Here is a 212,235-nt window from a genome sequence, read left to right as displayed (position 1 = left end):
GGACCCGAAAACAACGCAGGGCCTCCAGCCCAGACATACCCGGAAGCCCCAAATCCAACAACAACACATCGGGCCGCTCCTCGAAGAGCTCCAGCATGCGCAACGCCCCCTCCGCCGTCTCGAAGGTCCGCACCGCATGCCGGAGCTCCAGCACAGCGCGTATACCTTCGCGCACCCCCGCGTTGTCCTCGACAACCCAGATGTTCAAGGAGGGCTTTTCCACCGATACAAACTAACAAGGCCTCTGAGCCAGGCTGCATCCCGCAATCGCGGGAGAGGAACCCAAACCTCAATACGAGTACCAGAACCCGGGGCGGTGTGCAAATTCCACCTTCCTTTTAAAATCCGGACGCGCAGCTCAATATGCCGAAGCCCCCCGCGACGGGGGAGCGCCTCGGGATCGAAGCCCAATCCGTCATCGGCTACGCACAGAAACAGCTCGCGCCCCACTCGATGCAGCGCTATCTCCACCTGCTGCGCTTGCGCATGCCGGCGCACGTTATAGAGGGCCTCCTTGAGCAGACGCAAGAGGTGAAACCGAACGCCAGAGGGCAACACAAGCGCGCGGGCTTCGGCCTCCGGCAGCCCCACGTGCACCCTCCAGCTTAGCTCATCGCCCAACACCATCGCCGCCAAGGATCGCACCCGCAACACCCAGTCCCACAGCGTGTCGTAGCGGGGATCCAAAGACCAAACCAGATCCGCAAGCGAGTAGGCCAAGGCCCGCAACCGATCCGAGGCCCGATCCAGGAAAAACCGCTCCTGGGGATCCGATTGACGCTGCGCGCGCAAGGCCAGCTCCATGGCGAGCAGGCCTAGCTCGCTGCCCAGCTCATCGTGCAAATCGGCCGCCAGTTGGGCGCGCAGCTGCTCTCGCTCCTTGAGCCGACGGATCCGAGCCCAGGCCACTAGCACTACGGCCGAAACCACAAGCCCCACAAGCAGGAGGTAAAAAACGGGGGTCTCCCACCATGGGGGGGAGATCCGCACACGCAATAGGATCCGAGGCGCGCTCAAAACCCCATCGGCGTTGGCCGCGCGCACCCACAGCTCGTGCGAACCCGGCCGCAACGCCCCCAGCACAAGCAACCGCTGCGCCCCTAGTTCTAGCCACTGCGCATCGCGGCTTCCCGCAAGTCGATAGGCGAACCGAAAGCGCTCAGGGTCCAAGTACCCCACTGCCCCTAGCTCGATAAGCAGGGAAGCGCGCCAGCTCAGGTGAAGCTCAAGCGGCGAGGTTGGGTCTCGGACCGCTACCGCCCCGTGGCGGTTTCCATCCTGCCATCGCAGCCGCCGCAAAACCGGAACGGGCGGATAAGGATCCGGGCGCCATCGGTGAGGCTCTATGCGCACCACACCCCGATCTCCTCCGAACCAAAGCGCACCCGTCGAATCGCGATACAGGGCCCCGCGGTTGAACTCCACCACCCCCAAGCCGGAGCCGGAGCGGTAGAACCAAAAGCGGCCCGCATCGGGCTCATAGCGATATAGACCTCGGTTGCTGGACAGCCAAAGGGCGCCCTGATCGTCCTCCAAAAACCCGTATATCATACGAGAGGGCGCCTCAGGATCCCAGAACGCGGGACTTAGCCTATCCCCCTGCAGACGCAAGAGTCCCCGAGCTGTGCTCACCCAGAGCCGCCCGCGCCGATCTCGACCGATGTGCGTTACGGGAGGGACATATCCGGAGGGCAACGCCCACAGGCGTGGCCGCCTCTGCGGAAGCGACCAACTGAGCAGTTCGCGTTCGGTGCCGATCCAGAGCAGACTGTCTCCATCCGGATAGAGCCAACGCACGGCGCCTCGAAGCGCCAAAGGAAGGGGATCCCAACGGGCCGGCGGCGTAAAACGCCATACGCTCGCCCCAGCCCCCACCCAGAGGGAGCCCGAGGCGTCAGCCGCAAGAGCCTGAACTCCCGATATCGCCCGCACGTGCTCAAGGCTGCCTCGGGGGGTGATCCGGAAAAGCCCCGCACTGGCCCCTACCCATGCCCCCCCTTGGGGCTCCGGAAGAAGCGCCCAGATGGGGCCCATGTCACGGCGAAGGGATATCCGCTGCGCCCCCCCAGAGCCCTCCCGCAGACGCCAAAGCGAGCCGGCCATAGTCGCAACGAGCAACGCTCCATCGGCCTGTTGCGCAAAAGCCGACACAAAGCGCAGGTTCCCTCGGGCCGACTCCAACCAAAAGGGGCGATCGTGTGGCATGTGTCGATATAGCCCCCAATTGGAGCCCACCCATAAGATGCCCTGCCGATCGCGGAAGATGCTGCGCACCAGATCCCGAATCGGCTCCGGTCGGGGCGCCTCTAGGCCCAAGATCGTCCAGCGCCCCTGCCGCCAGCAGGCCAGACCGGCCGAGCCCCCGATCCACCAGGACCCATCCGGATCAACCCAAAAGGCGCGCAGCGCGCCCAGGGCCGCAGGCACCCGCACCGCCTCCCACATCTGGCCCTGAGGCGACAGGCGCCAGAGCGTCCGCTGCGTCAGGATCTCCCATCCGCTCTGGGTACGGCGGCCAGCTAGGGCCTCCCGTAGGGGCACGCGCAGACTGTCGGGTCGATCCAGTCGATATAGCCAAACCGACCCATTGCGCAGCGCAACTGCGTACCGACCATCGAAGTAAAGCCAGCGCTCGGGCTCCGCTAGCCGCACCCGCTGTCGCCAGAGGCGTTCGCGGGGCTCCCAGCGGGCCCAGCGCCCCCGATACCACAGCCAAGGATGCCCAGCCGAATCCGGAACTACCTGGCCCGAGACGACCTCCCAGCGCTCCCGATCCGGGCCGAGCCGACGGCTCTGCTGCGCCCCCAGTATCCAGAGGGCATCAAAACGGTCCACCCACAGGCGCGGAAAAGGCAGCACGGGGCTCACCTCTACCTCCCCCTCCATGGGCCAGGGGTCCGCTGTGAGGCCATCGAAGCGCACCAAACCCTCCAGGGTCAGCACCCACAGAAAGCCCAGCCGATCCTGGCCGATCCCCTCAACCGCGCTTTGGGGGAAGTCCACTATAGTGGGCACAGGTGTCAAACGAACAGGCTGAGCCTGAGCAAGATGGGAGATGGCGCACAACAGCCCCCATCGGATCAGGAGCTGAGCAGAACGCCCCAACATGCACGCTCCCCTCTTTCCTCGAGAAGCGAGTCAGCAGCAAAGCTGCATCACGGCCCCGTATTGGCGCCATGGCGGCATGAAGTGTTTATCTTAGCGAAGCTCTGACTCCTATGGAGGCCGCAAATGGCGGAGCTTCGCGTAGACCCCTGGCAAATCCCGCTACGGGATCGGGTCCTTTCGCTGCGGGATCGGGTGATGGTCATGGGGGTGCTCAACGTCACGCCCGATTCCTTTAGCGACGGCGGCCTGTATATGGACCCCGAGGCCGCGCTCCGAAGGGCCGAGGAGATGCTCGCCGAGGGCGCGGAGATCCTCGACATAGGGGGGGAATCGACCCGACCTAAGGGGCGATTTTACGGAGAGGGAGCCCAGCCGGTCTCAGCCGAAGAGGAGCTCAGGCGCATCTTGCCCGTAATCGAGGCCATTCGGAGCCGCTTTCCGGAGGCGATCCTCTCGGTCGACACCTACAAAGCCTCCGTGGCCCGGGCGGCCCTGGAGGCCGGAGCCCACATGATAAACGATATCAGCGGAGGGACGTTCGATCCGGACATGCTGCCTACGGTGGCAGCCTTCGGAGCGCCGATTGTGCTCATGCATCTTGTGGGGAGCCCTCGGCATATCGTTCACGAGGCCCCCTTTGTAGACGTAGTCGCAGAGGTCAAAGCCGCCCTGGCCCGCGCCGTGCGACGAGCCGAAGAGGCCGGCATTCAGTACTGCCTTATTGACCCAGGCTTCGGCTTCGGCAAGCGGCCGTCGGATAATCTGCGCCTTGTTCGGGATCTGGACCGACTGCAATCTCTAGGTCGTCCCATCGTGATCGGGGTCTCGCGCAAATCCACCCTTGGGGTCGTGCTGGGCGGGGCCCCTCCCTCGGCGCGGCTCTATGCGGGGCTTGCCGCCACGGCTGTGGCCGTGCTGCGGGGCGCGCGCGTCATCCGCACCCATGATGTGCGTCCGACGGTCGAGCTCGTACGCACGCTAGAGGCCATTCAGCATCCCGAACGGCTTGAGCGGGACGTCCACCCATGAAGCCTCTGCGCAGCGCGCTGCTGTATGCCGTGCTGGGCCTGCTGGTGACGGCCGCGCACACCCAACCCATTGTGCGCCTTCTGGGTGCGCCTGTGGGTTACTGGGGGGTGATGCTCGCGTACTGGGCGCTGGCGAGCGCCCTGGGGGGGCATGTGCACTACCGCTGGGGACAGGCGGCCGATCCGGTGCGATGGCGCTTTGGACTTGAATACGCCCTAGCCCTCCTTGCGAGCGATCTCTTGTTTCGCATCACGCGCACGGTTTTTCAAGGGGGCTGGGTCGGATGGGGGCTAGGGGGCTTCGTAGGGGCCCTGGCCTTGGGGCGCCTGTTGGGGCTCATCTTCCGGCGGGCTCCGGACACGTGGGCCGCCGCTTTCCGGCTGGGCCTTTGGGGGGGAGCCGGCTCGCTCCTGGCCTGGGCGATTGGCGAAGGACCGGGCGCCTGGGGTCTTGCCATGCCTTGGCAGCTTCACGAATACGGAATGCGGCCGCTAGCCGCCGTCGCGGCCGGGGCCGTGCTCGGCTGGGGAATCGGCCGCCTGTATGGACCTCGGAGATGATCCTGGTTCTTGCGGATGCGCATCTGCCCCACGCCCCACATCTTAAAACCCATCCCGGCTGGCGGGATCTGCAGAGGCTGCTCCAGATGCTGGACACAGGCGATGCGCTTTGGACGTTGGGAGATCTTTTCGACTGCTGGATCGAGTACGGCGGCGGACGCTATCCACGTCACTACGCGCCCGTGGTCGAGGCTCTGCTCGAAAGCCACCGCCGAGGGGTGCAGATCACCCTCATACCCGGCAACCATGACGCCTGGATGTACGAATTCTGGCCACGTCAGGGCCTGCGGGTAGCACGCGGGCCCGTACAAACGGCTTTTTTCGGCGTTTCGGTCCTGCTCGCTCACGGACACGAATGGCCTCGGCCGAGCTGGTATCAGGCCGCACTTACGCATCCGGGAGCGGTCGGGTTGTATCGGCGCCTAGTGCCCGAAGACTGGGGCCTGTGGATCGCCGCCCGGATCGCCTCGCTACTGCGGGCTCGAGGGGAGGAGCCGGATCAAAACCTTCGAGATCCCCGTTATCGGGCGGCCTGGATGCTGGCCGCCTCTCGGCGCGTGCAGCACGTGATCTGCGCACACACGCATCGCCCCAAACGCCTTCCCCTTCCCTATGGGGGCTGGTACTGGAACACCGGAGCTTGGATGCACACGCGCACCCTACTGGTGTGGGATGAAAGCGGACCCCGGCTGTGCCGATGGTCTATGTCGGGGCTCAAGCCCTGGGGGCTGGAGTGAGCGTGCTGGAAGATCGCACCCACCTACGCACGCCCGGAAGAGCCGCGTACAGGACCCGATGGTACAGCCGAGCCGGCAACAGACGCCTCAGCAGGGCAAAAAGGCGCGCGTCGACCGTGGCCTGGACGCGAAGAGGGGGATCGGGATCGCGCATAAGGCGTAGAATGCGTCGGGCCACGTGCTCTGGGGTGGCCCACGACCAACGCATCATGCGCTCAATAAAGGGAAGCATTGAGCTGTAGTATCGGTGATACGGATCGGAGGGGTCCTCCAGCGCTTGTCGGCTTCGGCTCGTAAAACGGGCGTTACGAAAGGACTCAGAATGCACAAAGCCCGGTTCCACCAGGCAAACCCGCACCCTCCAGGGGCGGGCCTCATACCAAAGCGCCTCAGTAGCCCCCTCCAGAGCAAACTTGGACGCGCTATAGGGGCCCATCGTGGGCATGGCCATCATGCCAGCCACAGAGGAGATGTTGATGATATGCCCCCGGCGTCGGGCTCGCATCTCCGGCAACACCAAGCGAGCGAGCTCCAGCGGAGCCAGATAGTTGGTGCGCAACTGTTCCAGATCATCCTCCTCACCCATGTGCTCACAGACGGCGCGATAGGCGATGGCAGCGTTATTGATGAGCACATCCACGGCGCCCCATTGGGCGCGCACCATCGCCAGGGCGGCTTGACGCTCCTCTGGGCGCCTCACGTCCAGGGGTACGATCATGCGACGCTCATTTGGCGTAATTCCCGCCTGCAAGAAGCGCCCCAAGGACTCAGCCCGCGCCGTGGCCACAACCCGGAAGCCCGTACGCTCCAGCGCCCGCACCAGCGCTAGTCCGATGCCCGTACTCGCGCCCGTGATCAGCACCACGCGATCTGCATCCGCAAGGACCATCGCCTCCCCTACGCGAACAAACCAAAGTTATGGGGCCTCCTTTCCCTCAGCACCCTCGGGTCGAGGCCATAAAGCCACTTTTGGGGGACCCCTCGAGCTGGAATGCGCATCCTGTCGTCCCCTCAAACCGAAATAAGTGTACGAACCAGTTGGGTTCCTAGCCCGAAGCAGGCGCCCACGCTTTGCTTTCCCTTATGGGCCGGGATACGGCTTTGCACGAACGATCAACTTGCCGGCCTGGATGCGCCGCGCCTGCGGAGGCCTAGTGAAGCTCAGTTGGGCATAGCCCATGATCTGGCTCCGGAGGTTGCATAGGGCTCAGCATCTCTAAAACAAAAAAGGAAAGTCGAGCCCTCTGGGGCCCGACCCTCCCGAAGGATAAGAATTCGATTCAGATCAGGTAGATACTGAAAAAGAGAAAGACCCAAACCAGATCCACGAAATCCCAGTACCAGCCGGCCGCGTTAAAGGAGAAATGAAATCGGGGGCTCATGTGGCCGAGCTCAAGCCGAAGGTACACCAGGGCCCAAAGCACGATGCCCGTAAGCACGTGCAGGGCATGAAAGCCGGTCATAACGTATAGATACGTGCCGGCCATAGTGGTCTGGTGCGTGAAGTTGTCGAACTCCTTAAGCAGCCCCCACTCGTAGGCCTCTATGGCCAGAAAGATAGAGGCCAGCACGACGGTGATCAGGATCCAGCTCTTGGCCGCTCCACGCTTGCCCTTCTGCACAAAGCTGCTGCGGGCGATCCGAGCCGTTACCCCGCTGGTGAGCAGGATTAAGGTGGCGATGGCCGGCAGCTGGGTCTCCAGCTTCGGGGCTCCGGCCGGCGGCCAGCTCTCAAAGACCAGGATCCGTTGGTAGTAGTAGTGCGCAAAAAAAGCGGCGAAGATCGCGGCTTCGGACACGAGGAAAAACAGAAAGCCCCGATTGAGCATGCGCTGCAGTGCATCGGGGTCATGAACGTGCTGCGTCAAGATCTCTGTGGCCCATCCGATGAGCGAGCCCAAGGCGAGTACGCCGCCCACGAGCAGAGACCATATACCCAAGGGGCTGCCGTAGAAATAAAGCACGACCCCGGTAAAGAGCACCCCGGCCCCCAGCGCGGCCAAAATGGGCCAGAAGCTTGGCGGGCTTACGTGGCTCATGGGGTCTTCGTGAGGGTGCGCATGCAAATGCTGGCTCATGGCTGTTTGGGTTGCTCCTGTTGTCGTTTCGCTCTGGGATCTGGCAGGTTGCCGTACGTGCGAATCCACCAGTACGTGTACCCCGCAATACCGAGCATGATGGCCGAAAGCAGCGCCAGTAGCCATCGGTTGCGTCGGCGAAGCGTGGGATCCGTGCGAGGGTCAGCGGGCGGGTGTGCGCTCATCTGGGTTGCGTCGATACAAGGTATAGCTCATCGTAATACGGCCCACCTCGGGGCGCAGATCACGGCTGAACACGTAGATCACGGGCAGTTCCCGGCGCTCGCGTGGAGCTAAGGTGATATCATCAAAACAGAAGCACTCCAGCAGGCTCATCTTGCGCGCCGCATCTTCGGGCACAACGCTGTGAATGGCCCGAAAATATACCGTATCGGCCGAAAGGTTTTCGACCCAGTATAGGTTTTGGCCCCGCTCACCGAGCCGATAGCGCTGCAGGGCCTCCTGAACCTGCAAGCGCAGCGGAAGACCGTCGGCAACCGAGGCCACAAAGCCCACTCGGACCTCCCGAGTGGGGCCTTGGGCCGGGGCGGCGGCCTGCGGGTTGTTGGGCGAAAGGTTTATGCCCAGGGCCCGACATAGGACCTGAAACAGAGGCACGTTTACAAAAGCAAATCCAAACATGGCCGCAGCTATGAAGACCAGGCTCAGCAGCAGAACTCTATTGCGGCGGTCTCGGTCCATTATCGCGTCCATTGCACCCGAAACACGGCATCCACCATCACGCCCACGAAGAGGGCCAGCAGATACAAGATCGAGGCCCCAAAGAGCTTGCGGTAGGACTCAACGGTGCGCCGGCGGTACGAATCGTAGGCGCGATACAAAAACCACAGCCCCAAGCCGACGGCAAAGATCAAGTATATCAGCCCAGCCTTAACGGCCAACAGGGCTAAACTAGCCAAGAACGTCACGACGGTGTAGAGGAGGATCTGCCGCAGCGTGTACGGATCACCCTTGACGACGGGCATCATGGGCAGGCGCACCCGTTCGTAATCCTGCTTGACCATCAGAGCCAGGGCCCAAAAATGCGGGGGAGTCCAGAAGAAGATCACCAAAAACAAGATCCACGGGGTGAGTTCCAGCCCCCCTGTGGCGGCAGCCCAGGCGATTACGGGCCCCATAGCTCCGGCCGCGCCGCCGATGACGATGTTCTGCGCCGTGCGGGGCTTAAGCCATAAGGTGTAGAAAAAGCTGTAAAAGCCGATCGTAAGCAGGGCCAGAAAGGCGCTCAGCAGGTTAAAGCGCACGGCCAGTAGCCCCACACCCAGAAGTCCCGCCGCCACAGCGAAAAGCAGGGCCTCCTTGGGCTTCAGCAGACCTCGGGGCAGGGGACGACGTTGGGCTGTGCGGCGCATCTGCGCGTCGCGCTCCCGCTCAAAATACTGGTTGAGGGCGTTGGCCGAGGCGCTCGTAAGGAAAATGGCCAGGAGAATCATCCCGAAGTCGACGGGCCGGCGCACTACCTCTCCCTCGGCCACCAAGGCCGTAGCGGCCGTCAGCAGCACAAGCAGCGTGATCGTGGGTTTACTGAGCTCGAGGTAGTGCCACAGACGCATACCGAAGCTCGTAGGTGATCGCAACCAAAATGGCGAACAACAAAAACCCCACGGCTTGATGCATAAGGCCCAGAGCTATGGGCACCTGCAGAAGCAGCGTGGCGATCCCTAGTAGCAGCTGCAGTACGAGCACGGAGAAGACGCTGCGCAGCAGCAGACGGCCGCGAACCGAAACCCCTGGGGCGCGCCAAGAGACCCAAACCAGCGCCGTAACGGCTGCAAACACCCCCCAGGCCCACCAGCGGTGCAGGAACTGCACCAGCACCTTGTTGTGGAATACGTTCAGGATGGCCGGCTGAAAATCCGACGACCACAGCCCTGGTGGGATCCAGTACCCCCCCATGGTGGGAAAGGTATTCATGAAATGTCCGGCGTAGTTGGCGGCCACAAGCCCCCCGAGGAGGATCTGCAGGGTGGTCGCGCTCAGAGCGACCACGGCCCATCGGTAGGCGCTTGTGGTGTGGCGCACTTGCCTTGCATCATACATCTGCAGACCTGTCCAGATAAGCAGGCCCAGAAACAGGCTGGCCATCCCCAGGTGGGCCGTCACCATTTCGGGCTTCAGATCCGACTTAACTACGATACCCCCCAGCACGGCCTGAACCAGCAACAGCACGGCCAGCCAGGTAAAGCGCAACCCGTAGCGGTGACGTAAAGAGGCGATACGCAGGACCTGCAGGAAGAGAGCCAGAAAGACGATCCCCACCAGCGCGGCCAAAAATCGATGCGCGTACTCGATCCAAAACATCACCTGAAAGCGCTCCATGGGGATGATCCCAACGGCGGGGCCCTCGTAATGCTGACTGGGATCGACGCCTTCGATCACAATGTGATAGGTGCGGTATACAGCCTGCCAGTCGGCTTCCGTTAGAGGGGGGAGGAGGCTTCCGTTTATAATGGGCCACTCCGGGATCGAAAGCCCGGAGCCGGAGAGCCGCACATATCCCCCCAGGATCATGAGGCCAAAGACGAGCAGGGCCAGCCAGAGCGTCCAGATCCCCAATCGGCGCGCTGGATGACGCAATAGCTCCGCGCTCGAGGTTTCCGAAAGCAAAACGGCAGTGCTGGAAATGCGCATGATCTCTTAAGCGGCCTGTTCTTTGGGTTCGTAACGCCACTGATCCGGCGTCGGGGTGCGCTCGAAGTTGTACGGGGGGGGCGGGCTACTGGTGGCCCAGTCCAACGTTTTCTGTACCTCGTTTATCCCCCACGGATCAGGAGGCAGGTCCTGCTTGGGTTTAAGCAGAGTCCGGAAGATATCGAACAGCAGCAGCAGGCCGGCTAGCAGCTGCAACACGTAGCCCGCCGTAACGAGCTGATTTAATGAGGTAAACTCCGGCCGGTAGGTGTAGACGCGCCGGGGCATACCCAGGATGCCCAGAAAGTGCATAACCAAAAACGAGAGCAGCACGCCCGAAAAGAAGAGCCAGAAGACCCAGGTGCCCAGCTTCTCGCTCAGGAAGCGCCCCGTCATCTTGGGGAACCAAAAGTACGTGGCGGCTAGCAAGGCCACGACCGTACCGCCGGCGAATACGTAGTGGAAATGCCCCACGACGAAGTACGTATCGTGCAGGGAGAAGTCGACCGCCGCGTTAGCCAAGAAGATGCCCCCCATGCCACCCAGAATGAACAGGGCGATGAAGCCCAGGGCGAACTTCATCGGGGTGGTGAAGCGGATCGTCCCCCCCCAGATCGTGGCCAACCAACTCCAGACCTTTACCCCCGTGGGGATGGCGATCACCATGGAGAAAGCGCTAAACAGGATCAGGCTGAGCGTGGACAGCCCCGTTGTGAACATATGATGCGCCCAGACGAGGTAGCCCACGATCCCGATAGCAGCGATGGCGATCACCATGCCAGGGTAGCCGAAGATGCGTTTATGGGCGAAGGCGGCTAGCACATGGCTGATAATCCCGAAGGAGGGCAGGATGACGATGTAAACCTCTGGATGGCCGAAGAACCAGAACAGGTGCTGCCAGAGCAGGGGGTCTCCGCCTTCGGATATCTTGAAGAAGTTCGTGCCCAGGAGCCGATCTGTTAAGAGCATCGTGAGCGCCCCGGAGAGGACCGGAATAGCGACCAAGATCAAGGTCGCCGTCACAAACCAGGCCCACACAAACAAGGGCATTTCCATCAAACGCATCCCGGGTGCGCGCATATTGAGCGTGGTCACGATGAAGTTGACGGCGCCCAGAATCGAGGAAAGTCCCGCCAGGTGCAGGCTGAAGATCCACATGTCCACACCCGGGGTGGCCATATACTGCTTGGAGGCTAAGGGAGTGTAGCTGGTCCAACCGGCTGCGGCGGCCCCGCCTTCTACGAAAAGGCTGGCGAGCATGAGCAAACCCGAGGGCACAAGAAGCCAAAACGAGAAGGCGTTCAGGCGGGGAAAGGCCATGTCACGCGCGCCGATCAGAATGGGAACTAAGTAGTTCCCAAAACCGGCCAAAGCGGGCATGGCCACAAAAAAGATCATGATCGTGCCATGCAGGGTAAGGATCTCATTATATAGTTCCGGTCGCAGCAGCGTGTTATCCGGTACGGCCAGCTGGCTTCGGATCATGCCGGCCATGGCCCCGCCCACGATGGCCATGAGCAGGGAGTAGAGCAGATACATGATGCCGATCTTTTTGTGATCCGTGGTGGTGAGCCAGTCCACCAAAACGGCTAGCGGCTTGGGCCACCGACTATATAGGGTGAGGGGTTGCTCTATGTATTGTGCCATCGCTTCAGTCCTCCTGCTTGGCTACTTGAGGTCCCGAAAGCATCGCGCGAAGCTCCTCGATCGAGGGCGCCTCTCCGCGCTTGCGGGCCCGAACCCACTCCCGGAAAGCCTCTTCCGGAAGGGCTACCACTTCGATCCACATCACCCCGTGTAGCGCTCCGCAGAGCTCCGCGCATTGGCCTTTGTAGTATCCGGGCTTTACCTGCACCCAACGGGTGGCGACGCGACCCGGGTTGGCGTCCTGTTTAAACCCAAAGGCGGGAACCCACCAGCTGTGGATCACGTCGACGCTGGAAAACGTGAGGGCGACTTTTTTATTAGCCGGCAGCACCAGAGGCTCATCGGATAGGGTAATGCCGTATTCGGGGTATTCGTAGCGCCAAAAGAATTGGTGTCCGAAAACCTGCACCTCTAGCTCCGTATCAGCCGGCACGTGGGTGATCTTGTGCACCAACCGAAACGAGGGCACGGCGATCATGACCAGCGTGATGGCCGGCACCAAGGTCCAGAAGACCTCCAGTTTTACGTTTTCGTGGAACGCGGCCGGCTTGCGGCCGGCTCGGTTTCGAAAACGGAAGATCGCATACAGCAGCAGCGCCTCCGCCAAGATCAGAAACGGCGCTATCAGGGAGGCCGTGTACCAGAAGTTTTGGCGCACCTCTTCCGCAATCGGCGTGGCGGGATCAAAGAGCCAAGTCGTGGTGGACTCCGGATCGGCAAATCGACATCCGGAGGTCATCAGCAGCCCTATGACGAATGCGGCCCAAGCAGGCTTCCGTAGCATGTTTACTCTCCCGTGGCCAGTGCTTTGAGGTACGCGTAGAGCGCGTCCAGTTCAGCACGCCTGAGCGTACCGTATCCAGGCATAAGGCGTCCCTGCAGGCCTTGCGTAAGGACGCGATCAAAGTAAGCCCGATCCACAAGCCATGGGGCACCTGGCACAGCGATCGGCGTGGTAAGAAGACGCTGCTGCGGGTCTGCTCCGAAGCGGCCCAGCGCCACGCCGCCTTCGCCCTGAGCCCCATGACAGGAGGCGCAGAGCTGCGCGTACAACACCGCCCCCATAGCGTAACGGCTAGCATCCACAGCGTGGGGGCGAGCAGACGGAACGGGCTCGGCTAGGCGTTGCAGGGCCAGGCTAATCGGGATGCGTTCGGTGGGTTTCTCCTCCACTGGGGGGGCGGGGGCACTGGCTCCCCCAGAGCCGGAAGCCGCTGCAGGGGTAGAGCCGGACTCCGGTTCCGGATTCGGGATCATCTCCGCCCGCAGATAGTGCACTAGCGCGTACCGCTCTTCCTCAGAGAGCCAGTTGAAGGCGGGCATCGAGGTGCCCGGGATGCCGTTGGTGAGCACCCCGTGCAGGCCGGCTATGCTGGTGCCGTATTTGAAGGGGTCCACCTTGAAGTTGCGCGGCCTCGGATTGAGCCGTAGGCCAGCCGGCCCGTTTCCTTCCCCCGTCTCGCCGTGACAGGAGGCGCAATTGACTTGATATAGCTGAGCCCCTTTGGCGATGAGCTCCGGAGTAGGGGTTTTAAGGGCTTCTACGTCGACCATCTGGGGGGCCGTGCCCTCGGCCTGGGCCTCCGTCTTGGGGTATTGCAGCGCGTAAGTGCCGTGAAGCTCCCCCTTTTGGTAATAATACACGAACAGATATACCACGGCCCCGATGCTTAGGAACATGACCGCGAGGTTGAGCAGCCAACGTCCAAAGGTCTTCATTTCAGGTACCCACCGTTTAGGCTATAGAGCAACTTGGGGTCACCTACAGCCACCGTGGAAAACCGGCTGTAGAAGGTCAGTACGGCCAAGCCAAACAACCCCGCAAAGCCTAGGAACGTTCCAAGCTCGATCCAGGTGGGCGCGATCGGATGCGGATAAAAGGTCGGGTACACGATCCAGAACAAGTCCATCCACTGGCCCACCAGTATGGCGGTGGCGATCAGACGCAGCACCGTGGGGTTGCCCCGAAAAGCATCGGGCATGAGCACAAAGAAAGGCAAGGCCCATTTCAGCACAGGCAGCGCGGCCAGGAAATACTGCCAGCCGTTTTCGGTGCGTTTGATCATGAAGAAAGCCTCAAAGGGCAGGTTCGCATACCAGATGAGCATAAACTGGGAAAAGCCCACATACATCATGAAGCAGGAGTAGGCCATAAGAAAGGTGCCGATGTCCCGCACATGAAAAGGCTGGATGAGCTCCCCCAGCGCAGTGTGCTGGCGCATGGCCAAGGTCACCAGGGCCAGGGTGGCCAGGGTGCTCAGAAAGAGCCCCGCAAAGGCGTAGACCCCGAACATCGTGGAAAACCACTTGGGCTCCAGACTCATCAGCAAGTCCACGGAGGCCAAATAGAAGGTGATCCCAAAGAGGACCAGAAAGGCCGCCGACAGGCGGGCATTGCGAAGCGTAAGCTTGGGATCCCGCACCCGATCCTGACGGATCGAGTTGCCGATGATGAGCCAACCGAAAAGCATCCACAGCCCCAGGTACAACACCAGACGCACCGCAAAGAACGGCACGCTTAAGTATGCGGCCTTGCTGGGGCCAAAATGGAATTTTTCGTGATCCGTCCATCCGTATAGCTCATGGACCCCCGCCAACAACACCAGCAGCAGGGCTGTGGCGATGGGCAGATACGCCGCAAAGCCCTCGGCTAGCCTGCGCATAGGAACCGACCAAAAGGCGCCTGTGACGTACTGCAGGGCGGCGAAGAAAAGACCCCCCAAGCCGATGCAGAGGAAGAAAAAGTAGTTTACCAAGAACGCCGCCCAGGCCCGCTGAGGGCTCGTAGCTAAGGCGAGCACGAAAAGCAGAAAGCCGGCTGCGGCCATCCCCATAGCGAAGCGCTTCAGACGTGGGGATGCCGTAAGCGGACCCGGGTCGGCAACGGCTGTGAAGAGCTTGCTTTCTGTGGCCATAGGACCGTTGTCCCTGTTGCTATCGAGTTGCCGTGGCCTGAGCGGGAGGCGTAAGACCTAGGGCCTCCATCTCCTGTAGATCCTCCGGAGTGGGGAAGGCGGCCCGTTGCAGCGCGCGCACATAGTGCACGATAGCCCAGCGCTTCTCCGGGCTGATCGCGTACCCATAGCCCGGCATGTTCCCCTGGCCCAGGGTGATCACGTGAAAGAGCCGACCCTCTGGCCAACGGCGAACCTTGGCCGAATACAGCACGGGCGGCTTCACCGTCATGCGCGCTGCTACGGGTCCATCGCCATCTCCCTGGGGACCGTGACAGACGGCGCAGTAGATGGTGTAGTACTTTTGCCCGACCTGGAGCACGGCCAGCGTGCGCGGCAGGGGATTCCGCTGGGCGTCCGCGCTCAGAGTATCCCCCCAGGATATGGCGTAGGGCTCGTAGTTACGGGGCACCGTGCCATCCGGGGGCAGGCGCTCGGCCCCGGGTTCCTGGGCCTCTATGGCGGCCGATCGGTACATATCGGGCATGTACTCGATCTTGCGGATGTTCGAGCGGTCGCAACCGGTGCCCACCAACAGCAGGCCCAGCAGCAGTGCACTCAACGGCTGGCTATTCATAGCGAATATCCTCGGCCTCATGCTCGCGGAAAAAGGCTTCGATCTCTTCCTGCCGCACCCCTTTCTGGGCAAGGGGCACCAGCAGGGCGAAACGGTTATCGGTCAGGCTCGGGTCGATCACCCGCGCCCGGCGGCCCGGAAAGAGCCGGCAGGCGTAAAGCAAGGAGAAAAAGTTCGTAAAGGCGCCGATGATGACGCCGCTCTCAAAAAGCACGGGCACGAAGGCCGGCCAGGAGTTAAAGGGGCGCCCCCCGATATTGAGGGGGTAGTCCACAGCCGAGGTCCAGATAGCGTAGGTCATGCCGAGCGTGGCCCCCGTAAGCAGAGCCGTCTTGGTGGCCGCCGTCACCCAGGATCGGCGCAAGCGCAGGGCGCGCTCGATGCCGTGTAAAGGATAGGGCAGATAGGCCTCTAGCCCCCGCCAGCCCCGCTCGGTGGCCTCCGCGCAAACGTGTTCGAAATGATGGGGGTCGGAAAAGAGTCCGACCACGAATTTAGGCTGCTGCATCGCTCTAGGCCCGTTGCGTTTGTTCCACAGCTTTGCGGTATGGCTCTTTGAGCACCGTTTTCACCTCTGCGATGGCGATCGTGGGGAAGAACTTCGCGAAGAGCAGGAAGAGCGTAAAAAACAGCCCAAAGGAACCCAACAGAAGCCCGATATCCCAGATATTCGGAACGAAGTACATCCAGTTGGAGGGCAGAAAGTCCTTGTACAGGGAAGTCACGATGATGTTGTAGCGTTCAAACCACATGCCGATGTTGACCACGATGGAGATCAAGAATACCGCCACCATATTGTAGCGTATACGGCGGAACCAGAATAGCTGCGGCACGACAACGTTGGAGATCACCATGATCCAGAAAGCCCAAGCGTATTCGCCTGTGGGCCGGTTGGCGAAAATGAAGCGCTCAAATGGATCCTCGCTCCACCAGGCCATGAAGAACTCCGTCCCATAGGCGAAGCCCACCATCATGGAGGTGGCCAGGGTGACCTTACACATCAAATCGATGTGCCGAGGCGTAACGTATTCCTCCAACCGAAAGACCTTACGCATGATCACCATGAGCGTAAGCACCATCCCAAAGCCGGAGAAGATTGCACCGGCCACGAAGTAGGGCGGAAAGATCGTCGTATGCCATCCCGGAACCAGCGAAACGGCGAAGTCAAAGGACACAACCGAGTGCACCGAAAGCACTAGGGGCGTGGCGATCCAGGCGAACTGGGCGTAGGCGCGCTCGTAATGGTTCCACTGCCGCGCCGTGCCCTGCCAGCCGAAGGCCAGAAATCCATAAATCTTCTTCTTCCATCCCGTGGCACGGTCCCGAATCGTGGCCAGGTCCGGGATAAGGCCCTGATACCAGAACATGAGCGACGTAAGAAAGTAGGTCGTGACCGCGAACACGTCCCAAACGAGGGGGGAGCGGAAGTTGACCCAAAGCAGCCGCTCATTCGGGTACGGAATGAGCCAGAAAGCCAACCAGGGCCGGCCAATGTGGATGATCGGAAAAATGGCCGCGCAGATCACGGCGAAAATCGTCATGGCCTCGGCCGTGCGGTTTATGGAGGTCCGCCAGCGCTGACGTAGCAGGAACAGGATGGCCGAGATCAGGGTGCCGGCGTGGCCGATACCGACCCAGAAGACGAAGTTCGTGATCGGCGTAGCCCACATCACCGGGTGATTGTAGCCCAACACCCCTAGGCCTCGGGAGAACATGTTATATACGACCCAGACCCCGATCCCGAGAGAGAGCACAGCGGCTCCGAAGGCTAGGTACCACAGCGGGCCGGGCTTGGCCTCTAGGGGTCGGGCCACGTCGCGCGTGACGTCGTGCAGCCGCAGATGTTCCGGCACGATCGCAGGCTCAGCGGCCAGGCCGTCGTAGCGGTCACCGTTTACAAGGATCGACTCTGTAGCGCGGTCCGTGCTCATGCGTGGTGCCCTTCTGGCTGCCCTTCTGTGTTGCGCACTTTCGTATAGTAGGTGATCGCAGGTCGCGTATTGAGCTCACCCAGCACCCAGTATCCCCTCGGATCTTGTCGCAACCGATGCACAAGAGAGTTCGGGTCGTTGACGTCGCCAAAGATAATCGCATCCGTCGGGCAGGTCTGCTGACAGGCCGTCTGCAGCTCCCCGTCGCGCAGGGGAGTGCCCCGCTCCTTGGCCGCATATTTGGCCTCTCGAATGCGCTGAATGCAGAAGGTGCACTTTTCCATCACCCCCCGTTCGCGCACCGTCACATCCGGGTTGAGCACCAGCTGCAGGGGCGAGACGACCTGCTGGGACTTATGCGAGGGGACTTCCTGCTCATAGAGGTGGTAGATCGTCTGATGATACTCAAACCAGTGAAAGCGGCGCACCTTGTAGGGGCAGTTGTTGGAGCAGTAGCGCGTGCCCACGCAGCGGTTGTAGATCTGCAGGTTCAGCCCTTCGTCGTTGTGCATCGTCGCGATCACGGGACAGACTACCTCGCAGGGGGCGTAGTCACAATGTTGGCACATCATGGGCTGATAGACCACCTGCGGGTTGGCGGGATCGCCTGAGTAATAGCGGTCGATGCGGATCCAGTGCATCTCGCGGCCCCGCAGCGCCTCCTGTTTGCCTACAACGGCTACGTTGTTCTCCGCCTGACAGGCAAGCATGCACGCGCTGCAGCCGATACAGGCGTTGAGATCGATCACCATGCCCCACTTGTGCCCGGGGTATGGATGCTGATCGGGCCAAGTAGACATGGGCTCCTCGGGCCCATGGTGTTCCTGCCCCGCCTTGGGGTCCTTGCGATAAGCCTCCAGCGTGGTCTCGAAAACGACAGGCCGGTGCTGCTCACCGACGAACGGGGCCTTGACCTTGATGTAGGTATGCCCCTGCACGTCTACAAGCTCGTAGTATTCGCCTGCGGGGCTAATCCGGGCCGAAATACCGCTATACTGCAGGGTCCGGCCGCGCTTGACCGACCACCGGAAAGCGTTTACCCCCACGCCGTTGCCCACCGATCCAACGGCCTGCCGGCCCCATCCCACCATAACGGCCACCACGTCGGGATGCGTACCGGGCAGGATGTGCACCGGAATGCGCTGCTTGACGCCGTTTGCCTCAAGCTCCACTAGGGGCACCTTCTGGCCGTATATGGGGCTATCGGTGGCGGGCTTCAGACCCAAGCGCTCGGCCGTGGCCAGGGAGAGGGCGGCGAAGTTGTCCCAGGCGATTTTGGAGACCGGATCCGGAGTCTCCAAGAGCCAGGCGTTGTTCATGCTCGATCCGTCCCCGTGCAGCGAGGACCGATAGAGCACCAGCCGCAAGCCCTCCGGGGCCGGACCGGGCTCGGGGAGCCCGGCCAGAGCCTCCGTGCGGAAGGCTCGGGGACGGGGCTGAGCATCTCGATACGCGGCTGTCTCCCAAACACCACGCCGCAGCACCCCACGCCAGAAGGTTTCGAAATCGGCCGCCGCGTCGGAGGCGGGGTAGACCTGTTCACGCCAAACTTTGCGCATAAAGTGGTAGAAAGACATGCGCGTGGGGCTGGGGTTCGGATTCTCCGGGGTGGCCGGCGGCAGAAAGCGGAAACGCTCATCGCCGGCCGCATCCGCCAAGGCGATGAGCGTGTCCTCAATAGAACGGTTGTCCCAGAGGGGCCGGATCGTGGGCTGCGATACGCTCAAAAGCCCCCGAACGGGCTCGGCATCGAACCAGGCCTCCAGATAATGCAGGCTCGGCAGCAGATAGTCGCACAGCTGGCTGGTCTCATCGAGCCGGTCGTTTAGGCTGATCTTAAGGGGCACTCTGGCTAAGGCCTCCTCCAGGCCCAGCTCCTGGGGAAGCGCGTAGGCCGGGTTGACACCCGCAAAGAGAACCGCCTCCACGCCTCCGGCGCGCATCTCCTCGATCAACTCCAGAAACTCAGCCGGATCCCCCTGAGCGACCAAGCTCGGGGTGCTGGCATCGACCGTATAGCCTTCGTTTTCCAGAGCGCTGTTGAGCAGGTTGGCCGCCACGTGCAGCGCTATGACCTCCGGGGTTTCGGCGAGCAACCCCCCCGCGTACACCAGCCCGCGCCCCCGATGGGTCCACAGATCGGCCGCCACCTTGGCGAAGACCTCCCGCGGCAGCCCGGTCCACTGGGCCACGCGCGCCGGCTCGAAGGGCTCCAGGGCGCGGCGCACGGCCGGGTCGCCTGCAAAGCGCGTTTTGCCCTCCTTCAGGATCAGCTCGTGCGCGATGGCAAAGCCCACCTTCCACAGATCATCCGGCCGAACCGGATACCGGTAATCGGCATTCGAACCCGAGAGCGTCATGATGGGCTCAAAGGCGTATATGCGCGACATCTGCCCGTCGCGGATCTTGCGCATAAGCCCAAAGCCGCGCGCAAACTCCGTGGGGGAATGGCCCTCCACGAGCGGATCGCCGCCCAGCAGCACCACAAGTTCAGCCCTCTCGAAGCGATAGCGCGGCAGCAGAGGCTCTCCATAGCAGAGCTCCTGGGCCCGGCGCCGAGAGGCTTCGGAGAAGGGCTCAAAGACCACATGGCGCATGCCAGGAAAAGCGGCCAGCACCTCGCGCAGCAACCTCTCTCGGGCCGGCCCATGCCAGGTTCCGGTCACGAGCACCGCTCGGGCGGCCCGCGCTCGCAGCTCCGCGCCCAACAGCTCATCTAGTTCCGGCCAGCGGGCTTCGACCCAGCGGCCTGTGCGCAGCTTACGCTTCGGCCCTCGGGCCCGATCCGGATCATACAGATCCAGAATCGAGGCCTGCCCGCGGGCGCAGAGCTTGCCCTGGTTGAGCGGGTGATCCGGGTTGCCCTCAAGCTTTATGGGCCGCGCCTCTCGGGTCTTCACCACCACGCCGCAGCCGGCCGGACAGGCGCCGCAGACGGCCGCGTAATAGTTGGCAATACCCGGCTTGACCTCTTCTGGGGGAACCACGTAGGGCACGATCTTCTCTAGAGGGCGCTGCCCACAGCCAACCGAGGCCAGCACGGCTGCTACACCGCCCAACTTCAAGAAATCGCGCCGATCGAAAGTCAGCCCGTTTTCCTCACCCCGTTCGATGGCCTCAAAGAAGGAGGCGGGTTTGCTTAGGAACTCCTCCATTCGGAGGGTTTCCACGGAGGGATGATTTTCGTACTCGGCCAGCGTGGTCCAATATCGCTTCGTGGAGGGAGCTTCCATGGGCGCGCTCTCTTCTCCCAAGGGTTTCGACACGTATGGATCCGCGTTGCTACTGATGGCAGGTGTTGCACTGGGTAGAGGCGTTGGTCTTTCCGAACATAGCTGCCAGATGCAGGTTGTCAAACCGCGCCAGCTCGGCTCGGCGCTCCTCAGGCACGTAATTCGTCTGCCTGTGGCAGCTCATGCAATCTCCCATTTCAAGCCGGTTCACCTGCCGTACCACATCCATCTGCTCAACCGGTCCATGGCAGGTCTGGCAGCTGATGCCGGCGGCCACGTGCCAGCGGTGCGAGAAATAGGAGTGATCCGGCAGGCTGTGCACCCGAACCCACTCGATCGGCTCGCCTTTGTCGTAATACTCCTTTAGCCGCTGGATGGTGGGCTTTTGCGTGGCGACGACGTTATGACAGCCCATGCAGGTGTATAGCGAGGGGATGGAAGCGTGCTTGGACACTTCAGCGGTCTGGTGGCAATACAGACAGTCGATTTTGTATTGGCCGGCGTGCAACTTGTGGCTAAAGGGAATGGGCTGCTTGGGAGCATATCCCACGTTGGTTTGCAGTTGGTAGCAGTACCCGATCCCCAGGCCTAGGGAGACAAGCAGGATCAGGGCCAGCTGCCAGTGCTCTTTAAGCCAGTTCATCGGCGTACGCTCCTCGGGTATCCTGGGGCCCCATGGGGGCTACGAGCGGCCAGCGCGCATTCAGCCAAAGCCTCTTGGTGGGGTAGGTGCGCAACAGGGCCGTTTGAGATAAAGCGCTCCAAAGATACGGAGTCGGCCTCAAAATGCAAACCGCTCTGGTCCGCTTCCGCTGGCGTCTCATAAAACCGCCTCGAGCGGAGGGGGCGTTCCTTGCCCCCATGCGCTTCGTGGGCTAATTTGAGGCTGCCCCCGCCGTGGAGGGAACCCCTACAAAGCGGGGGCGTTAACGCGCCAGAGCGAAAGCGCGAAAGCGGCCATGGGGCAGAGAGTTCCTGAACGCTACTTCCTCGATCCCCGCTACCGTCACAAAGGCTCAAGCAATCCCAAACGGAATCGGTTGTACCTCTGGGGGGCGGTGGGGATCGCAGTACTGCTGGGGCTCCTGTACATGGGATACCTGATCTCTGGCCTGCCCTCGCTGAAGGAGCTGGAGAACCCCGAATCCGCCCTGGCCAGTGAGGTGATAAGCGTCGACGGGCAGGTGATCGCCACCTATTACCATGAAAACCGCACCCCCGTGCCGCTGGATAGCATCGCCCCGGCTGTTATCCACGCCCTCATCGCGACCGAGGATCAGCGCTTCTACCGGCACTGGGGGGTGAACATCTGGCGCACGGCGCAGGCCGCGCTCTTTACGCTACTGGGCAACCGACAAGGGGGAAGCACGATCACGCAACAGCTGGCGCGCAATCTGTATGAGACGGTCGGCAAGGAGGTCTCAATTGAGCGTAAAATCCGAGAGATGCTCACGGCCATCCAGATTGAGCGCGCCTACACGAAGCGCGAGATCCTGGAGATGTACCTGAACACGGTCGACTTCGGCAACAACGCCTTCGGGATCGCCTCAGCCGCGCGCGTGTACTTCAGCAAACGCCCCTCGGAGCTAGAGCCCGATGAGGCGGCTCTGTTGATCGGGCTGCTTAAGGGCACCAGCTATTACAACCCCGTGCGCCATCCGGAGCGGGCCCGGATGCGTCGGGATTTGGTATTAACCCAAATGCACCGCAACGGATACCTAAGCTGGCCGGAATACGAACGTTACCGACAGCGTCCGATCGCGCTCCGCTACACCCCTCCTTCGCACACCAGCGGCCCGTATGCGCATTTTGCTGAATACGTTCGGCTGCAGGTGCGCCAGTGGGCCTCAAAGCGGGGTTACAATATCTACCGAGACGGGCTGCGCATCTACACGACCTTGGATACCCGCATGCAACGCTACGCCCAACGGGCCGTGGACAGCCTTCTGGCCATGGCCCAGCCGGCCTTAGAACGCCAGTGGGGCGGACCCGGTCTACCTCTGCTGTGGCGCACCCATCCGGAGCTGCTGCCCAGCCTGATTCGACAAACCGAAGCCTACCGCGAGGCGTTGCGCGATGGACAGCGGCCAGAGCGGGCCCTGGACTCGTTGCTGCGGCTTCCGCGCTTTGTGGACTCGGTTAAAACCTATTACACGACGCTGCAGGCGGGCTTTGTGGCCCTAGATCCTAGCAACGGACATATCAAGGTCTGGATCGGCAGCAAAAACTACGCGCTGGACACCTATGATCACGTATACCTGGCGCGCCGTCAGCCGGGATCGACGTTTAAGCCCTTCGTGTACGTGGCGGCGATTGACAACGGCTACTCACCCCAATACGTCTATCCCAACGCCCCGATCACCTTCTACAACCCCGATGGAACGGTGCGCTGGCAGCCCCGCAACGCGGAGGGAGAGAGCTCCGGAGAGGCCACCACACTGCGCCAGGCCCTGGCGCATTCTTACAACATGGTCACCGCCCGCTTGGTGGCCGACATCGGCGAAGAACGCGTGGCCGAATACGCCCGCCGACTTGGGATCAGCTCGCCGCTCGACGTGGTGCCCGCCCTAGCGTTGGGCACTAGCGACGTGACGCTCCTGGAGCTCACGGCCGCCTACGCCACCTTCGCCAACCGGGGCATCTACACCAAGCCCCTGGCGATTCTGCGCATCGAGGACGCCCGGGGGCGCATCCTGGAGGAATTCCAGCCCGAACGCCGGGAGGCCTTAAGCGAACAGACGGCCTACATCATGGTGGATATGATGCGGGACGTGATCAACTACGGCACAGGCGTCCGGCTGCGCGTAAGCCCCCCTTACGGATTCGGGCTGACGGATCTGGACCTAGCCGGAAAGACGGGCACCACGCAGCAACACGCCGATGCGTGGTTCGTGGCCATGACGCCCAACCTGGTGGCCGGCGCCTGGGTGGGATGCAACGATCGTCGGGTGGCGTTCCGGGACATGAGCTGGGGGCAAGGCGCCCGGCTGGCCTTGCCCATCGTGGGCCGTTTTTTGCGCTACGTCTATCGAGACCCCGAGATCGGCCTGCCGCGAGAGGTCTTCACCCCGCCTGAACACTTCACCCCGCCAGAAGATTACGGTTACGCCGTCGACTCCGTCCGCTCTGCGGCCCTGCCGCCATCGGGCCCCTCAAGACCCCCTTCAATCCCGGGGCGCGAGCGCCGACGCGTGGACTGGTAAGGAGAACACGGGCGCCCTAGCTATTCATAATGGCCAGGAATTCCTCATTGGACTTCGTGCCCCGCATCTTCTCGAGCAGAAACTCCATGGCCTCGACCGTATTCATCTCGCTTAGGAATTTTCGCAAAATCCAGACCCGGCTCAGCTCGGCCGAATCCAACAGGAGCTCTTCGCGTCGGGTGCCGCTTTTGAGGAGGTCGATAGCCGGAAAGATGCGCCGGTCGCTTAGGCGGCGGTCGAGGACGATCTCGCAGTTGCCTGTCCCCTTGAACTCCTCGAAGATCACCTCGTCCATCCGACTGCCCGTATCGATGAGAGCCGTGGCGATGATCGTAAGTGAGCCCCCCTCCTCGACCTTGCGGGCCGATCCAAAGAAGCGCTTCGGCCGCTGCAGCGCCTGCGAGTCGATGCCGCCGGAGAGGATCTTGCCCGAATGGGGCACGACGACGTTGTTGGCTCGGGCCAGGCGCGTCAGAGAATCCAGCAGGATCACCACATCTTGACCCGCCTCCACCAGCCGCTTGGCCTTCTCCAGGACGATATCGGCCACCTGGATGTGCTTTTCGGCCGGCTCATCGAACGTGGAGCTGATCACCTCCGCATCAACGGATCGCTCCATGTCGGTTACCTCTTCGGGCCGCTCGTCGATGAGCAACACGATCAGGTACACCTCGGGATGGTTGCGCGTGATGGCGTTGGCGATCTTCTGCAACAGAATCGTTTTGCCCGTCTTGGGCTGGGCCACGATGAGCGCGCGCTGCCCCTTGCCGATCGGGGTGAAGAGGTCCACGATCCGCGTTGTATACTCGCCGGGGGTCGTCTCCAACCGCAGCCGCTCGTGCGGATAAAGCGGGGTGAGGTAATCGAATTGGATCCGATCGCGCAGCCGCTCAGGGGGCACACCGTTTACGCTCTCGACCCGAAGCATGGCGAAGAAGCGATCCCCCTCCTTAGGCGGGCGCACGTACCCGGCTACCGTGTCGCCGGTCCGCAGCCCGAAGCGCTTGATCTGAGAGGGCGAAACATAGATGTCATCCGGGCTCGGCATGTAGTTGTAGTCGGGGGAGCGCAGAAACCCGTAGCCATCGGGCATGACCTCGAGCACGCCCTCGGTGAAGATCATGCCCTCCAGCTCCCGCTCCCTTCCGGGGCGGACTTCGCGCGTCCCGGAGGGCTCCGGGGAGAGCGTCGTCTCCACCGGAGTGGGCTCCGCGAGGAGCTCAGCGGGCGCGCCGGGCTCCGTCTCGAGCACCTCCATGGGGGGAGATGAGGACAGTTTGGCGTCGGCCGATCGCTCGATGGAAGGGGGAGCGAAAAGGGCCTCGGCGCGCTCCCGTGGGCTCAGCTCCCGTGGAGCCTCGAGCGCTCGCCGTGCGGCGCGGCCCACGACCTCGCTTTTGGGCACGCGCATGACCCGGGGCTTGCTCCCCTCGTCAGCCTTTTTGGTCGACTGAGACAGAAGACCCGCCTTCGAGGCAGCCTCCACCTCCAGGATCCGATAGATCAGATCTTGCTTGCGAAGCTCCGTATAGCCCGGGATCCCCAACTCGCGGGCGATTTCGTAGAGCTCCGTTACCTTCTTGGCTTGGAGTTCTGTGATATCCATGGCTGTGTGGTTGTTGTTGGCGATCTAAAACGACATGCGACGTCGGCCTTGCTTGACGCCAAGAAGGAGCACGACTCGGCTGACCGATAAACCGGAGAGGACTCCGAGGGTGTTCCTTCCCTTCGCGATGAAGTCGCAATCAGACTGGCAGAAGGCCCCGAAACACGCGTGGACGATTACAAAGTTAGCGCTTTTTCCGGCGTTGTCAAGTCCACCCTTTGCGCCTGCTCGCGCACGGCCAACTGCCCACAGGCGGCCTCGATGTCATCCCCCCGACTGCGGCGCACCGTCACGGTTACGTGCGCGCTCAGGAGCACTTGCCGGAAACGCTCCAACCGCTCCGGCGTGGTGCGGGCAAACGGGGCACCAGGGACCGGGTTATACCACAACAGGTTGATCTTGCACGGCACCCAGCGGGCGATCTGAATCAGCTTCCGGGCATCGGCCTCGGAATCATTGAAGTCCCGCAACAGCACATATTCGTAGGTGATGCGACGCCGGCACTTGGCGTAGTAGTAGCGCAGCGCTTCACGCAAGGCCTCTAGATCGTTGCCCTTGTTGATGGGCATGATCCGGCTGCGCTTTTCATCGTCTGGGGCGTGCAGCGAAAGGGCCAGTTTGAAGCGCGCCCCGTCGTCGGCCAGCTGCCGAATCTGCCGCGCTAGACCAGCGGTCGAAACGGTGATGTGCCGATTGGGGATCGCCAGTCCGAGCTCGCTACAGAGGATCTGGCTGGACAGAAGCACGTTGCGGTAATTTTGCAGCGGCTCCCCCATGCCCATGTACACGACGTTCGTCACGGCCCGTCCCCAATGGACGCGCGCGTAGCGGTCTAGCTGCGCCACCTGATCCACGATTTCCCCCGGATCCAAGTTGCGCCAAAACCCCATCTGGCCGGTGGCGCAGAAGGCGCAGCGCAGAGCGCAGCCAACTTGGGAGGACACGCAGACCGTAAGCCGCTTGGGAGCCCCGCTTTCGTCGAAATCCGGAATGAGCACGCTCTCGATGGCCCGGCCGTCCCGAAGCCGAAACAAGAACTTGACCGTGCCATCTGAGGCACGCTGCAGGCGCTCCAACCGGATGCGCTCCAACCGAGCCTCGACCGCAAGACGCTCCCGCAGCCGCTTGGGCAGACTGCTCATGGCCTGAAAGCTTTCGGCCTGCTTCTGATAGATCCACTGAAACAGCTGTCGTCCTCGATAGGCGGGCTCCCCCCAAGCACACATCAGGGCCTCCAACTCGGACAGGGAAAGCCCGTAGAGGTTCAGCAGGGCACTATGCGAGACGGTCTTTTCGAGCATAGGGGGCGATCTGGGTGAAAAGCCGCGATTTATACCCTGAACTCAGCCTGTCGGGTTCCCCTCAACCTGAGGAGCTCAGGCTCCAGCGGGCCACCTCCGCCAGCAGGCGCGCGGCGGCCATGTAGCGCGATAGGCTTAAGGGGTTGCCTTTACGGAGCCGCAGCTTGCCGCTCATAAGAGCCAGAACCGGATCCAGGCCGGAGAACAGGACCTGTTCCCAGACCTGACGATCTCCGACCAACACGTAGGCAGCCGCCTCAGCCTCTTGCGGAGAGGCAAGACGTGCCCCCCGGCATGTGCCCCGGTGCAGATCCAGGTAGGCGACCCTCTCCACCCCGTCTTGAATGGCGATCAGAGCCAGCGCCCCCTCCCAATCGCGCGCCGCCTCCCGGTATTCAGAGCTCGCGTTGAGCGCTTGGCACCATCGTTGCAAGCGCTCCTGGGTAAATAACTCATCCCCCATTTGATCCCCCAATTGCGCCTCTGCAAGAAGATAACGAGGTCACATTCGATGCGCAAACACCCCAACCGGAGCCTATCTTCGCTCTCGTGCGGTATCGTTGGCTGCTTTGGCGTACCCAACTCGGCTTCCACGGCACGTTGCTGAGCCTTCTTGTGGGGGGCATAGCCGCTCTGGGATGGCTGAGCGGGTGGACTGCCCTGTATGGCCTAGCGCTCGCAACGGCTTTGTTGTACGGAGGGTGGCTCTATCGACGCTGGTTTCGGCTTAAGCGCGCCCTCGCACGCCCCTTTCCGGCACGGTGGCGAGCGCTCTTGGAGCGCATCCCCCTCTATGCGGGCTTGGGAGAAGAGGAGCGAGCCCGCTTTGAGACGCTTGTGCTGCTTTTTCTGGCCGAACATCGTTTCGAGGGGGTTGACGGCATAGAGCCCACCGATGAGCAGCGCTTGCTTGTGGCCGCTGGGGGGGCGGCGCTTCTGCTCGGGCGCCCCTATTGGAGCCTCCCCCGCACCCCCACTATACTCTTCTATCCCGGTCCCTTTGATGAACAGTTCCAGGTGCGCTCCCGAGCTCCCCTGTTGGGGCAGGTCTACGGCCAGGGGCCGGTGCTGCTGTCCCTGCCCGCAGTAGAGTCCGAGTGGTTCCAGCGCGACGGTCAGAACGTCGTCCTACATGAGCTGGCCCACCTGCTTGACCTCGACGGACAGGAGGCCGATGGCGTGCCCCGGCACCTAGAGCGCACCAGCATCGGACGCTGGCGGGCCCTGTTGGCAGAGGTCCGACAGAGGGTTCGCGAGGGGCGATCCCCGTTGCGCCCGTATGCGGCCACGCATCCGGCCGAATGCTTCGCCGTCTCTGTGGAGGCCTTCTTCGAGATACCCCATAGCCTGGCCGCCGCGCATCCGGAATGGTACGCAGCGCTGGCGGCTTATTTTAACGTCGACCCTCGCCAGTGGCTAGGTTCGGAATCGGAGCCTGATCCGATTTGGAACATGTGAGCTCAATGGGCGTTGTATACAACGCACAGCCTCCATGACGACCGGCCGCACACCTCTCTCTCGTCGCACCTCCGATGAGCTCCTTGCAGGCTTCCCCCTCCAGCGGCCGGTCGTCTTTTGTGCGCTCATGGGCTCAGACCTTTGGGAACACCCTGCAGAAGCCGCCACAAGTGGTCTTTTAACTCTTCCAGGCCCCGACCCGTAACGGCGCTGATTGGACAAAGGGGCACATCAGAAGGCAAAGGTTCAGGAAGCTTCTCGACGAGATCCATCTTGGAGAGGGCCACCAGGCGGGGCCGCGCTAGCAAACCTGGGTTGTAGGCCTTTAGCTCCTGTAGCAGCATGCGATATTCGGCTTCGGGATCGGGGCTGATAGCCGGAATCAAAAGCAGCAGCACGCGCGTGCGTTCGATGTGCCGCAGGAAATCCAGGCCCAGACCTCGCCCCTGATGAGCTCCCTCGATAATCCCGGGGATGTCTGCCATCACAAACGAACGGAAGTCCCGGTACGACACCACCCCCAGCACAGGCGAAAGCGTGGTAAAGGGATAGTCGGCGATCTTGGGTCGCGCGGCCGAAAGCGCGGCCAGCAGCGTGGACTTGCCCGCGTTGGGCTGACCGACCAGCCCCACATCGGCTAAGAGCTTAAGATCCAGCCAAAGGGTGCGCTCTTGGCCCGGCTCCCCTGGCTCCGCGTAACGAGGGGTCTGACGGGTTGGGCTTTTAAAGTGCGCGTTGCCCCGCCCTCCGCGGCCGCCTCGGGCCACGCACAGGCGTTGACCGGCTTCGAGGATCTCGCCCAGGATCGCCCCGGTTTCCGCATCCCGCACCACGGTGCCCAAGGGCACGCGCAGGATCACGTCCCGACCCTTTCGGCCGTGTTGGCAGGAGCCTTTTCCGCTTTCTCCTCGCTCCGCTTTGTGATGCGGCGTCCAGTAAAGATGCAGCAGCGTGTTGAGTTGTGGATCGCCCTCCAAAAACACGCTTCCGCCATCGCCTCCGTCGCCGCCGGCCGGTCCCCCGCGGGGCACATACTTTTCCCGCCGAAAGGCCACCGCCCCATGGCCCCCGTCACCGGCTTTCACGAAGAGCTTTACGCGATCGATAAACATCGCCAGCCTCGAACCGTCGCCAACCGATTTTGTTTCCTTGGTTTGCCCCGCGCCCCGACCGGACTGTACCTTTGCAAAAGCCATGATGGCCTTCTTCCACTCTGGCCGCCCACCGGCGGCAAGATAGGGGAAACGCAGCTTGCCTACGTGGGTCGCATCATCCTCGCAGACCTCTTTAAGGCCGATCTTCATGCGCGATCCCAGCATGAGATCCCCCAACTGGAGCGTCTCCGCTCGGATCGAGCCCCTGAGCAGGAGGCCAAGCCCCATGGCCCTGCCGCTCCGCTTTTACCTCACATCCGGCTCGGGTATACCGGGTAACGGTCTAGCGTGTATGAAGGAAGCCTCTGTATGCAAAAGGAGATCATCATCCACGCTACGCAGGATCAAACCCGCGTAGCGCTTGTAGAGAACGGAGAGCTGGTTGAGCTTTTCGTAGAGAGCCCCCAAAACGTACGCACAGTCGGGGATATCCACGTGGGGCGGGTGCGACGCGTAATGCCCGGGCTGCGCGCCGCCTTCATCGATATCGGGAAAAGCCAAGACGCCTTTTTGCACTTCTCCGACATCACCCCTACGCTCCTGGATTTCCTGCGCCTGCTCGGCCAAGATCCTCAGCCCAATCCCCGCTTGTATCCAGAAAAGAATGGCGCCAGCGCACCCCTGTGGACGTACCTCAGAGAAGCTCAGCCCATCGCGGTCCAGATCATGAAGGAGCCCATCGGGCGCAAAGGCCCTCGGGTCAGCACCGATATCTCTTTGCCCGGACGCTTCTTTGTGCTGATGCCCTTTACGGACCTCGTGGCCGTATCCAAGAAAATCACGGCCTATAGGGAGCGTAGACGCCTACAAGCCCTCGCCCGCAGCCTCTTGCCCCCGGGCTTCGGGGTTATCGTGCGCACTGTCTCCGAGGGCAAGGACGCGCGGGCGCTTGATCAAGACCTGCAGAACCTGTTACGCACCTGGCGGCAGATCGAAGCCCGCATGCGTTCGGCTACGCCGCCGGAACGCGTATACGAGGATGCTAGCATGGTCTCAAGCGTAATTCGGGATCTGTTCACGGAAGACTTCGACCGCATCCTCGTAGACGAAGCCGAACTGTACCGCCAAATCAAGGCCTACGTACGCCAGGTAGCCCCTCATATGGAGGGGTGCGTGCAACTGTACAGGGGCAGAAAGCCCATCTTCGACTACGCGGGCATCCAGCGCGCCGTAGCATCCGTTTTCAGCCGCCGCGTTGAGCTGCCCAGCGGGGGGCATATCGTGATCGAACACACGGAGGCGATGCACGTGATCGACGTAAACTCCGGCCCCTACGCCCCCAAACGGGATCAGGAGGAGAACGCGCTGCAGACGAACCTAGAAGCCGCGCGCGAGATCGCACGCCAACTCAGGCTCCGCGATCTGGGTGGGATTATCGTGGTGGACTTCATCGACCTGCGCGATGAGCGGAACCGCAAGAAAGTCTATGAGGAGCTCAAAAAAGAGTTCACCAAAGATCGGGCCAAAACGAGCGTGCTGCCCATGAGCGAGTTCGGCCTGGTGCAGATCACGCGCCAGCGCGTTCGTCCGGGCCTGCTGCACGCCTTAGGCGATCCTTGCCCTGCTTGCGGTGGGATGGGCGTGGTCCAATCCACCACGTCCTTTGTTATGGACATCGAGAATTGGATACGCCGCTTCCGGACGAAGGCCCAGGAGCGCACCATCGAACTGCACGTACATCCGTATGTGCGCGCCTTCCTGACCAAGGGGCTGTGGAACTATCCGCTGCGCTGGCTACTGCGCCACTGGGTGCGCGTGCGCGTGGTGGCCAACCCCGAGCTAAGCATGACGCAGTTTCGCTTTCTCCTACCCGATAGCGGCGAGGACGTCACCGCTCGCTACGGAGCCGAAGAACGCCCTTCTTCGCCTCTTGCACCCAGCTCGCAGCAGGAAGCCGCCACCCCGAGAGCGGAGATTCCGAGCTCGCGTAAGCGGCGATCGCAACGGCGGGAGGGCTCCTTAGGGCGCTCCCCAACAGCCGCCGACTCCTCTTCGAGGGTGGATTCCCCCTAGAGCATGGTGGGATGCATCAGGAGCCCATCTTGCCCGAGCCTGCTACGAGGGCTTTTTCGGCCTTCAGGAGCCGAATGCGCATCTTTACCCGCTCGACGTAACGCTTACGCCGCCGTCGTTTTTCCCGCTTGTTGTACTGTCGCCCCATGTCCATACCTCCTATATAGCGCTTAGGCGGGCGCAAGTATAGCCGTCTTTTCGGGCCTCTGGCAAGGGGCTATGGCTTCACAGGGCTGTTCCCTCCTCGCGTGAGGGGGCGACAGGCGGCCCCTCCTGCTGAAACCGCTCCAGAGCCCTCCAGGCCTCTTCATCCCGGTGCCGCTCCCAGTCGGTGATCCCAAAAAGCGTCACGAAGTGCTCCACAAGACGCTCCTGCACCTCCTGCATCGGAATCGGCTTTCCCAGCAGACGCTCCAGCGAGGTTACGCCCTTGTCCGCGATCCCGCAGGGGATGATGTGCCCAAAGTAGCGCAGGTCCGGATTTACGTTGAAAGCGAAACCGTGCATGGTGACCCAGCGGCTGCATTTGATGCCCATGGCGCAGATTTTCTCCGCGCCCACCCAAACGCCCGTAAGGCGCGGGATGCGACCAGCCTGAATGCCGTAGTCGGCACAGGTGCGGATGACGACCTCCTCTAGGGTGCGCAGATAGCGATGGATGTCCGTAAAGTAGCGATCTAGATCCAGGATCGGATAGCCCACGATTTGGCCGGGGCCGTGATAGGTAATGTCTCCCCCTCGGTCGATGGGCACGTAAGTGGCTCCGATCTCGGCTAGCTGTTCAGGGGAAAGGAGCAGGTGCTGCGGCTTGCCGCTTTTGCCCAGCGTGTACACGTGGGGATGTTCCAGCAGCAGCAGCACATCCGGGAGCGGATCCGGCTCCATGCCATGAGCCCAGCGGCGCAGCTTCTGCTCGATAAGACGGCCTTGAATGCGCCGCTGCAGCTCCCAAGCCGCCTCGTAAGGCACCCGTCCGAGCTCGGCGACCAGCAGATGGCGCTTCATCCGAGCGCGTTTAGCCATGGCCGCAGCTAGAATTGCGGCTACAGGTGAATGGCTTCGCCCGCCGCGGCAGCGGCCGCCTCCATGATGGCTTCCGCGAGCGTCGGATGGGGATGCACGGCCCGCATGACCTCGTGTATGGTGCCCTCGGCCTTGCGGGCGAGCACGGCCTCTGAGATGAGCTCCGTGGCGTCCCATCCCAGAATGTGGCAGCCGAGCCATTCGCCGTAGCGGGCATCGAAGATGACTTTTACAAAGCCCTCCGTGTGCCCTATGGCCGCAGCCTTGCCGCTGGCCTGGAAGGGAAATTTGCCCACCCGAATATCATAGCCCCGCTCCCGGGCCGCCTTTTCCGTAAGCCCTACGGAGGCGACTTGGGGCTGGCAGTACGTGCAGCCCGGGATGTTGTCGTAGTCCAGGGGCTCCACCTCCAGGCCGGCGATCTTCTCCACGCACAAAATCCCCTCGTGCGAGGCCACGTGGGCAAGCCAAGGCGGACCGGCCACGTCACCTATCGCGTAAATGCCCTCTACGTTGGTCCGATACCACTCATCGACCACAACGGCCCCTTTGTCGACCCGAACGCCCAGCTCTTCAAGACCCAGGTTTTCGATATTACCCGTTACCCCCACGGCCGAGAGCACGACATCGACCTCCAGGGTTCGCTCTCCCTGCGGGGTCCGAAGCGTGGCCTTGACTTTGGGGCCGCTTGTGTCGACGGCCGTTACGGAGGATTCGGTCAGGATCTCGATGCCGTATTTCTGGTAGCTTTTGCCCAGCTCACGGCCGATGTCCTCATCCTCAGCGGGCAAAATCGTGGGCATGATCTCCACCAGCGTAACCCGGGTGCCCATCATGTGATAGAAGTACGCGAACTCCACCCCAATAGCCCCCGCGCCGACGATGAGCATCGAGTCCGGCCTTTGGGAGGCTGAGAGGGCATCGGTCGAATCCCAGATTTTTCGGTGATCGATCCGCATAAAGGGTAGCTCCCGGGGCCGGGCGCCGGTGGCCAACACGATGTGCGGGGCCCGGAGCTCCTCAAACGGCTTGCCGTCGCGCAGCAGCGCGACCCGGCCCTTGCCGTCCAGACGAGCCGCGGCCGAGAAGACCTCGATTTTGTTCTTCTTCATGAGAAACTGCACGCCTCGGCTCATGCGCTCGGCCACCTGCCGGGAGCGCGCGATCACGGCCTGAAAATCGACCTGGACGGGTCCTTCCACCCGAAGGCCGTACTCTTGGGCATGTCGGACCGTATAGGCGATCTCAGCGCTCTTCAACAGGGCCTTCGTGGGGATGCAACCTACGTTTAGGCAGACCCCCCCGAGCTTGTTTTTCTCCACCACAGCCACGCGCATGCCCAGCTGCGCGGCTCGGATGGCGGCCACGTAGCCGCCTGGCCCCGCGCCGATTACGACCAAGTCGAAGTTTTGCGCCATCGATGCGTTCTCCCCTGCCTAAAAAAGACCGGCCGAAGTTAGCGCGCCCGAGGCCTGCGATCCAGAGAGCTCACGAGACCCCTTGCAGCGCAAGCAGGCCCGGAAGCTGACGGCCCTCCAAAAGCTCCAGGGCCGCGCCTCCGCCCGTGGAGAGGTGGCTTACGGCCTCAGCTAGGCCCAGCCGATCCAAGGCCGCGGCCGAATCGCCCCCGCCGACGATCGTTATGGCGCCGCCTCGAGTGGCCTCGGCCAGGGCCTGCGCAACGGCCTGGGTGCCGGTCGCAAAGCGCGGGACCTCAAAGACCCCCATGGGTCCGTTCCAGAGCACGGTGCGCGCTTCGCGTAGAAGCGCCGCGTAGCGGGCCGCGGTCTGCGGTCCGATATCCAGCCCCATGTAGTCGTCCGGAATCGAGTCCGAGGCGATCCGAGGCGGCTCCGGATCGTCCAGAGCACGCGCAACGACGTGATCTTGGGGCAGCTCAACCGGGACCCCGAGGGCGCGGGCGCGCTCCAAGATCGCCTCCGCTACCGAAAGCCTTTCGGGCTCCAGTAAGGAGCGGCCCACCTCTCGGCCTGAGGCGCGCAGAAACGTGTAAGCCATGCCCCCGCCGATGAGCAGGCGGTCTATGCGACCGATCAGGTTCTCCAGCACCAGGATCTTGTCTGAAACCTTGGCCCCGCCGAGCACCAGCACGAAAGGCCGCGCGGGGTTTTCCAGAGCCCCCACCAAGTACTCCAATTCGCGTTGGAGCAGATATCCGGCCACGGCCGTTCCGACCATCCGGGGGAGGGCCTCGATGGAGGCGTGGGCCCGATGGGAGGCGCCAAAGGCGTCGTTGACGTAAAGCTCCGTCCAAGCCGCCCATTGGCGGGCTAGCTCCGGGTCGTTGCGCTCTTCCCCGGGATGAAAGCGCAGGTTTTCGAGCATGAGCACCGCACCCTCGGCGAGCTTTCCGACGGCCTCCTCGACGGCCGGACCGCTCACCTCGGGCACGAAATGAACGGGTTGACCCAACAGGGCCTCCAGACGCTCTGCAATGGGCCTAAGGCTTAACGAGGGCTCAACACCCTTGGGACGCCCCAAATGGCTGCCCACTACAAGCCGCGCCCCGCACGCCAGAAGCCGCCGAATCGTCGGCAGCGCGGCCCGTATGCGCCGATCGTCGACGATACGCCCTCCTTCTAGGGGCACGTTGAAGTCCACGCGCAGGAAAACCCGGCGCCCGCTCACAGGCACATCATCGATCGTCTTTTTGCGCCACCCCATGCGTTTTGCTCCCCTTTCGCGCCCTCTGGGCTTGGCTCAAGGTCGGCGGACCGCAAGCGACGCGGAGGCGGCTCGCCTTATGCTGGCACGGGCACCGCCACCTTGAGGATCAGGTCGGCCGTTCGGTTCGCGTAGCCCCACTCGTTATCGTACCATCCCACGACCTTGACCAGGTTGCCCAGCGCGAACGTCGATGGGGCATCGAAGATGCAAGAATGGGGGTTGTGCACGATGTCGGCCGACACGATGGGATCTTCGGTGTATTCCAGGATGCCCTTCAACGGGCCCTCGGCCGCGGCCTTAAAGAGGGCGTTTACCTCCTCGCGCGTGGTTTCGCGCCTGAGCACGGCCGTAAAATCCGTAACGGAACCATCCGGAACGGGCACGCGCATCGCCAGCCCGTCGAGCTTGCCCTTCAGATGCGGCAGCACAAGGCCCACGGCCTTGGCCGCGCCTGTGGTGGTGGGTACAATCGAGAGGGCGGCCGCGCGCGCCCTGCGCAGATCCTTATGGGGCGCGTCGTGCAGCCGCTGATCGGCCGTGTAGGCGTGCACCGTGAGCATGAAGCCGCGCTCAACGCCCAGGGCCTCGTCGAGCACCTTGACCATGGGCGCCAGGCAATTTGTGGTGCAGGAGGCGTTGGAGATGATCCGCTCTTCGCCCGTAAGCAGGTGATCGTTGACCCCGATCACCACCGTCACGTCCGGGTTCTTGGCCGGGGCGCTGATGATGACCTTGCTAGCGCCCGCCTCCAGATGCAGGGCGGCTTTCTCGCGATCCGTAAACAGCCCCGTGGATTCGACGACGATCTCCACCCCCAGATCGCGCCAGGGCAGTTGAGCCGGGTCCTTTTGGGCGAGCACGCGCACCCGGTGCCCGCTCAGAATCAGATCTTGGTTGTCGACCTGCACCGAACCCGGAAAGCGGCCGTGCACGGAGTCGTACTTGAACAAATGGGCCAGCGTGGGCGCATCGGTGATGTCGTTAACGGCCACAAGATCGATGCGGTCCGCGTAGCGCTCCAGAATCGCGCGCGCCACCAATCGGCCGATGCGGCCAAAGCCGTTGATGCCCACTCGAACTCTTTGCATGGATCGGCTCCCTTTTACGTGGTGATCTCCGCCCGGATCATCTTGCGCAGCACGGTCTGCAGGATACCCCCGTTGCGGTAATAGTCCGCCTCCACCTGCGTGTCGATGCGGCTTGTGGTCCAGAAGGTGATCTCCGAGCCGTCTTCGCGCCGAGCGCGCACCAGCACGTCCTGGCGTGGTTTGGGGTCTGTGATGCCTTCGATGTCAAAGAGCTCTCGGCCCGTAAGGCCCAGCGAACGCCAGGATTGCCCGGGCTTGAACTCAAGCGGCAAGACCCCCATGCCGACTAGATTGGAGCGGTGAATGCGCTCGTAGGATTCAGCGATCACGGCCTTAACGCCCAGCAAGAAGGTGCCCTTGGCGGCCCAATCTCGGGAGGAGCCGGCCCCGTACTCCTTGCCGGCCAGCACCACAAGCGGAACGCCTGCGGCCTTGTAGCGCATGGCCGCCTCGTACACAGGCAGCTCCTCGCCTGTAGGGAAGTAGATCGTATAGCCGCCCTCGCGGCCGCCTAAAAGGAGGTTCTTGATCCGAATGTTGGCGAAAGTGCCGCGCATCATGACCTCGTGATTGCCGCGCCGGGCGCCATAGGAGTTGAACTCCTCTGGGCTTACCCCGTGCGCGATCAAATACCGCCCGGCTGGGCTGTTAGCCGGGATGCTGCCCGCAGGCGAGATGTGATCCGTCGTGATCGAATCGCCCAGGAGCATCAGCACGCGCGCGCCTCGGATCTCCGACAGCGGCGGAAGTTCTAAGGTCAGATCCTCGAAAAACGGTGGACGCCGTATATACGTGGAGGCCGGATCCCAGGCGTACAGCTCCCCCTCCGGCGTCGGCAGGGCCTGCCAGTTTGCATCGCCCTCGAAGACGCGAGCATATTGCTGCTCGAAGAGCTCCGGCCGCAGCGAACGGGCGATCACGTCCGCTATCTCCTCCTGACTGGGCCAGATGTCGCGCAGGTACACGGGCTGCCCGTTGGGATCATAACCTAGAGGCTCCTCCAGCAGGTCGATGTCGATCCGGCCGGCCAGAGCGTAAGCGATCACCAGGGGCGGGGAGGCCAGGTAGTTGGCCTTGACCAGCGGGTTGATCCGGCCTTCAAAGTTGCGGTTGCCCGAAAGCACGGCGGCCACCACAAGCTCGCCCTCCCGGATGGCCTGCGCAATGGGCTCCGGAAGCGGACCCGAATTGCCGATGCACGTCGTGCAGCCGTAGCCCACTACATGAAAGCGCAGGGCCTCTAAGTAGGGCATAAGCCCGGAGTGGCGCAGGTACTCCGTGACCACGCGCGAGCCAGGCGCCAGGCTCGTCTTCACCCAAGGCTTCACATCCAGACCGCGCTGAACAGCTTTTTTGGCTAGCAACCCGGCCCCAATCATGACCGAGGGGTTTGAGGTGTTCGTGCAGCTCGTAATGGCCGCGATCACCACCGAGCCGTGCGTAAGCTGTACGCTTTCGCCATCTAAGTGCACCGTGACGCTGCGATCCCAGTCCTGCTCCGAAAGGCCAAAGCCGCGCTCCGTGAGGGGGGCCTTTAGAGAGAAGAAGAAGTTCTGCTTGACCTCTCGCAAAGGAAGCCGATCCTGAGGCCGCTTGGGGCCGGCCAGGCTGGGCTCCACGGTGCTCATATCGAGCTCTAATGTGTCCGAAAACTCCGGCTCCGGAGCAGCATCCGTGCGGAAAAGCCCGTTGGTTTTGCAGTACCATTCGACCTGCTGCACGAAATCCGGATCGCGGCCCGTTCCGAGCAAGTAACGCAGCGTTTCGTCGTCGACGGGGAAAAACCCGATCGTGGCGCCGTACTCGGGGGCCATGTTGGCGATCGTGGCCCGATCCGGCAGGCTGAGCTTGGAGACGCCCGGCCCGAAGAATTCCACGAACTTGCCCACCACGCCCTTTTTGCGCAGCATCTGCGTGATCGTAAGCACGAGGTCCGTGGCCGTGGCCCCCTCGGGCAGTTCCCCGTAGAGGCGAAAGCCCACCACCTCCGGAATGAGCATATACAGGGGCTGGCCCAACATGTTGGCCTCGGCCTCGATACCCCCCACGCCCCAACCGAGCACTCCGAGGCCGTTGATCATGGTCGTATGCGAATCGGTCCCCACAAGCGTATCCGGATATGCAAGCGTCCAACCCAATGCGTCCGGACTAAACTGCACGACCTTGGCCAGGTACTCCAGGTTAACCTGGTGCACGATGCCGGTAGCCGGGGGCACTACGCGGAAGTTTTCAAAGGCCCGCTGAGCCCATTTGAGGAACTGATAGCGCTCCCGGTTGCGCTCGAATTCCTTTTCGGCGTTGTAGAAGAGGGCAAACTCAGATCCAAAAAAATCTACCTGCACAGAGTGATCGATAACCAGGTCCACCGGCACCACGGGGTTGATGCGCTTCGGATCCCCGCCCAGCCGACGGTAGGCGTCGCGCATGGCGGCCAGATCCACTACGGCCGGAACCCCGGTAAAATCCTGCAGGATCACCCGCGAGGGCAGAAACGGGATCTCCCTTTCCGGCAACTTGCCAGAAGCCCAGGCGGCCAAGGCCTCGATATCGGCGCTTGTGACCACATACTCGTCGTAGTGCCGCAGCAGGTTTTCCAGCAGGATCCGAATCGAATACGGCAGCCGGTCAAGCCGAATCAGACCCTGTCGATCCAGCTCCGGAAGGGAGTAGACTACATACGACCGATCTCCCCAGGAGTACTCCTGACGGGCGCCAAATGGGTTGTGCACAGGGGCCATGTCGATGATCCTCTGCTAAAGAGCCCAAAGCCGCCGCAAAGTACGCACGGGAACCGAACCGGTTCCAGTGGCGGCTTAGCCCCCTATGAGGATCATGGGACGGTTAGGGACGTGCACCAGATCGCCGAGGCCGGCGTGTTGGGCCTGCTTGCGCGCAACGGCGGCGGCGATCAGCGCCGTCAGCTCCTCCTCGGTTGCGCCGGCGCGCAAGGCGTCGCGCAGGCTGACCTCGTGCGGGCCCAGAAGACAGACCTTCAAGTGCCCGTCGGCCGTGATGCGCAGCCGGTTGCAGCCAGAGCAGAAGTGATCTGTCATGGAACTGATAAAGCCGATCGAGCCCCGAAAGCCCGGAACCCGAAAGCGCTTGGCCGTCTCGTGCGGACTCTGTTCGGGACAGCGCTCTAGTTCGTAGACGGCCTGAATCCGCTCCAACAGCTCGACATACGGCACAAGCCGTTCCACGGACCAGCCGTTGCCCAGAAAGGGCATGTACTCGATAAAGCGCACCTCTACGGGCCGATCGCGCGTAAAGGCGACGAAATCCAGCACCTCCTCGTCGTTAATGCCGCGCAGCACCACGCAGTTGATCTTGGGCCGGTAGCCGAGGGCCAAGGCCAGCTCAATGGCCTCCAGCACAAGCTCCAGACCCGAGCGCCGCGTGATGAGCCGAAACTTAACGGGATCGAAGGTGTCCAGGCTGATGTTGAGTTGATCCAAGCCCGCCTGGTGCAGGGCGGCAAGCCGCTCTTTGAGGAGCAACCCGTTGGTGGTGAGCGCAATCGTCTGCAGCCCTTCGATACCCCGAAGCCAGGAGATGAGCGTTTCGACCCCCTTGCGCACCAGCGGCTCGCCGCCCGTGAGGCGGATTTTTTTCACCCCGAGCCGCACAAACAAGGTGGCCAGCCGATAGATCTCCTCTAGCGTAAGCAGCTCCTGCCGAGGCTTCAGGGCCACGCCCTCTTCGGGCATGCAGTACAGACAGCGCAGATTGCAACGCTCCGTAAGGGAGATGCGCAGATACGTATGCGCGCGCCCAAACGGGTCGACAAGCGCCGGATGCACCGGCCGATCGGCGTTCATGAGCGTATCCCGGGTTGGGAAGGGAAAATACACACCCGGGTATCCCGGATCAAGAGGGACGCAATCCGACTACGCGGCCGGCTTTTGGCTTTCGGCGGAGGCCCACTCGCCTTCCTCAGCTTCCCCCTCGCCTAGATCCGCCAGCGCCGTCAGGCGCTTTAAGCGAAGCTGCAGCTCGCGGATGGCGCGATCCCGCTTGGCGATCTCCCAGTGCAGGTGCCTGACTTGCTCCAGCCGCTCGGCGGCGAAAAGACGCCAGAACAGAAAACCCGTGGCGAATCCGATTAGAAAGGCCCCGACAAGAAACAGGGCCAATTGCCAGAAGGGCATAAGCCTTCTCCCTTTTACCTGTAAGCCACCTTAAGCCGGACCCCTTCCGGTCCCTGCCCGTGGACGTACCGAATTAGGTTAGGGTCCACACCGCGCACCACTAGATAATCCCGAAGCGCCCAGGCGCGCTCTTGCGCTAAAGTGGCGGACGGGGCCTGCACCTCCAGAAGCACAGGTTGGCGCCAGGCCATAAGCTGCGCTGCGGCCCGCTTAAGGGGCTCCACAATGGAGGGGCCGAGCATGGCCTGCTGGGGCTCAAAGCGCCGGTGGGCCTCTTGTATAAGCGCCTCGATGGCGGCCAGCTCAGCCGACCCAGCCGGGCGCGCTGGTTCCGGAGCCGTCTGCAGGGCTTGCTCCATACCGCCGCCCGAGGCTGCGGGTCCAACCCCCGAAGGCGAAGGGGTAAACACCTGCACACTCTCCGGGGGAGCCTCAGAAGATCTTAAGGGAACCCCCACCTGCGCATCGAGCACAGCCGACGGCGCCGGGGACGGCTGTGCCACCCCGGTCTGCCCCCCCGTCGGAGCGCGCGCCAAACGCTGGTCCTCAAGCTGTACGGCCAGATAAGCCAGAGCCATCAGGACGATGAGCCCCACGATCCCGATGAGCAATATCCATCGGCTATGCATATGGCGGACTCCCAACCCGAACAGGCGGTAAACAAGGACTATGCCAGAACCCTCAGCACCTCCCCCTTGCGGTCGATTAGCCCGCATAGGAGGAGAGATTCGGCCCGATAGATTGCAGAAACGTTTGCATACGGGGCAACTTTTGCCCCCCAAAACCTCTCCCAATCCTTGAAGAAGCGCCCCATGTCGGCGTGCGTCGTGTTGTACGGATGCGGACAGATGCGTAGCGTTCTACCTCGTGCGGAGATAAAAACGCGACACCTGCATAGCGCGCTGGCCAACGCCCGCGCCTGCTCAGTAGACGGAAGGCGCAATCCAAAGAGAGGGAGGAACTCGATATGGCTCAGAGTCCCAGTCGCAGCTCCAGTTCCGAAACACCCTCCAGAGCGGGGCCAAGAGGGCCTGGGTGTGCTGCGTGACGGCACTCGGCTTCCAAAAATGTAACAGAAACGACAACACGGCGCGCACCGCCGGGGCGATGGGTTTGCCGGTATTTCGAGGCGTGGAATCTTCCGGCCCCGCGATCAGGAGCGCCTTCTGGAAGCACCACAAGCGCGGGCGCGCCCCTGTCCTGGGCTAGATGCCGCTACGGGATAGAGGTTACTGGGGAACTGATTACGATCTCTTGTCCCTTCTTAGGGGCACGTTGCGGACCACGATCGCCATGCTATCGAAACACAGGGCAAAATGGCTATCCGATCGGCCTCGATAAGATCTGGCAAGGGGGCAAAGCGCTCTCGGACCCGCTCGGCATCGCGGAAGAACTGCTCGGATGCGATGCACCAGGGCCCGCGTGTTGTCCAAGGCGGCGATACCGGCCGCTTCTATAGAGCGGGGAAAGCGGAGACAGACGGGCACAATCCAAACAATGCCAACCCCCCGGTAGACGGAACGCTCCTGGCTGGTGCTCCTCCGCCGAGAAGCCTGCTACGCACATGGGATCGTCTGCTCCCGTTTGGGCCCGGTGGAAATCCAGCGCACGGGGAGCCGGAGCCAATCGGAGATGAAGGCCACGTAGGCGCGCGCCCGATCCGGCAACGCCGTAACATTTGTCACCCCGGCTGTGCTCGTCTGCCAGCCGGGCAGCACTTCGTAGACGGGTTCGACGCGTTCAAGCGTCTGCACGTCTACGGGGAAGACGGTGGTGGTCTTGTTCCCGATCCGATAGGCCACGCAAACAGGGATTTCGGCCAGAGGGTCAAGCACGTCGAGCTTTGTCAGCGCGATCTCCTGTATGCCGTTGACGCGCACGGCGTGCCGCAGGCTGACCAGATCCAGCCACCCCGTGCGGCGGGGCCGGCCCGTCGTGGCCCCGTACTCGGAGCCCCACTGACGAAGCCGTTCTCCGAGCTCGCCCCGGATTTCCGTCGGGAAGGGCCCGTTGCCCACGCGGGTCGTGTAGGCTTTGATGACGCCGATCACGCGCCGAATGGCCGTAGGGGGGATGCCCAGCCCCGTGCAGGCCCCTCCGGCGGTCGGATGCGAAGCCGTTACAAACGGATACGTGCCGAAATCCACATCCAATAACGCCCCCTGGGCTCCCTCTAGCAGCAGGCGCTGTCCCTGCTCAAGGGCGTCGTTGAGCAGTTCGACCGTGTTCGTCACATAAGGATCGATCATTCGGTCGAAGGCCACGTATTGCTCGATGATGGCCTCCACGTCGAGCGGCTCCCGCCCGTACAAGCGGCGCAGCAGCTCGTTTTTGGCCTCAAGGTTGGCGCGCAGCTTGCGGCACAGCACGTCCCGGTCGAGCAGGTCCACAACCCGAATGCCGGTTCGGGCGAACTTGTCCACGTAGGCCGGACCGATGCCGCGGCCTGTGGTGCCCACGCGCTCCGGTCCGCGCACCTCTTCGCCCACCTCGTCCAACAGCTTATGATAGGGCATGATCAGGTGGGCCATGTGGCTGATAAACAGCCTGCCCAGGGTGCGCACGCCCAGGGATTCGAGGGTCTGGATCTCCTCCAGCAGCGCCGCAGGATCGATCACGACTCCGTTTCCGATCACGCAGCGCACGTGGGGATGGAAGATCCCCGACGGGATCTGGTGCAGCACGACCGTCTGATCCCCAAAGATTACCGTGTGCCCCGCGTTAGCACCCCCCTGATAGCGGGCCACGATGTCGAATTCGGGACTCAGCAGATCAACGATCTTACCCTTGCCCTCATCGCCCCATTGGGCGCCAATCAGCACCGTCGCGCTCATGGTTTTCGCACACAGAAAAGGCTGCGCGCATAACGCGCAGCCCCACATGAGGTCCTGTGCGGTCAATCGGCTACTTGGCCGTAGCTGGCCACGGCCTCCTCGACCGATGCGTAGTGTTCGAAGATCGTGATAAGCTTCGTGACCACTAGCAGGCTCTGGATACGTTCCGTGGCGCGGGCGATCTTGAGATCGCCGCCGGCGTTGCGCATCGTGGTCAGAGCGGCGATGAGCATGCCCAGGCCGGAGCTGTTCATGAAACGTACTTTACCTAGGTCCACGACGATGTTCTTTTTGCCCTGATCGCGCAGCTCATGAAGCTTTTCGATGAGCTTGGCCCCATCCGGACCCCCGAGCACGTCGCCTTTGAGCTCGATCACGATAGCGTTGTAACGCTCCTGTACGTCGAACGTCATGGACGGACCTCTTGGGCTAAGTGGTCATTTTCGCACCCGCACTGCCGCCGCGCGGGCCGGCAAAACGGCGGCCGCTTTGCGCTGCTGATATTGGTATAACTCGTAGACGATAGGGCTGGAGACGAAAATCGAGGAATAGGTGCCCAGTCCGATGCCCAAAAAGAGCGCAAAGGCAAAACCCCGCAGCGCTTCACCGCCCAAAATAAAAAGCACCAAGATCACAAGCAACGTGGTCCCGGAGGTGATGATGGTGCGGCTCAGCGTCGCGTTGATGGCGCGATTGATGAGCACATCAAGACGTTCGGTCTTGAACACGTTGCGATATTCCCGGATGCGATCGTAGACAATCACCGTATCGTTTACGGAATAGCCGATGATGGTCAAAAAGGCGGCGATGATCGTCTGGCTGATCTCGATCGAAAAGGGCGTGATGGGCTCCAGGATCGTAAACAGCCCGAGCACCACGAGCACGTCGTGCGCCAGCGTAAGCAGGGCCCCGACGGCGTAGCGCCATTCGAAACGGATCATGATGTAAAGAAAGATCACGATAAGCGAGCCGATGGCCGAATACAGGGCCCCTCGGCGCAGGTCCGCCGCGAAACGGGGTCCGACGATGCTCGTGCTGAGCACCTGGGGTCGACTGTCGAGCTGCGTGCGCTCCAGCGCGCCCACGATGCGGGCCTGGAGCTCGTTGAGGTCCCCCTCCACGTCTGTGCGGATCAGCAGCGTGCGTTCATCTCCGTAGGTCTTCACTTCGGGCTGCTTACCGAGGGCCGCTGTGAGAACCCCTCGTACTTCGGCCACGCCCCGGGGCCGATCGAAGCGTACGATGTACTCTTTGCCGCCTTTGAAGTCGATGCCGTAATGCAGCCCGCCGATAAGCACAAACAGCACCCCCGTCACCAACGTCAGACCCGAAAACAGGTACCCGTAGCGGCGGATGCCGATAAAATCGATGTTGGGGTTTCGGAAAAACCGCATGTTCGGGTGGCTCCTCTTCTATCGCATATCGGTTAGCCGAAGCTGATCTGGGTCCGACCGCGGGCGAGCATGTACTCGAAGATCGTGCGCGTCACAAAAATAGCCGTAAACAGCGACGACACGATGCCGGCCATGAGCGTGATGGCAAAGCCTTGAATGGGGCCAGTGCCGAAGCTGTACAAAATCGCGCCCGTAAAGAAGGTCGTCAGGTTGGCGTCGATGATCGAGCTCATGGCCTTCTGATAGCCCACGTTCATGGCGGCCTTCAGCGTACGGCCGCCGTCGAGCTCTTCGCGGATGCGCTCGTAGATGAGCACATTGGCGTCAACGGCCATGCCGATCGTGAGCACGATGCCGGCGATCCCGGGCAGGGTGAGCGTGGCCCCAAAGCCGGCCATAAAGCCCAGAATGAACAAGATGTTGAGCAGCAGCGCCACGTTGGCCGTCAGGCCCCCAGTGCGATAATAGACGAACATAAAGAGCGCCACCAGCAAAAGCCCAATGAGGCCCGCATAGAGGCCGGATTGAATGGACTCCCGACCCAACGTCGGACCCACGGTACGCTCCTCTACGATCGTAACCGGGGCGGGCAGGGCGCCCGATTTGAGGATGATCACGATATCTTCGGCCTCCTTCAGATCCCGCAGCCCCGTAATGGAGGAGCGCCCCCCCGTGATGCGGGTCTGCACGGTGGGCCAGGAGTAGACGTAGTCGTCCAGCACGATGGCGATGGGCTTGCCGATGTTGGCCCCCGTCAGGCGGGCCCAGATTCGGGCCCCCTCGGCGTTCATGCTCATGAGCACCTCGGGCCGGTTGGTGGCCGGATCGAAGCTCACGCTCGCCTCCGTGAGCACCTCGCCGGTGAGTTCCACCTGCTCGCGCACGGCCAACAAGTACAGTAGGGGGCCTTTTTGGGGATCGGTCGCCTGGGCATCGGCCGTCCACAAGGGCACAACCCCACGCGGAAGCAGGCGCCGGATCTCGGGTCGGCGGAAGATCGCGTTCACCTTGGCCGTATCCTGTAAGGCCACGGCCCCGATCACGACCCCGCCTATGGGCTGCATAACGGAGAGCAGGGGATGTCGAGCCGGATCCAGCCCCGTTGTATCCCCCGCAAGCGTATCGCCTCGGGCCTCGGCGTGCAGGAAGTTGATGATCTGCTGCACAGACGCCTGCAGCTCTGTGGGATCCGCCATGAGCCGGAACTCCAGACGGGCCGTGCCCCGCAGGAGGTTGCGCACGCGCTCCTCATCGTCCACCCCGGGAAGCTCGACCACGATCCGGCGGGTGCCTTGTTTCTGAATAGAGGGCTCGGCAACTCCGAAGCGATCCACCCGGGTGCGGATGATCTGAATGGCGCGATTGACGGCCTCCTCGGCCTCCTTGTTGAGCCAGGCGGCCACCTCGGCGTTGGAGCTGGTGCGCGTAATGCGGGCCGCCTCATTGCGGAAGTATCGGCTGAGCCGGCCGTCCGGATCGCGCCGCTCAAAGGCACGCACGAATTCATCGATAATAGACACGTCGCCCGTCCGGGCCCGCTGCACGGCCTCCTGGAGAGCGGCCTCTAACGTGGAGTCGCGCTCTAAGGCGAGGTTTCGGATCAGCTCCGCAACCCCCACTTCGAGCGTTACGTGCATGCCCCCCTGCAGATCCAGCCCGAGCTTCAGAGACTTCTCGCGCAGCCTCTGTATGCGCTGTCGGTTTTGCTCCACGTAGCGCAGGCTGTCTTGGCCCCGCAGAGAGGCGAGCTTCTGCTGCTCACGCCCCCACTGGTAGGTGGGCCATAGAAAGTACAGCGATAGGCCCACCAGAAGCCCGATCAGCGCCCAACGCAGCTGTAGGTTGCCTTTCATGTCCCGTTTTCCCCCTCGATGTAGGCCGATTCTTTTCGCAACAGGCTACATAGACGGTTTAGGGCAAAAGACGGGCTTACGGGGCGCGGGGACAAAGGCTACCTAAAAACCAGCGAAGAAGAGGTAAAGGATGTGCTATGGCGGGAAGCATGCGGATCGGATCGGCTGACGCCTTGAAGACCGGATCCGCAGCAACGGCTCCCTGTGCGCTTGCGCTCCCCGAGAAACTCGCCATGAATCCCAACAAAAGAGCCATAGGGGGCTGGGGTGCCCCGAAGCGATGGGCGCGAGCGCGCAGCAACTCCTCTAAAGACGCCTCTGGGGGTAAATCCCAGAAGTCCTGGCGGAAATAGCGCGCCGGGTGATCCTTTGGCCGTAGGCTGCGGTAGGCTTCCTCGAAGGCGCCCGGAAGAGCTTCAGGATCCCGCGTACGCTCCAGGGCCTTCTCAAGAGCCTGCTCAAAAGCCGCATCCACTTGAAGGGCTTGAGCGCGAAACCACGCGGCCAGGCGCGCGCGCGCGACCTGCTCGGCCACCTGAGGCCCATACAAAAGCCAGGCGACCTGGCCGGAGCAGATGGCCGCCAGCAGGGCAAGACGCATGGATACAGAACGCCACAGCTGCATACGGATCAAATAAAGCTACGCGAACAAGGCCCACCCATGCCACGCCGGTTTGGATGCGGACTACACATCGCCTAATTGGGGGCGAAGCAGGAGCTCCTCCACCACCGTGCGCGCGCTCATGGCATAAGCGGCCACGATAGCGCGCGCTACGTCCTCCGGCGGCATGAAACGCGTCTCCGGAAGCTCCGTGCCGGCCCAGGAATCCGTCCACGTGGCCCCCGGCAGCACGGCCGTTACGCGAACACCGTGGGCCTTGAGCTCCTCCCGCAACGCGCGCGTAAGGCCCAGCAGACCGTGCTTGGCCGCGCAGTAGGCCAAGCCCTTTGGATAGCCCCGGATGCTGGCCACGGAACAAAGCGTGAAGACGTGCCCCGAGGCCCGCCTTAACATGTCCGGCACAACGGCCCGCGCCACCCGAAAGGCAGCTACGAGGTTGACCCCGAGCACGGCCTCAAACAGCTCCGGATCGGTCTCTTGTATCCCGCCCGGAGCGAACCATCCGGCGTTTAGCACAAGCACGTCGGCCGAACCTAGGCGGCTGCGAGCGGCCTGGACCCACTGATCCACGTCCGCCTGCTTTGTCACGTCTCCCGCGTGCCAGTAGACGGGACCTGCTCCGCGCTCCTGAGCCAGGGCTGCCACCTGCCGGAGCGCCTCGGCTTGACGCGCGATCAGGGCCAGCCGAGCTCCGGGGTAGGTCTCGGAGAAGGCGAGCGCAACGGCTCGACCGATACCCCTGCTTGCGCCGGTAAGGTAGACCGTGGGCGCGTTCGCGGCCATCAACGCCCCACCACCCCCACCAAGCGAAGGGCCAGCAGCAACGCCTGTTGCACGCCCAGGTGGCCCCGATCGTTTTCGTACCACTCATCCAGGGCATGGGCGTTGCCCCCCCTTCCCCCGCCGCCTATGGTGACGGCCGGTATGCCGAGCGCGATCGGAATGTTCGCATCCGTGCTGCCGCGCCCCAGCCGAGGGCTGGCCCCCAGATGGGTGATCACCTCCGCGGCGGCGCGTACGATCGGATGATCAGCCGGGATTTCACCAGAGGGCCTGTCGCCGATAACGGTTATCTCGGCCTCTATGCGACCCCGAGAGCGCGGCCAGTAGGCGTTTTCCTCCTCTACGGCCTGCTGGATGTAGCGGCGTAGATGCGCCTCGGCCTCGGCCAACGCCTGCGGAGATTCGGAGCGGAGATCGATCTCCATCCAGGCCTCATAGGCGATGGAGTTCACCGAAGTGCCTCCGCCGATGCGGCCCACGTTGTAGGTGGTGCGAGGTTGCGCCGGGACGGGCATCTCCGCGATGCGCGCCACCGCACGACCCAGGGCGTGGATGGGGTTTACGGTGCCGAAGGCGCCCCAGCTATGCCCCCCGGGTCCTCGGAAGGTCACCCGAAAGCGTTTGCTGCCCAGGGCTTGATGGGTGAGCGAGCCCAGTCCGGCTCCGTCAACGGAGATAAAATAGTCGATCTGCCCTCTGAGGGGAGAGCGGTAAAACAGGTATTTGACCCCACGCAGGTCTCCGATGCCCTCCTCCCCCACCGTGCCCACGATGGCCAGCGTACCCTCTAGCGGGATGCGGGCTTCTTGAATGGCCTTGGCGACCATCCAGATGACCGCCAGACCCCGGCCATCATCGGCGATGCCGGGCGCCTCAAGCCGGTTGCCGGAGCGGCGCACCCGTACGTCCGTGTCTTCGGGAAAAACCGTATCCAGATGCGCCGAGAGCACCACCAGGGGCCGAGCGGAGCGACCTCGCAGAAAGCCCACTACGTTACCCTCTTCGTCGATGTGCACTTCCTGCAGCCCCAGACGGCGAAGGGAGTCCGCAAAAGCGGCGGCTCGGCGGGCTTCTCCGAAAGGCGGAGCGGGGATCTCGGTGAGCGCGGCCTGCACGCGAAGCGTCTGTTCGTCCTCTCGCTCTATGAAGGCGAGCGCCGAACGCACGGCCGGATGTCCCAAAAGGGCCGAAAGGGCAGACTGCGCTTGCACCACGGAGAAAAGTCCAAGTACGCCAAGAAGCGTAGCCCAAACGCGCATAGCAGGCTTCTCCACTGGGACCCCCAAAGAAGATAGGCGAACGCGCCGGGTTGGCGCAAACCTCAGTGGAAGCCGTTTCGAATAAGGCGCATAAATTCGGCCCGCGTGGCTTCTTGCTCAAAGACCCCGGAGACGGCGCTCGTGACGGTCAAGGAGTGCTGCTTTTGCACACCCCGCATAGCCATACACAGATGACGAGCCTCAATTACAACGGCTACACCCAGGGGCTGCAGCACCTCCTGCAACACGTCGCGAATCTGAGTCGTGAGCCGCTCCTGCAGCTGTAAGCGACGGGCGAAGATGTCGACCACGCGCGGGATCTTGCTCAGCCCCACCACCTTGCCGTTGGGCACGTAGGCGACGTGGGCTTTTCCGAAGAAGGGCAACAGATGATGTTCGCACAGGCTAAAAAGCTCTATGTCGCGTACGATGACCATCTCGTTGTAAGGCTCCTCAAAGAGCGCCTCCCGCAGCACAGCCCGGGGATCCTGCCGGTAACCTTGGGTCAAAAACTCCAACGCCCGGGCGGCCCGATGGGGGGTTTTGCGCAGCCCCTCTCGGGTGGGATCTTCTCCCAGAAGGCGGATAGCGGCCTCTAATAGTTGGGCCAACTCTTCTGAACGGGAAGGCGAGGGGGCTTCGTATCGCCCATTATCCGTCGCATATCGAGAAGCTTCAGGCTTCATGTGCTTCTCCTCGATACTCCACGTAGTTGCGTTCGGTCTCATATAACCGGATGGCGTACAGGCGCCCTCTGGGGATGCGAGGCGCAAGCTCTTTCCAAAAGGCCACCGCGAGGTTCTCGGTCGAGGGCAAAACGCCGCGCAGAAAGTCCACGTCCGTGTTCAGGTTGCGATGGTCGCACTTTTGTATGATCGCCTCCTCAATGATCTGAGCAAGCTGGCCCAGATCCAGCACATAGCCTGTGTCGGGATCTGGGGTGCCGGCTACGACCACCTCCAGAACGTAATTGTGGCCATGATAGTTGGGGCTGGCACACTTGCCGAAAGTGCGCCGATTCCACTCTTCGGAGAAGCGGGGATTATGGAGCCGGTGGGCGGCGCAGAAGTGCGCGCGGCGCACCACATAGACAACCGGGCTTGAAGCTGGATTCTGGACGGACATAACAGGCGCAGGACGCTCAGACAACACCACGGCCTTAAGGGGAAGTTCCTTCCTAACCAGCTCAGGGGGTGGAGCGCGAGGCGGAGTCGGTCCGAAATCGGGCCATACGCAGGGTGCGCCATCCAAGCCAGGGCTGCAAAGCCCATTCCCAGCTCCAGTCCCGACTTAAAGCGCCTGGATGGCTCCCCATGGGCCGTCCCTCAAACCCCCCCAAGACAGGGCGCACCTCCGTCGGAGCGGTGTAGGTAAAGCGCCATGCGACGGGCGTCTGACGGCGCGTTTCCTCCCATGCCCACAGGGCCATTGCGCTGAGCAGCAGCCCGGCGACAAAGGCTAATCCCACCACCCAGGCCCGACGATCGACGCCGGGCATCGGAGTTATCGCGGAGAGGGCCCGCTCGGCTTCGATACGGGCCCGCAAGCGGACCTCAAAATCCTCTGGGGCCTTGACAGGCGGCAATCCCCTGAGCTGATCGCGGATCCGACGCAACGCCTCCAGACGCCGCCGCAAAGCGGGATGGGCTTGTAGCTGAGCTTCTACCCAACGTGTTTCCTCGGGGGAGAGCATGCCGTCCAAGTAATCGGCCAGATAGGGTGTCGAAACCTTCAGAGGGTTATGATCCGCTTGGTAGCGACGTCTCATAGGCATCGGCTCCGCGTTCCGGCCTGTGGATCGGACACCGAGCATCAGAACCCTCAGGAAGGGCTTTTGTTCCGCGGCGGGGCTTTAAAACAAAAACGGGAAGGACCGCGCCGACCCTTCCCGCGCAAGACGGCTCCACAGGCTCATTTGGGCGCATAGACGTCTTTGAGCAGCGCTTGAAGACGAGCCCGCCCTCGGTTGATGCGGCTTTTTACCGTGCCCATGGGCAGGCCGGTGATTTCCGCAATTTCTTCGTAGGAGAGTTGCTGAATGTCACGGAGAATGACGACCTCCCGAAATTCCGGTGAGATCTGGCGCAACGCCTCTTGGATGCGGCGATCTTGGAGCACGCTCTCCGTGTACCGCTCCGGCGAATAGGTCTCATCCGGGATTTCCATCTCGTATTCTTCCTCCTCCCGGTTCAACCCCACCAGAGACTGCACCCTGCGGCGACGGCGCTTGCGGTATTCTGAACGCGCCAAGTTGCCCGCGATCGTATATAGCCAAGTCGAGAACTTGGCGATGCGCCGATATGCGTGCCGGTTTCGGTACACCCGCAAAAAGGTCTCCTGCAGAAGATCTTCGCATTCCTCCCAATCGCCTAAGAAGCGGTAGATATAATTGGCCAGGGGGTCTTTGTAGCGGCTGACCAGGATGTCGAAGGCCTCTTCTACCCCCTGCTGGAAGGCGGCCATGAGATCTTCGTCGCTGAGTCGGTGCAAGTGCTCCAGAGCCTTATTCTTACGTCGCTGCGTCATGTATCGCCGCTCCTGCAATCCTCGCTGTGCAAAGGTACGAAACCTTAACGCCTATCGGTAAGTGAAAAGTTCTCAACGATGCGCAGCGCACGCTCGAGCACCCCAAGGGGGCCGAGCACGTGGCCGGTCTTAAGAGCCGCATCAGCCTCCTCCAGCGCTAGTAGGGCCCGTTCAACCCTTGCTTCGGGATATCGACGCAGATCCCCCAAATAGTCCTTCAGAAAATAACGGTTTATGCCCGTCTGACGGCTCATCTCCTCCTCGCTAGCCTGCATCTGAGCAAGCTCATGTAGCTTGCCTAAATTGAGGAAGTAGCGTCCCAACCAGGAGAGAATCATGAGAGCCTCACCTAAGGCCGTTCCGGAGTGTCGCAAGCGGCGTTCCAAAATCCCATAGGCCCGCGTGAAGTTCCCCTGCCCTATCGCTTTTTGGAGCTCAAATACCGTATGTTCTCGGCTGTGCCCCACTACGTTTTCCACATCCTCGGCCGTGATCACGGACGAAGCGTCCACATAGATGCACAGTTTCTCCAGCTCCTGATCCAACGCGCGCAGGTTCGTTCCCACGTAGTCCACAAGCAGCGCCACCGCCTCCGGTTCGATATCCCGCCCTCGGATCCGCGCCTCCTCTCGCACCCATCCATATAGGTGCTGCTCGGGGAGAGGGCGGCACTCCAAGATTACGGCCTTTTCCCGCAGGATCCGGTAGAGATCTTGCGCAAAGTTGGGCTGCCCATCGTAGCGCAGCAGGAGCACCGCCCTGGGGTTGGGATGTTCCAAGTAGGGGCGAAGCCGCTGGACACCCGACAGCGCCTGCATCTGGCGCAGCACCACCACCCGACGTTCGGCCAAAACGGGCACGGCACGGCAGGCGGCGATCACTCGCTCCCATTCCGCCTCTGGCCCATAGAACCGGTCAAGGTCGAAGGCGTACGCCTCTGCGGGTAGCAGGCGCTCGATGAGCTCGCGCTCCAAACGCTCCTGCAGGAAATCCTCCTCCCCGTAAAGCAAGTACACCGGCTGGATGTTGCCATGCCGGATCTGGGCTCGAACGTCCTCAACGCGCAGCCGACTCTGCGTCATGCTCCCGCCACAGTCGGCTCAAAAAGTACAACAGCCCACCCCAAACGGTACCGGCCACTACAAGAAAAACCAGCGCAGTCGCCACCACGTCCTCCACATTACCGCCTGCATTTAGACGAGCCAAGCCGATGAAAGTGTCACGTCTGACGGAAAGCGAGTGTGATCGGTACCCCGAGGAAACCGAAGTGATCCCGCAGACGGCGCTCCAGAAAGCGTCGATACGACTCGGGGATCCGATGGGGCAGGTTGGTGAAGAACACGAACAGGGGCGGAGCGCTACGCGCCTGCGTGAGGTGTTTGATCTTGATCGGCCGGCCCCGGTAAGCAGGAGGAGGGGTATGGGCGATATCCGCTAGAAGTTTTTCATTGAGCTCAGCGGTGGGGATGCGTTTGGCCCGCTCCGCTGCGATCGCGCAGGCCAGCTCGATGACCTTATAAATCCGTTGTCGGGTTTTGGCGGAAATAAACACCAGAGGCACATACGCGAACGTGGGTATCCGGCTTCGGATGGCCTCCTCGTAAGCACGGGCGGTTTGGCTATCTTTCGGCACCGCGTCCCATTTGTTCACGGCCATCAGGAGGCCCTTTCGCTTAGCCTCGGCAGCCCGGAGGATCGTGATATCCTGGGCCTGCAGGCCCTCTGTGGCGTCCAGGAGCAGCACAACCACATCGGCGCGTTCGATGGCCCGATGTGTGCGAAGCGTGCTATAAAACTCCAGCGCCTCGCGTATCCGGGTGCGTCTGCGCAGACCCGCTGTATCCAACAGCACGATTTCCCGCCCGTGGTAGCGCAGCACACTATCGACGGCGTCCCGCGTGGTGCCTGGCGTCTCGGAAACAATCATCCGGTTTTGGCCCAGCAGGGCGTTGACCAAACTAGATTTGCCCACGTTGGGTCGACCGACGAGGGCTATTTTGGGCCTTTCGTCTGCCGATGGCGGGGGCGAAGCGGGCAGCCGAGCCGTGATGGCATCCAACAGCTCCCCGGTCCCCGAACCAGATAAGGCCGAGATCGGGTATATGGGCCCAAGGCCAAGTCCGTAGAACTCAGAGGCCTGTAAGGCGCGCTGTGGGTTGTCGGCTTTGTTGGCCACCACCAAAACAGGCTTACGCGCAGCGATCGGGCGCAGAAGCGCGGCCAACTGCGCATCCTCCTCCAGGAGCCCCGCAGTTACGTCCACAAGCAACAGCACCAGATCCGCCTCTTCCAGGGCATATTGCACTTGTTCGCGCACGGCCGCCGCGATCGGATCCCCGGAGCGGAGGGTGAAGCCCCCGGTATCGACCACGGAGAAGCTCTTGCCCCCCCACTCAGCTGTGCCATAGTGCCGGTCCCGCGTCACTCCCGGCTCATCGTATACAATGGCCGCTTGGCCCTCGGTGAGCCGGTTGAACAGGGTGGACTTGCCTACGTTGGGTCGACCTACGATCGCCACCAAGGACATAGGGTACAGGCTGCTGGCGGAGGCGCGGGGCTTCGTACAAAACCTAAAAAAACCGCCCACTGCAGAACCAGCGGGCGGTTAGGACGGGCCACCCTTGGATCCGACCCGGTAAGCCGAATTCTGTCTATCCCGGCGCCCACCCGGAAGAGGCCATCATCTCTCTGGGGCTTCGGTCACCCGAAGCCTCAAGCGACCTACCCGTCCCGCTGGGCCCCTAGGGGCCGGTTGGGCGTGCCACCCTCCTGCCGCTCAAGTTTGGGGGGTCGGAGTTGATCCGCCCCACTCCGGCCGCAGCACGCGGGACTGCTTGGTCTTGCACCCCGTGAGGGTTGCCATGCCGCCTGCGTCGCCGCAGGCGCGGTGGGCTCTTACCCCACCTTTTCACCCTTACCCCGCCCACGGGAGCGGGGCGGTCTGTTTTCTGTGGCCCTTTCTGTCGTCAGCCCCTCGCGAAGCCGACGCCTTCCCGTTAGGAAGCACGGCGCACTGCGGTGTTCGGACTTTCCTCCCCGGATTCGTAATCCGAGGCGATGGCCAGGACCGGATCCGCGTTCTTCTTACCGTCTAGGTCCGGATTAGGTTTCGGGCGTGCTCCTCGTAGAAGGCCTCGTCGATGAGGATGCGGCCGCAGTGTTCGCAGATCACCACCCGGTTGTGCTGCCGGATCTCCAACTGCCGCTGAGGGGGCACGGCGTTGTAGCAGCCGTCGCAGGCCCCGCGGCGAACCGGCACGATGGCGCGTCCGTTGCGCACTCCGCGGCGGATGCGCTCATAGGCCTGCCGCAGCCGCGCCTCTACCCGGCTCAGCGCAAGCTCGCGACGCCCCTGCAGGAAGGCGTATTCCTGCTCGGTCTCGGCCAAGACGGCTCCTAATTCCTGGCGTTTGGCCTGTAGCTGCGCGCGCAGCTCCGCAAGCCGCTGCTCGGCCTCCTCCATAAGCTCTAGGTTGCGCAACGTGCGGCTGGTGAGCTCTTCGATGCGCGTGCGAGCGTCGATGATACGCTGCTTCTGCTCTTCGATCTCTTTGGTCAGCGCATCATATTCGCGGTTGTTGCGCACGTGCAGCTGCTGCTGCTCGTAGCGCTGAATAAGCTCCTCAGCCGTTTTGATATCCAGCTCCAGTTGCCGTCGCTCAACCTCGGCCTGCACGTTTTCGGTCCGACACCGCTCCAGACGCGTCTCCAGCTGTGCGACCGTGTCCTCCAGATCGGCGATCTCATCGGGCAGATCACCCTTGAGGCGATCCAGCTCGTTGAGCCGGACGTCGACACCTTGCAGCTCCACGAGGGCCTTGAGCTGCTCGATCAGGCTGGAATCCCGTACAGTATGCATCCGCGCACTTTCTCCTCAGCTTACATATGTGCTTATCGGGCTGGTGCATTGCCCTACTTGGCATTCGAGGTCCGGAAAAGCCCTCTGCAGACGCTCCGCGAGCACCTGCAGTATTGGGGCTTCGGTTTCGTAGTGACCGGCATCAAGCAACCAGAGGGCACCCGAAGCCTCCTGGAAGGCGTGATACCGCACATCGGCTGTGACCAGCGCGTCGGCGCCCTGCTGAGCGGCCACCCACCATAGATCCGCGCCGGCGCCACCGCAGACGGCCACCCGAGAAATCCGCTCCTGAGGCCCGGCCGCGTAACGCAACGCCCGCACAGCGAGCCGCTCGGCCACGTACTCCAGAAAATCCCCGGGCGCCAGGGGAGCCGATAGCTCCCCAATACGCCCCATGCCGACCCCAGAGGTAGCGCGTTCCAGAACGTAGACGTCCCAGACAGGTTCTTCGTAGGGATGCACGGCGCGCAGGGCCTCTAGAGCAGCCGCAAGCCGCCAGGATGGAACCTCCATCTCCAGGCGCACTTCCTCGACGCGTTCCAGCCGACCGGCCTCGCCTAGGTATGGACGGGCTCCGGCAAGCGGTCGAAAAGAGCCCGTACCCCGCACCTCAAAAGCGCACTCCGCATAGGAGCCTATCCGACCCGCGCCGGCCTCGGCCAGGGCGCGACGCACCAATTCCACGTGGGTGATCGGCACAAAGGTGACGAGCTTGCGCAGCTGACCCCTCATGGGCTCAAGCACCCGTACCCGCCGCAGCCCGAGCCGCTCGGCTAGCACGTCGTTTACCCCGCCCGGGGCGACATCCAGATTCGTGTGGATGCTGTAGACAGCGCACCCGATGCGAGCCAAATGCAAGAGCATCCGCCCCAGGGCATCTTGGGTCGTACAGCGGCGTAAGGGGCGATATAAAGGAGGATGATGCGTTAGGATCAGTTCGGCCGGCCATGATGCGGCCTGCGCGACCACGGCCTCCGTCAGATCTAGAGCGATAAGCACCCGCCGAACCGGTTGCTCGGGATCCCCGAGCTGTAGCCCTGTATTGTCCCGCTCCCAGGCCCAATTCGGTGGGGCCCAGGCCTCAAGATGCGCGATCAGGTCGCCTAATTTGGGCATATCCCCGTGGGCATAAAAAAAGCACGTGCCCCTTTATAGCACGTGCCGAAGCGGCAAGAACACCTCTGACGTTGTATGGACAGGGACAAAACTGCATGCGCAGGCCTTAAAGTTAATCCATCTCGGCTAAACTCGCAACGGCTGTTGCCGCTGCGTTGACAAACCCGAAAGGAGAGCCGTAGCTTTGGTCAACTGGGCAAGGATTTTGAGTTTTGTGGCCATAAGTCGGGGTTGGATCTGGACGTGCCTGCTCTGGGGCCTCTTCGCCCCGGGGCTTGGGGCCCAGACCTCCATGTCCCCGTATCTGCTGCCAGAGGCCGATCAGCGAAATCCATATCTTCCAAACGTACGCCAAGCGCGTCAAACGCTGCTGCGCTCCTACTACGGAACCACCGCAGAGCTACGACCCGGCACCTTTAGCTCGACAGATCTTGCTCGGTTGCAGGAACAGCTGCAAAAGCTGCCCATCCTGCCGCAGGAAGGGCCCGTTGATCCCCACCAGTATCGAATCGGTCCGGGTGATGTCCTGCAGATCACCATCGAGGCCTTTCAGCCCCCTTTAGTGCTTCCCGCCGTGGTCAGCCCCCAGGGACTGGTCGACATCCCGACGGTGGGAGCCGTATCCGTCTCCGGTTTGCGCCTTGCGGAGGCCCAGGCACGCCTGGATTCGCTCCTGCGCCGCCTCTATCGATCTTCTGTGCGCGTTCACCTGGCCAGCGTGCGCTCCTTTTGGGTGCACGTCGTGGGGGCCGTGCCGCTTCCGGGTCGCTACCTGGCGACCCCCTTGAGCCGGCTCGAAGAGGTGGTCTTGCAGAGCCTGATGGCTCGCCCCGAGGCCGCTCGGGATAAGCGGGAGCTTGCGCAACCCGAAAAACCACGGCCATCCGATCCGGAGACAAGGCCGCCGACCGAGGAAACAGCTCAGATCCCCGCGCTTTCGCTTCGGCACATCCGGATCCGACACGCCGATGGCACGGAAAGCCGGGCGGACCTGCTGCGCTACTACCTCACGGGGGATCTAGAGGCTAACCCATACTTGCGAGATGGCGACGTGGTGCAACTGAGCACCCAGCAGCTGGCCCGGGGTTCGATCAGCCTGTCCGGTGCCGTACATCTGCCGGGAACCTTTGAATACGCGGCCGGCGACAGTTTGCGGCAAATCTTGGCCTTTGGGTTAGGTTTCACCGCGGAGGCCCGTCCGGAGGAGGCGCTCCTGCTGCGCCCCACCGAAAGGGGCATCGAGGAAATCCGCTTCGACGCCCGGGCCGTCTTGGAGGGCCGCGCCCCCAACCGGGCGCTTCAGCCGGGGGATCGGATCGTCATCCCGCGCCGCCCCGGCCCCTGGCAACCCCCCGTGGTGCAGGTGATCGGCGAGGTCATGGCTCCGGGGATTTACCCCATAGAGCCGGGCCGAACGCGGCTTCAAGAGGTGCTGCGCTGGACCGGTGGTCTTACGGAGGAAGCCGACCTGCGCTCGGCCTACATCGTGCGGCGCCCGGATACGTTCGATCCGCTCTGGGAGAACCCCGATTACGCGCGCCTGGTGCTCGCGCGCACCACCGCGCTCAACCTTTACGGTCGCCAATACGTGGACTACGAAACGTTTATCCGGCGCGATCTGGTCTCAGCCGACCTGGAAAACGCGTTGCGCAACGGAGACGCCGGTCCCCTCCTGGAACCCGGGGATCGGATTTACATTCCCAAGCGCCAGCAGACGGTCTTCGTCTTCGGCCAAGTGAGCCGTCCGGGGCATGTGCCGTACCGCCCCGGTTGGTCGGCCCGGGATTACGTAGAGGCGGCGGGCGGCTTCACCGACGCCGCCCGGCGTTCGGAGGTCTTCGTGATCGAGGCGGGCACCTTCCGCTGGAAGCCCTCAAGGCGGGCTGCCGTGCTGCCGGGAGATATGATCTTCGTCAACCGCAAGGAACTCTCCGATCCCTACATAGCGCAGCTCGGGATGGCCCAGCGAACCCAGGTGATCGCCTCCTTAGTCAGCTTGTCCGTGACTTTGCTTTCCCTGGCCTTACAGCTGCTCCGCTAGGCCATGAAAACGGCCCTTGTCCGTAGCCCGATCCTGTACGGCTTGGCGGTGCTCTATCGCCGGCGATGGTTGCTTATAGGGGCCACCTTGGCTGCGGCCGCTTTAAGCGCCCTCATCAGCCTGCTTTTGCCCAATTACTATAAGGCCACCGCTACTGTGCTGCCCAGCCAGGCCGGTGGACTGCGCAGCCTCAGCGCTGCGCTGCCGCGCGACCTGGCGGCTTTGGCCTCTAGCCTTGGCGGATTTGGCCTGAACACGGACTTTGACCGCTACTACGCCATCCTGAACAGCCGGCGCGCCAAATGGGAGCTTGTGCGGCGCTTCAACCTGATGGACGTCTATCGCACGCGACATAAGCGCTATCCCGTTACAGCTACGCTAAAGAAGCTTGAAAGGAATATGCGCTTCGGCATGCATCAAGAGGGCTACTTTGAGATTTCCATCTGGGATCAAGACCCCCGACGGGCGGCCGAGATGGCCAACTACTGCGTGGAGCTGCTCAACCGCATCAACACGGAGATCGCCACCACAGAAGCCCGCGCCTATCGCGAGTTTATCGAGACCCGCTACCGCAAAGCACAGGCGGACCTGGATTCGCTACAGCGGCGCCTCAGCGTCTTTCAACGCCGCTACGGGATCTATGATCTACCCAGCCAGCTGGGGGCATATTTCAGCACAATCGCCGATATCAGCGCCGAGCTGTATCGGCTAGAGGTTCAGCGGGATGCGCTGCGAGCCGGCCTCGGGGCGGATAATCCGCTATTAGGGCAACTAGAGGAACAGATACGCGCCACGCGGGCCAAACTCTCTAGCCTGCGCCAAGACACGGGCCCGATTCGGCTCATGGCCCCCTTGAGGGAGCTTCCCGAGGTAAACCGAGCCTACCTGGAGCTTATGCGTGAGCTCACGATCCAGGCCAAAATCCAGGAGGTTATTGTGCCCCTGTATGAGCAGGCCAAGGTCGAGGAGCAGCGCACCACGCCCACAGTGATCGTCCTGGACCGGGCTGAAATACCGGAGCGCAAAGACCATCCCCGACGCACGATTATCGTGCTTGCCGCGACGGTCTCGGTCTTTGTGCTGGCCGTGTTTTTTGCGCTCGCCTACGATCCGGCAAGACGGCGCTGGGAGCTGCTGCGCGCATCCTGGAGCGAATCCGCCTAGCGTATGCGCTTCGCGGTTCGGCTGGACTTTCCCCACCTCTGGTGGGGGACCTTCGTGGCGAGCTGCGCCGGGGCCCTTGCGGGCGTCCTCTGGATTACGCCCGAACGGGCCTGGCTGTGGCCCCTGTTGCTGCTAGGCCTCTTCGCGTGTGCCGTTTCCCTTTGGCGCCTGGAGTGGGGTTTCGTCAGCCTGCTTGTCCTGAACGTATTCGGGCTTCTGGACGTGTCCCCCGGCATCGGGGCTGCGGAGCTGGCTTTGTCGGCCTACACGCTCCTTTTCGGCCTGCGCTGGCTATACGAAAAAACGCTGCGCCTGCGCGAACCCATTCTGGATAGCCCCATGGCCTGGGCCGTGGCCGTTTTCCTGGGCGCCGTGTTCGTAAGCGGCCTGCTGGGTCTGCTGTATGGCAACGCGCCGGAACTGGTGCTGCGGGATCTGAAGCGTTACCTCGTCTTTGTGCTCTTCTTTTTCCTATACGATCTTTTCAAACGGCGGCCGGCCCTCGTGGGATATCATCTCGGGATTTTTCTCGGCATCGCAATCGGCTTTAGCCTGTACAACGCGACGGAGTTCTTTCGTGACCTCTCGGGCGCTCGCTCGGTTTGGCAGGCCGTGCAGGCACGCGAGGCCAAGTATTACCTTGTTTTCTTTCCCGCGATTGTGCTCTGCACGGCCTTTCTGCTGTACCACCGCAATTGGCTTCTGCGGACGTTTTTTGGCCTCTCGGCCCTGGCCTGCACCGCGGCCCTGTTGCTTACCTTTAGCCGCGGCCCCTGGTTAGCCACGGCTCTGGGGCTTTTGGTGATGGCCGCCTTAGTGGAGCGCCGCGACCAAAGGCTGCTTCTGCTGTACGTCCTTGGGCTTGTCGCCGCCGGCGTGGGCGCCGTGCTCGCGCTAGCGGGACCCCAGCTTACGCTGCTAGCTGCCGGCCTTGCGGGGCGCCTGCTCTCCATCGGCCGGGCCCTAGAGGCAGACCTTTCCGTGCTCAACCGGTTCGCCGAATGGCGGGCCGCCTGGGAGGCTTTGAGTCCAAACTGGATTACGGGCTGGGGGCTGGGCGCCACGTATCCGTTTGTAAACATCATCACGCTTCGCTATCTGCCCGCCTGGGATTACATCCACAACAACTTCCTGTTCGTGTGGATGACCACGGGGCTTGCGGGCCTGCTGGCGCAGCTTCTTTTCTACGGTTCGGGGCTGTGGACGACATGGCGGGCTTGGCGCCTGAGCTCGGATCGCTTTGAGCGCTACGTGCTTGCGGCATCTATAGGGATCTTAATCGGTATGCTGCTCATGCTGGGCACCGAGGCCGCCTGGGCGATGTACGATGGGATTTTTGCGACGGTCTCCAGCATCGCCATAGGAGCGGCGACGTGGAGACGGCGATCCTGATCCGCCGCCACGGGGCGAAGCTGTTGCCGCTATTGAGCCAGGGCACGCGGCTTTTGCGGGGGCTGGTGATGGTTCTGCTCGTCATCCCCGCCCTGCCCCCGAGGGCCTATGGCTCTTATGATGTGCTCTTGGGCCTGATCGCGCTCACGGCCGCCTTCTCGGTGGGCCTGCTCGCGCAGGGCACAATCCGCTTTGTGGCCCACTATCGGGGCGATCCCCAGGCGCAGCAAGCGCTGCTGGAGTTCGTGGCTGTGCTCACGCTCGCCCTCGGCCTAGCGGGGGGTGGCCTGGCGTGGGCCTTGAGCCCGTGGCTTTCGGAGCGTCTGCGCCTGCCCGAACTGCTCGGCTGGGCCTGGCTCATCCCCGCTGTCGTGCTCCTGCAGGGGCTGCGCGGGCTGGCCCTGCACACGCTGCAGGGACAGGAGCGATACGGACGCCTGCTGGGGGTCGAGTCCGCGCTAAACGGCCTTTTCATAGGGCTGGTGATCGGACTATGGGCTCAAAGGGCTCTGCGGCTGGAGGCGCTTCTGTTGAGCTTTTTCGCCGCGGAGACGCTCTCCGCGGTCGCCGCCTGGGCGCTTGCTTGGCCGTGGTTGCCCCGGCGTCTGCGATGGCACAGGGCCTACTTTAGTTCTTTTTGGGCCTTCTCGCGCCACCTGGCCTTGTACATGCTCACCTTGCAGGCGGGCCAGTACGCCGACGTGCTGCTGATTTCGGCTTATCTTTCCCCGGAGCAAGCGGGCCTCTACGCAGCCGTCAAACGCCTAACCGACGCCGTGGCCCTGACGCTGCTTAACGCCATCAACACCGTCGTGCTGCCCCGCTCGGCCGTCCTACATGCCCAGCGGGATTGGAGGGGGCTGCGCCGGCTGCGGCGGCGCGCGATCGCATATGGGCTTATTCTGCTGGGCCCCTTGGGGTTACTGTGCCTGCTTGCGGCCGAGCCTATTGTGGAGACCCTCTACCGAGGCGCCTACGCGGCCTCGGCATCCGTCTTGCGGCTGCTTGGCCTCGGATTCGGGGCTGAGGTGCTCTACCTTACGGGATTGAACGTGCTCATGGGGATCGGTCGCACCGAGTGGGTATGGCGTGTGCAGCTGCTGCGCCTCGCCGCAAGCATGGCCCTGTACCTGATCCTGATCCCCCAATACGGCGTCCTGGGTGCCGCCCTAAGTAACCTGCTGGCCGCCGCAGCCGCCGGCGCATACGCGCAAGTCGGCCTAAGAGGGCTAACGCAACCGATATCGTCCGGATGCGCAACTCGGTAAAACCGCGCCGCGTGCTTCTGCAGTGGCCCAAACTGGGCCCGTATCATTGGGTGCGGGTGCAGGCTGCGGCCCATGCGTTGCAGCACGAGGGCGTTCAGGTGCTCGTGCTGGAAACGGCGGGCCGGGAAGCCCGCTACGGTTGGTGGGGGGCGGAGCCGCCGCCGCGGGCCGTAGAACACGTACAGGCCTTCCCGGGGGCGGTCTTTGAGGAGCTCCGGCCCTGGAGGGTGCACCGGCGCCTGCAGCGGCTGCTTGAACGGTTGCGCCCGGATCTAGTGGTCGTAAACGGATACAGCCTGCCCGATGCGCGGGCGCTGCTCTACTGGGGCCTCCGAAACGGCCGCCCGGTCGTTTTGATGAGCGATTCAAAACGCGATGATCTACCCCGATCGCGCCTGCGCGAGGCGCTCAAGGCCCATCTGATCCGGTCGGCCGACGCGGCCCTCGTAGCCGGAACGCCCCATGCGGCCTATCTGAAGAGCCTGGGCTTTCCAGAGAGCCGCATCCGCTTCGGGCTGAACGTGGTCGACAACGCGGCCTTCGCTCAGCTGGCGCAGAGCCTGCGCTCAAGCCCAGAGCGAAGGCCCAAGCTGCCGGGATTAGAGGACCGCAGGCCGTTTTTTCTGGCTGTGGGCCGCCTGCTGCGACGAAAAGGCTACCCAGAGTTGCTCGAAGCCTACGCCCGCTACCGGGAGCGCACTCTTCAGCCCTGGCGGCTTGTGCTCCTGGGAGACGGACCGATGCGCGCTGAGCTAGAGGCCCGAGCTCGGCCTATGGGAGCCGATGTGGTGTTAGCCGGCTTGCGCACCGGAGGCGAACTGGTCGCCTACTACGCCTACGCCGGGGCCTTCGTGCATCCAGCCCTACAGGAGCAATGGGGCCTTGTGGTGAACGAAGCCATGGCCTCGGGCCTGCCCGTGCTTGTTTCGCGCCAGTCCGGCTGTGCGCAGGATCTGGTACGAGAGGGCGAAAACGGGGCCACTTTTGACGCCCACGACCCCGAAGAGTTGGCCCGACGCCTGCAGTGGATAAGCGCCCCGGATACGGATCGAGCGGCTTTGGGCCGGTGCTCCGAGGCGATCATCGCCCAATGGGGGCCGGAGCGCTTCGCCCAAGGACTACAGGAGGCCATCGAGGCGGCCCTTGAAAGACGGGATAGGCCCTTTTCGGCCTTAGCCTGCCCGCTTCTGTGGGCCCTGCAACACGTGGCCCTCCGGGCGAACTCGTTTCATGGGATGCGGGAGCTATAGCGTGCGCTGGGCGCTGCTGGGCAAAACACCCCCGCCGTTTGATGGACAGGCGCTTGCGACACGCAGGCTTCTGGAGCTTCTGGATCCGGAGGTGCGGTTCCTTGTGGTCAGCTCTTCGCCCCGGGGGCCGGGCGTGCGCGCCGCCAACCGCTTCGGCTTGGGGCGCCTGCGCGAAGTGCTGCACTACGTGCGGCAAGCTCGGGACGCGCTGCGAGCCCATCCGTATCCCATCCTGTACGCCAACTTCTCCGGTACCCCGCTAGGCCACCTGCGAGACGTGCTCACCTTTCGCTGGGCGATCCCCCGGAATCGGATCGTGCTCATCTGGCCGCACAACGCCCTGGGCGCGCTCTTTCGAAACCCGCTTCTGGGACCCTCGGCGCGGGCTCTCGGTCGACGCGCGGCGCATTGGATCGCCTTAAACCGCGCCATGCTCCAGGATCTACGCGTTGGAGAGGTTCCAACAAGTCGCATACGCATCATCCCAAACGCCATCGAGGAGGCGCTTATCCCGGATCAAGAGGCGCTAGCCCGGAAGATCGCCCAAGCTGAACCCGATCGGCTCTTGCGCTTACTCTTTGTCGGCCGTTTAGGTCAAGAAAAAGGGGTTGATCTCGCCCTCGAAGCCCTGGCGCGATTGCGCGCCCGCGGCCTGCAGGCTGTGCTCACCTGCGTAGGTCCCTGGCCGGCGGCGCAAGAGGCGGAGGGCTGGCGGAGCTGGCTGGAGCGCCACGGGCTTTCGGCTTGCGTTCGGCTGTTAGGCGAGGTTCGGGACCGCTCTTGCCTGCTTAGGCTGTACCTGGAACATCACGTGCTGCTGTTTCCGACGCGCTACCCTTGGGAGAGCCAGCCCTTGGTTGTGCTGGAGGCGCTGGCCTCCGGCTGTCCGGTCGTGAGCACGCCTGTAGGCGGGATCCCGGAGCTTGTGCTGCCGGGCCAACACGGCGCCCTTGTGCCGATCGGAGATCCCGAAGCGCTCGCGGAGGCCTTGCTCGCCTACCAAGATAGAGCGCACTGGAGGGCCCAGGCCCGCGCGGCGCGCGCTTACTTTGAAGCCCACTTCGATCCGGGCCGGATCCGAGATGGGTGGCTAGAGCTGTTGCGCGCTTACGCGGACTTGTAACGTTCTTTTGACCGCATCCGGCTCTGGTTGCGGCTTGCCTTTAGGCCGACGTATTAGTATCCGTGGCAGAACAGGAGGGAACCGCCATGCGCATCCGTTGGCTACCGATTGCGGCCCTTTGGCTAGCGCTGGCCTCGCTAAGCGCAGCCCAGGCACCCAAAAAACTCACCTTGGAGGCGTACCTGGAGTATGAGACCGTATCCGATCCGCAGATCTCCCCAGATGGGCAACAGATCCTCTTCACCCGGCAATGGATCGACAAGGTCAACGACCGACGCGTGAGCGACCTCTGGATCATGAACGCCGACGGGTCCAAACAGCGCTTTCTGGTGCGGGGCTCAAACCCCCGCTGGTCGCCTGACGGGACGCGCATCGCATACTTGGCTCAGGGTGAGCCGCGCGGCACGCAGCTATTCGTGCGCTACATGGACGCCGAAGGGGCCACGCTCCAGGTCACGCGCCTGGACCGGACCCCCGCAAATGTGACCTGGTCTCCAGATGGCCGGTATCTGGCCTTCACGATGCTGGTGCCCAAACGCAACAACTGGCCCATCCGGCTGCCGGCGCGGCCTGAAGGGGCGCGTTGGACCGAGGAGCCTCGGATCGTAGAGGAGCTCGTATACCGCCGCGACGGCATCGGGTTTCTAGAGCCCGGCTATACGCACATCTTCGTAGTGCCCGCCACAGGCGGCACCCCCCGGCAGATCACCTCGGGGGACTGGAACCACGGACAAGGGGGGATATCCTGGACGCCGGACGGCAAAGAGATCCTGTTCTCCTCGCTGCGGGAGCCGGAGGCCGAATACGCCTGGCGGGAATCGGAGATCTACGCCGTAAACGTAGAGACGGGCGCGATACGGCAGCTCACCCGGCGTAAGGGGCCGGATTACAACCCGGTCGTCTCCCCCAACGGCCGCTACGTGGCCTATCTGGGCTACGACTGGACGGACGACACCTGGATCGACGCTCGGCTCTACGTGATGGACATCGACGGCGGAAACGTGCGCGATCTGACCTCGGCGCTAGATCGCACGCCGCAAAACCTACAGTGGGCGCCCGACAACTCCGGCATTTACTTTACGGTCGACGATCGGGGCACGCGCAACCTCTACTTCGTCTCCCTGCGGGGGGAGATCCGCCAGATCACGCGCGGCAACCATATGCTGACCGTGACCGACATGCATCCATCGGGTTGGTTTGTGGGCGTCTATACGAGCTATCACCGACCTCCGGATGTGGTGCGCTTTGAGCTGCGTCGGCCCGAGCCCCAGTTTCTGACCGCCGTCAACGAGGACATCCTGCAAGGGGTCAAGCTCGGCGAAGTGGAGGAGATCTGGTATACCTCTACGGATAATCTGCGCATTCAGGGCTGGATCATCAAGCCGCCGGATTTCGACCCCACCAAAAAGTACCCGCTGATCTTGGTCATCCACGGCGGCCCGCACGCGATGTACTCGGTGGCTTTCAACTTCGCCTGGCAGCTGCATGCGGCCGAAGGCTACGTGGTGCTCTACACCAACCCGCGCGGCTCGACCGGCTACGGGTCGGCCTTTGGCAACGCGATCAAATACAACTACCCGGGCAAGGATTACGACGACTTGATGCGGGGGGTCGACGAGGTCATCCGGCGCGGCTACATCGACGAGCAGAACCTGTTCGTCTACGGCGGCTCAGGGGGCGGCGTGCTCACGGCCTGGATCATCGGGCACACAGACCGGTTCGCCGCGGCCGCGGTGCTGTATCCGGTCACGAACTGGCTCTCCTTCGTCGGCACCACCGACGGGGTCTCCTGGTATCGCAACTTCCAAAAACTGCCCTGGGAGGACCCCTCCGAGCACCTGCGGCGTTCGCCCCTTATGTACGTGGGCAATGTGAAGACCCCCACGCTGCTCATGACCGGCGTAAACGACCTGCGGACCCCCATCGCGCAAACCGAGGAGTACTATCAAGCCCTCAAGTTGCGCAAGGTGCCCACGGCCATGATCCGCTTTAACGACGAGTTTCACGGCACAGGCTCCCGACCCTCGAACTGGCTGCGCACCCAGGCGTACCTACATCATTGGTTTCAAAAGTGGGCGCGCAAACCTCAAGCCCCTTCGGGCTCATGACCCTCCCACGCGTACTGGAGGGGGCGGAGTTTCTCCGCCCCGTTTTTTTATTTTTCACCCGAACCGTGGAGTCTCTTGCTCTTACCATGAGCCATCGACCCTGTGCTAACTCGGAGGATGCCATGCGAGATGCGCTGATCATCGGAGCTCTGGCCGCCGGACTGAGTTCTCAGGCTTCAGGGCAGCCCGCCGTCGAGGGGTTTGCGTTCGTGCGCGCCTCGGGGGGCATTTGGGAATATCGCCTGAAGAGCAACGATCTGCAGGTGTTGCTCTTGGAGGACCGCTCCGCCCCCGTCGTCTGCTTTATGATCACCTATCGGGTCGGCTCCCGCAACGAAGCCCCTGGTTATACGGGCGCTACGCACCTGCTAGAACACCTCATGTTCAAGGGCACGCCTACGTTCAACAAGCAGCGGGGAACGGCTATTCCGGCCGTGCTGCAGAACGCGGGCGCCATCATGAACGCCACGACCTGGAACGACCGCACCAACTACTTCGCCGTTCTGCCGAGCGATCGGCTTGAGCTGGCCGTGCACCTGGAGGCCGATCGCATGCGCAACGCGCTTCTGCTCGAAGAGGACCTTCGATCGGAGATGACCGTGGTACGTAACGAATTCGAGCGAGGGGAAAACTCCCCCTTCCAGGCCCTCTCAAAGGCCGTCTGGGCTACGGCCTACTGGGCTCATCCCTATCACCATCCCACAATCGGATGGCGCTCGGACATCGAAAACGTGCCGATTGAGCGGCTGCGCTGGTTCTACGAAACGTACTACTGGCCCAACAACGCGACGGTGACCGTAATCGGAGACTTCCGGGCTGAAGAGGCCCTGGCCCTGATCCGGCGCTATTTTGAGCCTATTCCCAAGGCCCCGCATCCGTTCCCAGATGTATACACCGCTGAGCCTCCCCAACAGGGCCCGCGGCGCGTTACGGTCAAACGCGCCGGGCAGCTGGGGGCCGTCCTCATCGGGCACAAGTCGCCGGCCGGGCTAGAGCGGGACACGGACGCGCTCGAAGTATTGGCCACGATCCTCTCGGAGGGCAAAAGCAGCCGGCTTTACAAGGCCCTCGTGGATCAGAACCTCGCCTCTTCGGTCTCCTGCAACGTATCCCGTTTTCGAGACCCCGGGCTGTTTACGACGTTCGTCTCCCTGGCCCCCGGTGCGGATCACGGCAAGGTGGAGGCCGTGGTGCTGGCCGAGTATGCGCGCCTTGCACAAGAAGGCGTCTCCGCTGAGGAGCTAGAGCGCGCCAAAAACCAACTTCGCACGCAATACCTTTTCAGCCGCGACGGGCCGCTGGCGATCGCTAGCCAGCTTAACGAAGCCATCGCTATGGGGGACTGGACTTTTTACACGGCCTACTTAGAACGCATTCAGGCTGTAACGGCCGATGACGTACGGCGCGTGGCGGCCCGTTACCTGGTAGAGGACCAGATGACCGTGGGGTACTACGTCCCCACCCCGGCCCGCATGGCGCGTGCGGGGGCTACTTCTGACGGCACTGCTCCTCCACGATACGGCCCCTGGTATCTGCAAGAAGACGTCAGCAGGATACGTTCGGCCTCTCGGGGCGCTCCGCAGCATTGGGCCAGCCGGGTGCGCATACAACAGCTCGGTCCCATTCGACTCATAACCGTGCGCACCAACGTGGAGGGGGTGATCACGCTGCGGGGTAGCTTTGAGGGGGGCGGGACGGCCTACGCGGGCTATCCGCTTTTGGCCTCTATCACCGCCCAGATGCTCGATAAGGGCACCCGTCGGCGCGATAAGTTCCAAATCGCCCAGGAACTGGAACGCCGAGGCGCGCAGCTGAGCTTTTCGGCTGGCACCTTCCGGTTGGGCTTTAGCGCTCGCTTTCTCAAACAAGACCAAGAAGCGGTCCTGGAGCTGCTGGCCGAACAACTGCGAGAGCCCGCCTTTGATGCGGGGGAGTTCGAGAAGGTTAAGCTTCAGGCGCTGGCCGGGCTGCGACGCGCGCTGGAATCAACGGCTGCCGTGGCCCGCAACGTGCTGCTACGCCAGCTATATGATCCGCAACATCCCAACTACGAGCCCGACCTGGAGGAGCAGCTTCGCTCTTTGGAGGCCCTTACCCTTGAAGACGTGCGACGCTTTTATGAAACACACTATGGCCCGCAACGGATGATCTTGGTCGCCGTGGGCGACGTAGACGAGGCGAGCCTGGCCCGCTCCGTGCGCCGCCTCTTCGGCGGCTGGGCCAGCAAAACGCTGAAGGCCACCTTCGTCGGTCGCGTTCGAAGCCAGACGCCAAGCGGGGTGCTTACGCGTTATATGCCGGACAAGGCCAACGTGGACGTATACCTAGCGCACCCGCTAGCGCTTACCCGAACCGACCCAGACTACATGCCCGTGTTTCTAGCCAACTTCATCCTAGGTGGGAATTTCTCGGCCCGTCTTATGCAAACCGTCCGCGATTCCCTGGGGCTCACCTACGGGATCGGCTCAAGCCTATCGGGTATTACGCCCTGGACGCAGGGGCATTGGCAAATCACCGTCACCTTGGCCCCGGAGAACACCCGGCGCGGCATCGAGGCCACACAGGAACAGCTACGCAAATTCGTTCAGGGTGGGGTGAGCTCTGAAGAGGTAGAGGCTAAAAAAAGCACGCTGATCGGCAACTTCAAAGTGGGCTTGGCTACCTCAAGTGGACTGGCCAGCACAATTCTCAACTACGAGGAACTGGGTCTTGGGGTAACCTATCTGGATCGCTATCCGCTAGAGATCCAGCGCTTGACAGTGGATCAGATCAACCAAGTCATACGCAAATACTTTCACCCCGATAGGTTATTGATCGTGGCGGCCGGAACGGTAGAAGATTGGAAGACGGAATTGGCGCCGGTGCGCCCGAAGTAAAGTCATAGTTTATATCCCTGACAAGCCCGACATATCTGCTATGTCGGGCTTTTTTTTTGGGGTGTTGCTTTGTGCTGAGAGAAGCGCATATATTTTCTATGCAAGCATAGCTTCTGTCCTCTAAAGAGAAAAGGAGAAATCGCCATGCGTGTAGAAGGTCGTATTCTTCGATCGGATATTCCGATTATTCGTGTTTCACGCACCTCAAAGTACGCCGAAATCGTAGAGGAGTTGAAGAACACATCTCCTGATGAAGCCCTTATGTTGGACATATCTGATGAGCAGAGACCCAAATCCGCAGCACAGCGGATAGTGGGCACTATTCGCCGCCATGCCAAGGGACATATACAAGGTAAAATCAGAAGCCGTTTCGACCCCCAGCGAAACAAATTGTACATCTGGCTTCAAGACTGAAAACGAAGTTGGTAACGAAAAATGGCCCCGTGAGGGGCCATTTTTATGCCAGCGTATCAACCTTCTTCAGCATTGGGGGGCACAATGAGGGCGCGAAGAGCATGGCCATTATGATTGGAAATGGCCTGATAGAATACTCCTCTCCAGCGCCAGCTTACCACGTCTCGACCCCGCACCTCCTGGACATAGAAATCTTGGTCTGTGGGGAGATGGCGCAAGATTTCAGGCTCCACGTTCAACCGGTCGGAATGCTGCCGTAGACACTCCGGGGCGAAGATGAATACATAGATCGGCTCGCCATTTCGGCGGTCGATGTATTTCAGCACGGGAATCTCGACCTCAGGCAAATAGGGGCCGATCCACACCCCCACCAGATCCGCATGCTGTATCGGGGGGATGCGCACATCCCACCTCATGCGATCTCGGATTACCTGCCAGGCCTGTTCTCGGCTGGCTACACGCACCCAGGGCAACTGGCGGGTGAGCGTGGTCTGAAAGTGCTGCAGCGTGAGCTCGCTTACGCTTCGCGCTGAAACGGTGTCGGGACCTCTGGAGAACAGATAGAGGAAAAAGAAACCGAGCGCCGCTACAGCGGCCGCCATGGCCCAAGTTCGAATTGGCCTTATTCGCGCCGCCTTTGCCGGTGGGGAAGCAGCCTCTTGCAGCGCAATGCGAACACGCTCTAGGAGCTCCGCAGGTGGTTCCGGTGGCGCATGCCTGCGGGCTAGGTAGCGCTTCTGCGCGCGCTCCAGCTCCAGCTCCCAGCGACAGTTTCGACATTGAGCCAGGTGAAGCTCTAACAGCGCGCGCTCCTGTTCCGATAGCGCCTCATCGATGAGAGCTGTGATGAGCTCTTGCGCCTGTGGGCAGGGGAGATCAGCGCTCTGCATCGTGCTCATCGACTTTGTATCCTCGCTGGCGTGCGTACTCTAGCAGCCGCAGTCGCAGCAGCTTACGACCCCGATGCAAACGCGAACGCACCGTGCCGATTGGAATCTCCAGCAGATCCGCAATCTCTTCATACGTGAAGCCTTCCAGGTCGCAGAGAATGACCACCGTGCGGAAATCCACGGGCAGACTCTGCAAGGCCGCTGTGACTTCGTCATCCAACAATTGCCGATCTAGCAGCTCCGCTAAATCTGTCGATTCGGAAAGCGTCTCGTCGCGTAGGCTATAGTAATATTCCTGGATCTCCTCCAGGTCCACCCTGTCCGGCTCTCGGACCCGGCGCCTGTAGCGGTTGATAAAACTGTTTTTCAAAATCCGAAACAGCCATGCCTTGGCATTCGTTCCCGTCTCGTAGCGATCAAAAAAGCGGTACGCCTTCAGATAGGTTTCCTGAACCAGATCCGCTGCGTCCTCTGGATTGCCACAGAGGCGAAGAGCGAAGCCATACAGGGCCCTCATGTAAGGCAGCATTTCGGCCTCAAAGGCCTGCTGACGGGCCTTGTCGAAGGCGTGCGGTTCGTGGCTCGGCATGGACGACCCAAGGCATGAAGCAAGATCGCGTATAGTTACGGAGCGCGTATCTTCTGCACAAGCCGCTTGCTCCGGGACGGAGCGGGTTGGCCGCACAAGGGGGGTTTGTCCTATATTTGGGCGCGACTCCGAGCAGATCTCAACCATGCCTCGCCTCGTCATCGGCTACGGGGTTTTGCTCAGCACCCTTCTGGCGCTGGGCTGCAGCAGAACCCTGGAACGGGCCGAAAAGGTTTCCGGACTGGATCTGCCAGGGCAGCTGCTAGGCGCCGCGCTCCCAGCCTTCCAAGGGCTTCGCTTCGGCATGTCGCAAGCGGAATTTCGCGACCGCTTTCCAGACGCCATAGCCGATAGCCTTCCGCAGTTCATCACCGAGCGGCTCGAGGAGCTGAGCCCGGAGCTGCGGGGACGGTTTGAGGCCGCGCTGCGCAACAGACCCTCAGCATCCGTCACGCTCATAACCCCCCCGCTATCCGTTGTAGACAAATACCCGTATGCGGCTCGGCTTAGCCTGGACTTCGTGCACAACCGCTTGGTCCGGGTGCGTCTGTTGGTGGAGGCACGCAACCAGACGGAGGCTTTGGCGATCGAGTACTTCTGGCTAGAACGCCTCTCTAGAGCCCTCAAGAGGCGCTTTGATCCCGAGGCCGTCACCTTTACAGCCGCCACAACAGCTTATGGGCTGTATCAATGGGAGCTACCGGGTCCGCAGCGCGTGATCCTGCAGCTTATGCCCCGTCCCGGGGGGCATCCCCCCTACGTACGCCTGCTTCTGGAGGACCTTCGCCTACTAGAATCCGCCTCCCTATGAAGATCGCCCTCTTAGGTGCCGGCCAGATGGGTCGGGCTGTGCTCTTTGACCTCTTACGCAACCCTGCTGTTGCGCAGATTCGGCTCTTTGATAACCACGTCACGCGCCTCAACGAAATCCGAGAGCGCTTCAGCGACCCCCGCCTGCACCTCTATCGGGTCGACGCCAAAGACCAACCCGCCATGCAGACCCTATTGCGGGGCTCTGAGGTCATCATCAGCTGCCTCCCCTATACGCTCAACCCAAGCATGGCCCGCATGGCCGTTGAACTCGGGGTCCCCTTCTGCGACCTGGGGGGTAGCGATGTGGCTGCCGCCCAGGAGCTGGCCCTGCACGAAGAGGCCCAAACAGCCGGGGTCTGGGTGCTCCCCAACTGCGGGCTGGCCCCGGGGCTGACGAATATCTTGGTCATGCATGGGGTGGAGCAGTTCGATGAGGTCGACGCGATCGCCATCCGGGTGGGGAGCCTTCCCTTAACCCTCCGCCCGCCGTTTTACTTTCAACTCACCTTCTCCGCCGAGGGACTTTTGGACGAATACACGCGCCCCGTGGAGATCATCCGAAACGGACAGCTGCTCGCGGTGGAACCCCTAAACGAACTGGAGTACCTCGAATTCCCCGAGCCCTTCGGGCGTCTTGAGGCCTTCCTGACCGCCGGCAGCCTCTCAACCCTGCCTCGGTTGCTACTGGGACGTGTGCGACAACTGGATTACAAAACGCTGCGCTATCCCGGTCACCGGGACATGATGCGCATGCTGTTCGCCTTGGGGCTAGCCGAATCCCGGCTTATCGACGTGCGCTCAACGCTGACGTACCGGGATCTGCTGTTGCGTCGGCTGCGCAAGGCGCTGGCTTTTCGGGACCCGGACGCCGTATTGGTCTACATCCACATCAGCGGACGCCGCGGTGGCCAGATCCAGAGCCTCTACTATACGCTTGTGGACCGCTACGACGAAGCTCACGGGCTTTCGGCCATGATGCGCGCCACGGCCTTCCCCATTTCCGTTATCGGCCAAATGTTGGCCATGGGACAGATCCCCGGCTCCGGAGCCGCAGCTCCCGAACAGGTCGTCCCGAAGACCGCCTTTCTTGAGGCTATGCGCGAACGGGGGCTACAAATCGAAACCCGATGGGAAACCGTAGCCGCCCTGCCCGGCGATTGAGCCAAGTAACAACTTCGCTACAACGCCTGGACCCGAGGCGCTGTATTTTTCCCCCTGCCTGCCTCGAAGGAGGATCACCGTATGCGCACCCAATTCACGCTGTGGGCGTTGCTGCTTTTTGTGAGTTCCGGCGCGGCGGCGCAAAGTCGACTTACGATCGAGCGCATCATGGACGATCCGCGCTGGATGGGCTCTTTCCCCAACAACCCGTTTTGGTCCGAAGATGGACGCTGGCTGTACTTCTACTGGAATCCTGATGGTGCACCCGATGATTCGCTCTACAAAGTGCCGCGCACCGGAGGCAAGCCGCTGAAGGTCAGCCCCGAGGAAAGACGCCGGCTGCCGCCTCCGGGAGGGGTGTACAACAGGGCCCGTACCCGCAAGCTTTTCGTGCGCGACGGCGACGTTTTCCTCTACGACATCCGGGCGGAGCGCCTTGTGCGCCTGACGCAAACCGTGGAGCGTGAGTCCGATCCGCGCTTCCTGCTCGATGAGGAGCGCATCACGTTTGTGCGCGAAAACAACCTCTTTGAGCTGGATCTGCGCACAGGCGCCCTGCGCCAGCGGACGGACTTTCGCACGGGCCAGCCTCCGAGCAGCCCCCGATTGGATGAACAACAGCGCTGGCTACAAGATCAACAACTGCAGCTCTTCGAGGTGCTTCGGCAGCGCCGAGACCGTCGACAGGCGGCGGAGCGCTGGCAAGAGCGGGAGCAGCGCGCGCAACGACCGCCCAAGACGGTCTATCTGGGACGTCGAAGCGTACAGAACCTGCAAAGCTCTCCCGACGGCCGCTACATCACCTTCCAGTACGTCACGCAACCGGAGGACAACCGCCCCACCCAAGTGCCCAACTACGTCACGGAAACGGGCTACACGGACCAGCTGCGGGCCCGACCCAAGGTCGGCTCCCCGCAGCCGCGTTATGAATTCGCCATCTACGACACTGAGCGGGATACGATCCTCCTGTTGCGCCGCGAACTGATCCCAGGCATATATGATCTGCCCGATTACGAGCGCGAACGGCGTCTGGCGCGCGGCGACACCAGCAGCCGCTACCGAGAGCCCAGACCGATCGTCGTGCACGGACCTTTCTGGTCACCCGACGGCCAGCGGGCCGTCGTGGTCGCCGCCTCCCAAGACAACAAGGATCGCTGGATCCTGCGCCTCTTCCCCGAGACGGCCACCGTGCGGTTGTTGGATCGGCAGCGCGATGAAGCCTGGATCGGCGGGCCCGGTATCGGAGGCGCCTTCAGCGCCGGCGTGATCGGCTGGCTTCCCGATAGCCGTCGGATCTTCTTTCAGTCCGAGGAGAGCGGCTACAGCCACCTATACGTGCTGGATGTGGAATCTGGGCAAAAACGGGCCCTCACCTCGGGCCGCTTTGAGGTGTTCTCGCCCTTTCTGTCGCGCGATGGCCGGTTTTTTTACTTCACCTCCAGCGAAGTACACCCTGGAGAGCGTCACTTTTACCGCATACCCGTGGAGGGAGGGACACGTCTGCAACTGACCAGCATGGCGGGCAACAACGAGGTCGTGCTCTCCCCGGATGAAGGAATGCTCGCCATACGGCACTCGTACAGCAACCGCCCCTGGGAGCTTTTCCTGCAGGAGAACCGGCCGGGAGCGCAGCCGCAGCAGATCACCGACTCCCGAAGCGAAGCCTTCAAGGCCTACCCGTGGCGCGATCCCGAGATCGTCACCTTCCGAGCCCGGGATGGGGCACTCGTGTACGCGCGCCTATATAAGCCGGAGCGACCCAACGGAGCGGCTGTGCTGTTTGTACACGGGGCCGGATACTTGCAGAATGTGCACCGGTGGTGGAGCTCCTATTTCCGGGAGTACATGTTTCACAACTTCCTAGCTGATCACGGCTACACGGTGCTCGATGTAGACTATCGGGCCTCAGCCGGATACGGGCGCGACTGGCGCACGGCCGTGTATCGGCACATGGGCGGTCGAGACCTCGACGACTACGTCGATGCCGCGCAATATCTGGTGCGCGAGCACGGGATCGATCCCAAGCGCATCGGCATCTATGGGGGCTCTTATGGGGGGTTCTTGACGCTTATGGCCCTGTTTACACGGCCGGACGTCTTCGCCGCCGGGGCCGCCCTGCGACCCGTTACGGATTGGGCGCACTACAATCACCCCTACACGGCGAACATCCTCAACCTCCCCTACGCCGACAGCCTGGCCTACGTGCGCAGCTCGCCGATCTATCACGCCGAAGGGCTGCGAGGGGGATTGTTGATTTGCCACGGCATGGTGGACGTGAACGTGCACTTTCAAGACGTGGTGCGGCTTGTGCAGCGGCTTATCGAGCTGCGCAAAGAGAATTGGGAACTAGCCGTCTACCCCGTAGAAGACCATGGCTTTGTCGAGCCCACAAGCTGGATGGATCAGTACAAGCGCATCTTCAAGCTCTTCGAGCGCCACCTTAGAGGCGCGGGCGCCCCATAAGAGAAGCCCTTGGCGGTAAAGAAGGGGGGCTTTCTTGAAGCCCCCCTTTTTTCTCTTAAGGCCCGATCTCCTCCTCTTCCGTTGCAGGGCCGGGCGAGCCATGTTGGACCTCGACGTTAACCCCATATCGGTAAGTTAGCTCCCCGCCCAGCTCGCCGGTCAGGTAGAGCATATAGGCCAACACCAACCCCAGGGCGGCCGCCAGACCGCGCGCCCAGAGCGCGCTCCAGCGCCTCCAGGCGCTCAGTCCGAGAAAAGCGGCCCACAAGAGGCTGCCGATCCAGGCGCGCGTGCCCCAAGCCTCATGGGTTTCGATGGCCTCATGCACCGCCTCCGTCATGCGGCCTGTCTTCTCAAAGGCGCCTTCGGCAGCCTCGCCGGTCTGCCGAGCGCCTGATAAGCTCGCCGCGCCGGCTACGGCCAAAACCAAAGCTGCCGCGCGCAGCCACGTCCGGTTCCACACCAGCCAGGCCAGCGTAAAACCGACCCCGGCCAAGGTCCAGCCTATGGCCAGATGCACCACTTTGGGATGCACAAGAGGGGAGATCTCCATGGGTCGTGCTCCTTGCTGATACGGCCCTCCAATATGCGGAGCCAGCGGGCGAGGGTCAACTTGAACCACAGCAAGGGCCGGGCGTTACTTTGAGACGCTACGTAGGGAGCATGGAGGCTTGCGGGATCATGGCGGAGATTCGCTACTACGGGCATTCCGTGATTTGGTTGGAGACAGCCGGATATCGGCTTCTGTTCGATCCCTTTCTGTCGGGCAACCCCTTATGCCCGGTCAAGCCGGAGGATCTGCATCCGGATTTTCTATTGCTTACGCACGCGCATGGGGATCACTGGGGCGATACGCTGGCTATCGCCCGTCGTACCGGGGCTACGGTGATCGGCATATGGGAGATCTACGATTACCTGCAGAAACAAGGCATCTCCAATGCCCACCCCATGAACCTAGGGGGACGGCGGGATTTCCCCTTCGGCAGAGTGACCATGACGATCGCGCATCATAGCTCCTCGTTTCCGGACGGCACCTACGGAGGGCATCCGGCCGGCTTCTTGATCGAGTCGGAGGGCAAGGTCTTCTACAACGCCGGGGACACAGCGCTCACGTACGAGATGAAGATGCTTGGCGAACGCTACCGCATCGATGTGGCTTTTCTGCCGGTAGGAGATAACTTTACGATGGGCCCTGAGGATGCGGTGATCGCGGCCGAATGGCTGCGCCCGCGCTTGGTCGTGCCCATTCACTACAACACCTTCCCCGTAATCGAGATCGACGTAGAGGCCTTCGTCCGGCGATTAGAGGAAAAGGGCATCGCGGCGCGTCCGCTGCGGCCAGGAGAAGGGTTCTCGCTTTAGCGCAGCGGCCGCGCCTTGGCTCGCCCGCCGAGGAGGTGCGGGATGTTAGCCAGACTCCTCTCATGGGGCCCATTGTATCTTATCGCCCTGGGCGCCGTTTCTGTCGCAGCCCAGCCTGGGCGCCTTCAGGAACCGTTTTATCGCGAAGAAAGGGCCTGCCCGGAATTCTTCGATGCGCTCTTGGTGCGCGCGGAAGTGGGGCTGGCCCCCGTGGGGACATGGCCCCTAGTAGCGGATCGGCTCGCCTTGAAGGTTCCCCTGCTGCTCAACCTGCAACTAGAGGGCCGGCTCAAGGCGCGCAGCACCTGGGGGGCTAGTTGGGATCTGGTGCGCGCCATATCGCTCTCCACTCCCCTGCCCACCTGGTTGTGGGCCCGCTACCACTGGCGAAACGAGGACACAGACTACGCCTTTCGATTGGCCTTCGATCCGGCCCTGGGCCCAACGGGCTTTCGGCGCGTAGACGTGGCCTTCATAAGCAGCATGCCTCTGTCGATTTGGATGGCAAGCGATTTCGCCCTCGGCCTGCGTTCTCTCTGGGACCGGCGCAAATACGTGCAGCTTTCCGATAGCGCGCGCGCTCCCTTGCCCGGACTGAACCTAGAGAACCCTGCCCCGCCCTCGGATCTGAGCGTGACAATCGGTCGCGAGATACACCTACAGCAAACGTATTGGGCCTACCTAGACCCAGCCCGAAGCGCGCTCTTCGTGGGCCTGCAAGCTACAGCAGGCCGATATTCGACCCTGCAACGGCAGGCGGTCCCGGACTCCAACTCCGCCCCCGCGTGGGGAGAAATACTAGGCGGCCAGCTCTGGCTACGGCTCGGGGGCCGCTGGGCCCGTCCCCTCTGGATAGTAGGGGGCTATCTGGCTATTCCGGTCTATCGACATTCTCTACAAGGCTCCAGCGCACCCCAAGTGGGGGTGCAGCTCACCGTGCGCTAAAAAAACAGGAGCGGACCGGTCAGGGCCCGCTCCTGGTGTCGTCTGTGTTCAGGGAGGAGGTTAAGAAGTGTACTGTATCGCGTCGGGTTTTACCCGATCGCACCCCCTTATACGACCCGCTTAAGCAGCCAAGTTCCCGATCGCTGGCTAAGGGAACCCCTTCACCGATTTTTCACAAAACCGGTCTTTCAGGCGCTCGGCACACCCTGTGCACCTCGAGGGGAGGACAAGACCAGAGGGCGCCGAAAGGGAACGCCGAAACCCAAGGCGGGCAAAAGTTGCCGAGTCCGGCGAGGCAAACTTTCCGATGGCGGAACGGGATTTCCAAGAACGCACCGAAGAACCCACCCCAAGACGGCTAGAGCGAGCGCGGCAGGAGGGACAGGTCGCGCGCAGCGCGGAGCTCAACTCTATTGTGGTGCTCGCGGCCGCGCTGGGTGCATTGAGCTTGCTGGGATGGGACTTGGTGCGTCGGCTCCTAGGGCTCGTGCTAGAGGCTTACGAGCGGGTGGGTTCCCCACCGGAGGAGAGCGGAGCCGCGTTGACGCTCTTGCAAGACTGGGGCTGGCAGACGCTGGGGGCCCTGCTGCCGATGTTGGCGCTGCTCATGGCCTCGGGCCTGCTTGTGGGCTTTCTGCAGGGAGGGGTGCATGTCACGCTCAAACCCTTGGAGCCTAAGCTCTCCCGAATCAGCCCCATAGCGGGCTTTCGGCGTCTTTTCTCCAGCCGCGGGCTCATGGAGCTGCTCAAAAGCTTGCTTAAGCTGTTCGTGCTCATTCTGATCGCGTGGTTCTTTATCCGAGACCGTCTAGAGGGACTCTTTCAGCTCCCCCTGCTCGGGCTATCCCAGATCGCTCAGACCACGTGGGGATGGCTGCTAGCGCTTCTGGGACAGGCTGTTTTGGCCCTGGCCGTTATCGCAGGCTTTGATTACGCCTTTCAGCGTTGGAAGCACCGACGCGAGCTGCGCATGAGCCGCCAGGAGCTCAAGGACGAATACCGAGAGCTCGAGGGGCATCCGCAGATCAAGGCCCGTCTGCGCACCCTTATGCGCCAGCGTCGACGCAAGCGGAGGTTAGATCATGCCGTCCTATCGGCCGACGTGGTCGTCACCAACCCCACGCACTATGCGGTGGCGTTGGCCTATGATCCGGACCGGCACCGCGCCCCGGTCGTGCTCGCCAAGGGGATCCGCAAAATGGCGCTGCGCATCCGGCAGCTAGCGCAGCGGGCCGGCATCCCGGTCGTAGAGGACCCTCCTACGGCACGCGCCCTGTATGCGCTGGTCGAGGAGGGTCAGGAGATCCCCGTAAGCCTGTACGAAGCGGTGGCCGAGATCCTAGCCCGTGTGTTTCGGGAACGCAACCGGATGCGCTAGCCTATGGCTTCTCAGTCCGCCTTGAGCCAGACTCTTGTGCAAGCGCCGATCGGGCTGCGCGGCGAAGGGGCCATTGCCGGCGGGATCGTACTGATCCTGCTGGTGATGCTTGTGCCGCTGCCCTCGTTTCTGTTGGACGTCCTGTTGGCGCTCAATATTTCGCTGTCGCTGCTGGTGCTGCTGGTGGCCTTCTACACACGTCGGCCGCTGGAGTTCGCCGTCTTTCCGACCCTCTTGCTCGTGCTTACGCTCTTTCGGCTGAGCCTCAACGTGGCCTCCACGCGCCTGATCCTGTCCCAAGCCTCGGCCGGGGCCATCATCCAGGCCTTTGGGCAATTTGTCGTGGGGGGCAACTACGTCGTGGGGCTGATCATTTTCTTGGTGCTCGTGATCATCAACTTCGTCGTCATCACAAAGGGTTCGGGGCGCATTGCCGAGGTCTCGGCGCGCTTTACGCTCGATGCCCTGCCCGGTAAGCAAATGGCCATCGACGCCGACCTCAACGCCGGGCTCATCGACGACAAGGAGGCCAGACGCCGACGGGAGGAGATCGCGCGCGAGTCCGACTTCTACGGGGCCATGGACGGAGCGAGCAAATTCGTCCGAGGCGACGCCATTGCCGGGCTTGTGATCACGGGTATCAACATCGTAGGCGGGCTGGCCATCGGCACCTTGCAGATGGGCATGCCCCTGGCGGAGGCGGCCTCCACGTACCTTGTGCTCACCGTGGGCGATGGGCTAGTATCGCAGATCCCCGCTCTGCTCGTTTCGACCGCGGCCGGTATTATCGTCTCCCGCGCGGCGGCGGAGTCCAACCTGGCTGCGGACTTCTCGCAACAGCTCTTTGGACACCCTCGGGTGCTGCACGTGGCGGCGGCTTTCTTGGGCGTCTTCGGGCTTATCCCCGGACTTCCCCTTGTGCCCTTCTGGCTTCTGGCCCTTCTGCTCCTCCTGGCCTCCCACTGGAGCCGGCGCGCCCTCCTGCGGGCCGAGGCGCACCGTCAGCAGGAGGCCGCACGCGAATTGGAGGCCGCCACGGCCGAAGCCAAACGCGCAGAGCGCGTGCAGGACTACCTGCTTGTCGATCCCCTAGAGCTAGAGATCGGATACAACCTGATCCCCCTGGTTGACCCCAATCAAAAAGGGGATTTGCTGGGCCGCATCACCACGCTGCGCAAGCAGCTGGCCATGGAGCTGGGCATCGTGATCCCGCCCATCCGGATCCGAGACAACATGCAGCTGGAGGGCAATCACTACATGATCAAGCTCCGGGGTAATCCCATCGGCCAGGGCGAGATCCTGCCCGGCTATTACCTGGCCCTGCTGCCGGAGGAATTGGCCGCATCCGGCTCGCTGCCCGTGCAAGGCATCCGAACCACGGATCCCTCCTTTGGCCTGCCCGCGATATGGATCAACGAACGCCACAAAGAGGAGGCTGAGGCGCAAGGCCTAACCGTGGTCGAAGCTCCGGCCGTCATCACCACCCATTTGCTGGAAGTCCTGCGCCGCAACGCCTACAAGCTGCTGGACCGTCAAGAGGTCAAAAAGCTCATCGACAACGTGCGCGAGGCTATGCCCGCCCTGATCGAGGAGCTTGTGCCGAACCTGTTAACGATTGGCGACATCCAGAAGGTGCTCAAACGCCTGCTTCGGGAGAAGGTCCCGATTCGGGACATGGTGACGATCTTGGAGACCTTGGCCGATTACGCCAATACGACGAAAAACGTCGACGTGCTCACCGAATACGTACGAGCCGCGCTTGCACCCACAATCACGCGCCAGTATCGGGACGAATTCGGCGAGGTCAAGTGCCTCACGCTTGACCCCTCACTGGAGGCCCAGCTCATGGAGCACGCGCAAAAGGGCATCTTGAACCCGAACACGTTGGGCTTTTCGCCTGAGGTGGTCGAGAAGATCTACACCTCGGCCTCGCGCGCCTTCCGGCGCATGATGGCCAATGGGCTGCAGCCTATCGTGCTCACCTCCCCGGTGCTGCGCCCGACGCTGTATCAATTTCTCTCTCCGATCTGGCCCGATGTGGTCGTGCTGAGCTACAACGACCTGACCGTAGACACCCAGATTAAGGCCATAGACCGAATTGGGCTACAGCCATGACGCTGCGCACTTTCACAGGGACAACGCTCAAGGAGGCCCTAGAGGCCGCACGAAAAGCCCTGGGAGGGGATTTCTACTTGCTGGAGTCCATCTCCCCCAAGGAGCCCGGCGAGCCGGCTCGGGTGATCGTGATGGCGGATGAAAGTTCTGGGTCGTCTCAGTCGGCGCACGAACAAACCCAAGCGACGCCGGACTTTCGCAGCCTGCTTTACCGAAGGCAGTCGGCCCTGGAGGCCGCCGGGCGCCCCGCGCCCCCCCCACCCCGAGCCCAGCGGCCAGCTGCTTTGCCTGCCGCCCGACCGGAACCCTCCCAGGGTAGCGGCGCGCCTTCCGCGACGGGCCTAGAAGGCCTGCAGCGCAGGCTCGAACGCTTGGAGCGGCTAATCCGGGAAAGCCTATGGGATCCCCCGCTTGAACTCGTCGAGCTGCCCCTATATCGGCAGCTCCTCGGACAAGGCTTACCCTTTTCGCTCGTACACAGCTGGCTCCGGGAGGCCGCCTCTAGCGGGCTAGACCCGCATCAGGAGCCGGAGGCTTTCGCCTGGGAGGTTGGGCGCCGCATCCGCGACGGCCTGCCCAGCGCGAACGCAAAGCGCCCCCAGCCCAATATCGCCTTCATCGGACCGGCCGGCAGTGGGAAATCCTCGCTGATCGTCAAACTAGCCCGGCATCCGCATTTCTTCGCCGGCCGCAAAGTCGCGCTCATCGCGCTGGAGCCCAAGGACGGTGAACCGGTGCACAACAGCCTAGAGGAGCTAGCCGGACGCTATCGGCTGCCCGTGCTCACCGTGGACAGTCCGGCCAAGATGCAAAAGGCCCTCGAACTCTTGCAGGGTTTCGATCACCTGCTCATCGATACCCCGCCCGTGCCGTTGCGGGGACCTAGCACCTTCCGCCGGCTGTGGCAAATCTCTGAGCTCTTAGCCCTGCTCACCCCACTAGAGGTGCACTGGGTGCAGAACGCCACCCTGCATCCCCATTATGCCGATCCGGGCCTATGGAGTTCAAGCCCGCTGCCGATCGATTTTGTGGCCCTAACGCACGTGGAGGAGCTGGACCGCTTCGGGGCCGTATACGCAATGCTCAGGGCCTGGGGGCGGGCTGTGCGTTTTGTTAGCACAGGCCGCAAAATCCCCGAGGACCTGTTGGCCTTTAGCCCCAGCTGGCTCGTAGAACGGCTCCTGGAGGCCCCCGCCCGTGCACTCGTGCTCGCGGAAGATGCATAATCGCTGGAGGCCCCCATGATCATCGCCATCGCAAGCGGAAAAGGCGGAACCGGGAAAACGCTCATCGCCACCTACCTGGCCGAAACGCTGACTCATCTGGGCCGGCGCGTGGTGCTACTCGATGGGGATTGGAACCTGGCCAATTGCGCTATGCTGCTCAACGAAAGCCCCCGTTGGGTGCTGGAAGACTATCTCATGGGGCGTTGCGGATTGGAGGATGTCTTTCACAAGACCGCCGGAGGCTTTACGCTCCTGACCGCCTCACGGGGTGGCCCCTTGGCGGATCCGGAGACCATGCTGGAGGCCCTGGATATGGCCCTAGAGACGGCCCAGAGGGAGGCGGAGTTTGTGCTCTTGGACACCCCGGCCGGTATGGAGACGCCGGTATTCTGGGCCCTGGAACGCGCCCACATGGGGCTCATCGTGCTCTTGGGCGATCCAGCGGCCGTGGCGGACGCTTACCGGCTGGTCAAACATGTCTACAGTTTGGATCCCGAATACCCTTTTGCCCTAGTGGTCAATGGAGCCGAATCCGAAGGGGAGGCCCAACAGATAGGGACCCGTTTTAACGCGATCCTGGAGCACTTTTTGGGTCGCACCCTCCCCTACGCGGGGTACATCGCCTATGATCCGGAGCTGCGCCGGGCCGCCTTGGCCCAGGAAGTGCTGGTGCGAAGCAAGCCGGAGCATCCCACGGCGAACTGCTTCCGAGCCCTGGCCGACCGATTGCTAGCCTGGCGTCAAGCGCTCTTGGTCAAGGTCCATGACTGGGAGCCATCCTCGGCGTATACACGGGAGGTATAAACCATGCCTGCCACGATCTGGTACGGGAGCCTGCTCGTGGCTATCTGCTTTTTTGTGATCGGCTTACTGGGGGATCGCTCCGTCATCGAGTCGACGTTGAGGGCGGCGATCGCCTTTCTGTTCGTCTGGAGTGCTTTGGCCCTGGGACATCTGCTCTACCGCTGGGCGCAACAGACAGCAAGCGGGCAACGGAAGGCCCAGGAGCCGTCCCCTCGATCCCCCTCGAACCCTGAACAGAAGGCCGACGTTACCTCCGCCGCCGCCTGATAGGAGTCTTGGGGGATGAACCTGGCCCGCCTACAAGCGCTTGCTGAAGCCTACAGCCGCCGTCGTGGCGACGAAACGCTACGGGAGGCCGTGATACTGGCCGCGATCCCCCTGGTACGGCGCATCGTGGGCAAGATCACCGTCCCTGCCCACCCGTTGGCACAGCAGGCCGATCTGGAGAGCGCGGGCATCATAGGGCTTCTGCAGGCGCTTGAGGCATATAATCCGCAAAGCAGCGCGGCTCAGTTTCACACCTTCGCCTATCAGCGTATCCGAGGTCAGATCATCGACTACCTGCGGCAGATCGACGCCTTGCCCCGCGGCCAACGCCAACGCTATGGCCAGCTGCAAGAGGCCCTGGAGCAGCTGCGTCAGGAGCTGGGCACCGAGCCCACGGACCAGCAGGTGGCCGACCGCCTGGGGCTTTCGCTGAGCCAGTACCAGAACCTTCTTATGGAGGTGCAGCGCCGCTTTGTGCTTAGCCTGGAAGAGCCCTGGGAGGATGAGGAAGAAGGCGTTGGCGAACCCCTGGAGGCGCGCCTGTCCGGCGGCGACGGCGCCGAGCTGGAGGAGGCCGTTGACCAAGGGCTTCTGATCGAGCGCCTAGAGCGCTGGATCGCGGAGCTTCCGGAGCGGGAGCGCACCATTCTGGCGCTCTATTACTATGAGGACTTGACCCTAAAGGAGATCGCCCAACTCATGGGGCTTACGGAGGCCCGCATCTCCCAGATCCTAGGCAAGCTGCTGTTGTATTTACGGGCCCGACTGCGAGCCACGATCAGCGCCCCACAAGGGAAGCCCTAAGCGCTCCAACAGGGCATATCGGCGCAGCACAGGTGAGGCCCTATAACGGGGTTCGCGTAAGTCCTCGAAGAGCGCCTCCAACACAAGCAGTGCGTTGCGCGCCCCGAATTGGCGCATCCAGCCAAAGGGGCCCTTGGGATAGTTGGTGCCCAGCTGCATGGCCAGGTCGATCTCCTCCGGACCGGCTACCTGCTCTTGCACAGCGGTACAAGCTTCGTTGATGAGCCCGCACAGCAGACGAGGCAACACCCCGCCGATTCGATCGAGCACCCACTCTGCTGTCTTGCCCACGCGCCGACACAGCGCTTCCACCTGCGCGACGGCCGATGCCTCCGTTATCTCCGTGCGCACCAGTTCCCAGCGCTCCAGACTTAGCAGGCCGGGTAGCGCGTGCAGCCCCACCACCCGATCGGGGTGGGGCGCAGCCAGGGCAAGTTCCAAGGCGAGCACCGTAGTGCTGTTGACAAGTCTTGTTGCCTTTGTGGGAGGTAGCTCCCGCCAATGGGCCCAAAGCTCCTGGGGCTCCAGGTCCAGCACGACCAGCAGCTCGGCCTCGGCAGGATCCGAAAAGGAGGCGTCCGGAAGCTGTTCCTGGAATTCGCGCACCAGCGCCTCCGGCCCCCCAACCCAGATGCGCGGGGCGTTCATGGGGAGGATACCTCCTTTTCCGAGTCGGGCTCGGAGTACCAGTAAAAGCCGCGTCCGCTTTTGCGCCCCAACAAGCCCGCCTGCACCATACGGTGTTGGATGAGATGAGGCTGGTAGCGCGGCTCATGGAAGTAGGCGTTGTATACGGAGCGCGTCACAGCCAGGTTCACGTCAATCCCGATGAGGTCCATGAGCTCAAAGGGCCCCATTCGGAAACCGGCTGCGCGCACCAAGCGGTCGACCTGCTCGACCGTGGCGATTCCATCGCCCACTATTCTGAGCGCCTCTCCGTAGAAGGGCCGCGCCACCCGGTTGACGAGAAACCCCGGGGTGTCTTGCACGACCACGGGCACCTTGCCCATGCGTTCGGCCAAGGCGCACGTACAGGAGATCGTTTCGGGGCTGGTCAGGTGTCCGCGCACGACCTCGACGAGTTTCATCGTGTAGGCGGGGTTGAAGAAGTGCATGCCCACCACAAGCTCAGCTCGGCGCGTGGCGGCGGCGATCCCCGTAATCGGAAGCGAAGAGGTGTTGGAAGCCAACACCACATCTGGCGGACAAACCTGATCGAGGTTCTCAAAGAGCGCCTGCTTGGTTTCCAGCTGCTCCACAACGGCCTCTAGCACGAAGTCCGCCTCAGCCAGACGGCTAAAATGCGTTGTGCCCTCAAAACGCTCCAAGGCCTGCTGGAATGCTTCTTCGGAGATTTTCCCCCTTTCTACGGCTTGACGCAGGTTCTTCTGCAGGGTCTCCGTGGCGCGCTGCACCTGAGAGGGCTTAAGATCGTAGAGCAGGACGCGCAACCCAGCCATGAGGGCGACCTGGGCGATGCCGGAGCCCATGGTACCGGCCCCCACAATGCCGATCGTGTGGATGCGCGTTACAGGACGAGGGGTGGACATGCGCGTTAGCGCCCCTTGAACACAGGGGGACGTTTTTGCTGAAAGGCGGCTACGCCTTCGCGGTAGTCCTCGGTGCGGCCCGCGATTTCTTGGCAGTAACGTTCGTAGTCGAGCATTTCGTCCAAGGAAGCATGCGTGGCTTTCGCCAGCAGGCGCTTCGTGAGGGCTAGCGCCTTAGGGGGCAAGCTCGCGTAGCGACGCGCCCAGTCGAGCGCCTCCTGGCGCAGCGCCTCATCGGGCACGACGCGGTTGACCAGCCCCAAGCGCAACGCCTCGGCAGCCGAAATACGCTCCCCTAAAGTGGCGATCTCAAAAGCGCGGGCGTACCCGAGCAAATGGACCAGAAAGAAGCTGGAGCCCGAATCCGGCACCAGCCCGATGCGCACGAAAGCCTGTACGAAAAAGGCCGATTCGGCCGCGATGCGCACATCGCAGGCCAGCGCCAAGCTCATGCCGGCCCCCGCTGCGGCGCCGTTTACGGCTGCGATCACCGGAACGGGCAGCGCGCGCAGGCGTCGGATGATCGGATTGTAGCGGCGTTCCAAAGACTCCCCTAATGAGCGCTCCCGCTCCATATCCAGACTTTTGAGGTCCTGACCCGCGCAGAAGCCCCTTCCGGCTCCTGTGAGCACAAGCGCCCTCAAATCCGGGGCACGCTCCAGGCTCCTCAGGACCTCTTGCAGCTCCCGTGTGAGCACCTCGTCAAAGGCGTTAAGCTGTTCGGGTCGGTTTAGCTCCAGCCACCCGATGCCCGCTTCGGGTTGTTCATAGTGCAGGGTCGCGTAAGCCGGCACGGCAGGGTTCCGTCCTTACCAGCGGTCTTCTTCGTCGTAGTCGTCGTACTCGTCGAAGTCCTCGAAGTCCTCGTCGTCCTCATCCAAGCCGTAGTCGTAGTCGTACTGGCTCAGATCGATGCCCAACTCATCGGGGTCGATCAAGCCTTCCTCGGCCAGGATAACGGGGACTTCATCGACCGCATCGTAGAGATCCTCGGGCACGCGGTTGTAGATCTCATCCATCCCCTCCTCGCTGACGATGTAGTGGAGGATGGTCTCAAACTTGTGCCCTTCGGCCAGGAGCGGCTCAATCTCGACCCGGAAGCTATCCAGATCGAACCCGCCGGTGTTGCGGATCACGGTGGCCACCGCCTCGGCGGCTTCTTCCTTGACCCGATCGGGTAGATCGATCTCCGACATAGGTCCCTCCAAGTGCGGGTTATTTGCCTTTCCAGATAGGGGGGCGCTTTTCCAGAAACGCCCGCATACCCTCTTTTTGGTCCTCGCTGCCGAACAGGAGGTAGAAATTTTTGCGCTCAAACTCCAACCCCGCGCTGAGGGGCAGCTCAAAAGCCTTCAAGACGGCCTCTTTGGCCAGGCGTACGGCCAGCGGGGGCCGAGCAGCCACTTCGCGGGCTAGCTTTAACGCCTCATCGAGATAAAGTTCCACGGGCACAACGCGGTTGATTAGACCCGCCCGGTAGGCCTCCTCGGCCGTGATCAGCCGGCCCGTAAGAACCATCTCCATGGCGCGCGCTTTGCCGATGGCGCGCGCTAGCCGCTGTGTGCCGCCCGCACCGGGCATAACGCCGATGTTAATTTCCGGTTGTCCGAAGCGGGCCGTCTCGCTGGCCACGATCATGTCGCAGCTCATGGCCAACTCGCATCCTCCGCCGAGCGCGTATCCGCTTACGGCCGCAATCAAGGGCTTGTAGATGCGCTTGATGCGATCCCACCTCTGGAACTGATCTAAGAGCACCATGCGCACTACGGAGGCGTCAACCATTTCCGTGATATCGGCCCCGGCGGCGAAGGCCCGCTCGTTTCCGGTCAGCACTATAGCCCGCACCTCGGGGTCGGCCTCTAGGGCTTCCAACGCCTCGACGAGCTCCTGCATCAGGGCCAGACTGAGGGCATTGAGCACCTCGGGCCGGTTGAGGCGCACAAGCGCTACCCCGTCTTCGGGGTAGCGCTCCACCAACAACAGCCGATACGCCATATTTCGCCCGCACGCAACGCCGCAATGATACGCGCACCCGGTTTTCGGCGCAAGTGGGCGCCAGTCGCCCCCAGGGTGTATTTTTGTTAAGCGCCACATGCGGGTACAAAGCGGTCTTCTGGGCCTTTTGCTGTTGATGGGGTGCGGGCTGTTTCAAACCCGCACTCCTGAGGCGCCTGCGACCGCAGAGGCCAATCGCTACCGCCCTCCCGAGACGCCGGATATCGCTCTGGCCAACCTAGAGGCCGCCATAGCCACGCTGAACGTGCAGGATTACGTGCGAGGCCTCTCCAGCGGATTTCGTTACAGCCCCGCAACCCCGGCCCTGGCTCGCAATCCGGCGCTCTGGGCCGGCTGGGGCGTAGAACAAGAGAGCGCTTACTTTCAGAACCTTCGGCTGAGCGCGCAGGGCCAAACCGGGCATCGGATCTCCTTAAGCGAACGCCAAGCCGAGGCCGGATCCGAACGCTACCAGATCACGGCCCGCTATGTGCTACAGGTGCAGCACCGCCGCCCCGACGTGCCCACCGTGGCCGAGGGGCGGATGAGTCTTACGCTCGTGCGGGAGCGCGATGGCTTGTGGCGGATCCTGGAATGGACGGACGCGGCCTTGGAGAACCGCTTCTCCTGGAGCGATCTGCGCGCGGCTTTCCTTCGATGAGGCCTACCCGCTACATCCCTTGGATGCTGCTTGGCTTGGCCGCCTGCCTGAACCCTTTCGCGCCGGCCTATCGACCTGGGGATCCCCTGGAGGGCTCGCTTGGGGATCCGCGCACCCTGGAGGGGTTCTTCGCGCGCTTTAAGTCCGCCTACGAACTGCGGGATATTCGGCTCTATGAGCCGCTGCTAGACTCGAATTTCGTCTTCATCTATTACGACTTCGACACGGGCACGGAGCGGACCTGGGGCTTCAGCACCGAACTCAAAACAACGGGCGGGCTGTTTCAATCGGCCGAGAATCTACGCTTAATCTGGCGTCAAATCCTGTATCAGGAGGAGGATAGCCTAAGGGCCCAAGTAGTGCGCCAATTTAGCTTAAGCGTGGTGCTGCGCCAGGGCGATGTATTGCGGGGCGAGGGCAACGTAAACTTTACCCTCACCCGGCGCCGCAGCGATTTGCCTTGGAAGCTGCTGCGCTGGCGGGATGAATCCCAGTTCTAGGCCCTTGGCCAGGGTCGCGGCGCGGGCCTATCTTTGGGCGCAAGCCATGACGCGCGAACGCATCACAGATCCCTACCTCGTCGATCGGGACTTTGAGGCCCGACTGCGGCCTGCGTGCTTCGAGGAGTTTCTGGGACAGGAGCGGGTCGTAGCCAATCTGCGCGTTTTCGTAGAGGCTGCCCGGAGCCGGGGGGAGGCGTTGGATCACGTGCTGCTTGCCGGTCCCCCTGGGCTGGGCAAAACCACGCTGGCTTACCTGATCGCCCATGAGATGGGAACGCGTCTAGTGGTGAGCGCAGGACCCGTGCTGAGCAAACCAGCAGATTTAGCGGGCGTGCTCACAAACCTCGAGCCGGGCGACGTATTGCTGATCGATGAAATCCATCGGTTGTCTCCGCTCGTGGAGGAATACCTCTATACGGCCATGGAGGACTTTCGGCTTGACATCCTCATCGACTCCGGTCCTCATGCCCGCACGGTGCGCCTGCGGATAGCCCCTTTCACCTTGGTCGGCACCACGACGCGGGCCGGACTGCTTAGCGCGCCCTTAAGAAGCCGCTTTGGGATCCAGTTTCGACTTGAATACTATGCTATCGAAGTCCTCCAGCGCATCCTGAAACGCTCCGCCCACCTCTTAAGCGTAGAGCTGGAGGAATCGGGGGCCTTGGAGATCGCCCGCCGCAGCCGAGGCACCCCGCGCATCGCGAACCGATTGCTGCGTCGGGCGCGCGATTTCGCTCAAGTTTACGGAGATGGGCGCATCACGGCCCAGATCGCGCGGCATACACTGCGCGCCCTTGAAGTGGACGAAGAGGGGCTGGACGAAATGGACCAGCGGCTGCTTCGCACCCTGATCGAGCGCTTCGGCGGAGGGCCTGTGGGCCTAAACGCGCTGGCCGCCGTGCTCAGCGAAGATCCGGGCACCTTGGAGGAGGTCTACGAGCCCTACCTGCTCCAAGAGGGTTTTTTGGAGCGCACCCCACGCGGCCGGATCGCCACCGGCAAAGCTTACCGGCACTTTCGACTGCCCGTTCCCCCCAGCCGACAACCGGGGTTGTTTTCCCAATAAGCCGAGACCTTTGCATGCCCCCTATTGCTCGGGCGCATTCGGAGTATCTGGAGCGCCTGCAAACGCAACTGGAAGCCCACCTGCGCCGCAGCATCCCCGCCGGGGAACCGGAGCTGCTCTACGCCCCGGCGCATTACGTGCTCGAAGCCGGTGGTAAACGGCTTCGGCCCCTGCTTCTGCTGCTGGCCTGTGAGGCCTGCGGAGGGCGCGCCGAGCAAGCCCTGCCGGCCGCCGTGGCCATGGAGCTATTCCATACCTTCACGCTCGTTCACGACGACATCATGGACCGTTCCCCCACGCGCCGAGGCCGGCCCACAGTACATGTGCGCTGGGGATTGGAAGCGGCCATCCTGACCGGCGATCTGCTCATGGGCACAAGCTACTTTGAGCTCAGCCGGGTACCCGAAACCGACATCCGGCCTCTGCTGGCCTGCCTGCATGAGGTAATGCTCCGACTGTGCGAAGGCCAAACGCTCGACAAGCAGTTCGAGACGCGCCAGGATGTGTCCCCCCATGAATACTGGGACATGGTCGATCGTAAAACGGGCGCTCTGCTTGCGGGAGCTCTTGAGATTGGCGCTCGCCTCGGATCGGCCTCCGAGGCCCAGATCGTCCTATTTCGGGCCATCGGCCGGGCCCTCGGACGAGCCTTTCAGCTTCAAGACGACTGGTTGGATCTGGCCGCCGACCCCGAGAACTGGGGCAAGCCGATCGGACAAGACGTGCTAGAGGGGAAACGAACGTATTTGCTGCTTTCTGCGTTGGAGCGGGCCGCCGAAGAAGCCGATCGCAGACTGCTCCGACGCGTCTTGGCCCGACAAGCAACCCCTGAGGATGTACCCCGCGTGCGGGCGCTGTATGAACGCCTTGGGGTCTTCGAGGAAGTCCGCTCCCTCACGATAGGGTACTATGCAGAGGCCCAATCGGCTGTGCGGACGCTTCCCCCCTCGCAGGCTTCAGCCGCCCTGGAGGCGTTGCTGGACTCCCTCGTGGGACGCGTGCGTTAGGCGATAGCGTATCGGGACCGGCCTCGTAAAAGTACCGCTTCAAGCGGCGCTGCGCCTGCTGTTCGCGCCACCAGAGCAACGCGATGACCCCGTACGCGATAACTATGGCCATCCAATACCACATCGCATACCCCTTAACCCTCCCACAGGACTCTAACGTTCCCGACCCACGGGGAGGGCGCTACTTTTTTACTCGTACCGGAGCGCTTCGGCCGGCCAGATACGGCCGGCTCGCCAGGCGGGGTACCAAGCGGCTAGCAGACACAGCAGCCATGCTCCCAGAAGGATTATCCCAACGTCAAACCATTCCACGCGAACCGGATAGGCCTCCACCAGAAAGGCGTCCGCGCCTTTGAGCCGCACCAGCCCATAGCGAGCTTGGAGCTCACAGAGGCCCCAACCCAGGACCAGCCCGCATATCCCCCCTATGATTCCGATCCAGAGGCCCGCGTACAAGAAAAGACGCCGAACATCGCGCGCTGAGGCCCCCAGAGCCATAAGCAAGCCGATCTCGCGGCGCTTCTCCAGTACGAGCAAGGTGAGCGAGCCTAGAATGTTCAGAGCTGCCACCCCGATGATAAGGGACAGGATCAGATACGAGGCCCACTTTTCCAGCGCCATCACCTCATAGAGGGTGCGCTGCAGGTCATACCACGTCTCCACCCGAACCGGCGCATCGCCCAGGCGCGCCTCCAACCAGCGTTGCACCTCTCGGGCGCGATCCGGATCGCTTAGACGCATCTCGATACCGGAGGCCGCTCCCTCGGGAAAGCGCAGCAGGCTACGGGCCGCCTCCAGGGACGTGAACACGTGCGCTTGATCGAAAACGCGATAGATCTCATAGAGGCCCATCACCCGAAACGGACGCGGAGCCGGTAGCCCCAGGCGAGCAAGGGCCTCGGCGACCCCCGCTGTGCCGAGCAGGTGCACGGTATCGCCTCGGAAAAACCCCATCTCGGAAGCCAAACTCAGGCCCACCAACACAGGCGGTGGGGCGCCGGAGGGGGTCAGTAGACCCGCGGAAGCGGGTGCGCGCAGTCCGGGCCCGAGGTCTGGCGTAAGCCCCTGAGGCAGAGCCCGGGGATCTAAGCCGCGCACCAACACCACGCGGCCCGGACCCGAACCGTACAGCAGCAGGGCCTTCCCCTCTATGTATGGGCTCACCTGGCGCGCGTAGGGAGCCCCCTCGGCCAAAGCCCGCCAGCGCGCCACTTCCCGCAGATAAGGGCCTTGAGCGGGCACAAGGCGCACGTGTGGGTCAAAACTGAGCAGCAGATCGCGCACCAGGGTGTAAAAGCCGTTGAAAACGGACAAGACCACGATGAGCATCGTCACCCCGATCGCCACTCCCAGCACGGAGATGCCGCTTAGAACCGAAATGAAACGCCATCGGCGGGGGCTAAACAGATAACGGCGCGCTAGGAGGACCCGATAGTTCACGGATATTGCTCCCGAAGCGTGTCCACCACTACGCGCAAAAAGCGTACGCTCGGAGGTTCAATCCGGACGACCTTCAAGTGCAAAAAGGGGGGCAACTCCAGAGTGGGCACAAGCACCCCGGTGGTGTTGCGTCGCAGCTCCTCGTAATCGACATAGGCCACGAGGGCCCGCGTGGTGTCGGCGATCTCGAATTCCTCCAGCGGCACCCGAAACGTCACCCACAGCTGCTCGGGAATGAGCCGATACAGGGGCGCCGATTCGGGCCGGTTGCGCAGCTCAATCGAAACGCGGCGTGTGGCCTCCGTAAATTCCGCTACGCGCACCCGCAACAGAACACGCTCGGGCATAACGCGCACATGCGGACGCTCGGGATCGGTTGTCGTCAGCCAACGCTCCACAGAACGCGTCAAGCCCTCCAAACGCACCGGAGGAAGGCGCCAACTGCGCAGAGCTCGCACTAGAGAGGCGGGACCTGTCACGAGAACGGACTCCGGCTCTAGGCGCGGAGGCTCCAGGAGCCCCATACGAGGGTCGGTTTGCGCATACACTTCCACTTCCAGGGGCAAACGTTGCCTGAGAACCGGCTCCAGGGGAAACTCAAGCTCCCGCGGCCCAAACCGCACCGCCGTGACCGTTGGCGGCAAAGGGGGATGCCAACCCTGGGAGGCGAGCTGATCCAAGCGTATCCGCCCCGGCTGCACCTCGAGGCGCAATCGCGGACGCTTTAGGTAGAGCCGCAGTAGGTGCCAGCCCTCACCGCGAAACACCACTCGGACTCGATCCGGAGGGGGCTCTGCTGGGGCCCAACCTGAACCGGAGTACTCCAACTCCAAGGGCACCGAAAACTCGACCGTATAGTCCCGGTTAAGCCGAATCCCCAACCACAACAAGACGGCTAGAACCGAAGAAACCAGCACCGGCACCCACCGTCTCATCCCCCCAGAGGGGTCTTCGGGGTCCCGGGGACGAAGAGGCGCTCGTAGCTTATGCCACATGGCAAAAAGGGGGGAAGCCCGCGCTCACTCCCTGGCTAGGGTAGACCCCTGTGCATACGTGCCAATACGTTCGCACTCGGGACTTGGGGCCTGATGATCTTTTGTTACTTTGAAGCCCTCTTCGGATGGCTGTTCCGGATGTTATGGGCGGTATCGCGTCGATCCCTTGAGGGCCGGCCACCGTTGTAGAAGCGGGCTTCCGAATTTACGCTCCCCCGCCGGGCTTGTCAACGCACGCTCATCCGGGGACAATCGGAGGTTTCCCTGAGGCTCCCTTAGATCGTATTTTTCGGGAGCTTGCAACGCCCGCGGGGATTTGTGCACCGAGACGGCATGGAGCGCATCCGTAATTTCTGCATTATCGCCCACATCGATCACGGCAAGAGCACCCTAGCCGATCGGCTTCTAGAGTACACCGGGACGATCTCGGCCCGAGAGCGCGTAGAGCAAGTGCTAGACTCGATGGATTTGGAGCGCGAGCGAGGCATCACGATCAAAAGCCACCCGGTGCGCATGGAGTACATCACCCAGCAGGGGCAACATTACGTGCTCAACCTCATCGACACACCGGGACATGTGGATTTCGCCTATGAGGTCTCGCGCGCCCTTAAATCCTGCGAAGGGGCGCTTCTGGTGGTGGACGCCTCTCAGGGCGTGGAGGCACAGACGATCGCCAACCTGTATCAGGCCTTAGAGCATGATCTCGAGATCGTGCCCGTGTTAAATAAGATCGATCTGCCCAACGCCGAACCCGAACGTGTCACCCAGGAAATTCTAGACCTCATCGGAGGAAAGCCGGAGGAAATCCTGCGCGTGAGCGCCAAAACCGGTCAGGGGATCGAGGCCCTGCTGGAGGCTATTATCGCCCGCATCCCGCCCCCCCAGGGGGACCCGGAGGCCCCCTTAAAGGCGCTCATCTTTGACTCGGTATTTAACCCCTATCGGGGAGCCGTGGTCTACTGTCGCCTCTTTGACGGCACGCTGCGTCGCGGGGACCGGATCCGCTTCATGGCCACAGGCAAGGAGTATGTGGCCGAGGAGATCGGGGTACTGCGACTAGGCCATCAGCCCGTGGAGGAGCTGCGAGCCGGCGAGGTCGGCTACGTTATCGGCAACGTTAAGGAGCTTAAGGACGCCCGCGTGGGGGATACGATTACGCACGCCGAAAGGCCCGCCTCCGAACCCATCCCGGGGTTTCGACAGGTAAAGCCCATGGTGTACAGTGGCTTGTACCCAACGGCCTCGGAGGAGTTCGAGAACCTGCGAGCAGCCTTAGAGAAGCTGCAGCTGAATGACGCCGCACTACAGTTTATGCCAGAAACCTCCGCGGCTCTGGGCTTCGGCTTCCGGGCCGGCTTTCTAGGTTTGTTGCACATGGAAATCGTGCAGGAGCGCCTGGAGCGAGAATTCGGACTCGATATCATCACCACCGTGCCGAACGTCGAATACCGCGTCGTAAAACGCAACGGCCAAGTGGTGTTCGTCGATAACCCGGCCGAAATGCCCTCGGCTGGAGAGATCGATCACATCGAAGAACCGTACATCCGAGCTCAAATCATCACCCCCAGCTGCTACATCGGCCCCATCATGCAGTTGTGTCAAGAGCGGCGTGGGCTTTATGTGAACACGCACTACTTGTCCCCGGAACGGGCCGATCTTACTTACGAGCTACCCTTGGCCGAGGTGATCTTTGACTTCTACGATAAGCTCAAATCCATCTCTCGGGGATACGCCTCCTTCGACTACGAGCTATTGGAGTACCGGGAGTCCGATTTGGTCAAGCTCGACATCCTGCTTAACGGCGAGCCGGTGGATGCGCTCTCCACGATCGTGCACCGATCCAAGGCCTACGAATGGGGCCGCCGCCTGTGCCAGCGCCTTAAAGAGCTCATCCCCAGACAACAATTCGAGGTGGCCGTACAGGCGGCCATCGGCTCACGGGTGATCGCACGAGAGACGATCAAGCCCCTTCGCAAAAACGTGCTGGCCAAATGCTACGGTGGGGATGTGACGCGTAAACGCAAGCTGCTGGAGAAACAAAAAGAGGGCAAGAAACGACTAAAGCAAATCGGGCGTGTCGAGGTACCCCAAGAGGCCTTTTTGGCCGTGCTCTCCATGGAAAGTCCCACTAAGTAGCCGGAGCAACTTCCCATGCGGCAAACGATCGGTTGGCTGTGGCTGATCTTGGGGCTGTGCCCTTTCCCCTCCGCCGGCCAAACGCAGAACATAGAGGGGCTGCTGCGAAGCATGCAGTGGCAGAAGATCCCCGTAGAGGCCCGATCCGAGTACAACCGCCGCTGGTTGGAGGCATACGAGATGTCCGGCGAGGGTTTCTATGAGCGCACGGCCCTTGATACGATGCGCACCCTCGAGATCCGGGCCCGACTGGAGGCCGTCTTCGGCCCCCCTACGCAGACGATCATCGAAATTCTGCGCGAGCGGGGCTCTGTGCGGGCTCCCCTGTATGTGCAGTTTGAGTACTGGTTCATGGTGGATGGGGCAATTCCGATAGTGCTGCTCGACGTAGATGGCCCCTTCGGACGGGGGCTCGTCTACGGAGGCCTGCTAGCCCACGTAGACCGACAGCGCGAGATCAAACGCGAGCTCGTGCGGCTTCTGTTGGAGGCCCAACCCGCCCCGTACGTAGATTATTATTACAGCCCGGAGCGACGCCGGTGGTACCGGGTCGGATACGACGGGCAACGCTACTTTATCGAGCCTACCGGCTACCCAAGCCGCCTGGAACGCCCGCAGTTGCAGTGAAACCCAACCCCAAAGGACCGAGCACCTTGGCCCTTTCCACCTCCACAGCTACGCGCCGCCCCGTCCCGCAACCCTCAGAACGGCCTTGGTGGCGTCTCATGAAACGTTTGCGTCTGCGCAAGAAGCCTCGCCCTCCCAGAAGCAAGCTGCGCGAATGGATCGATGCGCTACTGTTCGCGCTCGTGGCGGCGCTGCTGATTCGGACGTTCTTGCTGGAGGCCTTTCGCATCCCCACCCCCTCAATGGAGAAAAGCCTTCTTGTAGGGGATTTTCTGCTCGTAAGCAAGCTCCATTACGGAGCGCGCACCCCGATCACCCTGGGGGTGCCCTTTACGGACCTCTACATTCCGGGTCTAGAGTTACCCTTTGTGCGCCTGCCGGGCTTTACCCAGGTAAAACGCAACGACGTGATCGTGTTCAACTACCCGCGCCTGGATGCGCCGATCGACCGCAAACCCCATTACATCAAGCGAGCCGTGGGCCTGCCTGGGGACACCCTGGAGATCCGACAGAAACAGGTCTACATCAACGGCCACCCCCTGGAGAACCCGCCCGGCATGCAATGGCACTGGTGGCTTACGCTCGATGAGCGCATACGCATCTCCACTATTCGGCTTGAAGAGCTCGGCGTGCAGCAGCTGCGCCTGATCGGCAACCGCCTGCTGGTCAACGCCACGCAAAAGGCCATTGAAGAGGTCCGCACCTGGCCCGGGGTGCTCGCTGTGGAGCCAGAGGTCTTTCCCGCCGGAGACGGCCGCTTCGCCTTTGATACGTTTCCGGAGGGGATGGGGTACAACCGCGATAACTTTGGCCCCCTGTGGATCCCCGCCAAAGGCGCCTCCATCGCCCTTACGGAGGACACCTACCGGCGTTATGCGTGGACGATCAACCGCTACGAAGGGCATCGGCTGGAGCGCGGACCCGACGGGGTCTTTTTGCTTGATGGACAACCGGCTACGCAGTACACGTTTCGGCAGAACTACTACTTCGTTATGGGCGATAATCGAGACGATTCCGAGGATAGCCGGTTCTGGGGCTTTGTGCCCGAGGATCATCTGGTGGGCAGGGCGTTGGTTATCTACTTCTCTTGGGATACGGACCGCAACCTGCCCCGTCTGGGGCGCATGCTGTACTTTATCCGATGAGTCGCCGCCGGCTGTTCCTGCTCAAAGTACAAGGCCGCGTCAAGATCCCGGACTACGTGCAAGTCCGGGATGAACGGCAAAGCTTACTGGCTTATTTCCGCGCCGATCGGCCCGAGCAAGGCCTAGAGCGCGTGCCGAACCTGAGCCCAGAAGCCAAAGCGCGCTTGGCCACTCTCATCCGCACACTGCCCTACGGAAAGCTCGTAGAGGTGGAACTATAACGACGAACCCCTGAGCGGGGGGAGACCCGCGATGGACATCCGGCCCCAACGGATCACTTACCACCGCGCCGAGCGTAAGCTAGAGATCCACTTCTCCGATGGCGCCACGTTCACCTATACGGCCGAGTACCTGCGCGTCTACTCCCCATCGGCAGAGGTCAAGGGGCATGGCCCCGGCCAAGAGGTGCTTCAGGTGGGCAAGGAGGACGTCGAGATCGTGGATTTACACCCCGTCGGACACTACGCCGTGCGGATTTTCTTTAGCGACGGCCATGATTCGGGCATTTACACCTGGGAGTACCTCTACGCGTTGGGCCGGGAGCAAGATCGCTATTGGGCCGACTACCTCAGACGGCTTGCCGAAGCCGGCTATGCGCGGCGCCCTCCGTAGGGCAGAGCCCACGCATAGGGAACCGGATCGGCCCGCTCAGGCCCCCTTTGCCTCCCAGTCCCGAGATTGTAGGGCAGGCTGATCCGGTTCCGCAAATGCGCTTCAGTTGGTCGCTTCGAATTTGGCGTCCGAGAGAATCATGTCCACGTTGATCGTCACGACCTCGCTTAGCTTGAGCAGCAGCACTTGAGGCCGCTGGATGCCGTAATCGACATACTTAATCGGGAACTCCGCCACCACGCGCAGCAGGTTTCCGGGAAGCCGGGACCGCGTGGCCTCCGAGGCCGCCATGTAGGTGATGCGCGCCCTGAGCTGCTCTCGGCGCCTTTGCCCGTGTAGCTCAAAGGTGCCTTCGATGAGGAGTTCGGCCGTCTCCCCGTCTCGAAGCGCGTTCTTGGAGGCCGACACGATCCGATCCAAGGTGAAGCGGATCTGGGGATACTTGGCCGTCTCCAGGTAGTTCTCCCGCAGGTGCTGATCACGCAGCTCGATTCCGGTCTTGAAGGCCTCCGCATCTACGATGAACTCCGCGGCCGCGGGCCGGCCGGTGATATTCTGGGGATCAAACCGGAAAGAGCCGCGCAGCGTGTTGTTCGTGCCCACGATCGTCTCCAGCGGGGCCTCGCTTTTGAACGTGAGCACGTTGCGCCGATCGTTGGGCGCCGTGCGAAACTCTACCTGCGCTCGAAGGGTCGACGTGACCGCCAACAGAAGACCCAGCAGGGTCAACAGCCTGAACTTCATCGCGCACCTCCTTCGCTTTGGTGTTGCAAGTACACCCTACGGCTTGGCGGCTTGTTCCCAGGCCTGTAACCAGGCGCCCCAGTCGGGCCAGGGGCGCCGGTTCTGCAGCCAGTAATCGAACCAGTCCAGCTCGGCTAGCATCTTGATGAACTGATATTTGGGCCGCGTAATGCCGTGCCCCATGCCGGGGTAGATGAAAAACTCGACCGGCACGCCCAACTTTTTCAGCGCCATGTAGAGTTCCTGCCCTTGCGGCAGGGGGATGCGCTCGTCCTCCTCTCCAAAGTGGATCAGCGTGGGCGTGCGGGCGCGGCGGATGTAGCGAAGCGGGGAGACCTCCAGGTAGTGGTCCCAGCGCTCATAGGGCGTCCCTTGAAAGTAAAACTCGCGCGTAAACTGCACGTCCGTCTGCGCATACAGGGAGATCCAGTTTACGGCCCCCGCGCCGGTGGAGATGGCCCGGAAGCGATCCGTGGACACGAGGGCCCAGTTCGACCAATGCCCGCCGGCGCTCCAACCCATGATGCCCAGCCGCTCCGGATCGGCCCAGCCGCGCTGGATGAGCGTGTCGATGCCGGTCATGATGTCGTCGAAGGCCTGCCGAAAGTAGTCCCCGGCGATCTGCCTGCGGAAGCGCTCCCCGTAATGCGAAGAGCCCCTGTAGTTGGGCATAAAAACAAGATATCCACGCGCGGCCCAAACGTGCACGAAATTGCTCCAGGATCCCGGAAACGAAAGCGTATAGGCCGAGGCGGGGCCTCCGTGGATTTGCGCGATAAGCGGATAACGCCGCCCGGGCTGAAAGTCCAAGGGCTTGACCACCAGCCCCTCGACCATCTGCCCGTCGGTGCTTTTCCAGCGCAGCACCTCAACTGAGGCCAGCCGCCAGTTGCGAGCCTCCGGATTAGCATCCGAAAGCCGCACCCAGCGATCCCGGCGCCCAAGCTCCTGCAAGCGCGCCGCATACCAATCAGGGGGGGTTTGCGGATCGCTGTAGCGGATCAGGATCTGACCGCTGGCCTCATCGCGCACCCCGGTGATCGTGGCTTCTAGGTTTGTCTCCCGCCGCGCGGGGCCGCCCTCCGCGGAAACGGAGAACAGGTTCTCTCGAACCCCCTCGCCGGCCGTAAAATAAAGACGCCGGCCATCCGGGCTCCAAAAGGCCAAGTCGGCGTCGTAGGGGAAGTCCTCAGGCAAGGCGCGCAGCCAGCGTCCAGAGGGCAGCTCAAAGAGATGGAGCTTGCCTTCATCGTAAAGGGCGAAGTTCCGAGGGGCCTGGACAGCAAGATAGCGCCCGTCGGGGGAGAAGCTGGGGTTGGACTCCGAGACCCGGTTTGTGGTGAGCCGCTGCATGCGGCGTTCCGATAGCTCCACCAGAAAAAGCTCCGTATCTACGGGCGGCTCCACGTAGCGGTCGGCCGCGACGGCCAAGACGGCCGCATAACGGCCATCTTGAGAAAGCCGAAACTGCACGATGCGCCACGGTCCTTCGGTGACGCGCTCGGGCTCGCCTTCCGGAACAGGTACGCGCCATAGGTGCCGGGGCGGCTCGGGCTCGTCCATGCGACGCACGTCAAAGCCCTGTTCGCGTCTCCGAATCTGGACGGGATCCAAGGTGTCGGCCACAAGCACGTACACAAACCGGCCGTCGGCGCTCCAGGCTAATTGCTCGACCGCAGCGGAAAAGCGCGTGCGGACCTCCGCGCGACCCGTGCTGAGCTCGTAGAGGTAGAGCTGACGCCGATTGCGATCCCCACCCGTGTAGGCCACGTACCGGCCCCGGGGATCGACCCGATACACGCCGATGCCGTCGCGCTCGTTGGTCAGCCGCTGCGCTTCGCCTCCGTCCAGGGCCATGCGGTATAGCTGCGGACGTCCCTCCCGGTTGGAGACAAAAAAGAAGCTCCGACTGTCGGGGTGCCAGGCGGGCTGCGATTCCGAGTGGTCTTCAGTAAACGTCATGCGCCGAGTCGGGCCTCCGGATAAGGAGACCAGGTACAGATCCGTATATCGTTCACCTCTGCCCCAGTTTAGCTGCTGGAGGGCGAATACGGCCCATCGGCCGTCGGGCGAACACACGGGCGTTTCGGCTGTGCGCAGGGCCACCACGTCGCGCACCTCCATAGGACGCAACTGGCTCCACGAAGAGGCGCTCACCCAGAGCACCAGAAGCCCCGGCAGCAAGCCGCGTATCGCCATCATGAGGCGTTCCTCCTGCACAAAAGCTCGTCTTAAATAGCGACGTCCGAAGCCATTAAGGCAAAGCAGAAAGGCCCTTTCACAGGGGGAGGAGAACAATCGCCCGGACTGGAAGCGAGGGGGGTCTTGACGCCAGGGTCTGGTTGTGCTTTTTTACGACCCAGTATGTCCTGTAACCGGGAATCGCCGGCGCAGATCGAATCCGTTGGCCTTGAGGCGCTTGCGCTCATCCGGGACCTCAACTGGCGGATATTCGGCGAAGAGCGCATCATCAACCGCTTTGATCGGCCCGATCTGTGCATGCTGTTAGCCCGCGTAGACGGGCTTCCAGTGGGCTTCAAGATCGGCTATGGGGAGTCGCGGGAGGTCTTTTACAGCGCCAAAGGCGGGGTCCTAGAGGGCTATCGCCGCAGGGGCATCGCGCGCGCCATGCTATATGAGATGATGCAGCTGGCGCGCCGCCGGGGCTATAGGGTCTTCGCCTACGATTCCTTCCCTAATCGCTATCCCGCCATGGTCATCCTGGGGCTTGTGGAGGGCTTTCGGGTGGTGGAGGTGCGTTGGAACCCGGATTTTCGGGACTTTAAGATGCGCTTTGAGAAGGCCTTATAGGCCCTCGGCCTCCACGATGCGGCCGCCTTGATACTGCAGAACCTGCACCAGGCTGTTGATGTTGCCATATCGGAAGTCGAGCGCAAGCCGCATCCCCCGAAAAGGCCCGGTCCGGACCAGCACAGCGCGCACCGGTTCTGCCGGCGCGCGCGCCGCCAGAGCCTGCGCCAGCCACTTGCCCAGATCGTATCCGGTCAAGGCCAGAGGGCCCGGCTCTTCGCCAAATCGGGCGCGAAAGGCGGATCGGAAAGCCGTATAAGCGGGCCCACGGGCTTCGGGGAGCCCTTCGGCCGTGTAGGTTACCCGAAACAGGGCAAGCCGGCTCCAGCTGGAGCGCAACTCATGCCAGGCCGGCCCGCCCAGGATGCGGGGCGGCCGGTAGCCCAACTCATCAAAGCGGCCCAGGATATTCTCGATCGCGTTCTCCGTATCCTCTCCGGCCAGGGCGATATACAGGGCCTCGGGCGCAACGGCGCGCAGCTGCTCTACAAGTCCAGCCGTTACGCGCTGTCGGCTCGCGCTCAGAGGCTGACGCAGCACGATCGTCCCGCCAGAGGCTTCGAATTCGGTCGCAAATACGTCGGCCAACCAGGCCTCACGTTCCGATGGCCGGAAAAGCACGGCCACCCGACGCAGCCGGAGCCGCTCAGCAGCGAAACGGGCCATAGCGCGCGCGTGCGCAGAGGCCGGCGGATTCACCTGAAAAACCCATTGCCGCTCATCGACAAGCTGCTCCTCGTTGGCAAGGGGCAGCACCAGGGGTACGCGCGCCTCTTCGGCTACGTCCACCACTTCGGCGGCCTCGCGGCTGTACAGGGGTCCCACGACCAGGTCCACGCTCTCTGGCCCCAGAAGCTCCTGTAGGGCGCTCTGGATCGTCCCTTCCGGAGAGGCGGCGTCCCGGAAAAGCAGCTGAATGGGCCGATCGGGCCGGGCCCGGTTGTGCTCCTCTACGGCCAGCCTTAAGCCCGCCAGCAGCTCACGGCTGTAGCGCCTATCCGGATCCCTTCCTCGCCCTATGGGCAGCAAGACCCCGACCCGATAGGGAGCACTTGGGACCGCGTCCTCAGACGGCAACAGGCGCCGCATCTTAAGAGCCGCCTCTAACTCCGCGTAGCGCTCCCGCAGGGCGTTCGGGGGGGGGCGCAGGGCTTCCAGGCGCCGCAGGGCCTCTTCGAAGCGCAGGCTGTTGGCCTCGCGTTGCGCTGCGGCCAAGCGCAAGGCGGCCCCTAGTACGGGATCTGAGGCCTGAGCCGCTATCGAATCGAGTTCCCGCACACCCAAGACCGCGCACAAGGCCCAGAAGCGCTCCTCCGACTGCGCCCTGAGCCCGTCCTCGGCCAGCTGCCAAGCCCGGAAGAGGGCCTCTAGGGCGCGTCCTTCCTCGTGCAAGGCCCAATACGTGTATCCCAGGCTCCACAGGGCCTCGGGCGCGTAACGAGAGCCCGGATGCGCCCGCACGAAGGCCTCAAGCCACTGGGCAGCAGGCCGATATTGGCGCAGGGCGACCAGGGCGCGGCCGGCCATGAGCCCGGCGGCCGTGGTGCGGGGATGTGAGCCCTGTCGGTAGAGGGCCTCAAAGCGCCCGAAGGCCTCCGGGTAGCGGCCCAAGCGAAACTCCTCTAGAGCACGCACGAAAAGCGACTCAGGCGCCGCCGCATCGGTTTGGGCCGCAACCGGCCATGCTAAGGCCCCCACTAGACAGAGCGCGACAAGAGGCTGCGCGCGCATCTACGCCTTTATTCCCACTCGATCGTGGCCGGCGGCTTGGAGGTGACGTCGTAGACCACCCGGTTGACGCCCGGCACCTCGCCCGTGATGCGGGTGGAGACGTGCGCCAGGAACTCATGCGGCAGCCGGGCCCAATCGGCCGTCATACCGTCAACGCTCGTTACGGCCCGCAGAGCGATCAGGTGTTCATAGGTACGTCCATCTCCCATGACACCCACGGTCTGAACAGGCACGAAAACGGCGAAGGCCTGCCAGACGCGCTCATAAAGCCCCCAAAGGCGCAGCTCCTCGATGAAGATGGCATCAGCCCGGCGCAACAGCTCCAGACGCTCTTGGGTCACCTCCCCCAGTATCCGCACGGCCAAACCAGGCCCGGGGAACGGATGCCGTCCCAGGATCTCCTCGGGCACCCCCAAGGTGCGGCCCACGGCGCGGACTTCATCCTTGAAAAGCTCCCGAAACGGCTCCAGAAGCCGCAAGCGCATGCACTCGGGCAGCCCTCCCACGTTATGGTGCGTTTTGATGGTGGCCGAGGGGCCCCGAAACGCGGTGCTTTCGATCACATCCGGATACAGGGTGCCCTGGGCCAAGAACGTTACGGGATGGCCCAATTCGGCAATGGCCCGTTCGAAGACCTCGATGAAGGTACGCCCGATCACCCGCCGCTTGGTCTCGGGGTCCAGGACGCCCCGGAGCCGCTCCAGAAACGGCGCTTGCGCCTCAACGTGATGCAGCGGAATGCGGAAATGCTCCCGAAAGGTGCGCACGACCTGTTCGGCCTCCCCCAGGCGCAGCAGGCCGTTGTCGACAAATACGCAATGAAGCCGATCCCCAATGGCCCGATGCAGCAGCACAGCCGCCACGGTCGAATCCACCCCTCCGCTCAAAGCCAGGACGACGTGTTCGTCTCGTTGCACCTCCTGCCGGATGCGCGCGATCGCGGCCTCCACAAAGGCCTCTGGGGTCCAGAGGCCTCGACAGCCGCAGATACGGCGTACGAAGTTCTCCAGGATCTGAGACCCGTACTCCGTGTGCGCGACCTCGGGGTGAAACTGCACCCCGTAGATGGCCCTTGTACGGCTGCGTATGGCAGCCACGGGGGCGCCGGCCGTGTGGGCAAGCACCTCGAACTCCTCGGGCAGTGCCGTCAGGTGATCGCTGTGGCTCATCCAGACCGTGAAGCGATCGGGCAGGCCTTCAAAGAGCCCGTTGGGATTATCTAGGATGAGTTCGGCTCGGCCAAATTCGCGCCGATGAGCGCGCTCTACGCGCCCTCCTAAGGCTTGAGCCAGCGCCTGAAGCCCATAACAGATGCCCAGAACCGGAACGCCGAGCTCGAGCAACTCGGGCTCCAGCTGCGGCGCTCCGGGGTCATATACGCTCATGGGACCACCGGAGAGCACAATGCCCTTCGGACGCAGGGCCCGAATCTCGGCCGCGGAGAGCGTGCAGGGGTGTATTTCGCAATAGACCCGGGCCTCTCGAATGCGCCGGGCGATGAGTTGGGTATACTGCGAACCGTAGTCCAAGATAAGAATCTTCTCGTCGTGGGGATCGGAGCCGAGCATGGGATCGCAAAAACGCAAGGTTACGCGCAAAGTTGCGTTCCGTCCCGGAGCCGGTGCAAGCTTTGCCTTGGCTCAGGACAGCGCGCGCAGGGCCTCCACGAAGCGGTCCATCTCCTCGCGCGAGCGCTTCTCCGTTACGGCCACAAGCAAACCGGGCTCGCCCCACCGATCCAGGGGTACGCCCGCTAGAAAGCCCTGTTCCAGCAGACGCTCCACGACCTCGGAGGCGGCTCGGGGAGTACGCACGACGAACTCCCGGAAAAACGGCCCCGGATACAGCAGCCCGTAACCGGGAAGCTCTTCGATGCGCCGAGCCAAGTAATGGGCGCGATGATAGCATTGCTCGGCCACCTCGCGCAGCCCCTCCTTGCCCAGAAGGGCCATGTAAATGGTGGCCGCTAGGGCCATAAGCCCCTGGTTGGTGCAGATGTTCGATGTGGCCTTATCGCGCCGGATGTGTTGCTCGCGGGTTTGCAGCGTAAGGACAAAGGCGCGCTCCCCGCACGCATCCACAGTCATGCCCACCAGCCTGCCGGGGAGCTTACGCAGCAAAGCGGCCTTGGCCGCAAAGAGCCCCAGATAAGGCCCCCCGAAGTTTAAGGGGATGCCCAGGGGTTGTCCCTCACCCACCACAATGTCGGCCCCGTAAAAGCCCGGAGCTTCTAAAAGGCCCAGCGATATGGGATCGGCTACGACGATGTATAGGCGCTGGGGATCGGCGTGCGCGATGCGCTCGATCAGGCGCACCTCCTCCAAAAGCCCGTAAAAATTGGGCTGCTGCACCACGACGGCGGCCACGGAGGCGTCGACCAGCTCCTCTAAGGCCTTAAGGTCCGTTCGCCCCTCCTGCAGGGGGGCCTGCAGGAGCTCAATGCCTTGGCCATAGCCGTAGGTGCGCACCACTTCCAGATACAAGGGATGCACCTTGCCGGCGATCACCACGCGCGATCGGCCCGTGTGCCCGCAGGCCAGCAGGACGGCTTCGGCCAGGGCGCTGGCTCCATCGTACATGGAGGCGTTGGCCACGTCCATGCCCGTAAGCCTACAGAGCATGGTCTGAAACTCGTAGATGGCCTGCAGCGTGCCCTGGGATACTTCGCCTTGATAGGGCGTATAGGCCGTGTAGAACTCCGAGCGGCATAGCAAAGCCCCGATGGCGGCTGGGATGATGTGGTCGTAGGCGCCGGCGCCCGCAAAGCAGATCAGCTGCTCGGCCCCGAGGTTTTGCTCCGAAAGGCCCGTGACGAGCCGGCTCACCTCCCACTCCGAGAGCGCGGGCGGAAGCCGGAGGGGCTCCCGAAGCCGAAGGGCCTCGGGTATGGGCTCCAGCAGCTCCTCGAAATCGGCCACTCCGATGGCCTGCAGCATCTGCCGGCGGTCTTCTTCGGTATGGGGCACGAACACCATCAGCTCACCCCGATCATGGCTTTGTAGGCTTCGGCATCCAGCAAGAGTTCCAGCTGCGCCACGTCGCGCGGCCGGATGCGCACCAACCATCCCGCCCCGTACGGGTCGCGGTTGAGCAGGCTCGGATCGCGCAGCACGGCCTCGTTGTGTTCCAAAATCTCTCCGGCCACGGGAAGGTAAAGCTCAGAAACGGTTTTGACGGCCTCCACGGTTCCGAAGACCGCGTTTTGCTCCAGCGCCGTTCCCACGGCTTGGAGCTCCACGAAGACGATGTCGCCCAGTTCGCTTTGGGCGAAATCCGTAATGCCCACCACGGCCGTTCCATCGGACTCCAGCCGGATCCACTCGTGTTCGCGCGTATAGCGCAGCTCCGCCGGAAAATGCATAGCCAGCTTCCCCCTTTTTATCCGGCAGCCTGTGCCGGCTCAGGCGATAAATCGAAGCTTTCAAGGAACTTCGTAGTAAAGTCCCCGGCGCGAAAGCGGGTATCCTGCATCAGACGCCGGTGAAACGGGATGGTCGTATGCACCCCTTCGATGATGAATTCCTCTAAAGCCCGCTCCATCTTGGCGATGGCCTCTTGTCGCGTCTTGCCTCGCACGATGAGCTTGGCGATCATGGAGTCGTAATACGGGGGGATGACGTAGCCCGCGTAGGCGTGCGTATCGACGCGCACCCCGTGGCCGCCCGGCATATGGAAGGCGCTGATGCGCCCCGGAGAGGGCCGAAACCCGTTAAAGGGGTCTTCGGCATTGATCCGACACTCGATCGCATGTCCGCGGAGTTCGGGAATGTCGGGGCTGATGCGCTCCCCCATGGCGATGAGGATCTGCTCGCGCACGATATCGCGATCGGTGACCTCCTCCGTTACCGGGTGCTCGACTTGGATGCGGGTGTTCATCTCCATGAAGTAGAAGCGCCCGTCTTTGTCCACGAGGAATTCGATCGTGCCCGCCCCCTCGTAGCCCACGGCGGCGGCCCCGCGCACGGCTGCCTCTCCCATGCGGGCTCGAAGCTCCGGGGTCATGATCGGAGAGGGGGCCTCCTCGACCAGCTTCTGATGACGACGTTGAATAGAGCAGTCCCGCTCGCCCAAGTGGATAACGGTTCCATATTGATCGCCCAGGACCTGCACCTCAATGTGGCGTGGGCTTTCCAGGTATTTCTCCAGATACACGGACGGATCTCCGAAGGCGGCCTCGGCCTCGGCGCGGGCCAGGTTGAACTGCGGAATGAAGTCCTCCCGCTCCCAAACCACGCGCATGCCGCGCCCGCCACCGCCGGCTGCGGCCTTGATGATCACGGGAAAGCCGATCTCTTGCGCGATGCGAAACGCCTCCAGCGGATCTTCGATCGTGCCCTCCGATCCCGGGATTGTGGGCACCCCGGCCGAGCGCATGGTGCGTTTGGCCTCGGCCTTGTCGCCCATGCGCCGAATAGCCTCGGGGCTAGGCCCGATGAACTTGATGCCGTGCTCGGCGCAGATGGCGGCGAACTGGGCGTTTTCGGCCAAAAACCCGTAACCGGGATGGATCGCGTCGGCGTTCGTCACCTCGGCGGCCGCGATCAGGCGCGGGATCTTCAGATACGACTCCTTGCTGGGGCCCGGGCCGATGCAGACGGCCTCATCGGCGAACTTTACGTGCAAGCTGTCCCGATCGGCCGTCGAGTAGACGGCTACGGTGCGAATCCCCATTTCCTTGCAGGTGCGGATGATGCGCAGCGCGATCTCGCCGCGGTTGGCGATGAGGATCTTGCGGAACATGGACTCCCTTCAGGTGGGCTCAAGCAGAAACAGGAGCTGATCGTACTCGACGGGCTGGGCGTTTTCGACCAAGATCTTCACGATCCGGCCCGAGATGTCGCTTGGGATCTCGTTCATGATCTTCATGGCCTCGATAATGCAGAGCGTCTGCCCGGCTGAGACCACATCCCCCACTTGCACAAAGGGGGGCTTATCCGGAGCGGGGGCCCGGTAAAAGGTGCCCACGATCGGGGATCGGATCTCATGAAGCTTTTTGCCCGCCTCCGCCTCTGGAGCGGGCGCTTCAGCCTGAGGGGGGGGCTTCTCAGGCGCCACGGGCTGAGCCGCAGGCGCCGGGGGCGCCGAGGCGGGAGCGGAAGGGGGCATCCACCAGACCTGCGGAGGGCCGTTTAGAGGCTCCGGAGCGCTCTGCTTGCGCACCGCGATCCGAAACCCTCCCTCCTCGATCTCCACTTCGGCTACTTGGCTGGACTCGACCAGTCTGAGAATCTGGCGGATCAGCTTAAGGTCCATGATGCGCCTCCGGCCGGGCTAGCTCTGACGCACGCGCTCGATGTAGGTCCGCGTCTCCGTGTTTACGCGAATCACATCGCCCACCTCAACAAAGAGCGGCACCTGCACTACGGCTCCGGACTCCAGCCGAGCCGGCTTGGTGCCGCCCGTGGCCGTATCGCCCCGCACGCCGGGGTCCGTCTCGACGACCTTGAGCTCCACGTGCACGGGCAGTTCCACCAGGACCGGAGTCTCGGTTTCCGCGTGCACGAGCACCTCGGCCATCCCCCCTTCCTTTAAAAACTCCCGTCCTTGAACCAGCTCAGCAGGCACCACGATCTGCTCGTAGCTTTCCAAGTTCATAAAATGCAGCCCCAGGTCGTCTTCGTAGAGGAACTGATGGGGCCGCCGTTCGACCCGAGCCGTCTCCACGCGTTCCCCGGCCCGAAAAGTGCGATCCACGACTCGGCCCGTTTTGACGTGCTTCAGCGTGGTGCGCACAAAGGCCCCCCCCTTGCCGGGTTTGACGTGCATAAATTCCACGATAGTGTACAGCTCCCCGTCCAGGACCAGGGTCATGCCATTACGAAAATCAGCGGTGGTGGCCATACGCAACAGCACCGACTTGATACAGGACAGGTACAAAAAACGCCCGGCGCCTTCAGCACACGGGTCAAACTAAATATATGACGAGGCTTTGGCTCGGCGCAAACCGCACCCGTCTCCGACGGGAGGCTTTCTTTTCTCCCCCTCATTGCGTATCTTGGGCCGCCTTAGGCGAAGCAGCTGAGCCGCGCAAAGCTTATGGATTTCTCCGACAGTAATCGACCTCAGGCTGCAGCACCGCAACCGGATCGGTTGCGAGGCGTGCCCGGCACAGCCCTGCCCATCTTGCCCTGAGCCTTTCGGGCCTCCGGGGGCTGTCGAGCACGCCTCTCTAGCCCCTAGGAGGCTTGTAGATGTCGCGGATTCTTGTACGCCACCCGCATGCCGGGTCCAAACGGATCCCGAGGAGGACACGTCCATGCTAAGGGAGCTTCTGGGCCCCGAAATTCAACTCTTGTTGCAGCAGCGCCGGCTAGCCGAGGTGCGAGACACCGTGGTCGAGTGGGAGCCGCCGGAGGTGGCGCGTCTGGTCGAAGCCTTACCTCCGGAGGAGCGGATCGTGCTCTTTCGGCTGCTGCCCCGCGCCCAAGCCGCGGACGTGTTCGCCTACTTAAGCTCAGAGCTACAACAGGAGCTGCTGGCGCAGCTGACCAGCGACCGGATCCGCACCCTGCTGGAGGAGCTTGACCCGGACGATCGCACAGCTCTTTTTGAGGAGCTGCCCGGTCAGGTCACCCAACGGCTGCTGAATCTGCTCTCGGCCGAAGAGCGCCAAGAAGCCCTGCGCCTGCTGGGCTATCCAGAGGGCTCCGTCGGCCGACTCATGACCCCGGACTACGTGGCCGTACGGCCCCATTGGACCGTGGATCAGGCGCTGCGCCACATCCGACGCATGGCCCGACGGGCGGAGACGATCAACACGGTGTACGTCGTAGACGAGGGGTGGAAGCTGCTGGATGAGATCCCGCTGCAGAAACTCATCCTGGCCGATCCTGAGACCCTTGTGCGGTCCCTGCTGGACTATCGGGCGGTCGCCCTGCGCACCACGGACAGCCAAGAGCAGGCCGTTGCGCTCATGCGCGAATACGACCGCACCGCGCTCCCGGTGGTCGATCAAGAAGGGGTGCTCGTGGGGATCGTGACCGTAGACGACGTTCTGGATGTAGCCGTAGAAGAAGCCACCGAGGACATCCAAAAGTTCGGGGGTATGGAGGCGCTCGATACCCCCTACATGGCCACCCCGTTTGGGGAAATGGTTAAGAAGCGGGCCGGATGGCTATCTGTGCTTTTTATCAGCGAAATGTTTACCGCCTCGGCTATGGCCGTTTTCGAACACGCCATTGAGCGCGTCGTGCTGTTGGCTTTCTTTGTGCCTTTGGTGATCGCCAGCGGAGGCAATAGCGGCTCTCAGGCGGCCACGCTCGTCATTCGCGCTATGGCTCTAGGCGAGATCACGCTGCGGGATTGGTGGCGCGTTATCCGACGCGAGCTGCTATCCGGCTTGTCCTTGGGTTCTATTTTGGGGGCGATCGGATTTCTGCGGGTTGTCGCGTGGGAGTTCTTGTTTGATCTATACGGACCCCGGTGGATACCCCTTGCCTTCACCGTGGGGGTGGCCTTGATCGGGATCGTGCTCTGGGGCACCCTGATCGGCTCCATGTTGCCGTTCGTTTTGCGTCGGCTGGGCTTCGATCCGGCCGCCTCTTCGGCGCCTTTCGTGGCCACGCTTGTGGACGTGACCGGTATCGTGATCTACTTTACCGTGGCCTCTTGGTTCTTTGGTCTGTAATGGTCTCCTGTTAAGCAAATAGCGGCACCGTCTTTGTGGTGGCATCCGATTGCACAAGGGCCCTATCTTTACTGCGATGGATAGCCGCAACCGCATATCGCTTTACGACACAAACCCCTACCTGCAGCACCGCGCGTATCTGCGCCAGGCGCTTCTGGAGGCCTGGTTTGTGACGATGTACATCGAAGAGCAAACCGTGCCTCGCGTGCAGGTAGAAGCCTTGGTGGAGACCTTTCTGGAAGCCCGAGCCGCAGAGGGGCGCTTTACCTCCGCCCCCACCCCCGCGACCTGCTCGTAAAGCCTATCCCACCAGCTCCCGGTACCGATCCGCCTGCCGTTCGATAGCGGCGCGGATAAGCCTTTGCAAGGCCTCCATGCGGCCTTGATCGGCTTGACGGAGCGCCTCGATGTAGGCGCGCCGCAAATCACCCTCTCGGACGTATAATACGACGGGGGGACCCCCACAGCGAAGCGAGATCAGATCGCTGACCAGACGCGCGGTGCGGCCGTTCCCGTTTCGGAAGGGGTGAATAAAGGTGAGCCGATGGTGGATCTCTGCGATCACCTCGACAAGCTCCTTTAGCCCTCGGGCCGCATAAGGCAGGCGCAACTCCAGATTTTTCTCCAGCTGATACATAAGCAGAGGCACTTGCGCCGGGGGCGGGGGCTCAAAACCGCCCACCACGACCGAGACCCGCCGGTACTGACCGGCCCAATGGTAGAGATGATGGAAGGCTTCATAATGGATACGTCGGATGAGCTCCGCAGTAATGGGGTGTTCCGGAGATAGGGAGAACAAGAAGTGCTGAGCGCGCGCGATCCCCTCTAACTCAGCTCGGTTAATCGCCTCCGGGTCGGTAAGCCCTAGCTTGTTGTCGTGATCTACCTCGGTATACGAGGTATGGCCCATGGGCTCCATGGCCGGGATCCCCCTCTATTTGGCGCAGAGTGGCTTCCTGGGCAATTAGAACATCCCGATCCTCAAAAGCAAGGGATACCGAGAGGAGGCCGATCAAAGCGAAAGGGTAAAACCGAACGTACTGCCGCGACCGGGCTCGGACTCGATGAGGAGCTGTTGCCGATGGGCTTCGATGATGTGTTTGACGATGGCTAGGCCCAAGCCTGTCCCTCCCAGCCCCCGGGAGCGGCTCTTGTCCACTCTGTAGAAGCGCTCCGTAATGCGAGGCAGGTGCTCCGGCGGTATGCCACATCCGGTGTCCTGTACGTAGACGGTGACCTTTCCGGGGGGCTCAGGCCGTACGAAAAGGCGCACCGTTCCGCCGGAATCCGTGTACTTGATCGCGTTGTCGAGCAGGTTCTGCAATACCAGTCGAATCTGATCCCGATCCCCCAGAACCGTGAGCTGGGGAGCGCACGGCTCATAATACAACAGGAGGCCTTTCTGTTGGGCCGCCAGCTCAAAGGTCTCCACGGTCTCCTGCAGCAAGGGCTCCAGCCGGAAATAGCGCAAATTCATCCGGCGCTCACCGGTTTCGATGCAGGAGATCGCGATCAGATCCGAGACCAGGTTTGTCAGACGCCCCACATGAAAGAGCGCCCGCTCCAAGAATCGGCGGTTCACCTCGGGGTCCTCCAAAGCCCCGTTATGCAGCGTCTCTAGATACCCCTGAATGGCATGGATGGGGGTCTTGAGCTCATGCGAGACGTCACCCAAAAACTCGCGCCGATAGGTTTCGAGCTTACGCAACCGCTCGACCTCAGCGCGTACGCTCCTGTGTAGCGCCTCCAGCTCCCGCTCAAGGGCCTGCAGGGTATCTTCGTTGATCCCCTTCGGCAGCTCGACGGCGCTCTCCACCAGAGAACGCGTGCGTTGCACCGCACTCCTAAGGTGCTTGAGGATAGGCTCTACGACTTTTAGGTAAGCGCCATACAGACCGGCGGCGGCCACTAGACCCAATAGTAGCCCCCAAAGCACGGAAATCCCCGCAGCCCAGCTCACAAACATTCCCCCGAGCGCGGTTATCCCACCCGTCCACAGGGCGAGCGTCCAAGCTGTCCGGCGATACACGAGCTTCTTTTAAGGGGCGCGAAATCGGTATCCGACGCCTTTTATGGTCTCAATGTAATGAGATCCAAGTCGCTCCCGGATCTTGCGCACATGGACGTCCACGGTGCGATCCACCACGTACACATCGGTACCCCAGACATGGTCCAGGAGTTCCTGCCGCGAGAAGACCACCCCGGGACGAGAGGCCAAGAAGAAGAGCAGCTCGAATTCCTTGCGGGGCAGCTGATGTTCCGTGGCACCCTGCCGGACCGTGTAGCGATCCCGGTCAATCTCCAGGTCATGAATCCGAATGCGCCGCGGAGCGTTGGTGGGGAAAACGGAGCGGCGCAGAAGAGCCCGGATGTGGCTGAGCAACAGAGCCGGGCTTACGGGCTTGGGGATGTAATCATCGGCCCCCGCCTCTAGCCCCATGATCTCATCCGTCTCCGTGTTACGAGCCGTCAAAAAAGCGATCGGCACATGGCGTAGCTCCGGATGCGCGCGCAACCGCTCGCAGACGGCCAGGCCATCCAGATGGGGCATCATGATATCGAGCACCACCACGTCGGGTTTCTCCGCCTCGGCGATGCGCATCGCGGAAGCCCCGTCGAAGGCCGTTAGCACCGTGTAACCGGCCTTTTCGAGATTATAGCGCAGAAATTCCAAAAGATCCGGCTCGTCGTCGACAAGAAGGACCTTGGCGGCCATGACTGCCCCCACGCAAAGCCGCCATAAAGTTAGCGTGCCTCGCGCGCCCGCAGCATTAGGGCATTGTTAAAGCCTCTTCCTCAGGAGCAGGTAATTTCGTATCAAATTGATACGAAATTACCCGGTCCTGCTGCCCCCAAAGTCCCGAAGCGACGCCGCTGGCCTCTTGGCATGAGCCTGGCAAGAGAGGGTGAGGAACCCATAGCCTCCGAACAGGTGTGCTCATGCAGCAGCGATCTCGGCAACATCGGGTCTTCCTCGTGGACGATGACCGGCATTATGCGCGTTTGATCAGCTACCGGCTCTCGCAGCACTCCGAGCTAGCGGTGGAGGTCTTCCACAGCGGCGAGGCCATGCTGGAACGCCTAGAGGAGGGACCCGAAGTGATCCTGCTGGACATCATGATGCCTGGCATGAGCGGCATCGAGGTGCTCCGGCAGGTCAAGCAAGCGCTTCCGGATGTGCCCGTCATCATGGTCTCTGCCCAGGGGGCGCTCAACGTGGCTATCGAGGCCATGAAGCTCGGGGCCTACGATTACCTCGTTAAGGGCCAAGATGACCTGAGTAAGCTCGAGACCACCGTAAAAAACGCCTTGCAAGCCTACGCGCTTCAGAACGAGGTCCGGCGTCTGCGGGAAGAGCTACCCCAGCATTACCGCTTTGAGGAAATCGTGGGCGAAAGCGAGCCTATGCAGCAGGTCTTTCGGCTCGTCCAGAAGGCCGCTCGCTCCGAAATCACTGTGCTCATTCACGGGGAGTCCGGAACGGGCAAGGAACTCGTGGCGCGCGCCATCCACTACAACAGCGCCCGACGCAACGGGCCCTTTGTGGTGGTCAACTGCGCGGCCATTCCTAAAGAGCTCGTAGAGAGCGAATTCTTCGGCCACGAAAAGGGGGCCTTCACGGGGGCCTATGCGCGCAAAATCGGCAAGTTTGAGCAGGCACACGGCGGCAGCATTTTCCTGGATGAGATCGGCGAAATGGAGCCCGCGCTTCAGGTGAAGCTGCTACGCGTGCTGCAAAACCGGGAGATCCAACGCGTAGGGGGGCATGAGACGATCCATGTAGACGTACGCATCATTGCGGCCACCAACCGCAACCTGCGCGAGGCCATGCACAAAGGCGAATTCCGAGAAGATCTCTACTACCGACTCTTTAGCTTTCCCATCTACCTGCCCCCTCTGCGGGAGCGAGGCCAAGACGTGCTCTTGCTCGCCCGACATTTCCTTAAGCAGGCCCTGCGCGAGCATCCGGAGGGTCCGAAAAAATTTTCCCGCGAAGCGCTGCAGGCCATCGCCCGCCATACGTGGCCCGGAAACGTGCGGGAGCTCAAAAACGCCATCGAACGGGCCGTGCTCATGGCCGAGGGGCCGGAGATCACGGCGGCGGACTTGTTCTTAGAAGCTCACGAACCCAAGCCCGTTTCCAACGGAGAAGCTTCCGGCGTTCCTTTGCGTTCAGGCTCGGTCATCCGGGAGATCGTGCCCTTAGAGGAGATCAAACGACAGGCGGTCATCCACGCCTTCGAGTCCTGCGGCCGCAACGTGGACCGCGCCGCCGTCGAGCTCGGCATCGGCCGGGCGACCATGTATCGGCTGCTGAAGAAGTACCGGGTGCTGTCCTCCTAAAGAGCTCGCCTACTCGGGCTTGAGCAGAACCCCCGAGAAGCGCTCTTCCCGAAAGAGCTCCTGCGCCAGCCGTTGCACCGCCTCGGGCGTTACGGCCTCGATACCGGCCAGGACCTCGCTTAAGGGAACTGGGCGTCGATAGTAGAGCTCGTCTTTGCCGAGACGCATCATGCGGGCCTGCGTGCCCTCTAGCCCCATCCAAAGCGACCCTTTAAGTTGGGCTTTGGCCTGCTCGAGCAGGCGCGCCTTGGGCGGCGCCTGACGCAGCCGGTCCAGTTCCTGCCAGATGAGCTTTATCAGACGCTCAAGCTTAGCCGCCTCTACTCCGGCGTAAATACCGAATTGGCCCACGTCAGACCAGCCGTGATAGAAGGCGTAGATGGCGTAACAGAAGCCATAGCGTTCTCGGATGCGCTGGTTCAAGATTGAACTCATGCCGCCTCCCAGCAGCGCGGCGAGCACGGCCAGCGCATGTTGCTCGGCATCTCGCATACCGGGGGCGCGTGTGCCCATGACCAAATGCGCCTGCCCGATGGCTCGGGTGCGCTCTCGCCAATAAGGGTTGTAGCCGTTTACGGGAAGCCGTTCGAGGGGAGCCGGCCCCGCATTGTCCGCCTCCCCAAAGTAGCGCTCCACCAGAGGCAATACCTTCGAGAGGCAGAACGGGCCGGCAAAGGTTAAGATCATGCGTCCCGGCCGGTACTGGCGGGCCTTGTAGGCGTGCAGCTCCTCTGGCCCCAGAGCGCTCACCGTATCCGGTCTGCCTACGATGGGATGGGCCAGCGGATGTCCCTCGAAGAGCACCTCATCAAAGAGATCGAGCGCAAGCTCATCGGGGGTGTCCTCGTAGAGGTGCATCTCCTCCAGGATAACTTGGCGCTCCCTGGCCACCTCGCGCTCCGGAAACGTCGGATGCAAGGCCAAGTCCGCCAACAGGTCCACGGCGCGTTCCAGGTGTGCGTCCAGGAGGCGAGCGTAAAAGCAGGTGTGATCCTTCGTGGTGAAAGCGTTTACATAGCCGCCCACAGACTCCAAGTATTGCGCGATCTGGTGTGTGCGGCGCTTGCGCGTGCCCTTGAAAACGGCATGCTCCAGGAAATGGGAGATCCCCTGCCAAGGCTCTGGCTCATCGCGGCTACCCGTCTCGATCCAGAGGCCCACGGAGGCGGTGCGCACGCCGGGCACAAACTCAACCAGCACGCGCAGGCCATTAGCGAGCTCTATGCGTTCGGTCGTGGTGGGCTCCTCGAACTCCGCTACAATACCCTCCCGATCCGTGCGCATCTCACACCCCGCTGCGGCTCGCATGGACCTATTGGCCTTCTCGCATATAGCCCATCTCAGCGTCGGGACTTGGGCGGTCCCCCACGATGCGGAGATCTGCCTCCTCTGGGCGGAGGGGTTTGCGAGGGCCTGCCGCTTCCACCATTTGCGGGGCGACGCTCAGGGCCCAGCTGCTCCCCCTCGGGCTTGGGCAGAAGCGACTTCATGCTCAGGCGCAATTTGCCGCCCTCTTCGATCCGGATCAGTTGCACACGGATTCTATCGCCCACCTTGAGGTAATCGGAGACATTCTCCACGCGCCGGTGGGCGATTTCGCTCACGTGCAACAGGCCGTCTTTACCGGGCAGAATCTCCACGAACGCGCCGAAGGGTTGGATGCTGCGCACCACTCCCTCGTAGATCTGCCCCTCGACGGGCTTGGCCGTGATCCGACTGATCCACTCTATGGCCCGTTGGGCGGCTTCCGCATCCGTAGCCGCAATCGTAACAAGCCCCCTCCCGTCTTTTTCCTCCACCACGATCTCCGTCTTGGTTTCGCGCTGGATCTCCTGGATCACCCGACCGGCCGGCCCGATCACGGCCCCGATGTCGGATACGTCGATCTCTAATGTGGTCAGCCGCGGCGCATGCGGTGACAGATCCGGACGCGGCTCAGCCAGCACCTGATCCATGAGATCCAGGATCTGCAACCGACCCTGGCGGGCTTGCTCCAGAGCGCGCGCCAGAATGTCCAGCGAAATGCCTGAGATCTTGATATCCATCTGACAGGCCGTGATGCCATCCCGCGTGCCGGCGACCTTGAAGTCCATGTCCCCCAGATGGTCTTCGGCGCCCAAAATGTCGCTTAAGATCGCCACCTGGCCCTGCTCCTTGATGAGCCCCATGGCGATGCCGGCCACAGCCTTACGTATGGGCACGCCGGCGTCCATGAGCGCTAGGGAGCCGGCGCAAACGGTGGCCATAGAGGAGGACCCGTTGGATTCCAGGATTTCGGATACGACACGGATCGTATACGGAAAGACCTCACGGGAGGGCAAAACGGCCCGCAGGGCCCGTTCGGCTAAGTTGCCATGGCCCACCTCCCGACGGGAGACGCCGCGAATGGGTTTGACTTCTCCCGTCGAGAAGGGCGGGAAGTTGTAATGCAGCATGAAGCTCTTAGAGGTGTCGTAGAAAAGCTCATCGATGATCTGCTCGTCGAGTTTGGTGCCGAGCGTAACGGAGGCCAGCGCCTGGGTTTCGCCCCGCGTGAAGAGGGCTGAGCCATGCACCCGGGGCAACAGCCCGACCTCGCACCAAATGGGCCGAATCTCGTCTGTGCGCCGTCCGTCGAGCCGACGGTTCTCCTCTAGAATCATGCGGCGCATCTCCCGATATTCGAGCTCGTCGAAGGCGCGCGCCACCTCCGCGGCCCGATCCGGGAACTCCGGAGCCCGCACGATGATCTCCTGCTCCGGCAACACGCCCTCAAGCCCTACCTCCTCCTCGACGGGCGTGCGCACCTCTACGGGTGGGCCCTCTTCGGTCTCGGGCACGGCCACCGGCAGGCCGGTAAGCTGCTCGATGACCTCCTCCTTAAGGGCTCTAATGGCCTCCTGGTATTCGGCCTTGACGTACGGACGCCGCAAGATCTCACGCAAACGGGGGCGGGCCAGCTCCTCCACACGATTCCAGAGCGCTTCATCCCAAACCGGGACCTCAAAGGGCCGGACCGGCCGAGGGCCGCCGAAGCGCTGGTGGACCAACTCGAGCTGGGCCTGACAGATCCGACGAATCGCCTCGTGCGCGAAAGCGATGGCCTCCAACATATCGGATTCGGAGACCTCCTTGAGCTCGCCCTCGACCATGATGATAGACTCCGAGGTGCCGGCCACGACCATGTTGCAATCGCTTTGCTCCAGCTCCGCAATCGTGGGAAACAGCACCCAGCGCCCTCCGAGGCGGCCTACGCGCACCTCCGCCATGGGTCCGTTGTAGGGCAGATCGGATAGCAGGATGGCGGCCGATGCGCCGATGCCGGCCAACACGTCTGCATCGTTTTGGCCATCAGAGGAGATCACGGTACAGATCACCTGCACCTCGTTTAAAAACCCCTCTGGGAACAGGGGCCGGATGGCCCGGTCGATAAGCCGAGCCGATAGGATCTCTTTCTCGTTGGGCCGGCCTTCGCGTTTGATAAAGCCGCCCGGGAATTTCCCGCCGGCGTAGTACTTCTCCCGGTACTCTACCGTGAGCGGAAAGAAGCTTTGGCCCTCCCTGGGCGAGGGGCTAGCGCATACGGTGCAGAGCACCATCGTATCCCCCAGACGCACCACGGCCGATCCGTCGGCCTGGCGAGCCAGGCGCCCGGTCTCGACCTGCAGCGGCCGGCCCGGTTCAAGCTCCACCGTCGTGGTCCATAGCGTCGGCTTGTGCATGCTCGCTTACTCCCCCCGAACTGACGATCCGCCTGTTGGAGCACTTGCAGACCCTGCGCGTTGGACAGCGCTTGCGCGGGAGGCGCCCCTGTACGCGGCGCTCTACGGCCCCACCACGCGGACGGCAGACGGGCGTTTAGATTTTCTCTTGTAATACTCTGAAGGACCCTGGTTTTACGCCAAGGGGCACCGATAGCGCTCGGTGCCCCTTGGTTATTTGCGCAAATTAAGCGTTTCGATCAGGGCCTTGTATCGGTCGTAATCTTTACGTTTGAGGTATTCGAGCAACCGTCTACGCTTGCCCACGAGTTTGAGCAACCCCAGGCGCGTAGCGTGATCTTTCCTGTGCGTGTTCAGGTGCTCGGTCAAACGGTTGATGCGCTCGGTAAAGAGCGCGATTTGCGCTTCGGGCGACCCCGTGTCGCTCGGCCCCCTTCCAAAGCGCTCAAATATGGCCCTTTTTTCCTCTTTTGTCAGCATCAGAGTAGCAGCTCCTCAGCGAAAATAGAATCGCAAACACTCTTCAAGCGTGCAAAAGTACATCACGGCGAAGCGCTGCGCAACGGGCCCGATCCGCCTCCAATTGCCGGCGCAGGGCTTCAGCGTCCGGAAAACGCTGCACCGGACGCAGGTGCGCCAGGCATTCCACCCACAACACCTCCCCGTAAAGCTCCCCCGAGAACCCCAGCAGATGCACCTCGGGCACGCACTCTGAATCCCCAAACGTGGGCCGATGACCCAGGTTAAGCATACCCCGATAGGATGCCCCGTTGGGGAGGGTTACGTCGACGGCATAGACCCCCTGGGCAGGCAGAAACTTCTCCGGAGGTATCGACAAGTTGGCTGTGGGAAAGCCTAGCATCCGACCGCGCCCCCGACCCGGCACTACGGTGCCGGAGATCCAGTACGGACGCCCCAAGAGCTCCCAGGCCAACAGAACGTCCCCTTGCGCGAGCGCCTGACGAATTTGGGTGCTGCTTATGGTTAAAGCGTGCACCTGCTGCGGGGGTATGACCTCCAGATGAAAACCCCAGCGCTTCGATAAGCGCCACAACGTCTCGGGATCCCCCTGACGGTCCCTGCCGAAATGATGGTCGTAGCCCACAACCATCTGACGCATCCCCAGGCGATCCAAAAGCATCTGGCGTACAAATGTCTCGGAGTCCATCTGCGCGAACTCATGGGTAAAGCGCACCACCACGACCTCATCGATGCCCAGCTCTCGAATGAGCCCAGCCCGTTCCGAAAGGGTGCTCAGAAGTCGATGGGGGCCCACTTCGGGATGCAGAACCTGCCGGGGATGCGGGTGAAACGTCAAGGCTACGCTGCGGAGGCCCAAGGATCGGGCGCGCTCTCGGACGCGCCCGAGGATCACTTGATGCCCCCGGTGCACGCCGTCGAAGGTCCCCACGGTCACCACAGACGGTTGGGATTCCGTCAGCTCATCTAACCAAATATACGGAGCGGTCATGGGGTTTTTTCCGCCGCTAAGGCGCGCTCCAGATCCGGGATCGTCCAAGCCTCTTCAACCCGATAGGGCCCGACCGCGGTGCGACGTAGTTCCGTAAGATAGGCGCCCACCCCCAAGATCTGGCCCAGCTCGTGCACCAGAGCACGCACGTAGACGCCCTTGCCGCAGTGCACCCAAAAGACGACCTCAGGGCCTGACATCTGCAGTATCTCAAATGCATACACCTCGACCAAGCGAGGCTCCAAGGTCACGGCCTCCCCCCGCCGCGCCCGCAGGTAGGCCGGAGTCCCCTGCTGCTTGACAGCCGAATACGGAGGGGGCACCTGCGCGATCCGCCCCACGAACCGTTGCGCGGCTGCGCGCACCGCTTCAAGTCGCACATGCTCCCAGGGGCGTTCTTCCGTAATAGGGGTCTCCGCATCGTAGCTGGGCGTGATGGCGCCCAGCCGAAACCGGCCTTGGTACGTTTTAGGCAAGGCCATAAAGGCACCTAAAGATCGGGTAGCCCGACCCACGCCGCACAGCAACAAGCCCGTGGCCATGGGATCGAGCGTACCGGCGTGCCCGATCTTGCGCACAGGGAGCCGGCGCCGCAGCCAACGCACCACGTCAAAAGAACTCCAGCCTATGGGTTTGTCCACCGGCAGCACATAGCCGGTATCCGGAACCGGCCGCAGAGCGCCCTCATGGGAGCGTATCACCCGAGGAAGAGACATCGGATCGAGGGGAACGTTGTCGGTGGATTTGGGCGAAGAGCGCCTCAAGACGTTCGACGTAGTCCTGGGTGTCGTCGTGTATGAATTGAAGTTCCGGCATCGCGCGCAGATGGTGCCGGATGCGGGCTGAGAGCGCACGCCGGATCTCAGGGGTCTGCTCGCGCAAGCGCTCCAGCGCCACCCGCTGCGTAGCCGGATCCCCCATAATGCTCACGTATACGCGCGCAAGGCTCAAGTCGCGCGGCATCTGCACCTTGGTCACGGTCACCAAAGCATGCGAGACCTCTCGGAACTCCGTCTCCAAGATGTCGGCCAGCTCCCGCTTGATGAGGGAGCTGACGCGCTCAACACGGCGTTCGCTGCTCATGCATCCAAAGTGCGCTTGGTTTCCACGATCTCGTAGGCTTCGATAAGATCGCCTACTTTGATGTCGTTATACCCTTCGATCCCCATACCGCATTCGTAGCCTGCGCCGACCTCCCGAACGTCGTCCTTGAAGCGCTTCAGCGAGGCCAACCGGCCCTCGTAAATGACCACCCCATCGCGAATCAGGCGAATGCGATCGCTGCGGCGGATGCGCCCTTCGCTTACGTAACAGCCGGCCACCGTGCCCACCTTGGGGACTTTGAACGTAGCCCGCACCTCGGCCGTGCCGACGATCTGTTCCTTGCGCTCGGGGGCCAGCAGCCCCTCCAGAGCGGATTTGACGTCGTTGATCGCATCGTAGATGATCGAATAAAGCCGGATGTCGATCTGCTCCTGTTCGGCCAGCTTGCGCGCTGCAGCCGACGGGCGCACCTGAAAACCTATAATCACGGCGTTAGAAGCTGAGGCCAACAGCACATCGGATTCCGTGATGGCCCCGACGCCGCTGTGGATGATGTGCACCCGCACTTCGTCGCGGGAGAGCTTATGAAGCGCATCTCCGAGGGCCTCAACCGATCCGGCCACGTCGCCTTTGAGGATGATGTTGAGCTCCTGCAGTTGGCCAGCGGCCATCTGCCGGGAGACATCCTCCAGGGACAGATGCTTGCGCCGCCGCAGATCCTGCTCGCGCTTGATTTGTTGGCGTTTAAGAGCGATCTCACGGGCCTCCCGCTCATCGGAAACCACCAAGAAGCGATCCCCAGCTTGAGGCAAATCTTCAAAACCGAGCACCTGCACCGGCGTGGATGGACCGGCGGCTTCCACGCGCTGATCGCGCTCGTTGAAAAGAGCGCGCACCTTGCCGTGGGTAAGCCCAGCCACAAACGGGTCGCCCGGACGCAGGGTACCGTTTTGTACGAGCACCGTGGCCACTACCCCGCGGCCCTTGTCCAGCTTGGCTTCGATAACCGTGCCTTGGGCCTTGCGATTCGGATTGGCCTTGAGTTCAAGCAACTCGGCCTCGAGCAGGATCTTCTCCAGTAGCGCGTCCACATTTTGGCCCGTCTTGGCCGAGATCTCGGCGCACTGATATCGTCCGCCCCATTCTTCGACCAGCACCCCGTGTTCGGCCAGCTGCTGGCGAATCCGATCCGGATTGGCTTCCGGCTTGTCGATTTTGTTGATGGCCACCACGATCGGCACCCCAGCAGCCTTGGCGTGATTGATGGCCTCCACGGTCTGGGGCATAACCTGGTCATCGGCTGCCACCACAAGCACGACGATATCCGTGACCTGGGTCCCGCGGGCGCGCATGGCCGTAAAGGCCTCATGTCCGGGCGTATCCAGGAACGTGATCTGGCGCCCGTCTGGAAGCGTGACCTCGTAGGCGCCGATGTGCTGGGTGATGCCCCCTGCCTCCCCGGCCACAACGTTGGTGTGGCGGATGTAGTCCAGCAGGGAGGTCTTCCCGTGATCGACGTGCCCCATAACGGTCACAATCGGCGGACGCGTTCGCAAATCCTCAGGCTTATCTGGGGCCTCCTCGCTGACCTCTAGCAGCTCCGTGGTGTCGACAAATTGCACCTGATAGCCGAACTCGTCGGCCAGTAGGGTGATCGTGTCGGCGTCCAGGCGTTGGTTGATCGAGACGGGCAGCCCCAAGGCCAGACATCTTGTCAGGACCTCGCCCACGTCCACGTGCATGAGCTCGGCTAGCTCACGGGCGGTTACAAACTCGCTTACCCGCAACAGACCGGCCTCCAGCTCAGCCTGCTGCCGTTCCAGCTCGCGCTGCGCGGCGCGCTCCTCACGCTTGGCCCGGCGTAGTTTGCCCCGGCGGCCACCCGCAGAGCGCTCCATCTCGGCCATGGTCTCGCGCAGCATCCGCGCCACCTCTTCCTCGTCGACCACGGGCGCCTTTTTCTTTTTCTTCTTCTTGGCCACGGGCTCTCGGGCCAGTATGGCGCCCTTCTTCACCAGCGGCAGCTCCTCTTCCTCGACGCTCATCGGCGCGGCGATGCGTTTGCGTTTCTTCTTTTTCTTCTTCTCTGGCTCCTCCTCGACTTTCTGCTCGGGCTTCTCTCCGGGTGCCGCCTCCGGCTTGAGCTTACCCTTGTCGTATTCGATCTTGCCCACCACCGTAAGACCGGGCAGCCGCACCCGATCCTTAGCCCGAATGACCTCACCAGAGGGAGGGGACAAAACCGATTCGTGGGGCTCCTCAGAAGCGGAGACAGGCTCAGCAAGAGGCTCAGGCTCTTGCGAAGGGGACGGGACCTCACCAGCGGGCTCTGAGGCCACCTCTTCGGACACCACCGGAGGGGCCTCTTGAGGCTCCTCAAGAGCGGCCTCTAGGACCTCAACGGGTTCCGTAGGGGGCTCGAGCTCGGCTGGCGCCCCCACAGAGGGTTCAGGGGCTGCGGGGGGTTCGGCCACCACAACCTCGCCCACCTCAGAGTCCACGGTCACCACCTCATGCCGGAGGCGCTTGCGCTGCTCCTCGCGCTCCCGAAACAGCTGCTCCTTGCGCCGATGCCGCTCGAAGGCCTCTTTATCCTTGCGGAAATGCGTCAGGATCTCCACGTACATCTCGTCGGTGAGCTTCGCATTGGGGTTGTTCTCGATGTCGAAGCCCTTCTTCCGCAAGTGGGCCACGATGGTATCGGTGCCCAGGTTCAGCTCGCGGGCGACTTTAAATAAACGCACTTGGGCCATAGGCGTCCGTTACGCTTCCTCCTCGTATTCGCCCTCCTCGAACTCCTCCTCCAAGATCCGGTAGATCTCTTGGATCACGCTGGCCGGAAGCCCCGTGCGGCGTTCAAGCTCAACCTGGCTGAGCTGCAGCACAGAGCGGGCGGTGTCGCAGCCGATCGCCTTAAGCCGTTCGATGATCTCGGGAGCTATTTCGTCGGCAAACTCCTCCAGAGGCACGTCCTCTTCGCTCTGGTCGATGTCGCGATACACATCGATCTCATAGCCTGTCAGCGCCGAAGCCAGGCGAATGTTCTGCCCCCCCTTGCCGATGGCCAGCGCCACTTGATCGGGCTTGACTAGCACCCGAGCACGCCGGTTAGCCTGATCGAGCTCCACCTGCAGCACTTTGGCCGGTTGCAGGGCGCGCCGGATGAGCTCAACGGGATCGTCCGTCCAGGCGATTACGTCGATGTTCTCGTTGTTGAGCTCTCGCACGATGGCGTGGATACGCACGCCCTTCATGCCCACACAGGCGCCCACAGGATCGACCCGGTCATCGTGGGAGAGCACGGCCACCTTGGCCCGCTCCCCGGGCTCCCGGACGATCTTCTTGATCTCCACGATCCCGTCGTAGATCTCCGGCACCTCGATCTCAAAAAGACGCTGCAGGAACAAAGGATCGGCTCGGCTGATGACGATGCGTGGGTTGCCGTTGATGCGCTCCACGCTCTTGATCACGGCGCGAATCGTATCCCCCTTGCGATAGCGATCCTTGGGGATTTGTTCCTTTTTCGGCAGAATAAGCTCCGTGCGACCGTGATTGACCAGCACCTCGTCGCGGCGAACCTGATAGACATCGCCCACGACGATCTCGCCGATCATCTTGGAGTATTCCTCGAAGATATTGTCTTTCTCGATGTCCCGGATCTTCTGGCTTAGGAGCTGCTTGGCCATGAGGATGAGGCGGCGATCGAAGGCTTTCATTTGGATCTCTTCGGCCACCTCCTCCCCTAGTTCGCATTCTGGATCGATCTGGCGAGCCTGGGAGAGGGGGATCTGCAAAACCGGATCCTCAACGGCCCCATCCTCGACGACCTCGCGCACATGCCAGATCTGCAGATCACCCTTGTCGAAGTTGACGATCACGTCGAAGGGCTCCTCGTTGCCGAAGCGTTTGCGCAACATGAGCCGGAACACATCTTCGATGATCGTCTGCAGCGTGTCCCGGTCGATCCCCTTTTCCCGGGCCAGTTCAGCAAATAAGGATACCAGTTCGTTTTTCATGACGCCCAATCCGACTTTGCGCTGATGCGGCGCGCCTCAGAATTCTATCTGGACTACCGCCTCTTCAATGTCCTCATAGGGGAGCCGCATGGGACCCGCCGACGTCTCCAGCACGCAGCCCTGCGTGTCCGCCTCGCAAAGCCGACCGAGCACCACAGCGCGCTCCCCATCGGACGCCAGATACCGTACGCGCAACAGGCGTCCGATGTTTTTGCGGTATTGCCAGGGCCACGCAAGCGGCCTGTCTACACCGGGTGAGGAGACCTCCAGCCGGTAGCGCCCCCCTATGAAATCCTCCAAGTCCAAGCGCTGTTCCACTTCTAGGCTTAAGGCGGCGCACTCATCGGCCGTGATGCCGCGCTCGGTGTCTACGTAGATGGTCACCACCCGGCTATGCGGGACCCCCCGTACGACGACCTCGATCAAATGGTAAGGACGTCCCTGGAGGATCTCACGGACCAGGGCCTCGACCCGCCTTTGGATATCCGCGTTGGTCATAGGGGTATAATAAAAAAAGTGGGTTCAACGCGATCCCACTTCGCCGTTGCGACGGCGTAAAGATACGATCTAGAACGAGCAAGCCGCAAATTGCGGCTATTCAAACTCAAGGGGAATCGTGAGCCGGCGATTAAGCAGGCGCGGCTCCGATACGGAGAGTTGCTCCAGCGTAACCTCGAGCTCCCGCAGGAATTGGAGGCGCACACGCGGTTGGCTTGCGCGTAGCGCAACCCCTCTGAGTTCCAGTACGCGCAGCGAGCCCGTCTCCGCAACATACAGGCTCGCCATGACCCGACCTCGTAACATCGGATCCGCGGCTCGGTGGCGCGCGTACAGACGATCCAATACGGGGCGATATGCTTGCAGCAGAGGCACAAATAGGCTTTCCACGGGCAGAACGGGCGCAGCTACCTCCGGGCTGCGGCCGCTCCCATCTCCTATCATCGCGCCTATGCCCGCCCCCCTCCCACTTCCCCACCCCCAGAGGTGGCGTAATAGCCGATTGGGGGTGAGCGCGTCCGCCATAAAAGCAGAAGAAGCCGGGCCTAACACGGGGAGATCCTCCAAAGGGGAAACGGCCTCCTGAGCCCGTGGTTCGTATCGGTTGCGCGCCACAAGGGGTTTGACCATCAAATCGGGATCCATATCCGGCCGAGGGGCATCATACAGACGACGTATGAGCCCCAGTCGGTCGACGGGATTGGGGCTCCCCCCAGAGCCATCTCGGCCAATCCGAGCCGAGAACAAGCGCGTTTGGGGGGCTCCATAGCGGGGCAAAACCAGCTTTACCGCTATGCTCCCCGGCTCGGTGGCAGCCTGCTGAGGGACCGGAGGAAACCGCACAGGAGGAGCCCAATAAGCGCGCGCTTGTTCCAGATCCCGAGATAGGATTCCAAGGCCGATGAGCAAGGCCAAACTCAGCGCCGCCATCCAGCGAGCAAACCCCGCAGGCGAGGGCAAGGGGTGCAAGACCTGCCGCAGATCCAAGGGATCCGAACCGTTCGGTTCTAGGATGATACGTATCCGATAAGACACCCTATAGCTCCCTACGCATCGGGTGCGCCACAAGGGAGACCCGAGTAAAGCCCGCCTGCCCGATCGTGTACAGCAGCCGCGCGATGATCCGGTATCGCGTGGAAGCCGGAGCCACGAGCACGCACCGATCGGTGAGGACGGACCCTCGTGGTGCCTCTAAGGCCGCAAGCAGCGCCGGCACTAGCCATTCATTTGGCCCCAGAACCTCAACGTCTGCAATCGAAGCCACGGGTCGATCCTCCACATACAGAAAGGTGCTATCGAGCCGTACCACGACTCCGGGCTCAGCCCGATCCGGCGCCTGTACGTGGGGTAGCCCATACGGATCGGTAAGCCACGGATGCTCTTCGGCCGCCACCACGGTAGTGAGCCAGAACAGAAGGAGGATAAAGAGCACGTCCAAGAGCGGCACGAGCGCGGGCTCCACCGTAGAGGAATCGACCCGATGCGGACGTAGCCTATTCATTCCACAACCAAGGCCAAGCTTACCCGACGACTCCATGGTTCAGGCAGTCTCTGAAGGACCCTGAGCGCTTCCACAAGCATTTGATGCGAAATGGCGGGATGGGCTACAAGCTGAATCAGCCCTTCAGGCCGGGGCGGATGGTGTAGCCACTGCTGCACTGCCTGCAACAGCCGGGGCCAGTGGGGGGCATCCAAGCCCTGCAGCGGCATCTGCTCTACGATGCGGTTGCCCCGAAGGGGGTCAAATAGGTACACCGTATCGGGCGTAAGCCAAATGCGCAGAGCCGGGGCGTTCGTCGGACCCAAGGGCGGGTCGGCCACGGTGGACTCTTCGGCTGCAGGCCACCAAACTTCTACAGCCCTGAGGTCTTCCAAAGGGGCTAAACTCGCCCAAAGCACCAACAGCACCAGCAGCACATTCAGCACAGCCAATAAACTCACCGGCGCAGAGGGCCGAATCCGATGCCGACTAAAGCGATCCCGCATGCGCCTCAATCCAGCAGTCGCTCGATCAGACCCGTGGCGAAGGCTTCAAGTTCATCGTAGCGCCGCTCTAAGTGGTGTTGCAGGAAGCTATGGGCCAAAAAGCTCGGTATGGCCACCATAAGCCCCCCCATTGTGGTCACCATAGCCGTGGCGATACTGCGCGAAAGCACAGCCACGCGTTCAGCCGTAGGCAAAATGGCTCCCCCCAATCCACTAAAGGCAACGATCAGTCCATAGATGGTGCCTGCGAGCCCCATCAGGGTGGCGACATGAGCAATCGTGTTGAGGTAACGCACGCGCCGCTCTAGGCGCGGCGCCGCCTCCAGCAAGACGACCTCCGCGGCCGCCCGCATGCGCTCCAGATCTGCGCCTTTGAGGTAAGTCTCCGTAAGCGCCTCGCCCAGACGGCCGACCAGACGCGGCTGTAGGGCGCGCCAAAGCTCCAAGAGCCGACCCCAGTTGCGCTCCTCAAGTAAGGGTCGGACAAGCCGATCCAGAGCACCGTAGTCAACCCGCAGGGTTCGCCAAAAGACCCAGGCCCGCTCGATCGCGACTACTATGGCCCACGCGAAGAGCAAAAGCAGCGTCCACATGAAAACCCATCCGTCGGCCGGCGGTACCACTTGCCCGCGCCCGTCCACGGCGGGCCAGAACCGAAATTGATCCCAGAAAACACCCCAAAAAGGGCCCATAGCTCCCTATTGCCGGCGCTGCGATTGGGGGGAGGCCGGCACAAACCGACGCGGTCGCCGTAACATCACCTCTGGATCCCGAAAGCGCGCATCCTGAGGCCCCGAAATCGGCCCAAAGGAAATTCGGTACAGGGGAAAAGAGGCGCGAGTGGCCCCCTGATGGACCCGGATGAGTACGGGCTCAGTCCAGGGCGGCGCAGGCGTGGAGGATTGCGCCAGCAAGGGCGGCGGAAGAAAGGTCCACAGGAGGCAAAACCACACTCGGGGTTTCATTGCGCCCTCGATAGCCGATCTATGGCGGCCTGCAGAGCCGGATCCGCCTGAGGAAGGGCAGCCAGAAGCGCACGAGCCTGATTTGCCCACTGGGCCCGATCAGCGGGTCGGTCGGCCCGGCTGGCCAGATCGACCCACAACCACGCCGCAACGGCCCGAGCCCAGGGGGCTAGCTCCGGATCGCGTTCCGCAAGCCGGAGGGCCCGCTCCGCGAGCATCTGGGTTTGCTCCGGACCGTAGACGCGCCCCAGACGGCTTCGCGCGTACATGGCCCATCGCAGCTCTGCGCGCCACCGCAGCGGCCGCGCCTCTTCTAGCTCCGAGGCCTCCGCGATGGCGTACAGGCGTTGAATCTGCCTGTAAAGAGCTTCGCAGGAGCTCGGCGGAGCCGAGGAGGCCTCCTCGGTCGCCTGCCAAAGCTCTTGCAATTTGTAACGGAGCAGCTCCCGCACGGCCCAGGCTTCCGGGGGCAGGGGCGCGGGACTTCGACCCTCCGCGCGCCGCGCTATCCCTTCCCAATGAAGGGCGGCGCGCTCCCGAAGCCCAGATCGGCTCAAGGCCTGTGCTAGCTCCCAGAGCGCCCAGCTTGCGCGCGGATCCTCCGGATACGCCTGCGCAAAGCGCTCCAGAACGGCCTCGGCTGAATCCAAACGACCCAGCTTAAGCCAGGCCATCCCCTTCAGCAGCCATGCGCTCGACTGCCACAGGTTGCCCTCCGCTGTCTCGGGAAGCGGGCCTGCATATGCGGCCGCCGAATCGAAGCTTCCGAACCGATAAAACCACCGGGCGGCCTCATAACGGGCTCTAGGTAGCCCCGCTCTAGCCGCCACGGCCCAAAGGGTGCGCGCAAGCTCCGGCCGGGGCACCTCCGAGACCACGATCGCCTCTCCAATGAGCGCGCGCAGGGAATCGGGCACGGCATCCAGGGGAATAGGCGGAGAGGGGAAAGGGTCCTCTATGCGCTCCAGGGCCGCAAACCACGGTCCCCAAGATCGGGTTAAGGCCTCAAAACGCTGGAGGCGATGCTGAACGGCCCTGCGCACCTCAGGCCACTGCGCCGAGCCCTCTGCTCGAAGAGCCATGAGGGCCGTATAGTAGACAGCCCGTTCGGCCCAACGGGCGGCTTCTTGCGGAGACCTTTGCACGTCAACGAGCAGGAGCGCATAGCCGATATGCGCCTCCAGGGCTTCGCGCGCCCAAGCGCGCACCTGTTCGTCGGCAGAGGCCGGATGCGTCCCCGAGGGCCCGTAGGCCTTCCAGAAAGCCTCGGTCAGCAGGGCCAGCCGCGTGGTCGCCTCCATCCAGGCGGCCGCCTGCCGCTCCGGATGCAGGCGCTGCCGAAGTTGCTGCAGATGCTGAATCCAACGCCGCGCTATCGCAGGGGCTTCTGGATGCTGGGGCTGCTCCTTGAGGGCGGCCTGGTAGAAAGGGGCCCCATCCGGGGTGCGCTCGGCGATCTGCACCAGAAAAGCCACGGGATCCAGGCCCACCGAGCGCGCCCATCGCAGCGCGGACTCCGGTTCCGGAGGGCTGCTTTTGGCCCACAGGGCGGCCGCTTCACGCGCGATAACGTCCCGAACATCGGCCGGGAGGCTATCGCGCAAAGCGCGCGCCCAGACGGCCAGCGCGGCCTCCGATCCCCGTTGCCGGTAGGCCCGATGGGCCTCCTCGGCGTACCGGTAAAACCGATAGCCCGGAGCGCGCCCCAGAAGCGCCCGCTCTGATCCCCCCTCCAGCAGGACCCGTATGGCCTCTAGCTTCAGAGCCGTCAGGGCTCCCACGGGCCCCGGATCGTCAAGCGCCCGCAGCCAGTTTGCGCGTTGCTCTGGGGAGAGCGGAACGCGCTCGAGCACGGCCAGCAGGGCGGGGGCCAGATCGCGCAGCGCCTCGGCCCGATCCAGAGGGTCTTCAGGCAGCTCCCTTAGCCCGTTGTCCGCCAAGATGCGGGCCCGCACCGGCAGCCCCATCTGCAGAGCGAGCTCGATGGCCTCTGGGCCTGAGAGCGCGCGCAGCAGCGTGGCCCAACGGGCCATGGCGGCCGCCGAATCCCCCCGCTGCGCCTCCAGCAGCCCGATCCGCCATAGCGCCCGAGCTCGCCAACCGCCCTCAAGCAGGCGTTCGTATTCCCGTCGGGCAGCCGCCGTATCGCCCTCTAGCTCATAGGCCCAGGCGCTCAGGTAATGGGCCTCCGGACCTGGAGGCAATAGGGCGCGCGCCTCCTGGAAAAGCCCACGCTCCATGGCCCAACGGGCCAGCCAAAGCCGCGCCCGATGCGTAAGCGAATCGCCCTCAGGCATGCGGGCCAGCAGCGCTATCCGTTGCGGCCATCCCACCGTATCGGGCTCCAGGGCCAAGAGCCGAAAGCCGGCTGCGGCCGCATACGAAGAGCCGGGCTCTGCGAGCAGGCGCTCATAGAGTCTGCGGGCTTCAGCAAGCGCCCCGGCCCGGCGCCAGGCCTCCGCAGCGAACCAGCGCAGATCGTCGCGCGGCTCCACATAAGGCTCGTAGGCCCGATCGAGCGCCTCAAGCCAGCGGGCCGCTTCCGACCAGCGTCGAGCGCGATATAGCCCCACGCCCACGCTCAGGTCCAGATGCCAAAGGCGAAGCCGCTCCTCCGGGGCGACTTTGGCCAAAACCGCTTGGCGCGCAAGCTCGATCGCAAAGGGTCTGCCGCGCTCCAAGCGCACCTTGGCCCGTCGCGCCTCCTCGGTCCACCGCTGGCGCGCCCAGCCGATCCAGGCCGTATCGGCCGGCTGGGCCCCTGCGGGATCGGGCAAGAGAACTAAGAAGAGCAGCGCGGTCCAGCTAGTGCGCATCGAGCCAATTTTTCCCCACGCCGATCTCCACCTGGATCGGAACACCCAAGGGCAAAGCCTGTTCCATCGTCTGGCGAACCAATTCCCGAACAGGCTCCAGCTCCTCTTCGGGCACCTCGAAGAGCAACTCGTCGTGCACCTGCAGGATCATCCGCGTCCGGTAGCCGCGCTCTCGAAACAGTCGGTGCAGATCAACCATAGCCAGTTTGATCATGTCCGCGGCCGTGCCTTGAATGGGCATGTTGATGGCCATGCGCTCAGCCGCGCTGCGCACGTTCGGGTTGCGATCGTAAATGCCCGGCACGTAGCGACGCCGTCCCAGCAGCGTCTCCACATAGCCCAGCTGACGAGCCTTCTCGAGGGTCTGCTGGATGTACTGGTTTACGCGCGGGAACTGGCGAAAATACTCGTCGATGATCCGGCGGGCCTCTTCGACGGGGATCCGCAGGCGCTGGGCTAGCCCGAAGGCGCTTACCCCATAGGGGATACCGAAGTTGACCTCCTTGGCTTTTCGGCGCATCTCGGGGCTGACGGCCTCTCGGGGCACTTGGAAGACACGCATGGCCGTGTGGGTGTGGATGTCGTCCCCCTCCTCGAAGGCCTCGATTAGAGTGGTGTCCTGGCTTAAGGCCGCGATCACGCGTAGCTCGATTTGCGAATAATCGGCCGACAGCAACCACCAACCGGGCTCGGGTACGAAGGCGCGCCGAATCTCCCGGCCTAATTCCGATCGGACCGGGATGTTCTGCAGGTTGGGATTGCTGGAGGAAAGCCTTCCCGTAGCCGTCGTGGTCTGGTTAAAGCTCGTGTGCACCCGGCCTGTCTGCGGGCGAATAAGTTTGGGGAGCGCCTCTACGTACGTGGACTTGAGCTTGGCCAGGGACCGATAATCCAAGATCAGGCCCGGTAGCCGATGCTCCATGGCCAGCTCCTCCAGGACGCGTTCGCTGGTCGACCATTGCCCTGTGGGGGTGCGTCCCCGCGGCTTAAGCCCTAGGCGCTTGAAGAGCACTTCGGCCAGTTGCTTCGGGGATTGGATCGTAAACACGCAACCGGCTGCTTCATAAATGCGGGCCTCTAGGTCCGCTAGCTCTCGGTCGATTTGAGCCCCGATTTCGGCCAGCACCTCGGGGTCGATCTTTACGCCCGTCCATTCCATCTCGGCCAGAACCGGGATCAAAGGGAATTCGATGCGCTCGGCGATGTGATCTAAACCCTCCTCGCGAAGCCGACGCTCCAGAAACCGGCTCAGCTGCAGGGCCACGTCCGCATCCTCACAGGCATACGGGGCGATGCGTTCTAGCGGGACCTCCCGCATGGAGCGCTGTTCCGGACCCCGGCGCCCGATCAGGTCCTCAATCGGAACGGTGCGATAGTGCAGTAAGCTTTGGGCTAAGGTGTCCAGATCATGCGGCGCCTCGGGTTCCAGCAGATAATGCGCCAGCATGGTGTCGAAAAGCCGTCCAGCGGGCTCTGCTAGCCCAGCCCGACGGAGCACAAGCAGATCGTATTTCAGGTTGTGCCCCACCCACTGGCGATCCGGATCCCCCCACAGCGTGCTCAAGCCCTTCAGCACAACGGAGGCCGGGGTACCATCTGGCAACGGAATGGGCACATAACGACCAAAGCGCGGCCGATCCGACAGGGACAGCCCCACAAGATCCGCCTCAAGCGCATCGAGCCCGGTCGTCTCCGTATCAACGGCCAGCTGGCGTGCCCCTTCAAGCTGCCTCCAAAGGGCCTCCAGGGCCGAGCTCATCGGGATGGCCGCGTAATCGGCCCCCTCTGTGGTCAGATCCCGAAGCCCAGGCTTTGCTGACACCGAAGACATCGGCTTTTCGAACAAAGCTCCCTGTAGGGGCTCCGCTTGCGAGGCAGGACGGAGCCGAGCCAAAAGGGTGCCGAACTCCAGCTTTCGAAACAGGGCCTCAAGCCGCTCCCGGTGGGGCTGGCTTACGCGCAGCCGGTGCCAGTCCAACTCCAGTTCGACGTCCGTTTTGATCGTGGCCAACTGCCGGGATAGGAAAGCTTGATCTCGGTGCCGCTCTAGGTTTTCCCGGATTCGTCCTTTGAGTTCGTGCAGGTGCTCGTAGATGCCCTCCAGGGATCCGTAGCGCCGCACCAGCTCCAGGGCGGTCTTCTCCCCGATGCCCGGAACGCCGGGGACGTTGTCCGTGCTATCCCCCATGAGGGCGAGCACGTCCACATACTGATGGGGCTCAATGCCCAGTTCTTGGCGGATCTGATCGGCCGTGACGAGTTCGAAGCTATCGCCGCGTCGGGCGGGCTTGTAGAGGTAAACGCGATGGTTGAGCAGCTGGATGAAGTCCTTATCCGGCGTGACCAAATAGACCTCCGCCTGCGCGGCGCGCGCATCCCAGGCGAGCGTGCCGATCACGTCATCGGCCTCGTAACCGGGGATCTCAAGAGAGGGGATGTTGAAGGCGTGCACCAGCTCCTTGATGTACGGCAGCCCGTCGGCCAACTCCGGAGGAATCGGCGGCCGGTTGGCCTTGTAAGCCTCGTAGAGCTGCTTGCGAAACGTAGGCGCGGCCGTGTCGAAGACCACGGCCAGGTACTCGGGCTTTTCCTCTTCGAGAAGCTTAAGCAGCGCCAGCGCAAAGCCGTAGACCGCGCTCGTATTAAGTCCGTAGCTTGTCAGAAGCGGCCGGCTGATGAAGGCAAAATGCGCCCGATAGGCCAGGGCCATCCCATCGAGCAGAAAAAGCCGTTCGCGTGTGGCGTGCATAGCATTAGACATGATTGCCCCGAAGGAACATACGCGATCCAACCCTATTGCGCAACCGCTAGCCAAGGAGCCTATCGGGCCCGCTGGAAGCGCTTGCCCGGAAACTGCCGCACCAGGCCCAGGCACTCCAGTTCCAAAAGAGCCGCAAGCAGCTCCGGAGCCGAGCGCCCGGTTTGCTCCACAAGCCAATCTAGGGAGACGGGCTCCTGATTGGGGATGAGGGCGTACAGGTCGGCGTGCGCCTTAAGGGGCGTTTTTTCGGAACCTGCGTCCTCAGCCTGCACTGTCGGGGGGCGATGTTGCAGAAGGGCCTCGATCTCCTCGAGCACGTCCTCGGCTGCGAGCACCAGCTTGGCCTGCCCCCGCTGAATCAGCCTGTTTGGGCCGCGCCCCTGGGGCACGTGAGCCGCATTGGGCACGGCGAACACCTCGCGATTGAGCTCCAGCGCCCACCAGGCCGTGATCATGCCCCCGCCGTTTTCGGCGGACTCCACCACGATCACACCCAGGCTCAAGGCTGCGATGGTGCGGTTGCGCTGCGGAAAATGCGCAGCCTCAGGCCGGATGCCTAGGGGAAACTCTGACAATAACGCCCCTTGAGCCGCGATTTCGCGCGCCAACTGCAGGTGCGCAGCCGGATATATGACGTTTACGCCGCTGCCCAAGACGGCCAGCGTGCGACCGCCGGCTCGCAGCGCGGCCCGGTGCGCGGCGGCGTCGATCCCATAGGCCAGCCCGCTTACGATCGTCAGCCCCCTTTGGGCGAGCTCCGCCGCCAGCTCCTCGGCCATACGGATGCCGTAGGTGGTGGGCTTGCGCGTGCCCACAATCGCTACGGCGTCGCCGTCCTCGGGCCGAAGTTCACCCCGCAGGAACAAGAACGGCGGGGCTTCCTCCCAGAATCGCAACCGCTCCGGATAGGCGGGATCCCAGAACGGCAGGAAACGCACCCCCATCTGCGCCGCCATGTCCAGCTGCCGTCGGCCGAAGTCCCAATCGCGGCAGGCGAGAATCGCCCGAGCCAAGCTCGGGCCGATACCCTCGATGCGCTCCAGGTCCCGTTCCGTGGCCTGCCAAACCCCGGAAGGCGAGCCGAAGGCGCTCACGAGCCGGCGGACGCGCGCCGGTCCGATGCCGGGCACGCGGCATAAGGCAAGCAGGGCTACCTCTTCCAAGGGCGCGTTCATGAACGCATCGCCTCCAGGGCCTGCTCCACGTAGAAGTGGTACCGACGCGGCAGCCGCCGCAAAACCGGATCCGGACGCTCTCGGAGCGCCTCCAGGTGCTCTCGGATCTTTTCGGCTACGCGCGCGATCACCTCCGGATCCTCTGTACCGGCCAAAGCCCGCGCTGCGCGCTCTATCGCGAAGCCCTGCTCGCAGTAGGCGCGCAGACAGAGGCCGCGCAAATGGTCAGATACGGTTCTGCGGTGCAGCCCCAACTCTTGCGCCACTTGAGTCAGGGCGCTATGGGCGAACTGGCGGCGACGCAGCCCCTCCAGAATGCGCTCCTCCAAGTCCTCTTCCGGTTGACCTGCGATCTGCTCCGGCAGATCCCGAGCCTGGATGCGTGTGCGCCCCTCGGCGCGGGCCAAGATGACGGCCCTGCGGATTGTGTTTTCCAGCTCTCGCACGTTGCCGGGCCATGAGTAAGCCAAAAGCCGCTCCATGGCCTGCGCCGAGATCTCCAGGCCCTCGGCGAAGCGGACCGCCAGTAGCGGTATGTCCTCCGGCCGCTCCCGCAGAGGCGGCAGCTTGATCAGGAACACGTTCAGTCGGTAGTAGAGGTCCTCGCGGAATTTGCTCTGCTGCACAAGCCGCTCGATGTCCTTGTTTGTGGCGGCGATCACGCGCACGTTTACGCGGCGCGTCTGCGTATCCCCGACGCGCTCGAAAGTACCCTCCTGAAGCACGCGCAAGAGCTTCACCTGAAAGGCCTCGCTGGTCTCCGTGATCTCATCCAGAAAGATCGTGCCTCCGTCGGCCAACTCGAACCGGCCCGGTTTGTCGGCCACCGCGCCCGTAAAGGCGCCCCGGCGGTGTCCGAAGAGTTCGCTTTCCAGCAGCTGCTCATGCAGCGCCCCGCAGTTAACGGCCACAAAGGGCCGATCCCGGCGCGCGCTGTGCTCATGGATGGCACGCGCGATAAGCTCTTTGCCCGTGCCCGATTCCCCCTGCACGAGCACGGTGGCGTCCGTGGGAGCGACCTTCTCAACCAGGCGCAGGACCCGGTTAAGCGGGCTTGTGGGGGCGCGCACGATCTCGGGGAAGCCCTCCACAGGGGCCTCCTCGGCCACTGGGAAGGCCTCCTCGTCGGCCTGCCGAGCCTGCAGCTCGGATCGGACCTGAGCCAACAGCTGCTCGCGCTTGCGCAGCTCGATCTCGATGCTGCGACGCTTTTGCTCGGAAAGAAGCGCGCGCTCGCTCTCTTGCCCGAGCCGGATGCTGCCCCCGATGAGAAAAGCCAACAGCCCCAGCACCAGGGGCTCCACCAGGGGCACCCAGATGTTGGCCAGCACGAACAGCAAAGCGGCCAAGGCCAGGTAACCTCCGATGACAACGAAAACCGTCCCGATCGCCACCCCCACGCGCAGCTCCAGCAGCGCATACAGCAGCGCAAAAGCCAGCGCAAGGGCCAGCAGGCCCGAAACCCATCCGGCCGGATAGCGCAGAAAGTCGTTGCGCATCAGGTTGCTGGCCAAGACCAGGTTCAGCGCCACCTGCGGGAAGGCCGGGTCATAGGGGGTCTCAAGCACCGGGCTGAGCACGTCGGCCACGTATCCGACAATCACGGCCTTGTCGTGCAGCACCCCATACAAGGGGGCCTCGCGGACTTGCCCGGTCTGGCGCATGTACTCATAAGAACCGACGAGCTCTTGATAGGATACGATCGGCAGGTCCCGAAAAGCCCCGGGTAGGTTGAGCCGATCGTTTCGGTCTACACGGATCCGACGCCCGGGCCCGATCTCCAGCTCCGCGCCCCGAATGCGGATTCTGCCGGGATCCACCCCCCAGTACCGGGCCACGAGTGCGGTAGCGAAGGCCCAGACCGTGTCGCGCCCGTATCGGGCAGCCACGGGCAGGTGATAGCGATCTTGCCCCAGATTCGAAAACCCCACGGCGGCCGCAGCGCGCTCAAAAAGAGGCAGGGGCCGGATGAGCGTATCCCCCCGCGGCAGGCCAAGGGGGACGGTCTTGAGGTTGCGGAAGTAGGCGGCCAAGACCACATCGCGCCGCTCGGCCATGGCCGCGGCCAACTCCCGATCGTCTTCCGGAAAGAGGAGCGAAGGATCCGAAAGCGTAAAGGCGAAACCGATCGCGCGCACCCCGTGCGCGCGCAGGGCCTCCAGCAGGAGTAGGTACGCGCTCCGGCGTAAGCGCATACCGTCGCCCAGCTGGCCCAACACGGCCTCGTCGATATATACCATTGCGAGCTCCGAGGCGGCCGGCCGCGGACCCCGGACCTGATAACGCCACTCAAGCGTCTCCTCCTCAAAGGCCTCCCAGGCGGGGTCCAAAAGCTGCACCAGAGCCCACAGGGCGAGCAAGGCGAGGAAGGCGACGGGATATTGAGAGCGGAGCCACGGCATCAGCGACGCTCCCCGGTGGATGCGGCGAGCCGACGCCGGAGGTCGGCTAAAAAGGCCTCAAAGGCGCGGCCTCGGTGGCTGATGCGGTTTTTGAGCTGCGGCTCAAGCTCGGCGAAGGTCTGCTCAAAGCCGTCGGGCACAAATAGGGGATCATACCCAAAACCGTGCTCTCCGCGGCCGGCCTCCGCGATGCGCCCCGCGCAGCAGCCCTCGTAAAGGCGCACACCCAAACCGTCTGCGTAGGCGAGCACGCAGCGGAAACGCGCCCGGCGATGGCCAATACCCGCAAGACGTGCCAGCAGAAGCGCGTTGTTGTCGGCGTCCGTGGCGTTGGGGCCGGCAAAGCGGGCCGATCGCACCCCGGGCTCCCCGTTTAGGGCCTCGACCTCCAGTCCCGAATCGTCGGCCAGCGCCGGAATCCCCGTGTGCGCGTAGGCGTGCTCGGCCTTTTTGCGCGCGTTCTCCTCGAGCGTTCGGCCGTCCTCCTCGACGGGGGGCAGTCCGGGAAAATCCTCCAGCGTGAGCACCGAAACCGCAAGCCCAGCCTCGCGCAAGAGGGCCTCTAGCTCCGCGCGTTTGCCCCGGTTTCGGGTGGCCAATAGCAGCGGCGTTTTCAAGGCAAACACCCCGCGAAGGCGCTCAAAACTTGCAAAGTTCCGCTTGGGCCGCGCAACCCTACGGAGCCAGGCGCTGGCGCGTCCAAGAGCCGTCGGCGTTGCGCCGATATAGGATCCGGTCATGTAACCGGCTGGGCCGGCCCTGCCAGAACTCCACGGACTGGACTTGTACCCGAAACCCCCCCCAAAACGGGGGCCGGGGGATGTGGCCGATAGGAAACCGGGCGATCGTTTTGATGACGCGGCGCAGGAGCGCTGAGCGGCTCTCCAGGGGCCGGCTCTGGGGCGAAGCCCAGGCCCCAATGCGGCTGGCTCGGGGGCGGCTCCGAAAGTACGCATCGGCCTCCTCATCCGAGACGGGCTCCACCGCGCCCTCGACGCGCACCTGGCGCTCAAGCTCCGGCCACCAGAACAAGAGCGCGGCCCAGGGGTTCTGAAACAATTCCCGGGCTTTGCGGCTTTCTAGGTTCGTATAGAAGACAAGCCCCCGCGCATCCAGGCCCTTAAGCAACACCATGCGGACCGAAGGCCGGCCTTCTGGCGTGGCCGTAGCCAAAGCCATGGCGTTCGGCTCCGGCACCCGGGCGCGTATGGCCTCCTCAAGCCAGCGCTCCAGTTGGCGGATCGGATCGGGATCGAGCTTGTCCTCCTCCAAGGCGGCCTGCCGATACTCCCGACGCAGCTGTTCTAAGGCGAGCGTCATCGTTCCTCCCCTGCTGTCCACCGCAAACATACTTGGGAAAAAGAAGCGTTTCTCATTTGCGCAGATCCGAAAAGCCTTCTCAATTTGTCCGGCGCATGTCCCTATACGTAGGCCTGCTTTCCGATACCCACGGGTACGTACACCCGCGCCTCGGCGAGGTGTTCCAAGGGGTAGATTTCTTGCTGCACGCCGGAGATGTAGGGCGTCCGGAGGTGCTCTGGGAGCTGGAGTCTATAGCCCCTGTACGGGCCGTGTGGGGCAACGTGGACGATTGGACCCTGCGGCGGATGCTGCCTGAGTGGCTGGAGGAAACCTGGGAGGGCGTGCACCTGCTCATGACACACATCGGAGGCGTTCCCCCGCGATGGCCTCAAGGAATTCGGGATCGCCTGGAGCGCACACAGCCGGACGTTTTTATCTGCGGCCATAGCCATGTGCCCTACGCGGGCCGATGGGGCCGAACGCTTGTGCTCAACCCCGGCGCCTGCGGCCGGGAGGGCCCTCATCAGAAGCTGACGGTTATGCGCTTTCGCCTGCAGGAGGGCCGGCTGCGGGATCTAGAGCTTGTGGAGCTAGAGGAGCGCACCAGAACTCTCGCATGAGCCCAAGGCCCGACATCAGCGTCATCATCGTCACGTACAACGTCCGCCGGTTTCTGGAGCAGGCCCTGCACTCGCTGGAGCGCGCCGCCGAGGGGCTCGCCGTCGAGGTTTTCGTGGTGGACAACAGCTCCGTAGACGGCACCGCGCGCATGGTGCGCGAGCGTTTCCCTGGAGTGCAGCTTTTGGAAAATGCCGAAAACGTGGGCTTCGCCCGGGCCAACAACCAGGCCATTCGGCTTGCGCGCGGCCGCTACGTGCTCCTGCTCAACCCCGATACGCTGTTGCAGGAGGACACGCTGCGGCAGATGCTCGCCTTCATGGAGGCCCATCCAGAGGCCGGAGCGGCCGGATGCAAGATCCTCACCCCTGAAGGCCGGCTCGCTCCGGAGTCCCGACGCGCTTTTCCGACCCCGGCCACGGCCTTCTATAGGATGGTGGGCCTGAGCCGGCTGTTTCCGCGCAGCCGCCGCTTCGGCCGCTACAACCTCAGCTACCTGCCCGAAGATGAGGTGGCCGAAATCGACGCCCTGTCCGGCTCTTTTATGTTCGTGCGGCGGGAGGCGATCGAACAGGTGGGCCTGCTGGATGAGTCCTTCTTCATGTACGGAGAGGACCTGGATTGGTGCTACCGCATCCAGCAGGCGGGCTGGAAGATCTACTACGTGCCCTGGACCCAGATCGTCCACTACAAGGGCGAGAGCACCAAAAAAAGCGACCTGGCCTACGTAAAGCTCTTCTACGGGGCCATGCTCGCCTTCGCGCACAAACATTTCGCCGGACAATACAACCCGCTTTTTGAGCGCCTCATTCAGATGGGCATCTACGCCCATGCGGGCCTGTCGCTGCTGGGGCGCGCGCTGAAGCGCCTGCGGCCCGTCTTGTTCGACGCCCTGGCCCTGGCCCTGAGCGTGCTCCTAGCTGAGCTCCTGTGGCTGGAGGCGCGGGGAAAACGAAGGCCGGATTTTTTCTTCAGCCTCATCCTGCCCGGATACACCGCCCTGTGTCTGGCGGGCCTGGCCCTGGCGGGGGCCTATGGACGCAACCGGGACCGATGGCGGGCCCTGCCGGCCGGCATCGGGCTGGGCCTGATGGCCGTGGCGACGATCTCCTTCTTCGCCAAGTCGATCGCCTTCTCGCGCGGCGTGGTGGCGCTGACCTGGATATTGGGCACGGCCTTGAGCGCGGGCTGGCGCATCATCTGGTACCTCGTCCACGAGGGGCGGCTTCGGCCCGGACCGGCCCATCGGCGCGCGCTCATCGTGGGCACAGGCCCGGAGGCGCGCCGCGTAGGCGGCGAACTGGAACGCCAGGCTCACCTGCCTTATGTTCCGATCGGATACGTGCACCACGGCCCGGACCCGCCTCCTGAGGACCTGCCCGTGCACGGGCACACCCGGCAGCTGCGGGAGCTGGTGCGGCTGCTGGACGTAGACGATCTGCTGTTTACAACCGATCAGCTCACGCACGCCGACATCCTGCACCTGTTGCGCCAAGTGCAGGACCTGCCCGTGCAGGCCCGCATCATCCCCCGGGATCGGGATTTTATCATCGGCAAAGCCCGGGTGGACCTGCTTGGCGAGTTGCCCAGCATCGAGATCCAGCTCAACCTATCGCGGCCCTACCAGCGCTGGGCCAAGCGGCTCTTTGATCTGGCCTGGGCCCTCGGGTGGATAGGCCTGGCCCCCCTGCTTTATGCTTGGGCCCGAGCCGATCGGCGCGCTATCTTGCGTCGGCTCTGGCAGGCCTGGCCTCTGGTGTGGCGCGGAAAACGCACCTGGATCGGATACGCCGAACCCGCCTCCCCGGATCTGCCCGCTATTTCGCCAGGGGTCTTCACCGTGTTAGAGGCGATGGGCTGGATACCTCAGCCGATCGGCGCCCAACAAGCGCATCGCTACAACCTACAGTACGCGCGTCTGTACACGGTACTGCTGGATCTGGAGCTGCTGCTTAAACTCCTAGTGGGGCCGCAAACCCGCTATAGGCAACCAGAGCCGGCCGCGCTTGCCGAGCTACGGGAGGTTTGCTGATGCACTACCTGGACTTTGAACGCCCCATCGCGGAGCTGGAGGAAAAGATCCGCGAAATGCGCTTGCTGGCCGAATCAACCGGCTCCGACCTGACCGCGGAAATCGATCGGCTAGAGCAGCGCGTACAGGAGCTGCGCGAGCGCATCTACCGCAACCTCACCCGTTGGCAGCGGGTGCAACTGGCCCGACATCCGGACCGGCCCTACACGCTCGATTACATCCACCTGATGAGCACGGGGTTTGTGGAGCTGCACGGCGACCGGGCCTTCGCCGACGATCCGGCCATCGTGGGCGGGCTGGCCAAATTCAACGGCCGCACGGTGCTCTTCGTCGGCCACCAAAAGGGTCGCAACGTCAAGGATCGACAACACCGTCGCTTCGGCATGCCTAACCCCGAGGGATACCGAAAGGCTCTGCGCTTGATGCGGCTTGCGGCCAAGTTCGGCAAGCCTATCATCACCTTCCTGGACACGCCTGGCGCCTACCCCGGGCTAGAGGCCGAGGAACGGGGGCAGGCCGAGGCCATCGCGCGCAATCTGTTTGAGATGTCCCGGCTTCCCGTGCCCATCGTCGTGGCCGTCATCGGCGAAGGCGGATCTGGGGGGGCCTTGGGAATCGGGGTCGGAGACCGAATCCTCATGCAGGAAAACGCCTGGTACTCCGTGATCGCGCCCGAGTCTTGTTCGGCCATCCTGTGGCGGAGCTGGGACTACAAAGAGCAAGCAGCCGAGGCGCTCAAGCTCACGGCCCAAGACCTCTTCGAGCTGGGCATCGTGGACCGGGTGGTGCCCGAGCCCCTAGGCGGGGCGCATCGGGACCCCCAGGAGGCCGCCCGCCTCCTAAGCCAGGCCATCGAGGAAGCGCTTGAAGAGCTCCTGCCCAAACCGCCGGAGGTGCTCGTTGAGGAGCGGCTAGAAAAGTACAGCCGCATGGGGGCCTGGATCGAAACCTACCTATAGGGGCGAAATCGGCCGCGCAAAATGGAGCCGTATCGATACCGACACCGCGTGCGATACCGGGAATGCGACCCCATGGGCGTGGCCTATCATACGCACTACCTGGACTGGTTTGAGGCCGCGCGTACAGAGATGGTTCGCAGTTGGGGGATATCCTACAAGCAGCTTGAAGCCTCCGGCATCGCGATGCCGGTCGTGGAGGCGGCCGTTCGCTATCACAGGCCGGCCTATTACGATGACCTGCTCGAGATCCAGGTGCGCACGCCCGATCCCCCAGGAGTCCGCATACGCTTTGAGTACACGGTTTATCGCCTTGAGGAGCCCTCTACGGCGCTGGCCACGGGATACGTGGTGCTCTGCTTTGTGGATAGGAGCCGAGACCGCCCCATACCGGCCCCTCGGTTTGTACGCGAACTTTGGCAGAAAGCTGTGCGATCCTGATGCGACACCCCTGGCATCATATTTCGATAGGACCCCAGGCCCCGGAGCTCTTTCAGGCCGTTATCGAAATCCCAAAGGGCGCCAAAGTTAAATACGAACTCGATAAAGAAACGGGCCTGCTGCGTGTGGATCGGGTACTGTACTCCTCGGTGGTATATCCGGCCAACTACGGCTTCATCCCCCAAACCCTCGGAGAGGACGGCGATCCCCTGGATGTGCTTGTGCTCATGCAGGAGCCCGTCTACCCTTTGGCGATTTTGCGCGTACGGCCCATCGGCATGATGACCATGCTCGATCAGGGGCAACCGGACGAAAAAATCATCGGGGTGCACTTGGACGATCCGGAGTACCAAATCTATCAACATATCGAGCAGCTACCCCCGCACCGGCTGGCCGAGCTGCGGCGCTTTTTTGAGGACTACAAGAAACTGGAACAAAAAGAGGTGCTGGTTCAGGATTTCCTCGGGCCTCAGGAGGCCATAGAGGCCGTCCGCAGCGCCATGAGGCGATACGCCGCTCGCCCTCAAAGACCCCTATGAGCTCAACCCAATGGCTGGCCCGCGTAGAGCCGGCAATCGAGGCCGCGCTTCGGGAGGATCTGGGCTCCGGCGACCTAACCAGCCTGGCCACGGTTCCGGACACCGCGCAAGCCGAAGGAACGTTTTGGGCCAAGTCCTCCGGCGTCGTGGCCGGGTTGATGGTGGCCGAACGCGTCTTCCATCGGCTCGACCCCAGTGTGCGGGTCCATTGGACCGTCTCCGACGGGGCGCGCATAGAGGCCGGCACGGCTTTCGGCTTCGTCCGGGGTCCCGCCCGCAGCCTGCTTGCCGCTGAACGTACGGCGCTTAACTTCCTACAGCGCATGAGCGGGATCGCCACCCGCACCCGCGCCTTCGTGGAGGCCGTCTTGGGCACGAAGGCGCGCATCCTGGACACGCGCAAAACCGCGCCCGGACTGCGCTGGGCCGACAAATGGGCCGTTCGGCTCGGAGGCGGCGAAAACCATCGCATGGGCCTATACGATCAGGTGCTCATCAAGAACAACCACATCGCCGCAGCCGGCGGCTTGGAGGCGGCTCTATATCGTTGCCGCGAATACCTGCGCGCCCACGGCCTGGAACCGTTCATAACGGTTGAAGCCCGCACCCTAGAGGAGGTGGATCGTATCCTGCACCTAGGGGGGGTTCATCGCATCCTGCTGGACAATATGGATCCAGAAGGCTTGCGCGAGGCGGTGGCGCGCGTTGCCGGGCGCCTGGAAACGGAGGCCTCCGGAAACGTCACGCTGGAGAACGTGCGCGCGATCGCCGAGACCGGCGTCGACTATATTTCCGTGGGGGCGCTAACGCATTCGGCCCCGGCCTTGGATTTGTCCTTGGAGCTCCGCCTGCTCCCCCGGAGCGGATAGCTCGATGCGGTTGCCATCGGGGTCCAGGATAAAGAGCACGCGCCTGCCCGCGCGCCAAAACGGCCCCCACAGGATCGGGACACCGGCTTCTCGAAAACGCTTCGCCCATCGGTCAACGTCCTCCGGATGAGGGAGGTCGAATCCGAAGTGCGCTAGCCGCGGATCTGGGGCCTCCGAAGACAAACCCGCCTCGGCCTGGCGCAGGACTAGTTCATCTGGCCCCACGGCCAATACCACCCCGTCGCGGCCGATGCGATAGCGCACAGGTAGCCCCAAGATGTCCCGATAGAAGTTTTCGGTTTCGGGGAGCCTGTTGGCCCGCAATACGATTCGCGATAAGCCGCGTAGCTTCATCGTTTTTCGTATCGGAACCCGCTTCGGCCCCCCAAAGGTTCCGCCTTAGCGGGTCCGCGGCCGCCAGCGCCCCTCGCGAAACGTGCGGCGGATGTCCTCTAGCACCACGCGGTCGATCTTGAGCGTATCTCCTCGCAAGAGGTTTACGCGCTGCACCTCCTCTATGCGCATATCGTAGTTTTCCCAGCCCATAAAGTCGATCAAGATCCGCTGAAAGAGCGTATCGACCCGGCCGTTGATCGGGCCGCTGTAAAAACCGCGCGCCCGCCAAATCTGCTGCAGCTCCCGCGCGATATCGGGGGTGATCGGGATAAGATCCTCGGGCCTGGAGCGGCTAAAGTAGAGCTGATGCAGCCGATACAGGCGCACAAGCTCCTGGATCGGGCTCGGATGGTCGTAGACGGAGATGTCGATGTAGTTGTCCAGTCCATCGTAGCCGGCCCCCTGGCGCACGACCAAGAGCGCGGCCGATTGCTCGCCGCGTTGATCCCCTCCGGCCTGCCCGCCCGCCACGAGGGCCGCCAGGAGGCGCTCGGCCAAGGGACCGCGTCTCTCCTCGAAAGCGCGCACCATGGCCGCTACGACCTCGGGACCGGCCAGGATGTTGCCTTGAGCTGCAAAAAACCGGCCCACCACGAGCCGCCCCTTCGCCCCCACGTTGCCTCCAGCGTTTGATCCGGCCCAGTCGAAGCAGGCCGACCCCGTCCAGGAGGCGGCGTTGCCCCGGGCATCCACCATGCCCACCTGGCGCAGCTCCGGATGGGGATCCTCGCGCAGGCAGATGCGCAGGGCCTCCTCGGCCGTCGCGCCCTGGCGCATGAGCGCCAAACCGCGCCGGGCGTAGTCCAGACGCGCATACGACTGCGTGGCCACCGCTCCCACACCGGCCTCGGCCCAGGGCACTATGGGCCGCACGTTCGGGAACTTGGACTGCACCACCACGCCCAGATCGCCCGTTTCGGGGTCAAGGGCGACCATCGAGAAGGTGCCCACAAGCCGCTCCGACCAAAAAACCCGGTCGGCGCTGCCCCAGCAGGCGGCCCCCACGAACAAGGCCGCCCATAGCGCTTTGCTCCCCATGACGAACTTCCCGTACTTTCAAACGGTATAAACTGACTGCGCTGGCAAACTATCTGGTTATTTCGCCAAGACACAAACGCGATGCGCTGCAGCCTGCTTATAGCCGTCTGGCTAGCGGCCTCCGGAGCCGCCTTGGCCCAAGAGGGGAGCATCAAGCTGGCCCGGCTCAAGTACGGCGGGGGCGGAGATTGGTATAACGACCCGTCGGCCCTGCCCAACCTGATTCGCTTTGCCCGAGAGCATACGCTATTGGATCTGCATCCCAGACCCGACGTCGTGGAGGCTTCTAGCGATAACCTCTTCTCCTACCCGTGGATCTTCATGACCGGACACGGGAACATCCGCTTCAGCGACGAGGAGGTCCGCCGTCTGCGGCTGTACTTGGAGAACGGGGGCTTTCTGTATGCGGACGACGACTACGGCATGGATCGCGCCTTTCGGCGCGAGATCGCGCGCATCTTCCCCGATAAAGAGCTTCTGGAGCTGCCCTTCGATTATGGGCTTTTTCATGCCCACTTCTCCTTTCCGAAAGGGGTGCCGAAGATTCATGAGCACGACGGCAAACCCCCTCAGGCCTTCGGCATCTTCCACAACGGCCGCTTGGTGGTGCTCTACACGTACGAATCCAACCCCTCCGACGGCTGGGCCGATCCGGAGGTGCACAATAACCCCCCGGAGAAGCGCCTGGAGGCCCTGCGTTTCGGCGTAAACGTCCTAATTTGGGCTCTCTCCAACGGAGGGCTTTACGAAAAGCAGAAGGCTCCGGGACGATGAAGCTGCTCATCGGATCCGATCACGCAGGCTACGCCCGCAAGCAGGCGCTTGTGCGCCACCTGATCGAGTCGGGCTGGGACGTGGAGGACTTGGGCACCCACAGCCCGGAGGCGACCGACTATCCGGACTACGCCGTGGCCGTGGCCGAAGGCGTGGCCCGCGGTGAAGCCGAAGCGGGCATTCTGCTCTGCGGCACCGGAAACGGCGTCTGCATGACGGCCAACAAGGTCCCCGGCATCCGGGCGGCTCTGGCCTGGAACCCGGAGCTAGCCCGGTTGGCCCGCGCGCACAACAACGCCAATATCCTCTGCTTGCCTGCTCGCTTCATCACAGACGAGGAGGCGATCGCGATCGCGCGCGCTTGGTTGGAGGCCGCCTTCGAAGGCGGCCGGCATGCGCGCCGCATCGAAAAAGTACACGCGCTCACCGGTCGATAGGAGAGCCCCGCATGCGAACCCCACTGCGTCTTCAGGACCCAGAGGCTTATCGGATACTGAGCCGCGAAGTGGAACGGCAAAACACGGTTTTGGAGCTCATCGCCTCCGAGAACTTCGTCAGCCGGGCCGTTTTGGAGGCCATGGGCTCGGCGCTCACGAACAAATACGCCGAGGGGCTACCCGGACGCCGGTATTACGGCGGATGCCAGTTCGTCGATGAGGCCGAACGCCTGGCTCAGGAGCGCGCCAAACAGCTCTTCGGGGCCGAATGGGTAAACGTGCAGCCCCATTCCGGAGCCCAGGCCAACGCAGCGGTCTACCTGACCTTGCTCAAACCCGGGGACGTGTTTTTGGGCCTTAACCTTGCCCACGGGGGCCATCTCACCCACGGCAGCCCCGTGAACTTCTCCGGCATCCTGTATCGGGCCGAGTACTACGGGGTGCACCCGGAGACGGGCCGCATCGACATGAACGAGGTGCGCGAGAAAGCACGCCGGATCCGTCCCAAGCTCATCTCGATCGGGGCCAGCGCCTATCCGCGCGATTTCGATTACGCGGCCTTCCGGGAAATCGCCGACGAAGTGGGCGCTTTTCTGTGGATGGATATGGCCCACACGGCGGGCCTTATCGCGGCCAAGCTGCTCAACGACCCCCTGCCGCACTGCCATGTGGTCTCCACCACGACGCACAAAACGCTGCGCGGCCCCCGAGGCGGCATGCTCCTTATGGGCCGGGACTTCGAAAACCCCTTCGGGATCGTCGCGCCCAAATCAGGTCGGCCCAAGCGCATGAGCGAGCTCTTCGATAGCTCGGTCTTTCCGGGCATCCAAGGCGGCCCGCTTATGCATGTCATCTTGGGCAAGGCCGTGGCCTTCGGCGAAGCCCTGCAACCCAGCTTCGTCGCATATGCCCGCCAGGTTATCCGCAACGCACAGGCCTTGGCCGAACGGCTTCTTGAGCACGGCTACAAGCTCGTAAGCGGGGGCACGGACAACCACCTGGTGCTCGTGGATCTGCGCCCGCAGGGCCTTACGGGCAAACAGGCTGAGGAGGCCCTGGAGCGGGCCGGCATCACGGTCAACAAGAACATGGTGCCCTTCGATACCCAAAGCCCCCTGGTGACGAGCGGCATCCGAATCGGCACTCCGGCCGTGACGACCCGAGGTCTTCGAGAGGCGGAGATTCGCTACGTAGCGGATCTCATCCACGAGGTGCTTTCCAATCCTGAAAACGAAACGGTCTTAAAGCGAGTGCGCCAAGAGGTGGTGGCGCTCTGCGAGCGGTTTCCGCTTTATGACTTCGTCTCAGTCGGAGATCCCCTAGAGATGACAGCAACCCATCCGTAACCATGGAACCCCTTATCGTAGGCCGAACCGAAGAGCCGGCCCGCAGCCGACCCTCCGCTTTTGAGGAGCCGTCTGCGGAGATGTCCTTTTGGGATCATCTGGAGGAGCTTCGCTGGCGGCTCATTAAGGGACTTTCCGGCCTGCTCGCAGGGGTTGTGCTGGTGGCGCTTTTCGCCGACTGGGTGATGCATCATATCCTGCTTGGGCCGGCGCGGGCGGACTTCTTCATGTACCGGTTGCTGGGCCTTGAGGGGGTGGACCTGGCCCTGCAGAACCGCCGACTGCCCGGACAGTTCGTCACATATTGGGGCACGATCTTGCTTTTGGGGGCGATCCTGGGATCGCCGGTCCTGATCTATCAGCTTTGGGCCTTCATCAAGCCGGGCCTGTATCCGCACGAACGCCGCGCCATGCGCTGGGCCGTAGGCTTCGTCTCCCTGTGCTTTCTGCTCGGGGCTGCGTTCGGATACCTTGTGCTGATGCCCGCGGCCACCCGGTTTTTCGCCCGCTTTCAGATCGATCCGCAGGTGCAAAACATCATCGACATCAATACGTACTTCGGCATGATGGCCATGTTGGTCATAGCCAGCGGCTTGCTGTTCGAAATGCCCGTTTTGGCCTACTTCCTGTCTAAAATCGGTCTGCTATCGCCGCAGCTGATGCGCCGCTTCCGCCGGCATGCCTACGTGGCCATCTTGATTCTATCGGGCGTGCTAACGCCCTCTCCGGATCCGTTTACGCAGACGTTGCTGGCCGTGCCCCTGGTGGCGCTTTATGAGACGAGCATCGGGATCTCATCCGTGGTCGCCCACCGCCGCCAGCGGGAACTGGAACGCCTCGCCTACGGGGCGTCCTCCAAGGCCTGAAGGCCCTCTAGCAGACGACGGGCCTCCGCAAGGCGGCCGTGTTCGGCCCCGAGAAGCTCACCCAGCAGGGCGCGCGCGCTCGCATAGTCGCGGCGCATCAGATGGGCCTTGACCAGAAAGTACCGCGCCTCCACCCCCTCCCAGCTGGAGAGATCGCGCTCCCGTCGCACGGACTCCAGAAGCGCTATGGCGCGCTCTACGCGTCGTAAGTCAAAATGCGGAAACAAGCCCCAATACGTGCGCCGGGCCCCCTGAAGCTCGCCAATCCCCTCGGCTAAAAGCGTCCGCGCCGAATCTTTCAGCCCGGGCCCGGAATCCCGCAACACAAGCAGCGCCGGAGAAACCGCCCCAGAGGGCACTTCAGCCAAACGCAACCACGCCGAACGGCTGCTCTGGCCGTACCACCACAATCCCCCGTAGAGCATACCGAACCAAAGCGCTGCCGCGGCGACCCACGGCCCAGCGCGTCGAATCCAGGCCAGAGGAGGACGGACCGGCGGAATGGGGTTAACGAAACGCGCCGGAGACGGGATCACCAGCTCCGCCGCATCGCGCACCTCCGGAGGAGCCTCAGGACGCAGCAAGCGGTACAGACGCCGATAGATCGCAAATTCCTCTTGCCACTCGGGATGCTCCTCCACAAAGCGGCGCACCCGCTCCCGCTCTTCCGGGGAGAGCCACTCAAAAATGGCGATATGTTCGCGACATTTCTCTTCCATGTTCCAGCTGGACTTGCAGTTAACCGAGTATTAAGATCGCCAAGAGCTCTTTTGCGTTACAAACAGGCCCAAAACGCAAAACAAAAAGCGCCCATCTTCGGATGGGCGCTTCCGTAGCGCGTACGGGATTCGAACCCGTGCTCCGGCCTTGAAAGGGCCGTGTCCTAACCCCTAGACGAACGCGCCACCTTGGACGGGTGACCGAGGGGATTCGAACCCCCGACCCCCAGGGCCACAACCTGGTGCTCTAACCGGCTGAGCTACGGTCACCACGACGTCCAGGCGCGCCCGGCAGGACTTGAACCTGCAACCCGCGGCTTAGAAGGCCGCTGCTCTATCCGGTTGAGCTACGGGCGCTCCTGTTTATGGGTTAGAGGCCGTCGGGGCGACTGGATTTGAACCAGCGACCCTCTGCTCCCAAAGCAGATGCGCTACCAGGCTGCGCCACGCCCCGATAAGCCGGCCCGCAAAGGTAGGATGCCGGCCGAAAGCCTGTCAAGCCGAGAACCCGCCGGAATAGACTCTTCCGAGAGGGCTTTGCCTTTTACGGGGCTTGTGTCGATTTTTTCCCGTCGATCCTTCCAGGAGGAGGCGATTCATGCGCACAGGCCGAGCCCTGGGTGTCCTTTGCGCCCTTTTTGCCGGCTGCGCCAGCCTGCGCCCCGCCGGATCTGAAGCGCCCTACGATTGGGTCATCACGGGGGGACGGATCGTAGACGGCACGGGAAACCCGTGGTTTTATGGCGACTTGGCGATCCGGGGAGATCGGATCGCGCGCATAGCCCCGCCGGGCATGCTGGATCAGGCCCCGGCGCGCAGGCGGCTAGCGGTGCCTGGTCTTGTCGTGGCCCCGGGCTTTATCGATATCCAGAGCCATTCCCGTGAGGCCTTTCTGCGCGGCGACGGCCGCGTCTTAAGCAAGGTCACCCAAGGGGTGACTACGGAAATCCTCGGAGAAGGCTGGACGGACGCCCCTGTAAACGAGCAGATCCTCCGCACGGCCGACCCAGCAGATCGGCCCCTTCTGGAGCGCTTTCAGGGCCCTCGTGGATTTCGCGCCTGGTTGGAATACCTGCAGGCGCGCGGACTATCTGTCAACGTGGGCTCGTTTCTGGGGGCGAGCACCGTGCGCCAGTACGTCAAAGGCCTCTCCATGGGGCCGGCCACGCCGGAGGAGCTCGACAGCATGCGCGCCCTAGTGCGCCGCGCCATGCAGGATGGCGCCTTCGGACTGGCCTCGGCCCTGATTTACCCACCGGGCAGCTTCGCCTCCACGGAGGAGTTGATCGCCCTCTGTCGGGAAATAGCGCCCTTCGGAGGGATCTACATCACGCACCTGCGCTCCGAGGCCGACCGGCTCCTGGAGGCCCTGGATGAGGCGCTGCGCATCGGCCGCGAAGCCGGGGTGCCGGTGGAGATCTACCATCTGAAAGCCGCCGGCGTGCGCAACTGGCACAAGGCCGCGCTGGCCGTGGCCCACATCGATTCGGCGCGCCGGGCCGGGCTCGACGTGGCGGCCAACGTGTATCCTTATACAGCCGGCGGCACGGGGCTCAGCGCCTGTCTGCCGCCTTGGGCGGCGGCTGAGGGGAGGCTCTTCGACAACCTGCGCGATCCGGAGATGCGTCGCCGCATCCGGGCTGAGATCGAACGCCCCAGCTCAACGTGGGAGAACCTCTGCGAACTGGCCACCCCCGAAGGGGTGCTCCTGTTAGGTCTTAGGCGGTCTGAACATCAGCGCTTCATCGGCCGGAGGCTATCGGAGGTGGCCTCCGAACTGGGCAAGGATTGGATCGAGGTGGTCATGGACTTGCTTTTGGCCGAGGGCCAACCGATCGCCTCGGTCTATTTCCTCATGAGCGAGGAGAACCTAAAGCTCGCCCTCGGGCAGCCCTGGATTAAAATCGGCACCGATGCGGGCGGCTTTGATCCCGCCACGGCTCGCGGACCTGTGCATCCGCGCGCTTATGGGACCTATCCGCGCATCCTGGGCCGCTACGTGCGCCAGGAGGGCCTACTGAGCCTAGAGGAGGCCATCCGCAAGATGACTTCCGCCGTGGCCAACCGGCTGCAGATCCGCGACCGGGGTCTGCTTCGGGAGGGCCTTTACGCGGACATCGTGATCTTCGACCCCGTCCGAATCCGCGACCGGGCCACCTTCGAGGATCCGCATCAACTCTCCGATGGTGTGCTATACGTCTTCGTCAACGGAGAGCCCGTGCTCTGGCAGGGGCGTCACACGGGCGCCCGACCGGGCCGGATCGTCTGGGGTCCGGGTCGCCAGGAGCGCCCCTGAAGATGGCCTGCGCCCTCGATGCGCTGTACGCTGAGCTCATCACCTGCCGCGCCTGTCCGCGTTTGGTCGCTTGGCGGGAGGCGATCGGCCGGAGCAAGCGCACCGCCTACCGGGATTGGGACTATTGGGCTCGGCCCGTTCCGGGCTTCGGAGATCCGGAGGCGCGGCTGCTCATTTTCGGGCTCGCCCCTGGCGCGCACGGGGCCAACCGCACCGGGCGCATGTTCACGGGAGACGCCTCAGGGGACTTCTTATACCGAGCCCTCTTCGAGCTGGGCTGGGCCAGCCAGCCCACGTCCCGGGCTCGGGGTGATGGCCTGCTGTTACGGGGGGTTTACGTGACGGCTGCTGTGCGCTGCGCGCCCCCTCAGAACCGGCCTGAGCGGCGCGAGATCCTGCGCTGCGCGGAGTGGACGCGTCAGGAGCTTGCGCTGCTGCCTCAGCTAAGGGCGTACGTAGCTTTAGGTCGGATCGCCCATGAGGCCCTCCTGCGCCACTACGGGCTTTCGCCGCATCGGCATCCCTTTGCGCACGGCGCCGTCTACGAACTTCCGGACCGCCGTTGGCTAGTTGGAAGCTATCACGTATCGCGTCAGAACACGCAGACCGGCCGTCTGACGGCCTCTATGTTTCGGGCCGTACTCGAGGAGGCCGGACGCAGAGCGGGCTTGCGTTAATGGGCCGCGACCCCGGGCACCTGACCCTGCACAACGCGCTCCAGAACGTCCGCGAAGTAGTCGATCTCCGAAAGACGCGTGTATACGTTGGGCGTCACCCGGATACCTTGAAACTCCGGATGCACGATCGGGGTCACGATGATCCGATGGCGCTCCAGGAGCCAATCGGCCAGCTTGACTGGATCCACCCCCTGGACGTCCACCACAAGCAGCCCACACCATTGCCCCGGATCATCGAGGTTGGTAAGGAAGCGAACCCGTTCGTAGGCGCGCACGCGCTCGGCCCAGCGCCGGTTCAGGTAGCGCAAACGGGCCGCCTTGCGCTCCACCCCAATGGCCTCATGAAAGGCCAGCGCCTCGGCGATGGCGTTGTGGGGGGCCGCCGGGTGCGTGCCAATCTCCTCGAATTTGCGGATGTTGGCCGTCATGTCCGCTGGCGCCCCCATAAGCGGCCAAAGGCGCGGGATTTTCTCCCGGCGCACGTACAAAAACCCCGTGCCGATCGGAGCGCACAGCCATTTGTGCAGGCTGGTGCCGTAGTAGTCGCAGTCCAGATCCGCCACAGTGAAGGGAAAGTGGGCAAAGGCGTGCGCCCCGTCCACGATCACCTCTAGGCCGTATTGATGCGCCAGACGGCAGACCTCGCGCACGGGCAGGATCTGGCCCGTGATGTTGATCACGTGGCAGATGTGTAGGATCCGCGTCCGCGGGGTGATGGCGGCTTCAATGCGCCGCACAAACTCCTGGGGCTCCAGCAAGGGCACGGGAAAGGTGATCTTGCGCACCGCGATCCGGTCCCGGCGCGCCCGCTGGTCCCAGGTTGTGAGCATACGCGGATAGTCCTGCGTGGTCGTAATGACCTCATCGCCCGGTTTAAGGTCGACACCCAGCTGCGCGATCTCCAGCGCTTCGCTCGCGTTTCGGGTGATGGCCAGCTCCTCGGGATCGCAGCCGAAGTGCCGCGCCAAGGCCGCGCGCACGGACTCGATGCGGGGCTCAAGATGGCGCCACATGTGCAGAACCGGCGCCAGGTTGGAGTAGTCTAAATATTGCTTCAGGGCCTCATGCACCATGCGCGGACTCGGGCATACCCCGCCGTTGTTGAGGTTGATCAGGGTTCGGTCCACAGCGAAGGCCTGCTGGACCTCGGCCCAGAAGTCCTCATCGCGGGCCACCTCCTCCGGCGACCGATGGGGATCCAGGCCGCCTGAGGCCTCTAGAATCCGCGCCAGCCCATCTTCGCGCAATGCGGCCACGGCCAGACCGGTCCAGCCCACTGTGCGGCCCAGAAATTGCCTGCGCGATAGCATGCCGTATTCCTCCCTGCCTTCAGGACACAGCGGTAAACAACGGATCGCCAAGGCAAACGTGCAACCGGGCCTGCTCGGAAAATCGCACCTCCTTTACATAGGGCTCACCGCAGAGCTTGCCCGGGCTCACGGAAGCCCGTTTCTTTACGGCATGCGGCCTCTGCTTGTCTGCTGGGCCCTAGCGCTCATGCTGCTCGGAGCCGATCTGAGCAAAGCCCAAGAGGCGCCTTCGGATGGGCGAATCGCCCGTTTTCGTCTGGCCGACTCCTATCTGCGATCCGGGCAGGTTGAGCGGGCTTTGCCGATTCTGGAGGATTTGTACCGGTCCGATCCCGGTTCGTACGTCTTTTACGACAAACTCCGGGAGGCCTACACGGCCCTGAAGCGCTACGGGGAAGCCGAGCGGCTGGTGCGCGATCAGCTGGCCCGACAGCCGGACAACCCCACGCTGTGGTGCGATCTCGCCTCCGTACAGCTAGCCCAGGGGCGACGGGAGGAGGCGCTGCGGTCCTGGAACCGGGCCCTTGAGATCGCCCCCATGCAGCCCCAAGTGTATCGGATCGTCTACTACTCGCAATTCAACAACCGGCTGCCCGAAGAAGCCGCGCGCACTCTTCTAGAGGGCCGACGAAGGCTCAACAACCCCACGCTTTTCGCCTTGGATCTGGCCATGCTCTACAGCGCCACGGGCCAGTACGAGGCGGCCGTGCAGGAGTACCTGGCGCACCTTCAGGCTGAACCCCAGCAGTTGGGCTTTGTGCGGGCCCGGCTGGGCCGGATGCTGGAGGATTCCACGCTCGCGCCCCAGATAATCCGGCTTGTGGAGCGCGGGGTGCAGCGCGAACCGCTGCTGCGCGTCTATCGGGAGCTTTTGGCTTGGCTGTATCTGGAAACGGGGCGTTACGAGGAGGCCTACCGCGCGATACGGGCCCTGGATCGACTCGAAAACGCCGGAGGGCAGCTGCTTTTTCGCTTCGCCGAACAGGCCTACGCCGCCCAGGCCTGGGAGGCCGCCCGACAGGCCTATGAGGAGCTCAGCCGGCAATCGGCCAACACGAGCCTAGTCCGGCTTGCCAGCTTGCGGCTGGGGGAGATCTACGAGCGCCTAGCCACAGCAAGCGGGGACAGCGCGCAATATCGGGCCGCTCTGCTGCACTACGAAACCTACGCACGGCAGAGCGCCGATCCGGTCTCTTCGGGGGAGATCTGGCTGCGCCTGGGCCGGTTATATCGGGAGGTGTTCCGGGACCTCTCCGCCTCGCGAGGATACCTGGAGCGGGTCCTGGAGAGCTCTCAAGCTGAGCCCGAGCAGGTGCTCGGCGCCCTTTACGAACTGGGTCAGCTTGCGCTCGAAGAGGGCAACCTCGAACAGGCCCGGCTGCGCTTTATCCGGCTCACCGCACGGGCCCAGGAGGGCGAACTCTACGATCAGGCCCGGCTGCAGCTGGCCTGGCTGGATTTCTACCAAGGCGCCTTCGAAAGCGCCTTGGGGCTAGCCGATGTGCTCTCCCAGAGCACCGATCGCGACATCGCCAACGACGCGATCGCGCTCAAGGTGCTTATCCAGGAAAACCGTGGCCCTGACTCTTCGTCCGCCTCCGAGCCCTTGCGCCGCTACGCACAGGCGGCCCTGCTTGTAGCCCAACGCCGCTACCGGGAAGCCCTAGAGGCGATCGCCCAGGCCCAGGCGAGCCCGGAGCTCAACCCCCTGATGGATGCGTTCTATATGCTGCAGGCCGAGGTTTACCGTCGCACCCGAAACTGGGAGCGTCTGGTGGCCACGTATCGGCTGGTAACGGAACGTTTCGCGCACTCCTTTCAAGCCGAGCGAGCCTGGCTTGCGCTGGGGCAGCTTTACGAGGAGGTGTTGCGCGATCCGACGCAGGCCCTGCGGGCCTATGAGACGCTGCTGGAACGATATCCCCAAAGTGTTTTCGGCGACGAGGCGCGATCCCGCATACGGCGGCTGCGAGGAGAGGCGTTATGATCCGATGGCTCTGTGCGCTGTTGCTTGCGGTTCCCGATTGGACAGAGGCGCAGAAAATCCTCATCCCCATGGACGAGCGACAGACGGATCACCTAAAGGCCTACGGCGTCGCCTACTGGGTGCTGGCCCAAGGGGTGGACGTGGACTGGCTTCTCAACTATCGGGGCGGCTCGTTTCTGACCGAGGACTTTGCGGCGCTGGAGCGGGAGCTGCGCGTTCGAGGCGTCTTCTACGAGAAGCTATCGGCCGCCCAGGCGGCCCAGATCCTGAGCCAGATCATGAGCGAAGACTCCAACATGGACGCCGTTCGGCTCGAAAAAGCCCCCAAGATCGCCGTCTACACCCCGCCGCATTCGCTGCCCTGGGACGATGCCGTCACGCTCGCCTTGACCTACGCCGAGGTGCCCTATGACAAGATCTGGGATGAGGAGGTATTGCAAGGCAAGCTCTCCGAATACGACTGGCTGCATTTGCACCACGAGGACTTCACGGGCCAGTACAGCCGCTTCTGGGCTCTGTATCGGCACATGCCTTGGTTTGTTCGGCAGCAACGCGACCAGATGGAGATGGCCCGCAAGCTGGGCTTTTCGACGGTCTCTGAGCTCAAAAAAGCCGTCGCGCGCGCCATCAAGGAATACGTGGCCCAAGGGGGATTTTTGTTCGCCATGTGCACGGCGACCGAAACCCTCGATATCGCCCTTGCCGCCGAGGGCATCGATATCGTGCCTCCGGAGCTGGACGGCACGCCCGTTACGGCCGATGCGCAGGAAAAGCTCGACTTCAGCCGCACGCTCGCCTTCCACGGCTTCCGCGTGAGCCTGAATCCGTACGAGACGGAGCACTCCAACATCGACGTGCAGCCGCCGCCTACCCTTCAGAACCCGCTTCTGGACTATTTCGTGCTCTTCGAGTTTTCCGCTAAACACGACCCCGTGCCCACGATGCTCACCCAAAACCACACAAGCGTGATCAAGGGCTTTATGGGGCAGACGACGAACTTTCGGAAATCCCTCATCAAGGAGTCCGTGGTCATCTTGGCCGAGGCGCCGGGGCGCGAGGAGGTCCGCTACCTGCACGGCAACTACGGAAAGGGCACGTTCACCTTCTACGGGGGACATGACCCGGAGGATTATCAGCATTTCGTGGGAGACCCGCCAACGGACCTGGCCTTGCACAAGAACTCACCCGGATATCGGCTGATTCTGAACAACATCCTGTTTCCGGCTGCGCGCAAAAAGCCCCAGAAAACCTAAAATTGCTTCGTATCGGCCGCTTAATTACTTTGCGTCCAGTCCGTGGGAGGGCATCGCATGCTCAGATGGATTTGGAGCGCGGCTGGCCTGTGTTTGTGCGCCGTCTTGATCGCCACAAACCCCGATCAGGAGGCTTTTTCGCGCTTTGCCACGGCTCACCTGGAGCGCTGGCTAACGGAGCAGGCCTGGGGCTCGGATCACGAACAGGGGCGCGCCTTGGCGCAAGGGATGAGCTTTTTAGCCGTGCTGGGGGTAAAGCGACAAAACTTGCTGCTGCTTAGCCTGTATACCGTTGACTTAAGCCGCTACACGGGCCGGAGAGCGGATCGGTGGCGTTTTCTGGGCGTACTGGGCCGTTTCGTCACCTTGCAACGTCCGCCCTCCGCACTGGGGCCTGAGATAGGCGCTCCGCGGCTTGAGGCCCGAGGTTGAAAAGCAGGTCCAGGACCGAAAGGTTGGGCTCAAAACCTGAAAAAGCCTGCTCATACACGGGGGGCTCTGCCTCAAGCAGGCCGCATCGGGACCGATACCGGGGCGGTAGCCCGGCCTCTGGAACCGTCCACCAGGTGCCGGAGTCGGCCCGCGTTTCCCAGTCCGGATGCGCGCTGGCCCACAGGCTTTTGGCCGGAACCCCTAGCGCCTCCCACAGCCACCCAAGCGTGGGCTCGAGCAACTCTCTTAGCCGATTCGGCGCGGAACCCTCATAGAGGGGCATGAAGCGATCCTCGTAATACTCGAAGTACATCGCGCGGCGATAGAAAAACTCGAAAGCCTTTTTGTGCTTGTCGAACCACCGGTGGCTTGTGTCGAGCTCTATGTCGGCGATCGCGCGGGGCTGGGCGGAACGGCCCGATCGGACGGGCGCGATCAGCCATTGCCAGCCCTGCGGAGTGCGAATACGGGCTCGATTCTGATAGGATTGCTTCTGGTAGCGCAGCGTGTCTAGAAACACCACCACGTCTGCGCGCCACCAGGAGGCGGCCACCGTGATAGGGGGCCAATACATGGGGGGCATAAGAAGCCAGCGCATCCGCAAGCCTCGCGCTTCCGAGACAGCAAATTTACGGGTCCAAAGGTTTTATGCTTGCGCCGTGACGCTTGCGCACGTCGTAATTTGGCGAGGCCATGGAGTACCTGTGGGCCACCTATAGGCTGCGCGTTTCGGAAAAAGAGGCCAAACAGCGCGCCCGGACGCTGGCGCTGGAGCAGACGGTGGAGCTGCCGGACCCGCTGGTACAGGATCCCTTTGTGCGCGGCCACATCATAGGGCATGTGGAGGCCCTAGAGCCCGATCCCGAGGGCGGCGTGCGGGCGCGGATCCGGTATGCGGCCTCCGCGATAGCCGCCAACCCGGCGCAGCTGCTAAACGTGCTCTTTGGCAACTCCTCCCTGCAGCCCGATGTGGAGCTATGGGATGTGGAGCTTTCGGAATCCGTCCGGGGCCTTTTTCCGGGTCCGCAGCACGGCATTGCGGGGCTGCGGGCGCTGCTACAGGTCTGGGATCGGCCCCTGACGTGCACCGCCTTAAAGCCCATGGGGCTGGGGCCGGAGGCTATAGCGGAGCTGTGCCGGCTTTTCGCCGAGGCCGGCATCGACCTGATCAAGGATGATCACGGGCTAGCCGATCACCCGTTTTGCCCCTTTGCGGAACGCGTGCGGCGCTGTCAGGAGGCCGTAGAAGAGGCGGCGCGCCGCACGGGACGCCGGTCCCAGTACGCCCCAAACCTCATCGGCCGGCCTGAGGAGCTGGAGGCCCAGCTAGGCCTGGCGCGCAGCCTGGGCGTACAAGTCGTGCTCATCGCCCCGATGCTTGTAGGCCTGCCCGTTTTTGAGAGCCTGGTGCGGCGCTTTCCGGATATGGTCTTTTTGGCCCATCCCGCCCTGGGGGGTGCGGCGCGCATAGCGCCGGAGGCGCTTCTGGGTCGGCTGTTTCGGCTTCTAGGCGCCGACGCCGTTATTTTCCCGCATGCCGGCGGCCGCTTCGCCTACGATGAGGCCACCTGCACCAGGATCGCCGAGCGATTGCGAGGGCCTTGGCCGCCGCTGCGCCCGGCCTTTCCCGTGCCGGCCGGAGGCCTGCACTGGGAGCGCCTGGAAGCGGCCCTTCGGTTTTACGGTCGGCATGCGATTTTGCTCATGGGGAGCGCTCTTTACGAGGCCGGCCCCCGGATACGGGAGCGCAGCCGCGCCTTTGTGGAGAACGTACAGAGGCTCACAATCCGGAGTATGCGCGATGATCCGACGTTTTGAGCCCAACTTTCGCTGGTCGGATGTGCCGGTTCGGGCCTATAAGCCAGAGGGAACCCACTATCGGGCCATCAGCCGGCAGACGCTGCTGGATAACGTGGCCGGGCTCCGCTGCGAGCTGCGATATTTTGAGATCGATCCCGGCGGTTATTCGAGCTTGGAGCGTCACGCGCATGCGCACGCCGTAATCGTACTCCGGGGCCGCGGCCGGGTCCTTGTCGGGGATCGGATCTACGACGTTAGGCCCTTTGATGTGCTCTATATACCGCCGGGTCACTGGCACCAATTTCGGGCCGATGAGGAGGTGTTGGGGTTTTTGTGCCTTGTGGATTCCGAACGCGATCGGCCGGAGCTGCCCACGGAACAAGTGCTAGCTGAGCTAGCTCAAAACCCAGAGATCGCCGCTTTTATTCGGGTCTAAGATGAGCAGTCTAGCTGAGCGGATCGAACGCTACGCGCACGGACCCCTAGAAGGAAAGGAGCGCAGCGAGGCGCTCCGGTGCGTGCAGGAACTCTTCGAGGCCCTGCGCACGGGCCGCATCCGGGCCGCCGAGCCCGATCCCCAGGCCCCCGCGGGCTGGCGTGTGCATGCGTGGGTCAAGGCGGGCATCCTACTAGGGTTCAGATTAGGAGAGCTCATCGAAGTGCAGGCGGGTCCCACGTGGCGCTTTTTCGATAAGGCCACCCTGCCCGTTCGGCCCACCACGCTAAGGGAGCGAGTCCGCATCGTGCCTGGAGGCACCACGGTGCGCGACGGGGCGTACCTGGCCCCGGGGGTCATCCTTATGCCCCCCAGTTACGTAAACGTGGGGGCTTACGTGGATGAGGGGGCGATGATCGACTCGCATGTGCTTGTGGGAAGCTGCGCCCAAATCGGCCGGCGGGTGCATCTGAGCGCCGGCGTGCAGATCGGAGGCGTAATCGAGCCCGTGGGCGCTTTGCCCGTGATCATCGAAGATGAGGCTTTCGTGGGGGCTCACGCGGCGATTCTGGAGGGCGCGATCGTGCGGCGCCGAGCCGTGATCGCGCCCAGCGTGGTGCTGACCGCCAGCACGCCGCTATATGACCTGGTGCGCGATCGGATCTGGCGGGCGGAAAACGGACAACCCCTGATCGTGCCCGAGGGCGCCGTGGTCGTACCGGGCGTGCGCGCTGCGCACAACCGGGGAACCTTGGCACAGGAAGAGGGTATTGGGCTTTACGTTCCCGTGATCGTCAAGTATCGAGATGCCAGCACAGAAGCCCGTCTGGCCCTGGAGGACGCGGTGCGATAAAGGGAGCCCCACATGCGCAACCACACCCCATATGAATCCTCGCGAAGCCGCCAGCGACGCGTTCAGAAGGCCTGGCAGGAGGCCACGATTCAAGACGCCTGGCGGACCTTTCGGATTATGGCCGAGTTCGTTGAGGGTTTCGAAAAACTAGGCCGCCTTGGGCCTTGCGTGTCCATTTTTGGTTCGGCCCGGGTCGGCCCCGGAAACCCCTACTATGAGATGGCCCGCCAAGTCGCCCGCCTGCTTGTCGAGTACGGCTATGGCGTTATCACAGGCGGCGGGCCGGGCATCATGGAGGCCGCTAATCGAGGGGCGCAGGAAGCCGGCGGCCCTTCTGTGGGTCTTAACATCGAGCTGCCCCATGAGCAGACCCCCAACCCTTATATCGATCCCGATAAACTGCTCACGTTCGACTTTTTCTTCGTACGCAAAGTCATGTTCGTAAAATACGCCCAGGGCTTCATTGTGCTGCCCGGAGGCCTGGGCACCTTAGATGAGCTTTTTGAAGCGCTTACGCTCATTCAAACGCAAAAGATCTCGCCCTTTCCCGTCGTGCTGATGGGCCGAGACTATTGGCAAGGACTTGTCGACTGGTTGCGCCAGACGGTTTTAGGAGCCGGGCACATAGGGCTAGAGGACCTGTTTCTGTTTTCCCTCACGGACGAGCCCCAAGAGGCCGTCGAAACGATCGACACCTTTTACAAGGAGCATGCGCTTAAACCGAACTTTTGAGCTCTTTTCGCGCAGAAAAGCGCGCTATTTTGTGGGCTGCTTGCTGGGGGTGAGCTTACTTGGGGCGGGGTGGTGGGCGGGGTATCGGCAGAGCTCGACCGCGCGCGGCCCGGATCTCGCTTGGCAGCCGTTTCGGGCTTTGCTGCTTCCGGATAGCCTATCCTTCTGCGGGGAGCCGGTGCCCCTGAAAGACCCTGAGGTGCGGGAGCGCTTTGAGCGGGAGTTGTATCTGCTCGTTTACCGACCGTTTCAGGTTTTCTTTCACATCAAGCGCAGCGCGCGTTACTTCCGCTATATCGAGGCCGAACTGCGCAGTCGCGGCCTGCCGGAGGATTTGAAGTATCTGGCCGTGGCCGAAAGCGATCTCCTGCCTCAGGCCATATCGCCGGCTGGCGCGGCCGGCTTGTGGCAGTTTATGCCCGATGTGGCCCGTCAGTTTGGGCTTCGGGTGGATGAGGCCGTAGATGAGCGCCTGCACCTCCGGAAATCCACCCAAGCCGCCCTGCGCTATCTGGATCAGCTCTACAGGCGCTTTGGCAGCTGGCATTTGGCGGGCGCCGCCTATAATCTGGGCCCCGGTAGGCTGGAGGCGCTCATACGCCAGCAAGGAACGCGCAGCTATTACGAGCTCTGGTTGGCCGATGAAACGGCCCGGTATGTGCTCAAGGCCGCCGCCATAAAGGCCATATTCGAGCAGCCGCATCGGTTCGGCTTTGATTTATCGGGTCTTGAACCCTATCCGGAATACCCTACGCGCACGGTCCTGGTCGAGGGCCCTGTGGCAGATCTAGCGGCCTGGTGTCGTCAGCAGGGGCTTTCATATCGGCTGGTGCGCCTGCTTAATCCGTGGATCCGAAGGCCCGAGCTTCCGGTAGGGCGCTTTGAGCTTGATATCCCAGCATCGGGCTAGCATCCTTAAGAGGTCTCTACGTATTTTCCGGTTGCGATTCGGGCGTAAAATGCTTCATCAAAACGGGGGGCTTTGGGATGCAGGTACGGCTTACCCTGATCGGGCTTCTGCTCCTGGTGACGGCTTCGGCTATCAAGGCGCAGACAAACGAAGAGCGCTCTAAGCTCGCCTACAACGAGGGCTTGGCGCTGGTGCGCCAGCAGAAGTATCAAGAGGCCCTGGCCAAGTTCGATGAGTCACTCAAACTGGACCCTCAAAACTACCGATCCCTGTACATGAAGGGATTGGCGCTGGTTCGATTGAATCGGCTCGATGAAGGGATAGCCAGCTATCAACGCGCCGCCGAGATAGCCAGCGGGGCCAAAGATACACGCGTAGAGTACCTTTCCTATGAGCAGATCGGCAAAATCTACGCCCAGCAGGGCAAATTCGACCAGGCTTTAGCCGCCTACGACAAGGCCCTGACCATCGCGCCGGCCGCAAACCGGGCCGAGCTGCTCCTGTCCAAGGGCACCGTCTACATGCAAAAACAAGAATTCGACAAGGCCATCCCGGTGCTCGAGGAGGCGGTTAAATCCCTCCGGGGAGGCGATCAAGGGGACGCTTACTGGTATCTGGCTCGCGCTTATAACGGATCGGGCAACTTTCAAAAGGGTCTAGAAGCGGCTCAGAAGGCTGTGGAGATGATCCCGGGCGGGCCGGCTCAGAAGGCCAAAGCTTACTTCGAGCTGGGCCAAGCTTATCGGGCTTTGGGACGCTACAACGAGGCCCGAGAGGCCTTTCAGCGAGCCGCCGTAGGCCCATACCGGCAAGCGGCCCTTTATGAGTTGGAGCTCTTAAAGAACATCAATTGAATTTGGCTCGTCCCAATACGGCACCCCGCCCCCCAGGCGGGGTGTTTTTATGCTTTCCAGATGCGACCCACTCGAAGCCCGCGAACCCGAAGCGCGTTGCGCGTATCCAGGATCAGGGCCGCTTCCTGAGCGATCAGCTCGTAATCGATCCCACTGTGGTGGGTAATGATAAGCACGGCGTCGTAGCGCCGCAGCAGCTCCGCTTCCAGCGGAACCGAGGCCTTGTTGAAGCGAAACTTGCGCGTTGGGGGCAGCACCGGCACGTAGGGGTCATGGTAGTCCACCTGCGCCTCCAGCTCCTCTAGCCGGTCCATGATCACAAGGGCGGGGCTTTCACGCAGGTCATCTACGTCGGGCTTGTAAGCGACGCCGATGAGCAGCAGACGCGATCCGCGCACGGCTTTACCCTGTTCGTTTAGGGCTCGGATGAGCTTGCTCACCACGAAATCAGGCATAGCCGTGTTGATCTCGCCCGCCAGCTCAATAAAACGCGTGTGCACCCCGTAGGCACGCGCCTTCCAGGTAAGGTAAAAGGGATCAATCGGAATACAGTGCCCGCCGAGTCCGGGACCCGGATAAAACGGCTGAAACCCGAAGGGCTTGGTCGAGGCCGCCTCGATAACCTCCCAGATATCGATCCCCATCCGATCGAGGACGAGCTTCAGTTCGTTGACAAGGGCGATGTTGACGGCTCGATAGATGTTCTCCAGCAGCTTGGCCGCCTCGGCCACCCGCGGGGAGCTGACGGAAACGGTCTGTGCGACCACGCTTCGGTAAAGCACATCGACCAGATGAGCGCAAAGATTCGTAACGCCGCTTGTGATCTTCGGGATCTGCTCTGTCGTGTAGCGGGCGTTTCCCGGGTCTTCGCGCTCCGGGGAGTAGCCCAGAAAAAAGTCCCGCCCCACTTGCAAACCGCTCCGGGATAGGATCGGCAGCAGTTCCTCTTCGGTTGTGCCCGGATAGGTGGTGCTCTCCAGGACCACGAGTTGGCCTGGTCTTAGGTAAAGCGCGATCGTCTCAGCGGTTTGGCGCACAAAGCGCAAATCGGGCTCCTGATGAGGCCCCAAGGGCGTGGGGACGCAGATAAGCAGCACATCCGCCTCCGGCAGGCGCTCAGGGGCGTCCGTGGGCTCAAAGCGGCCTGAGCCCACCGCCTCGGCCACCCACTCCGAGGGGATATGCCGGATGTAGGAGCGCCCAAAGCGCAACTGCGCCACCTTATCGGGGTCGATGTCAAAGCCGATCACGGAGAAACCGCGCCTATAGAAAACCCGAGCCAAGGGCAACCCCACGTAGCCCAGCCCGATGACGCCCACGCGCGCGCGGCGCTGAAGGATGGCCTCTTCAAGGGGATGCAAAGCGATACTCCTCCAACAGGGCAGATAACAACAAGCCGTTTGTGCTTACGGCCTCTCCGGCTTGAATGGTCGCCCGTCCCTCCCAGTCTGTAAACGTCCCCCCGGCTTCGTGCAGGATCGGATACAGCGCCACAGAGTCCCACAGGTGCATTGCGGGATCGAGCATCACATCAGCCCGCCCCGTGGCCACGAGAATATGCCCATAGCAATCACCCCAGGAGCGCTCCAGGCGCACCCGCGGCCGCAGGCGTTCAAGCAAGGCCTTCTTGGGCCCCTCAAAGCCTCGGGGATCGGTATAGAGCAGCACCGCTTCCTCTAGGCGGTCTCTCCGCGAGACGCGCACCAGGCGCCCGTTCCAACGGCAGCCCTCTCCGAGGGCCGCGTAGACGATCTCCTGCAGGGCGGGGAAACAGGCTACCCCAAGCACGGGCTGACCCTCATGGAGCAGCCCCACCAGCACCCCATACAAGGGAACCCCGCATAGAAAGGAGCGCGTGCCGTCAATCGGATCCAGCACCCATTGGAAGGGGGCCTCCGGACGGGTCAAGCCGTACTCCTCTCCCACAATGCCGTGATCCGGATAGCGTTCCGCGATCCGCCTGCGCAAGTGGGCTTCGGCCTCTCGGTCGGCGATCGTAACGGGCGACTGATCGGCCTTGCGCTCCTCGGGGATGGGCATCTGAAAGTAGCGAAGCGTGATGCGGCCCGCCTCCCAGGCCGCTTCAACGGCGAAGTCCAGCAGGGCTCGCCAAGAGGCCGTCATGGATGCTTAGCCCTCGTAGCGCCGAAAGATGACCGTAGTGTTGGTCCCCCCAAAGCCGAAGGCGTTCGAGAGCGCGTATTCAAACGTAGCCGGCCGCGAGGTGGGCACATGATCCAAAGGATCGTTCGGCTCGGGTTCGCGGAAATTGATCGTGGGCGGCAGCATCTGATCCCGGAGCGCTTGAATGGTGAAGATGGCCTCTATGGCCCCAGCTGCGCCGAGCAGGTGGCCTACAGCGGACTTAGTGGAGCTCGTGGGGGGGGCGTTCTCACCGAATAGACGCACGATGGCCTCCACTTCTATGATATCCCCCACCGGTGTGCCCGTGGCGTGCGCGTTGATGTAGCCGATCTCCGCGGGGGGAATCCCGGCGTGCCTAAGGGCGCGTTCCATGCTTCGGTAGGCGCCTTCTCCACTGGGATGGGGGGCCGTAACATGGTAGGCGTCGGCGGACATGCCGTAGCCTACGATCTCGGCCAGCGGCTGGGCGCCCCGCTCCAGGGCCTGCTCCAAAGGCTCCAGAACCAGCACCCCGGCCCCTTCCCCCATCACGAAGCCATCCCGGCTCCGATCGAAAGGACGGGAGGCGGCCTCGGGCGGATCATTAAGCGTCGAAAGGGCGCGCGCAGCGCAGAAACCGGCCAAACCAAGCGGGGTAATCGAGGACTCCGTGCCCCCGACGATCATAACCCGCGCGTCGCCGCGCTGCAAGATGTGATAGCCTTCCCCGATCGCGTGATTTCCCGTGGAACAGGCGGAAACCACGGACAGGTTGGGTCCTTTGAATCCGTATAGGATGGAGAGCAGCCCACTAGCCATATTCACGATGCTGCCCGGCACAAAAAACGGGGAGACGTATTTGAGGCCCTTCTGGTGCAACAGCAACACGGTCTCTTCGATGTTGCGAATTCCCCCAATGCCGGATCCGATCAACACCCCCGTCTCCTCAAATAGCTCGGGATGTTCCAGAAGCCCGGATTGCTCGAGAGCCTCCCGGGCGGCAACGAGCAAAAAATGCAAGAACCGGTCGTAACGCCGGGCTATTTTAGGATCCAACACCTGGGCCGAGTCGAAATTTTTCACTTCGGCGGCCACTTGAGTCGGATATGGGGAGGGGTCGAAATACGTAATCCGGTTGATTCCGGAGCGCCCCTCCACAATCGAACGCCAGGACTCGGCCACCGAGTGCCCCACCGGGGAGATGAGCCCCATGCCGGTCACCACGATCCGCCTGCGCTTCATATTCCTCTCCCTCCAGTAGGCTGCAGGGATCCCCGCTGACCGCCACAAAAAACCGTACCCGGCATGCTCTCAGGCAAGCTTCCCGGTCCGGGGCCTTAGTCCTGATACGGCTTGTTGGAGAGCACGCGCCGCACCTCCCGCTGCCAGTCGGCGCTTTTTACCTCACCTGAGACGGTGGAGTGGATGAGCTGGAAGTCTTGAAAGCCTGTCTTGTCCGCAAACACAAACATGCCGGGCCCCTCTCCGGGGATGTTGTAGTACTCCCAGATCTCATAAGGCACTGTGTCCGGGTTGTAGTAATACGGCTGGATGTTGTTGGGCGGCCCATATTTCAAGTATACCCTTCCGCGGTCCGTGCGCCAGCCCTCTCGGTTCTTGACCGAGTAGCGCTCATTAACGTAGCGCACCCGATTCATGTACTCTTGATAGGCCTCGTTAAGGGGGGTGCTGGGGTTGGGGTCCCGTCGCAGCCAAAACTCATAGAGAAACTGACGCTTCTCCTCAAGGCTCTGAAGCCTGCGGAAGGTGCGCCTTTCGGTTTCTGTGGCGATTACGCTGGCATAGTCGAAGCTTCGCTGTAGCTCGGCCTCCTCCATGTGGGCGAAGAGGCTGGAGGCAAACGCCGCCGGCTGGGTGCTGGAGATCTCCGGAGCGCGCACCTGCGGGTTGTAGACGTAGAGGCGCTTGGCAGCCACGGCCACCGGCTGACGGTTGGCATCCAGGGCCAGCACGCGCAACACGTACGCCCCCGTGGGCAGCCCGCCCACGTCGAAACCGCCCACAAGCACGTCGATCGGTTTTACGGGCCGCGTAAGGCGCCGCGTATACGCCTCAAGCGGGCGATCGGTATTGGCTTCGCTCAAATACACCAGCGCCTCATATTGGCCGGAGTTAAGCGCCGGGGTGCGATCCAGATGATACAGCTCCACGTAGTAGTACATCGTGTTAAGCGTGCTGCCGAATAGGGCGCTTGCATTGGGGTAGATCAGGAGGCCGTTGCGATAGAAGCGATTCTGCGCCTCCTCGGAGCGTTCTACGCGGCTAGCCAGCGTAATACCGCTGATACGCGGCATGGGCCGAGTGAAGTCCGGCACCAAGAGGTCGCGTTCCAGCAGTTGCCGGCGATCGACAGGGTCCGATTCGTCGCGCACCAGCAGGCGCAGCTGATACGCGCCGGGCGGGAGCAGAAACCGATACACATCGATCACTTGCTGGCCAGCCCGTACTTGCCCGAGGCTATCGATGGGCACCTGCAGACGCCATTGGTCGTGCAGGACGCGCTCAGCGCTCTTGAGCACCTCAAGCTCGAACTCCAGGCGAGCCCAGAAGCCGGGTCCGTCGGATCGGGGCAGAAAACGCATAGAGGCCGCCTCTACACCCGTGTAGAGCTCCACGTAAGCTTGCGTGGAATCGTACCGGAAGACAGCCAGGTCCAGTTCAGCCCGAATCGGCGGTTGAGCAACAAGCGGTGAGCCCAAAGCGAACAAAGTCCACGCGAGCCCCGATACGGTCCATATGCGCATCGCCGTCACACTCCTTCTCATGCCCGCTGCATGATACGCCTCGGAGGGCACAGAAGCAAAAAACACGGGGCGCGGCCCGATCCGGGCCGCGCCCCGGAGCACATCCAAGCGATTGGCTTACAGCTTCAAGCGCAAACTGATCGTCTGCACGGCCCCCAGCCCGGCGTAGCGGGTGCCGGTGTAGCTATAGTCCACGCTCAGGTTGGTGGAGGCGAGCTTAAGGTTTAGCCCGGCTCCGAAGTTGAGCCCGTTGTACCAAGTGTCTTCGCGCGTCTGTTGCCAGGCATAGGCCCCGCGTAGATAAAGCAGATCGCGCAGACTGAACTCCAGACCGCCCTGAAATTCATCTTCCGTAAAGGAATTGGATCGGAAGTTCCCCATGGCTATCAGAGCCGCCCCGCCGGCTATGTTGCGCCGGTAGGAGACCCCCACGTTCATCAAGCTGGGCAGCTCAAAAGAGGCCGGGTTCATTTTCAGTCCGTTCGTCGTAGCATCTGGCCGTTGTTCGGGCAGGTTGACAAAGCGGATAAACCCATCCCCATCGAATCGCATGGCGGGACCGATGTTTTTAAGGGCCACGCCGAAGCGCAGGCCTGTCTCCCCAACCACATACTGCACGCCCAGGTCGGCGGCCACGCCGGAGGCCGAGACACGGTCGATGGACTCGTTGATCAGTTTGATCGTCACGCCCCCGGCGATGCGATCGGTGAAGATCCTAGCGTACGAAAAGCCCACCGTAATAAAGGTGGGGTTGAACGTTGAGCCTGTTCCTTCGGGCTGGTCTTCGGTCGTAATGGGAATGTCCCCGAAGGTTAAAGCCTGCACGCTTAGGCCCAGGGTATTATAGCCGAACGTTTGGGCTACCCCCAGGTAGTTTAGCCCGATATCGGCCACGTACTGCACGCGGCTGAACATGGCCTCCGTGCCGCCCGTGTAGGCCAATCCAGCTGGGTTCGTGAAAAGGGCCTCTATGCCGGTCATGTTCGCCGTCACAGCCCCGCCTAAAGCGTAGGTGCGGGCTCCGAAGGGGATGAGCAGCTCTTGAGCTCCTGCTCCGCCGCGGCGGTTGCGATCGCCCGCCTGCGCGGGGGCGTTCACCAAGAGCGCCCCCAAAAGGCTGAGCGCGAGCATGTATCGCGTCATGGCCTGGTCTCCTTCGCGCTTAGAAGTCGGACAGCTGGAGGATCTTCTTCAAGATGGCCACCTTCAGGATCCGGGGCTTCTGCTGGGGATAATCCGGAAATTCCACGTGCACGATGTACATCCCCGAGGCCACCGGCAGGCCCTGCTCGTTTTGCAGGTCCCAATCCAGCGTCGTGCTGTTCGGATTATCCTTAACCAACGTCCGCACCAGCGTGCCGGCTATGGTGAAAATGCGCAGCACAGCGCGCTCCGGTAGGTTTGTGAAGCGGATCACGTCCGTGACGTTGCGGATCTCATAAGCGCTCGCCCCATAATACGGGTTCGGCACGGCCCGGATTTGGTCCAGCGCGGCCGAGAGGGCGCTGTCGGATTTCATCGGTGCCAACGCAGCCAGGGAGAACTCGTATACGTCCGTGGGGGCGATCACCTTGTTGGGATAGATGCCGAAGCGGTCCTCTCCGGTTCGGTTAGGCGAAAAGGCCACGTTCCCCCGGCGGTTCCAAGAGGCCCAGTACATGACCGGCAGGGGCTGGGTAAGCAGGTTGCCCGCTAGCTCCGGATCTCGGCTCTCGCTATAAGGCTTGGTGAAGATAAACAGCCACTCCCGCGGACCGCTGGCCGCCCAGTTGTCTGTGTCCGTGGGCCCGGGCCAGTACTTGCCGTCCACTAGACCACCGGAGACGTTGTTCTCCAGGAAGCCTACGGCCAGTCGTCTTGGATTATTAGGATCCGTTACGTCCCAAGCCGAGAGCGGCACGTTGCGCTCAAAGACCTGAAACGCGTACCCACCGGTGCGGTTGATGATATAAGGGGCAAATTCGGGCCTGGCCGGTGCGGCCGTGGCCGCACGCAGGTATCGATATCCCAAGGACCAGTTGGGATCGTTGGCGTCCAAGACGTTGCCGTTTACATCCGTGCGCGCCAGGCGCAGCTCCACATCCCGCAGCTGGGTGGGGGGCACGGCCCGCGGACCGAAGCCGAAATAGGAGTAGGGATCCCACAGTCCGGTGAGGGCATGTTGGAAGCCCTCAAATTCCTCGTTTTGCCCGCCCGCCCAGGTGAAACGCCGGGTCCCGGAGATAACCTTCCAGCCCCACTTAGACTCATCCTCGGTGGAGAACATATCCTCCCGCTTTATGCCCGGCGGAGGACCGTCGACGATGAGCTCTAGACCCTCATCGAGCAACACCACAGGCTGCGGGCTTAGCGGCAGATCTGTTTTGAGCACCTGTCCGGTGTTCTTGTTACGGACCGACCACTTGAGGATTTGTTGCCCATGCTCATCTCGACCCGCATCCCGGAAGGTGATCTGGTAAGTGTTCGCCTTGATCTTAAGTGGATTGATCACGGCTGGGATGATCGTAGCGTCGCTCTTCCCCGTGGTCTGCACGACCGGGGCTTTGGAGCCGTATTGGGCCCTGGTCATGAGCCCTCCTCCCAAACTGCCCACGTATGTGGGCCGAACCGTGATGATCTCGGAGGCGGAAAGCGGGCTTGTGAGCAGCCGAAGCCCCGGAGCGCCCTGTGGGTCGACTGCGTAGGCTACAACGGCAAAGTAATAGTCCTTGCCGTTAATCAAAGGCCCACCGGTGAAAGCGTCCTTATCGATCGTGATGGAGAACTTAAGCCCCGAATCCGAACCAAAAGCCACTGGCACGTTCACCTCAACACCGTAGCGTTCATCGAAAACGTCATCAAAGACGACCGTGATGTCGTTTTTGATGTCATATGTGGCCAGGAGCTTGCGCTCTGCGGTGGTAGAGGGCGTGCGGTACTGATAGATCATATAGCCCTCAAAGCGGTAGTTGCCCGCCCGGTAGCTGACGGCCCGGTCATCCCAAGAGAGCACCACCTGATTGGGCAGTTGGGCGACCTCGACGCGCGGCGTTGCGGGCCCGGAAGGGAGCTCGAAGTTCACATCAAAGGCCGCTTGGGCCTTGGCGTCGGCGCTCTTCAGAGCCGTAACAGAGGCCAGTCGGTTCAGGCCCTGAGCCCAGACGGTGCCGAAGACGATCTCCTGCACGCGGCCGCGCTTGAGCGTAAAGGGCCCGGTGGTCATGACAAACCGGCGGTCCGCGGGGACGTTGCCTGCGCAGACCTCATGCCAAACGTTGGGGCCGCAGGGCTCGTTGGGATCCGAAGGGAAGGCGAAAAACACGCGCCGGTTGGCCGGGTTCGTACCGTCTCCCCCAAAAGTGAGCGGAGACCCATCTCGGAAACGCGCCTGCATGTAGTTGTAGTACTGTATCCCGGTGGTCGGATCGCAGTTGTTGCAGGCGCCGTTGTTGAAGTACGTAAAGGACGTCATCTTGAGCCGTTCACCTGGCTCATCGATCTGGCCGTCTCGGTTGTTATCGATCCCATCGTCATCGACCAGCGGCCCCTGGAAGAAGTCGGTCCCCACCGCGGGGGGGCGGTCCCCGTAGCCGGCCGCTCCCTCATCGACGTTGTCCCCATTGTAGCAGAAACCCAACCCCAGAAGGGTGTCACAGCCGATGTAGTCGTCCTGGAAATTCCCCAGGTCTGGGTCATGGAAGATAGAGACATAAGCGTTCGTCAAGTCCGCATCGCCTTTGTTGACGAGCTCGATCTTATAGAACGTCGTGTTGCCGAGGGCGCCCTCGCGGTTGAAGGCGAAAGCTGAGAAACGGACCTCAAGCCCGATTGGAATCCCGTCTGTAGCCCGGTGCTGACCGCCCACGTCGTTCATGATCATCCAGAGCATCTGATCGCCTAGAATGCGAGGGCGGTCACCATCTTGGATGCGATAGACGCCATCACGGTTTTTGTCGATCCACGGCGCCCCTAGCCGCCAGGGCCAGTCCCGGATATCCGGAGTGGGCTCTGCGCCCGCATCCAACGCTTCCAGGTCTTTGCGGTCCACTTTCCAGATCCGGTCGTACTGTGCGCAGGTGCCGTTTAGGCCCGCTTCAAGGGGTCCAGGCCATAGCTCGTAGTTCCCGTATCGGGCGGCCGAGATCCGCAGCTGGCCATTGGCCAGACCGCCGATCCACATGGCGCCGGCGAAGATCGAAGTCTTGCCGCTGCCTTTGGGCACCTCATAACGGGGGTTCTGGTTATCCCACCAGAAACCGCCCGTGTTGAGCAGGCCTGCGCTCACGTTGTTGACATCGAGCGTCTTGAAGGCGCTTCCCGTATTGCAGCCGGCCTGCACACTGCTTATGGCGGCGCGGGCTGAAGAGGGCTCCGCCTTGTTGCGCTCGGCCCAAGCCAGCTGAGCGCCTTCAGGAAGCGCCGAAAGCAGAAGCAGGCTCGCAAACATTCGGGGTGCTCTCATGGCTCACGTCCTGTATTTGCTGTTGGGTTCTTGGCATGCTTTCTACCTGGGGCCCTATCCTACGCCGTCGCAGAGGCCTCTCCCCAGTCCGCTCTCAGAAGTTCACCCGCACCCCCAAGCGAACCGAACGCGGGATGCCGTAGTTGTTCGGATTATCGGCCCGAATCCGGTAGTGCTGCACAAAGGAGATCGGGTCCAAGACGCGCTCCAGCTCTCCTCTGCCCTCTGGGGTGGCCAAAAACCCATCGTCGTTAGGTACTCCCGTGTAAGGATACACGGCGCGCACGTTCTGGCTGTTGAGCAGGTTCTGGATCCAGAGGTACACAGTAAGGTTGGCCTGCCCCATATCAAAGCGCCGATCCAGGCGCAGATTTACAAGGGTCGACCACGGCATACGGGCCCCGTTGATGCCGCCCAAGGGCGCCCGGGTTCGGCTCGTCCAGAAGGGCCCCACGTTTTTGGAGCGCGTGTAAGGTCGGCCGCTAGCAGCCTGCACCAGCACGTTTAGGCCGAAGTTCTCCAGGAGCCGCACACCTCCGAAGGCCGGCCCCTCCCCGCGGCCCAGACGCCAGTCGAGGTTGAGGTTGATCCGATGTCGCTGGTCGAAGTCCAGCGGGGAGATGATATTCGGCACCACCCCCTGTACCCACGTCACCAGGGATAGCGTATTCGGGTCCGAGCCCGTTCCATCGGCGAACGAGAGCGTGTAGTTCGCATCAACCGATACGTTGTTCGTGCGCCGCATCTGAAACTCGAGCGTGGCCCCCTTAACGGTGCCGAAGTCCACATTCTGATACCCCGTATAATCAAAGGGCCGCACGAAGAAGATGTTGCGGCGCTGGATGAGGTCCTTGATCTGCTTATAGAAACCCGAAATCCCAATTACGGCTCGCTCAGAGAGGGTTTGTCGGAAACCGAGCTCGTACTCGATCGTCTTCATCGGGCGCAGGTTCGCGTTGGGCAGCAGGCCACCGGACTCGGCGATATCCCGGAAATCCTCCAAAGAGGCGTACAGCTGCCCTTCGGAGGGCCGCTGGGTGAGCACATCGTAGTGGGCATGGAAGATCGCCCGATCGGTGACGGGAAAGGCGAAGCCGATACGCGGCATCACGATGAGCTCGGGCTTATAATCTTCAAAAACCTCAGGACGCAGCTCGTTGGCCAAAAAGCGCACATCTCCACCGAGCGTGCGCGTGATGGTAAAGCCATCGGAAGCTTGGCCGTTTTTGTCGTAGAAGTTGCCCCGCTTGTCCCGATAGCCCACAATCTGATTGGCGTTGTTGTAGTAGACGGCCAGCTCCTCTTTGGCCCAGGAGGGCCGCTGATATTCAATCGGGAAGAGTGCGTAGGGGTCTTTGAGCACCTTCTGGTTGGCGTTAAACCAGTCTACACGCACCCCGATATTGAGCACCAAGTCGCGGTACTCGATCTTGTCCTGGACGAAGCCAGCCGCGTATAGGGGTCTAAACGGAGCAATAGGTGGGTTGGTGCGATTTTCGGGTTTAAACCACTCTTCCCACCGGGGGTTAATCTTGCTCCGCGTGAGCGCGTCGTAGCCATAGTGGCTTATGATGTCTTCAATATCGCGGAACCCGTTGCGGAACTTGCTCAGGCTGGCCTCCGCCAAGGGTACCCCTAGAGGGGCTAGGCGCTTATAGAGCACAAGGGGGCTGATAGCCCAACCTCGCAGGATTTTCTGCTCAAACTCCCCGCCGAACTTGACCTGGTGGATGCCAATCTGGGTCGTCATATTGGCCGAGACCCGAAACTGTTCGGTCTGGCTGAAAGAGTAGTTGTTGAAGACCGTGCCGGGCTCGGCCATGACACGATAGATGCCCGTGATGGCCGGATATTCGATCGCGCCGGGGTTTTTGACGAAACCATCGCCCCGATCTGTGACGTCGTCGTCGCCGTCGTTGTCTAGTTTGTTGTACCAGTACATGGCCGAGGTGTCCCCGCGAGCCAGGCCAAAGCGGGGATCGCCATAGGCGAAAAGGTTGTCCTTATACACCGGGTCATAAGATTTGCCGTAGGCGCGCAAGTAGTCAGCTTGAACCTGATAGAAGGTGCTGGCCGAAAGCGAGTGCGTCCAGTTTATGTAGACCCGGTAGTCCTGGCGTTCGCCCCGGCCGTTATGATCCCAGTTATACAGCATCCGCTGCAGCACCCAGTTGTCGCTGAGGCTCTGGTAGTAAGTGCCGCCGACGCGCAGCGAGATGCCTGGAAGAGGCCGGAAGCTCAAGCGTCCCACTAGGTTGAGGTTCCAGGCGTCGTTATTGGGTTTGACGCGCGTTTGCACGAACGTGCGATTGGTCTCCGGAGCGCGGATCAGCCTGCCTTGGGCGTCGATGTACCGGGGCCGTTTGAGGAACTTTTGGAAGATAGAATCCGGCACCGTCTGCATCGTGATGGGGGTAGGATCGGCGTCCTTGCGGTAGTTGTACTCCGCGCTCATCACGAAGCCCAGGCGCGTGCCCACCAAGGGCCCCCCGATGATGAAGCTGGTGGTATTGTAGCCATAGGGGTCCAGGAACTGACTGGAGATCCCCTCCAGCGTCCCGAAGAAACGAGATCCGGCCTCCCGGGTGGTCACCTGGATTACGCCGGACATGGCATCGCCGTACTCAGCTGGCAACCCGCCGATGAGCATGGTTTGCTCTTGGATGGCGTTTTGGGGGACCCCGAGGGCTCCCGCGGAGATGCGCACGCCGTCGACGATGTAGATGACCTCATCGGTGCGGCCTCCGCGCACGTTGAGCACGCCGGTACGCTCATCTTGCACCACCCCACCCTGCAGACCCGCAATGCTGTTTACGCCACGCACAGGCAAGTTTTGGATCTGCTCGGCATCCACGATCTTGGGCACGCCTATGGCGTCTTTTTGGATAAGCGGCCTTTCATACTCGACGACCACCTCGCCCAGCTGTCCGACCTGCTCGCGCAGCGCGACGTTAAGCTCGCGGGTGAAGTTGGCGTTGATGACCACCCCCTCGATGCGCCGGGTCTCGTAACCTACAAACGAAACCCGAACGGTGTAGATACCGGGTGGGATGGCCAGAATAAAGTAGTTGCCGTTGGCGTCGGCCGCGGTGCCGAGGGTGGTGCCCTCCAACACCACGCTCGCCCCCGGCAGAGGCTCCCCGGTCCGGGCATCGGTCACCCGACCGGCCAGTTTACCCGTCTGGGCCCACGCCCAAAACGGAAAGAGCAGCCCAAAGGCTATCAGACCCGCACGTCGGATCATGGGATAGACCTCCTCATAAACGGTCTGTTCGGGGTGGAAAGATGCACCTCGACCCCGCTGGCCCGGATCAGCAGAAGAAACCTGAACGAATGGGCTATTCGAGATCGGCCATCAAAATCGTCTTCCGTAACAAGCACCGATGCGCACCTCTAGGTAAGTAGCGGGACCAGGGGGCAAATTATGTGGACACCCTAAGCCTGTCAAGACCCTAGGCGAGCCCCTTCAAACAGGCCTTACCGGCCTGAAAAATTTTTTTGAGCAGCTTCTGATGAAGCCTCCGGCGCGCTAACCCAGATACATTATAGGGCAAACACCTACGCTGGGCGCTTGCCCGTTAACGTAGGGGGGTCAAATCAATAAGGAGGGAACTTTCCCCCTCAAATTCTATGTTTTTCAAAAGGCAAAGATGATAGAGGAGAAGCAGCTATGAGAACGTTACCGGAGCTCACGTATGGCCAGTATTGGCTTGTATTTAACGTCATTTCTCTTACCATAGCCGGCATGCTGGCTGCCTTCGTGTATTTTATCCTATCTAGAGAGCGTGTTAACCAGAGGTACCGCATTGCACTCTACCTTTCAGCGGTAATTGTACTTGTTGCGGCCTATCATTACCTACGCATTTGGGAGAGTTGGACAGGAGCGTTTCAACTTGTTGATGGACGCTACATTCCGACCGGTAAACCGTTTAACGACTTCTATCGGTATGCCGATTGGCTCGTAACAGTCCCTCTGCTTCTGGTGGAGCTGATATTAGTACTAGGACTTCCAAAGAATCGCACTCAGAGCTTGTCGATTCGATTGGTATTTGCCGCTATTTTGATGCTAGGCTTGGGTTATGTTGGAGAAGTCAGTAGAGATGTTGCAACACGCAATTTGTGGGGAACTTTGTCCAGCATACCATTCGTGTACATCCTATATGTGCTGTGGATAGAGCTTAGTCGAGTAGTCAAAGAAGCCAAGTACAGCGACCAAGTCAACATACTGCTTCGGAATACGCGCCTACTGCTGCTTGCCTCCTGGGGCTTTTATCCTATTGCTTACGTATTGGGTAGCTGGCTGCCTGGTGGGGCAACGCAAGAAGTCGCCGTTCAGGTAGGGTATAGTATTGCCGATATTCTCGCAAAGCCCATATATGGGATCATGGTCTATGCCATAGCTCGAGCCAAGAGTTTAGAAGAAGGACTGGAAACGGCGCCCATACCCAGAGCAGCATAAGTTTCACCCCGTCCAAAAATATGGTTAAGGGGTGGTGTGCACCGCCACCCCTTGGTTTTTTATTTCGGTGCGGCCCTCATGCAGAGGCGGCTGCTGATTTGCCGATGCGAAGGAGCTGAGCTGTCGATGTATCAGGTCGTGTTTCCGGCGCGCTCGTCATCGTTGCGTCCAGTAAAGATCGTAGTACAACACCGTCCCATCTGGCCGACGCACTTTAAGCAGGGCACCGCCGGCGCGCAGCGCTTGCGACAACGCCTGTTGGGCTTCTACGAGAGAGCGTACTGAATGGCGACCGATCGCCAACAGCACAGAGCCCGGCTCAAGGCCCCGCCGCGCAGCCAAGCTGCCGGGCGTGATCTGACGAATCCGAACCCCGGCCGAGGTCCCTTGCCCTCGTTTGCGGTCTGGGGAGATAGGCTCTAAGACCAATCCCCAGGCGCTCAAGGTGGCCTCTTCGGGGTTTTCCGGATCCGGCAAGGGGAGCGGGAAGGACCCCCCGGAGGTATCGGCCTCCTCCGAAGGAGCCTGCGCCCACCGACGGATCGGCTGATCCTCAGGTCCCTGCAACACGACCTGCACCGTGTACGCACGGCCCTCCCGCCAGATGAGCAGGGGGACCCGATCACCAGGACGGTACTTGAGCACCTTGGACTGCAGGTGGTTGGCCGCCTCTACCTCTTCCCCGCCCACCTGCAAGATGATATCCCCCACCCGGAGACCCGCTTGCTCGGCCGCTCCATTGGGCAGAACGCGGTTAATGACCGCGCCCATTACACGCTCTAAGCCTACCCGACGCGCCAGGGCGTCGTCTACATCCGCAATTTCGACGCCGATGAAGCCCCGCCGTACCGTGCCGTAACGAATCAAATCCTCGGCAATGCGCCGCACCATGTTCGAAGGGATAGCGAACCCGTAGCCCTCATAAGACCCCCCCTCGGTGGCGATGGCCGTGTTAATGCCGATGAGCTCTCCGCGCAGGTTCACGAGCGCTCCCCCGGAATTGCCGGGGTTGATCGCGGCATCGGTCTGGATAAAGTCCTCAATGCCGAAGCGCTCGTTGATCACGCCCACGTTGCGGCCCGTGGCGCTCACGATACCGGCCGTGACCGTGGAGGTAAGCCGAAACGGGTTGCCGATCGCCAAGACCCACTCTCCTACCTGCACCGCATCGGAGTTTCCGATAGCGATCGCCGGAAGCCCTCGGGCTTCGATCTTCAGCACAGCCAGATCCGTGGAGGGATCCCGCCCCACAAGCCGGGCCGTAAACTCGCGCTTGTCGGCCAACTGCACCCGAATCCCCCCCTCGCTAGCCCCCTCAACGACGTGGTCGTTGGTCACGATGTATCCGTCGGAGCTTACGATCACCCCGGAGCCCGCGCCCTGTCGGGGGCGCTCAAAGAAACGGCGCCAACGCGGATCGCCGGGATCAAACTGGTGGAACCGGTCCTGGGGGGGTACAGCCCGAAGCCGGCTTTCCACCATAATGTAGACCACTGTAGGCCTGACCTGACGCGCCACGCGCACGAAGAGCTCGTTAAGCGTACCCGCCAAGCCGGGATCAATCGGCTCATAAGTGGCCTTTCCAATCAGAGGCGGCTCCCCGCCCGAGTTCCCCCAAAGAGGCCGAGGACGGCTCGGACCGAAGTGCGATACGCCCAGGGCCCCGATCAAGACCCCCAGCAACATCAGCCCGGCAGCCCAGATCCATCGAATTCGCCTCATAGCGCTTCGCCCCGCTCCCTAATCAGCATACTGCGCAATACTTCCCAACTGCGCACCTGAGGCAGCGGCCCCAGATGCGCCTGCACAAACGCATAGACATGCCCGACCAGTTCGTCCCACACCCCAGCAGGCACTACCAAATGTTGTATCCGTTCTACGGGATCTCGCAAAAGGGGTTCCAGCAAGCGCACCGCGGCCGCCGATATAGGCCGTGCATAGGTTTCGACGCCCCCCTGGGGTGCTATGCGGCCGTGCGCCGCCTCTAAGACCCACGATCCGGGACCTGAGCAACCCGCCTCCGCCTCGATCCGCAGGGTGTACCCTATGAGGGGCAGCGCCCGCAACAGAAACAGAAGAGCCCACGTGCGCTTCTGCCCCCTGCCCTCGTAAATGGAGGCCAGGGCTCGCAGAGCCCAGTTGAACAGCATAGGATTGGGCTCCCCCTCCGGGGTGAGACGATCTAGCCATTCCAACAGGAACGACCCCAAAGCGGCTCGCTCCACATCCTCGCCCCAGCGGGGCATGGGGCGGATGAAAGCGCAATCTGAGAGGTACTGCAGCTCCCGTCCCGCTCGGTAATAAAAGACTGCCTCAATGTAAGCTAAAGGCTCCAGGCAAGCGGCCAGGCGACTGCCCGGGCGCCGAGCGCCTTTGGCCATGAGGGTCAGCTTGCCGAATCGGCGGCTATATAAGGTGACGATTCGACTCGTCTCCCCGTAATCAAGGGCGCGCAGCACAAGCGCATCGGTTTTGCGGATCATAACGGGGCCTCTACCGAAGGATCCAGCCGCAGCATGGCCTCCAACTCAGCCAAAACGGCCTGCGCCCGCTCCGGATTGAGCCAGCCTTGGCGAACAGCGAGGCGTAAAGTCTCCACGCCTAGGGCCACATAAACAGGGATGAGATGCGGGAAGCGTTCCGCAAGCACCCGTCCGTGACGCCGCAGGGTCACCGCATCCCCGCGTCGAATGGGACCGGATAGGGCCTGCTCCGGGCATCGAAGCGCTTCCGCGTTCTCCAGAACCCCCCGCACAAGGGGACGCAGTAACTCCAGGGCCTGCGCGCTGCTCAGGCCTAAGCTAGCCAAGATCTCGCTCGAGATGCCGAGCAAAGCGACCAGATAGTTGCTGGCCATAGTACCGGCTAGGTGGTAGGCCCCCTTAGCCGAGCCCGGCACCAGAATGGGACGCGCTCCGATTTGTTCGGCCCACCAGGTAGCCCTGGCCACCGCCTCAGGCTCCCCCTCCACCCCGATGCAGATGCCGGCAAAGGTACTTAAGCGACCCCGAATGAAGCTCTGCATGGGGTGAAAGGAGCAGATCCGTGCGCCCCGACGGCGCAAGGGATCCAGCTCCTGATGGCTTAAGGCCCCGGAGAGGTGGGCTACCCAAACCCCCTCCCATGAGCCCTCAGCCAAGCTCGCGACCACCGCAGAGAGCGCGCTATCCGGCACGGCGATGAAGACGTCGGTGACCGGGGGAAGGGGAACGCGCCCGAGGCTCCCCCACGCGGCAGCCCCCACCGCATGGGCCAAGGCCTCTGCAGAAGCGGAAGAGCGACTCAAGACCGCCGCTATGGAGACCCCTTGCATCCGCAGGGCATGGGCTAGGCTTGTGGCGACGGCCCCTGCTCCCACAAGCGCCACAACGGGCTCGGTGCGCGCCTCCATAGCCCCCTAGTCCGCTCGATAGACGAGCAAGCCGAGATCCGCCGAGCCATCGGCCCTGTGCCGAAGAGCTACAACACGCGCTCGATTTGCCCCCAAATCACCAGCGGCCATAAGCGTGGCCAATACAGGTCCTACCCCAAAGAGCTCAACCTGCTGGGCGTGCAAGAAGGCAGATAAACGCTCAACCTCCAGCCCCTCCAGCAGGCGCACAAGCTCCGCTAAGGCCGCTTGAGTGGCCGATCGCACCTCGGCTGCGGCGATCAAAAGCGCATTCCGAATCGAGAGCACCTCACCTAGGGCGCTACCGAGCTCGCGGCAGAAATCCCACGTCTCCCAGCCCATGACAATGGGCACAAGCCCAAAGGAGCCCGGCAACACGCACTGCAGAAAGGGCAGCTGCGCCTCGATGCCCGCGTTATGCTCATGCCCTTCGCTGGAGAGAAAAATGTCGTCGTCTTCATCGCAGAGCTCGTTGCGCAACCCGTCATCAATTCGGATCACCCCCAAGGGGGTCTCATAGGCATCGACTTCGGTGATCGATATGCGCTGAAAAGCGCCCACAGGGCTTGAGGCCACGATGGCGACGGTGTCAAAGGGCTCACCCTGTACAGCCCGAAAAGCCGCCGCGGCCACGGGGCCGGAGTCCGAATCAAAGCGCCCGGGTACGATCAGAGCCCGCACCGCACCTGCAGATGAACCCTTAGGGGTCGCATCCACCCATCCACAGACCCACTGCCGCAGCCGCTCAGCCGAATGCTCCTTGAAACACTGGTGCACGGTTTCCATAGGTTTTTGCCCCATCAAGCTAGCGCGGGGCCCACAGAGGCGGCCAACTCGTCCAAGTATAGCCGCAGTTTAGGCTGTTTGGCTAGATCACGAATCAGAGCCTCTATGTTACCTTGGTACTGAGGACGCCATTCGACAACGGCCAACACGGGCACTGGAGCGGCCAGCTCCTCTAAAACTTCGGGGTTAAGCGCCTCAGCAAAACCCTCTCCATACTGGCCGAATCCGTTTAAAATAAACCCATCAACCGCGATGCCAGCCCGTTCGAGCGCCTCTAGCGTAAGCAAACAATGATTGAGCGTGCCGCGTCCGGAGCGCGCCACGATGAGCGCAGGAAGCCCCAAACGCCGCATCAGATCGAGCATGAAAACCCCTTTGGCCAGCGGGACCCGCGCCCCCGCCCCCTCGACAATCACAAATTTGCCGGAGCGCACCTGCTCCTGAAAGGCCGCTTCGATGAGATCTAGATCCACCGGCCGGCGTTCGATCAGGCTGGCCACGTAAGGAGAGGCTAGAGTCTCATAACGAATGGGCGTAACCAGGCGACGGGGCTCTTGCACTCCAATCTGCTGCAGCAACTCGTAGGCGTCCTCTACCATGCCTCCGGTTTCGATCGGGGTCATCATGGTCGCCGGCACCCCGCGTTCGCGCAACAATGCCACTAACGCGGCCGAAAGCACCGTCTTGCCTACGTTGCGGTCTGTGCCCACCACAAAGCGCCCTGAAGTGGCCATCATCATCCCCGATGCCTGAACGGGCCACGCAAAATACGAAAGCCCTCTCCTCCGCGCACGAGCGCTCGGCGACCCTCATCCGAAATGGCGGACCTCATCGGGAAAATAAAGCAAAAAACCCCAACCCCGAGGCAATCGCCCCCTTGGGTTGGGTTTTGGGGTTTTTCGCGGGTGGGCGCACAGGGATTCGAACCCCGGACCTCTTGCGTGTGAAGCAAGCGCTCTAAACCACCTGAGCTATGCGCCCAATCGTGTATTATCAAATATAGCCGCCTCTTCGTTAAGCTGTCAACAGAGCCCTGGCAAGTTGCGCGCCTCCCAAAAGCCTTAAGGCCTTCCGCTCTGAAGCCGACCACGGCCGCAAACGCCGGCCTTTAATGAGGAAGGCGATGATTTTTTTCTTTGCAGAGTCAAGCCCAAAGAAGAGCCTTTACCATGCCAACGGGTTGGGGTGCGCTACTGTTGCTTGCGGCCACGTCAGACTCTCTTCTCCCCTTGCCCGAGGTCATGCGGGCGATCCGGACGACGTTCGCCCCCGTCTACGAGCGCCAAAAAGAAGATCGATGGCACGCGCTGGCCCTTCAATATGGGCTGGAGCGGGATAGCGTGGCACGCCGGCGCTGGGCCATAGCGGGGCTGCTATATGAACTCCTCCGGCCTGGAGGTTGGCTTGGGGTGCGTTACGTGCCCTTAGAGCGCCGAGCGGAACTGGAACGGCTCTACCCCGACGATTCCCTGCTCTGGCGAAGCCGTCCTCTGAGCGGCGTGCTGCGCTCGGATCACCCTTGGCCGGCCTCAGAGGACCGGATGGAGCGCGTTCCTCGCGTTTTTTTAGAGGACCTCTTGGCGCCCGCTCCGCGATACCGGTGGGGGGACACCTTGCTGTACGGCTTCGGTTGGTGCAGCGAACTGGAGATGGCCTACGTGGCCTTGCTTCGGATGGCGAACGTGCCGGCGCGCATCGTGATGCCCGAGCCCAGTCACGTGCAGACGGCCGTAGCTTTGAGCCCGGACTTATGGCTCGTAGTAGATCAAACGCGGGGGTCCTTCATGCGCTCCCGTTGGCCGTATGCGAGTCGATACGCACCCCGCGTGCCGACCGCCAACCGGTTTTACGCGGACTGGTACCAATGGCGGGCTCAGGATTCCCTTTCTTTGCTTGTGCCGACCCTCGCGTGGGAACGCATCCGAGATATTTTGGCCGATCGCCTACGGGCTCCACTGCGGGCAGAGGCTTCGGAGGCGAGCTCCCTCCTACAAGAGCCCGCCGGATTGCAGACGCTCTTAGTAGGCGGGTTGTTGAGCACACTCGGTCTGCTTTTCATACTGAGCCGGCTGCTGCGACAGAGCCGCCTGAACGGACACACGAAGCCCCCAGAAGAGACCGAGCCAACTTCCCGGCCCGCACACTCCGAAATGGGACGAGGATGGTGCGCTCACCACATCGCCTACGAAGAAAGAGGCCCTGAGCCGGAACGGACGCAACACCTCCGCCGATTCGGACCGCATCCGGTCTGGATCTGGCCCCTTTATGAGGCCGAATCCTTATGGCAAGCGCCTCAAGCAAATTAAGACCTTGTGGCTTAGATCCTGCTGAGGATGGAGGCATCGAAATATGGAACGCTTGATTTTGGCTCTGCACGGATATGGGCACATGGGGCATGAGCTAGAGACGCTAGCGCAGCGCTATGGATGGACCGTAGCCGAACGGTTTGACCGGTCCCATCGACTGGAGCACCCGGAGCAGCTGGAAGGTGTGGACGTGATGCTGGATTTTTCGCACGCTGAGGCTGTGCTACCAGCTGCGCGCATCGCCATTCAGGCCGGATGCCGGATGGTGATCGGCACCACGGGGTGGTATGAACACGTTCCCGAGCTACAGGCCCTGCTCCGGGAACGCCCGACGGGCGTTGTGTATGGGCCTAACTTCTCGCTCGGTGTACAGGTGTTCTTTCGACTTGTGGAGCGCGCCGCTGCCTTGTTGGGACGGCTGGGCACCTTCGACGCCTATGTACTGGAGGCGCACCATCGGCACAAGCGCGACGTCCCGAGCGGCACCGCCCTTCGGTTGCAGAGGATTTTAGAGCCCCACTTTGGCGCCCGAACCGCGGCCGTCATCCGGGCCGGCGAGATCCCAGGCGAGCATGAGGCGGGTTTTGATGGACTGCATGAACGGCTTCGGATTCGGCACGAGGCCCGCAGCCGCAGCATCTTCGCCGAGGGGGCCCTTTGGGCGGCAAGCTGGATTCGACACCGCACGGGGCTGTACACGTTCGAGGAAGCCGTTGCCCAACTGTTCGATTAGCCGCCTTGAAGCGGAAGGCCCCGTTGCCGCCAGCGACGCAGGCCACCGGCGAGGCTATAGGTCCGGCTAAAGCCACACTGCCGCAGCCACTCCACAGCTCGAGCGCTGCGTTGGCCCTCTTCGCAGTAGACGATGAGCTCTTGGTCCCGGTAGGGGGCTAGCTCCTGAATGCGCCCGTTTAACTCAACAAGCGGTATCCAGAGCCCCCCCAGGTGGCCCGTGGCGCGCTCGAGGGCGTCGCGCACGTCCAAAAACACACACACGTCTCCGCGGCTCAGGCGCGCCCAAAGCACCTCGGGCTCCAGGGCCGGCGCGCTTAAGGTGCAGCGACCGGTCGTGAGGGCTGGGCCCTCCAGGCCAGCGCAGACGGGACAGCGCGGATCCGGCTCCACCGAAAAGACCCTCACCTCCCCCCGCAGGCCGTCTACGTGCAGCACCCGACCCCGAAGGGGACGCCCCAGGCCCAGCAGGATCTTGAGCACCTCCAGGGCTTGAAATGAGCCGATAAGGCCCGTCATCGGTCCCAGCAGGCCGGCAGTGGCGCAGCTGGGCACCTGATCCGGATTCGGGGGCTGGGGATACAGGCAGCGGTAGCAGGCGCCGCCGCCCGCCAGCACGCCTACCTGCCCCTCTAGCCGGTAGACGCTTCCGTACACGTACGGCAGCCCCAGTCGAACGCAGGCGTCGCTTGCGGCGTAACGGGTCGGAAAGTTATCCGAGCCGTCTGCGACCACATCAAAGCCCTCCAGCAAACGCAGGGCGTTCTCCGGTCCGAGGGGCTCTTCGTACAGCCGTAGCTCTACTTCTGGATTGAGGGCCCGCAGCCGCTCAGAGGCCGCGGCGAGTTTGCTTCGCCCCACATCGGGGGTGCTGTAGAGAATCTGCCGGTGCAGGTTGGCCAGCTCCACTCGGTCGAACTCAACCAGCCCCAGCCGGCCCACCCCGGCTGCGGCCAGGTAGTAGGCCAGGGGCGAGCCCAGCCCCCCTAGGCCGATTATGAGCACGCTGGAACGACGCAGGCGCTCCTGCCCCTGAAACCCCACCTCGGGCAAGACGATTTGACGGATGTAGCGCTCTAGCTCCACGGGAGCGAAAACATAACGCCGTCGCCTCCTTCTGCGCCACCGGGAGAGCGTTGTAGACCCCCAACGCAAAGGCTAACTTGCGGCCGTGAGTCGCTCGGACTTATACGCGCAGATCGTCCTGCCGCTACCCCCCATCGACTGGGAATCGGAGGAGGGGGGTCTTTTCACGTACGCGACGCCTCCGGAGCTTACGGCCCGTCTAAAGCCCGGCGTACGGGTTGTCGTGCCCTTTGGCCGTCGGCGCGATATCGGGCTTCTAGCCGGATGGTGCGAACAGCCGCCAAAGGGCATAACGCCTAAGCCGATCTTGGATGTGCTGGATGCCGAGCCCATCGTCTCCGAGGAGCTGCTGCGGCTTACACGTTGGGTGGCCTCCTATTACCTGTGCTCTTGGGGAGAAGCGCTCCGAGCCGCCCTGCCCGGAGTATTTGAGCCGGAGCAGGATTATCGGGTTTACCCTGTTCGGAAGGAGGGCGAAGCGGAGCTACCCAAACGGCTTCGGGCGATCCTGGCGCGTCTGCACGCCGCGCAGGGAGTGCATGCAAGAAAGCTAGAACGAGACGGCGTGCGGTTTTCGGATCTGTTGCGCCTTGCCGAGCTCGGGTTTGTGCGCCTGGAGGGGCGCACCCGATCCGCGGAGCCCGCCCCTTTGTCGGAAACTTACTACGAGCTCACCCCGAAGGGACGCGCCCCCGAAGCGCTGGATGCACTCAAAGAGCGGGCGCCAGCGCAGGCACGCTTGCTAGAAGAGCTACTTGCCGCAGACGGACCCTTGTCCGCCTCGGAACTTAAAGGCCGACTCCGCACGTCGCGCTCAGCCCTGCAGGCTCTACAGGCAAAGGGTCTTATCCGGGCCGACAGACGCCCTCGGCTGCGCGCCGAGTCGGCGAAGCCCGATTCGGCCCCGTCGAAGATCACGTTGACCGAAGCGCAACGCCAAGCGCTTTCGGCCATCGAAGAGGCCCTTCGGCAGCGGCGCTACCGGACGTTTCTGCTGCATGGGGTAACGGGAAGCGGCAAAACTCAGGTCTACATCGAGGCCATTCGCTGGGTGCTGCGATCGGGGGGATCGGCCATCGTGTTAGTGCCGGAGATTGCTCTTACGCCGCAAATCGTAGAGCGCTTCTGCGGCCACCTGGGCGCCGAGGCGGTCGTGGCCTTGCACAGCCGGCTTTCCGAAGGCGAACGGGCCGACGCGTACCGGGGAATCCACGCTGGGCGCTTTCGCGTGGTCATCGGCGCCCGATCGGCCGTTTTCGCCCCCGTTCGGGATTTGCGCCTGATTGTGGTCGACGAGGAACACGAGCCCAGCTATAAACAGCTGGATCCTGCCCCTCGCTACCATGCGCGCGACGTGGCCGTGCAGCGCGCCGCTTTCTCGGGGGCCGTTTGCGTGTTGGGCTCTGCCACGCCCTCGCTCGAGGCGTATCAGAACGCGCGCACGGGCAAGTTCCTGCTGCTCAGGATGCCCGAGCGCATTCACGAGGCCCAGCTGCCTGAGGTGCGTCTGATTGACCTTACGCGCCATCCTTGCAAAGGAAGCCTATCGGCCCCTCTAGAGCGGGCCCTACAGGAGCGCTTGCGTCGAGGGGAGCAGGTTATCCTATTGCAAAACCGCAGAGGTTATGCGCCCGTCTTGGAGTGCCAGGACTGCGGATGGACCCCGATGTGCGCCTTCTGCGCGGTGACGCTCACCTATCACAAAAGCGCTCGCCAAGTGCGTTGCCACTATTGCGGTCACGCGGAGAGGGCCCCGGACTGCTGTCCGCGGTGCCAAGGGGTGCGCTTTATGCCTATAGGCGTCGGCACGCAGCGGGTCGAGGAGGACCTCCGGGCGCGGTTTCCGGAGGCGCGGGTGATCCGCATGGATCTGGACACCACAGCCCAGAAGGGCGCGCACGCCCGGCTGCTGCGCCGCTTCGCTAAGCGGGAAGCTGACGTGCTGCTGGGCACTCAGATGGTGGCTAAGGGGTTGGATTTTCCCTATGTGACGCTCGTCGGGGTGATCAACGCGGACATAAGCCTGCGGCTGCCGGATTTCCGATCCGCAGAGCGAACCTTTCAGCTGATCGCGCAGGTGGCCGGCCGCGCAGGACGCAAGCACCTACCCGGGGAGGTGATCGTGCAGACCCGAAACCCGGAACATTACAGCCTGCGCATGGCGGCCCACCACGATTACGAGGGCTTTTTCGCGCACGAGTTAGCCCAGCGCCGCGCTTTGGGCTATCCTCCCTGTGGGCGCCTGATCCTGTTGGAATTTCGCCATGGCCGAGAGGAGCGCGCCCGAGAGGCTGCCGTCTGGTTTGCCGACAGGATACGCGCCGCCCAAACGGGCGCGCTCGTGCTCGGACCGGAGGCGGCGCTCATCCGGCTTGTCAAGCGAACGTATCGGTTTCAGGTGCTGCTCAAATTCAGTCCCGCAGCACGCTCCCGCCTTCTGGCCCCGCTCCGTCAGGCCCTGAAAGCGCTTCAGGAGCAGTATCCTGCGGTGCGCTGCGTAGTAGAGGTGGACCCTTTGGGAACGCTCTAGCTGGCCAATAGATACCCGATCATGCCGAGCGCCACAAGGGCGAAGATCCGACGCAACCAGATGGGGGAAATCCGGCTCGCAAGCCGAGAACCTAGGGGAGCGCCCAAGATGCCCCCCACTAACAACGGCAGCGCAGTTCCGTAATCCACATAGCCCAGGCTGTGCGGAGGCAACCCCGAAAGACCCCAACCCCGGACGGCGTATGTGATCAAGGCCACCGTGCTGATGGGCAAGATCGCGGCCATGGAAGTTCCCGCCGCCCGCCGCATCTCCATACCGCCCCAGTAATGCCACAAGGGCACCATGACCACGCCCCCGCCCACGCCAACCAGAGCCGAAAGCATTCCGGCAGCCACACCCACAAGCGGCGAAACCCAGCCCAAGAACGCCCGATCAGAAGATCTGAACGAGCGGCCTTCAAAGAGCATGCGCAAAAGAAGCAGGGCAAACAGGCTCACCAGCACCAGACGCGGCACTTCCGGTCTGTACCAGGGCTGGGTGGTGATAAAACGCGCTACCGTCCAGCTCGTTATGGCTCCGCTTAGAGCCGCGCTCAGCGCCTCTCGGAAAGCGACGTTGCGTTGCCGCGCATGCCCCAAGGTCCCGGAGAGACTCGTCGCCCAGACGCTTAGCAGCGAGGTGGCCGTTGCCAGAGGGGCCACGTGGGTGGAATCCAGTTTGGCTATGTGCTCGTAATGATGCAGCAATAGGGGGCTAACGAAGAGTCCACCGCCTATCCCCAACATCGCCCCCAGAAGGCCCACGCCGGCGCCGATGGCCGTCCACAGCAACGGCGTTTCAGGACCCATGGCTATCCCCAGAAGATGTCTGTTCCTTGAGCGGCTTCTCCTCGACGACCGCCGCAAGAGGACGGGCCGGTCGCACAAGCAAACCGCCAAAGAAGAGCGCCAGCAACACCCCCCAGAAGATGAGCTTATACCAGGTCTCCTCTGGCAACCCATGGGGCAAAACGGCCAACTTGGGGTGGCTTAAGGCCACTACGGCGAGCTTGATCCCGATCCAGCCCACGATCAGGTAAGCGGCCCGCTCTAGGCCCGGGAAACGCTGCAGTAGCCCGATAAAGAAACCCGCCACCAGACGCATGGCGGCTACCCCGATGAATCCGCCCAGGATGACCACGGCAAAGCGACCGCCGTCGAGCCCTCCTATCGGGGGCCAAGAGCTCGGGGGTAAGCTCTGCACCAAAGCCACGGCGGCCAGAATCGAATCTATGGCGAAGGCGATATCGGCCAGCTCCACCTTCACCACCGTGCCCCAGAACCCCGACCCTGCAGGCGCGAGGCGATCCGGACCTTCGGCCCGCCTTTCGAGCAAATGCCGCAACGCCACATACAACAGATAGGCCGCCCCCAAAGCCTGAAATTGCCAGATCTGAATGAGCACGGTGGCAAACAAGATGGCCAAAAACCGAAACACGTAGGCCCCCACCAGCCCATAGGTGAGCGCCCTTAGGCGCTGCTCCGGGGGCAGGTGCTTGACCAAAATGGCCAGTACAAGTGCATTATCCGCCGAAAGCAGGCCCTCCAGGAAGGCCAGCACCACAATCGTCCAGAGGTACTCTAGCCACATAAGGACGATCCCCTACGCAACGGGTAGGCGAATGCGCATCGTGGTGCCGAATCCCGGACGAGAGTCGGCCACCTGCACGGCGCCCCCGTGATAGGTTTCGATGATGCGACGCACAAGGCTCAGGCCCAGGCCCCAGCCGCGTAGCTTGGTGGTAAAACCCGGCCGGAATATGGCGCGCCAGTACCGCCGCTCGATGCCCCTGCCCGTGTCCGTTACCTCCAGGATCACGGACCGGCCCTCGGCCCGAGCCCGAATCGTTATGCGACCCTCGGAGCCTTCAAGGGCGTCCAGGGCGTTGCGCACCAGGTTTTCCAGGGCCCATTCGAAAAGCTCGGCGTTCACAAGAGCCTGAAGCCCCTCGGGCACCTCAGGCCGGATCTCCACTGCTCTGCCCAGCCTTGGCAGGCGGGCCCGGAAATACGCCACGACGCGCTCCACTAGCGGCTGCAGAGGTTCCGGACGCAGTTGAGGGACGGATCCAATCTGCGAAAAGCGCCTGACCACGCGCTCCAAGCGCGTTACGTCCTCGCGTATGGCTTTTAGCGCCTCTGCGTTGCGGGGATCGCCCTGCGCCTCCAGCCAAGCGAGCCAGCCCTGCAGGCTCATAAGCGGAGTTCCCAGTTGGTGAGCGGTCTCTTTGGCCATCCCCACCCAGAGGTTGCTTTGCTCGGCTCGGCGCACGTAGGCAAACCCCCAGTATCCGACGAGCACAAACAGGGCCGTTACGAGCAGCTGCACCCAAGGAAACCAGCGAAGCGCCTCGATCGTGGGCGACTCCCCGTAGTAAATGTACTGCGCCCGCTGCAGCGTGTCGTTGCCATAACGGATTACGATGGGCTCATGTTCGCGCGCCATGCGCTGCCGCAGCTGCTGCAGATAAGCCTGTCGCCTGGGTTCGCTCCAAGCCGGATTTATGGGAACGTTGAGGGCAAACTCGACCCGACCCGATTCGTCCGTGAGCAAGGCCGGGACCTGAAACCGGTTGGCCGTCACGATGTGCGTGACGACGAACTCCGCATCACGCGCCCCCAGTTGCCGTCTGGCGTAGTCGAGCGCTTCTTGCCAGCGCTGAAAGCGCCCGCTATCGAGCCCGATCGAGGCGGTCCGAGGTAGGCGCGCAAACCAGGCGTAGAGCTGCTCGAATTCCTCCTGAAAGGGGTTCTCGAGGGCCTCCACTTGGTATTCAACCGCTCGGGCCCAAAGCTCGATATCGGCCCGCTCTCGGGCCTCTAGCTGAAGCACCAGGCGGTGCGTATACACAAGCGAGCCCACCGCAATACCGACCGCTGCCACAATGAGCCCGATCTTTAGGCGTGTCGCCCACGTGTAAGGATGTTGGCGCATAGTGAGGGGAGGGGCTGCGTACTATTCGCGCAACGAGGTTCCGGTAAACTTTAAAAACACGTCCTCCAGGTTAGGCGGACGAAGCACGTAGGCGCTCTGCCCAAAACGGCCCAGAAGCGCGACCGCCTCTTGGGGGGACACCTCCATCCAGAGCCTATCCAGGAAAGCGCGCACGGGCCGCCCGTTGAGCGCCCGGCGAGCCTCGGGCCCATCGGGCAGCTCCAAGATATAGCCCATAAAATGCGCCCGGATGAGCTCCGACGCTGTGCCCTCGGCAACGATTCGGCCCCCTTCCAAGAGCACGATCCAGTCGGCCAGCCGCTGGGCCTCTTCCATGTAGTGCGTGGTGAGCACGATCAGAAGGCCCTCCTTGCGCAGGCCGTGCAGGAGCTCCCAGACGTTCAAGCGCGCCTGCGGATCCAGCCCCGTCGTGGGCTCATCCAGAAACAAAACGCGAGGCTCGTGCACCAGGGCGCGAGCGATCTGCGCACGGCGCCTGAGTCCGCCGGAAAGCTCCGCGGGCAGCGCCCGACGCCTGTCTCGAAGCGCGAAGCGCTCCAGCAGCTCCTCGATGCGCTCGCGCACGTCTCGGGGCCTTAACCCGAAGTAACGGGCGTAGACCTCAAGGTTTTCCTCAACGGTGAAGTCCGGATCCAGCGTGTCCTCTTGCGTTACCACCCCGATCCAGCGTTTGATCGCCTCCTGGTTTCCCTCTAGAGGCTGACCAAAATATTGGATCTCGCCCGCATCGGGGCGCAGAAAACCATACAGAAGCCGCACGAGCGTCGTCTTGCCCGCCCCGTTAGGACCCAAAATGGCCACACAAGAACCCGACGCTACGCGCAAGCTCACCCCGTCGACGGCCCTGCGGGCCCCGTAGGCCTTGACCAGGCCCTCGGCCTCGATGGCCCAACGGCCCTTTGCCGTGCTATCTGGGGTGTTCGGCATGCGGATCGGCCCCATCTTGTGCGGGTGAGGAGAAAGCTGCGCTAGCACCCCGATACGACTCAAGGGGTCGCATGTGGGGAAACAGGATCACGTCCCGAATCGACTCTTGTCCGGTCATGATCATGGCCAATCGGTCAATGCCTATCCCGAGCCCAGCCGTGGGGGGCATGCCGTATTCGAGGGCGCGCAGAAAGTCCTCATCAAGCTCCATGGCTTCTTCGTCGCCTTGCGCCCGCAGCCGGGCCTGCTCAAGAAAGCGTTCCCGCTGATCTATGGGGTCGTTGAGCTCGGAGAAAGCGTTGCAAAGCTCCTTGCCGTTGCAAAGGACCTCAAAGCGCTCCACCAAGCCCGGCTTCGATCGGTGCCGTTTAGCCAGCGGGCTAAGCTCTAGGGGATAGTCCATGACGATCGTGGGCTGGATACATGTGGGTTCAACAAAGGTGCTGAAGAGGTCATCCAGGATCTTGCCCGCCCCCATGGAGGGATCCACCGACACACCTAGCGAGCGGGCAAGCTCGGCCAGCTCCTCTCGGCTTAAACCATAGCAGTCGTAACCGATGGCCTCTTTCAGGGCGTCAAAGAAGCTCACGCGCCGCCAGGGGCGTTGGAAATCGATGATCCGATCACCCCAACGCACCTGGGTGGATCCATGCAGCTCCCGCGCAACGGTTTCCAATAGCTCTTCCGTCAACTCCATCATCCAAAGATAGTCCTTGTAGGCCACATACAGCTCAAGCATGGTGAATTCGGGGTTATGAAAGCGGCTTATGCCTTCGTTGCGGAAATCTTTGCCGATTTCGTAGACGCCCTCAAAGCCCCCCACGATAAGCCGCTTCAGATACAGCTCATCGGCGATGCGCAAATACAGATGCATGCCCAACGCATTATGGTAGGTCACAAAGGGACGGGCCGTGGCTCCGCCGTAGAGGGGCTGAAGCACGGGGGTTTCGACCTCCAAATAGCCCCGGGCGTCAAGAAAATCGCGGATCACCCGGATCATCCGGGTCCGCTTGCGAAAGACCTCCCGCACCCCGGGGTTTACGATCAGGTCCACGTAGCGGAACCGGTAGCGCTGCTCCTTGTCCTGAAAGGGATGGTAGATCTTGCCGTCTTTTTCCTTGGGCAAGGGAAGCGGACGCAGGGATTTGGCCAGTAGCTTGACCTCCGTGGCGTGTACGGAGATCTCCCCGGTCCGGGTGCGAAACACCCAGCCCCGGACCCCCACGATGTCGCCGATGTCGAGAAGCTTTCTGAGCACCTCGTCGTAAAACTCCGCCCCCAGCTCGTCGCGTCGGGCGTAGATCTGGATGCGTCCGGTCTCGTCTTGGATGTGAAAGAACATGGCCTTGCCCATAATACGCTGGCTCATGATGCGCCCGGCCACGGCCACGTACCAGCGCTGCTCTGCCGGGACTTGGCCCTGCTCGTCCAGGGTATCGGGGTCCCGAAACCGGGTCAAGATCTCCGCCGAGCGGGCGCTAACCGGGAAGCCCTCCGCGGGATAGGGATCGATGCCGCGGGCGCGCAGCATGGCCAGCTCTTGACGACGGCGTCGCTCTTGCTCGGAGAGCGTCGCCTCGGGATCTGTCGGATACGCCTCCATATGGTGGGGATCGTTCATCCCGCTTCCTCCTCCAAATCCGGCCAACAGGCCAAAAAGTACCGCCAAGCGGCCCAGCGTAACAGGCGCTCCTGCTTGTCGGGGTCTAAAGGTTTATCCAAGGGCCGCAGCGAGCGCCATCGGGTAAAACCCGTATGGGGCTCGCGACCCATGGGCTCCAAGTACCCCAAGGCGGCTAGGGCGTAGTTGGCCCCTTCTTGTATGAGGTCCTGCTTTGCCTCTTTTTCCAATCCCGGCTCGTAACCCAGGCCCAGTTCGCGCAAGCCGATCAGAAACAACACACCCTCCAGCGAAGGGCTTTTGCCGAAGCGCGCGGCCAGGCGTTTACACAACCGTTCCCAGCGACGATCCAGATCCTCAGGAGGCTCTTCGGGAAGCACGCGCATGCGTATCAAGTCCGCTTAACCCCAACAGGCTGATGCCCAGCACTAAGGTTGCTCCAGCCAGGCGGCTATACCAGCGGTGCAGCCGCTCAAATTGGGCACGCGCAGGCCGCTTGTCTTGTTCCGCCGGCAGGTCGAAGCTCCGCAACTCCCGACGCAGCGCCTCCATCTGCGGGGCGATCGCTCCGGCGTAAACGGCAAAGGTTCCCACCATGAGCCCCACAAAAAGGGAGCGCGCAAGCAGCCACCGGGGCCTGTGGCGACGCCCAAGCCACAGAAGCGCTGTGCCCACCGCGAGGGCGGCTGCACCCCAGAACTCCAGGGTGCGAATCCGCTCCAGCACCGCGCCCGTCAGATATCCGGCCACGGTGCGGGGCCCATAGGAGCCCGGCTGACCGTCGATCACTTGGGCGCTTGTCCCGATCTCCTTCAGCAGGGTAAAGTGGAGGGGAGCTACGGCGTAGCCAAACGCTATCAGGGCTCCGAGCCACAGAACAAGGCCAGACCAGCTGAGCAGCCGGCCCACCCGAACGTACCAGGGGGTTTCGTGTTGCGTCCGCATACGTGCTTGCACCGTTTAGCGTGCGAAGGACAAAAATCGGATTTTGTGCGGCTAAAAGCACGCCCTTGTGCGCCGAAATGCTGGAAGACCTTACCTTTGGCCTGTCATGCCGGCCGAAGCAGATCGACCGATCCGGATTTTGGCCTTGGAAACGGCTACGGCCGTAGCCAGCGTGGCGCTTCTGGAGGACGAGCGCACCCGTCTGCTTTGGGTGCTGGAGCGCCCGCAGGCGCACGCAGAGCGGCTTGTGCCGGCCATTGCGGAGGCCTTAGCCCACGCGGGATGGGCGTATGCGGATTTGAGCGCGGTAGCCGTCTCCGCCGGGCCGGGCTCATATACGGGCTTGCGCATCGGGGCGAGCACGGCCAAGGGGCTATGCTTGGCCTGCGATCTAGCGCTCATAGCCGTGCCCACCCTGGAAGCCCTCGCTTGGGGGGTTAGCCCCCTTGCGGCCCACCTGCGGGCCAGTGTGCTCGCCCTGCTGGATGCGCGCCGGCAAAACGTATATGCCGCCTTGTACGAGCCAGCCGACAGCGGGCCCCTTCTGCGCTGGGGACCGGAGCTGCTTTCGGTTGAGGCGCTTCCGGAGCGAATCCCAGAGCCCGTGCTGCTTGTGGGCAACGGAGCGGCCAAGAGCGCACCCGTGCTGCGCAGCTCGGGGATCAGCCCAATTTCGCTGCCCGATCCCTGGATGCGCCCCTCCGCCGAATGGGTGGGGCAGCGGGCCTTTGGCCGATTTCGGTCCGGTCAGCGAGCCGATATCGCTTCTTTTGAGCCCCTGTACTTGCGAGATTTTGTCCCCGGATCGCCTCGAGATCCCTTTGCGTAAACGGGGAGCGTTCCATGACGTGGTACAAACGAACCGAATCCGGCATCCAGAGCACCACACGCCGCGATGTGCCGGTTGGGCTGTGGATAAAGTGCGAGGGCTGTGGGGAGATCTTTCACCGCAGCCAGTGGCGGGCGCAGGCCTACACCTGCCCCCAATGCCAACACCATCAACAGATCGGCTCAGAGGAGTACTTTGAGCTTCTCTTTGACGAGGGCTCCGGTGAGGAGTTCAACGGCCACCTGCGGCCCGTGGACCGGTTGCAGTTCGTCGATCGCAAGCCCTACGCGCAACGGCTCCTGGAGGCCCAACGGGAAACCGGCCTGCTGGAGGCTGTGCGGACCGCCACCGGGCTCATTCACGGACGTCCGGCCATCATCGCCTGCATGGATTTCGCCTTTATTGGGGGCAGCATGGGGTCCGTGGTCGGCGAAAAAATCGGGCGCGCCATCGACCGGGCCCGTGAGGAGCGCACCCCGCTTATCGTTATCTCCCAAAGCGGGGGGGCGCGCATGATGGAATCGGCCCTAAGCCTGATGCAAATGGCCAAAACGAGCGCCAAGCTGGCCCGCCTGGCCGAGGCGCGCGTGCCTTACTTTTCCGTGCTCACGCATCCGACCACGGGTGGGGTAACGGCCAGCTACGCCATGCTGGGGGACGTGAACATCGCCGAGCCGGGAGCCCTGATCGGCTTCGCCGGCCCGCGCGTAATCAAGCAGACCATCGGCAGCGAACTGCCCAAGGGTTTTCAGCGCGCCGAGTTCCTGCTCGAACACGGATTCGTAGACCTGATCGTACACCGCAAACAACTCAAGCAGACCCTGGCCCATCTGATCGATCTGTTCCTGGGCTAGGGCCGCTTGAGCCGAACAAGCCGCTCTAGGGCCGGCTGCAGCAGTTCGGCCAAGAAGTCCACATACGATCGGCCTAAGTACTCGGCCAAGACCCCAAAGGTGCCCTCCGGAGAGAAGGTGGGCAGCGGATTGATCTCCAAAAACCACACCCGACCCTCGGAATCGACGCGAAAATCGGCCCGCGCGAAATCCCGACACTCCAGTTTCTGATAAGCCCGAAGAGCCGCCTCCTGTAGCCTCTGCTCCAGCTCCCCTGTGATGGGCCAATCGGCCCGATAGCTCCAGGCTCCCCGGGGCATACCGCGGTGTTCGAGGGCGTGTAGCCCGATACCCGTTTGCGTCTCCACAGCCCGCTGCAGAACCGGATACGCCCGCGGGGCCTCAGGCGGGCCCACCACGGCCACGGTGAACTCCGCGCCCGCGATGAAGACCTCCACTAACGCGTCCTGCTGATACGTCCGGGTCACCCAGCGCACCTGCTCGCAGAGCGCACCGAAGCTCTCCACGCGGCTGTGGACCGTAATGCCCTTAGAAGAGCCCTCGTAGCGGGGCTTAACGAAGAGCGGAAAGGGCCCGGGCAGCTCATCCGGCTGCGGGATTTGGCCCGGGCGGTAAACCCGATACGGCGGGGTGCGCACGCCGGCCGCCGCGACCAAGTCCTTGGTCCAAGCCTTGTCGAGCGACAGGGCTACGGTCAGGGGATCGGAGCCCAGATACGGAATGCCCCAAAGCTCCAGGAGGGCCAGGGCGCGCGCCTCCCGAAAGCGCCCCTTGCGCCCCTCAGCGATGGAAAGCGCGGCCTCCACATCGGGTCGCCCCCGCCGCAGGAGCGCTTCAGGGCCGCCCAGTCGGATGGGGTCGTGACCCAGCAGCCGAAGGGCCTCCTCCAGGGCCCGGACGGTTTCCTCCGGTTCCCATTCGGCATCGGCATCCGGAGGGTCGTCGGGATCCCAGGGGAAGTGCTCAAAGAGCTCGTAAATAAGCCCAATCCGCATGCTTCCCTACGGAGGCCAGGGGAACTCCGGACGGCGGCGCACACCCAAGCCTGGCCCCTCCGGAAGCCGCAAGTAGGCCGCCTGCGTTACCTGCACGCCCTCAAAGAGGTCCTGGGCCAGCAAAAGCGGCCCATCCAGGTCGGCCCAGTCCGCCAGGGGCGTCAGCAGAGCCCCGGCTGTGGCCGCGACGGCGCTTTCGAGCATGCAGCCGATCATGACGCGCAGCCCCCGCTGGCGGGCCGCTTGTATGAGACGGCGGGCCTCTCGAAGCCCCCCACATTTCATGAGCTTGACGTTGATCCCATCGAAAGCCTCCGCTGCGCGCGCGACGTCCTCGGGTCGCTGCACGGACTCATCGGCCACTATGGGCAGGGGAGATCGCTCCTGAAGCCAGAGCTGATCTTCCCAGCGCCCAGCCGGCAGAGGTTGTTCGACGAGCTCGACGTTCTGGTCTGCAAGCCAACAGATCTTCTCCAGGGCCTCCTTGCGCTCCCAGCCCTCGTTGGCGTCCACGCGCAGGGTGCGATCCGTAAGGCGCCGGATCGTGCGGATGATCTCCTCATCGTACGGGGTGCCCAACTTGACCTTGAGGATGGGAAAGCGCTCGGCCTCGCGGACCTTCTCTTCGATCACCTCCGGGGTGTCGATGCCGATGGTGAAGGAGGTCTGCAGGGTGCTGCGCGGGTTAAGCCCCCAGAGCCGATACAGGGGCAGACCCTGCAGCTGGGCCCAGAGATCGTGCAAGGCGATGTCCACGGCGGCCTTGGCCGCAAACTCCCCGGGGGCGTGGGCGTTGACGTAGTCCAGGGCCCGATCTAGATCCTCGGGTAGCTCAAAGCCCCTCAGGTCCAGGCTCTCCAGAAACGCGATGGCCGAGGATTGGCTTTCGCCATAACGGGCGTTCGGGGCGGCCTCTCCGATCCCCACCCGGCCGTCTTGATGCAGCTCCACGATCACATTCTGCACCTGGCTGCGCACCCCGCGGCTGATGCCGAAGGGGCGGGCCAGCGCCCACGTGACGGGGTAGATGCGCATCTCCATAGCTTTGCCGCTCCCTTTTATAACAGACCCACAGCGTGCGCGTAGAAGGCGGCAAGCGTCGATACGGGGGCCAGGGCGTCGATGCGATCCAAGATCCCGCCGTGCCCGGGAAGCAGCTGACCGCTATCCTTTACCCCCACGCCTCGCTTAAGCCAAGATTCGGCTAGATCCCCCATGGGTCCTCCGAAGGCTGCGATCGCGGCCAAAACGGCCACGTGGATGCCGGCTAGCTTGTGCCAGAGCGTAAACCCCAGCAAAAGGGCCACAAGCGCGGTCAGCAAAGCCCCGCTCCAGAGGCCCTCCCAGGTCTTGCCCGGGCTGATGCGGGGGGCGAGCGGATGACGCCCCCAGAGCCGTCCCCCCATCCAGGCCCCCGTGTCGGCCGCCCAGACGAGCAACAGCAGCCCCATCACCCAGGCCCAGCCCTCCGGGGCGCCTTCGGCCCGACGGAAAACCCCCAGAAACCCGATCAAAAAGGGCGCATACAGGGGCCCCGCCAGGGAGGCGGAGACGTTGCCCAGGGGTCTACCCCGGCCCCGCAACGGCTCTGCCAACAGCAACGCCAGCACGCCCACGGCCAGCCCCCAGGGCCAGAGGCCGGGCCAGGCCTCGCGAGCGGCCAAAAACGCCCCCAAGGGAAGCGAGAGGGGGCCGTTCGGATGAACGCCCTCATGACGAAGCAGCGCATTCCACTCCCGCACGGCCAAGGCGCCCACAAGCGCCAGGGCGGCCCAAAAAAGCCAGCCCCCTACGTATACGACGGCCAGCACGATCGGGGCAAGCCCCAAGCCCACTAGCAGACGCTGAGGCAGCTCCGCCTTCATGCTTCCTCGGGAAAATCAGAGGAATCCATGGTCTCAGCCAGAAACCGCTCGGCTCGCTGCCGGTCTTCGGAGCGCACCAAGACGTAGATCCCCGCTCGTTCCCCGAGCAACAACCCGAAAGAGCGATCCCATTGGGAAAGCAGCACAGCCGGAAGTCCGGCCGCAAGCAGGCGACCCTGCACAAGCCGGGCCTCGAATTCCCCGAAGAAGGTGCGCAATACGACCCACCCCTCAGGCGACGGCGCGGCCATAGAGCCCTCGAGCCCGGCGTTCAAAGGCGTAGAGCAAAAGCCCCAGCAGCGGAAGCGCCAGAAGCACCGCATACCACGGGAAGAGCATCTCCTGGGTGTCGGGTCGGACCCAATCCGGGCGCAGGGCGGCCACAAGCACGGTCGCCCCGTTGTTTGCGAAGTGCACGGCAACCGCTGTCCACACACTTCCGGTGCGCCAGACCAGATATCCCAGCAACACCCCCAGCAGGGCCAGCGGCAGCACCTGGGTGAGCCTAAGGTGGTAGAGGCCAAACAGCAGCCCCGACACCAGCAGGGCCGCCCAGAGGGGCCACGTGCGCATCAGGTTACGCAGCACATAACCGCGGAACAAAAGCTCCTCACAAAGAGCCGGTATGGCCGCCACGAGCACCAGATGCAACGGCAGCGCCGAGCGATCCTGAAGAGCCCGGAACAAAAGCTCCAGCTGTCGCCGCTCAAGCTCCTTGTAGCCCTCTGGCAGAGGCAAGCGGGCGTTCCAATCGGCCAGCAGCTGAATACAGGGCTGCACAACGAAGATCAGGCCGAGGGCCAGCACGAACAGCCCCCCATCGGGCCGCTCCAGGCGCAGATACAAGCCCGGACGGCTGCTGTGCAGCCGCGCCAGCAGCAACGTGGGCAGGCCCAGCACGAGCACCTGCGCCAGGGCGTTGACGAGGAGCAGGGCGCGCGCCGACTCCCGTGAAGCCAAGGGCTCTTGCCGCCACAGGGCACCCGGGTCGACGTGCTGAGCCCACAGGTAGCTAAGCAGCAGCACGCTGCCGATCGCCTGAAACAACATCCAGGCCAGAAACGACCACCCTAGCCCCAAAAGCCAAGGGGGCAGCCGATGGCGTTCCAGCCAACCGTCTAAAGGAGGCACCAGGCGGGCGATCGCAGATTCGCCGGAGTCCGGCATACGGAGGAGCTCCTCTGAATACAGTAGCCGGGAAGTTACGACAAGGACCCCGGCTGGGGCCAGGTGGGCTTGATCCACAGGCGGGGGCTCCGTACGTTGTGCGGCGCTTTAAACCGAAGTAGACGCATGTGTCGGGCTTCTGTTTTGATCTTGGCGCTCCTCTTGATGGGGTACTCGCTTCCAGGGCCGGCTTACATAGCGCAGCCGGACACGGTCCGGCCTTCTGGAAACCGTCCCTTACCCCTGAAGCCCACGCGCAGTTTGCGTCTGGCTTCGCGGGAGGGGTCCTGGATTTCGCTTGACGTCAGCCCCGATGGCAAGCGGATCGCCTTCGTATCCGATCGCGACGGGGCCGAGAACCTCTGGATCCTGGACCTGGCCGAAGGCGACACGATACAGCTTACCCGAGGACGTAACGACCGATACGAATCTCCGACCTGGACCCCCGATGGCCGCTACATTGTCGTCTCCAAGGGCAGCCGGCCGTTTACGCCCACGAAGCTTTGGCTTTATCACGCGGAGGGGGGAACCGGCGTGCAACTGATCCGCGAGCCTGAGAACCTGCGCACCGTGGGCGCAGCCGTCTCCCCAGATGGCCGCTACATCTGGTTTGCGCAGCGTACGGACACCTGGCGGTACAACGCCATCCCGCCCCGGTACCAACTGGCGGTCTACGACCGGGAGACGGGGTGTACGTATGTGCGTTCCAACCGGTATGGCTCAGCCTTCCGCCCCACGCTCTCTCCGGATGGCCGCTGGCTCGTTTACGGCAGCCGGCAAAAAGACCATACGGGCTTGCGGCTGCGCGATCTGCGCACAGGCCAAGAGCGGTGGCTGGCCTATCCGGTGCAACGCGACGATCAAGAATCGGTGGCCCCGCGCGACGTGTTGCCCGGTATGGCTTCTACTCCGGACTCTCGGGAGCTCATGACCTCCTTTGGGGGCAAGATTTGGCGTATCCCCATCGAAGGTGGGCCGGCCGTTGAGGTCCCCTGTGAAGTCGAGCTAGAGCTACCCGTAGGGCCGGAGGTGCGTTTCCAATACCCTATCTCCGATGCCCCACCATTGAGGTGCGACAGATCCGGGATGCCATGCCCTCCCCTAACGGACGTTTTATTGCCTTTACGGCGCTCAGCCGGCTCTACGTGATGGACTTGCTCCCCGGCACTTCAAGGCGGCTGACGAACCGGGAACGGATCGAGGCCCAGCCAGCTTGGTCTCCAGATGGGGCCTGGCTTGTCTTTACGACCTGGTCGGAGGCCGAGGGGAGACGTCTATACAAAGTCCGACCGGATGGGCGGGGCCCTACGCGACTGAACCGCACCTCGGCCGTGTACTGGGATCCGGTCTGGTCGCCCGACGGGAGCCGGATCGTGGTCATCCAAGGGCCGGCCCGCGCCTATCAGGAGGCCACTGGACCGCGCGCCCCGGGAGCGGCCAAGAACCTCGTCTGGATAACCGCCGAGGGCGGAGAGGCGGTGCCGATCGCACCGGCCGACGGCTGGGTCGAACCGCACTTTACACAAAGCCAGGAGCGCATCTTCCTGTTCCATTTCGAACGGAGGTTGGTATCGATCCGGTGGGACGGCTCCGATGAGAAGGCGCACGTGCGCGTTACGGGCAACCTGCGGCCCGGTCAGCGGGAACCCAATCGGGCCTCCCTGATTCTCGTGAGCCCTCAAGCGAAACAGGCCTCAGCGCAAGTCAACCACGACTTCTACGTGCTGACCGTAGCCTGGGTGGGGAGCCAGGCCCTCACAATCTCCGTCGACAACCCCCAACAGGTGGCCATGCCGGCGCGCAAGCTCACGGAGATTGGGGGGCAGTTTCCAGCCTGGTCTTGGGAGGGCCAACGCGTGCACTGGTCCATGGGCAACGCGCATGTGGTCTATGACCTTGAGCGCACCAAGGCCTTCGAAGACAGCCCCCGACAGGTCCGCCGCAACCCGGCCGATCCCACCCGGGGACTCGATGCGGCTCGCTACCGACCCTTGGAGGTGCGTATCCGCATCCAGGCCCAACGGGACATCCCACAGGTAGTGCTTCTGCTAAGAAAGGCGCGCCTGATCGCGATGCGCGGCGAAGAGGTCCTGGAAGAGACCGACATATGCATTCGTAACAACCGCATCGCGGCCGTGGAGCCGCGCGGCTCCTTCCCCGTGCCTTCGGAGGCCCGGATCTGGGACGTGTCCGGAAAGACCATCATACCCGGCTCTGTGGACACGCACGCGCATATGTGGCCCGTCTGGGGATTGCATCGATCCCAAGTCTGGCTTTACCTAGTCAACCTGGCCTACGGAGTTACGACCACACGCGACCCGCAGACCTCTACCACGGACGTGCTCACCTACGCTGACATGATAGAGGCAGGGCTTACCTTGGGGCCGCGCATCTACTCTACCGGCCCGGGCTTATTCGACGACTACCTCGAAAACCCGATTCGAGACCTGGAACACGCCAAGGGCGTGCTGCGGCGTTATGCAGATTACTACGATACGAAAACGATCAAAATGTACATCGCTGGTAACCGCCGGCAGCGGCAGTGGATCGTTCAAGCTGCGCGCGAGCTGGATCTTACCCCCACCACAGAGGGCGGCCTGGACCTGAAGCTCAACCTCACGCTCATGCAGGACGGCTACCCGGCCCAAGAACATGCCTTTCCGATCTATCCCCTATATGAGGACGTCATACGTCTGGCCTCCTTCACGCGGCTCTACTGCACCCCGACGCTGTTGGTCTTCTACGGAGGGCCCTTTGCCGAAACCCATACGCGTGAAAACCCGCACGACGAGCCCAAGCTGGCCGCTTCACCCCACATGAGGAACTGGACCGCAAAACGCGCCGACGCGGCCAAGGGGTGGACTCAGGGCCGGGCGACCGGTTCCGGGACGAGGAGTACGTCTTCCGCCAACACGCCGAGGTCGCGCGCTGCATCCTGCAGGCCGGGGGCCGGGTCTGCGTGGGCAGCCACGGACAGCTGTAGGGCCTGGGCTATCACTGGCAGTTGTGGGCGCTGGCTTCCGGGGGCATATCCGCGCACGAAGCGCTGCGCCACCCTTTACGGAGCGGAAGCCATTGGACTAGAGCGAGACCTGGGCTCCCTTGAGCCCGGCAAGCTGGCCGATTTGCCGATTTTGGACAAGAACCCGCTAGAAAACATCCGACATACAACGGCAATCCGATATGTGATGAAAAATAGGCGGCTCTACAAAGCCGAAACGCTCGATGAGCTCTGGCCGCGCCAGCGTCCTCTGGGCCGGCTGCCCTGGCAGGGGGAAGATCCCGTGGGCGTGCCCGGACTACACCGGCCCGGTGGGCGTTAAAACGGGCTGGGCCTTCGGAAACGATCCAGGAGCCTACCCGATATGTCGCTCTGGGACGGGCTAATCGTTTTGGCCTATTTGGTTTTGAGCGTGCTCATCGCGGTCCGCTATACGCGCCGGGCCGGGCGGAGCACAAGCGAGTTTTTTCTATCCGGACGCAACCTCCCCTGGTACCTCGCCGGCACCTCCATGGTCGCCACGACCTTCGCGGCCGATACACCGCTAGCCGTAACGGAGCTAGTGGCCCAAAACGGGGTCGCGGGCAATTGGCTGTGGTGGAACATGGCCTTTGGAGCGGTGCTCACGGTGTTCTTCTTCGCCCACCTGTGGCGCCGGGCCGGGGTGCTTACGGACGTGGAGCTCGTGGAGCTGCGCTACAGCGGCCGGCCCGCGGCCTGGTTGCGGGGGTTTAAGGCGCTTTACTTCGGCCTCTTCATGAACGCGCTCATCATCGGCTGGGTCTGCCTGGCCATGGAGACCGTGCTGCGCGTGCTGCTGCCCGAGCTCACCTTCTTCGGATTGCGGGAAGGGGAGTTATTGGGCACGCGCTGGAGCGCGGCCCTGCTTTGGGTGGGGGCTCTTACGCTTCTGGTGGCCCTCTACGCCCTTCTGGGCGGCCTTTGGGGGGTGGCCGTAACCGACGCCTTCCAGTTCGGGCTGGCCATGCTAGGCACGATCGCGCTGGCCCTTTTCGCGTTGGCGCATCCGGCCGTAGGGGGCATGGAGGGGCTAAAGGCCCAGCTTCCGGCCTCCGCCTTTCGTTTTACCCCTTTTGTTGGCTCGGGCTCAGCAGAGGCAGGCCAGGCGCTCGCGCTGAGCCTAACGGCTTTCCTGGCCTATATCGGCCTGCAGTGGTGGGCCTCCTGGTACCCGGGGGCCGAGCCCGGCGGGGGCGGCTATATAGCCCAGCGCATGATGAGCACCCGCTCGGAGCGCGATTCCGTACTGTCGGCCCTCTGGTTTGCGATCGCGCACTACTGCATCCGGCCCTGGCCGTGGATCTTGGCCGCCCTGGCCGCCCTGGTCTTGTATCCGGACCTGGAGCGGGACCGGGAGGGCTACGTGCTGCTCATCCGCGACGTGTTGCCCGTGGGGTGGCGGGGCCTGCTGGTGGCCGCCTTCCTGGCCGCGTTTATGTCCACGATCTCCTCGCAGCTCAACTGGGGCACAAGCTACCTGGTGCACGACCTGTGGCGACGCTTTCTGCGTCCGGGCCGGCCGGAGGCCTACTACGTGCGCGCAGCGCGCCTTGGCACGTTTCTTCTGGCCCTCGTGGCGCTGCTTGTGGCCGCGCATCTGGAGAGCATCAAGGGGGCGTGGGAGCTCATCCTCAGCTCAAGCGCCGGCCTGGGTCTTGTGCTGATCGCCCGATGGTATTGGTGGCGTCTTAACGCCTGGAGCGAGCTGGTGGCCATGGGGGCGCCGCTGCTGTGGGCGCTTTTAAGCGGCCTGGGGCTTTCGCCCCTGCGCCCGCCGTTTCCGGAAAGCCTATTCTGGACCGTGGGGCTTACCACTGCGGCTTGGCTCCTCGTCACCTGGCTTACGCCTCCGGAACCGGCCTCAACTCTGGAGGCCTTTTACCGGCGCGTTCGTCCCGGCGGGTTGGGTTGGGCCCCGGTGGCGCGCCGATGCCCCGATGTCAAGCCGGATCGCGATTTAACCTGGCGCGCGCTGGGCTGGTTGGGCGGAGTCGGCCTGTTGTACGCGGTGCTTTTCGGAATGGGGCATCTGTTTCTGGGCCATTACGCTCAGGCGGGGCTGATGATTCTGCTAGCCCTGCTTGCGGGTTGGCTTGTGCGCTGGGTGCTGGAACGCCTTCGCTAAAAAAGCCCCCAGGGCGGGTGCCCTGGGGGCCGAGAGGGCCGCTCGGGCTCTACTGGCCGCCTCCACCGCCCACGGCCGGAAGCGAGGGAGCGCGCACCATGAGCACAGGCGCGTTGGCCCGGCGCAGGGCCTCGTTGAGCTGGGCTACGTCAGATGCCAAGAACCGGGCAATCGGCTCCAGGGCGGGACGCACCTGGGCCTTGAGCTCTTCGTAGTAGCGCAGCTGATACGGCGTCGGGCCCAGGTTGTTGTCCAGCATGCCGGCCATCTGGTTGAGCTGTTCTGCAAGCCGCGGACCGTAGTCCTGCTGCTGATTTTGCGGCCTCAGGAGTGTGGCCTCCAGCGAGTCCGCCTTCTTGCGAAAGGCCTCTAGCTGCCCCAAGAGGGCCCGCGTCTCGTTTCCGCCCCAGGCGCGTAGCGTGCGCTCAACGGCCTGAGCCTGCTCCCGCACCCCGTCAAGGGCGCGCAGAAAGTCGTTGATGGTCGAGCGAAGCTCCCGCAGTTCCATGCCCCGCTGGAAGCCCACCTGTATGCGCTCCGCAAAGGGCAGAAGCGCCCGCTCCAGGCGCACCTCGACGGGCTGCTCGTAGCTGCGATCCCCCACTAGAAGCCGCACCGTGTAGGTGCCGGCCAACACGTGCGGGCCTGCGGGCCCGCCACCGAAGAAGCCCATCATCTCCTCCTGCTGTGGCTCGCCCGCCTGAGGCGGACGCCGCGGCCGCGGCCCCTCGTGCCTGAGATCCCAGGCCACACGGTTTAGGCCCTTTTCGCGGGGCAGGCGCGTAAGCTCCCGGATCACGCGGCCGGATCCATCTAGGATCTGGATGCGCACCGGCGTGCGCTCGTCGGGCTTCTCCTTCAGATAGTACGTAATCAACGCCCCATAAGGCGGGTTGGGACCGGAGAACACCGCATCCCCGATCCCGTAACGGCCCATGGCGGTGCTGTAGCGGACCGCAGCGCGAATCGGGAACAGATGGGCCTCGCGTGCGGCCAGCTCTGGGCTTAGTTGTTGGATGACGGTAGCGTCGTCGAAAATGTAAAGGCTGCGCCCGTGAGTGGCGATGATCAGGTCGTTCTCCCGAGGATGGATCCGGACGTCGTGCACGGAGACGCCCTGAGGCAGGTTCTTCAGATGCAGCTTGATCCAGTTTCCTCCCCCGGTATAGGAGGCGTATAGGCCGGTCTCCGTGCCTACGTAGACGAGGTTCGGGTTGCGCGGATCCTCGCGCACCACGTGCACGTAGGCGCCCTCGGGCAGGTTGCCCGTAACGTTCGTCCAAGTCCGGCCGAAGTCCGTGGTCTTGAACACGTACGGCCGGAAGTCGTTGAACATGTGCCGATCAAAGGCCACGTAAGCCACGCCAGCCCCCGTTCGGGAGGGCTCTACAGCCGAAACGGGAGACCCAGCGGGCACGCCCGGGATGTTGCGCGTGACATTTGTCCAGGTCCGCCCTCCATCTAGGGTCACGTGCACAAGCCCGTCGTCTGTGCCCACCCAGATGACTCCGGGCTGCACAGGGGATTCCTCCAAGCTGATGATCGTGCAGTAATATTCGGCCGTGGTGTTCTCCTTCCAGACCGGGCCGCCGGCCGGACCCAGTTTGCTGGGGTCGTTTGTCGTCAGATCCGGGCTGATCTGCTCCCAGGTTTGTCCGAAGTCGGTGGACTTGAAGACCACGTTCCCAGCAAAGTAGACCGTGTTTTTGTCGTGCGGCGACTGCACGATGGGCGCGTTCCAGTTAAAGCGCACCTTGAGGTCCCGGGCTGGGCCTCCGCCGGTGCGCACGGCCGGGTTGATGCTTTGCTGGGCGCGTGAGTCCAGATGCGTACGCAGGATATTTCCACCCTGGGATTCGGTCAGGTATAGATTCGGGTTGTCAGGATGAATAAGGGACTGAAACCCATCCCCGAAAGAGACCAGCTGCCAATCGTCGTTTAAGACGCCCACCCCATAGCGGGTGCGGCTCGGACCGGCCCAGGTGCCGTTGTCCTGAAGACCACCTACGACGTTGTAGAAGGGCTCCGCGAAATCATACCAGACATGGTAGAACTGCCCTAGCGGGATGTTGTTCACGTACTGCCACGTTTCGCCCCGATCGTAGCTGACGGCGATCCCGCCGTCATTGCCCAGCCACATGCGATGGGGGTTAACGGGGTCGATCCAGAGGGCGTGGTGATCGACGTGAATCCGCTGAGCGCTTTGCCGAAACGTACGGCCCCCGTCGATAGAGACAAAGAACTGGGTGGCCAGCGCATATATGCGGTTTTCGTCGGTGGGATCCACCCGGATGTCCGTGTAATAAAAGCCGCGGCTTACGATGTTGCGCTGTCGGGAAACCTCCCGAAAGCTCTCCCCGCGGTCCTCAGAACGAAACAAAATCCCCTCGTTGGACTCGGCGATCACGTAGACGACGCTCGGGTTGCTGGGGGCCACTTTGACCCCGATGCGACCCAAAAGCCGGGGTAAGCCCTGCTCAAGCTTTTTCCAGGTGCGCCCCCCGTCTACGGAGCGCCAAAGGCCGCCTTTTTCGCTGCCCGAGGTGTGGGTCCAGGGTTTGCGCTCAAACTTCCAGAGGGCCGCATACAGGATATTCGGGTTCTGGGGGTCTATGTCCATGTCCGAGACCCCGTGCTCGGAGTCCAGGTAAAGCACCTTCTGCCAGGTTTTGCCCCCGTCCGTGGTCATGAACACACCGCGATCCTCCGTGGGCCCAAAAGCCGAGCCCAAGGCGCCCACGTACACGACGTCTGGGTTCTGCGGATGCACGAGCACGCGCGTGATGTGGCGCACGTTTCCTAGACCCAAGTGCTGCCACGTTTTGCCCCCGTCGGTGCTCTTGTAGACCCCGTTGCCGAAGGAGACGGAGTTGCGCGGATTGCCCTCGCCTGTGCCCACGTAGATGAGATCCGGGTTGCGCGGGTCGATGGCGATATCGCCAATGGAGAGCACAGGTTGCGCGTCAAAAAGCGGAATCCACGTATGCCCCCCGTTTGTGGTTTTCCATAGGCCCCCAGAGGCCGTGGCCACGTAAACCAAATTCGGGTTTCCCGGAACGCCCTCAATGTCCGTCGTACGCCCGCCCATAATGGCAGGCCCGATGTTACGCCACTCCAGGTTCTGAAGCCAAGCGGGGTCTATCGAGGGAGCTGCTGGGGCGGATGGGGCCGGCCGACGCTGGGCCCAAGCGCCAAGGCTGAGGAGCACAAGCAAACTCCCCATGAGAGAAACAGCATAGCGTACGCGCATAGCGAAACCTCCTCGAAGGTTCCTTGGAATTTTCATAGCGCTGCCTAAATCGGCAACGCCATTCAGAGCGATTTTACTGGTCCGTAACGAGTCCCCTTGATATCATTGTTGGTGTACAACTGCTGAGGAGTAAGAGCATGACGGGCCTGTGGGTCATAGCCTTCTTACAAGCTGCGGCCGCGGCGGACACGGTTCTACCTCGGGTGGAACTGGAGGCGATCACCGTGACGGCGACCCGCAGCCGGGAGGCGTTGCTGAACGTCCCGGCTGCGGTGCGCGTGGTGGAGCTAAGCGACGGCGTCGCCATCCGGGGATACGGGCTAGAGGAAGTGCTCTCGGGCATCCCCGGCGTGTGGGTGGGCACGCGCTCCGGCAACCACGACATTCGGCTCGTAATCCGCGGCTTCGGGGCCCGGGGGGCTGGGGAACGCTCCAATGCAGGCACAAGCCGCGGGGTGCGCATCCTGCTCAACGGCTTTCCCGAAACAGAGCCCGATGGCCGAACGGCCTTCGACTTTATCGATCTCATCGGGGCGCAGGCCGTGGAGGTGATCCGATCCAACGCTTCAGCTCTGTGGGGCAACGCCTCCGGGGGGTTGGTGGCCGTCGACATCGTGCCCCCCATGGGCACAAACCGGCTCATCTTGCAAGCCCAGACGGGCTCTTACGGCTTTCGGCGCCTGGCCGGATACGGAGGCGCAGCCATAGGGTCAGCCCAGTATTACCTGCAAGCCGGGCTTATCGACTGGCCGGGCTGGCGCGAGCACTCCGAGAGCCATCGCTGGCTTGTGCACACAGGCCTCATAGGGTATATCGGACGGGGATCTCGGCTTGGGGTGCACCTTTCGGGCACGCGCAACCGGTTCCGCATCCCAGGCCCCTTATCCTGGGAGGAATTTCACACAGAGCCTCAAAAGGCCTTCCCCGTCTACCTGCAGCGACAAGAGCGGCGAGATAACAAGCTTTTTCGCATAGGCTCCAGCTTAGAGCACCAAAGCGGCCCGCACCGAATTGAGGCCTCTGCTTTTGCGACTACGAAGGTCCTGCAGCGATCGGAGCGCAACACGTTTCGGGACTTCAACCGCTACTATCTGGGGGGGAGTTTGCTCTACCGGTTTGAACATGAACTCGGCTCCGCTCGTCGCAGCCGCTGGCAGCTTGGGGGAGACGCGGCCTACCAGGACGGGGCGATCCTATTTTACAGCCTGGTCAACGGCCAGCGCGGCACCCAGCTGCGCACCAACAAACGCGAGGGCGCGGGCAACTTCGGGCTGTTCGCGCAACACGAACTGGACCTGTTGCCCGGTGTGCAGCTCTCCTGGGGCGCCCGATACGATTGGATCCCCTACTACGGGGAGGATTTCCTCTCGGCCCGGCGCGATCGGCGCATATACCGGCAAATGAGCCCCAAATTCAGCTTGCTCTGGCGCTATGATCGGCTGGGCAGCATCTACGCGAACATGGGCGGGGGCCTAGAGGTGCCGGCCGGAAACGAGGTGGATCCCCCTCCGGAGCTCGCCAGCCAATACCTGCTTAACCCCAACCTTCGTCCGATGCGCTCAACAAGTTATGAAGTGGGCACCAGACAAGGCTTCCTGCCTCAATCGGGCTTGCTCCGCTGGGTTAGCTATGAGGCGACCGGATATTGGATCGAGGTGCGCGACGAGCTGGTTCCCTTCAACAACGGAGCCTTCTTTACGGGGACAGCCGCATCACGGCGGATCGGACTGGAACTGCAAGCTGCGCTCGAAGCCCATCTGGGCCTCCGCCTGGAGGGAAGCCTCACGCTGGGCCGCTACCGATATACGCGCTATGAGCTTGATCCCCGCTACGGCCGCTTTACAAACCTAGCGCCCGGAGACTACCGCGGCAACCGCATCGCGGGGGTGCCGGAGCGGTACTTTTTTGCCAAGGCCGAATACCGCCTTGGCCGGACTGTGCCCATAAGCGCCGGTCTGCTTTTGCGTGGTTTTGCTTCGTATTGGGCCGACGACGGCAACCGCTGGCGCGTACCCGGGACCGCGGTATGGGATGCCAGACTACGCCTGGGCCCTATGCGGGTGGGCCATCCCTGGATGGCTCTAGAGGGTTTCGTCGCGGTGACGAATCTGGCTAACACCCGATACGCAGCGAGCGTGTTCGTCAACCCCGACATCGTCAACGGACGACCCGTATACCTAGAGCCGGGCTTGCCTCGGCAATTCACCCTGGGTTTAAGCATGCGCCTAGAGCCGTAGCTGGACAAAGATGGAATAGGCTCGTATATTTGCGCTCGCCGGATGCAGGCGTGCTCACCACCACGACGCCGCATCGGGTAGTGCGCAAAACATAAGGAGGCGTCATCATGAAGCAGTTCCTCGGTGTCCTCATGCTGGCTGGCGCGTTGTTCGTGATCGGCTGCGGCGGTCAGCAGCAGCAAACCCCGGCTCAGGAGCAGGTTGAGCCAGCCCCAGCCCCGGCCCCGGCTCCGG

Annotated in this window: 186 protein-coding genes, 5 tRNA genes, 1 other RNA gene and 2 pseudogenes (1 of these 194 cut by a window edge); 70 read left to right on the top strand and 124 right to left on the bottom strand. The window is 62.7% G+C overall.

All coding sequences use genetic code 11. The annotated features are described in order from the left end of the window. Positions 1 to 208: response regulator (locus NZ993_03900; GenBank protein MCS7154936.1), on the bottom strand; the 208-nt coding region annotated here is incomplete at its 3' end. Next, positions 205 to 3,108 carry a hypothetical protein gene (locus NZ993_03895; GenBank protein MCS7154935.1) on the bottom strand — a complete coding sequence of 968 codons (2,904 nt, stop codon included), beginning with the start codon at positions 3,106 to 3,108 and terminating at the stop codon, positions 205 to 207. The genes NZ993_03900 and NZ993_03895, both read right to left, overlap by 4 nt. Before the next feature lie 123 nt (positions 3,109 to 3,231). On the opposite strand from NZ993_03895, the gene folP reads away from it, so the two are divergent. The 3 genes from folP to NZ993_03880 are packed head-to-tail and all read left to right on the top strand — an operon-like array spanning position 3,232 to position 5,434. Beyond that, positions 3,232 to 4,137 (top strand): dihydropteroate synthase, encoded by a 906-nt coding sequence (gene folP / locus NZ993_03890; protein ID MCS7154934.1) that lies wholly within the window; start codon positions 3,232 to 3,234, stop codon positions 4,135 to 4,137. Further along, positions 4,134 to 4,697, top strand: coding sequence for a hypothetical protein (locus NZ993_03885; protein MCS7154933.1), 564 nt, complete (start codon positions 4,134 to 4,136; stop codon positions 4,695 to 4,697). Before folP ends, NZ993_03885 begins: the two co-directional genes overlap by 4 nt. Next, positions 4,694 to 5,434: a UDP-2,3-diacylglucosamine diphosphatase gene (locus NZ993_03880; protein ID MCS7154932.1), complete on the top strand. Its 741-nt coding sequence runs from the start codon at positions 4,694 to 4,696 to the stop codon at positions 5,432 to 5,434. Before NZ993_03885 ends, NZ993_03880 begins: the two co-directional genes overlap by 4 nt. Here NZ993_03880 and NZ993_03875 read toward each other — a convergent pair. The 15 genes from NZ993_03875 to NZ993_03805 form a co-directional block, all read right to left on the bottom strand. After that, complete coding sequence (locus NZ993_03875) at positions 5,412 to 6,323, bottom strand: SDR family oxidoreductase (GenBank protein MCS7154931.1); 912 nt, start codon at positions 6,321 to 6,323, stop codon at positions 5,412 to 5,414. The genes NZ993_03880 and NZ993_03875 overlap by 23 nt on opposite strands. Before the next feature lie 391 nt (positions 6,324 to 6,714). Further along, positions 6,715 to 7,512, bottom strand: coding sequence for a heme-copper oxidase subunit III (locus NZ993_03870; GenBank protein MCS7154930.1), 798 nt, complete (start codon positions 7,510 to 7,512; stop codon positions 6,715 to 6,717). Then, positions 7,509 to 7,697: a hypothetical protein gene (locus NZ993_03865; GenBank protein ID MCS7154929.1), complete on the bottom strand. Its 189-nt coding sequence runs from the start codon at positions 7,695 to 7,697 to the stop codon at positions 7,509 to 7,511. The genes NZ993_03870 and NZ993_03865 overlap by 4 nt, the downstream gene beginning before the upstream one ends. Further along, the gene (locus NZ993_03860) at positions 7,675 to 8,214 is read right to left on the bottom strand and encodes a cytochrome c oxidase assembly protein (GenBank protein ID MCS7154928.1); all 540 of its coding nucleotides are present in this window, start codon (positions 8,212 to 8,214) and stop codon (positions 7,675 to 7,677) included. The genes NZ993_03865 and NZ993_03860 overlap by 23 nt, the downstream gene beginning before the upstream one ends. Next, positions 8,214 to 9,086, bottom strand: coding sequence for a heme o synthase (locus NZ993_03855; GenBank protein MCS7154927.1), 873 nt, complete (start codon positions 9,084 to 9,086; stop codon positions 8,214 to 8,216). Before NZ993_03855 ends, NZ993_03860 begins: the two co-directional genes overlap by 1 nt. Continuing rightward, positions 9,055 to 10,164, bottom strand: a complete 1,110-nt coding sequence (locus tag NZ993_03850; GenBank protein MCS7154926.1) for a COX15/CtaA family protein — start codon at positions 10,162 to 10,164, stop codon at positions 9,055 to 9,057. The genes NZ993_03855 and NZ993_03850 overlap by 32 nt, the downstream gene beginning before the upstream one ends. 6 nt (positions 10,165 to 10,170) lie before the next feature. After that, entirely contained in the window at positions 10,171 to 11,811 is a 1,641-nt protein-coding gene (ctaD, locus tag NZ993_03845; GenBank protein MCS7154925.1) for a cytochrome c oxidase subunit I, read from the bottom strand. A gap of 4 nt (positions 11,812 to 11,815) precedes the next feature. After that, entirely contained in the window at positions 11,816 to 12,595 is a 780-nt protein-coding gene (coxB, locus tag NZ993_03840; GenBank protein ID MCS7154924.1) for a cytochrome c oxidase subunit II, read from the bottom strand. 2 nt (positions 12,596 to 12,597) lie between these two features. Further along, positions 12,598 to 13,530 (bottom strand): c-type cytochrome, encoded by a 933-nt coding sequence (locus tag NZ993_03835; protein MCS7154923.1) that lies wholly within the window; start codon positions 13,528 to 13,530, stop codon positions 12,598 to 12,600. Continuing rightward, positions 13,527 to 14,726: a hypothetical protein gene (locus NZ993_03830; protein ID MCS7154922.1), complete on the bottom strand. Its 1,200-nt coding sequence runs from the start codon at positions 14,724 to 14,726 to the stop codon at positions 13,527 to 13,529. The genes NZ993_03835 and NZ993_03830 overlap by 4 nt, the downstream gene beginning before the upstream one ends. A 19-nt stretch (positions 14,727 to 14,745) precedes the next feature. Next, positions 14,746 to 15,342 (bottom strand): cytochrome c, encoded by a 597-nt coding sequence (locus NZ993_03825; protein MCS7154921.1) that lies wholly within the window; start codon positions 15,340 to 15,342, stop codon positions 14,746 to 14,748. Beyond that, entirely contained in the window at positions 15,335 to 15,850 is a 516-nt protein-coding gene (locus NZ993_03820) for a DUF3341 domain-containing protein (protein ID MCS7154920.1), read from the bottom strand. Before NZ993_03820 ends, NZ993_03825 begins: the two co-directional genes overlap by 8 nt. 4 nt (positions 15,851 to 15,854) lie before the next feature. Beyond that, complete coding sequence (gene nrfD, locus NZ993_03815) at positions 15,855 to 17,273, bottom strand: polysulfide reductase NrfD (protein MCS7154919.1); 1,419 nt, start codon at positions 17,271 to 17,273, stop codon at positions 15,855 to 15,857. Continuing rightward, positions 17,270 to 20,506: a TAT-variant-translocated molybdopterin oxidoreductase gene (locus NZ993_03810; protein ID MCS7154918.1), complete on the bottom strand. Its 3,237-nt coding sequence runs from the start codon at positions 20,504 to 20,506 to the stop codon at positions 17,270 to 17,272. The genes nrfD and NZ993_03810 overlap by 4 nt, the downstream gene beginning before the upstream one ends. Positions 20,507 to 20,555: 49 nt before the next feature. Next, positions 20,556 to 21,149, bottom strand: coding sequence for a cytochrome c family protein (locus NZ993_03805; GenBank protein ID MCS7154917.1), 594 nt, complete (start codon positions 21,147 to 21,149; stop codon positions 20,556 to 20,558). Positions 21,150 to 21,465: 316 nt separating this feature from the next. On the opposite strand from NZ993_03805, the gene NZ993_03800 reads away from it, so the two are divergent. Then, positions 21,466 to 23,709, top strand: a complete 2,244-nt coding sequence (locus NZ993_03800; GenBank protein ID MCS7154916.1) for a PBP1A family penicillin-binding protein — start codon at positions 21,466 to 21,468, stop codon at positions 23,707 to 23,709. Between the two features lie 16 nt (positions 23,710 to 23,725). Here the strand turns inward: NZ993_03800 and rho are convergent, their stop codons facing one another. The 3 genes from rho to NZ993_03785 all read right to left on the bottom strand — a co-directional run bounded on the left by rho (position 23,726) and on the right by NZ993_03785 (position 27,079). Beyond that, positions 23,726 to 25,315, bottom strand: coding sequence for a transcription termination factor Rho (gene rho, locus NZ993_03795; GenBank protein ID MCS7154915.1), 1,590 nt, complete (start codon positions 25,313 to 25,315; stop codon positions 23,726 to 23,728). A gap of 176 nt (positions 25,316 to 25,491) precedes the next feature. Then, complete coding sequence (gene rlmN / locus NZ993_03790; protein MCS7154914.1) at positions 25,492 to 26,616, bottom strand: 23S rRNA (adenine(2503)-C(2))-methyltransferase RlmN; 1,125 nt, start codon at positions 26,614 to 26,616, stop codon at positions 25,492 to 25,494. Between the two features lie 61 nt (positions 26,617 to 26,677). Next, positions 26,678 to 27,079 carry an SCP2 sterol-binding domain-containing protein gene (locus NZ993_03785; protein ID MCS7154913.1) on the bottom strand — a complete coding sequence of 134 codons (402 nt, stop codon included), beginning with the start codon at positions 27,077 to 27,079 and terminating at the stop codon, positions 26,678 to 26,680. A gap of 86 nt (positions 27,080 to 27,165) precedes the next feature. Here NZ993_03785 and NZ993_03780 point away from each other — a divergent pair, with 86 nt between their 5' ends. Continuing rightward, a complete protein-coding gene (locus NZ993_03780) occupies positions 27,166 to 28,074 on the top strand; it encodes a zinc-dependent peptidase (GenBank protein MCS7154912.1) in 909 nt (302 codons plus the stop codon). Between the two features lie 125 nt (positions 28,075 to 28,199). On the opposite strand, the gene obgE is transcribed toward NZ993_03780, so the two are convergent. Then, a complete protein-coding gene (gene obgE, locus NZ993_03775) occupies positions 28,200 to 29,186 on the bottom strand; it encodes a GTPase ObgE (protein MCS7154911.1) in 987 nt (328 codons plus the stop codon). Between the two features lie 351 nt (positions 29,187 to 29,537). On the opposite strand from obgE, the gene NZ993_03770 reads away from it, so the two are divergent. Next, positions 29,538 to 31,241, top strand: a complete 1,704-nt coding sequence (locus NZ993_03770; GenBank protein MCS7154910.1) for an Rne/Rng family ribonuclease — start codon at positions 29,538 to 29,540, stop codon at positions 31,239 to 31,241. A gap of 16 nt (positions 31,242 to 31,257) precedes the next feature. Here the strand turns inward: NZ993_03770 and NZ993_03765 are convergent, their stop codons facing one another. The 25 genes from NZ993_03765 to NZ993_03645 all read right to left on the bottom strand — a co-directional run bounded on the left by NZ993_03765 (position 31,258) and on the right by NZ993_03645 (position 56,434). Further along, positions 31,258 to 31,389, bottom strand: a complete 132-nt coding sequence (locus NZ993_03765; protein ID MCS7154909.1) for a hypothetical protein — start codon at positions 31,387 to 31,389, stop codon at positions 31,258 to 31,260. Positions 31,390 to 31,466: 77 nt separating this feature from the next. Then, positions 31,467 to 32,246, bottom strand: coding sequence for a lipoyl(octanoyl) transferase LipB (lipB, locus tag NZ993_03760; protein ID MCS7154908.1), 780 nt, complete (start codon positions 32,244 to 32,246; stop codon positions 31,467 to 31,469). Between the two features lie 38 nt (positions 32,247 to 32,284). Next, entirely contained in the window at positions 32,285 to 33,682 is a 1,398-nt protein-coding gene (gene lpdA, locus NZ993_03755; GenBank protein MCS7154907.1) for a dihydrolipoyl dehydrogenase, read from the bottom strand. 70 nt (positions 33,683 to 33,752) lie between these two features. Further along, positions 33,753 to 34,949, bottom strand: coding sequence for a phosphoglycerate kinase (locus tag NZ993_03750; GenBank protein MCS7154906.1), 1,197 nt, complete (start codon positions 34,947 to 34,949; stop codon positions 33,753 to 33,755). Between the two features lie 77 nt (positions 34,950 to 35,026). Next, on the bottom strand, positions 35,027 to 36,040 hold the full coding sequence (gene gap, locus NZ993_03745) for a type I glyceraldehyde-3-phosphate dehydrogenase (GenBank protein MCS7154905.1): 1,014 nt from the start codon (positions 36,038 to 36,040) through the stop codon (positions 35,027 to 35,029). A gap of 14 nt (positions 36,041 to 36,054) precedes the next feature. Continuing rightward, complete coding sequence (gene acnA / locus NZ993_03740; GenBank protein MCS7154904.1) at positions 36,055 to 38,778, bottom strand: aconitate hydratase AcnA; 2,724 nt, start codon at positions 38,776 to 38,778, stop codon at positions 36,055 to 36,057. A gap of 75 nt (positions 38,779 to 38,853) precedes the next feature. Beyond that, on the bottom strand, positions 38,854 to 39,858 hold the full coding sequence (moaA, locus tag NZ993_03735) for a GTP 3',8-cyclase MoaA (GenBank protein MCS7154903.1): 1,005 nt from the start codon (positions 39,856 to 39,858) through the stop codon (positions 38,854 to 38,856). Positions 39,859 to 39,927: 69 nt separating this feature from the next. After that, on the bottom strand, positions 39,928 to 40,188 hold the full coding sequence (locus NZ993_03730; protein MCS7154902.1) for a hypothetical protein: 261 nt from the start codon (positions 40,186 to 40,188) through the stop codon (positions 39,928 to 39,930). A 14-nt stretch (positions 40,189 to 40,202) separates the two neighbouring features. After that, positions 40,203 to 40,817, bottom strand: a complete 615-nt coding sequence (locus NZ993_03725) for a hypothetical protein (protein ID MCS7154901.1) — start codon at positions 40,815 to 40,817, stop codon at positions 40,203 to 40,205. Positions 40,818 to 41,744: 927 nt separating this feature from the next. Beyond that, positions 41,745 to 43,022: an adenylosuccinate synthase gene (locus NZ993_03720; protein MCS7154900.1), complete on the bottom strand. Its 1,278-nt coding sequence runs from the start codon at positions 43,020 to 43,022 to the stop codon at positions 41,745 to 41,747. Positions 43,023 to 43,084: 62 nt separating this feature from the next. Further along, a complete protein-coding gene (locus NZ993_03715; protein MCS7154899.1) occupies positions 43,085 to 43,435 on the bottom strand; it encodes an STAS domain-containing protein in 351 nt (116 codons plus the stop codon). Between the two features lie 24 nt (positions 43,436 to 43,459). After that, complete coding sequence (gene secF / locus NZ993_03710) at positions 43,460 to 44,416, bottom strand: protein translocase subunit SecF (protein MCS7154898.1); 957 nt, start codon at positions 44,414 to 44,416, stop codon at positions 43,460 to 43,462. A gap of 32 nt (positions 44,417 to 44,448) precedes the next feature. Further along, positions 44,449 to 46,269 carry a protein translocase subunit SecD gene (gene secD / locus NZ993_03705; protein ID MCS7154897.1) on the bottom strand — a complete coding sequence of 607 codons (1,821 nt, stop codon included), beginning with the start codon at positions 46,267 to 46,269 and terminating at the stop codon, positions 44,449 to 44,451. 76 nt (positions 46,270 to 46,345) lie between these two features. Continuing rightward, positions 46,346 to 46,870, bottom strand: a complete 525-nt coding sequence (locus tag NZ993_03700; protein MCS7154896.1) for a hypothetical protein — start codon at positions 46,868 to 46,870, stop codon at positions 46,346 to 46,348. A gap of 84 nt (positions 46,871 to 46,954) precedes the next feature. Next, positions 46,955 to 47,674, bottom strand: coding sequence for an SDR family oxidoreductase (locus tag NZ993_03695; GenBank protein MCS7154895.1), 720 nt, complete (start codon positions 47,672 to 47,674; stop codon positions 46,955 to 46,957). Next, complete coding sequence (locus NZ993_03690; GenBank protein MCS7154894.1) at positions 47,674 to 48,933, bottom strand: M20/M25/M40 family metallo-hydrolase; 1,260 nt, start codon at positions 48,931 to 48,933, stop codon at positions 47,674 to 47,676. Before NZ993_03690 ends, NZ993_03695 begins: the two co-directional genes overlap by 1 nt. A gap of 62 nt (positions 48,934 to 48,995) precedes the next feature. After that, the gene (gene folE, locus NZ993_03685) at positions 48,996 to 49,619 is read right to left on the bottom strand and encodes a GTP cyclohydrolase I FolE (GenBank protein ID MCS7154893.1); all 624 of its coding nucleotides are present in this window, start codon (positions 49,617 to 49,619) and stop codon (positions 48,996 to 48,998) included. Next, positions 49,609 to 50,058, bottom strand: a complete 450-nt coding sequence (locus NZ993_03680; protein ID MCS7154892.1) for a 6-carboxytetrahydropterin synthase — start codon at positions 50,056 to 50,058, stop codon at positions 49,609 to 49,611. Before NZ993_03680 ends, folE begins: the two co-directional genes overlap by 11 nt. Positions 50,059 to 50,119: 61 nt before the next feature. Further along, the gene (locus tag NZ993_03675) at positions 50,120 to 50,701 is read right to left on the bottom strand and encodes a hypothetical protein (GenBank protein MCS7154891.1); all 582 of its coding nucleotides are present in this window, start codon (positions 50,699 to 50,701) and stop codon (positions 50,120 to 50,122) included. Positions 50,702 to 50,844: 143 nt separating this feature from the next. Continuing rightward, positions 50,845 to 51,459 (bottom strand): sigma-70 family RNA polymerase sigma factor, encoded by a 615-nt coding sequence (locus NZ993_03670; protein MCS7154890.1) that lies wholly within the window; start codon positions 51,457 to 51,459, stop codon positions 50,845 to 50,847. A 44-nt stretch (positions 51,460 to 51,503) separates the two neighbouring features. Continuing rightward, positions 51,504 to 52,541, bottom strand: a complete 1,038-nt coding sequence (gene holA / locus NZ993_03665; protein MCS7154889.1) for a DNA polymerase III subunit delta — start codon at positions 52,539 to 52,541, stop codon at positions 51,504 to 51,506. 137 nt (positions 52,542 to 52,678) lie between these two features. Continuing rightward, positions 52,679 to 53,986 carry a ribosome biogenesis GTPase Der gene (gene der / locus NZ993_03660; protein MCS7154888.1) on the bottom strand — a complete coding sequence of 436 codons (1,308 nt, stop codon included), beginning with the start codon at positions 53,984 to 53,986 and terminating at the stop codon, positions 52,679 to 52,681. Between the two features lie 93 nt (positions 53,987 to 54,079). Continuing rightward, positions 54,080 to 54,533: RNase P RNA component class A (gene rnpB / locus NZ993_03655), an RNA gene on the bottom strand. 17 nt (positions 54,534 to 54,550) lie between these two features. Then, entirely contained in the window at positions 54,551 to 55,318 is a 768-nt protein-coding gene (locus NZ993_03650; GenBank protein ID MCS7154887.1) for a C4-type zinc ribbon domain-containing protein, read from the bottom strand. Between the two features lie 15 nt (positions 55,319 to 55,333). After that, entirely contained in the window at positions 55,334 to 56,434 is a 1,101-nt protein-coding gene (locus tag NZ993_03645; GenBank protein MCS7154886.1) for a Nif3-like dinuclear metal center hexameric protein, read from the bottom strand. Positions 56,435 to 56,618: 184 nt separating this feature from the next. Here NZ993_03645 and NZ993_03640 point away from each other — a divergent pair, with 184 nt between their 5' ends. From NZ993_03640 to NZ993_03605, 8 genes are all read left to right on the top strand, one after another. Next, complete coding sequence (locus tag NZ993_03640) at positions 56,619 to 58,475, top strand: SLBB domain-containing protein (protein ID MCS7154885.1); 1,857 nt, start codon at positions 56,619 to 56,621, stop codon at positions 58,473 to 58,475. A gap of 3 nt (positions 58,476 to 58,478) precedes the next feature. Then, positions 58,479 to 59,639 (top strand): Wzz/FepE/Etk N-terminal domain-containing protein, encoded by a 1,161-nt coding sequence (locus NZ993_03635; protein MCS7154884.1) that lies wholly within the window; start codon positions 58,479 to 58,481, stop codon positions 59,637 to 59,639. Positions 59,640 to 59,642: 3 nt separating this feature from the next. Beyond that, on the top strand, positions 59,643 to 61,031 hold the full coding sequence (locus tag NZ993_03630) for an O-antigen ligase family protein (GenBank protein MCS7154883.1): 1,389 nt from the start codon (positions 59,643 to 59,645) through the stop codon (positions 61,029 to 61,031). Next, positions 61,013 to 62,299, top strand: a complete 1,287-nt coding sequence (locus tag NZ993_03625; GenBank protein MCS7154882.1) for a lipopolysaccharide biosynthesis protein — start codon at positions 61,013 to 61,015, stop codon at positions 62,297 to 62,299. Before NZ993_03630 ends, NZ993_03625 begins: the two co-directional genes overlap by 19 nt. Then, positions 62,284 to 63,549, top strand: a complete 1,266-nt coding sequence (locus NZ993_03620; protein ID MCS7154881.1) for a glycosyltransferase family 4 protein — start codon at positions 62,284 to 62,286, stop codon at positions 63,547 to 63,549. The genes NZ993_03625 and NZ993_03620 overlap by 16 nt, the downstream gene beginning before the upstream one ends. 1 nt (position 63,550) lies before the next feature. Then, a complete protein-coding gene (locus tag NZ993_03615; protein ID MCS7154880.1) occupies positions 63,551 to 64,672 on the top strand; it encodes a glycosyltransferase family 4 protein in 1,122 nt (373 codons plus the stop codon). A gap of 86 nt (positions 64,673 to 64,758) precedes the next feature. After that, a complete protein-coding gene (locus NZ993_03610; protein MCS7154879.1) occupies positions 64,759 to 66,780 on the top strand; it encodes a S9 family peptidase in 2,022 nt (673 codons plus the stop codon). A gap of 122 nt (positions 66,781 to 66,902) precedes the next feature. Beyond that, positions 66,903 to 69,656: an insulinase family protein gene (locus NZ993_03605; protein MCS7154878.1), complete on the top strand. Its 2,754-nt coding sequence runs from the start codon at positions 66,903 to 66,905 to the stop codon at positions 69,654 to 69,656. A 470-nt stretch (positions 69,657 to 70,126) separates the two neighbouring features. On the opposite strand, the gene NZ993_03600 is transcribed toward NZ993_03605, so the two are convergent. Both NZ993_03600 and NZ993_03595 read right to left on the bottom strand, forming a co-directional pair. After that, entirely contained in the window at positions 70,127 to 70,969 is an 843-nt protein-coding gene (locus tag NZ993_03600) for a zf-HC2 domain-containing protein (protein MCS7154877.1), read from the bottom strand. Beyond that, positions 70,947 to 71,549: a sigma-70 family RNA polymerase sigma factor gene (locus tag NZ993_03595; GenBank protein MCS7154876.1), complete on the bottom strand. Its 603-nt coding sequence runs from the start codon at positions 71,547 to 71,549 to the stop codon at positions 70,947 to 70,949. The genes NZ993_03600 and NZ993_03595 overlap by 23 nt, the downstream gene beginning before the upstream one ends. Before the next feature lie 145 nt (positions 71,550 to 71,694). On the opposite strand from NZ993_03595, the gene NZ993_03590 reads away from it, so the two are divergent. From NZ993_03590 to NZ993_03580, 3 genes are all read left to right on the top strand, one after another. Next, positions 71,695 to 72,360, top strand: a complete 666-nt coding sequence (locus tag NZ993_03590; GenBank protein MCS7154875.1) for a hypothetical protein — start codon at positions 71,695 to 71,697, stop codon at positions 72,358 to 72,360. Then, positions 72,357 to 73,523 (top strand): saccharopine dehydrogenase NADP-binding domain-containing protein, encoded by a 1,167-nt coding sequence (locus tag NZ993_03585; protein MCS7154874.1) that lies wholly within the window; start codon positions 72,357 to 72,359, stop codon positions 73,521 to 73,523. Before NZ993_03590 ends, NZ993_03585 begins: the two co-directional genes overlap by 4 nt. Before the next feature lie 81 nt (positions 73,524 to 73,604). Next, positions 73,605 to 75,986 (top strand): alpha/beta fold hydrolase, encoded by a 2,382-nt coding sequence (locus NZ993_03580; protein MCS7154873.1) that lies wholly within the window; start codon positions 73,605 to 73,607, stop codon positions 75,984 to 75,986. Positions 75,987 to 76,041: 55 nt separating this feature from the next. On the opposite strand, the gene NZ993_03575 is transcribed toward NZ993_03580, so the two are convergent. After that, positions 76,042 to 76,539: a hypothetical protein gene (locus tag NZ993_03575; GenBank protein ID MCS7154872.1), complete on the bottom strand. Its 498-nt coding sequence runs from the start codon at positions 76,537 to 76,539 to the stop codon at positions 76,042 to 76,044. A gap of 128 nt (positions 76,540 to 76,667) precedes the next feature. Between NZ993_03575 and NZ993_03570 the strand changes: the two genes are divergently transcribed. The 8 genes from NZ993_03570 to NZ993_03535 all read left to right on the top strand — a co-directional run bounded on the left by NZ993_03570 (position 76,668) and on the right by NZ993_03535 (position 84,887). Then, positions 76,668 to 77,348 carry a metal-dependent hydrolase gene (locus NZ993_03570; protein MCS7154871.1) on the top strand — a complete coding sequence of 227 codons (681 nt, stop codon included), beginning with the start codon at positions 76,668 to 76,670 and terminating at the stop codon, positions 77,346 to 77,348. 42 nt (positions 77,349 to 77,390) lie between these two features. Further along, entirely contained in the window at positions 77,391 to 78,293 is a 903-nt protein-coding gene (locus NZ993_03565) for a hypothetical protein (GenBank protein ID MCS7154870.1), read from the top strand. A gap of 307 nt (positions 78,294 to 78,600) precedes the next feature. Then, on the top strand, positions 78,601 to 79,671 hold the full coding sequence (flhB, locus tag NZ993_03560) for a flagellar biosynthesis protein FlhB (GenBank protein ID MCS7154869.1): 1,071 nt from the start codon (positions 78,601 to 78,603) through the stop codon (positions 79,669 to 79,671). 3 nt (positions 79,672 to 79,674) lie between these two features. After that, a complete protein-coding gene (gene flhA / locus NZ993_03555) occupies positions 79,675 to 81,786 on the top strand; it encodes a flagellar biosynthesis protein FlhA (GenBank protein MCS7154868.1) in 2,112 nt (703 codons plus the stop codon). Continuing rightward, positions 81,783 to 83,012, top strand: coding sequence for a hypothetical protein (locus NZ993_03550; protein MCS7154867.1), 1,230 nt, complete (start codon positions 81,783 to 81,785; stop codon positions 83,010 to 83,012). Before flhA ends, NZ993_03550 begins: the two co-directional genes overlap by 4 nt. A 15-nt stretch (positions 83,013 to 83,027) precedes the next feature. Beyond that, a complete protein-coding gene (locus NZ993_03545; GenBank protein MCS7154866.1) occupies positions 83,028 to 83,816 on the top strand; it encodes a P-loop NTPase in 789 nt (262 codons plus the stop codon). Between the two features lie 3 nt (positions 83,817 to 83,819). Beyond that, complete coding sequence (locus tag NZ993_03540; GenBank protein MCS7154865.1) at positions 83,820 to 84,083, top strand: hypothetical protein; 264 nt, start codon at positions 83,820 to 83,822, stop codon at positions 84,081 to 84,083. A gap of 15 nt (positions 84,084 to 84,098) precedes the next feature. Beyond that, on the top strand, positions 84,099 to 84,887 hold the full coding sequence (locus tag NZ993_03535) for a FliA/WhiG family RNA polymerase sigma factor (GenBank protein ID MCS7154864.1): 789 nt from the start codon (positions 84,099 to 84,101) through the stop codon (positions 84,885 to 84,887). On the opposite strand, the gene NZ993_03530 is transcribed toward NZ993_03535, so the two are convergent. Genes NZ993_03530 through NZ993_03510 form a run of 5 tightly spaced genes read right to left on the bottom strand, consistent with a single transcriptional unit; the run spans position 84,837 to position 88,432 of the window. Continuing rightward, entirely contained in the window at positions 84,837 to 85,535 is a 699-nt protein-coding gene (locus NZ993_03530; protein ID MCS7154863.1) for a 3-hydroxyacyl-CoA dehydrogenase family protein, read from the bottom strand. The two genes, NZ993_03535 and NZ993_03530, sit on opposite strands and share 51 nt — an antisense overlap. Next, entirely contained in the window at positions 85,532 to 86,437 is a 906-nt protein-coding gene (locus NZ993_03525) for a 3-hydroxyacyl-CoA dehydrogenase NAD-binding domain-containing protein (protein MCS7154862.1), read from the bottom strand. Before NZ993_03525 ends, NZ993_03530 begins: the two co-directional genes overlap by 4 nt. A gap of 5 nt (positions 86,438 to 86,442) precedes the next feature. Further along, a complete protein-coding gene (locus NZ993_03520) occupies positions 86,443 to 87,231 on the bottom strand; it encodes an enoyl-CoA hydratase-related protein (GenBank protein MCS7154861.1) in 789 nt (262 codons plus the stop codon). 15 nt (positions 87,232 to 87,246) lie between these two features. Further along, on the bottom strand, positions 87,247 to 87,645 hold the full coding sequence (locus tag NZ993_03515; GenBank protein ID MCS7154860.1) for a hypothetical protein: 399 nt from the start codon (positions 87,643 to 87,645) through the stop codon (positions 87,247 to 87,249). A 7-nt stretch (positions 87,646 to 87,652) separates the two neighbouring features. Continuing rightward, positions 87,653 to 88,432, bottom strand: coding sequence for an enoyl-CoA hydratase-related protein (locus NZ993_03510; GenBank protein ID MCS7154859.1), 780 nt, complete (start codon positions 88,430 to 88,432; stop codon positions 87,653 to 87,655). Between the two features lie 97 nt (positions 88,433 to 88,529). Here NZ993_03510 and NZ993_03505 point away from each other — a divergent pair, with 97 nt between their 5' ends. The 4 genes from NZ993_03505 to NZ993_03490 are packed head-to-tail and all read left to right on the top strand — an operon-like array spanning position 88,530 to position 91,669. Then, positions 88,530 to 89,093, top strand: coding sequence for a hypothetical protein (locus NZ993_03505; GenBank protein ID MCS7154858.1), 564 nt, complete (start codon positions 88,530 to 88,532; stop codon positions 89,091 to 89,093). Beyond that, the gene (locus NZ993_03500) at positions 89,090 to 89,593 is read left to right on the top strand and encodes a hypothetical protein (protein ID MCS7154857.1); all 504 of its coding nucleotides are present in this window, start codon (positions 89,090 to 89,092) and stop codon (positions 89,591 to 89,593) included. Before NZ993_03505 ends, NZ993_03500 begins: the two co-directional genes overlap by 4 nt. 46 nt (positions 89,594 to 89,639) lie before the next feature. Continuing rightward, the gene (gene ruvB, locus NZ993_03495) at positions 89,640 to 90,662 is read left to right on the top strand and encodes a Holliday junction branch migration DNA helicase RuvB (GenBank protein ID MCS7154856.1); all 1,023 of its coding nucleotides are present in this window, start codon (positions 89,640 to 89,642) and stop codon (positions 90,660 to 90,662) included. A gap of 14 nt (positions 90,663 to 90,676) precedes the next feature. Then, positions 90,677 to 91,669, top strand: coding sequence for a polyprenyl synthetase family protein (locus tag NZ993_03490; protein ID MCS7154855.1), 993 nt, complete (start codon positions 90,677 to 90,679; stop codon positions 91,667 to 91,669). 189 nt (positions 91,670 to 91,858) lie between these two features. Here NZ993_03490 and NZ993_03485 read toward each other — a convergent pair whose 3' ends face one another. Both NZ993_03485 and NZ993_03480 read right to left on the bottom strand, forming a co-directional pair. After that, positions 91,859 to 93,109 carry an ABC transporter permease gene (locus NZ993_03485; protein ID MCS7154854.1) on the bottom strand — a complete coding sequence of 417 codons (1,251 nt, stop codon included), beginning with the start codon at positions 93,107 to 93,109 and terminating at the stop codon, positions 91,859 to 91,861. Continuing rightward, complete coding sequence (locus tag NZ993_03480; protein MCS7154853.1) at positions 93,106 to 94,044, bottom strand: hypothetical protein; 939 nt, start codon at positions 94,042 to 94,044, stop codon at positions 93,106 to 93,108. The genes NZ993_03485 and NZ993_03480 overlap by 4 nt, the downstream gene beginning before the upstream one ends. 393 nt (positions 94,045 to 94,437) lie before the next feature. On the opposite strand from NZ993_03480, the gene lepA reads away from it, so the two are divergent. From lepA to NZ993_03455, 5 genes are all read left to right on the top strand, one after another. Continuing rightward, the gene (gene lepA, locus NZ993_03475; protein MCS7154852.1) at positions 94,438 to 96,240 is read left to right on the top strand and encodes a translation elongation factor 4; all 1,803 of its coding nucleotides are present in this window, start codon (positions 94,438 to 94,440) and stop codon (positions 96,238 to 96,240) included. 15 nt (positions 96,241 to 96,255) lie between these two features. Further along, positions 96,256 to 96,867 (top strand): hypothetical protein, encoded by a 612-nt coding sequence (locus tag NZ993_03470; GenBank protein ID MCS7154851.1) that lies wholly within the window; start codon positions 96,256 to 96,258, stop codon positions 96,865 to 96,867. A gap of 98 nt (positions 96,868 to 96,965) precedes the next feature. Further along, complete coding sequence (lepB, locus tag NZ993_03465) at positions 96,966 to 98,012, top strand: signal peptidase I (protein ID MCS7154850.1); 1,047 nt, start codon at positions 96,966 to 96,968, stop codon at positions 98,010 to 98,012. Further along, a complete protein-coding gene (locus NZ993_03460; protein MCS7154849.1) occupies positions 98,009 to 98,233 on the top strand; it encodes a fructose-6-phosphate aldolase in 225 nt (74 codons plus the stop codon). Before lepB ends, NZ993_03460 begins: the two co-directional genes overlap by 4 nt. Before the next feature lie 31 nt (positions 98,234 to 98,264). After that, positions 98,265 to 98,624, top strand: coding sequence for a DUF971 domain-containing protein (locus tag NZ993_03455; GenBank protein MCS7154848.1), 360 nt, complete (start codon positions 98,265 to 98,267; stop codon positions 98,622 to 98,624). A gap of 102 nt (positions 98,625 to 98,726) precedes the next feature. Here the strand turns inward: NZ993_03455 and NZ993_03450 are convergent, their stop codons facing one another. Together NZ993_03450 and NZ993_03445 are read right to left on the bottom strand one after the other, a co-directional pair. Then, positions 98,727 to 99,368 (bottom strand): YceI family protein, encoded by a 642-nt coding sequence (locus tag NZ993_03450; protein ID MCS7154847.1) that lies wholly within the window; start codon positions 99,366 to 99,368, stop codon positions 98,727 to 98,729. Positions 99,369 to 99,404: 36 nt separating this feature from the next. Next, positions 99,405 to 101,570, bottom strand: coding sequence for a S9 family peptidase (locus tag NZ993_03445; protein ID MCS7154846.1), 2,166 nt, complete (start codon positions 101,568 to 101,570; stop codon positions 99,405 to 99,407). 162 nt (positions 101,571 to 101,732) lie between these two features. On the opposite strand from NZ993_03445, the gene NZ993_03440 reads away from it, so the two are divergent. Next, positions 101,733 to 102,179, top strand: a complete 447-nt coding sequence (locus tag NZ993_03440; protein ID MCS7154845.1) for a GNAT family N-acetyltransferase — start codon at positions 101,733 to 101,735, stop codon at positions 102,177 to 102,179. On the opposite strand, the gene NZ993_03435 is transcribed toward NZ993_03440, so the two are convergent. From NZ993_03435 to efp, 7 genes are all read right to left on the bottom strand, one after another. After that, positions 102,174 to 103,910: an ABC transporter substrate-binding protein gene (locus NZ993_03435; GenBank protein ID MCS7154844.1), complete on the bottom strand. Its 1,737-nt coding sequence runs from the start codon at positions 103,908 to 103,910 to the stop codon at positions 102,174 to 102,176. The genes NZ993_03440 and NZ993_03435 overlap by 6 nt on opposite strands. Before the next feature lie 8 nt (positions 103,911 to 103,918). Continuing rightward, positions 103,919 to 105,478 carry a glutamine-hydrolyzing GMP synthase gene (gene guaA, locus NZ993_03430; protein MCS7154843.1) on the bottom strand — a complete coding sequence of 520 codons (1,560 nt, stop codon included), beginning with the start codon at positions 105,476 to 105,478 and terminating at the stop codon, positions 103,919 to 103,921. 72 nt (positions 105,479 to 105,550) lie between these two features. Next, entirely contained in the window at positions 105,551 to 106,885 is a 1,335-nt protein-coding gene (gene gcvPA / locus NZ993_03425) for an aminomethyl-transferring glycine dehydrogenase subunit GcvPA (GenBank protein MCS7154842.1), read from the bottom strand. After that, positions 106,885 to 107,271 (bottom strand): glycine cleavage system protein GcvH, encoded by a 387-nt coding sequence (gcvH, locus tag NZ993_03420; GenBank protein MCS7154841.1) that lies wholly within the window; start codon positions 107,269 to 107,271, stop codon positions 106,885 to 106,887. The genes gcvPA and gcvH overlap by 1 nt, the downstream gene beginning before the upstream one ends. A 17-nt stretch (positions 107,272 to 107,288) precedes the next feature. Then, entirely contained in the window at positions 107,289 to 108,650 is a 1,362-nt protein-coding gene (gene accC, locus NZ993_03415; GenBank protein MCS7154840.1) for an acetyl-CoA carboxylase biotin carboxylase subunit, read from the bottom strand. Between the two features lie 9 nt (positions 108,651 to 108,659). After that, entirely contained in the window at positions 108,660 to 109,163 is a 504-nt protein-coding gene (gene accB, locus NZ993_03410; protein ID MCS7154839.1) for an acetyl-CoA carboxylase biotin carboxyl carrier protein, read from the bottom strand. 18 nt (positions 109,164 to 109,181) lie between these two features. Further along, a complete protein-coding gene (efp, locus tag NZ993_03405; GenBank protein MCS7154838.1) occupies positions 109,182 to 109,751 on the bottom strand; it encodes an elongation factor P in 570 nt (189 codons plus the stop codon). Positions 109,752 to 110,166: 415 nt separating this feature from the next. Here efp and mgtE point away from each other — a divergent pair, with 415 nt between their 5' ends. Both mgtE and NZ993_03395 read left to right on the top strand, forming a co-directional pair. After that, positions 110,167 to 111,537: a magnesium transporter gene (gene mgtE, locus NZ993_03400; GenBank protein ID MCS7154837.1), complete on the top strand. Its 1,371-nt coding sequence runs from the start codon at positions 110,167 to 110,169 to the stop codon at positions 111,535 to 111,537. A gap of 76 nt (positions 111,538 to 111,613) precedes the next feature. After that, entirely contained in the window at positions 111,614 to 111,835 is a 222-nt protein-coding gene (locus NZ993_03395; protein MCS7154836.1) for a hypothetical protein, read from the top strand. Between the two features lie 3 nt (positions 111,836 to 111,838). Here the strand turns inward: NZ993_03395 and NZ993_03390 are convergent, their stop codons facing one another. From NZ993_03390 to NZ993_03380, 3 genes are all read right to left on the bottom strand, one after another. Beyond that, positions 111,839 to 112,456 carry a Fic family protein gene (locus NZ993_03390; protein ID MCS7154835.1) on the bottom strand — a complete coding sequence of 206 codons (618 nt, stop codon included), beginning with the start codon at positions 112,454 to 112,456 and terminating at the stop codon, positions 111,839 to 111,841. 93 nt (positions 112,457 to 112,549) lie between these two features. Next, positions 112,550 to 113,497 carry an ATP-binding protein gene (locus tag NZ993_03385; GenBank protein MCS7154834.1) on the bottom strand — a complete coding sequence of 316 codons (948 nt, stop codon included), beginning with the start codon at positions 113,495 to 113,497 and terminating at the stop codon, positions 112,550 to 112,552. Between the two features lie 78 nt (positions 113,498 to 113,575). Continuing rightward, positions 113,576 to 114,253 carry a response regulator transcription factor gene (locus NZ993_03380; protein MCS7154833.1) on the bottom strand — a complete coding sequence of 226 codons (678 nt, stop codon included), beginning with the start codon at positions 114,251 to 114,253 and terminating at the stop codon, positions 113,576 to 113,578. Positions 114,254 to 114,477: 224 nt separating this feature from the next. On the opposite strand from NZ993_03380, the gene NZ993_03375 reads away from it, so the two are divergent. Then, on the top strand, positions 114,478 to 115,881 hold the full coding sequence (locus tag NZ993_03375) for a sigma-54 dependent transcriptional regulator (GenBank protein MCS7154832.1): 1,404 nt from the start codon (positions 114,478 to 114,480) through the stop codon (positions 115,879 to 115,881). 9 nt (positions 115,882 to 115,890) lie between these two features. On the opposite strand, the gene NZ993_03370 is transcribed toward NZ993_03375, so the two are convergent. The 20 genes and pseudogenes from NZ993_03370 to pdxH form a co-directional block, all read right to left on the bottom strand. After that, positions 115,891 to 117,165: an insulinase family protein gene (locus NZ993_03370; protein ID MCS7154831.1), complete on the bottom strand. Its 1,275-nt coding sequence runs from the start codon at positions 117,163 to 117,165 to the stop codon at positions 115,891 to 115,893. 56 nt (positions 117,166 to 117,221) lie between these two features. Next, a complete protein-coding gene (locus NZ993_03365) occupies positions 117,222 to 119,582 on the bottom strand; it encodes a polyribonucleotide nucleotidyltransferase (protein ID MCS7154830.1) in 2,361 nt (786 codons plus the stop codon). A gap of 213 nt (positions 119,583 to 119,795) precedes the next feature. Next, positions 119,796 to 120,065, bottom strand: a complete 270-nt coding sequence (gene rpsO / locus NZ993_03360; GenBank protein MCS7154829.1) for a 30S ribosomal protein S15 — start codon at positions 120,063 to 120,065, stop codon at positions 119,796 to 119,798. Positions 120,066 to 120,105: 40 nt separating this feature from the next. Next, positions 120,106 to 121,053 (bottom strand): bifunctional riboflavin kinase/FAD synthetase, encoded by a 948-nt coding sequence (locus tag NZ993_03355; protein ID MCS7154828.1) that lies wholly within the window; start codon positions 121,051 to 121,053, stop codon positions 120,106 to 120,108. Next, on the bottom strand, positions 121,050 to 121,754 hold the full coding sequence (gene truB / locus NZ993_03350; protein ID MCS7154827.1) for a tRNA pseudouridine(55) synthase TruB: 705 nt from the start codon (positions 121,752 to 121,754) through the stop codon (positions 121,050 to 121,052). Before truB ends, NZ993_03355 begins: the two co-directional genes overlap by 4 nt. Further along, the gene (gene rbfA, locus NZ993_03345) at positions 121,738 to 122,136 is read right to left on the bottom strand and encodes a 30S ribosome-binding factor RbfA (GenBank protein MCS7154826.1); all 399 of its coding nucleotides are present in this window, start codon (positions 122,134 to 122,136) and stop codon (positions 121,738 to 121,740) included. The genes truB and rbfA overlap by 17 nt, the downstream gene beginning before the upstream one ends. Further along, a complete protein-coding gene (gene infB, locus NZ993_03340; protein MCS7154825.1) occupies positions 122,133 to 124,850 on the bottom strand; it encodes a translation initiation factor IF-2 in 2,718 nt (905 codons plus the stop codon). Before infB ends, rbfA begins: the two co-directional genes overlap by 4 nt. 9 nt (positions 124,851 to 124,859) lie before the next feature. Next, positions 124,860 to 126,113: a transcription termination factor NusA gene (gene nusA / locus NZ993_03335; protein MCS7154824.1), complete on the bottom strand. Its 1,254-nt coding sequence runs from the start codon at positions 126,111 to 126,113 to the stop codon at positions 124,860 to 124,862. A gap of 36 nt (positions 126,114 to 126,149) precedes the next feature. After that, positions 126,150 to 126,611 carry a ribosome maturation factor RimP gene (locus tag NZ993_03330; protein ID MCS7154823.1) on the bottom strand — a complete coding sequence of 154 codons (462 nt, stop codon included), beginning with the start codon at positions 126,609 to 126,611 and terminating at the stop codon, positions 126,150 to 126,152. 96 nt (positions 126,612 to 126,707) lie between these two features. After that, positions 126,708 to 127,646 (bottom strand): hypothetical protein, encoded by a 939-nt coding sequence (locus NZ993_03325; GenBank protein ID MCS7154822.1) that lies wholly within the window; start codon positions 127,644 to 127,646, stop codon positions 126,708 to 126,710. A 1-nt stretch (position 127,647) separates the two neighbouring features. Next, the gene (locus tag NZ993_03320) at positions 127,648 to 128,112 is read right to left on the bottom strand and encodes a biopolymer transporter ExbD (protein ID MCS7154821.1); all 465 of its coding nucleotides are present in this window, start codon (positions 128,110 to 128,112) and stop codon (positions 127,648 to 127,650) included. Next, a complete protein-coding gene (locus NZ993_03315; GenBank protein MCS7154820.1) occupies positions 128,109 to 128,597 on the bottom strand; it encodes a hypothetical protein in 489 nt (162 codons plus the stop codon). Before NZ993_03315 ends, NZ993_03320 begins: the two co-directional genes overlap by 4 nt. A gap of 5 nt (positions 128,598 to 128,602) precedes the next feature. Further along, the gene (locus NZ993_03310; GenBank protein MCS7154819.1) at positions 128,603 to 129,289 is read right to left on the bottom strand and encodes a MotA/TolQ/ExbB proton channel family protein; all 687 of its coding nucleotides are present in this window, start codon (positions 129,287 to 129,289) and stop codon (positions 128,603 to 128,605) included. Positions 129,290 to 129,558: 269 nt separating this feature from the next. Continuing rightward, positions 129,559 to 132,378, bottom strand: a complete 2,820-nt coding sequence (locus NZ993_03305; GenBank protein ID MCS7154818.1) for a hypothetical protein — start codon at positions 132,376 to 132,378, stop codon at positions 129,559 to 129,561. Continuing rightward, positions 132,368 to 135,127, bottom strand: coding sequence for a DNA polymerase I (gene polA / locus NZ993_03300; GenBank protein ID MCS7154817.1), 2,760 nt, complete (start codon positions 135,125 to 135,127; stop codon positions 132,368 to 132,370). The genes NZ993_03305 and polA overlap by 11 nt, the downstream gene beginning before the upstream one ends. Before the next feature lie 71 nt (positions 135,128 to 135,198). After that, positions 135,199 to 136,314, bottom strand: coding sequence for a DNA-processing protein DprA (dprA, locus tag NZ993_03295; protein MCS7154816.1), 1,116 nt, complete (start codon positions 136,312 to 136,314; stop codon positions 135,199 to 135,201). Positions 136,315 to 136,715: 401 nt separating this feature from the next. Then, positions 136,716 to 137,369, bottom strand: a pseudogene (locus tag NZ993_03290) (sigma 54-interacting transcriptional regulator). A 429-nt stretch (positions 137,370 to 137,798) separates the two neighbouring features. Beyond that, positions 137,799 to 138,716, bottom strand: a pseudogene (locus tag NZ993_03285) (CHASE2 domain-containing protein). Beyond that, positions 138,716 to 139,333, bottom strand: coding sequence for an RdgB/HAM1 family non-canonical purine NTP pyrophosphatase (gene rdgB / locus NZ993_03280; GenBank protein ID MCS7154815.1), 618 nt, complete (start codon positions 139,331 to 139,333; stop codon positions 138,716 to 138,718). Before rdgB ends, NZ993_03285 begins: the two are co-directional and overlap by 1 nt. 58 nt (positions 139,334 to 139,391) lie before the next feature. Next, positions 139,392 to 140,036 (bottom strand): pyridoxamine 5'-phosphate oxidase, encoded by a 645-nt coding sequence (gene pdxH / locus NZ993_03275; GenBank protein MCS7154814.1) that lies wholly within the window; start codon positions 140,034 to 140,036, stop codon positions 139,392 to 139,394. A gap of 95 nt (positions 140,037 to 140,131) precedes the next feature. Between pdxH and NZ993_03270 the strand changes: the two genes are divergently transcribed. The 6 genes from NZ993_03270 to nadC are packed head-to-tail and all read left to right on the top strand — an operon-like array spanning position 140,132 to position 145,473. Continuing rightward, complete coding sequence (locus NZ993_03270) at positions 140,132 to 140,638, top strand: metallophosphatase family protein (protein MCS7154813.1); 507 nt, start codon at positions 140,132 to 140,134, stop codon at positions 140,636 to 140,638. After that, positions 140,635 to 142,668, top strand: coding sequence for a glycosyltransferase (locus NZ993_03265; protein MCS7154812.1), 2,034 nt, complete (start codon positions 140,635 to 140,637; stop codon positions 142,666 to 142,668). Before NZ993_03270 ends, NZ993_03265 begins: the two co-directional genes overlap by 4 nt. Next, on the top strand, positions 142,668 to 143,627 hold the full coding sequence (locus NZ993_03260) for an acetyl-CoA carboxylase carboxyltransferase subunit alpha (GenBank protein MCS7154811.1): 960 nt from the start codon (positions 142,668 to 142,670) through the stop codon (positions 143,625 to 143,627). The genes NZ993_03265 and NZ993_03260 overlap by 1 nt, the downstream gene beginning before the upstream one ends. A 21-nt stretch (positions 143,628 to 143,648) precedes the next feature. After that, complete coding sequence (locus NZ993_03255) at positions 143,649 to 144,065, top strand: acyl-CoA thioesterase (GenBank protein MCS7154810.1); 417 nt, start codon at positions 143,649 to 143,651, stop codon at positions 144,063 to 144,065. Continuing rightward, on the top strand, positions 144,065 to 144,604 hold the full coding sequence (locus tag NZ993_03250) for an inorganic diphosphatase (protein ID MCS7154809.1): 540 nt from the start codon (positions 144,065 to 144,067) through the stop codon (positions 144,602 to 144,604). The genes NZ993_03255 and NZ993_03250 overlap by 1 nt, the downstream gene beginning before the upstream one ends. Continuing rightward, positions 144,601 to 145,473, top strand: coding sequence for a carboxylating nicotinate-nucleotide diphosphorylase (gene nadC / locus NZ993_03245; protein MCS7154808.1), 873 nt, complete (start codon positions 144,601 to 144,603; stop codon positions 145,471 to 145,473). The genes NZ993_03250 and nadC overlap by 4 nt, the downstream gene beginning before the upstream one ends. Here the strand turns inward: nadC and NZ993_03240 are convergent. Together NZ993_03240 and NZ993_03235 are read right to left on the bottom strand one after the other, a co-directional pair. Beyond that, on the bottom strand, positions 145,408 to 145,827 hold the full coding sequence (locus NZ993_03240; GenBank protein MCS7154807.1) for a VOC family protein: 420 nt from the start codon (positions 145,825 to 145,827) through the stop codon (positions 145,408 to 145,410). The two genes, nadC and NZ993_03240, sit on opposite strands and share 66 nt — an antisense overlap. Before the next feature lie 45 nt (positions 145,828 to 145,872). Next, on the bottom strand, positions 145,873 to 146,907 hold the full coding sequence (locus tag NZ993_03235; GenBank protein MCS7154806.1) for a DUF1028 domain-containing protein: 1,035 nt from the start codon (positions 146,905 to 146,907) through the stop codon (positions 145,873 to 145,875). Between the two features lie 81 nt (positions 146,908 to 146,988). Here NZ993_03235 and NZ993_03230 point away from each other — a divergent pair, with 81 nt between their 5' ends. The 4 genes from NZ993_03230 to tatC are packed head-to-tail and all read left to right on the top strand — an operon-like array spanning position 146,989 to position 150,330. Further along, positions 146,989 to 147,681: a DUF4159 domain-containing protein gene (locus tag NZ993_03230; protein ID MCS7154805.1), complete on the top strand. Its 693-nt coding sequence runs from the start codon at positions 146,989 to 146,991 to the stop codon at positions 147,679 to 147,681. After that, positions 147,678 to 148,118 carry a ribose 5-phosphate isomerase B gene (rpiB, locus tag NZ993_03225; GenBank protein ID MCS7154804.1) on the top strand — a complete coding sequence of 147 codons (441 nt, stop codon included), beginning with the start codon at positions 147,678 to 147,680 and terminating at the stop codon, positions 148,116 to 148,118. Before NZ993_03230 ends, rpiB begins: the two co-directional genes overlap by 4 nt. 11 nt (positions 148,119 to 148,129) lie before the next feature. Beyond that, the gene (locus tag NZ993_03220; protein ID MCS7154803.1) at positions 148,130 to 149,464 is read left to right on the top strand and encodes a serine hydroxymethyltransferase; all 1,335 of its coding nucleotides are present in this window, start codon (positions 148,130 to 148,132) and stop codon (positions 149,462 to 149,464) included. Positions 149,465 to 149,466: 2 nt separating this feature from the next. After that, a complete protein-coding gene (gene tatC / locus NZ993_03215; GenBank protein ID MCS7154802.1) occupies positions 149,467 to 150,330 on the top strand; it encodes a twin-arginine translocase subunit TatC in 864 nt (287 codons plus the stop codon). On the opposite strand, the gene NZ993_03210 is transcribed toward tatC, so the two are convergent. The 5 genes from NZ993_03210 to NZ993_03190 form a co-directional block, all read right to left on the bottom strand. Further along, positions 150,306 to 151,049: a hypothetical protein gene (locus NZ993_03210; GenBank protein MCS7154801.1), complete on the bottom strand. Its 744-nt coding sequence runs from the start codon at positions 151,047 to 151,049 to the stop codon at positions 150,306 to 150,308. The two genes, tatC and NZ993_03210, sit on opposite strands and share 25 nt — an antisense overlap. 114 nt (positions 151,050 to 151,163) lie before the next feature. Then, positions 151,164 to 151,235: transfer RNA gene (locus tag NZ993_03205), tRNA-Glu, on the bottom strand. 10 nt (positions 151,236 to 151,245) lie between these two features. Then, positions 151,246 to 151,319: transfer RNA gene (locus tag NZ993_03200), tRNA-His, on the bottom strand. A 13-nt stretch (positions 151,320 to 151,332) separates the two neighbouring features. After that, positions 151,333 to 151,406 (bottom strand) — tRNA-Arg (locus NZ993_03195). A gap of 23 nt (positions 151,407 to 151,429) precedes the next feature. Continuing rightward, positions 151,430 to 151,503 (bottom strand) — tRNA-Pro (locus tag NZ993_03190). 144 nt (positions 151,504 to 151,647) lie between these two features. Between NZ993_03190 and NZ993_03185 the strand changes: the two genes are divergently transcribed. Both NZ993_03185 and NZ993_03180 read left to right on the top strand, forming a co-directional pair. Beyond that, positions 151,648 to 153,345, top strand: a complete 1,698-nt coding sequence (locus tag NZ993_03185; GenBank protein ID MCS7154800.1) for a D-aminoacylase — start codon at positions 151,648 to 151,650, stop codon at positions 153,343 to 153,345. Positions 153,346 to 153,347: 2 nt separating this feature from the next. Further along, on the top strand, positions 153,348 to 154,022 hold the full coding sequence (locus tag NZ993_03180) for a uracil-DNA glycosylase (GenBank protein ID MCS7154799.1): 675 nt from the start codon (positions 153,348 to 153,350) through the stop codon (positions 154,020 to 154,022). Here NZ993_03180 and NZ993_03175 read toward each other — a convergent pair. After that, positions 154,019 to 155,332 (bottom strand): aminotransferase class V-fold PLP-dependent enzyme, encoded by a 1,314-nt coding sequence (locus NZ993_03175; protein ID MCS7154798.1) that lies wholly within the window; start codon positions 155,330 to 155,332, stop codon positions 154,019 to 154,021. The genes NZ993_03180 and NZ993_03175 overlap by 4 nt on opposite strands. 151 nt (positions 155,333 to 155,483) lie before the next feature. Here NZ993_03175 and NZ993_03170 point away from each other — a divergent pair, with 151 nt between their 5' ends. Genes NZ993_03170 through NZ993_03160 form a run of 3 tightly spaced genes read left to right on the top strand, consistent with a single transcriptional unit; the run spans position 155,484 to position 159,004 of the window. Further along, the gene (locus tag NZ993_03170; protein ID MCS7154797.1) at positions 155,484 to 157,319 is read left to right on the top strand and encodes a tetratricopeptide repeat protein; all 1,836 of its coding nucleotides are present in this window, start codon (positions 155,484 to 155,486) and stop codon (positions 157,317 to 157,319) included. Further along, complete coding sequence (locus NZ993_03165) at positions 157,316 to 158,572, top strand: asparagine synthetase B (protein MCS7154796.1); 1,257 nt, start codon at positions 157,316 to 157,318, stop codon at positions 158,570 to 158,572. Before NZ993_03170 ends, NZ993_03165 begins: the two co-directional genes overlap by 4 nt. Before the next feature lie 57 nt (positions 158,573 to 158,629). Continuing rightward, positions 158,630 to 159,004: a DUF4359 domain-containing protein gene (locus NZ993_03160; protein MCS7154795.1), complete on the top strand. Its 375-nt coding sequence runs from the start codon at positions 158,630 to 158,632 to the stop codon at positions 159,002 to 159,004. Here the strand turns inward: NZ993_03160 and NZ993_03155 are convergent. Then, entirely contained in the window at positions 158,934 to 159,602 is a 669-nt protein-coding gene (locus tag NZ993_03155) for a WbqC family protein (GenBank protein MCS7154794.1), read from the bottom strand. The genes NZ993_03160 and NZ993_03155 overlap by 71 nt on opposite strands. A 95-nt stretch (positions 159,603 to 159,697) precedes the next feature. Here NZ993_03155 and NZ993_03150 point away from each other — a divergent pair, with 95 nt between their 5' ends. The 6 genes from NZ993_03150 to NZ993_03125 all read left to right on the top strand — a co-directional run bounded on the left by NZ993_03150 (position 159,698) and on the right by NZ993_03125 (position 164,589). Beyond that, positions 159,698 to 160,822 (top strand): RuBisCO large subunit C-terminal-like domain-containing protein, encoded by a 1,125-nt coding sequence (locus NZ993_03150; GenBank protein MCS7154793.1) that lies wholly within the window; start codon positions 159,698 to 159,700, stop codon positions 160,820 to 160,822. Further along, on the top strand, positions 160,806 to 161,240 hold the full coding sequence (locus NZ993_03145) for a cupin domain-containing protein (protein ID MCS7154792.1): 435 nt from the start codon (positions 160,806 to 160,808) through the stop codon (positions 161,238 to 161,240). The genes NZ993_03150 and NZ993_03145 overlap by 17 nt, the downstream gene beginning before the upstream one ends. Before the next feature lies 1 nt (position 161,241). Continuing rightward, positions 161,242 to 162,093 (top strand): 2,3,4,5-tetrahydropyridine-2,6-dicarboxylate N-succinyltransferase, encoded by an 852-nt coding sequence (locus NZ993_03140; protein ID MCS7154791.1) that lies wholly within the window; start codon positions 161,242 to 161,244, stop codon positions 162,091 to 162,093. A 12-nt stretch (positions 162,094 to 162,105) separates the two neighbouring features. Further along, a complete protein-coding gene (locus NZ993_03135) occupies positions 162,106 to 162,825 on the top strand; it encodes a TIGR00730 family Rossman fold protein (GenBank protein MCS7154790.1) in 720 nt (239 codons plus the stop codon). Further along, positions 162,803 to 163,735, top strand: a complete 933-nt coding sequence (locus NZ993_03130; GenBank protein ID MCS7154789.1) for a lytic transglycosylase domain-containing protein — start codon at positions 162,803 to 162,805, stop codon at positions 163,733 to 163,735. Before NZ993_03135 ends, NZ993_03130 begins: the two co-directional genes overlap by 23 nt. Positions 163,736 to 163,812: 77 nt before the next feature. Further along, the gene (locus NZ993_03125) at positions 163,813 to 164,589 is read left to right on the top strand and encodes a tetratricopeptide repeat protein (GenBank protein ID MCS7154788.1); all 777 of its coding nucleotides are present in this window, start codon (positions 163,813 to 163,815) and stop codon (positions 164,587 to 164,589) included. 47 nt (positions 164,590 to 164,636) lie between these two features. Here NZ993_03125 and NZ993_03120 read toward each other — a convergent pair whose 3' ends face one another. From NZ993_03120 to NZ993_03090, 7 genes are all read right to left on the bottom strand, one after another. Beyond that, positions 164,637 to 165,950, bottom strand: a complete 1,314-nt coding sequence (locus NZ993_03120; GenBank protein ID MCS7154787.1) for a nucleotide sugar dehydrogenase — start codon at positions 165,948 to 165,950, stop codon at positions 164,637 to 164,639. Next, complete coding sequence (locus tag NZ993_03115) at positions 165,937 to 166,713, bottom strand: inositol monophosphatase family protein (GenBank protein ID MCS7154786.1); 777 nt, start codon at positions 166,711 to 166,713, stop codon at positions 165,937 to 165,939. Before NZ993_03115 ends, NZ993_03120 begins: the two co-directional genes overlap by 14 nt. A 6-nt stretch (positions 166,714 to 166,719) precedes the next feature. Beyond that, positions 166,720 to 167,955, bottom strand: coding sequence for a beta-ketoacyl-ACP synthase II (gene fabF, locus NZ993_03110; protein MCS7154785.1), 1,236 nt, complete (start codon positions 167,953 to 167,955; stop codon positions 166,720 to 166,722). Between the two features lie 95 nt (positions 167,956 to 168,050). Next, on the bottom strand, positions 168,051 to 169,478 hold the full coding sequence (locus NZ993_03105; GenBank protein ID MCS7154784.1) for a GWxTD domain-containing protein: 1,428 nt from the start codon (positions 169,476 to 169,478) through the stop codon (positions 168,051 to 168,053). A gap of 117 nt (positions 169,479 to 169,595) precedes the next feature. Next, the gene (locus tag NZ993_03100) at positions 169,596 to 170,621 is read right to left on the bottom strand and encodes a PorV/PorQ family protein (GenBank protein ID MCS7154783.1); all 1,026 of its coding nucleotides are present in this window, start codon (positions 170,619 to 170,621) and stop codon (positions 169,596 to 169,598) included. Positions 170,622 to 170,640: 19 nt separating this feature from the next. Continuing rightward, positions 170,641 to 173,919 carry a hypothetical protein gene (locus NZ993_03095; protein MCS7154782.1) on the bottom strand — a complete coding sequence of 1,093 codons (3,279 nt, stop codon included), beginning with the start codon at positions 173,917 to 173,919 and terminating at the stop codon, positions 170,641 to 170,643. 94 nt (positions 173,920 to 174,013) lie between these two features. Further along, positions 174,014 to 177,163, bottom strand: coding sequence for a carboxypeptidase-like regulatory domain-containing protein (locus NZ993_03090; GenBank protein ID MCS7154781.1), 3,150 nt, complete (start codon positions 177,161 to 177,163; stop codon positions 174,014 to 174,016). 426 nt (positions 177,164 to 177,589) lie between these two features. Between NZ993_03090 and NZ993_03085 the strand changes: the two genes are divergently transcribed. Further along, a complete protein-coding gene (locus NZ993_03085; protein ID MCS7154780.1) occupies positions 177,590 to 178,378 on the top strand; it encodes a bacteriorhodopsin-like in 789 nt (262 codons plus the stop codon). A 156-nt stretch (positions 178,379 to 178,534) separates the two neighbouring features. On the opposite strand, the gene NZ993_03080 is transcribed toward NZ993_03085, so the two are convergent. The 6 genes from NZ993_03080 to NZ993_03055 all read right to left on the bottom strand — a co-directional run bounded on the left by NZ993_03080 (position 178,535) and on the right by NZ993_03055 (position 183,536). After that, on the bottom strand, positions 178,535 to 180,100 hold the full coding sequence (locus NZ993_03080; GenBank protein MCS7154779.1) for a Do family serine endopeptidase: 1,566 nt from the start codon (positions 180,098 to 180,100) through the stop codon (positions 178,535 to 178,537). Beyond that, positions 180,097 to 180,861 carry a DNA repair protein RecO gene (gene recO / locus NZ993_03075; GenBank protein MCS7154778.1) on the bottom strand — a complete coding sequence of 255 codons (765 nt, stop codon included), beginning with the start codon at positions 180,859 to 180,861 and terminating at the stop codon, positions 180,097 to 180,099. The genes NZ993_03080 and recO overlap by 4 nt, the downstream gene beginning before the upstream one ends. Next, positions 180,858 to 181,769, bottom strand: a complete 912-nt coding sequence (locus NZ993_03070) for a DUF2520 domain-containing protein (GenBank protein MCS7154777.1) — start codon at positions 181,767 to 181,769, stop codon at positions 180,858 to 180,860. Before NZ993_03070 ends, recO begins: the two co-directional genes overlap by 4 nt. Positions 181,770 to 181,775: 6 nt before the next feature. Continuing rightward, positions 181,776 to 182,555, bottom strand: coding sequence for an AmmeMemoRadiSam system protein B (gene amrB, locus NZ993_03065; GenBank protein ID MCS7154776.1), 780 nt, complete (start codon positions 182,553 to 182,555; stop codon positions 181,776 to 181,778). Between the two features lie 14 nt (positions 182,556 to 182,569). Beyond that, positions 182,570 to 183,295, bottom strand: coding sequence for a dethiobiotin synthase (gene bioD / locus NZ993_03060; GenBank protein ID MCS7154775.1), 726 nt, complete (start codon positions 183,293 to 183,295; stop codon positions 182,570 to 182,572). Between the two features lie 166 nt (positions 183,296 to 183,461). Then, a tRNA-Val gene (locus NZ993_03055) sits at positions 183,462 to 183,536 on the bottom strand. A 188-nt stretch (positions 183,537 to 183,724) separates the two neighbouring features. Here NZ993_03055 and NZ993_03050 point away from each other — a divergent pair. Together NZ993_03050 and NZ993_03045 are read left to right on the top strand one after the other, a co-directional pair. Then, the gene (locus tag NZ993_03050; GenBank protein MCS7154774.1) at positions 183,725 to 184,861 is read left to right on the top strand and encodes a hypothetical protein; all 1,137 of its coding nucleotides are present in this window, start codon (positions 183,725 to 183,727) and stop codon (positions 184,859 to 184,861) included. 43 nt (positions 184,862 to 184,904) lie between these two features. Further along, a complete protein-coding gene (locus tag NZ993_03045) occupies positions 184,905 to 185,594 on the top strand; it encodes a dihydrodipicolinate reductase (protein ID MCS7154773.1) in 690 nt (229 codons plus the stop codon). On the opposite strand, the gene NZ993_03040 is transcribed toward NZ993_03045, so the two are convergent. Next, positions 185,591 to 186,748, bottom strand: a complete 1,158-nt coding sequence (locus NZ993_03040; protein ID MCS7154772.1) for a HesA/MoeB/ThiF family protein — start codon at positions 186,746 to 186,748, stop codon at positions 185,591 to 185,593. The two genes, NZ993_03045 and NZ993_03040, sit on opposite strands and share 4 nt — an antisense overlap. Positions 186,749 to 186,764: 16 nt before the next feature. Between NZ993_03040 and priA the strand changes: the two genes are divergently transcribed. Continuing rightward, on the top strand, positions 186,765 to 189,209 hold the full coding sequence (gene priA, locus NZ993_03035; GenBank protein ID MCS7154771.1) for a primosomal protein N': 2,445 nt from the start codon (positions 186,765 to 186,767) through the stop codon (positions 189,207 to 189,209). On the opposite strand, the gene NZ993_03030 is transcribed toward priA, so the two are convergent. The 7 genes from NZ993_03030 to NZ993_03000 are packed head-to-tail and all read right to left on the bottom strand — an operon-like array spanning position 189,206 to position 195,657. Beyond that, positions 189,206 to 190,018: a sulfite exporter TauE/SafE family protein gene (locus tag NZ993_03030; GenBank protein MCS7154770.1), complete on the bottom strand. Its 813-nt coding sequence runs from the start codon at positions 190,016 to 190,018 to the stop codon at positions 189,206 to 189,208. The two genes, priA and NZ993_03030, sit on opposite strands and share 4 nt — an antisense overlap. Then, positions 190,008 to 190,799: a TerC family protein gene (locus NZ993_03025; protein MCS7154769.1), complete on the bottom strand. Its 792-nt coding sequence runs from the start codon at positions 190,797 to 190,799 to the stop codon at positions 190,008 to 190,010. The genes NZ993_03030 and NZ993_03025 overlap by 11 nt, the downstream gene beginning before the upstream one ends. A 12-nt stretch (positions 190,800 to 190,811) precedes the next feature. Continuing rightward, a complete protein-coding gene (locus NZ993_03020) occupies positions 190,812 to 192,143 on the bottom strand; it encodes a HAMP domain-containing histidine kinase (GenBank protein MCS7154768.1) in 1,332 nt (443 codons plus the stop codon). A gap of 21 nt (positions 192,144 to 192,164) precedes the next feature. Further along, positions 192,165 to 193,091 (bottom strand): ABC transporter ATP-binding protein, encoded by a 927-nt coding sequence (locus NZ993_03015; GenBank protein ID MCS7154767.1) that lies wholly within the window; start codon positions 193,089 to 193,091, stop codon positions 192,165 to 192,167. After that, positions 193,072 to 194,712, bottom strand: coding sequence for a lysine--tRNA ligase (gene lysS, locus NZ993_03010; GenBank protein MCS7154766.1), 1,641 nt, complete (start codon positions 194,710 to 194,712; stop codon positions 193,072 to 193,074). The genes NZ993_03015 and lysS overlap by 20 nt, the downstream gene beginning before the upstream one ends. Then, complete coding sequence (locus NZ993_03005) at positions 194,709 to 195,098, bottom strand: hypothetical protein (GenBank protein ID MCS7154765.1); 390 nt, start codon at positions 195,096 to 195,098, stop codon at positions 194,709 to 194,711. The genes lysS and NZ993_03005 overlap by 4 nt, the downstream gene beginning before the upstream one ends. After that, a complete protein-coding gene (locus tag NZ993_03000) occupies positions 195,070 to 195,657 on the bottom strand; it encodes a primosomal replication protein (GenBank protein MCS7154764.1) in 588 nt (195 codons plus the stop codon). Before NZ993_03000 ends, NZ993_03005 begins: the two co-directional genes overlap by 29 nt. 67 nt (positions 195,658 to 195,724) lie before the next feature. On the opposite strand from NZ993_03000, the gene tsaB reads away from it, so the two are divergent. Both tsaB and accD read left to right on the top strand, forming a co-directional pair. Then, the gene (gene tsaB, locus NZ993_02995) at positions 195,725 to 196,486 is read left to right on the top strand and encodes a tRNA (adenosine(37)-N6)-threonylcarbamoyltransferase complex dimerization subunit type 1 TsaB (GenBank protein MCS7154763.1); all 762 of its coding nucleotides are present in this window, start codon (positions 195,725 to 195,727) and stop codon (positions 196,484 to 196,486) included. Positions 196,487 to 196,500: 14 nt separating this feature from the next. Next, a complete protein-coding gene (gene accD, locus NZ993_02990; GenBank protein ID MCS7154762.1) occupies positions 196,501 to 197,340 on the top strand; it encodes an acetyl-CoA carboxylase, carboxyltransferase subunit beta in 840 nt (279 codons plus the stop codon). Here the strand turns inward: accD and NZ993_02985 are convergent. Genes NZ993_02985 through NZ993_02965 form a run of 5 tightly spaced genes read right to left on the bottom strand, consistent with a single transcriptional unit; the run spans position 197,337 to position 201,367 of the window. Further along, the gene (locus NZ993_02985; protein ID MCS7154761.1) at positions 197,337 to 198,335 is read right to left on the bottom strand and encodes a D-alanine--D-alanine ligase; all 999 of its coding nucleotides are present in this window, start codon (positions 198,333 to 198,335) and stop codon (positions 197,337 to 197,339) included. The two genes, accD and NZ993_02985, sit on opposite strands and share 4 nt — an antisense overlap. Before the next feature lie 6 nt (positions 198,336 to 198,341). After that, positions 198,342 to 199,376 carry a dipeptide epimerase gene (locus tag NZ993_02980; protein MCS7154760.1) on the bottom strand — a complete coding sequence of 345 codons (1,035 nt, stop codon included), beginning with the start codon at positions 199,374 to 199,376 and terminating at the stop codon, positions 198,342 to 198,344. Positions 199,377 to 199,393: 17 nt separating this feature from the next. Further along, a complete protein-coding gene (locus tag NZ993_02975; GenBank protein MCS7154759.1) occupies positions 199,394 to 200,200 on the bottom strand; it encodes a phosphatidate cytidylyltransferase in 807 nt (268 codons plus the stop codon). Further along, the gene (locus tag NZ993_02970) at positions 200,197 to 200,451 is read right to left on the bottom strand and encodes a hypothetical protein (GenBank protein ID MCS7154758.1); all 255 of its coding nucleotides are present in this window, start codon (positions 200,449 to 200,451) and stop codon (positions 200,197 to 200,199) included. The genes NZ993_02975 and NZ993_02970 overlap by 4 nt, the downstream gene beginning before the upstream one ends. After that, positions 200,432 to 201,367 (bottom strand): CPBP family intramembrane metalloprotease, encoded by a 936-nt coding sequence (locus tag NZ993_02965; protein MCS7154757.1) that lies wholly within the window; start codon positions 201,365 to 201,367, stop codon positions 200,432 to 200,434. Before NZ993_02965 ends, NZ993_02970 begins: the two co-directional genes overlap by 20 nt. Positions 201,368 to 201,532: 165 nt before the next feature. On the opposite strand from NZ993_02965, the gene NZ993_02960 reads away from it, so the two are divergent. From NZ993_02960 to NZ993_02950, 3 genes are read left to right on the top strand one after another with little or no spacing between them, the layout of a single operon-like run. Then, positions 201,533 to 202,516: a hypothetical protein gene (locus NZ993_02960; GenBank protein MCS7154756.1), complete on the top strand. Its 984-nt coding sequence runs from the start codon at positions 201,533 to 201,535 to the stop codon at positions 202,514 to 202,516. Further along, positions 202,459 to 204,690, top strand: a complete 2,232-nt coding sequence (locus NZ993_02955) for an amidohydrolase family protein (protein MCS7154755.1) — start codon at positions 202,459 to 202,461, stop codon at positions 204,688 to 204,690. Before NZ993_02960 ends, NZ993_02955 begins: the two co-directional genes overlap by 58 nt. Before the next feature lie 42 nt (positions 204,691 to 204,732). Next, entirely contained in the window at positions 204,733 to 206,514 is a 1,782-nt protein-coding gene (locus NZ993_02950) for a Na+:solute symporter (GenBank protein MCS7154754.1), read from the top strand. A gap of 49 nt (positions 206,515 to 206,563) precedes the next feature. On the opposite strand, the gene NZ993_02945 is transcribed toward NZ993_02950, so the two are convergent. Beyond that, on the bottom strand, positions 206,564 to 209,764 hold the full coding sequence (locus tag NZ993_02945; GenBank protein ID MCS7154753.1) for a glycosyl hydrolase: 3,201 nt from the start codon (positions 209,762 to 209,764) through the stop codon (positions 206,564 to 206,566). A gap of 137 nt (positions 209,765 to 209,901) precedes the next feature. On the opposite strand from NZ993_02945, the gene NZ993_02940 reads away from it, so the two are divergent. Together NZ993_02940 and NZ993_02935 are read left to right on the top strand one after the other, a co-directional pair. After that, entirely contained in the window at positions 209,902 to 212,001 is a 2,100-nt protein-coding gene (locus NZ993_02940; protein ID MCS7154752.1) for a TonB-dependent receptor, read from the top strand. 107 nt (positions 212,002 to 212,108) lie between these two features. Then, positions 212,109 to 212,235, top strand: partial view of a hypothetical protein gene (locus NZ993_02935; GenBank protein ID MCS7154751.1) — the 5' portion only. 47 nt of this gene lie beyond the right edge of the window; the window shows 127 of its 174 coding nt (coding positions 1-127); it begins with the start codon at positions 212,109 to 212,111; the stop codon falls past the right edge of the window.

It is taken from the genome of Bacteroidota bacterium (genome assembly GCA_025059945.1).
GTDB lineage: Bacteria > Bacteroidota > Rhodothermia > JANXDC01 > JANXDC01 > JANXDC01.
The sequence above is the reverse complement of the archived record's forward strand: the minus strand, read 5'-3'. Positions and strand labels throughout refer to the sequence as shown.

Coding starts and splice junctions, on each gene's coding strand:
- NZ993_03895 (MCS7154935.1), bottom strand. CDS start 3,108: ATGTTGGGGCGTTCTGCTCAGCTCCTGATCCGATGGGGGCTGTTGTGC.
- folP (MCS7154934.1), top strand. CDS start 3,232: ATGGCGGAGCTTCGCGTAGACCCCTGGCAAATCCCGCTACGGGATCGG.
- NZ993_03885 (MCS7154933.1), top strand. CDS start 4,134: ATGAAGCCTCTGCGCAGCGCGCTGCTGTATGCCGTGCTGGGCCTGCTG.
- NZ993_03880 (MCS7154932.1), top strand. CDS start 4,694: ATGATCCTGGTTCTTGCGGATGCGCATCTGCCCCACGCCCCACATCTT.
- NZ993_03875 (MCS7154931.1), bottom strand. CDS start 6,323: ATGGTCCTTGCGGATGCAGATCGCGTGGTGCTGATCACGGGCGCGAGT.
- NZ993_03870 (MCS7154930.1), bottom strand. CDS start 7,512: ATGAGCCAGCATTTGCATGCGCACCCTCACGAAGACCCCATGAGCCAC.
- NZ993_03865 (MCS7154929.1), bottom strand. CDS start 7,697: ATGAGCGCACACCCGCCCGCTGACCCTCGCACGGATCCCACGCTTCGC.
- NZ993_03860 (MCS7154928.1), bottom strand. CDS start 8,214: ATGGACCGAGACCGCCGCAATAGAGTTCTGCTGCTGAGCCTGGTCTTC.
- NZ993_03855 (MCS7154927.1), bottom strand. CDS start 9,086: ATGCGTCTGTGGCACTACCTCGAGCTCAGTAAACCCACGATCACGCTG.
- NZ993_03850 (MCS7154926.1), bottom strand. CDS start 10,164: ATGCGCATTTCCAGCACTGCCGTTTTGCTTTCGGAAACCTCGAGCGCG.
- ctaD (MCS7154925.1), bottom strand. CDS start 11,811: ATGGCACAATACATAGAGCAACCCCTCACCCTATATAGTCGGTGGCCC.
- coxB (MCS7154924.1), bottom strand. CDS start 12,595: ATGCTACGGAAGCCTGCTTGGGCCGCATTCGTCATAGGGCTGCTGATG.
- NZ993_03835 (MCS7154923.1), bottom strand. CDS start 13,530: ATGAAGACCTTTGGACGTTGGCTGCTCAACCTCGCGGTCATGTTCCTA.
- NZ993_03830 (MCS7154922.1), bottom strand. CDS start 14,726: ATGGCCACAGAAAGCAAGCTCTTCACAGCCGTTGCCGACCCGGGTCCG.
- NZ993_03825 (MCS7154921.1), bottom strand. CDS start 15,342: ATGAATAGCCAGCCGTTGAGTGCACTGCTGCTGGGCCTGCTGTTGGTG.
- NZ993_03820 (MCS7154920.1), bottom strand. CDS start 15,850: ATGCAGCAGCCTAAATTCGTGGTCGGACTCTTTTCCGACCCCCATCAT.
- nrfD (MCS7154919.1), bottom strand. CDS start 17,273: ATGAGCACGGACCGCGCTACAGAGTCGATCCTTGTAAACGGTGACCGC.
- NZ993_03810 (MCS7154918.1), bottom strand. CDS start 20,506: ATGGAAGCTCCCTCCACGAAGCGATATTGGACCACGCTGGCCGAGTAC.
- NZ993_03805 (MCS7154917.1), bottom strand. CDS start 21,149: ATGAACTGGCTTAAAGAGCACTGGCAGCTGGCCCTGATCCTGCTTGTC.
- NZ993_03800 (MCS7154916.1), top strand. CDS start 21,466: ATGGGGCAGAGAGTTCCTGAACGCTACTTCCTCGATCCCCGCTACCGT.
- rho (MCS7154915.1), bottom strand. CDS start 25,315: ATGGATATCACAGAACTCCAAGCCAAGAAGGTAACGGAGCTCTACGAA.
- rlmN (MCS7154914.1), bottom strand. CDS start 26,616: ATGCTCGAAAAGACCGTCTCGCATAGTGCCCTGCTGAACCTCTACGGG.
- NZ993_03785 (MCS7154913.1), bottom strand. CDS start 27,079: ATGGGGGATGAGTTATTTACCCAGGAGCGCTTGCAACGATGGTGCCAA.
- obgE (MCS7154911.1), bottom strand. CDS start 29,186: ATGTTTATCGATCGCGTAAAGCTCTTCGTGAAAGCCGGTGACGGGGGC.
- NZ993_03770 (MCS7154910.1), top strand. CDS start 29,538: ATGCAAAAGGAGATCATCATCCACGCTACGCAGGATCAAACCCGCGTA.
- NZ993_03765 (MCS7154909.1), bottom strand. CDS start 31,389: ATGGGGCGACAGTACAACAAGCGGGAAAAACGACGGCGGCGTAAGCGT.
- lipB (MCS7154908.1), bottom strand. CDS start 32,246: ATGAAGCGCCATCTGCTGGTCGCCGAGCTCGGACGGGTGCCTTACGAG.
- lpdA (MCS7154907.1), bottom strand. CDS start 33,682: ATGGCGCAAAACTTCGACTTGGTCGTAATCGGCGCGGGGCCAGGCGGC.
- NZ993_03750 (MCS7154906.1), bottom strand. CDS start 34,949: ATGGGGTGGCGCAAAAAGACGATCGATGATGTGCCTGTGAGCGGGCGC.
- gap (MCS7154905.1), bottom strand. CDS start 36,040: ATGCAAAGAGTTCGAGTGGGCATCAACGGCTTTGGCCGCATCGGCCGA.
- acnA (MCS7154904.1), bottom strand. CDS start 38,778: ATGGCCCCTGTGCACAACCCATTTGGCGCCCGTCAGGAGTACTCCTGG.
- moaA (MCS7154903.1), bottom strand. CDS start 39,858: ATGAACGCCGATCGGCCGGTGCATCCGGCGCTTGTCGACCCGTTTGGG.
- NZ993_03730 (MCS7154902.1), bottom strand. CDS start 40,188: ATGCCCTTCTGGCAATTGGCCCTGTTTCTTGTCGGGGCCTTTCTAATC.
- NZ993_03725 (MCS7154901.1), bottom strand. CDS start 40,817: ATGCATAGCCGATGGATATTGCTCATCGGGATCGTGGGGCTCATCGTC.
- NZ993_03720 (MCS7154900.1), bottom strand. CDS start 43,022: ATGAGCGCGACGGTGCTGATTGGCGCCCAATGGGGCGATGAGGGCAAG.
- NZ993_03715 (MCS7154899.1), bottom strand. CDS start 43,435: ATGACGTTCGACGTACAGGAGCGTTACAACGCTATCGTGATCGAGCTC.
- secF (MCS7154898.1), bottom strand. CDS start 44,416: ATGCGGTTTTTCCGAAACCCCAACATCGATTTTATCGGCATCCGCCGC.
- secD (MCS7154897.1), bottom strand. CDS start 46,269: ATGAAAGGCAACCTACAGCTGCGTTGGGCGCTGATCGGGCTTCTGGTG.
- NZ993_03700 (MCS7154896.1), bottom strand. CDS start 46,870: ATGCGTCTTGCCCTGCTGGCGGCCATCTGCTCCGGCCAGGTCGCCTGG.
- NZ993_03695 (MCS7154895.1), bottom strand. CDS start 47,674: ATGGCCGCGAACGCGCCCACGGTCTACCTTACCGGCGCAAGCAGGGGT.
- NZ993_03690 (MCS7154894.1), bottom strand. CDS start 48,933: ATGCGCGTTTGGGCTACGCTTCTTGGCGTACTTGGACTTTTCTCCGTG.
- folE (MCS7154893.1), bottom strand. CDS start 49,619: ATGAAGCCTGAAGCTTCTCGATATGCGACGGATAATGGGCGATACGAA.
- NZ993_03680 (MCS7154892.1), bottom strand. CDS start 50,058: ATGTCCGTCCAGAATCCAGCTTCAAGCCCGGTTGTCTATGTGGTGCGC.
- NZ993_03675 (MCS7154891.1), bottom strand. CDS start 50,701: ATGAGACGTCGCTACCAAGCGGATCATAACCCTCTGAAGGTTTCGACA.
- NZ993_03670 (MCS7154890.1), bottom strand. CDS start 51,459: ATGACGCAGCGACGTAAGAATAAGGCTCTGGAGCACTTGCACCGACTC.
- holA (MCS7154889.1), bottom strand. CDS start 52,541: ATGACGCAGAGTCGGCTGCGCGTTGAGGACGTTCGAGCCCAGATCCGG.
- der (MCS7154888.1), bottom strand. CDS start 53,986: ATGTCCTTGGTGGCGATCGTAGGTCGACCCAACGTAGGCAAGTCCACC.
- NZ993_03650 (MCS7154887.1), bottom strand. CDS start 55,318: ATGCATACTGTACGGGATTCCAGCCTGATCGAGCAGCTCAAGGCCCTC.
- NZ993_03645 (MCS7154886.1), bottom strand. CDS start 56,434: ATGCCCAAATTAGGCGACCTGATCGCGCATCTTGAGGCCTGGGCCCCA.
- NZ993_03635 (MCS7154884.1), top strand. CDS start 58,479: ATGAAAACGGCCCTTGTCCGTAGCCCGATCCTGTACGGCTTGGCGGTG.
- NZ993_03630 (MCS7154883.1), top strand. CDS start 59,643: ATGCGCTTCGCGGTTCGGCTGGACTTTCCCCACCTCTGGTGGGGGACC.
- NZ993_03620 (MCS7154881.1), top strand. CDS start 62,284: ATGCGCAACTCGGTAAAACCGCGCCGCGTGCTTCTGCAGTGGCCCAAA.
- NZ993_03610 (MCS7154879.1), top strand. CDS start 64,759: ATGCGCATCCGTTGGCTACCGATTGCGGCCCTTTGGCTAGCGCTGGCC.
- NZ993_03605 (MCS7154878.1), top strand. CDS start 66,903: ATGCGAGATGCGCTGATCATCGGAGCTCTGGCCGCCGGACTGAGTTCT.
- NZ993_03600 (MCS7154877.1), bottom strand. CDS start 70,969: ATGAGCACGATGCAGAGCGCTGATCTCCCCTGCCCACAGGCGCAAGAG.
- NZ993_03595 (MCS7154876.1), bottom strand. CDS start 71,549: ATGCCGAGCCACGAACCGCACGCCTTCGACAAGGCCCGTCAGCAGGCC.
- NZ993_03590 (MCS7154875.1), top strand. CDS start 71,695: ATGCCTCGCCTCGTCATCGGCTACGGGGTTTTGCTCAGCACCCTTCTG.
- NZ993_03585 (MCS7154874.1), top strand. CDS start 72,357: ATGAAGATCGCCCTCTTAGGTGCCGGCCAGATGGGTCGGGCTGTGCTC.
- NZ993_03580 (MCS7154873.1), top strand. CDS start 73,605: ATGCGCACCCAATTCACGCTGTGGGCGTTGCTGCTTTTTGTGAGTTCC.
- NZ993_03575 (MCS7154872.1), bottom strand. CDS start 76,539: ATGGAGATCTCCCCTCTTGTGCATCCCAAAGTGGTGCATCTGGCCATA.
- NZ993_03570 (MCS7154871.1), top strand. CDS start 76,668: ATGGCGGAGATTCGCTACTACGGGCATTCCGTGATTTGGTTGGAGACA.
- NZ993_03565 (MCS7154870.1), top strand. CDS start 77,391: ATGTTAGCCAGACTCCTCTCATGGGGCCCATTGTATCTTATCGCCCTG.
- flhB (MCS7154869.1), top strand. CDS start 78,601: ATGGCGGAACGGGATTTCCAAGAACGCACCGAAGAACCCACCCCAAGA.
- flhA (MCS7154868.1), top strand. CDS start 79,675: ATGGCTTCTCAGTCCGCCTTGAGCCAGACTCTTGTGCAAGCGCCGATC.
- NZ993_03550 (MCS7154867.1), top strand. CDS start 81,783: ATGACGCTGCGCACTTTCACAGGGACAACGCTCAAGGAGGCCCTAGAG.
- NZ993_03545 (MCS7154866.1), top strand. CDS start 83,028: ATGATCATCGCCATCGCAAGCGGAAAAGGCGGAACCGGGAAAACGCTC.
- NZ993_03540 (MCS7154865.1), top strand. CDS start 83,820: ATGCCTGCCACGATCTGGTACGGGAGCCTGCTCGTGGCTATCTGCTTT.
- NZ993_03535 (MCS7154864.1), top strand. CDS start 84,099: ATGAACCTGGCCCGCCTACAAGCGCTTGCTGAAGCCTACAGCCGCCGT.
- NZ993_03530 (MCS7154863.1), bottom strand. CDS start 85,535: ATGAACGCCCCGCGCATCTGGGTTGGGGGGCCGGAGGCGCTGGTGCGC.
- NZ993_03525 (MCS7154862.1), bottom strand. CDS start 86,437: ATGTCCACCCCTCGTCCTGTAACGCGCATCCACACGATCGGCATTGTG.
- NZ993_03510 (MCS7154859.1), bottom strand. CDS start 88,432: ATGGCGTATCGGCTGTTGTTGGTGGAGCGCTACCCCGAAGACGGGGTA.
- NZ993_03505 (MCS7154858.1), top strand. CDS start 88,530: ATGCGGGTACAAAGCGGTCTTCTGGGCCTTTTGCTGTTGATGGGGTGC.
- NZ993_03500 (MCS7154857.1), top strand. CDS start 89,090: ATGAGGCCTACCCGCTACATCCCTTGGATGCTGCTTGGCTTGGCCGCC.
- ruvB (MCS7154856.1), top strand. CDS start 89,640: ATGACGCGCGAACGCATCACAGATCCCTACCTCGTCGATCGGGACTTT.
- NZ993_03490 (MCS7154855.1), top strand. CDS start 90,677: ATGCCCCCTATTGCTCGGGCGCATTCGGAGTATCTGGAGCGCCTGCAA.
- NZ993_03480 (MCS7154853.1), bottom strand. CDS start 94,044: ATGAGACGGTGGGTGCCGGTGCTGGTTTCTTCGGTTCTAGCCGTCTTG.
- lepA (MCS7154852.1), top strand. CDS start 94,438: ATGGAGCGCATCCGTAATTTCTGCATTATCGCCCACATCGATCACGGC.
- NZ993_03470 (MCS7154851.1), top strand. CDS start 96,256: ATGCGGCAAACGATCGGTTGGCTGTGGCTGATCTTGGGGCTGTGCCCT.
- lepB (MCS7154850.1), top strand. CDS start 96,966: ATGAAACGTTTGCGTCTGCGCAAGAAGCCTCGCCCTCCCAGAAGCAAG.
- NZ993_03460 (MCS7154849.1), top strand. CDS start 98,009: ATGAGTCGCCGCCGGCTGTTCCTGCTCAAAGTACAAGGCCGCGTCAAG.
- NZ993_03455 (MCS7154848.1), top strand. CDS start 98,265: ATGGACATCCGGCCCCAACGGATCACTTACCACCGCGCCGAGCGTAAG.
- NZ993_03450 (MCS7154847.1), bottom strand. CDS start 99,368: ATGAAGTTCAGGCTGTTGACCCTGCTGGGTCTTCTGTTGGCGGTCACG.
- NZ993_03445 (MCS7154846.1), bottom strand. CDS start 101,570: ATGATGGCGATACGCGGCTTGCTGCCGGGGCTTCTGGTGCTCTGGGTG.
- NZ993_03440 (MCS7154845.1), top strand. CDS start 101,733: ATGTCCTGTAACCGGGAATCGCCGGCGCAGATCGAATCCGTTGGCCTT.
- NZ993_03435 (MCS7154844.1), bottom strand. CDS start 103,910: ATGCGCGCGCAGCCTCTTGTCGCGCTCTGTCTAGTGGGGGCCTTAGCA.
- guaA (MCS7154843.1), bottom strand. CDS start 105,478: ATGCTCGGCTCCGATCCCCACGACGAGAAGATTCTTATCTTGGACTAC.
- gcvPA (MCS7154842.1), bottom strand. CDS start 106,885: ATGGTGTTCGTGCCCCATACCGAAGAAGACCGCCGGCAGATGCTGCAG.
- gcvH (MCS7154841.1), bottom strand. CDS start 107,271: ATGCATTTTCCGGCGGAGCTGCGCTATACGCGCGAACACGAGTGGATC.
- accC (MCS7154840.1), bottom strand. CDS start 108,650: ATGTTCCGCAAGATCCTCATCGCCAACCGCGGCGAGATCGCGCTGCGC.
- accB (MCS7154839.1), bottom strand. CDS start 109,163: ATGGACCTTAAGCTGATCCGCCAGATTCTCAGACTGGTCGAGTCCAGC.
- efp (MCS7154838.1), bottom strand. CDS start 109,751: ATGGCCACCACCGCTGATTTTCGTAATGGCATGACCCTGGTCCTGGAC.
- mgtE (MCS7154837.1), top strand. CDS start 110,167: ATGCTAAGGGAGCTTCTGGGCCCCGAAATTCAACTCTTGTTGCAGCAG.
- NZ993_03395 (MCS7154836.1), top strand. CDS start 111,614: ATGGATAGCCGCAACCGCATATCGCTTTACGACACAAACCCCTACCTG.
- NZ993_03390 (MCS7154835.1), bottom strand. CDS start 112,456: ATGGAGCCCATGGGCCATACCTCGTATACCGAGGTAGATCACGACAAC.
- NZ993_03380 (MCS7154833.1), bottom strand. CDS start 114,253: ATGGCCGCCAAGGTCCTTCTTGTCGACGACGAGCCGGATCTTTTGGAA.
- NZ993_03375 (MCS7154832.1), top strand. CDS start 114,478: ATGCAGCAGCGATCTCGGCAACATCGGGTCTTCCTCGTGGACGATGAC.
- NZ993_03370 (MCS7154831.1), bottom strand. CDS start 117,165: ATGCGCACGGATCGGGAGGGTATTGTAGCGGAGTTCGAGGAGCCCACC.
- NZ993_03365 (MCS7154830.1), bottom strand. CDS start 119,582: ATGCACAAGCCGACGCTATGGACCACGACGGTGGAGCTTGAACCGGGC.
- NZ993_03355 (MCS7154828.1), bottom strand. CDS start 121,053: ATGACCGCTCCGTATATTTGGTTAGATGAGCTGACGGAATCCCAACCG.
- rbfA (MCS7154826.1), bottom strand. CDS start 122,136: ATGAGCAGCGAACGCCGTGTTGAGCGCGTCAGCTCCCTCATCAAGCGG.
- infB (MCS7154825.1), bottom strand. CDS start 124,850: ATGGCCCAAGTGCGTTTATTTAAAGTCGCCCGCGAGCTGAACCTGGGC.
- nusA (MCS7154824.1), bottom strand. CDS start 126,113: ATGAAAAACGAACTGGTATCCTTATTTGCTGAACTGGCCCGGGAAAAG.
- NZ993_03330 (MCS7154823.1), bottom strand. CDS start 126,611: ATGACCAACGCGGATATCCAAAGGCGGGTCGAGGCCCTGGTCCGTGAG.
- NZ993_03320 (MCS7154821.1), bottom strand. CDS start 128,112: ATGAATAGGCTACGTCCGCATCGGGTCGATTCCTCTACGGTGGAGCCC.
- NZ993_03315 (MCS7154820.1), bottom strand. CDS start 128,597: ATGCGGGATCGCTTTAGTCGGCATCGGATTCGGCCCTCTGCGCCGGTG.
- NZ993_03310 (MCS7154819.1), bottom strand. CDS start 129,289: ATGGGCCCTTTTTGGGGTGTTTTCTGGGATCAATTTCGGTTCTGGCCC.
- NZ993_03305 (MCS7154818.1), bottom strand. CDS start 132,378: ATGCGCACTAGCTGGACCGCGCTGCTCTTCTTAGTTCTCTTGCCCGAT.
- polA (MCS7154817.1), bottom strand. CDS start 135,127: ATGCACGCCACACGCGAACGGCTTTTTCTGCTCGATGGGATGGCCCTG.
- dprA (MCS7154816.1), bottom strand. CDS start 136,314: ATGAACGCGCCCTTGGAAGAGGTAGCCCTGCTTGCCTTATGCCGCGTG.
- pdxH (MCS7154814.1), bottom strand. CDS start 140,036: ATGACGCTCGCCTTAGAACAGCTGCGTCGGGAGTATCGGCAGGCCGCC.
- NZ993_03270 (MCS7154813.1), top strand. CDS start 140,132: ATGTCCCTATACGTAGGCCTGCTTTCCGATACCCACGGGTACGTACAC.
- NZ993_03265 (MCS7154812.1), top strand. CDS start 140,635: ATGAGCCCAAGGCCCGACATCAGCGTCATCATCGTCACGTACAACGTC.
- NZ993_03260 (MCS7154811.1), top strand. CDS start 142,668: ATGCACTACCTGGACTTTGAACGCCCCATCGCGGAGCTGGAGGAAAAG.
- NZ993_03255 (MCS7154810.1), top strand. CDS start 143,649: ATGGAGCCGTATCGATACCGACACCGCGTGCGATACCGGGAATGCGAC.
- NZ993_03250 (MCS7154809.1), top strand. CDS start 144,065: ATGCGACACCCCTGGCATCATATTTCGATAGGACCCCAGGCCCCGGAG.
- nadC (MCS7154808.1), top strand. CDS start 144,601: ATGAGCTCAACCCAATGGCTGGCCCGCGTAGAGCCGGCAATCGAGGCC.
- NZ993_03240 (MCS7154807.1), bottom strand. CDS start 145,827: ATGAAGCTACGCGGCTTATCGCGAATCGTATTGCGGGCCAACAGGCTC.
- NZ993_03235 (MCS7154806.1), bottom strand. CDS start 146,907: ATGGGGAGCAAAGCGCTATGGGCGGCCTTGTTCGTGGGGGCCGCCTGC.
- NZ993_03230 (MCS7154805.1), top strand. CDS start 146,989: ATGCGCTGCAGCCTGCTTATAGCCGTCTGGCTAGCGGCCTCCGGAGCC.
- rpiB (MCS7154804.1), top strand. CDS start 147,678: ATGAAGCTGCTCATCGGATCCGATCACGCAGGCTACGCCCGCAAGCAG.
- NZ993_03220 (MCS7154803.1), top strand. CDS start 148,130: ATGCGAACCCCACTGCGTCTTCAGGACCCAGAGGCTTATCGGATACTG.
- tatC (MCS7154802.1), top strand. CDS start 149,467: ATGGAACCCCTTATCGTAGGCCGAACCGAAGAGCCGGCCCGCAGCCGA.
- NZ993_03210 (MCS7154801.1), bottom strand. CDS start 151,049: ATGGAAGAGAAATGTCGCGAACATATCGCCATTTTTGAGTGGCTCTCC.
- NZ993_03185 (MCS7154800.1), top strand. CDS start 151,648: ATGCGCACAGGCCGAGCCCTGGGTGTCCTTTGCGCCCTTTTTGCCGGC.
- NZ993_03180 (MCS7154799.1), top strand. CDS start 153,348: ATGGCCTGCGCCCTCGATGCGCTGTACGCTGAGCTCATCACCTGCCGC.
- NZ993_03175 (MCS7154798.1), bottom strand. CDS start 155,332: ATGCTATCGCGCAGGCAATTTCTGGGCCGCACAGTGGGCTGGACCGGT.
- NZ993_03170 (MCS7154797.1), top strand. CDS start 155,484: ATGCGGCCTCTGCTTGTCTGCTGGGCCCTAGCGCTCATGCTGCTCGGA.
- NZ993_03165 (MCS7154796.1), top strand. CDS start 157,316: ATGATCCGATGGCTCTGTGCGCTGTTGCTTGCGGTTCCCGATTGGACA.
- NZ993_03160 (MCS7154795.1), top strand. CDS start 158,630: ATGCTCAGATGGATTTGGAGCGCGGCTGGCCTGTGTTTGTGCGCCGTC.
- NZ993_03155 (MCS7154794.1), bottom strand. CDS start 159,602: ATGCGCTGGCTTCTTATGCCCCCCATGTATTGGCCCCCTATCACGGTG.
- NZ993_03150 (MCS7154793.1), top strand. CDS start 159,698: ATGGAGTACCTGTGGGCCACCTATAGGCTGCGCGTTTCGGAAAAAGAG.
- NZ993_03145 (MCS7154792.1), top strand. CDS start 160,806: ATGATCCGACGTTTTGAGCCCAACTTTCGCTGGTCGGATGTGCCGGTT.
- NZ993_03140 (MCS7154791.1), top strand. CDS start 161,242: ATGAGCAGTCTAGCTGAGCGGATCGAACGCTACGCGCACGGACCCCTA.
- NZ993_03135 (MCS7154790.1), top strand. CDS start 162,106: ATGCGCAACCACACCCCATATGAATCCTCGCGAAGCCGCCAGCGACGC.
- NZ993_03130 (MCS7154789.1), top strand. CDS start 162,803: ATGCGCTTAAACCGAACTTTTGAGCTCTTTTCGCGCAGAAAAGCGCGC.
- NZ993_03125 (MCS7154788.1), top strand. CDS start 163,813: ATGCAGGTACGGCTTACCCTGATCGGGCTTCTGCTCCTGGTGACGGCT.
- NZ993_03115 (MCS7154786.1), bottom strand. CDS start 166,713: ATGACGGCCTCTTGGCGAGCCCTGCTGGACTTCGCCGTTGAAGCGGCC.
- fabF (MCS7154785.1), bottom strand. CDS start 167,955: ATGAAGCGCAGGCGGATCGTGGTGACCGGCATGGGGCTCATCTCCCCG.
- NZ993_03105 (MCS7154784.1), bottom strand. CDS start 169,478: ATGCGCATATGGACCGTATCGGGGCTCGCGTGGACTTTGTTCGCTTTG.
- NZ993_03100 (MCS7154783.1), bottom strand. CDS start 170,621: ATGACGCGATACATGCTCGCGCTCAGCCTTTTGGGGGCGCTCTTGGTG.
- NZ993_03095 (MCS7154782.1), bottom strand. CDS start 173,919: ATGAGAGCACCCCGAATGTTTGCGAGCCTGCTTCTGCTTTCGGCGCTT.
- NZ993_03090 (MCS7154781.1), bottom strand. CDS start 177,163: ATGATCCGACGTGCGGGTCTGATAGCCTTTGGGCTGCTCTTTCCGTTT.
- NZ993_03085 (MCS7154780.1), top strand. CDS start 177,590: ATGAGAACGTTACCGGAGCTCACGTATGGCCAGTATTGGCTTGTATTT.
- NZ993_03080 (MCS7154779.1), bottom strand. CDS start 180,100: ATGAGGCGAATTCGATGGATCTGGGCTGCCGGGCTGATGTTGCTGGGG.
- recO (MCS7154778.1), bottom strand. CDS start 180,861: ATGATCCGCAAAACCGATGCGCTTGTGCTGCGCGCCCTTGATTACGGG.
- NZ993_03070 (MCS7154777.1), bottom strand. CDS start 181,769: ATGGAGGCGCGCACCGAGCCCGTTGTGGCGCTTGTGGGAGCAGGGGCC.
- amrB (MCS7154776.1), bottom strand. CDS start 182,555: ATGGAAACCGTGCACCAGTGTTTCAAGGAGCATTCGGCTGAGCGGCTG.
- bioD (MCS7154775.1), bottom strand. CDS start 183,295: ATGATGATGGCCACTTCAGGGCGCTTTGTGGTGGGCACAGACCGCAAC.
- NZ993_03050 (MCS7154774.1), top strand. CDS start 183,725: ATGCCAACGGGTTGGGGTGCGCTACTGTTGCTTGCGGCCACGTCAGAC.
- NZ993_03045 (MCS7154773.1), top strand. CDS start 184,905: ATGGAACGCTTGATTTTGGCTCTGCACGGATATGGGCACATGGGGCAT.
- NZ993_03030 (MCS7154770.1), bottom strand. CDS start 190,018: ATGGGTCCTGAAACGCCGTTGCTGTGGACGGCCATCGGCGCCGGCGTG.
- NZ993_03025 (MCS7154769.1), bottom strand. CDS start 190,799: ATGTGGCTAGAGTACCTCTGGACGATTGTGGTGCTGGCCTTCCTGGAG.
- NZ993_03020 (MCS7154768.1), bottom strand. CDS start 192,143: ATGCGCCAACATCCTTACACGTGGGCGACACGCCTAAAGATCGGGCTC.
- NZ993_03015 (MCS7154767.1), bottom strand. CDS start 193,091: ATGCCGAACACCCCAGATAGCACGGCAAAGGGCCGTTGGGCCATCGAG.
- lysS (MCS7154766.1), bottom strand. CDS start 194,712: ATGAACGATCCCCACCATATGGAGGCGTATCCGACAGATCCCGAGGCG.
- NZ993_03005 (MCS7154765.1), bottom strand. CDS start 195,098: ATGCGCGTGCTTCCCGAAGAGCCTCCTGAGGATCTGGATCGTCGCTGG.
- NZ993_03000 (MCS7154764.1), bottom strand. CDS start 195,657: ATGCGGACGCAACACGAAACCCCCTGGTACGTTCGGGTGGGCCGGCTG.
- accD (MCS7154762.1), top strand. CDS start 196,501: ATGACGTGGTACAAACGAACCGAATCCGGCATCCAGAGCACCACACGC.
- NZ993_02985 (MCS7154761.1), bottom strand. CDS start 198,335: ATGCGGATTGGGCTTATTTACGAGCTCTTTGAGCACTTCCCCTGGGAT.
- NZ993_02980 (MCS7154760.1), bottom strand. CDS start 199,376: ATGGAGATGCGCATCTACCCCGTCACGTGGGCGCTGGCCCGCCCCTTC.
- NZ993_02975 (MCS7154759.1), bottom strand. CDS start 200,200: ATGAAGGCGGAGCTGCCTCAGCGTCTGCTAGTGGGCTTGGGGCTTGCC.
- NZ993_02970 (MCS7154758.1), bottom strand. CDS start 200,451: ATGGCCGCGCCGTCGCCTGAGGGGTGGGTCGTATTGCGCACCTTCTTC.
- NZ993_02965 (MCS7154757.1), bottom strand. CDS start 201,367: ATGCCGGACTCCGGCGAATCTGCGATCGCCCGCCTGGTGCCTCCTTTA.
- NZ993_02960 (MCS7154756.1), top strand. CDS start 201,533: ATGGGGTACTCGCTTCCAGGGCCGGCTTACATAGCGCAGCCGGACACG.
- NZ993_02955 (MCS7154755.1), top strand. CDS start 202,459: ATGCCCTCCCCTAACGGACGTTTTATTGCCTTTACGGCGCTCAGCCGG.
- NZ993_02950 (MCS7154754.1), top strand. CDS start 204,733: ATGTCGCTCTGGGACGGGCTAATCGTTTTGGCCTATTTGGTTTTGAGC.
- NZ993_02945 (MCS7154753.1), bottom strand. CDS start 209,764: ATGCGCGTACGCTATGCTGTTTCTCTCATGGGGAGTTTGCTTGTGCTC.
- NZ993_02940 (MCS7154752.1), top strand. CDS start 209,902: ATGACGGGCCTGTGGGTCATAGCCTTCTTACAAGCTGCGGCCGCGGCG.